Source organism: Marinococcus sp. LNHM5E3-2.1 (assembly GCF_056034365.1).
In genome coordinates this window covers 283149-513834 of sequence record NZ_JBQLIB010000001.1, presented here as the reverse complement: position 1 = coordinate 513834, position 230686 = coordinate 283149, and the positions used below count along the sequence as shown (strand labels likewise).

The 230686-nt window shown below is 50.3% G+C and carries 229 protein-coding genes, 1 tRNA gene, 1 pseudogene and 2 other annotated features (2 of these 233 only partly in view); of the genes and pseudogenes, 32 read left to right on the top strand and 199 right to left on the bottom strand.

Features of this window, described 5'->3' with window-relative positions; all coding sequences use genetic code 11:
• From miaB to smc, 96 genes are all read right to left on the bottom strand, one after another.
• On the bottom strand, positions 1–1073 hold the 5' portion of the coding sequence (miaB, locus tag ACTRXH_RS02705) for a tRNA (N6-isopentenyl adenosine(37)-C2)-methylthiotransferase MiaB (RefSeq protein ID WP_474280454.1). 511 nt of this gene lie to the left of the window's left edge; only the first 1073 of its 1584 coding nucleotides appear in the window; its start codon is at positions 1071–1073; its stop codon lies beyond the left edge, outside the window.
• 96 nt (positions 1074–1169) lie between these two features.
• Positions 1170–2849, bottom strand: a complete 1680-nt coding sequence (locus ACTRXH_RS02700) for an ABC-ATPase domain-containing protein (RefSeq protein ID WP_474280452.1) — start codon at positions 2847–2849, stop codon at positions 1170–1172.
• A gap of 130 nt (positions 2850–2979) precedes the next feature.
• A complete protein-coding gene (locus ACTRXH_RS02695; RefSeq protein WP_022792833.1) occupies positions 2980–3240 on the bottom strand; it encodes a stage V sporulation protein S in 261 nt (86 codons plus the stop codon).
• A 100-nt stretch (positions 3241–3340) separates the two neighbouring features.
• On the bottom strand, positions 3341–4138 hold the full coding sequence (locus tag ACTRXH_RS02690) for a TIGR00282 family metallophosphoesterase (protein WP_474277430.1): 798 nt from the start codon (positions 4136–4138) through the stop codon (positions 3341–3343).
• Positions 4139–4201: 63 nt separating this feature from the next.
• Positions 4202–5764, bottom strand: coding sequence for a ribonuclease Y (gene rny, locus ACTRXH_RS02685; RefSeq protein ID WP_474280451.1), 1563 nt, complete (start codon positions 5762–5764; stop codon positions 4202–4204).
• Between the two features lie 345 nt (positions 5765–6109).
• A complete protein-coding gene (recA, locus tag ACTRXH_RS02680; RefSeq protein ID WP_298784446.1) occupies positions 6110–7195 on the bottom strand; it encodes a recombinase RecA in 1086 nt (361 codons plus the stop codon).
• A gap of 259 nt (positions 7196–7454) precedes the next feature.
• On the bottom strand, positions 7455–9062 hold the full coding sequence (locus ACTRXH_RS02675) for a DEAD/DEAH box helicase (RefSeq protein ID WP_474280449.1): 1608 nt from the start codon (positions 9060–9062) through the stop codon (positions 7455–7457).
• The gene (locus tag ACTRXH_RS02670; RefSeq protein WP_474280447.1) at positions 9046–10299 is read right to left on the bottom strand and encodes a competence/damage-inducible protein A; all 1254 of its coding nucleotides are present in this window, start codon (positions 10297–10299) and stop codon (positions 9046–9048) included. Before ACTRXH_RS02670 ends, ACTRXH_RS02675 begins: the two co-directional genes overlap by 17 nt.
• A gap of 21 nt (positions 10300–10320) precedes the next feature.
• Positions 10321–10899, bottom strand: a complete 579-nt coding sequence (gene pgsA, locus ACTRXH_RS02665) for a CDP-diacylglycerol--glycerol-3-phosphate 3-phosphatidyltransferase (protein ID WP_474260578.1) — start codon at positions 10897–10899, stop codon at positions 10321–10323.
• A 154-nt stretch (positions 10900–11053) separates the two neighbouring features.
• On the bottom strand, positions 11054–11962 hold the full coding sequence (locus ACTRXH_RS02660; RefSeq protein ID WP_474280445.1) for a RodZ domain-containing protein: 909 nt from the start codon (positions 11960–11962) through the stop codon (positions 11054–11056).
• A 24-nt stretch (positions 11963–11986) separates the two neighbouring features.
• Complete coding sequence (locus ACTRXH_RS02655; protein WP_322524716.1) at positions 11987–12760, bottom strand: DUF3388 domain-containing protein; 774 nt, start codon at positions 12758–12760, stop codon at positions 11987–11989.
• Positions 12761–12838: 78 nt separating this feature from the next.
• A complete protein-coding gene (gene ymfI, locus ACTRXH_RS02650; RefSeq protein WP_474280443.1) occupies positions 12839–13564 on the bottom strand; it encodes an elongation factor P 5-aminopentanone reductase in 726 nt (241 codons plus the stop codon).
• Complete coding sequence (gene yfmH, locus ACTRXH_RS02645; protein WP_474280441.1) at positions 13557–14852, bottom strand: EF-P 5-aminopentanol modification-associated protein YfmH; 1296 nt, start codon at positions 14850–14852, stop codon at positions 13557–13559. The genes ymfI and yfmH overlap by 8 nt, the downstream gene beginning before the upstream one ends.
• On the bottom strand, positions 14833–16107 hold the full coding sequence (yfmF, locus tag ACTRXH_RS02640) for an EF-P 5-aminopentanol modification-associated protein YfmF (protein WP_474277414.1): 1275 nt from the start codon (positions 16105–16107) through the stop codon (positions 14833–14835). The genes yfmH and yfmF overlap by 20 nt, the downstream gene beginning before the upstream one ends.
• Positions 16108–16118: 11 nt before the next feature.
• On the bottom strand, positions 16119–18500 hold the full coding sequence (locus ACTRXH_RS02635; RefSeq protein WP_474280439.1) for a DNA translocase FtsK: 2382 nt from the start codon (positions 18498–18500) through the stop codon (positions 16119–16121).
• Between the two features lie 104 nt (positions 18501–18604).
• On the bottom strand, positions 18605–20269 hold the full coding sequence (locus ACTRXH_RS02630) for a ribonuclease J (protein WP_474260567.1): 1665 nt from the start codon (positions 20267–20269) through the stop codon (positions 18605–18607).
• 263 nt (positions 20270–20532) lie between these two features.
• The gene (gene dapA, locus ACTRXH_RS02625) at positions 20533–21405 is read right to left on the bottom strand and encodes a 4-hydroxy-tetrahydrodipicolinate synthase (RefSeq protein ID WP_474260565.1); all 873 of its coding nucleotides are present in this window, start codon (positions 21403–21405) and stop codon (positions 20533–20535) included.
• A 64-nt stretch (positions 21406–21469) separates the two neighbouring features.
• A complete protein-coding gene (dapG, locus tag ACTRXH_RS02620) occupies positions 21470–22714 on the bottom strand; it encodes an aspartate kinase (protein WP_474260563.1) in 1245 nt (414 codons plus the stop codon).
• A 20-nt stretch (positions 22715–22734) separates the two neighbouring features.
• Positions 22735–23781, bottom strand: coding sequence for an aspartate-semialdehyde dehydrogenase (asd, locus tag ACTRXH_RS02615; RefSeq protein ID WP_474280437.1), 1047 nt, complete (start codon positions 23779–23781; stop codon positions 22735–22737).
• 98 nt (positions 23782–23879) lie between these two features.
• Positions 23880–25157, bottom strand: coding sequence for a M16 family metallopeptidase (locus tag ACTRXH_RS02610; protein WP_474280435.1), 1278 nt, complete (start codon positions 25155–25157; stop codon positions 23880–23882).
• Between the two features lie 85 nt (positions 25158–25242).
• Positions 25243–27345 carry a polyribonucleotide nucleotidyltransferase gene (locus ACTRXH_RS02605; protein WP_474260557.1) on the bottom strand — a complete coding sequence of 701 codons (2103 nt, stop codon included), beginning with the start codon at positions 27343–27345 and terminating at the stop codon, positions 25243–25245.
• Between the two features lie 259 nt (positions 27346–27604).
• Positions 27605–27874 (bottom strand): 30S ribosomal protein S15, encoded by a 270-nt coding sequence (gene rpsO / locus ACTRXH_RS02600; RefSeq protein ID WP_022792814.1) that lies wholly within the window; start codon positions 27872–27874, stop codon positions 27605–27607.
• Positions 27875–28010: 136 nt separating this feature from the next.
• A complete protein-coding gene (locus ACTRXH_RS02595; RefSeq protein ID WP_474277399.1) occupies positions 28011–28967 on the bottom strand; it encodes a bifunctional riboflavin kinase/FAD synthetase in 957 nt (318 codons plus the stop codon).
• A gap of 35 nt (positions 28968–29002) precedes the next feature.
• Entirely contained in the window at positions 29003–29905 is a 903-nt protein-coding gene (gene truB, locus ACTRXH_RS02590; protein WP_474277396.1) for a tRNA pseudouridine(55) synthase TruB, read from the bottom strand.
• Between the two features lie 100 nt (positions 29906–30005).
• Positions 30006–30356, bottom strand: coding sequence for a 30S ribosome-binding factor RbfA (rbfA, locus tag ACTRXH_RS02585; protein WP_079476203.1), 351 nt, complete (start codon positions 30354–30356; stop codon positions 30006–30008).
• An 11-nt stretch (positions 30357–30367) separates the two neighbouring features.
• Positions 30368–30643, bottom strand: coding sequence for a DUF503 domain-containing protein (locus ACTRXH_RS02580; protein ID WP_022792810.1), 276 nt, complete (start codon positions 30641–30643; stop codon positions 30368–30370).
• The gene (gene infB, locus ACTRXH_RS02575) at positions 30640–32508 is read right to left on the bottom strand and encodes a translation initiation factor IF-2 (RefSeq protein WP_474260554.1); all 1869 of its coding nucleotides are present in this window, start codon (positions 32506–32508) and stop codon (positions 30640–30642) included. Before infB ends, ACTRXH_RS02580 begins: the two co-directional genes overlap by 4 nt.
• Positions 32509–32580: 72 nt before the next feature.
• Positions 32581–32892 (bottom strand): L7Ae/L30e/S12e/Gadd45 family ribosomal protein, encoded by a 312-nt coding sequence (locus tag ACTRXH_RS02570; RefSeq protein ID WP_322524702.1) that lies wholly within the window; start codon positions 32890–32892, stop codon positions 32581–32583.
• Complete coding sequence (gene rnpM / locus ACTRXH_RS02565) at positions 32882–33157, bottom strand: RNase P modulator RnpM (protein WP_474277393.1); 276 nt, start codon at positions 33155–33157, stop codon at positions 32882–32884. Before rnpM ends, ACTRXH_RS02570 begins: the two co-directional genes overlap by 11 nt.
• An 18-nt stretch (positions 33158–33175) precedes the next feature.
• Positions 33176–34291 carry a transcription termination factor NusA gene (gene nusA / locus ACTRXH_RS02560; protein ID WP_474260552.1) on the bottom strand — a complete coding sequence of 372 codons (1116 nt, stop codon included), beginning with the start codon at positions 34289–34291 and terminating at the stop codon, positions 33176–33178.
• A gap of 40 nt (positions 34292–34331) precedes the next feature.
• Positions 34332–34802 carry a ribosome maturation factor RimP gene (rimP, locus tag ACTRXH_RS02555; protein WP_474260550.1) on the bottom strand — a complete coding sequence of 157 codons (471 nt, stop codon included), beginning with the start codon at positions 34800–34802 and terminating at the stop codon, positions 34332–34334.
• A gap of 189 nt (positions 34803–34991) precedes the next feature.
• Positions 34992–39287 carry a PolC-type DNA polymerase III gene (locus tag ACTRXH_RS02550; RefSeq protein ID WP_474280433.1) on the bottom strand — a complete coding sequence of 1432 codons (4296 nt, stop codon included), beginning with the start codon at positions 39285–39287 and terminating at the stop codon, positions 34992–34994.
• Positions 39288–39394: 107 nt separating this feature from the next.
• Positions 39395–41107 (bottom strand): proline--tRNA ligase, encoded by a 1713-nt coding sequence (locus tag ACTRXH_RS02545; protein ID WP_474280430.1) that lies wholly within the window; start codon positions 41105–41107, stop codon positions 39395–39397.
• A 102-nt stretch (positions 41108–41209) separates the two neighbouring features.
• On the bottom strand, positions 41210–42475 hold the full coding sequence (gene rseP / locus ACTRXH_RS02540) for an RIP metalloprotease RseP (RefSeq protein WP_474260544.1): 1266 nt from the start codon (positions 42473–42475) through the stop codon (positions 41210–41212).
• A gap of 60 nt (positions 42476–42535) precedes the next feature.
• Positions 42536–43681 carry a 1-deoxy-D-xylulose-5-phosphate reductoisomerase gene (locus ACTRXH_RS02535; RefSeq protein WP_474280428.1) on the bottom strand — a complete coding sequence of 382 codons (1146 nt, stop codon included), beginning with the start codon at positions 43679–43681 and terminating at the stop codon, positions 42536–42538.
• A gap of 40 nt (positions 43682–43721) precedes the next feature.
• Complete coding sequence (locus ACTRXH_RS02530) at positions 43722–44522, bottom strand: phosphatidate cytidylyltransferase (RefSeq protein WP_474260540.1); 801 nt, start codon at positions 44520–44522, stop codon at positions 43722–43724.
• Between the two features lie 21 nt (positions 44523–44543).
• Positions 44544–45362 (bottom strand): isoprenyl transferase, encoded by an 819-nt coding sequence (locus tag ACTRXH_RS02525; protein ID WP_474280745.1) that lies wholly within the window; start codon positions 45360–45362, stop codon positions 44544–44546.
• Positions 45363–45532: 170 nt separating this feature from the next.
• On the bottom strand, positions 45533–46090 hold the full coding sequence (gene frr, locus ACTRXH_RS02520; RefSeq protein ID WP_322524692.1) for a ribosome recycling factor: 558 nt from the start codon (positions 46088–46090) through the stop codon (positions 45533–45535).
• Positions 46077–46811: a UMP kinase gene (pyrH, locus tag ACTRXH_RS02515; protein ID WP_091610312.1), complete on the bottom strand. Its 735-nt coding sequence runs from the start codon at positions 46809–46811 to the stop codon at positions 46077–46079. The genes frr and pyrH overlap by 14 nt, the downstream gene beginning before the upstream one ends.
• 123 nt (positions 46812–46934) lie before the next feature.
• Complete coding sequence (gene tsf / locus ACTRXH_RS02510; RefSeq protein WP_462865356.1) at positions 46935–47816, bottom strand: translation elongation factor Ts; 882 nt, start codon at positions 47814–47816, stop codon at positions 46935–46937.
• A gap of 132 nt (positions 47817–47948) precedes the next feature.
• The gene (gene rpsB / locus ACTRXH_RS02505; RefSeq protein WP_091610308.1) at positions 47949–48737 is read right to left on the bottom strand and encodes a 30S ribosomal protein S2; all 789 of its coding nucleotides are present in this window, start codon (positions 48735–48737) and stop codon (positions 47949–47951) included.
• Positions 48738–48892: 155 nt separating this feature from the next.
• A complete protein-coding gene (locus tag ACTRXH_RS02500; RefSeq protein WP_474260535.1) occupies positions 48893–49267 on the bottom strand; it encodes a DUF6115 domain-containing protein in 375 nt (124 codons plus the stop codon).
• 15 nt (positions 49268–49282) lie between these two features.
• Positions 49283–50056 (bottom strand): FliA/WhiG family RNA polymerase sigma factor, encoded by a 774-nt coding sequence (locus tag ACTRXH_RS02495; RefSeq protein ID WP_474280426.1) that lies wholly within the window; start codon positions 50054–50056, stop codon positions 49283–49285.
• Between the two features lie 15 nt (positions 50057–50071).
• Complete coding sequence (locus ACTRXH_RS02490) at positions 50072–50575, bottom strand: chemotaxis protein CheD (RefSeq protein ID WP_474280424.1); 504 nt, start codon at positions 50573–50575, stop codon at positions 50072–50074.
• A complete protein-coding gene (locus ACTRXH_RS02485; protein ID WP_474280422.1) occupies positions 50572–51201 on the bottom strand; it encodes a chemotaxis protein CheC in 630 nt (209 codons plus the stop codon). Before ACTRXH_RS02485 ends, ACTRXH_RS02490 begins: the two co-directional genes overlap by 4 nt.
• A complete protein-coding gene (locus ACTRXH_RS02480; protein WP_474280420.1) occupies positions 51198–51827 on the bottom strand; it encodes a CheB methylesterase domain-containing protein in 630 nt (209 codons plus the stop codon). The genes ACTRXH_RS02485 and ACTRXH_RS02480 overlap by 4 nt, the downstream gene beginning before the upstream one ends.
• 16 nt (positions 51828–51843) lie before the next feature.
• Positions 51844–52722, bottom strand: a complete 879-nt coding sequence (locus ACTRXH_RS02475) for a MinD/ParA family protein (RefSeq protein ID WP_474280418.1) — start codon at positions 52720–52722, stop codon at positions 51844–51846.
• Positions 52712–53788, bottom strand: coding sequence for a flagellar biosynthesis protein FlhF (locus ACTRXH_RS02470; protein ID WP_474280416.1), 1077 nt, complete (start codon positions 53786–53788; stop codon positions 52712–52714). Before ACTRXH_RS02470 ends, ACTRXH_RS02475 begins: the two co-directional genes overlap by 11 nt.
• On the bottom strand, positions 53785–55818 hold the full coding sequence (gene flhA, locus ACTRXH_RS02465) for a flagellar biosynthesis protein FlhA (protein WP_322524682.1): 2034 nt from the start codon (positions 55816–55818) through the stop codon (positions 53785–53787). The genes ACTRXH_RS02470 and flhA overlap by 4 nt, the downstream gene beginning before the upstream one ends.
• A 15-nt stretch (positions 55819–55833) precedes the next feature.
• Positions 55834–56916 (bottom strand): flagellar biosynthesis protein FlhB, encoded by a 1083-nt coding sequence (flhB, locus tag ACTRXH_RS02460; protein WP_474280414.1) that lies wholly within the window; start codon positions 56914–56916, stop codon positions 55834–55836.
• Complete coding sequence (fliR, locus tag ACTRXH_RS02455) at positions 56913–57695, bottom strand: flagellar biosynthetic protein FliR (RefSeq protein ID WP_474260517.1); 783 nt, start codon at positions 57693–57695, stop codon at positions 56913–56915. The genes flhB and fliR overlap by 4 nt, the downstream gene beginning before the upstream one ends.
• A gap of 7 nt (positions 57696–57702) precedes the next feature.
• Positions 57703–57972 (bottom strand): flagellar biosynthesis protein FliQ, encoded by a 270-nt coding sequence (fliQ, locus tag ACTRXH_RS02450; protein WP_022792784.1) that lies wholly within the window; start codon positions 57970–57972, stop codon positions 57703–57705.
• Between the two features lie 25 nt (positions 57973–57997).
• A complete protein-coding gene (fliP, locus tag ACTRXH_RS02445; RefSeq protein WP_022792783.1) occupies positions 57998–58684 on the bottom strand; it encodes a flagellar type III secretion system pore protein FliP in 687 nt (228 codons plus the stop codon).
• Positions 58681–59325, bottom strand: coding sequence for a flagellar biosynthetic protein FliO (locus ACTRXH_RS02440; protein WP_474280412.1), 645 nt, complete (start codon positions 59323–59325; stop codon positions 58681–58683). Before ACTRXH_RS02440 ends, fliP begins: the two co-directional genes overlap by 4 nt.
• A gap of 22 nt (positions 59326–59347) precedes the next feature.
• The gene (locus tag ACTRXH_RS02435) at positions 59348–59710 is read right to left on the bottom strand and encodes a response regulator (protein ID WP_322524678.1); all 363 of its coding nucleotides are present in this window, start codon (positions 59708–59710) and stop codon (positions 59348–59350) included.
• 23 nt (positions 59711–59733) lie between these two features.
• Positions 59734–60897: a flagellar motor switch phosphatase FliY gene (gene fliY, locus ACTRXH_RS02430; RefSeq protein WP_474280410.1), complete on the bottom strand. Its 1164-nt coding sequence runs from the start codon at positions 60895–60897 to the stop codon at positions 59734–59736.
• Positions 60890–61885 carry a flagellar motor switch protein FliM gene (gene fliM, locus ACTRXH_RS02425; RefSeq protein WP_474260511.1) on the bottom strand — a complete coding sequence of 332 codons (996 nt, stop codon included), beginning with the start codon at positions 61883–61885 and terminating at the stop codon, positions 60890–60892. The genes fliY and fliM overlap by 8 nt, the downstream gene beginning before the upstream one ends.
• A 43-nt stretch (positions 61886–61928) precedes the next feature.
• A complete protein-coding gene (locus ACTRXH_RS02420) occupies positions 61929–62357 on the bottom strand; it encodes a flagellar basal body-associated FliL family protein (protein ID WP_474260509.1) in 429 nt (142 codons plus the stop codon).
• Between the two features lie 30 nt (positions 62358–62387).
• Positions 62388–62597, bottom strand: a complete 210-nt coding sequence (locus tag ACTRXH_RS02415; RefSeq protein WP_474260507.1) for a flagellar FlbD family protein — start codon at positions 62595–62597, stop codon at positions 62388–62390.
• A 53-nt stretch (positions 62598–62650) separates the two neighbouring features.
• Positions 62651–63448, bottom strand: coding sequence for a flagellar basal body rod protein FlgG (gene flgG, locus ACTRXH_RS02410; protein ID WP_474277357.1), 798 nt, complete (start codon positions 63446–63448; stop codon positions 62651–62653).
• Between the two features lie 72 nt (positions 63449–63520).
• The gene (locus tag ACTRXH_RS02405; protein ID WP_474277354.1) at positions 63521–63901 is read right to left on the bottom strand and encodes a TIGR02530 family flagellar biosynthesis protein; all 381 of its coding nucleotides are present in this window, start codon (positions 63899–63901) and stop codon (positions 63521–63523) included.
• 18 nt (positions 63902–63919) lie between these two features.
• Entirely contained in the window at positions 63920–64402 is a 483-nt protein-coding gene (locus tag ACTRXH_RS02400; RefSeq protein WP_474277350.1) for a flagellar hook capping FlgD N-terminal domain-containing protein, read from the bottom strand.
• Positions 64403–64418: 16 nt separating this feature from the next.
• Positions 64419–66191, bottom strand: coding sequence for a flagellar hook-length control protein FliK (locus ACTRXH_RS02395; RefSeq protein ID WP_474280408.1), 1773 nt, complete (start codon positions 66189–66191; stop codon positions 64419–64421).
• 16 nt (positions 66192–66207) lie between these two features.
• The gene (locus tag ACTRXH_RS02390) at positions 66208–66762 is read right to left on the bottom strand and encodes a MotE family protein (protein WP_474260499.1); all 555 of its coding nucleotides are present in this window, start codon (positions 66760–66762) and stop codon (positions 66208–66210) included.
• Complete coding sequence (gene fliJ / locus ACTRXH_RS02385; RefSeq protein ID WP_474260497.1) at positions 66755–67213, bottom strand: flagellar export protein FliJ; 459 nt, start codon at positions 67211–67213, stop codon at positions 66755–66757. The genes ACTRXH_RS02390 and fliJ overlap by 8 nt, the downstream gene beginning before the upstream one ends.
• A complete protein-coding gene (fliI, locus tag ACTRXH_RS02380; protein WP_474280406.1) occupies positions 67213–68529 on the bottom strand; it encodes a flagellar protein export ATPase FliI in 1317 nt (438 codons plus the stop codon). The genes fliJ and fliI overlap by 1 nt, the downstream gene beginning before the upstream one ends.
• On the bottom strand, positions 68526–69269 hold the full coding sequence (gene fliH / locus ACTRXH_RS02375; protein WP_474280404.1) for a flagellar assembly protein FliH: 744 nt from the start codon (positions 69267–69269) through the stop codon (positions 68526–68528). The genes fliI and fliH overlap by 4 nt, the downstream gene beginning before the upstream one ends.
• Positions 69262–70275: a flagellar motor switch protein FliG gene (fliG, locus tag ACTRXH_RS02370; protein ID WP_474260491.1), complete on the bottom strand. Its 1014-nt coding sequence runs from the start codon at positions 70273–70275 to the stop codon at positions 69262–69264. Before fliG ends, fliH begins: the two co-directional genes overlap by 8 nt.
• Before the next feature lie 15 nt (positions 70276–70290).
• Positions 70291–71883, bottom strand: a complete 1593-nt coding sequence (fliF, locus tag ACTRXH_RS02365; protein ID WP_474277338.1) for a flagellar basal-body MS-ring/collar protein FliF — start codon at positions 71881–71883, stop codon at positions 70291–70293.
• 29 nt (positions 71884–71912) lie between these two features.
• Complete coding sequence (gene fliE / locus ACTRXH_RS02360) at positions 71913–72209, bottom strand: flagellar hook-basal body complex protein FliE (RefSeq protein ID WP_474260487.1); 297 nt, start codon at positions 72207–72209, stop codon at positions 71913–71915.
• A gap of 20 nt (positions 72210–72229) precedes the next feature.
• Positions 72230–72676 (bottom strand): flagellar basal body rod protein FlgC, encoded by a 447-nt coding sequence (gene flgC, locus ACTRXH_RS02355; protein WP_298784326.1) that lies wholly within the window; start codon positions 72674–72676, stop codon positions 72230–72232.
• A 2-nt stretch (positions 72677–72678) separates the two neighbouring features.
• Positions 72679–73074 (bottom strand): flagellar basal body rod protein FlgB, encoded by a 396-nt coding sequence (flgB, locus tag ACTRXH_RS02350; RefSeq protein WP_474260485.1) that lies wholly within the window; start codon positions 73072–73074, stop codon positions 72679–72681.
• A 299-nt stretch (positions 73075–73373) separates the two neighbouring features.
• Positions 73374–74156: a GTP-sensing pleiotropic transcriptional regulator CodY gene (gene codY, locus ACTRXH_RS02345; RefSeq protein WP_091610307.1), complete on the bottom strand. Its 783-nt coding sequence runs from the start codon at positions 74154–74156 to the stop codon at positions 73374–73376.
• Positions 74157–74179: 23 nt separating this feature from the next.
• Positions 74180–75592, bottom strand: a complete 1413-nt coding sequence (gene hslU / locus ACTRXH_RS02340; RefSeq protein ID WP_474260483.1) for an ATP-dependent protease ATPase subunit HslU — start codon at positions 75590–75592, stop codon at positions 74180–74182.
• A 27-nt stretch (positions 75593–75619) separates the two neighbouring features.
• Complete coding sequence (hslV, locus tag ACTRXH_RS02335) at positions 75620–76168, bottom strand: ATP-dependent protease subunit HslV (RefSeq protein WP_474260481.1); 549 nt, start codon at positions 76166–76168, stop codon at positions 75620–75622.
• A gap of 2 nt (positions 76169–76170) precedes the next feature.
• Positions 76171–77088: a tyrosine recombinase XerC gene (xerC, locus tag ACTRXH_RS02330; protein ID WP_474277328.1), complete on the bottom strand. Its 918-nt coding sequence runs from the start codon at positions 77086–77088 to the stop codon at positions 76171–76173.
• A gap of 104 nt (positions 77089–77192) precedes the next feature.
• Positions 77193–78506 (bottom strand): FADH(2)-oxidizing methylenetetrahydrofolate--tRNA-(uracil(54)-C(5))-methyltransferase TrmFO, encoded by a 1314-nt coding sequence (gene trmFO / locus ACTRXH_RS02325; protein WP_474260477.1) that lies wholly within the window; start codon positions 78504–78506, stop codon positions 77193–77195.
• A gap of 82 nt (positions 78507–78588) precedes the next feature.
• On the bottom strand, positions 78589–80664 hold the full coding sequence (gene topA, locus ACTRXH_RS02320) for a type I DNA topoisomerase (RefSeq protein ID WP_474280402.1): 2076 nt from the start codon (positions 80662–80664) through the stop codon (positions 78589–78591).
• Between the two features lie 193 nt (positions 80665–80857).
• A complete protein-coding gene (gene dprA, locus ACTRXH_RS02315; RefSeq protein WP_474280400.1) occupies positions 80858–81733 on the bottom strand; it encodes a DNA-processing protein DprA in 876 nt (291 codons plus the stop codon).
• A 102-nt stretch (positions 81734–81835) separates the two neighbouring features.
• Entirely contained in the window at positions 81836–82750 is a 915-nt protein-coding gene (gene sucD, locus ACTRXH_RS02310; protein WP_322524654.1) for a succinate--CoA ligase subunit alpha, read from the bottom strand.
• Positions 82751–82771: 21 nt separating this feature from the next.
• A complete protein-coding gene (gene sucC, locus ACTRXH_RS02305; protein ID WP_022792755.1) occupies positions 82772–83932 on the bottom strand; it encodes an ADP-forming succinate--CoA ligase subunit beta in 1161 nt (386 codons plus the stop codon).
• 178 nt (positions 83933–84110) lie between these two features.
• Positions 84111–84404, bottom strand: coding sequence for an EscU/YscU/HrcU family type III secretion system export apparatus switch protein (locus ACTRXH_RS02300; protein WP_322524653.1), 294 nt, complete (start codon positions 84402–84404; stop codon positions 84111–84113).
• On the bottom strand, positions 84401–85951 hold the full coding sequence (locus ACTRXH_RS02295) for a hypothetical protein (protein ID WP_474280398.1): 1551 nt from the start codon (positions 85949–85951) through the stop codon (positions 84401–84403). Before ACTRXH_RS02295 ends, ACTRXH_RS02300 begins: the two co-directional genes overlap by 4 nt.
• Positions 85952–85966: 15 nt before the next feature.
• Positions 85967–86749: a ribonuclease HII gene (locus ACTRXH_RS02290; RefSeq protein WP_474280396.1), complete on the bottom strand. Its 783-nt coding sequence runs from the start codon at positions 86747–86749 to the stop codon at positions 85967–85969.
• 13 nt (positions 86750–86762) lie between these two features.
• Positions 86763–87626: a ribosome biogenesis GTPase YlqF gene (ylqF, locus tag ACTRXH_RS02285; RefSeq protein ID WP_474260466.1), complete on the bottom strand. Its 864-nt coding sequence runs from the start codon at positions 87624–87626 to the stop codon at positions 86763–86765.
• 19 nt (positions 87627–87645) lie between these two features.
• The gene (gene lepB / locus ACTRXH_RS02280; RefSeq protein ID WP_474260464.1) at positions 87646–88206 is read right to left on the bottom strand and encodes a signal peptidase I; all 561 of its coding nucleotides are present in this window, start codon (positions 88204–88206) and stop codon (positions 87646–87648) included.
• Between the two features lie 85 nt (positions 88207–88291).
• A complete protein-coding gene (rplS, locus tag ACTRXH_RS02275; RefSeq protein WP_022792749.1) occupies positions 88292–88636 on the bottom strand; it encodes a 50S ribosomal protein L19 in 345 nt (114 codons plus the stop codon).
• Between the two features lie 125 nt (positions 88637–88761).
• Complete coding sequence (gene trmD / locus ACTRXH_RS02270) at positions 88762–89460, bottom strand: tRNA (guanosine(37)-N1)-methyltransferase TrmD (protein ID WP_474280394.1); 699 nt, start codon at positions 89458–89460, stop codon at positions 88762–88764.
• Positions 89457–89981 (bottom strand): ribosome maturation factor RimM, encoded by a 525-nt coding sequence (gene rimM, locus ACTRXH_RS02265; protein WP_474260459.1) that lies wholly within the window; start codon positions 89979–89981, stop codon positions 89457–89459. The genes trmD and rimM overlap by 4 nt, the downstream gene beginning before the upstream one ends.
• A complete protein-coding gene (locus ACTRXH_RS02260; protein WP_322525241.1) occupies positions 89968–90387 on the bottom strand; it encodes a YlqD family protein in 420 nt (139 codons plus the stop codon). Before ACTRXH_RS02260 ends, rimM begins: the two co-directional genes overlap by 14 nt.
• A 54-nt stretch (positions 90388–90441) precedes the next feature.
• Positions 90442–90681, bottom strand: coding sequence for a KH domain-containing protein (locus tag ACTRXH_RS02255; RefSeq protein ID WP_474280392.1), 240 nt, complete (start codon positions 90679–90681; stop codon positions 90442–90444).
• 164 nt (positions 90682–90845) lie between these two features.
• Positions 90846–91118, bottom strand: a complete 273-nt coding sequence (gene rpsP, locus ACTRXH_RS02250) for a 30S ribosomal protein S16 (RefSeq protein WP_079476141.1) — start codon at positions 91116–91118, stop codon at positions 90846–90848.
• Positions 91119–91208: 90 nt separating this feature from the next.
• Positions 91209–92552 carry a signal recognition particle protein gene (gene ffh / locus ACTRXH_RS02245; RefSeq protein ID WP_474260455.1) on the bottom strand — a complete coding sequence of 448 codons (1344 nt, stop codon included), beginning with the start codon at positions 92550–92552 and terminating at the stop codon, positions 91209–91211.
• Positions 92552–92899: a putative DNA-binding protein gene (locus tag ACTRXH_RS02240; protein ID WP_474260453.1), complete on the bottom strand. Its 348-nt coding sequence runs from the start codon at positions 92897–92899 to the stop codon at positions 92552–92554. Before ACTRXH_RS02240 ends, ffh begins: the two co-directional genes overlap by 1 nt.
• Before the next feature lie 89 nt (positions 92900–92988).
• Positions 92989–94068 carry a signal recognition particle-docking protein FtsY gene (ftsY, locus tag ACTRXH_RS02235; RefSeq protein ID WP_474260451.1) on the bottom strand — a complete coding sequence of 360 codons (1080 nt, stop codon included), beginning with the start codon at positions 94066–94068 and terminating at the stop codon, positions 92989–92991.
• 12 nt (positions 94069–94080) lie between these two features.
• Positions 94081–97644, bottom strand: a complete 3564-nt coding sequence (gene smc / locus ACTRXH_RS02230) for a chromosome segregation protein SMC (protein WP_474280390.1) — start codon at positions 97642–97644, stop codon at positions 94081–94083.
• 235 nt (positions 97645–97879) lie between these two features.
• Between smc and ACTRXH_RS02225 the strand changes: the two genes are divergently transcribed.
• Entirely contained in the window at positions 97880–98104 is a 225-nt protein-coding gene (locus ACTRXH_RS02225; protein WP_298784279.1) for a DUF1128 domain-containing protein, read from the top strand.
• A 52-nt stretch (positions 98105–98156) separates the two neighbouring features.
• Here ACTRXH_RS02225 and rnc read toward each other — a convergent pair whose 3' ends face one another.
• The 9 genes from rnc to ACTRXH_RS02180 all read right to left on the bottom strand — a co-directional run bounded on the left by rnc (position 98157) and on the right by ACTRXH_RS02180 (position 106876).
• A complete protein-coding gene (rnc, locus tag ACTRXH_RS02220) occupies positions 98157–98840 on the bottom strand; it encodes a ribonuclease III (RefSeq protein ID WP_474277703.1) in 684 nt (227 codons plus the stop codon).
• Positions 98841–98993: 153 nt separating this feature from the next.
• Positions 98994–99224 carry an acyl carrier protein gene (gene acpP, locus ACTRXH_RS02215; RefSeq protein ID WP_462865279.1) on the bottom strand — a complete coding sequence of 77 codons (231 nt, stop codon included), beginning with the start codon at positions 99222–99224 and terminating at the stop codon, positions 98994–98996.
• 88 nt (positions 99225–99312) lie between these two features.
• A complete protein-coding gene (gene fabG / locus ACTRXH_RS02210) occupies positions 99313–100059 on the bottom strand; it encodes a 3-oxoacyl-[acyl-carrier-protein] reductase (protein WP_474260446.1) in 747 nt (248 codons plus the stop codon).
• Positions 100056–101003, bottom strand: a complete 948-nt coding sequence (gene fabD, locus ACTRXH_RS02205) for an ACP S-malonyltransferase (protein WP_474280388.1) — start codon at positions 101001–101003, stop codon at positions 100056–100058. Before fabD ends, fabG begins: the two co-directional genes overlap by 4 nt.
• An 11-nt stretch (positions 101004–101014) precedes the next feature.
• Positions 101015–101995 (bottom strand): phosphate acyltransferase PlsX, encoded by a 981-nt coding sequence (gene plsX, locus ACTRXH_RS02200; protein ID WP_474260442.1) that lies wholly within the window; start codon positions 101993–101995, stop codon positions 101015–101017.
• A 13-nt stretch (positions 101996–102008) separates the two neighbouring features.
• Positions 102009–102581, bottom strand: a complete 573-nt coding sequence (fapR, locus tag ACTRXH_RS02195) for a transcription factor FapR (RefSeq protein ID WP_474260440.1) — start codon at positions 102579–102581, stop codon at positions 102009–102011.
• A 68-nt stretch (positions 102582–102649) separates the two neighbouring features.
• Positions 102650–104695: an ATP-dependent DNA helicase RecG gene (gene recG / locus ACTRXH_RS02190; RefSeq protein WP_474280386.1), complete on the bottom strand. Its 2046-nt coding sequence runs from the start codon at positions 104693–104695 to the stop codon at positions 102650–102652.
• Between the two features lie 132 nt (positions 104696–104827).
• Entirely contained in the window at positions 104828–106480 is a 1653-nt protein-coding gene (locus ACTRXH_RS02185; RefSeq protein ID WP_474280384.1) for a DAK2 domain-containing protein, read from the bottom strand.
• Between the two features lie 27 nt (positions 106481–106507).
• Positions 106508–106876: an Asp23/Gls24 family envelope stress response protein gene (locus tag ACTRXH_RS02180; RefSeq protein WP_322524635.1), complete on the bottom strand. Its 369-nt coding sequence runs from the start codon at positions 106874–106876 to the stop codon at positions 106508–106510.
• A 211-nt stretch (positions 106877–107087) separates the two neighbouring features.
• Between ACTRXH_RS02180 and rpmB the strand changes: the two genes are divergently transcribed.
• A complete protein-coding gene (gene rpmB / locus ACTRXH_RS02175) occupies positions 107088–107276 on the top strand; it encodes a 50S ribosomal protein L28 (RefSeq protein ID WP_022792731.1) in 189 nt (62 codons plus the stop codon).
• 63 nt (positions 107277–107339) lie between these two features.
• Here the strand turns inward: rpmB and rpe are convergent, their stop codons facing one another.
• The 12 genes from rpe to remA all read right to left on the bottom strand — a co-directional run bounded on the left by rpe (position 107340) and on the right by remA (position 119151).
• Entirely contained in the window at positions 107340–107984 is a 645-nt protein-coding gene (rpe, locus tag ACTRXH_RS02170; protein ID WP_474277288.1) for a ribulose-phosphate 3-epimerase, read from the bottom strand.
• A gap of 2 nt (positions 107985–107986) precedes the next feature.
• On the bottom strand, positions 107987–108868 hold the full coding sequence (gene rsgA / locus ACTRXH_RS02165) for a ribosome small subunit-dependent GTPase A (RefSeq protein WP_474260432.1): 882 nt from the start codon (positions 108866–108868) through the stop codon (positions 107987–107989).
• Positions 108847–110067, bottom strand: coding sequence for a Stk1 family PASTA domain-containing Ser/Thr kinase (pknB, locus tag ACTRXH_RS02160; protein WP_474280382.1), 1221 nt, complete (start codon positions 110065–110067; stop codon positions 108847–108849). Before pknB ends, rsgA begins: the two co-directional genes overlap by 22 nt.
• The gene (locus ACTRXH_RS02155; RefSeq protein WP_474280743.1) at positions 110055–110795 is read right to left on the bottom strand and encodes a Stp1/IreP family PP2C-type Ser/Thr phosphatase; all 741 of its coding nucleotides are present in this window, start codon (positions 110793–110795) and stop codon (positions 110055–110057) included. Before ACTRXH_RS02155 ends, pknB begins: the two co-directional genes overlap by 13 nt.
• Before the next feature lie 5 nt (positions 110796–110800).
• Complete coding sequence (gene rlmN, locus ACTRXH_RS02150) at positions 110801–111898, bottom strand: dual-specificity RNA methyltransferase RlmN (RefSeq protein ID WP_474260428.1); 1098 nt, start codon at positions 111896–111898, stop codon at positions 110801–110803.
• Between the two features lie 2 nt (positions 111899–111900).
• Entirely contained in the window at positions 111901–113283 is a 1383-nt protein-coding gene (rsmB, locus tag ACTRXH_RS02145) for a 16S rRNA (cytosine(967)-C(5))-methyltransferase RsmB (protein WP_474280380.1), read from the bottom strand.
• Complete coding sequence (fmt, locus tag ACTRXH_RS02140) at positions 113276–114214, bottom strand: methionyl-tRNA formyltransferase (protein ID WP_474280378.1); 939 nt, start codon at positions 114212–114214, stop codon at positions 113276–113278. Before fmt ends, rsmB begins: the two co-directional genes overlap by 8 nt.
• A 72-nt stretch (positions 114215–114286) precedes the next feature.
• A complete protein-coding gene (priA, locus tag ACTRXH_RS02135) occupies positions 114287–116695 on the bottom strand; it encodes a primosomal protein N' (protein WP_474280376.1) in 2409 nt (802 codons plus the stop codon).
• Between the two features lie 2 nt (positions 116696–116697).
• Positions 116698–117954 carry a bifunctional phosphopantothenoylcysteine decarboxylase/phosphopantothenate--cysteine ligase CoaBC gene (coaBC, locus tag ACTRXH_RS02130; protein ID WP_474280374.1) on the bottom strand — a complete coding sequence of 419 codons (1257 nt, stop codon included), beginning with the start codon at positions 117952–117954 and terminating at the stop codon, positions 116698–116700.
• Positions 117955–117992: 38 nt separating this feature from the next.
• The gene (gene rpoZ, locus ACTRXH_RS02125; protein ID WP_474260418.1) at positions 117993–118247 is read right to left on the bottom strand and encodes a DNA-directed RNA polymerase subunit omega; all 255 of its coding nucleotides are present in this window, start codon (positions 118245–118247) and stop codon (positions 117993–117995) included.
• Complete coding sequence (gene gmk / locus ACTRXH_RS02120; RefSeq protein ID WP_474260416.1) at positions 118247–118861, bottom strand: guanylate kinase; 615 nt, start codon at positions 118859–118861, stop codon at positions 118247–118249. Before gmk ends, rpoZ begins: the two co-directional genes overlap by 1 nt.
• A gap of 26 nt (positions 118862–118887) precedes the next feature.
• Positions 118888–119151 carry an extracellular matrix/biofilm regulator RemA gene (gene remA / locus ACTRXH_RS02115; protein WP_022792719.1) on the bottom strand — a complete coding sequence of 88 codons (264 nt, stop codon included), beginning with the start codon at positions 119149–119151 and terminating at the stop codon, positions 118888–118890.
• Between the two features lie 315 nt (positions 119152–119466).
• Here remA and ACTRXH_RS02110 point away from each other — a divergent pair, with 315 nt between their 5' ends.
• A complete protein-coding gene (locus ACTRXH_RS02110; protein WP_474280372.1) occupies positions 119467–121203 on the top strand; it encodes an Rqc2 family fibronectin-binding protein in 1737 nt (578 codons plus the stop codon).
• A 54-nt stretch (positions 121204–121257) separates the two neighbouring features.
• Here ACTRXH_RS02110 and pyrE read toward each other — a convergent pair whose 3' ends face one another.
• From pyrE to ACTRXH_RS01950, 32 genes and pseudogenes are all read right to left on the bottom strand, one after another.
• Entirely contained in the window at positions 121258–121884 is a 627-nt protein-coding gene (pyrE, locus tag ACTRXH_RS02105) for an orotate phosphoribosyltransferase (RefSeq protein ID WP_474280370.1), read from the bottom strand.
• Positions 121874–122596 (bottom strand): orotidine-5'-phosphate decarboxylase, encoded by a 723-nt coding sequence (gene pyrF / locus ACTRXH_RS02100; protein ID WP_474280368.1) that lies wholly within the window; start codon positions 122594–122596, stop codon positions 121874–121876. The genes pyrE and pyrF overlap by 11 nt, the downstream gene beginning before the upstream one ends.
• Before the next feature lie 56 nt (positions 122597–122652).
• A pseudogene (locus ACTRXH_RS02095) lies at positions 122653–123504 on the bottom strand (dihydroorotate dehydrogenase); the annotation flags it as partial.
• Entirely contained in the window at positions 123501–124283 is a 783-nt protein-coding gene (locus tag ACTRXH_RS02090) for a dihydroorotate dehydrogenase electron transfer subunit (RefSeq protein WP_474277262.1), read from the bottom strand. The gene ACTRXH_RS02090 and the pseudogene ACTRXH_RS02095, both read right to left, overlap by 4 nt.
• Positions 124280–127495, bottom strand: a complete 3216-nt coding sequence (gene carB, locus ACTRXH_RS02085; protein ID WP_474280366.1) for a carbamoyl-phosphate synthase large subunit — start codon at positions 127493–127495, stop codon at positions 124280–124282. Before carB ends, ACTRXH_RS02090 begins: the two co-directional genes overlap by 4 nt.
• Before the next feature lie 13 nt (positions 127496–127508).
• Positions 127509–128597, bottom strand: coding sequence for a carbamoyl phosphate synthase small subunit (locus ACTRXH_RS02080; protein WP_474280364.1), 1089 nt, complete (start codon positions 128595–128597; stop codon positions 127509–127511).
• The gene (locus ACTRXH_RS02075; protein WP_474280362.1) at positions 128594–129877 is read right to left on the bottom strand and encodes a dihydroorotase; all 1284 of its coding nucleotides are present in this window, start codon (positions 129875–129877) and stop codon (positions 128594–128596) included. The genes ACTRXH_RS02080 and ACTRXH_RS02075 overlap by 4 nt, the downstream gene beginning before the upstream one ends.
• Positions 129874–130797, bottom strand: a complete 924-nt coding sequence (locus ACTRXH_RS02070; protein ID WP_474260826.1) for an aspartate carbamoyltransferase catalytic subunit — start codon at positions 130795–130797, stop codon at positions 129874–129876. The genes ACTRXH_RS02075 and ACTRXH_RS02070 overlap by 4 nt, the downstream gene beginning before the upstream one ends.
• Before the next feature lie 176 nt (positions 130798–130973).
• Positions 130974–132305 (bottom strand): solute carrier family 23 protein, encoded by a 1332-nt coding sequence (locus ACTRXH_RS02065; protein ID WP_474280360.1) that lies wholly within the window; start codon positions 132303–132305, stop codon positions 130974–130976.
• Between the two features lie 92 nt (positions 132306–132397).
• Entirely contained in the window at positions 132398–132934 is a 537-nt protein-coding gene (pyrR, locus tag ACTRXH_RS02060; protein WP_022792708.1) for a bifunctional pyr operon transcriptional regulator/uracil phosphoribosyltransferase PyrR, read from the bottom strand.
• Positions 132935–133152: 218 nt separating this feature from the next.
• Positions 133153–134055, bottom strand: a complete 903-nt coding sequence (locus ACTRXH_RS02055) for an RluA family pseudouridine synthase (protein WP_474280358.1) — start codon at positions 134053–134055, stop codon at positions 133153–133155.
• On the bottom strand, positions 134036–134533 hold the full coding sequence (gene lspA / locus ACTRXH_RS02050; protein ID WP_474280356.1) for a signal peptidase II: 498 nt from the start codon (positions 134531–134533) through the stop codon (positions 134036–134038). The genes ACTRXH_RS02055 and lspA overlap by 20 nt, the downstream gene beginning before the upstream one ends.
• 148 nt (positions 134534–134681) lie before the next feature.
• Positions 134682–137456 (bottom strand): isoleucine--tRNA ligase, encoded by a 2775-nt coding sequence (ileS, locus tag ACTRXH_RS02045; protein WP_474280354.1) that lies wholly within the window; start codon positions 137454–137456, stop codon positions 134682–134684.
• A gap of 54 nt (positions 137457–137510) precedes the next feature.
• Positions 137511–137742, bottom strand: a binding site (T-box leader).
• Between the two features lie 37 nt (positions 137743–137779).
• Positions 137780–138292, bottom strand: coding sequence for a DivIVA domain-containing protein (locus tag ACTRXH_RS02040; RefSeq protein WP_474260392.1), 513 nt, complete (start codon positions 138290–138292; stop codon positions 137780–137782).
• Positions 138293–138400: 108 nt separating this feature from the next.
• Complete coding sequence (locus tag ACTRXH_RS02035; RefSeq protein ID WP_322524610.1) at positions 138401–139189, bottom strand: YlmH family RNA-binding protein; 789 nt, start codon at positions 139187–139189, stop codon at positions 138401–138403.
• A gap of 16 nt (positions 139190–139205) precedes the next feature.
• Positions 139206–139478: a YggT family protein gene (locus ACTRXH_RS02030; RefSeq protein ID WP_022792702.1), complete on the bottom strand. Its 273-nt coding sequence runs from the start codon at positions 139476–139478 to the stop codon at positions 139206–139208.
• An 18-nt stretch (positions 139479–139496) separates the two neighbouring features.
• Positions 139497–139925, bottom strand: coding sequence for a cell division protein SepF (locus ACTRXH_RS02025; RefSeq protein ID WP_474260390.1), 429 nt, complete (start codon positions 139923–139925; stop codon positions 139497–139499).
• A 60-nt stretch (positions 139926–139985) separates the two neighbouring features.
• Complete coding sequence (locus tag ACTRXH_RS02020) at positions 139986–140663, bottom strand: YggS family pyridoxal phosphate-dependent enzyme (protein WP_474260388.1); 678 nt, start codon at positions 140661–140663, stop codon at positions 139986–139988.
• 19 nt (positions 140664–140682) lie between these two features.
• Positions 140683–141522: a peptidoglycan editing factor PgeF gene (pgeF, locus tag ACTRXH_RS02015; protein WP_474280352.1), complete on the bottom strand. Its 840-nt coding sequence runs from the start codon at positions 141520–141522 to the stop codon at positions 140683–140685.
• An 89-nt stretch (positions 141523–141611) separates the two neighbouring features.
• A complete protein-coding gene (gene ftsZ / locus ACTRXH_RS02010) occupies positions 141612–142787 on the bottom strand; it encodes a cell division protein FtsZ (protein WP_091610216.1) in 1176 nt (391 codons plus the stop codon).
• A 38-nt stretch (positions 142788–142825) separates the two neighbouring features.
• A complete protein-coding gene (ftsA, locus tag ACTRXH_RS02005) occupies positions 142826–144154 on the bottom strand; it encodes a cell division protein FtsA (protein ID WP_322524604.1) in 1329 nt (442 codons plus the stop codon).
• Between the two features lie 211 nt (positions 144155–144365).
• Positions 144366–145265 (bottom strand): cell division protein FtsQ/DivIB, encoded by a 900-nt coding sequence (locus ACTRXH_RS02000; RefSeq protein ID WP_474260384.1) that lies wholly within the window; start codon positions 145263–145265, stop codon positions 144366–144368.
• A 29-nt stretch (positions 145266–145294) separates the two neighbouring features.
• On the bottom strand, positions 145295–146215 hold the full coding sequence (gene murB, locus ACTRXH_RS01995; protein ID WP_474277248.1) for a UDP-N-acetylmuramate dehydrogenase: 921 nt from the start codon (positions 146213–146215) through the stop codon (positions 145295–145297).
• Between the two features lie 164 nt (positions 146216–146379).
• Complete coding sequence (gene murD / locus ACTRXH_RS01990; RefSeq protein ID WP_474280350.1) at positions 146380–147735, bottom strand: UDP-N-acetylmuramoyl-L-alanine--D-glutamate ligase; 1356 nt, start codon at positions 147733–147735, stop codon at positions 146380–146382.
• Complete coding sequence (mraY, locus tag ACTRXH_RS01985) at positions 147735–148706, bottom strand: phospho-N-acetylmuramoyl-pentapeptide-transferase (RefSeq protein ID WP_474260378.1); 972 nt, start codon at positions 148704–148706, stop codon at positions 147735–147737. Before mraY ends, murD begins: the two co-directional genes overlap by 1 nt.
• A gap of 27 nt (positions 148707–148733) precedes the next feature.
• Positions 148734–150203, bottom strand: coding sequence for a UDP-N-acetylmuramoyl-L-alanyl-D-glutamate--2,6-diaminopimelate ligase (locus ACTRXH_RS01980; protein WP_474260376.1), 1470 nt, complete (start codon positions 150201–150203; stop codon positions 148734–148736).
• Positions 150204–150378: 175 nt separating this feature from the next.
• Entirely contained in the window at positions 150379–152667 is a 2289-nt protein-coding gene (locus tag ACTRXH_RS01975) for a penicillin-binding protein (RefSeq protein ID WP_474280348.1), read from the bottom strand.
• 106 nt (positions 152668–152773) lie between these two features.
• Positions 152774–153142: a cell division protein FtsL gene (gene ftsL, locus ACTRXH_RS01970; RefSeq protein ID WP_022792690.1), complete on the bottom strand. Its 369-nt coding sequence runs from the start codon at positions 153140–153142 to the stop codon at positions 152774–152776.
• Entirely contained in the window at positions 153142–154101 is a 960-nt protein-coding gene (gene rsmH / locus ACTRXH_RS01965) for a 16S rRNA (cytosine(1402)-N(4))-methyltransferase RsmH (protein WP_474280346.1), read from the bottom strand. The genes ftsL and rsmH overlap by 1 nt, the downstream gene beginning before the upstream one ends.
• Positions 154102–154137: 36 nt before the next feature.
• Positions 154138–154569 (bottom strand): division/cell wall cluster transcriptional repressor MraZ, encoded by a 432-nt coding sequence (mraZ, locus tag ACTRXH_RS01960; protein WP_022792688.1) that lies wholly within the window; start codon positions 154567–154569, stop codon positions 154138–154140.
• Positions 154570–154719: 150 nt separating this feature from the next.
• Positions 154720–156342, bottom strand: a complete 1623-nt coding sequence (bshC, locus tag ACTRXH_RS01955; protein WP_474280344.1) for a bacillithiol biosynthesis cysteine-adding enzyme BshC — start codon at positions 156340–156342, stop codon at positions 154720–154722.
• Positions 156343–156375: 33 nt separating this feature from the next.
• On the bottom strand, positions 156376–156759 hold the full coding sequence (locus ACTRXH_RS01950; RefSeq protein ID WP_474260825.1) for a DUF3397 domain-containing protein: 384 nt from the start codon (positions 156757–156759) through the stop codon (positions 156376–156378).
• A gap of 222 nt (positions 156760–156981) precedes the next feature.
• On the opposite strand from ACTRXH_RS01950, the gene ACTRXH_RS01945 reads away from it, so the two are divergent.
• Positions 156982–157500 (top strand): N-acetyltransferase, encoded by a 519-nt coding sequence (locus tag ACTRXH_RS01945; RefSeq protein WP_022792685.1) that lies wholly within the window; start codon positions 156982–156984, stop codon positions 157498–157500.
• A gap of 65 nt (positions 157501–157565) precedes the next feature.
• On the opposite strand, the gene rpmF is transcribed toward ACTRXH_RS01945, so the two are convergent.
• Both rpmF and ACTRXH_RS01935 read right to left on the bottom strand, forming a co-directional pair.
• The gene (gene rpmF / locus ACTRXH_RS01940) at positions 157566–157739 is read right to left on the bottom strand and encodes a 50S ribosomal protein L32 (protein WP_322524592.1); all 174 of its coding nucleotides are present in this window, start codon (positions 157737–157739) and stop codon (positions 157566–157568) included.
• 54 nt (positions 157740–157793) lie between these two features.
• Positions 157794–158336: a YceD family protein gene (locus ACTRXH_RS01935; RefSeq protein ID WP_474260368.1), complete on the bottom strand. Its 543-nt coding sequence runs from the start codon at positions 158334–158336 to the stop codon at positions 157794–157796.
• Positions 158337–158505: 169 nt separating this feature from the next.
• Here ACTRXH_RS01935 and ACTRXH_RS01930 point away from each other — a divergent pair, with 169 nt between their 5' ends.
• Positions 158506–159702 carry a nucleotidyltransferase gene (locus tag ACTRXH_RS01930; RefSeq protein ID WP_474280342.1) on the top strand — a complete coding sequence of 399 codons (1197 nt, stop codon included), beginning with the start codon at positions 158506–158508 and terminating at the stop codon, positions 159700–159702.
• Here ACTRXH_RS01930 and ACTRXH_RS01925 read toward each other — a convergent pair.
• From ACTRXH_RS01925 to ACTRXH_RS01905, 5 genes are all read right to left on the bottom strand, one after another.
• Positions 159699–160760: a SepM family pheromone-processing serine protease gene (locus ACTRXH_RS01925; RefSeq protein ID WP_474280340.1), complete on the bottom strand. Its 1062-nt coding sequence runs from the start codon at positions 160758–160760 to the stop codon at positions 159699–159701. The genes ACTRXH_RS01930 and ACTRXH_RS01925 overlap by 4 nt on opposite strands.
• Before the next feature lie 73 nt (positions 160761–160833).
• Entirely contained in the window at positions 160834–161328 is a 495-nt protein-coding gene (gene coaD, locus ACTRXH_RS01920; protein WP_474260363.1) for a pantetheine-phosphate adenylyltransferase, read from the bottom strand.
• Positions 161318–161890 carry a 16S rRNA (guanine(966)-N(2))-methyltransferase RsmD gene (gene rsmD / locus ACTRXH_RS01915; protein WP_474280338.1) on the bottom strand — a complete coding sequence of 191 codons (573 nt, stop codon included), beginning with the start codon at positions 161888–161890 and terminating at the stop codon, positions 161318–161320. The genes coaD and rsmD overlap by 11 nt, the downstream gene beginning before the upstream one ends.
• 15 nt (positions 161891–161905) lie before the next feature.
• Positions 161906–163105: an MFS transporter gene (locus ACTRXH_RS01910; protein WP_474277233.1), complete on the bottom strand. Its 1200-nt coding sequence runs from the start codon at positions 163103–163105 to the stop codon at positions 161906–161908.
• Positions 163106–163178: 73 nt separating this feature from the next.
• Positions 163179–163451, bottom strand: a complete 273-nt coding sequence (locus tag ACTRXH_RS01905) for a YlbG family protein (RefSeq protein WP_474260356.1) — start codon at positions 163449–163451, stop codon at positions 163179–163181.
• 81 nt (positions 163452–163532) lie between these two features.
• On the opposite strand from ACTRXH_RS01905, the gene ACTRXH_RS01900 reads away from it, so the two are divergent.
• A complete protein-coding gene (locus ACTRXH_RS01900) occupies positions 163533–165029 on the top strand; it encodes a phytoene desaturase family protein (RefSeq protein ID WP_474280336.1) in 1497 nt (498 codons plus the stop codon).
• On the opposite strand, the gene ACTRXH_RS01895 is transcribed toward ACTRXH_RS01900, so the two are convergent.
• Positions 165030–165800 carry an SDR family NAD(P)-dependent oxidoreductase gene (locus ACTRXH_RS01895; protein ID WP_474260352.1) on the bottom strand — a complete coding sequence of 257 codons (771 nt, stop codon included), beginning with the start codon at positions 165798–165800 and terminating at the stop codon, positions 165030–165032.
• Between the two features lie 82 nt (positions 165801–165882).
• Positions 165883–166085: a binding site (T-box leader), on the top strand.
• A 20-nt stretch (positions 166086–166105) separates the two neighbouring features.
• Here ACTRXH_RS01895 and proB point away from each other — a divergent pair.
• The 3 genes from proB to proC are packed head-to-tail and all read left to right on the top strand — an operon-like array spanning position 166106 to position 169346.
• Entirely contained in the window at positions 166106–167254 is a 1149-nt protein-coding gene (proB, locus tag ACTRXH_RS01890; protein WP_474280334.1) for a glutamate 5-kinase, read from the top strand.
• Positions 167255–167256: 2 nt separating this feature from the next.
• A complete protein-coding gene (locus tag ACTRXH_RS01885; protein WP_474280332.1) occupies positions 167257–168519 on the top strand; it encodes a glutamate-5-semialdehyde dehydrogenase in 1263 nt (420 codons plus the stop codon).
• Positions 168516–169346: a pyrroline-5-carboxylate reductase gene (gene proC, locus ACTRXH_RS01880; RefSeq protein ID WP_474260349.1), complete on the top strand. Its 831-nt coding sequence runs from the start codon at positions 168516–168518 to the stop codon at positions 169344–169346. Before ACTRXH_RS01885 ends, proC begins: the two co-directional genes overlap by 4 nt.
• Before the next feature lie 39 nt (positions 169347–169385).
• On the opposite strand, the gene ACTRXH_RS01875 is transcribed toward proC, so the two are convergent.
• Entirely contained in the window at positions 169386–170375 is a 990-nt protein-coding gene (locus ACTRXH_RS01875) for an NAD(P)/FAD-dependent oxidoreductase (protein WP_474280330.1), read from the bottom strand.
• Positions 170376–170465: 90 nt separating this feature from the next.
• On the opposite strand from ACTRXH_RS01875, the gene ACTRXH_RS01870 reads away from it, so the two are divergent.
• Complete coding sequence (locus tag ACTRXH_RS01870; RefSeq protein WP_474277221.1) at positions 170466–171275, top strand: ion transporter; 810 nt, start codon at positions 170466–170468, stop codon at positions 171273–171275.
• A gap of 47 nt (positions 171276–171322) precedes the next feature.
• On the opposite strand, the gene ACTRXH_RS01865 is transcribed toward ACTRXH_RS01870, so the two are convergent.
• Complete coding sequence (locus tag ACTRXH_RS01865; RefSeq protein ID WP_474280328.1) at positions 171323–172690, bottom strand: aspartate kinase; 1368 nt, start codon at positions 172688–172690, stop codon at positions 171323–171325.
• A gap of 401 nt (positions 172691–173091) precedes the next feature.
• Here ACTRXH_RS01865 and ACTRXH_RS01860 point away from each other — a divergent pair, with 401 nt between their 5' ends.
• Positions 173092–173400 carry a MerR family transcriptional regulator gene (locus ACTRXH_RS01860; protein ID WP_022792668.1) on the top strand — a complete coding sequence of 103 codons (309 nt, stop codon included), beginning with the start codon at positions 173092–173094 and terminating at the stop codon, positions 173398–173400.
• 205 nt (positions 173401–173605) lie between these two features.
• Positions 173606–174052 (top strand): cyclic-di-AMP-binding protein CbpB, encoded by a 447-nt coding sequence (cbpB, locus tag ACTRXH_RS01855; RefSeq protein ID WP_474260341.1) that lies wholly within the window; start codon positions 173606–173608, stop codon positions 174050–174052.
• A 19-nt stretch (positions 174053–174071) separates the two neighbouring features.
• Here cbpB and ACTRXH_RS01850 read toward each other — a convergent pair whose 3' ends face one another.
• Both ACTRXH_RS01850 and ACTRXH_RS01845 read right to left on the bottom strand, forming a co-directional pair.
• Positions 174072–174527 carry an SRPBCC family protein gene (locus ACTRXH_RS01850; RefSeq protein ID WP_474280326.1) on the bottom strand — a complete coding sequence of 152 codons (456 nt, stop codon included), beginning with the start codon at positions 174525–174527 and terminating at the stop codon, positions 174072–174074.
• 56 nt (positions 174528–174583) lie between these two features.
• Positions 174584–175024 (bottom strand): YlbF/YmcA family competence regulator, encoded by a 441-nt coding sequence (locus tag ACTRXH_RS01845; protein ID WP_474277215.1) that lies wholly within the window; start codon positions 175022–175024, stop codon positions 174584–174586.
• 128 nt (positions 175025–175152) lie between these two features.
• Between ACTRXH_RS01845 and ACTRXH_RS01840 the strand changes: the two genes are divergently transcribed.
• On the top strand, positions 175153–175665 hold the full coding sequence (locus ACTRXH_RS01840; RefSeq protein WP_462865177.1) for a PaaI family thioesterase: 513 nt from the start codon (positions 175153–175155) through the stop codon (positions 175663–175665).
• Positions 175666–175762: 97 nt separating this feature from the next.
• On the top strand, positions 175763–176827 hold the full coding sequence (gene ytvI / locus ACTRXH_RS01835; protein ID WP_474280324.1) for a sporulation integral membrane protein YtvI: 1065 nt from the start codon (positions 175763–175765) through the stop codon (positions 176825–176827).
• Positions 176828–176857: 30 nt separating this feature from the next.
• On the opposite strand, the gene ACTRXH_RS01830 is transcribed toward ytvI, so the two are convergent.
• Positions 176858–177412 carry a DUF420 domain-containing protein gene (locus tag ACTRXH_RS01830; RefSeq protein WP_474280322.1) on the bottom strand — a complete coding sequence of 185 codons (555 nt, stop codon included), beginning with the start codon at positions 177410–177412 and terminating at the stop codon, positions 176858–176860.
• A gap of 253 nt (positions 177413–177665) precedes the next feature.
• On the opposite strand from ACTRXH_RS01830, the gene ACTRXH_RS01825 reads away from it, so the two are divergent.
• A complete protein-coding gene (locus tag ACTRXH_RS01825; protein WP_474280320.1) occupies positions 177666–178565 on the top strand; it encodes a COX15/CtaA family protein in 900 nt (299 codons plus the stop codon).
• 18 nt (positions 178566–178583) lie between these two features.
• Here ACTRXH_RS01825 and ACTRXH_RS01820 read toward each other — a convergent pair whose 3' ends face one another.
• The 4 genes from ACTRXH_RS01820 to ACTRXH_RS01805 all read right to left on the bottom strand — a co-directional run bounded on the left by ACTRXH_RS01820 (position 178584) and on the right by ACTRXH_RS01805 (position 185404).
• Positions 178584–179753, bottom strand: a complete 1170-nt coding sequence (locus ACTRXH_RS01820) for a GNAT family N-acetyltransferase (protein ID WP_474263825.1) — start codon at positions 179751–179753, stop codon at positions 178584–178586.
• Between the two features lie 3 nt (positions 179754–179756).
• Positions 179757–181184, bottom strand: a complete 1428-nt coding sequence (locus ACTRXH_RS01815) for a cryptochrome/photolyase family protein (protein ID WP_474280317.1) — start codon at positions 181182–181184, stop codon at positions 179757–179759.
• 205 nt (positions 181185–181389) lie between these two features.
• A complete protein-coding gene (gene pyc / locus ACTRXH_RS01810) occupies positions 181390–184836 on the bottom strand; it encodes a pyruvate carboxylase (protein ID WP_474263829.1) in 3447 nt (1148 codons plus the stop codon).
• Positions 184837–185128: 292 nt separating this feature from the next.
• A complete protein-coding gene (locus ACTRXH_RS01805; protein WP_094907905.1) occupies positions 185129–185404 on the bottom strand; it encodes an Fpa/YlaN family protein in 276 nt (91 codons plus the stop codon).
• 216 nt (positions 185405–185620) lie between these two features.
• Here ACTRXH_RS01805 and ACTRXH_RS01800 point away from each other — a divergent pair, with 216 nt between their 5' ends.
• Positions 185621–186133 carry a peptidyl-prolyl cis-trans isomerase gene (locus ACTRXH_RS01800; protein WP_474280315.1) on the top strand — a complete coding sequence of 171 codons (513 nt, stop codon included), beginning with the start codon at positions 185621–185623 and terminating at the stop codon, positions 186131–186133.
• A gap of 39 nt (positions 186134–186172) precedes the next feature.
• Here ACTRXH_RS01800 and ACTRXH_RS01795 read toward each other — a convergent pair whose 3' ends face one another.
• Complete coding sequence (locus ACTRXH_RS01795; RefSeq protein ID WP_022792655.1) at positions 186173–187495, bottom strand: PhoH family protein; 1323 nt, start codon at positions 187493–187495, stop codon at positions 186173–186175.
• Positions 187496–187532: 37 nt separating this feature from the next.
• A complete protein-coding gene (locus ACTRXH_RS01790) occupies positions 187533–187997 on the bottom strand; it encodes a pyridoxamine 5'-phosphate oxidase family protein (protein WP_462865164.1) in 465 nt (154 codons plus the stop codon).
• A 185-nt stretch (positions 187998–188182) separates the two neighbouring features.
• Here ACTRXH_RS01790 and ACTRXH_RS01785 point away from each other — a divergent pair, with 185 nt between their 5' ends.
• Entirely contained in the window at positions 188183–188383 is a 201-nt protein-coding gene (locus tag ACTRXH_RS01785; RefSeq protein ID WP_462865405.1) for a YlaI family protein, read from the top strand.
• A gap of 91 nt (positions 188384–188474) precedes the next feature.
• Here ACTRXH_RS01785 and typA read toward each other — a convergent pair whose 3' ends face one another.
• Complete coding sequence (gene typA, locus ACTRXH_RS01780; RefSeq protein WP_474277199.1) at positions 188475–190310, bottom strand: translational GTPase TypA; 1836 nt, start codon at positions 190308–190310, stop codon at positions 188475–188477.
• A 309-nt stretch (positions 190311–190619) separates the two neighbouring features.
• Between typA and ACTRXH_RS01775 the strand changes: the two genes are divergently transcribed.
• Complete coding sequence (locus ACTRXH_RS01775; RefSeq protein WP_474263837.1) at positions 190620–190793, top strand: DUF5325 family protein; 174 nt, start codon at positions 190620–190622, stop codon at positions 190791–190793.
• Positions 190794–190813: 20 nt separating this feature from the next.
• On the opposite strand, the gene ACTRXH_RS01770 is transcribed toward ACTRXH_RS01775, so the two are convergent.
• Both ACTRXH_RS01770 and ACTRXH_RS01765 read right to left on the bottom strand, forming a co-directional pair.
• Positions 190814–191605: an inositol monophosphatase family protein gene (locus ACTRXH_RS01770; protein WP_474280313.1), complete on the bottom strand. Its 792-nt coding sequence runs from the start codon at positions 191603–191605 to the stop codon at positions 190814–190816.
• A gap of 128 nt (positions 191606–191733) precedes the next feature.
• Positions 191734–191922 (bottom strand): hypothetical protein, encoded by a 189-nt coding sequence (locus ACTRXH_RS01765; RefSeq protein WP_022792649.1) that lies wholly within the window; start codon positions 191920–191922, stop codon positions 191734–191736.
• A 371-nt stretch (positions 191923–192293) separates the two neighbouring features.
• Between ACTRXH_RS01765 and ACTRXH_RS01760 the strand changes: the two genes are divergently transcribed.
• The gene (locus ACTRXH_RS01760; RefSeq protein WP_474280311.1) at positions 192294–192920 is read left to right on the top strand and encodes a YktB family protein; all 627 of its coding nucleotides are present in this window, start codon (positions 192294–192296) and stop codon (positions 192918–192920) included.
• Between the two features lie 14 nt (positions 192921–192934).
• Here ACTRXH_RS01760 and ACTRXH_RS01755 read toward each other — a convergent pair whose 3' ends face one another.
• Positions 192935–193225, bottom strand: coding sequence for a UPF0223 family protein (locus ACTRXH_RS01755; RefSeq protein WP_474277193.1), 291 nt, complete (start codon positions 193223–193225; stop codon positions 192935–192937).
• A 122-nt stretch (positions 193226–193347) separates the two neighbouring features.
• Between ACTRXH_RS01755 and ACTRXH_RS01750 the strand changes: the two genes are divergently transcribed.
• Positions 193348–194823, top strand: coding sequence for an aminotransferase class I/II-fold pyridoxal phosphate-dependent enzyme (locus ACTRXH_RS01750; protein ID WP_474280309.1), 1476 nt, complete (start codon positions 193348–193350; stop codon positions 194821–194823).
• A gap of 30 nt (positions 194824–194853) precedes the next feature.
• Here ACTRXH_RS01750 and ACTRXH_RS01745 read toward each other — a convergent pair whose 3' ends face one another.
• Both ACTRXH_RS01745 and ACTRXH_RS01740 read right to left on the bottom strand, forming a co-directional pair.
• Positions 194854–195291 (bottom strand): hypothetical protein, encoded by a 438-nt coding sequence (locus ACTRXH_RS01745; protein WP_474263847.1) that lies wholly within the window; start codon positions 195289–195291, stop codon positions 194854–194856.
• A 117-nt stretch (positions 195292–195408) separates the two neighbouring features.
• Complete coding sequence (locus ACTRXH_RS01740) at positions 195409–196218, bottom strand: polysaccharide deacetylase family protein (protein WP_474277699.1); 810 nt, start codon at positions 196216–196218, stop codon at positions 195409–195411.
• Positions 196219–196604: 386 nt separating this feature from the next.
• On the opposite strand from ACTRXH_RS01740, the gene ACTRXH_RS01735 reads away from it, so the two are divergent.
• A complete protein-coding gene (locus ACTRXH_RS01735; protein ID WP_474277189.1) occupies positions 196605–198206 on the top strand; it encodes a glycine betaine uptake BCCT transporter in 1602 nt (533 codons plus the stop codon).
• A gap of 150 nt (positions 198207–198356) precedes the next feature.
• On the opposite strand, the gene lpdA is transcribed toward ACTRXH_RS01735, so the two are convergent.
• From lpdA to ACTRXH_RS01710, 5 genes are all read right to left on the bottom strand, one after another.
• Positions 198357–199772, bottom strand: coding sequence for a dihydrolipoyl dehydrogenase (gene lpdA, locus ACTRXH_RS01730; protein ID WP_474277187.1), 1416 nt, complete (start codon positions 199770–199772; stop codon positions 198357–198359).
• 3 nt (positions 199773–199775) lie between these two features.
• The gene (locus ACTRXH_RS01725; protein WP_474263853.1) at positions 199776–201134 is read right to left on the bottom strand and encodes a dihydrolipoamide acetyltransferase family protein; all 1359 of its coding nucleotides are present in this window, start codon (positions 201132–201134) and stop codon (positions 199776–199778) included.
• A gap of 88 nt (positions 201135–201222) precedes the next feature.
• A complete protein-coding gene (locus tag ACTRXH_RS01720) occupies positions 201223–202200 on the bottom strand; it encodes an alpha-ketoacid dehydrogenase subunit beta (RefSeq protein WP_474263855.1) in 978 nt (325 codons plus the stop codon).
• 3 nt (positions 202201–202203) lie between these two features.
• Positions 202204–203244 carry a pyruvate dehydrogenase (acetyl-transferring) E1 component subunit alpha gene (gene pdhA, locus ACTRXH_RS01715; protein WP_474263879.1) on the bottom strand — a complete coding sequence of 347 codons (1041 nt, stop codon included), beginning with the start codon at positions 203242–203244 and terminating at the stop codon, positions 202204–202206.
• Positions 203245–203724: 480 nt separating this feature from the next.
• Complete coding sequence (locus ACTRXH_RS01710; protein ID WP_474280307.1) at positions 203725–204375, bottom strand: YkyA family protein; 651 nt, start codon at positions 204373–204375, stop codon at positions 203725–203727.
• A gap of 136 nt (positions 204376–204511) precedes the next feature.
• On the opposite strand from ACTRXH_RS01710, the gene def reads away from it, so the two are divergent.
• From def to ACTRXH_RS01690, 4 genes are all read left to right on the top strand, one after another.
• Positions 204512–205057 carry a peptide deformylase gene (gene def, locus ACTRXH_RS01705; protein ID WP_474277183.1) on the top strand — a complete coding sequence of 182 codons (546 nt, stop codon included), beginning with the start codon at positions 204512–204514 and terminating at the stop codon, positions 205055–205057.
• 526 nt (positions 205058–205583) lie between these two features.
• Positions 205584–205793 (top strand): DNA-dependent RNA polymerase subunit epsilon, encoded by a 210-nt coding sequence (locus ACTRXH_RS01700; RefSeq protein WP_474263861.1) that lies wholly within the window; start codon positions 205584–205586, stop codon positions 205791–205793.
• 3 nt (positions 205794–205796) lie between these two features.
• Positions 205797–207464 (top strand): ribonuclease J1, encoded by a 1668-nt coding sequence (rnjA, locus tag ACTRXH_RS01695; protein WP_474263863.1) that lies wholly within the window; start codon positions 205797–205799, stop codon positions 207462–207464.
• A gap of 118 nt (positions 207465–207582) precedes the next feature.
• Positions 207583–208530, top strand: a complete 948-nt coding sequence (locus tag ACTRXH_RS01690; protein WP_474280305.1) for an ABC transporter substrate-binding protein — start codon at positions 207583–207585, stop codon at positions 208528–208530.
• Between the two features lie 58 nt (positions 208531–208588).
• Here ACTRXH_RS01690 and ACTRXH_RS01685 read toward each other — a convergent pair whose 3' ends face one another.
• Both ACTRXH_RS01685 and ACTRXH_RS01680 read right to left on the bottom strand, forming a co-directional pair.
• Positions 208589–209653, bottom strand: coding sequence for an undecaprenyldiphospho-muramoylpentapeptide beta-N-acetylglucosaminyltransferase (locus tag ACTRXH_RS01685; RefSeq protein WP_474280303.1), 1065 nt, complete (start codon positions 209651–209653; stop codon positions 208589–208591).
• Positions 209654–209724: 71 nt separating this feature from the next.
• On the bottom strand, positions 209725–210210 hold the full coding sequence (locus tag ACTRXH_RS01680; protein ID WP_474263869.1) for an SRPBCC family protein: 486 nt from the start codon (positions 210208–210210) through the stop codon (positions 209725–209727).
• 148 nt (positions 210211–210358) lie between these two features.
• On the opposite strand from ACTRXH_RS01680, the gene ACTRXH_RS01675 reads away from it, so the two are divergent.
• Entirely contained in the window at positions 210359–210796 is a 438-nt protein-coding gene (locus ACTRXH_RS01675; protein WP_474263871.1) for an OsmC family protein, read from the top strand.
• Between the two features lie 93 nt (positions 210797–210889).
• Here the strand turns inward: ACTRXH_RS01675 and ACTRXH_RS01670 are convergent, their stop codons facing one another.
• The 3 genes from ACTRXH_RS01670 to ACTRXH_RS01660 all read right to left on the bottom strand — a co-directional run bounded on the left by ACTRXH_RS01670 (position 210890) and on the right by ACTRXH_RS01660 (position 213487).
• Positions 210890–212083, bottom strand: coding sequence for a cation:proton antiporter (locus ACTRXH_RS01670; protein WP_474280301.1), 1194 nt, complete (start codon positions 212081–212083; stop codon positions 210890–210892).
• A gap of 115 nt (positions 212084–212198) precedes the next feature.
• On the bottom strand, positions 212199–212864 hold the full coding sequence (locus ACTRXH_RS01665; RefSeq protein WP_474264272.1) for a potassium channel family protein: 666 nt from the start codon (positions 212862–212864) through the stop codon (positions 212199–212201).
• A 71-nt stretch (positions 212865–212935) separates the two neighbouring features.
• Positions 212936–213487, bottom strand: coding sequence for a peroxiredoxin (locus tag ACTRXH_RS01660; protein ID WP_474280299.1), 552 nt, complete (start codon positions 213485–213487; stop codon positions 212936–212938).
• Positions 213488–213690: 203 nt separating this feature from the next.
• Here ACTRXH_RS01660 and ACTRXH_RS01655 point away from each other — a divergent pair, with 203 nt between their 5' ends.
• A complete protein-coding gene (locus ACTRXH_RS01655; protein WP_474280741.1) occupies positions 213691–214515 on the top strand; it encodes a mechanosensitive ion channel family protein in 825 nt (274 codons plus the stop codon).
• A gap of 56 nt (positions 214516–214571) precedes the next feature.
• Here ACTRXH_RS01655 and ACTRXH_RS01650 read toward each other — a convergent pair whose 3' ends face one another.
• The 3 genes from ACTRXH_RS01650 to dapD form a co-directional block, all read right to left on the bottom strand.
• Entirely contained in the window at positions 214572–215690 is a 1119-nt protein-coding gene (locus ACTRXH_RS01650) for an N-acetyldiaminopimelate deacetylase (RefSeq protein WP_474280297.1), read from the bottom strand.
• Positions 215690–216901, bottom strand: a complete 1212-nt coding sequence (locus ACTRXH_RS01645) for an aspartate aminotransferase family protein (RefSeq protein WP_474280295.1) — start codon at positions 216899–216901, stop codon at positions 215690–215692. The genes ACTRXH_RS01650 and ACTRXH_RS01645 overlap by 1 nt, the downstream gene beginning before the upstream one ends.
• A gap of 91 nt (positions 216902–216992) precedes the next feature.
• Entirely contained in the window at positions 216993–217706 is a 714-nt protein-coding gene (gene dapD / locus ACTRXH_RS01640) for a 2,3,4,5-tetrahydropyridine-2,6-dicarboxylate N-acetyltransferase (protein ID WP_298784071.1), read from the bottom strand.
• A gap of 149 nt (positions 217707–217855) precedes the next feature.
• On the opposite strand from dapD, the gene rraA reads away from it, so the two are divergent.
• Entirely contained in the window at positions 217856–218329 is a 474-nt protein-coding gene (gene rraA, locus ACTRXH_RS01635; RefSeq protein ID WP_474280292.1) for a ribonuclease E activity regulator RraA, read from the top strand.
• Here rraA and ACTRXH_RS01630 read toward each other — a convergent pair.
• The 3 genes from ACTRXH_RS01630 to ACTRXH_RS01620 all read right to left on the bottom strand — a co-directional run bounded on the left by ACTRXH_RS01630 (position 218326) and on the right by ACTRXH_RS01620 (position 221291).
• The gene (locus ACTRXH_RS01630; protein ID WP_474280290.1) at positions 218326–219504 is read right to left on the bottom strand and encodes an MFS transporter; all 1179 of its coding nucleotides are present in this window, start codon (positions 219502–219504) and stop codon (positions 218326–218328) included. The genes rraA and ACTRXH_RS01630 overlap by 4 nt on opposite strands.
• 185 nt (positions 219505–219689) lie before the next feature.
• A complete protein-coding gene (locus tag ACTRXH_RS01625; RefSeq protein ID WP_474262600.1) occupies positions 219690–220115 on the bottom strand; it encodes an HPr family phosphocarrier protein in 426 nt (141 codons plus the stop codon).
• Positions 220116–220178: 63 nt separating this feature from the next.
• Positions 220179–221291 carry a mechanosensitive ion channel family protein gene (locus ACTRXH_RS01620; RefSeq protein WP_474277163.1) on the bottom strand — a complete coding sequence of 371 codons (1113 nt, stop codon included), beginning with the start codon at positions 221289–221291 and terminating at the stop codon, positions 220179–220181.
• Between the two features lie 168 nt (positions 221292–221459).
• Here ACTRXH_RS01620 and ACTRXH_RS01615 point away from each other — a divergent pair, with 168 nt between their 5' ends.
• The 3 genes from ACTRXH_RS01615 to ACTRXH_RS01605 all read left to right on the top strand — a co-directional run bounded on the left by ACTRXH_RS01615 (position 221460) and on the right by ACTRXH_RS01605 (position 222589).
• Positions 221460–221723, top strand: a complete 264-nt coding sequence (locus ACTRXH_RS01615; RefSeq protein WP_474262604.1) for a hypothetical protein — start codon at positions 221460–221462, stop codon at positions 221721–221723.
• A gap of 243 nt (positions 221724–221966) precedes the next feature.
• A tRNA-Val gene (locus ACTRXH_RS01610) sits at positions 221967–222042 on the top strand.
• Between the two features lie 235 nt (positions 222043–222277).
• Positions 222278–222589: a hypothetical protein gene (locus ACTRXH_RS01605; protein ID WP_474277113.1), complete on the top strand. Its 312-nt coding sequence runs from the start codon at positions 222278–222280 to the stop codon at positions 222587–222589.
• A gap of 37 nt (positions 222590–222626) precedes the next feature.
• Here the strand turns inward: ACTRXH_RS01605 and ACTRXH_RS01600 are convergent, their stop codons facing one another.
• The 4 genes from ACTRXH_RS01600 to ACTRXH_RS01585 all read right to left on the bottom strand — a co-directional run bounded on the left by ACTRXH_RS01600 (position 222627) and on the right by ACTRXH_RS01585 (position 224044).
• Positions 222627–222848, bottom strand: a complete 222-nt coding sequence (locus ACTRXH_RS01600; RefSeq protein ID WP_322524533.1) for a hypothetical protein — start codon at positions 222846–222848, stop codon at positions 222627–222629.
• A gap of 120 nt (positions 222849–222968) precedes the next feature.
• On the bottom strand, positions 222969–223367 hold the full coding sequence (locus tag ACTRXH_RS01595; protein ID WP_474262608.1) for a DUF3942 family protein: 399 nt from the start codon (positions 223365–223367) through the stop codon (positions 222969–222971).
• Between the two features lie 139 nt (positions 223368–223506).
• On the bottom strand, positions 223507–223743 hold the full coding sequence (locus ACTRXH_RS01590) for a hypothetical protein (protein WP_474280288.1): 237 nt from the start codon (positions 223741–223743) through the stop codon (positions 223507–223509).
• Between the two features lie 73 nt (positions 223744–223816).
• On the bottom strand, positions 223817–224044 hold the full coding sequence (locus ACTRXH_RS01585; RefSeq protein WP_474262610.1) for a hypothetical protein: 228 nt from the start codon (positions 224042–224044) through the stop codon (positions 223817–223819).
• 141 nt (positions 224045–224185) lie between these two features.
• On the opposite strand from ACTRXH_RS01585, the gene ACTRXH_RS01580 reads away from it, so the two are divergent.
• Positions 224186–225103, top strand: a complete 918-nt coding sequence (locus ACTRXH_RS01580) for an aldo/keto reductase (RefSeq protein ID WP_474280286.1) — start codon at positions 224186–224188, stop codon at positions 225101–225103.
• A gap of 45 nt (positions 225104–225148) precedes the next feature.
• On the opposite strand, the gene ACTRXH_RS01575 is transcribed toward ACTRXH_RS01580, so the two are convergent.
• The 5 genes from ACTRXH_RS01575 to xylA all read right to left on the bottom strand — a co-directional run.
• Positions 225149–226414, bottom strand: a complete 1266-nt coding sequence (locus ACTRXH_RS01575; RefSeq protein ID WP_474280284.1) for an L-lactate MFS transporter — start codon at positions 226412–226414, stop codon at positions 225149–225151.
• Between the two features lie 143 nt (positions 226415–226557).
• A complete protein-coding gene (locus ACTRXH_RS01570) occupies positions 226558–227613 on the bottom strand; it encodes a Gfo/Idh/MocA family protein (protein WP_474280282.1) in 1056 nt (351 codons plus the stop codon).
• Complete coding sequence (locus tag ACTRXH_RS01565) at positions 227613–228350, bottom strand: ThuA domain-containing protein (protein ID WP_474262618.1); 738 nt, start codon at positions 228348–228350, stop codon at positions 227613–227615. The genes ACTRXH_RS01570 and ACTRXH_RS01565 overlap by 1 nt, the downstream gene beginning before the upstream one ends.
• 186 nt (positions 228351–228536) lie before the next feature.
• Positions 228537–230015 carry a xylulokinase gene (xylB, locus tag ACTRXH_RS01560; RefSeq protein ID WP_474280280.1) on the bottom strand — a complete coding sequence of 493 codons (1479 nt, stop codon included), beginning with the start codon at positions 230013–230015 and terminating at the stop codon, positions 228537–228539.
• 16 nt (positions 230016–230031) lie between these two features.
• Positions 230032–230686 carry the 3' portion of a xylose isomerase gene (gene xylA, locus ACTRXH_RS01555; RefSeq protein ID WP_474280278.1) on the bottom strand. The gene runs 680 nt beyond the window's last position, so only the last 655 of its 1335 coding nucleotides appear in the window; its start codon lies beyond the right edge, outside the window; the stop codon is at positions 230032–230034.

The following is a 230686-nucleotide window of genomic DNA, read 5'->3' as shown; positions in this document are numbered from 1 at the left end:
AGCTTGAGCATGTCGCTGTTGCCGGACTGCACCGGCAGGTGGATATGCTCGACGAGGTTGCCGCCCTGCGCAAGCACCTCGATCAGGTAGTCGTCAAAGTCACGCGGGTGGCTCGTCGTAAACCGGATGCGCGGAATGTCGATTTTATGCAGCTCGTTCATGAGCTCGCCGAGCCCGTAGTCGAGCCCGAGGTCCTTGCCGTAGGCGTTCACGTTCTGCCCGAGCAGCGTAATTTCCTTGTAGCCCTGGCGCGCGATGTCGCGCACCTCGGCGATAATATCCTCCGGCAGGCGGCTCCGCTCCTTGCCGCGCGTATACGGCACGATGCAGTACGTGCAGAATTTGTCGCAGCCGTACATGATGTTGACCCATGCCTGCGTGCCGCCGGCGCGTTTTTTCGGCATGTTTTCAATGACATCGCCTTCCTTGGACCAGACCTCGATCACCATCTCCTTGCCCTGGATGGCGTCGCGGAGAAGCTCCGGCAGGCGGTGAATGTTGTGCGTGCCGAAAATCATGTCGATGTGCTGGTGCTTCTGCATGATGCGGTTCACGACGTTTTCCTCCTGCGACATACAGCCGCACACGCCGAGCATGAGCTCCGGCTTCTCGCGCTTGAGCGCCTTTAAGTGGCCGATTTCGCCGAACACTTTGTTTTCCGCGTTTTCGCGGATCGCGCACGTATTCAGAAAGATGAGGTCCGCCTCCTCGGTGTCCTTCGTTTCGGCAAAGCCCATCTCCTCGAGAATGCCAGCCATGTTTTCGGTATCATGGTAATTCATCTGGCAGCCGTACGTGCGGATCAGGTACTTTTTGCCGTAGCCGATGCCCCGCATATCCTCGGGTATGTCAAAATCATAGTGCACCGACGCGTCCTGCTTCGTCCGCTTGCGTCCTGCTTTATGGTCGGGCTGGTCGTTGATCACGATCGACCGGCCGCCAATTTTCATGTATTGTTTGCCGTCCTCGTTGCTTTCCACTTCGGCTTTGGAAAAATCAAAGTATTTTTCGTATGCCGGATCGACCGCCGGAGTCGTTTGTTCAGACGTATCCGTTTGCTTTTTATCAGTCACGGTGGTCTCTCCCTTCTCTATAGGTACGGGCGGACGCGCCGCCCGTGATTTTTGTCGTCGCTTCATATTATAAGCCGAAAACCATTAAAACTCAAATCACCGTTCAACGCGGAGCGGACGATAGCGGTTAATGGCCGACGCGATTTCAAACCGCCGCGGACGCGCCATGTCCCCGGGATGCTGGTTTTTAAACGGCGAGAGCGCGTCGAGTGACTGCCTGTCGATCGTCTGCTCGATGTAGTCGAGCACCTCCGGAAGCGGCGCCGGCTGTTCGAACTGCCGGCTCGCGTGGCGGATGGCTTCGGCAATCGCATTTGTCTGGCTGCCGGTAATCAGCTGCTCGACCGCGCTCAGGTCGATCGTTTCCGCTCCGTACATGACCGTATCGCGGCCCTTGCCGCTCACCTTTTCCTTTTTGCCCTTACGCGCGTCAAAGCGGTTCACCGCAATACGGCGTCCGGTCAGGGCCCCGAATGCCTCACCGGCTTCCTTCGCCCGGTTGGTCGGGTGCTCGCCGGCAATCCGGCGCGCTTCTTCAGTCACATCATACGGCACGTACTCCTCAAGCATGATAACATAATCCGCCACGTCAAAATAATCTCCCGCTCCACCGACGACGAGAATCGTGGAAATGCCTTCATCGTCATAAAGCGCGCGCACTTTATCAATAAACGGCGTGATCGGCTCCTTGCGTTTGGCAACAAGCGCCTGCATGCGGGCATCACGGATCATAAAGTTGGTCGCACTCGTATCTTCATCGATTAGAAGCGTTCCGGCTCCTGCCTCGAGGCCCTCCATAATATTCGCCGCCTGCGACGTGCTGCCGCTCGCATTTTCGGTCGTGAAAAACGAGGTGTCCTTGTCGGCCGGCAGGTTTGCGATAAACGGGCTGATGTTCACCCCGGTCACCGAGCGGCCGTCCTCGGCACGCACCTTCACGGCGCTCGGATCGGCGATCACAAACTCGCGGCCGTCGCCGGCGCGGTGGTTGTACACCCCGCGCTCAATCGATTCAAGCAGCGTGCTTTTGCCGTGGTAGCCGCCGCCGACAATGATCGTCACACCCTTTGGCACCGCCATGCCGGTAATCGGCCCGCCGTGCGGCAGCTCAATCGTCACTTCGCGCTCCTTCGGCGACTGAAACGAGATTACCTCCTTGCCGCTCATCGGGCGGTTGCTGACGCCGCTTGCGCGTGGGAGCACCGAGCCGTTGGCCACAAACGCGATGCAGTCGTTGTCCTCCAGATATCGGCGCACTGCCTGCTGCTGGTCGGCGAGCTCAAGCTGGGCGGTCAGCTTCTGCCTGGAGTACTGCTGCACGGCGCGTTGGACCGCCTCCGGCAGCTGTTTTGTGAGCCGCTCAATCGCTTCCTGCCCCTGGATCGTACGGCCTCTCGCCGGCAGGTGGATCGACAGCCGGATTTCGAGGTGTTCCTTCGACAGCTTCACGGCTGTGCGGTCGATCATTTCCTGGCCGGGACCATCGATAATAATGCCCGGCTTGCCCTTCTGCTTGCTCAGCTCCTGCTGCATGGCAAGGGCGAAAAAGTCGACGGCCGCCACCCGGCGCGCGTCGCTTTCCTCGACCTCCGGGCCGAGCTCGAGCGCTTTTCGTGAAAGCGTCACCCGGGCACGGGAGGGACTGGCGAATGGGTCGGCCTGCACGTGGTCCATATGCAGCCTGAAATCCGAAAACTCGTGGGTCCCTTTAATATCGTTATAGGCTTTGTAGCCCTTGCGGTCGATGCGTTTTAGCGTCTGAATCAGTTGTTTCATTGGTATTCTCCTCTCATGGTCTGCCGGCATACAAAAAGACGCCGCAGGGACGTCTCCAAGTACCACCGGCCGGTGATATGTATAGAATTGCCGGCAGCGCCTGGGCGCCGCCGGATGCGTCGAAAAACGTCTATCTGGGCTCAATAATTAATTTTATCGCCGTTCGTTCTTCGCCGTCAATTTCAATATCGGTAAAGGCGGGAATGCAGACCAGATCGATGCCGCTCGGCGCCACAAACCCCCTGGCAATGGCTATCGCCTTGATGGACTGGTTGATCGCGCCGGCCCCGATCGCCTGGATTTCTGCGGCTCCTTTTTCACGAATAACTCCGGCTAAGGCACCTGCGACAGAATTTGGAGTGGATTTAGCGGATACTTTTAATACTTCCATTTCTAGTACCTCCCTGCGTAGGATCAATGGTAACGCCATTGTATTAGGCATAATTCATGAAAGAAGGGCCAGATTCCTGCTTTTTTCTAAATATTCTTTTTTATTCGAAAAATGGGTGGGATTCGTCAATGCGGATGCGTTCAATCGTCGTCGCTTTTCCGGTTTTCGGATCCGCTTTCACAGCGACTCCATTTAACTGTTCCCGCCCTTCGGCCACTTCAAACTTGGTAGGCAGATTCGTCTGAAACTTTCGTATGATCGCTTCGCGCTCCATGCCGAGAATGCCGTCGCTCGGCCCGGTCATGCCGGCGTCGCATAAAAAGGCGGTCCCGCCGTCGAGAATCCGGTCGTCGGCTGTCTGCACATGGGTATGGGTGCCGACAACAGCGCTCACCCGGCCGCTTAAAAACCAGCCCATCGCCTGCTTCTCGCTCGTCGTTTCCGCGTGAAAGTCTACGAAAATAAAGTTGGTGCGCGCGGACGCCTCCGTTACAAGCTCGTCGGCCTTCCGAAACGGGTCGTCGTTCGGATTGCCCATAAACGTCCGCCCAATCAGGTTAATGACTGCCACCTCCTGGTCGTTGATACGCAGGTATTTAATGCCTTCGCCAGGCACTCCCGCCGGGTAGTTGGCCGGACGGATCATCATTTTGGCATCGTCAATGAACTCGAAAATATCCCGGTTGTCCCACGTATGATTGCCCATCGTGATAACCTGTGCGCCTGCTTCGAGCAGCTGCTTGTAAATTTTTTCGGTAATGCCTTTGCCGTGCGCCGCGTTTTCGCCGTTCATGATTGTAACGGTCGGCTGGTACCTGCGCTTTAAGCGCGGCAGGTACTCCTCCACCATTTTCCGTCCCGGAGCGCCGACGATGTCGCCGATAAATAAAAATTTCATATAAATGTCTTCCTTTCTTCGTGCATCTAAGCATAAAAAAATAAAGCGGTGAGTGCCACCGCTTTATTTTGCATAATCTACTGCCCGGGTTTCCCGTATCACCGTTACGCGGATATGTCCCGGATAATCCAATTCACTCTCAATCCGTTTCGTGATGTCGCGTGCCAGCTGCGGTGCCAGCTGGTCGTCCACCACGTCCGGCTTCACCATGATCCGCACCTCGCGTCCGGCCTGGATGGCGAAGGTTTTCTCGACTCCTTTAAAGGATTCCGAAATCTCTTCGAGCCGTTCCAGACGGCGGATGTACGTTTCAAGCGTCTCCCTGCGTGCTCCCGGCCGGGCCGCGGACAGCGCGTCTGCAGCCGCGACGAGGGAAGCAATCACGGAGGTCGCTTCGGTATCCCCGTGGTGGGAAGCGATACTGTTGACGACGACCTCGTGCTCTTTGTATTTCTTAGCGAGCTCGACGCCGATTTCCACGTGGCTTCCTTCGACTTCATGGTCGATGGCCTTCCCGAGGTCGTGAAGCAGTCCGGCGCGGCGGGCCAGCTGTTCGTCTTCCCCGAGTTCGGCAGCCATCAGCGCGGTCAAATGCGCCACTTCCATCGAGTGCTTCAGCACATTCTGGCCGTAGCTTGTCCGGAAGTGAAGGCGTCCGAGAATCTTCATAAGATCCGGATGCAGCCCGTGGATGCCCATTTCAAACGTTGCTTCTTCGCCGTATTCGCGGATGAACTCATCCACTTCCCGGCGTGCTTTTTCGACCATCTCTTCGATACGTGCCGGATGAATGCGGCCGTCCTGCACGAGGCGTTCAAGCGCAATGCGCGCCACCTCGCGGCGGATCGGATCAAAGCCGGAGAGAATGACAGCTTCCGGGGTATCATCGATAATAAGATCAATACCGGTTAACGTTTCAAGCGCCCGGATGTTGCGTCCTTCGCGGCCGATGATCCGCCCTTTCATTTCATCGTTTGGCAGGTTCACCACAGACACCGTCGTTTCGGCGACATGGTCGGCAGCGCAGCGCTGCAGGGCGAGGGATAAAATATTCTTCGCTTTTTTGTTGGCTTCTTGTTTGGCCTCTTCTGTCCGTTCTTTGATCAGAAGCGCCGTTTCGTGTTCCATCTCCTGTTCGGTCTCGCGGCGGATCAGCTCTCTGGCATCCTCCCGCGACATTCCGGAAACACGTTCAAGTTCCTGCTGTTGTTTGGCGAGAATCTCCTCCACTTTGCTGTTATTTTCCTCAACCTGTTGTTGTTTTTCATAGAGAGATTCCTCTCTACGCTCCAAGGATTCTTCCTTTTTGTCCAACGTCTCACTTTTTCGGTCAAGGGTCTCTTCTTTCTGCATCAAGCGGTTTTCTTGTTTTTGAACTTCATTTCTTCGTTCATTCAGAGTGCTCTCTGCTTCTGCCCGAATTTGATGTGCTTCGTCTTTAGCTTCCAACCGCGATTCTTTTAAGATTGTCTCTGCCTGCCGCTCAGCTTCTTTCACAATCTGGCCGGCTTCGTGCTCGGCGCTTTTGAATTTCGCTTCGGCAATCGCTTTTCGGACAAAATATCCAATCAAACCAACTATCAATGCACCGATAACAAGCAAAATGGAGATGATTGCAGTGTTCATACATGTCACCTCCTCTTGCTATCTGATTGTTCACTTTCGGTTGTTGCGAAAGTTGCATTGATGATTCTTTTTCGTGTCCGCATTGTTCTGCTTGCGAATTAATACGCTCATCGAAGTGCGGAACAAAACAAACGTTCCACTTCTTTATTGTATCTTTACCGCATGGCGCTGTCAAGAAAGCTCACTGGCAGGAATCCCTGTTTTTATAGGGATTGACACCGTTTTCTCCCCGCCTGTACTCCTGCTTTCTCTGCCCGCCCGGCAGGAGTTCCGTGCGCTGCTGCTTCCCCCGGACCTTTTTCCGCACGAAAAAAGGCGCCGGAATTCCGGCGCCCTGGCGTTGATTTAACGGTTCGTATCTGCTGTTTCTTCCTCTTCAGCAAGCAGTCCGGATTCCGCCGGAGCTTCCGGTTCTTCTTCCGGCTCTTCCGGTTCGGACTGGATGTCGTCGAGCTTGTAATGGTCGCGGATTTTCCGTTCGATCGCCGCGGCCGTTGCTTCATTTTCCTTCAGGAACTGCTTCGAGTTTTCCCGTCCCTGTCCGAGACGTTCGCCTTCGTAGGAGTACCATGCGCCGCTTTTAAGCACGATGTCGAGCTCAGCACCGATATCGAGAATGGAACCTTCGCGCGAAATGCCTTCGCCGTACATAATATCCACTTCCGCCTGACGGAACGGCGGTGCTACTTTGTTTTTCACCACTTTGATTCTCGTTTTGTTACCGACCATTTCGTTGCCCTGCTTGAGCGTTTCTGCCCGGCGCACTTCAAGACGCACCGAGGAGTAGAATTTCAGCGCACGGCCGCCGGGAGTTGTTTCCGGGCTGCCAAACATGACGCCGACCTTCTCACGGATCTGGTTGATAAACATAGCAATCGAGTTCGATTTGCTGATCGCCCCGGACAGCTTCCGCAGCGCCTGGGACATCAGACGTGCCTGCAGGCCGACGTGGCTGTCGCCCATTTCGCCTTCAATCTCTGCTTTCGGCACGAGCGCAGCTACAGAATCAATGACGAGAATGTCGATTGCGCCGCTTCGTACAAGCGCTTCGGCAATTTCAAGTGCCTGTTCGCCCGTGTCCGGCTGGGAAAGAATCAGATCATCAATGTTAACGCCAAGAGCCCGTGCATAGCTTGGATCCAGCGCGTGCTCCGCGTCGATAAAGGCTGCTGTGCCCCCGTCGCGCTGGGCCGCAGCAATGGCGTGCAGAGCCACTGTCGTTTTACCGGAGGATTCCGGGCCGTAAATTTCCACGACACGTCCGCGCGGATAGCCGCCGACCCCGAGGGCAATATCTACGGCCAGGGCGCCGGTGGAAATGGTGGAAATGCGGCGGTCGGTCTGATCGCCGAGCTTCATGATCGACCCTTTGCCAAACTGTTTTTCGATGCGGCTCAGTGCTTGATCCAATGCGGCTTTTCTTTCGTTCATCTTATCTCTCCTTCAAGGATATATACTATTAAACAGATACTCTCTTCCCCACGAAGAACGTATCCATACATGCCTGCTGTTGTTCAGGAAGCGTTCCCGCTGTTTTCCTGCTTTCTACATTATATCTTTTTTTGTCCGGTTTGCCAACAGATATGCGAACATTTATTCGTGTTTTTTCTTTTGCCCGAAACGCCCTGCCGCTGCCAGGCTGACGGTAAAAAAACTCTTCAGCGGCGGCTGCCGCTGAAGAGCGAACGGATTACTGGGACTGGCGCTGCGTGTTCCGGTTCGGACGAGCCGGACGAGGCTTCGCCGGCTCGAGGTTCACGCGCGTGCCGTTAATGCGTGCGTGCCGGAGGGCTTCATATACAAACGGTGCGCTGTCCTGCGGTACTTCCACAAAGGTAAATTTATCAAAAATATCAATTTTGCCGATCGACTTGCCGGGAATACCGACCGCGTTCGAAATTTCTTCAATCAGTATTTTCGGCGTCATGTTCACATTGCGGCCGACATTGATAAAGAATCTTGTCATACCGCGGGCGCCGCCGGTTTCACCGAAGCCGCTGCCTTCGTCGGATTCACTCACCGTGGAGGCAAAGTTCAGCTTCATCAGCGAGCGGACGACGTCCTTCGGATCATATTCGTTTAGAAGCTCATCTGTAATCTCATTAAAGAGGCTTAGCTCCGACTCCTCCTCCATCTGGGAAGCAATCTGGCGCTTCCACGCTTCCTGCTGCTTTTCCACCACTTCTTCGATGGTCGGCACCCGGTGCGACGGAATGTACATTTTAATTTCCGATTCGATCGAACGCAGGTGCTTCATTTCGCGCGGCGTCACAAGCGTGAGTGCTTCGCCCTTGCGGCCGGCTCTGCCTGTACGGCCGATACGGTGAACGTAGCTTTCCGGATCCTGCGGAATGTCGTAGTTGATCACGTGCGTTACATTCTGAACGTCAATGCCGCGTGCGGCAACGTCTGTGGCGACGAGAAATTCGATCGCCCCATTGCGGAATTTGTTCATAACGGCGTCGCGGTGCTGCTGGGTCAGATCCCCGTGCAGCCCGTCTGCAAGGTAGCCTCTTGCCTGCAGAATTTCCGTCAGATCCGCCACACCTTTTTTCGTGCGGCAAAAAATAATGCCGAGGTCCGGGTCGCGCGCGTCAAGAATCCGGCAGAGCGAATCCTGCTTGTTGCGCTCGAGCACCTTAAAGTACGACTGCTCGATGTTTGGCGCCGTTACTTCACTTTTGTTGATGGATACCGTCACCGGGTCCACCATGTATTTTTTCGACAGCTTGCGGATCGCCGGCGGCATCGTCGCTGAGAACAGCAGCGTCTGCCGGTCGACGTTCACCTGTTTTAAAATCGCTTCAATGTCTTCCACAAAGCCCATGTCGAGCATTTCGTCCGCTTCGTCGAGCACGACAGTATTAACTTTGTCGAGCTGCAGCGTTTTGCGGCGAAGATGGTCCTGCACCCGGCCCGGCGTACCGATAACAATCTGCACGCCCTGCTTGAGCGCTTTAATCTGATGGCCGATCGACTGGCCGCCGTAAATTGGCAGCGAACGGATGTTTAAATGCTTGGAGAGCTTCTGGATTTCCGACGATACCTGAATGGCCAGCTCGCGGGTCGGAGTAATGATAATTGACTGCACGTGCGGCTCCTCGGTCACTTTATTTAAAATCGGAATGCCAAACGCTGCCGTTTTACCGGTACCGGTCTGCGCCTGTCCGATCAGATCCTTCTGCTCGAGGGCATCGGGAATCGCTTTTTCCTGCACCGGGGATGGCTCTTCAAAGCCCATCTCACGTACAGCCTGCTTAATTTCGTCCTTCATTTGAAAATCATTGAATGTTGTCATTTTCTACCACCTTTTCTTTCCATAACAATCGGCACCCTTCATATAAAGCCATAAAGCGGACACGATCCCTGGTGCCGGCGATGTGAATTTGTTTTGAGATCGTTCCCTGCGGTCCGGAAATTCCTATCCAGACGAGTCCGGGCTCCTTCCCTTCGTCACGGTCCGGCCCGGCGACACCGGTAAATGAAATACCGACGTCGGTGTTGAATTTTTCCTTCACTTTTTCAGCCATTGCTTCTGCGCAGGCTGCGCTCACGGCGCCCTCCTCGTCGAGCAGCGGCCGGTCAATGCCGAGAATGTGCTGCTTGGCCGCTTTGGAATACGTCGTGACCGAGCCCTGAAATACGCTCGAGGCGCCTGGGATATCCACGATGGATTTCGCAAACCAGCCGCCGGTCAGGCTTTCTGCCGAAGCGATCGTCTGGGAGCGCTCTTTCAGTACATCCACGGTATGGTTAAAGACCGAATCGTCATCATAGCCGTAAAAATGCTCCCCGACACGGCCAAGCACCTGCTTCTCCACGCCGTCAATCATCTGCACGGCTTCGCTTTCCGTCGCGGCAGCAGCCGTCAGCCGGAGCGTAACTTCGCCGTCGCCGGCCAGAGGGGCGATCGTCGGATTCGTCTGGGCTTCGATCAAATCCTGCAGCTCCTCCTCGAGCGAGGATTCCCCGATGCCGTAAAAACGGAGCACCCGGGACGAAACGAGCCTGCCGCTACCGGCAAGCGCCGCCACGTAAGGCTCAACGTCATACTTGTACATGGATTTCATTTCCCGGGGCGGCCCGGGGATTAAAACGTAATGCGTGCCGTTTTCTTCGACCGCCATCCCGCAGGCCATTCCGTTCTGGTTAAAAAACACTGTGCTGTTCTCCGCGTAGTGTGCCTGGCGCATATTGGACGCAGGCATCTCCCGGCCCGTACGGTCGTAATAGTCCCTGATCTTTTGCGCTGATGCTTCGTGCACGAGCAGCTTCCGGCCGGTAAAGCCGGCCACCACGTCTTTTGTAATGTCGTCCTGCGTCGGTCCGAGACCACCCGTCAGGATGACGATATCCGCCCGTTCGGAGGCTTCCCCGATGGCTTCATGCATCCGGGCTTCATTGTCCCCGACCACCGTATGGCGGAAAACATTCACCCCGAGGGAAGCTAATTCCTTCGATAAATACTGGCCGTTCGTGTTGGCAATCTGGCCCAACAGAAGCTCTGTTCCTACTGCAATAATTTCAGCGTTCATTACACGTTCCTCCGATACAGCTTACATCGTCTTCATAATCACGGCGCGGTTTTTCCAGAAATAATCAACGCCGGATATGATGGTTAAAATAACAGCAATCCACATGAGGACGTCACCCGCCGGGAAGCCGACATAGGAAAATGGAAAGTGATGAAGCAAGAGCACCACGATAGCAACCATTTGGAATGTGGTTTTCCATTTTCCGAGTCCGCTTGCTGCGATAACGTTTCCTTCCCCGGCAGCCACCAGCCGGACGCCGGTAACTGCAAATTCGCGGCTTAAAATAATAATGGCCATCCAGGACGCAAGCATGGAAATGTCAATCAACACAAGCAGTGCCGCCGTAACGAGCAGCTTGTCCGCGAGAGGGTCCAGAAATTTGCCAAACGAGGTCACCAGGCTGTACTTTCTTGCAATATAGCCGTCGAGCCAGTCGGAGCCAGCCGCGATCGCAAAGATGACCGCGCCGATGAAGTGATGCACCGGCAGATCGGCATTCCCTACCGGCCAGGTACCAAACGGAAAAGGCACCAGAACGGCGATCACAAATAACGGAATCATCAACACACGGGCAATTGTAATTTTATTAGGTAAGTTCATGGGCGTCCTCCTACTTGCAAATCGTGCTGTTCCGTCCACATTCCAGTCTTTCATATTGTATCACATATCTTTTTTTCTCATGGAACAAAACGCACAATTTGTTTATGGCAAAGCAAAGCCTTCGTTCTGAACATTTCAGAAGCGAAGGCCGGATTTATTCTTCTGGCACTGCCGTAAACGTAATAACCTGGTGGGTGCCATCTGAAGGATAGGAAAAGTCCCGGCCGTTGACAGTCAGCTCCATGTTGTTCGTGTTGCCGACATTGACGGTGATTTCTTCTGCCTCGTACGTTTCTTCAAGCTCATCTCCCTCGGCCTGCTCTGCAAACATATCGAGCATCTCGCCGTCTGCATCCGTTATATCCACATAGGAGTTGCCGCTGAAGCTCATTGTAAGCTCAAACGCTTCCGCCCCGATCACGTCATACGACGAATTGTCTCCGTCCGAGGAGGTCTCCTCCAGCTGCACATCGGTGTCCTGGCTTTCCTCTTCTTCAGCATTTTCGTCTTCTCCCCCGCCGGAGCCCCCGTTGTTTTCCGGAGTGCTTTCTGCACTCTCCTCTGCAGCTCCGCTGTCTTCTTCCGGAGACCCGGACTCAAACTGGACGCCGGTCCCTTCGCTGCTCTGCTGCTGGGTCTCTGTATCGCTGCTTACATTCTGGAATAGCACCCAGATCCCTGCCCCGATGATAAGAAGAAAAATAAGCGCAAAAATAGAGGGCAGGAAGGATGTTTTTTTCTGTTTCTGCTGCGGCCGCTTCTGCTGGCTTCTGCTTCGCGTCTGCTGTCTTGACGCCCGCGACGGCATCTCTGTCGGCTGCTGCTTTGGCGCCGGGAGTTCATGGCCATACTGCTGGAAAACCTCCTCGGCGTTCAGGCCGAGCGCTTCGGCGTAGCTGCGGATGAACGCCCGGGCATAAAAAGCCCCCGGCAGCGCCCCGTAATCACCGGTTTCAATCGCCTGCAAATACCTTCGCTGGATTTTCGTGCGCTGCTGCATCAGCTCGAGGCTTGCTCCCTGGCGCTCGCGTTCACCGCGAAGGTACGGTCCTAACTCTGCCATAACGGCTCACCTGCCTCTTTCACGTTAACTAATATCAAACGACGAAAAGCCGGAATCCACTGTATCGTACGAGATCACCTGGCTTTCATCATTTCTGAGCTCAATCATGCAGTCAAAATCATCCGCCGTATACGACGTTTCGCGGATGAATATATCCGGATGCTCCACGACTTTGACTGCGGGCAGCCGCATGATTTCCTCCACCAGGTCGCGATGTTTCCGTGCCGCACGCATCGTGGTGACAATCCCGTCGATAATAAACACATGGCTGTTTGTTCGTTCGTCGTCGCCGAGCTGGGTGCGCATCGTCTGGCGCAGAAGCGTCGACGACACAAACGTCCAGCGTTTATTGGCACATACGCTCGCAGCCACCAACGATTCGGTCTTTCCAACCCGTGGCATCCCCCGGATACCGACAAGATAATGACGATCCTTTTTGAACAGCTCGGCCATAAAATCGACGAGGAGCCCGAGATCCGGACGAACGAAACGGAACGTTTTCCGGTCATCGGCATCGCGCTCAATGTAGCGCCCGTGCCTGACAGCGAGCCGTTCGCGGAGCCCCGGCTGTTTGACCTTCCGCACGGAAATGATCTGAATCGTATCAAGGATGGCGCGAAGCCGCTGGATGCGGTCAAAGCTGTCGCAGCGCAGAAGCAGCCCCCGGCGGTTGCCCTCCACCCCGTTGATGGTCACGATATTGATTGCAAGCATACCGAGCAGCGAAGAAATATCCCCGAGCAGGCCGGGGCGGTTTTGATGAATTTCGTATTCCACGTACCATTCGTTGCCAGCCATCAGACGTCCCCCTTCTTTGTCTCTACTGCTTTTATTGTACGTCATTTTTTCCCATTTGAACAGCAGACGACGGGGGTTTCAGGACGGAAATAAACCGTCCACGCGGAGCACTTCCCCGTGCACATAAGCGGCATCCTTCGAGCATAAAAACGCGACCGCGCCGGCCACTTCATCCGGCGTACCGATCCGCCCAAGCGATACACGCCCGGCGACGTCCTGCTGTTCTTCCTCCGTTAAATGGCCGAGCATCGGAGAGGCGACCGCCCCCGGTGCCACGGCATTTACGCGCACCCCGGACGGGCCGGTTTCTTTGGCGAGCGACCGGGTGAAGGATTCAATCATGCCCTTCGCCGCTGCATAGGTGGATTCCATTGCTGCCCCTTCCCGGGCCCAGACGGAGCTTACGAAAACGATTGTCCCGCGCCTGGCGGTGAGCATTTCCGGAAGAAGAGCACGGCTGACAGCCATCGCGCTCATCGCATTTGTCTGAATAATGGCATTTCGGTGCGCGTAGGTGGTTTCCTGAAACAGTATGTATTCCTCCATGCCTGCAGCATGAATATAAGTATCAATATTTTTCGGCAGCCGGGCCATAAATGCCTCCTGGCCTGCCTCAGTGGCAAGATCCCCGTAGACTGCTTCTGCCTGCTGCCCGTTCTGGCGGCAGCGCTCCGCTGTCTGTTCTGCGCGTTCACTTCCCCTGCAATAATGAAGCAGAAGCGGGCGGCCGGAGGCAGCGAGCCGTTCGGCTGCTGCTCCTCCAATCGCTCCGCTTGCTCCGGTAACGAGCGTCCAGTCAGGCATCTGCTTCAGCCTTCTGGTCGATAATGGATGTCGTTCGGTTGTCGATGCGGAATTCGCTCTCCAGCAGGTTGGAAATATCCTCAAACGTCACCTGCTGCATGATCTCCACCGCGTCCATAACCGAAGCGCCGTGAAACGCGTAGCGTGTGCCTTCGGTGGCGAGAAACTCGGTGGAATTCAGCTGCTTGACGAGCTGGCCGAGCAGCTTTTTGCGCATCCGTTCAAAGCGGCGTTCGTCCATTCCGTCGGTCTGCGCGTGCTCGATAATGTCCAGAATCCGGGCTTCGGTTTCTTCCGGCTTCGGCGTGTTGCCGCCAAACGCCGCGAGTGAAAACGAACGCTCAATCATCGCCTCGCTTGAAAAGCTGTCATCGATCAGCCCTTCAGAGTACAGCGTTTCATACGCCTCTGAGCCTTCCCCGAACAGCGTTTCAAGCAGCAGCTCGAGCCGGGCTTCCTGATACAGCAGGTTGTCCGTTTCGCTGTGAAGCGACAGCTTGTAGCCGAGAAGCACCTTCGGCAGGCGGATGCTCATCTTTTCGACCGCCTTGGAATGAAGCGCCGTCGCCGGCTCATCCACTTCAATACGCTCCACGTGATCCATCGGTGTAAATTCCTTCTGCGCCTGGTTGCTTCGCACGAGTTCAAAAATCTCCTGCGGCTCCACCGCGCCGGCCACGTATAAAATCATGTTCGCCGGATGGTAAAACGTATGATAGCACGTATACAGGTCATCCTTTGTAATCCGGCTGATGGACTCGGCCGTGCCGGCAATATCAATCCGGGCCGGATGGCGGTGATACAGATTGCCGAGCAGCTGGAAAAACAGGCGCCAGTCGGCATCATCGTCATACATGCTGATTTCCTGGCCGATAATGCCCTTTTCTTTTTCCACGCTCTCCTCGGTGAAATACGGATGCTGCACAAAGTCGAGCAGCGTATGCAGATTCACCGCGGTATCATCGGTGCTTGAAAACAAATACGCCGTACGCGTGAAGGACGTGAACGCATTGGCCGAAGCGCCCTGTTTGCCGAACGTGTCGAATACGTCGCCTTTTTCGTCTTCAAACATTTTATGCTCCAGAAAATGAGCGATGCCGTCCGGCACCTGCACGCTCTGCTTCTGCCCGATCGGCACGAAGGCGTTGTCGATGGAGCCGTAGTCGGTCGTAAAGGTGGCAAACGTTTTACTGAATCCCTGCTTCGGAAGCACGTACACCCGGAGGCCGTTTGGCATGACCTCCGAGTAGACGGTTTCCTGCAGCTGATCATACTGTTGTTTCTGCATCTTCATCTTCCTTTCCGTGTAGGAAAAATACGGTATCAAGTACGATTGAATTCGCGCATGCAAGCACGTCCTCTGCGCTCACCTGCTCAATTTCTTCAATCCATGTTTCAATCGGACGGACGCGGCCCGCCATTTTACCCTGAAAATGAAGGGCAGCCAGCCCGCCCGGGGCGTCGGTGGTCTCGCGGATCTGGTTGATAAGCATACCCTTTGTCTGGGCCAGGAGTTCCTCAGAGACGGGCTCCTGCTGCAGCGCCTGCAGCTGTTCACCGATCACTTCTTTCACCTGCTCGTACTGCTCCTTTTCAATGCCGGTCATCACCATGACCAGTCCCTTCTGGCTTTCGTAGCGGGAAGCAGCGTAATAGGCGAGGCTCCGTTTTTCACGCACCTCCTGAAACAGCTTCGAGTGCGGAAAGCCGCCGAACAGGCCGTTCGTTACCTGCATCGCGGCAAACTGCGGATCGTCCTGGGTAATCGTCGTCCGGTAGCCGAGCTGCAGCTTGCCCTGGTGAATGTCATCCGACTCTTCCACGTAGCGCACACGCGGCGGACGTTCTGCGCCGTCTTCGACCGGCGGCAGGCTGCTTCGTTCCGGAAACGGGCCTGTGACTGCCTCAACGTCGTACGACTCCACGTCGCCGACCACGTAGACGTCAATCGCGTCTTCCGCGAGAAACTGCTCGTATACGTCGTAGAGCTTCTGTTCATCGAGTGCCTCCATCCGATGGGCATCGCCGAGCGGATGCACCGAATACGCTTCTGCGCTGCACATTTCCTGTACGAGACGCATGTTGGCGTAGCGGTCCTTTTCATCATAAATCGTATTGATTTTCTGCAGCAGCGTCCGTTTTTCCTCCTCGACAATTTTCGGGTTGAACGCGCGGTTCTCTGCGAGCGGTGCATGCACCATCTCCGCTAAAAATGCGGTCGCTTCGGCAAACAGGTCCTCCTGCGCCGGAAGATACTGTTCGTTGACAAATTCCATGCGAAAGCTCATCACATGGTAATTGCCGCGTTTGCCGACGTCCACGCTGAACGTGGCGCCGTACAGGTCATCGAGCTTTTCTTTTATATGGGACTGCGACGGGTAGCGCAGACTCCCTTTTTTCAGCACTCTGGACAGCAGCGCCCGGCCCGCTGCGGTATGTTCGGACAGCGGGGCGCGGCACTGCATAATGACAGCCGTTGTTTTAAACTGCTTCGTTTGAAATAAATGTACCGGAATATTCGTGTTCGTCGTCACTGGCTGCATCAAAATCCTCCTCAACTATGGTGCGTATCTTCCTTTTCTTCGGCAGGTTCGCCGCTTCCGCCGCGGGTATCGCCGAGCACTTCACGCGGCTTGCTGCCGCCGTACGGCCCGACAATGCCGCGGTCTTCCATTTCATCAATCAGGCGGGCTGCCCGCGTGTAGCCGATGCGGAACCGGCGCTGCAGCATCGATACCGATGCACTCTGCATCTGCAGAATCATATCCACCGCTTCGTCAAACAGCTCGTCGCTCGGCCGTTCGGCCTGCGCCGGCTGCTCGTCGGGAATCATTTCCTCCTGGTACTTAGCTTTCTGCTGGGCAACAACAGCCTCTACCACCTGTTCCACTTCATGGTCGGACACAAACGCCCCCTGCACCCGGGTCGATTTGTTGGAGCCGATCGGGGAAAACAGCATATCGCCTTTGCCGACCAGCTTTTCCGCTCCGCCGCTGTCAAGAATCGTCCGGGAGTCCGTCTGGCTCGATACCCCGAACGCAATCCGCGACGGAATGTTCGCTTTGATAACCCCGGTAATGACGTCCACGGACGGACGCTGGGTCGCGATAATCATATGAATGCCGGCAGCACGTGCCATCTGGGCGAGACGCGTAATCGCATCCTCCACCTCACTCGAGGCCACCATCATCAGGTCGGCAAGTTCGTCGACAATAACGACAATGTACGGAAGCTCGGGCTGCTTGGCCCCGCCTTTATCGTTCTGCTTCCGGATCCATTCGTTGTAGCCTTCAAGGTTTCTCGTACCGGTGTGCGAAAACAGATCGTAGCGGCGTTCCATTTCGGCCACTACTTTTTTCAGCGCCTGGGCTGCCTTCTTCGGTTCAGTAACGACCGGAGCCATCAGATGGGGGATACCATTATACACGTTCAGCTCCACCATTTTTGGGTCAATCATCAACAGCTTCACTTCATGCGGACGCGCGCGCATCAGGATACTCGTAATGATGCCGTTGATGCAGACACTTTTTCCGCTTCCCGTCGCCCCGGCGACAAGCAGGTGCGGCATTTTATGCAGGGAGGCAAGAATCGGTTCGCCGGAAATGTCCCGGCCGAGCGCGACATCAAGCACATGGTCGTCCTTTTTCTCAAGCGACTCGAGCACCTCCCGGAGCGTCACCATCGCCACCTCCTGGTTCGGTACTTCAATGCCGACGGCGGATTTGCCCGGAATCGGCGCTTCAATCCGGATGTCCCGTGCCGCGAGCGCGAGCGCGATATCATCGGAGAGGTTCACAATCTTGCTGACCTTCACCCCAACGGCCGGCTGGATTTCGTATTTGGTTACCGCAGGCCCTAAATGCACCTCCGAGACGTTCGCCTTCACTCCAAAGCTCTGCAGGGTTTCCTCGAGCTTTTTAGCGTTAGCTGAAATCTGCGAACGCTCCTGCTGCTGGTTCTGATTTTTCGGTGCTGAGAGCATCGTAAGAGCCGGCAGCTGATAATTTTTGTTCTCCGTTTCCCCCTCGGTGACGCTCAGCATATCCGAGCGGTCCACGTCGGGTCCGGCTTCGGCCGGAGCCTCGACTGCCTCCGGCGCCGGCGCTTCTTTTTTTCGCGCGGGCTCCTCGGGCTTCGGTGCCTCTTTGGCCGCCGGCGGCTCCTGGTACGCCTGTTCGGTAAACGAGAAGATTTTCGGCTTTTCTGCGCCTTCCTTCGGCTTTTCCACAGGTGCTTCAGGCGTCTCCTTCTGCTTCGGCGCAGCCTGGGCCGGTGTTTCTTTTTCCCGGGCTTCTTTTTGCTTTTTTCGTTCCGCCCGGCGCTGTTTTCCTTTTTCGACCGCCTGAGCCGCTCCCTGTCTGGAGGTACGGGCCACCCATGCCCCGCCTGTCTGCATTGTATGTTGGAAAGACCACTGCATAAGTAAAAAAAGTCCTGCGATCATGAGAAGCACGGACACAATATAAGCTCCGGCTGTCCCGATCAGAAAATGAACAGCATCGTAGATAAGAGCCCCGATCGTGCCGCCTCCGATAGAGGCTGCTCCGGAGCGGTCGAGCCAGCCGTCACGGCCGAACGTTTCCATAAAAACAGAAATCGCCGGCTCATTGAGACCCGAAGCCCAGCGAACCTCCGTAAAGAGAAGCACCCCAAGGAAAAGAAGGGCGCCGCCTGTCCACCGCACCGGAAATTGCTTCACGATGTTCCGGTTGATCATCCAGACCGTGGAAAAAGCTAGTATAAACAGGTTCAATATCCACCAGAGGTCTCCAGTGAGCCACTGGGAACCGGAGCGCAGCAGCTGGCCGGCCCACCCCCAGCCGCCGAGCGATATGAGGGCGAGCAGTGCTGCCGCAAGCGCCGGCCATGAAAACGCCGGCTGCCTGCTTCTGTTCGACGAGGTTCGTTTTTTCTTCCGCTTCGCCGTTTTTGCCATGGTTTGGCTCCTTTCTCCCCGAAAAAACTCTATTCAATAAAACACCCCCTGCCCGCCAAACTGGCTAATGCAGGGGTGTGTCATGGCAAGCTTTTCGCGTGCTTTTAAATTTCCATAATAATCGGCAGAATCATCGGGCGCCGTTTGGTTTTTTCAAACAGAAAACGGCTCATGGAATCCCGGATGCTGCTTTTGAGCGTCGACCATTCGCTTACATTTTCGCTGATCGATTTTTCCAGCGTTTCGGATACTTTTTTATGCGCTTTTTCCATCAGCTCTTCGGATTCGCGCACGTAAACGAAGCCGCGGGAAATAATATCAGGACCGCTTACGATGGTGCCGGATTTTTTGCTGAGTGTCACGACGACGACGAGAATGCCGTCTTCGGACAGCAGGCGGCGGTCGCGGAGGACAATGTTGCCCACATCGCCGATGCCGAGGCCGTCAATTAAGACGTTGCCGGCCGGTACTTTGCCGGTTTTTACGGCTTTGCCTTTGCTGAATTCCACGACCTCCCCTTTATCAAGCAGAAAGACGTTGTTTGGATCCATGCCAGTTTCTTCCGCAAGTTCCCCGTGCACAAACTGCATCCGGTACTCGCCGTGCACTGGAATAAAGTACTGCGGCTTCACCAGGTTCAGCATCATTTTGAGCTCTTCCTGACGGGCGTGGCCGGAGGAGTGCACGTTTTCGCCCATAACGACCTCTGCGCCGATCTGGTAAAGAAAATCGATCGTCTGCGACACCGTTTTTTCGTTCCCGGCTACCGGGTTGGCGGCGATAATAACCATGTCGCCTTCTTCAATGGTTAAATTATCATCCTCGCCCTTCGCCATATTCATCAGTGCAGAGACCGGTTCGCCCTGACTGCCCGTGCATAAAATAGCTACTTTTTTCGGGTCCATGTCCTCGACCTGGTCGGTCGTGATGAAAATGTCGTCTTCGGCATCGAGATAGCCGAGCCGGCGCGAAATTTCAATCGTTTTTTCCATTGCCTGGCCGTTAACGGCAATCCTGCGGCCGCTTTCCTCCGCTGCCTGGATCACCTGCTGAATGCGGTGGATGTTCGTCGCAAAGGTTGTAATGACGATACGTCCTTCGGTTTCTAAAAAGATATCCATGATCCCGTTTCCGGCAATCGCTTCAGACGGACTCACACCCGGCACTTCCGCGTTAATGCTGTCGGAAAGCAGACAGAGAACGCCCTTTTTGCCGATCTCGGTCAATTTATCAAGGCTCGTGTACTGCCCGTCCACCGGCGTCTGGTCAAATTTGAAATCACCGGTATGGACAATAACACCTTCCGGCGTCTGCACGACCATGCCGACCGAATCCGGGATGCTGTGGTTCGTCCGGAAAAAGCTTGTCTTCAGCTGTCCGGTCTGGATCACACTGTTGTCGTGCACCACACGGAAATCCGGTTTCTTCCGGAGACCTTTTTCTTTCACGTATGACTCCACGATGCCGAGCGTAAGCTTGGTGCCGTAGATTGGCACGTGCACCTGGCGGAGAATGTAGGTCAGAGCTCCGATATGGTCTTCGTGTCCGTGGGTTAAAAAGATGCCGCGGAGTTTTTCCTTGTTCTGTGTTAAGTATGAAATATCCGGAATGACGATATCAATTCCGAGCATGTCATCTTCTGGAAACATTAGTCCTGCGTCTATGACAATCATGTCCTGTTCTGATTCTATAACGTACATATTTTTTCCGATTTCCCCGATACCGCCAAGGGAAAAAACACGAACGTTACCATTCGCTTGTGTGGCCAAAGTATATTTCCTCCTAAATTAAAAATGAATTATTGCTGACGTCGATTTACGGCCCCAAAAAGAAACATTTTTCCCTTTGAGTGAATGGTTTCCGCACAAATCACTTATACTCAGTATAACCCAGGCGGTTTTTGAAATACAAGAGAAACTATTGCGCTCAGGCATTTTGAGCAGCCTGGCACCGGCGATTTCTCCAGCATTTTTTATGTATATAAAACAAGACACCGGCAGCGGGGCTGGCGGTGTCCTGATAGAAATAACCGTTAGGAAGCGGCAGTGAACCACTGTTCAAGCTGGCGGATTTCGGCATCCGTCAGCGGCACGAGCGGCAGACGGGTGTAGCGGCCGGTAATGCCCATCTGTTCAAGCATAGCCTTTACCGGAGACGGGTTCGGGGCCATAAAGCAGGCCCGCATCTTCGGAAGGAGCGTCCGGTGCGCTTCCGCTGCCCGCTGCACGTTCCCGGAAAAGAAATCCGTCATCATCTGCTGCAGATCCTCCCCGGCAATGTGCGCCGCTACAGATACCACGCCGTCGCCGCCAACCGAAAGCGTCGGGAGCGTCAGCGAATCATCGCCGCTGAACAGCTGGAACTCCTTCGGCGCGGAAGACAGAAAGTGCGAAATCTGATCAAGGTTCCCGCACGCCTCTTTCACTGACGTAATGTTGGAAATCTCCGCAAGCCGGAGCAGCGTTTCCGGCAGCAGATTAACGATGCAGCGCCCCGGAATATTATATATCATCAAGGGCAGCGTCGTAGCTGCGGCAATCCGCTGAAAGTGCTGATACATGCCTTCCTGGTTCGGTTTGTTGTAATACGGGGTCACTGCCATCAGGCCGTCAATGCCGATCTTGGTTGCCTCGTTCGCCAGGTCGGCGGAGTACGCCGTATTGTTCGTACCGACGCCGCCGATCACATCCATCCGGCTGCCGGCAATGTCTTTCACCCGTCGGAACAGCTGCAGCTTCTCTTCACTGCTGAGCGTCGGGGATTCTCCGGTGGTGCCGGCTACAACGACACCGTCGCTTTTTGTCGCAATCAAATGCTCCGTCAGCTGTTCGACTTGCTCCCAGTGAATGTCGCCATTTTCATGAAAAGGTGTAACCATTGCTGTAAGTAACTGTCCAAAAGCCATAGGTCGGCTCCTTTCTCTCATCTGCAGGGAATTGGTGCGGATCGTGATGAGCCTCTGCAGCTTACTAGGAAACAGATGGGGGACGTACACCGGCACGTCCAAGATCAAATACGCGGTGAAGGGCGGACACAGCTTTATCTGTATCCTGCTCCCGCACCAGCGCCCAGATGGTCGTATGCGAATCCGCCGACTGTAAAATCGGTACGCCGGCTTCTGACAGCGCGGTGACAATTTTGGAAGCAACACCCGGCACTCCAGTCATACCGGCTCCGACAACGCTGACTTTAGCGCAGTGAGGCACCGCTGAAATGCTCCAGCCGTCCTCTTCAAGAGCATCAACCGCTATTTTTGCATGCGGGTCGGGGACGGTGAACACGGCGCTTTCGAGCCCTATATTAATAAAATCCACGCTCAAACCGAGACTCTCCATCCGCTGAAACACGCGGGCATGCATATCTTCTGCCTGTGCCGGATCCGCCGCAACACTGATCTGGGTGAGCGACGGAATGTGGGCGATCCCGGTGATCAGGCGCTCAGCCACCTCCCGGCCCGGGGCGCTGCCGAGCATGGAGGTGATCAGCGTACCCGGCTCCTTGGTCGACGTCGACCGGATACGGATCGGGACTTTCCCCTGCATCGCAATCTCAACTGCACGTGGGTGAATAACCTTTGCACCCTGATACGCCATGTTGCAGATTTCCTGATAGGTGACGGTGGAAAGCAGCCTCGCGTCCTCCACGACCCGCGGGTCCGCCGTCATCATGCCTTCAACGTCGGTAAAAATGTCCACCCATTCGGCCTTTAAGGCTGTGCCGAGCGCAGTCGCTGACGTATCACTGCCGCCGCGTCCAAGCGTCGTAACCATCCCGTCCTCGCTGACACCCTGAAAGCCGGTAACAACAACAGCGTCGTGGGTGGCAAGCAGCTGCTCCACTTTTTCTGTGCGCATATCAATGATTTTGGCGTTGCCGTGATTGCTGTCGGTAATAAACCCGGCCTGCGCCCCGTTTAGTGCAGCGGCCTTCAGCTGCTTTGAGCGCAGAAGCTCCGTAAACACAACGGCGGATATGGTTTCACCGCACGATACCAGCAGGTCGCGTTCGGCTCCGCTTTCTCCCGGCGCGCTTTCATCAATCAGGCTGAGAAGGGTGTCGGTGGCGTAAGGATCCCCGCTCCGGCCCATGGCAGAAACGACCACCACCACCTTATAGCCTTCACGCACCGCGTCTTCGATATGGCCGGCGGCCTGCTCGCGCAGCTCCTTCGTTTTTACAGACGTACCGCCAAATTTTTGAACGATTATATTCATCGGTCCGGCTCCCTCACAGGTTATTTGATTAAATTAAGGCGAATCAGGCTTTCGGCAATCTGTACCGAGTTATAAGCGGCGCCTTTCAAGAGATTATCCGATACGACCCAGAAATGATACGCGTTTTCACGGTCAAGGTCACGCCGGATACGGCCGACAAATACATCCGGCAGGCCAACGCTGTTAACAGCCATTGGATACACCTGATTGGCCGGATCATCCTGAAGGGTAATGCCTTCGCCTTCGGACAGTGTCTGCTGCAGCTCTTTAACATCCGGGTTGCCGGTTTCTGTTTCAATATATACCGACTCTGAGTGGCCTGTAGCGACTGGAAGGCGTACACACGTTGCTGCTACCGGGAGATCGTCCATATGAAGGATCTTTTTCGTTTCATTGATCATTTTCATCTCTTCAAACGTATAGCCGTTTTCCTGGAATTTGTCGATCTGCGGGATCGCATTGAAAGCGATCTGGTAGTGCTTTTTGTCCCCGCTGACAGGCATAAGGTTTGCTTCTGCTTCTTCACCGTTCAGTACTGCTGTCGACTGGGTGTTCATTTCATCGACCGCGTCAAGCCCTGCACCGGATACAGCCTGATACGTGGAGACAATCACTTTTTTCAGTCCGTATTTCTGACGGATCGGCTCAAGCGCCACCGCCATCTGGATTGTCGAGCAGTTTGGATTGGCGATTATACCATTATGGCTGTGCAGGTCTTCTTCATTCACTTCCGGCACAACAAGCGGCGTATCCGGGTCCATCCGGTAGGCACTCGTGTTGTCGACGACAATCGCACCCCGTTTAACTGCTTCCGGAGCCAGCGCCTTGGATATGGATCCGCCGGCGGAAAACAGGGCTATCTGAACGCCTTCAAACGATTCCGGGGTTGCTTCCTCAATCGTATATTCCTTACCCTTGAACGTCATTTTTTTACCGGCGGAGCGACTCGAGGATAAAAGCTTCAGGTCTCCGACAGGGAAATTTTTATTTTCTAAAGTTTTCAGCATCTGCTGGCCAACGGCGCCGGTTGCGCCTACGACCGCTACAGTATATGTTTCGTTAGACATATTCATTCTCCCTTTCTGGTTCATCCATTTCACATTTATTAAAACAAACTTTGCTTTATTTTACCACACTTGTCAGCACTGAAAAGGGCAATTATGGCTTATTCTTCGATGCTCTCACTGAAATTGGAGCTGTTTTTCTTCAATAGCTCCGGCACATGGCCATTTGGCTGGATAAGCGAAGCGCTCGGCGGCGTCCGCATCATCGCAATCCCCTGCTTTTCAACGTGTTCGAGCTGTACACTGCTGAGCCTGTCCAGGGTCTCATCGATTCCGGGGTGCCGGCCAAACAGCATTTCGTTTCTTGCGTTCCGGGCCATGCGGGCCGCTGACGACTCCAGCCCCAGCACAAAAGCCGATTTCAGCTGCGACCGGTGGTTTTCAATTTCCGCTTCTTTAATATTTCCAGCGGATAAACGTTCAAACAGCCCATCAACTGTTTCGAGCAGCTCCTCCACCCGTTCCGGCGCTGCTGCACTGTAAATCGTATGAAAGCCAGTACGTTCAAAGGCTTCAAACGAAGAAAAGATGGAATATGCCAGACCCCGGTCCTCCCGGACTTCCTGGAACAGGCGGCTGCTCATTGAGCCACCGAGCAGGTTATTCCAGAGCACCTCTGCAAAATAATGCTCATGAAAGCGGGAAACGCCGGGAAAGCCCAGACACAGGTGGGCCTGTTCGGTCTCCCTGTTTCTCACTTCTCTTCCCGGAACAAACACGGCTGTTTCCTCCCGGTTTTCCGCCCGGCGGCCGTGTCCCCAGCCGTCAAATAAACGCTCAAGGCAGGCAAGGAGCTCCCCGCTCACATTACCGGCAGCCGAAATAACAAGGCGCTCCGGCGTATAATGGTCATGGAAAAAATCAAGCAGGCGCTCCCGGGTTATCTCACGGAGCACCGGCCGTGTGCCGAGGATCGGGCGGGCCAGCGGATGGCTGCCGTAGGAAGCCTGCCAGAGCATATCGTGAATAATATCATCCGGCGTGTCCTCCACCATGCTGATTTCCTCCAAAATCACATTACGTTCTTTTTCCACGTCCTCCGGATCAAAACGGGAATGAAAAAACATATCGGCAAACACTTCGGCCGTCTGTTCCGCGTGTTCATCGAGTACAGTGGCCTGCAGGCAGGTGGTGTCCTTTGCCGTAAAAGCTTCTATTTCCCCGCCGATGCGGTCAAAGTAGCCGGCAATGTCTGCTGCACTCCGTTCAGATGTCCCTTTAAACAGCATATGTTCAATAAAATGGGCCATCCCGTTTTCCTCCGCCCGTTCCTGCCTCGATCCTGCTTCTATCCACAGCCCGAGCGAGACCGAACGTACATGCGGAATGTGCTCTGAGACCAGCCGAACTCCGTTCGGAAGATATTTCGTTTCCACCATCTGCTTGGTCCTCCTTCTTTTATTCTATCGGTATTTATAAAAAAAAGGACCTGGAAATCCAAGTCCCTTCTGATCTATTAGCGGATTACTGAGAAGGTGTGTCGGAGCTTTCTTTTGCAAGCAACGCTTTTCTCGACAGGTTAATCCGTCCCTGATTGTCTATTTCTGTTACTTTGACCATGACTTCGTCCCCGATGGAAACGACGTCTTCCACTTTGTTTACGCGCTCGTGGTTCAGCTGGGAAATGTGCACAAGGCCTTCTTTTCCTTTAAACAGCTCCACGAAGGCGCCAAACTTCTCGACGCGTTTGACCTTTCCTAAATACGTCTCGCCGGGCTCTACTTCACGAATTAAATCTTCAATGACTTTTTTCGCTTCCTCGTTTTTATCCTGCTCGGTCGAGGAAATAAAGACCGTGCCGTCCTGCTCGATATCGATTTTCACGCCGGTATCTTCAATAATCTGATTGATCGTTTTCCCGCTCGGGCCGATCACGTCACGGATTTTATCCGGTTTGATGTGCATGGACATAATTTTTGGCGCATACGGGGAAAGCTCTCCGCGCGTTTCGCTGATCGTAGCAAGCATGTTTTCGAGCACTTTCATGCGTGCGATTTTTGCCCGTTTGAGAGCAAATTCAAGCACTTCGCGGTCAATGCCCGCGAGTTTAATATCCATTTGCAGCGCCGTTACACCGTCTGCCGTCCCTGCTACTTTAAAGTCCATGTCGCCGAGGGCGTCTTCCATGCCCTGGATGTCGGTTAACACGGCCAGGTCGTCGCCTTCTTTTACAAGACCCATCGCGATGCCGGCAACCGGCGATTTGATCGGCACACCGGCGTCCATCATAGCAAGCGTGCTTGCGCAGATGCTCGCCTGGGAGGTGGAGCCGTTGGATTCAAGCACTTCGGACACCAGGCGGATCGTGTACGGGAATTCCTCCTCGGAAGGCACAACCTTTTCGAGGGCGCGTTCGCCGAGAGCGCCGTGGCCGATTTCCCGCCGGCCCGGCCCGCGGATCGGACCGGTTTCCCCGACACTGAAGTTCGGGAAGTTATAGTGGTGCAAAAACCGCTTCGATGTTTCGGTGCCGAGGCCATCGATGATCTGCACCTCTCCGAGAGCGCCAAGCGTACAGATGCTGAGCGCCTGCGTCTGGCCGCGGGTGAACAGCCCGGAGCCGTGCGTTCGCGGCAGAATGTCCACCTCGGACGTGAGCTGGCGGATGTCATCCGGGCCGCGTCCGTCCGGACGGATATGCTCTTCGGTGATCAGACGGCGGAATTCCGCTTTAACGAGTTTTTCAAAGATATCTTTTACTTCGCTGTGCTGCTCCTCATCTTCATACGGCTCGGAGATCTGTGTTTTCAGCTCCTGGATGGCCACATCGCGTTCTTTTTTGTCGTTAATCATGACCGCTTCTTTCACGGAGTCCTGGAACTGGCTGCGGATCGTTTCTTCGAGATCTTTGTCCGTCTGTTTCAGCTGTACTTCCATTTTCTCCTGGCCGAGCTCGCTGATGATGCCTTCCTGGAACTCCACCAGGCGCTTGATTTCTTCGTGGCCGAACATAATGCCTTCAAGCATTGTTTCCTCCGGCACTTCGTCTGCTCCGGCTTCCACCATGTTGATGGCATCTTTCGTACCGGCAACCGTCAGTTCAATGTCGCTTCTCGCCGCTTCGGATTCCGAAGGATTGACGACAAATTCGCCGTCGACCCGTCCGATAACAGCACCTGAAACCGGGCCGTAAAACGGAATGTCCGACAGGGAGAGGGCAAGTGACGAACCGACCATAGCCGCAATCTCCGGGGAAGCGGACTGGTCCACGCTCATCACCATGTTGATGACCTGCACGTCGTTACGGAAGCCGTCCGGGAAAAGCGGGCGGATCGGCCGGTCAATCAGACGGCTCGTTAAAACCGCTGTTTCGCTTGGCCGTCCTTCGCGTTTAATAAAGCCGCCGGGAATTTTCCCTGCCGCGTACAGCCGCTCTTCGTAATTTACCGTCAGCGGGAAGAACGGAAGATCCTTCGGTTCCTTTGAAGCCGTAACGGTGGAAAGCACCACGGTGTCTCCGTAGCGGATCATGACCGCTCCGTTTGCCTGTTTCGCTATGTGCCCTGTTTCGACGGTCAGCGTCTGCCCCGCCCATTCAATCGAGTAGGTTTTCTTTTCTTGTTCCAAATTTCAGGACCTCCTATACGTTTTTTCACGTATACGTCTGACTGTCCGGGTATAAATGTTCCATCCCGCCGGTACTGCCTGCTGGGAGGAAGCCCTTTCGTGCGCACAAGCTTAGCGCGGAAGCCACGCCTGCTTACGCGCTAAGCTTGTGAGATGTGCGTAAGGGATCATTTTATACCGCACAGCCGCATACGTTATGCACATGGTTGTTTTTAGGTAAGAGAAAAAGCGGGAGATACCTCCCGCTTCCCAGTCATTCTTAACGGCGCAAGCCGAGTTTATTAATGATGTCGCGGTAGCGTGTAATGTCCTGGTTACGAACGTACGTTAACAGGTTACGGCGCTTACCAACCATTTTTAAAAGCCCGCGGCGGGAATGGTGGTCCTTTTTATGCTCACGCAGGTGTTCGTTCAACGAAACGATCTGCTCCGTCAAAATAGCGATCTGCACTTCCGGGGAACCGGTGTCGCCTTCATGTGTTTTGTACTCTTCGATCAACTCTGATTTACGCTCTGGTGTTAAAGCCATTCAGTCGACCTCCTTTTGTTATTTTGTTTCAACCATTTCCTCGCAAGCCGCAGGAGGCGCGTGCAAGCCAAGAAGTGGTTTCCATACATCAACCATCTTACCTTTTGAACAGTAAAAACGCAAGGGAAAACAGGTTTTAGTCCCTGATTTCCTGCTCGAGTACCTGCTCGGCGGACTGTTTGTCTTCATGAAGCTGGGACACAAGTGCATCGAGGGAAGGGAATTTCACTTCCCCGCGCAGCCGGTCCCGCCACTCGATGCGGACCGTTTTACCGTAAATGTCTCCGCTGAACTCAAACAGATGAACTTCAATTTCCGGGGGGCCGTCCCGTTCGTCGTGAAACGTAGGCTTATAGCCGATATTGCACATCCCCCGGTACCAGCGTCCATCAATAAGCGCACGCACGGCGTACACACCGTCGTTTGGAAGCAGGTACGGCTCTTCGGACTGGATGTTGGCCGTTGGAAAGCCAATCGTCCGTCCGCGTTTCTCTCCTTCGACGACAGTGCCTTCAAATGTATACCAGCGCCCGAGCAGGCGGGCAGCTTTGACCATTTCCCCCTCTTCCACCACCCGGCGGATCCAGGTGGAGCTCACCTTTTCTCCGTCTTCGGTATGCGGCGATACGGTGGAAAACGTAAAGGCGTCCCTTGAATGATACGGGAGCGTCTCCATCGTGCCGCGGCCAAATTTCCCGTATGAAAAATCAAACCCGGCTACCGCATGCTTTACGCCGAGATCAATGATGTAGGCATCGACGAAAGCCTGGGGATCGAGAGATGCAAAATCCTGGTCAAACCGCACGATGTACAGCTCTTCCACCCCCAGTGATTCGAGGACGCGCTGTTTTTCCTTAAGCGGGGTCAAATAGAACATATCTTCTTCCGTGTGCTTCGATAGTACCACCTTCGGATGCGGATGGAAGGTCATAACAGCAAGCGGCAGTTCCCTGTCCTCTGCTGTCTGCCGGGCCTTTTCAATCACTTCTGCGTGGCCGCGGTGCACCCCGTCGAAGTAGCCCAGCGCCATCACCTTCGGTTTTGAAAGCGACGGCGTTAACGTATGTGGATGTACAAGATGATGAACTTCCATTATTTTCACCTGCCGATATTCTTTCATTCACGCTATTAAAGAAGCATTGTTTTTGGTTTGAAAATGCCGGGCTTATCCGGGTGCGCCGTATATACAGCCAGCGGCTTTCCGCTCTCTGTCTTTACTGCCATCGTCTGCTCCTGAAACCATTCTGCCGGCAGAACGCGCCCGTGACTGATCTGCTCTGCCGTTTTTTCCGACACCGTAATGGCGGGAAGGTGGGCCACGGCCCAGTCCACCGGGTACACGGCGTCTGCGAGACGTTCTTCGGCAAGGAGGGATTCGAGCTCCTCCCACGTGGAGCTGTGCTCCGGACCAAACCCGCCGGACGCCGTCCGGACAAGCTGCTGCAGGTGCGCCGGATACCCGAGCTTCTCCCCGGCGTCGACGGCCAGGGTGCGTACGTAGGTTCCTTTGCTGCAGATCACTTGCACTTTAAAGGAAAACTTTCCGTCCTGCGGAGATTCGTCCATATCAAGCAGCCGGAAATCATAAATTTGGGCCTCCCGCACGGGGCGCTCGACCTCTATGCCTTCCCGGGCATACTCATACAGCTTGCGCCCCCGGACTTTGACGGCTGAATACATGGGCGGCACCTGAGTCACCGCACCGGTCAGCGCTTCAAGCGCTGCCTCGATGCTCTGCTTTGCCGGGGCTTTTTCCACTGGAAGAACCGCCACCGTTTCCCCATCGGCGTCTTCGGTCGTCGTCGTTTCCCCGAGAGTGATGATTCCTTCATACGCTTTTGAGGCTTCGTGCAGATAGTCCACCGCCTTGGTGGCCTTCCCGACACAAAGCGGGAGCACCCCGGTCACAGAGGGATCAAGCGTGCCGGAATGACCGACTTTTTTTGTTTTCAGCAGCCGGCGTGCACGCACGACACAGTCATGGGACGTAACCCCTGCTTCTTTCCACAAAGGAATGATTCCATCAATCATAGGGCTGTTTCGCTCACTTCCATTACAGAATTCATACACATAGGAAAAGCTGCTTCAAAGTCAGCAACAGCTTTTCCAACTTTAAAACAGCTTCTTTCTTCTACTTCTCCCGCTCATTTAAATCGCGCAGCAGCGATTCAATACGGTTGCCGTATTCAATCGATTCATCAAAGGAAAAGAAAATTTCCGGCGTTTTGCGAAGCTGGATTCGTTTTCCGATTTCACTGCGGATGAATCCCCGGGCTTTTTCGAGGCCCTGAAACGCTTCCTCTTTGTCTTTTTCTTCTCCGAGAACCGTTACAAAGATCGTTGCCTGCTGCAGGTCTCCGGTCACCTCTACGTCAGTCACCGTCACAAACTGCACCCGCGGATCCTTGATTCCACGCGCAAAAATATCCGATACTTCTTTTTTAATCTGCTCTCCTACACGTTGAGCACGTATATTAGCCATCACTGTTCCTCCTATAACCATTCATAGTGTACGGAGGTTATTTCCCATTCCGTATAACTTTCAATCATATGAATGGCACGCTGCAGCTCTTTTTCCGCACCGGCCTTTTCGTTATGCACGGTGACGATCGAAAGAGCTGCCCGCTGCCAAAGCTCCTGGTAATCCGTTTCCGCCACGGAGAGATTGCGCTGCTTCAGCTTTGTTTTTACGCTTTGAAGCACCGCCCGTTTCTGCTTTAAATGACTCGCTTCATAAAGCATGCACTCTACATGGACGACGCCGATCATGTGCGTTTAACTTCCTCCATGATATACGGCTCCATAATGTCGCCTTCTTTAAGGTCGTTAAAGTTTTCAAGGGTCACACCGCACTCATAGCCGGCTGCGACTTCCTTGGCGTCGTCTTTATAACGCTTCAGGTCCTTAATGCCGCCGTCGAAAATCACGACGCCGTCGCGCACAACACGCACTTTGGAGTCCCGGGTGATTTTGCCTTCGAGCACATAGCTTCCGGCAATTGTGCCAACGCGGGAGACTTTAAACAGCTGACGCACCTCAACCTGTCCGAGCACGCGCTCTTCATAGACTGGGTCGAGCATACCCTTCATGGCTGTTTCAATTTCTTCAATCGCATTGTAGATAACCTGGTGGAGACGAAGATCCACATTTTCTGCATCCGCCGTACGCTTGGCGTTTACGTCCGGACGGACGTTAAAGCCGATAATGATCGCGTTGGAGGCCGAGGCGAGGATGACGTCTGATTCTGCAATTGCGCCGGCACCGGCGTGTACGATATTGATCTTGCAGCCTTCCACTTCTATCTTTTCAAGGGAGCCGCGAAGCGCTTCAACCGAGCCCTGGACGTCCGCTTTTACAATCACGTTGATTTCTTTCATGTCGTTTTCCTGAATCTGGCTGAACAGATCGTCAAGGTTGATCTTCGAGGTTTGGGCACGCTCGGCGTCCTTCGCCCGGCTCTTACGAGCATCGGCAATCTGGCGGGCTTTTTTCTCTTCCTCAAAGACGACAAACGGGTCGCCTGCCTGCGGCACATCATTCAGGCCGATAATTTCCACCGGCTTGGATGGTCCCGCGCTTTTCACCTGACGGCCAAGATCATCCACCATTGCCCGGATCCGCCCAAAGGCGTTACCGACGACAATCGGCTCGCCGACATGCAGTGTGCCGTTTTGAACGAGCAGAGTGGCAACCGGGCCTCGCCCTTTGTCAAGCTCTGCTTCTACGACACTGCCGCGTGCCCGTTTGTCCGGGTTCGCTTTGAAGTCTTCCACTTCAGCGACGAGCAGAATCATTTCGAGCAGTTCATCAATGCCTTCCCCGTGAATCGCAGAAAGGTTTACAAAGATCGTTTCCCCGCCGTATGCTTCCGGCACTAACTGAAATTCCATCAGCTCCTGCATGACCCGGTCCGGGTTCGCGCCTTCCTTGTCCATTTTGTTTACCGCGACAATGATTGGCACATTTGCCGCCTTGGCGTGGTTGATGGCTTCTCTTGTCTGCGGCATGACACCGTCGTCAGCTGCGACAACCAGAACCGTAATATCGGTTACTTCAGCACCGCGCGCACGCATCGTCGTAAACGCTGCGTGTCCAGGCGTATCAAGGAAGGTAATCAGCTTGTTGTTTTCTTCCACCTGATAAGCGCCGATATGCTGGGTAATGCCGCCGGCTTCCCCTGAGGTCACCTTTGTATGGCGGATGGAGTCGAGAAGCGTCGTTTTCCCGTGGTCGACGTGTCCCATAATGGTTACTACCGGCGGGCGCTCCTGCAGCTTTGCAGGGTCGTCCTGCTCGACATAGTTATCGATATCGAGTTCATCCACCACTTCCTCCTGCTCTACCGCTACGCCGTAATCGGTGGCGATCAGTTCAATGGTTTCTGCCTCGAGCGTTTCGTTGATGGTCGCCATTACGCCGAGATTCATCAATTTTTTGATGATTTCAGAGCTTTCCTTATTCAGCTTTTCTGCCAGTTCCCCGACGGAAAGACTGCCGGCAAACGTAATTTTTTCCGGTGTGGCCTGCTGCTCTTTACGGCCGCCGCCCGGGCGTTTCTGGGTGTTCTTCTTCTTGTTTGGGCCTCTGTTCCCCTGCTGGGTGTTTCTTGTTTTATTGCTTCTCACTTTACTCATAGTGACATCACTTTCCTTCCAAAGATATCGTTCCTGAATATTGTTCGTTTTTCCTCCATCTACACGTCCTTCTTAATTTATTTCTTCATCTATTAATTTTATCAGCTTTTTGGCAAAGCCGCGTTCTGTGACGGATAAAATAGTTCTCGATTCTTTTCCGATCGCCGCGCCGAGATCCGCTTTCGTTCCGGCAACCCGAAAAGGGCATGAATAAAAGGCCGTTTTATCCGTGAACTTTTTAATCGTATTGGCAGAAGCGTCCGCAGCGACGATGACCAACTGTGCCTTTTTGGTCTGCACAGTTTTAAGAACGGTGTCATCGCCGCTTTTCAGTTCTCCCGCCCTCGCGGCAAGGCCAAGAAAGGACAATGCTTTATCGTTCATGACCCGCGCCTCTGCGCTCTTCGAGGAGACGGTCGTAGTCTTCGCTTGAGACTTTCACCTTCAGATGGCGGCTCAGCGAATCCTTTGCCTTCGCCTGTAAAAACACATCATCACTGTCTGTTAAATACGCGCCCCGGCCGTTCTTTTTACCGGAACGGTCAACAAAAACGGTGTTATCCGGGTCCCGAACGACTCGCACCAGCTCTTTTTTGGGCTTTTCTTCTCCAGTAATAATGCATTTTCTCATGGGAATTTTTTTAACCATAGCCGCTCACCCTCATTTTTACAAATCTTCTGTGTCTAAATCAATGCTTGTGCTTGTAACCGGGATTTCTTCCGCATCCTCCGGCGAGAAGATACCGAGATCTTCGGCTTCGGTTTCACTTTTAATGTCGATTTTCCAGCCAGTAAGCTTGGCGGCCAGACGGGCGTTCTGTCCGCGCTTGCCAATAGCCAGGGAAAGCTGGTAGTCCGGCACCACGACGAGCGTACTTTTTTCCTCTTCATTCACCTGAACATCAAGGGCTTTCGCCGGGCTCAACGAGTTGGCTACGTACTCCACCGGATTATCCGACCACTGCACGATATCGATTTTTTCGCCCTTCAGCTCTTTAACGATCGTCTGTACGCGCTGGCCGTTCGGCCCTACGCAGGAGCCGACCGGATCTACTTCCGGATCGTCCGCATACACCGAAATTTTTGAGCGGTCGCCCGCTTCCCGCGCCACTGAAATAATTTCCACCGTGCCGTCATAAATCTCCGGCACCTCCAGCTCAAACAGCCGCTTTAAAAGTCCCGGGTGCGTACGGGAAATAACGATTTGCGGCCCCTTGGTGGTTTTTTCCACTTTGGTGATGTATGCTTTCAGCCGGTCATTATGGTTGTACGTTTCATTCTGCATCTGTTCGCTCTGCGGCAGCAGCGCCTCTACCTTCCCGAGATCCACGTAGATAAAGCGGTGGTCCTGGCGCTGCACGATGCCGGTCATAATATCTTCTTCGCGGTCGATGAAATCGGAATAGATAATGCCGCGCTCGGCTTCGCGCACGCGCTGGGTCACGACCTGCTTCGCCGTCTGGGCAGCGATGCGCCCGAAGTTTTTCGGGGTGACTTCCATTTCCACTACATCGTCGAGCTCGTATGACGGGCTGATTTCCTGCGCTTCCTCCTGAGAGATTTCAAGCCGCGGGTCAAATACCTCTTCCACCACTTCTTTCCGGGCAAATACGTGAATCGATCCGGTGTCACGGTTGACGTCCACCCGGACGTTCTGCGCCTGGTTGAAATTTCGCTTATAGGCGGAAATCAATGCGGCCTCGATTGCTTCGAGCACTATTTCTTTATCGATTCCCTTGTCGTTTTCCAGTACGTCCAATGCTTCCATAAAGTCTGCATTCATGGAATTCAGATCCTCCTTTTTCTCGAGGCCCGCCGCACCGTTAAAAAATGATGGCGAGCCTTGCTTTAGCTACTTTACTGTACGGTATATGCACCGTGCGTTCCCTTTGTTTCTGTTTAGTGGAAATCAAAAGCTCTCCATCTTTGAAGTCACTCAGCTTTCCTTCGAACGCTTTTTCTCCTTCAACGGGTTCATACGTAGTCACGTATACGTTTTTCCCGACTGAACGGCGGATATCCGATTCGTTATTCAGCGGACGCTCCGCGCCCGGTGAAGACACCTCCAGATAATAAGCCTCCTGGACCGGATCCAGGGCGTCGAGCTGTTCACTCAGCCGTTCGCTTACCCGTCCGCAGTCTTCCAGATGTACACCGTCGGGGCTGTCCACAAATACCCGAAGGTACCAGTTTTTTCCTTCTTTTTTATACTCTGTATCCACGAGTTCCAGATCCAGTTCTTCAGCAATCGGCCGCGCCAGACGTGCTGCGATGTCTTTAATACTTTCTTTCATTACGTACCTCCCTGCTGCTTTGTCATCATCTTCATTTCTTCCAATGATAGTATATAGTTTATTTTATGCAGAAAGCTTCAACCATAAATGAAAGAGTGGGTATCCACCCACTCTTTCGCCGTCTCGATATACCTCTCACTGCCCATTATCATAGCACGATTTGTGCATTTTCGCAAGCCTCGCTGCCGTTTAGAACAGAGAAAGTTGGTTCGTATCCGGCAGCCCGTCAAGGCATCCGTGCAGGTCGAGGTGCTCGATCACTGTTTTGGTCGCCTTGCTGCGCTGCTGCAGGTCTTCCTTGGATAAAAACTCCCCGTCGGCGCGCGCTTTCACTACGTTGACCGCTGCATTCGTTCCTACGCCTTCAAGCGCATTGAACGGCGGTATCAGCTCGTCGCCGTCGACGACAAATTCGCTCGCCTCCGAGCGGTACAGGTCCACCTTCTGGAAACGGTAGCCGCGCTCGGTCATTTCAAGCGCAAGCTCAAGCACGGTCACAAGGCTTTTCTCCTTCGGAGAGGCGTCAAATCCCTTCGCCTGAATTTCCTCAAGCTTCGCCCGGATCGAGGTGCTGCCGTTGATCATGGTCGGCAGGTCAAAGTCGTCCGCGCGGACCGTAAAGTACGCTGCATAAAAAAGGATCGGATGATGCACTTTAAAGTAGGCAATCCGTACTGCCATCAGAACATAGGCGGTGGCGTGCGCTTTCGGGAACATGTATTTAATTTTCAGGCACGACTGGATGTACCATTCCGGTACGCCGTGGTTTTTCATTTCTTCAATCCATTCCGGATCGAGCCCGCGCCCCTTGCGGACAAATTCCATAATTTTAAAGGCGAGCGAGTGCTCGATGCCTTTATAGATCAAATACACCATGATATCGTCCCGGCAGCCGATAACGTCCTTCAGTTCACACGTACCGTTCTGGATCAGCTCCTGGGCATTTCCAACCCAGACGTCCGCGCCGTGGGAAAGCCCGGAAATCTGAACCAGCTCGGAAAACGTCGACGGCTTCGTATCTTCAAGCATCTGGCGCACAAACCGGGTACCGAACTCCGGAATGCCGTACGTTCCCGTTTTGCAGTTAATCTGCTCCGGCGTCACGCCGAGCACTTCGGGACCGCCGAAGATTTTCATGACTTCCTCGTCATCGGTCGGGATCGTCTGTGGATCAATGCCGCTTAAATCCTGGAGCATGCGTATAACCGTCGGATCATCGTGGCCGAGAATATCAAGCTTCAGCAGGTTGTCGTGAATAGAATGAAAGTCAAAGTGCGTCGTTTTCCATTCCGACGTTTTATCATCTGCCGGAAACTGGATCGGCGAGAAATCGTGAATGTCATATTCATCCGGGACGACAATAATGCCGCCAGGATGCTGGCCGGTCGTCCGCTTGACACCCGTGCATCCGCTCACCAGCCGGTCGATTTCCGCCCCGCGCAGGTGCAGCTCGTGGTCGCTCTGGTAGCCTTTCACAAATCCGTACGCCGTTTTGTCCGCCACGGTACCGATTGTTCCTGCCCGGTATACTTTTTCCTCACCGAACAGTTCCTTCGTGTAATTGTGGGCCCGCGGCTGGTAGTCGCCGGAGAAGTTCAGGTCAATATCGGGCACCTTGTCGCCTTTAAACCCGAGGAACGTTTCAAACGGAATATCGTGGCCGTCTTTAACCATATCCACGCCGCAGCTGTCACACAGCTTGTCCGGGAGGTCGAAGCCGGAGCCGACCGAACCGTCGTCAAAAAACGTCGACTGCTTGCATTCCGGGCAAACGTAATGCGGCGGCAGCGGATTCACTTCGGTAATTTCTGTCATAGTGGCAACAAACGACGAGCCGACCGAGCCCCGGGAGCCGACAAGGTAGCCGTCTTCGAGGGATTTTTTCACGAGCTTCTGCGAAATCAGATAGATAACGTCAAAGCCGTTTCCGATAATGCTGTCGAGCTCTTTATCGAGCCTGGTTTTCACGAGCTCCGGTATGGGCGAGCCGTAGATGCTCTCCGCCCGGCGGTAGCACATTTCCCTTATTTCTTTATCCGACCCTTCGATGTTTGGTGTATACAGGTCGCTTGGTACCGGATGAATCGTTTCCACCTGATCCGCGATCGCCCTGGTATTTTCCACCACAATCTTTTCTGCCGTGCGGTCATCCAGAAAATCGAAGCAGGAGAGCATTTCCCCAGTGGTGCGGAAATGCACCTGCGGAAGCGTCTGGTTGTTCAGCGGGTTCGCCCCGCCCTGAGACGCAATCAGAATCTGCCGGTAGCTGTAGTCGTGTTCATCCATATAGTGGGCGTTACCGGTGGCAACGACCGGAAGATTCAGCTCCTCCCCGGTGCGGGTGATTTTCTGAATCACATCCTTGACGTCGTCGTAGCTTTTCAGAAGCTCCTTTTCCACCAGGTGCGCATAGTTTTCCGGCGGCTGCACCTCGAGGTAGTCGTAAAATTCAGCAGCTTTTTTCGCTTCGTCCTCTGACTTCTGCATCATCGTTTCAAACACTTCGCCTTTGTCACACGCCGAGCCGACGAGTATGCCTTCGCGGTACTTCTGCAGCTTCGAACGCGGGATTCTCGGTGTCCGGAAAAAATACTCCAGATGCGAAAGTGTGACGAGATGGTACAGGTTTTTCAGCCCTTCCTGCGTCTGGGCGATCAAAGTACAGTGCGATGGGCGCAGGCGGTGAAAGCCGGACTGGCCCATGTTGTCATTCAGCTGTTTATGGTTCGTGATGCCCTGGGCAAGCGCATCCTTCATCATTTTCCACATCAGGTACCCGGTCGCTTCTGCGTCGTAAATCGCCCGGTGGTGGCTTACGAGTTCAATGTCAAACGTTTTACAGAGCGTATTCAGCCGGTGGTTTTTTAAATTCGGATACAAAAAGCGGCCGAATTCAAGTGTATCGATCACCGGCATGTCTGCCGTTTTACCGATTTTTTTGTATCCCTCCCGGAGAAAGCCCATGTCAAAGCTTGCGTTATGGGCAACCAGCACCGAGTCTTTGGAAAAGGCGTAGAAGTCTTCAAGCACCGGCTCAATTTCCGGCGCATCAACGAGCATGTCGTCCGTGATGCCGGTCAGGTTAATAATCGTGTCCGTCAGCTTTTCATGAGGGTTTGAAAAGCGTTCAAACCGGTCGATAATTTCGCCGTCTTTTACCTTCACTGCTGCGAGCTCAATAATGGAGTCGTACACGACCGACAGGCCGGTCGTTTCCACGTCAAAAACGACATAGGTTCCTGTTTCAAGATCCACGTCCGCCTCGTTATATGCGATCGGGACGCCGTCATCCACGAGGTTCGCCTCCATACCGTACAGTACTTTAATGTCGTGTTTTTTCCCTGCATTGTAGGCCTCCGGAAACGACTGCACGACGCCGTGATCCGTTATGGTAACTGCCGGATGGCCCCATTCGGCTGCCCGGGCTACGTATTCTCCGGCAGAAACAGTCGCATCCATCTGACTCATATTCGTGTGGGCATGCAACTCGACGCGCTTTTGTTCGGCGTCATCGGTTTTCGACGTTCCCTGCACCTGGATCACATCGTTTGCGATCATAACCAGGTCCCGGACGAACGTATCGTCCTGGACGCCGCCACGGGCCTTTACCCAGATGCCTTTCTGTACGGCTTCAAGCAGCGGCACCTGTTCTTTATCCTTGGAGAACATTTTGATCATAATCGAATCGGTGTAGTCGGTAATTTTAAACGTCAGCAGCGTCCGGCCGCTGCGGAGCTCCTTCGTTTCCGCTTCGAAAATGTAGCCCTCCACCGTGATGCGGCGCTCTTCTTCGCGGATCTCTTTCAGCGGCACGGCTTCGTCCTTGATCGGGTAGCCGATCTGAATTGACTGGGACGCACGCCTGGAATCGGCTTCGGATTCCTTTTTCTTGCGCTCCATCATCGCTTCAATTACTTTAGAGTGCTCTTCCTGCTTTTTCTTTTCTTCGAACTGTTCCTTTTCTTCATCGCTCGTTTTCGCTTCCATCGTAAACGTGGCAGCCGGCAGCCCGAACAACGGCAGAACGTCGTTCATCGCCTGCTGCAGCTTCGGTCCGAGCGAATTCATTTCAATATCGCTTTTACACGGGAAAATCAGCTCGCCTTCCCGCAGAAACGGCGCTCCTCCGTTCAGCCTCATGCGCAGATGGGGATCGTAATTTTCGAGCTTCTGCATAATCAGCGGCCAATAGTCCGGGATGGCGTCCGCCGGCACTGTGGTGCCTTCTTCGTAATGAAGCGTAAAGTCAATGTCAGCAATGCTTTCAAATGCAGCCTGCAGTTTTTCCTTCAGCAGCGCGTAAACCGTAAATGGCAGCGGAGCTGCCAGCGTCAGATGAAAATGCCACTGCTTCTGTTCTTTATGAATAACAAGCTTTTCGAGGCGGCCTTCTGTAAAATAACGGTTGGTTTCTTCTTCCGGCATGCCAATCTGCTCAAGTAGCAACTCAAAACGTTCCTGCTGAATGTGACGGTCGGTCTGCACGTTTCTCGCCTCACTTCTTCGTTCTTTTATAATTCATTTTATCAAAAAAATTCATTTCCGGCAGGTGCATGGAAGAGGGAAACCCCTCCTGGAGACACCAGAAAGGGTTAATGGATTTCAGACCACAGCTTCTCGAGATACTGCGGAAGCTCGCTTACAGCGACTTCCACGTTTTCATCGGCTGTACGGGATTTTACTTCCACAATCTGCTCCCCTGCTTTTTTTCCGCAGGCGATACGCACAGGAAGCCCGTAAAGGTCCGCATCCTTAAATTTCACTCCCGGCCGCTCCTTCCGGTCATCGAGCAGCACGGACCACCCGCTTTTCTGCAGGCTCTCGTACAGCTCGTCGCCAAGCTGCTGCTGCTCGTCCTGTTTTGGATTGAGCACCAGCAGATGCAGATCAAACGGGGCGGCTGCTTTCGGCCAGCAGATGCCGCTCTCGTCGTGGTTCTGCTCAATGACGGCCGCAACCGTCCGGCTCACGCCGACGCCGTAGCTCCCCATAATGATCGGGCGGGCTTTGCCGTTTTCATCCAAAAATGTGGCTCCGAGCGCTTCGCTGTACTTCGTGCCAAGCTTAAACACGTGCCCGACCTCAATGCCCTTGGCGAAGCGGACCGTGCCCTGTCCGTCCGGAGACGGTTCTCCTTCCTGGATGAAACGCAGGTCTGCGTACCGTCCCACCGGGAAGTCTCTTTCCGGCACCGCGTACTGGCAGTGTCTGCCGTTTTCGTTGGCACCGCACACGGCACCTGCCATGCCGCGGACCGCGTAATCGGCAAGCACCTCCACGTCTTCAGACAGGCCGGCAGGGCCGATAAAGCCGGGCTCTGCTCCGAATACCTCTTGAATTCTTTCGGCAGACGCCGGTTCAAGCACTTCAGCTCCCACGGCGTTTGCCACTTTTACTTCGTTGACGTCATGATCGCCGCGCATAAGCACGGCTATCAGCCGACCATCTGCGTCAAACGCGACCGTTTTCAGGCATTCTTCGTGCTTGATTCCGAGGTTTAAAGCCACTTCTTCAATGGTTCGCTCCTGCGGCGTCTCGACAATGATCATTTCCTCTGCTGCCGGCTCCGGCTTTGACACGTTGTCCGGAATGGCGGCTATTTCAATATTTGCCGCAAAGTCGCTTTCATCAGAATACACGATGGTATCCTCTCCAACATCGGAAAGCACAGTAAATTCATGGGTTTCGCCCTGACCGCCCATCGCTCCGGCATCGGCCTGCACCGCCCGGTAGTCCAGTCCCAATCGGGTAAAAATCCGCTCGTAGGCGCGGTACATTGCCCAGTAGCTTTCGTTCTGCGCTTCGTAGGACGTATCAAACGAATACGCATCCTTCATGATAAATTCGCGGGCGCGAAGCACCCCGAAACGCGGACGCGCTTCATCGCGGTACTTGGTCTGAATCTGGTACAAAATCGCAGGCATGCGCTTGTATGTATTCATTTCATCCTTTACAAGGGCGGCAATGTTTTCTTCATGCGTGGGACCGAGCACAAAATCACGCTGGTGGCGGTCTTTAAAGCGCATCAGTGCCGGTCCGTAATTGTCATAGCGGCCCGACGCCTGCCATACCTCTGCCGGCTGCATGGCGGGAAGCAGTACTTCCTGGCCGCTTGCAGCATCCATTTCCTCGCGGACGATGTTTTCGATTTTACGGAGCACCTTATGGCCGAGCGGAAGATAGGAATAGACTCCGGCTGCACTCTGGCGGATCAGACCGGCCCGGAGCATCAGCTGGTGGCTTGCAATGTCCGCTCCCTGCGGCACATCCCGGAGGGTGGGACTGAATAAAAATTGTTGTCGCATACTATATCAACCTCTTTCTCTTATACATCTGCGTCTGTAAGCTCTTTGGTTATTTTAACATAAGAACGGTGACGGGGCTTTGGCTCCGTCACCGTTTTTTTATTACGTGAATAAGCGGTTAATATCGTTCCACGTCACTGCAATCATTAACAGCAGCAGCAGCGCGAATCCAAGCAGGTGGATCATGCCTTCCTTCTGCGGTTCAATCGGCTTGCCGCGGACTGCTTCAGCAATGATAAACAGCAGCCGCCCTCCGTCAAGCGCCGGCAGTGGAAGAAGGTTGACGATCCCAAGGTTGACGCTGATCATGGCGGACCACGCAATAAGGGTAAGAAGCCCTGTCGCGATTACCTGATCCGTCGCATCATAGATACCTACCGGACCGGCCAGGTCATCCAAAGAAAATTCCCCTGTTACAATAGTGCCGAGTGTCTGGAAAATCAGCGTGGACACTTCATACAGCTGCGTGCCTCCGTACTCCACTGCTTCCGTGAAGGACCGTTCCGTTTCGGCATAGACGCCGATCTGGCCGACTTCCTCACTCGAGCCCTCCTGCACCGGAATGCCGTCAATGGTGACCGTGTCTTCAATTGTCTCCCCGCCGCGTTCAGCGGTGACCGTGACTTCCTCTCCTGGACGCTCCTGGACAACACCGGTCATTTCATTCCACGAATTCACGGACTCGCCGTCCACCGAGGTGATAACATCGCCTTCTTCAAACGCGGATTCGCTCAGCGGCGAACCGCCGGCAATGCCACCGATAGCCGGGGTGTCCTGCGGAAGCCCATTGGCGAGGGCATAAATCATAAAAAGCACGAAGGCGAGCACAAAGTTCATAAACGGGCCGGCAAAGATGGCCACTGCTTTTTTCCACGGGCGCTTGGAGCCGAACTGCCGATCCCACGGCGCAATCTGCTCCCGTTTCTCATCGACGATCAGATCGCACGTACGGTCGATCTCGTACCGCTTTAGTCCGGCTTCTTCATCCTCCACCGCTTCAATATAAAGCTCACGCTCCATATCAATCGATTCTACAGATACAACTTTTGCTTCCGGGTGCTTGGATTTATTGTTTACGATGATTTCTTTTACTTTTCCTGCATCGTTAAACGTCAGGCCGATTTCATAGCCTGGTTTAATATTGACCGGGTCCGGATCGTCCCCGGCCATGCGAACGTATCCGCCAAGCGGCAGGAGCCTGATCGTATAAACTGTTTCATTGCGCTTCGTGGAAAATATTTTCGGCCCGAAGCCAATCGCAAACTCCCGGCACAAAATGCCGACTTTTTTGGCAAAATATAAATGGCCCCACTCGTGTATGGCCACCAATAAGCCGAACATGACAATTACCGCTATCAGCGTATCCAAAGCTTATTCACCTTCTTCTTTTGCTCTTTCTTCCCATTATAGAGTGTTTGTGAAAGAACGTCACGTTAAAAGCGTCTGTACGTGTTCTCTTGTTTCCCGGTCCACACGTAAAATCGTGTCGAGGTCTGGATGTTCGATGCGCTCGTGGCGCAAAAGTGCCTCTTCCACAGCAGTTTCAATTTCAAGAAAAGCACACTGGCTGTTTAAAAACATCGCCACCGCCTGTTCATTGGCTGCGTTCAGCACCGTTCCCATGGAGCCTCCGGCTCTGCCGGCATCGTAGGCCAGCCGGAGGCTGCGGTAGCGTTCAAAATCAGGCGGCTGAAAATGCAGAGTGCCTATTTCCCACAGGTTCAGCGATTCCTTGGCCGGATAGTCAAGCCGCTCCGGGTAGGTCATGGCGTACTGAATCGGCACGCGCATGTCCGGCAGCCCGAGCTGGGCAATCACACTTGTATCCTGATACTCGACGAGCGAGTGAATAATGCTTTCTTTATGAAGCAGCACATCTATACGGTCGTAGGGAATACCGAACAGCCAGTGGGCTTCGATCACTTCAAAGCCTTTGTTCATCATCGTAGCCGAGTCGATCGTAATTTTGGCTCCCATGCTCCAGTTCGGGTGGTTTAAGGCATCCTCCACCGTAACTCCGTCAAGATCGCTGCGTGAATAGTCCCGGAAGCTGCCTCCTGAAGCAGTCAAAATCAGGCGGCTCACTTCCTTTAGCTCGTTTCCTTCCAGGCACTGGGCGATCGCCGAATGCTCGCTGTCAACCGGCAGCAGGCGTACGCCGTGCTCCTTTGCTTTTTCCATTACAAGATGGCCGGCGGTGACGAGCGTCTCTTTATTGGCAATACCGATATTCACCCGGTTTTCGATTGCCCGGAGCGTCGGCTCAAGTCCCATGCTGCCGCTGACCGCGTTCATCAGAAAGTCACAGGAGCTGCCCGCAATTTCCATGAGGCCGTCGTGACCCCAGACGATACGCATGCGCCCGCCGTATTCCGCCTGAAGCGTTTCGGCATCTTCCTTTGTGTGAACTGCCGCAATTTCAGGTGAAAATTCTTCAATCTGCTTTCGTACGAGATCCACGTTTCTGCCGGCAGCAATCGCCGTTATCCGGAACCGTTCCGGATGCAGACGGACAACGTCGAGCGTCTGTGTACCGATGGATCCGGTGGACCCAAGCAATGCTATTCGTTTCATGGTTTAAACTCCTTTAGGTTGGCAGCCTGCGTCTGAGGCATTAACCGAAAAAATAGAAAAAATGAAGCAGGGGCATAACAAAAATCAGGCTGTCGAAACGGTCCAAAATGCCGCCGTGACCGGGAAGAATATTTCCGGAATCCTTAACAGCATAGTGTCGTTTCAGTGCCGATTCCACCAGGTCCCCGAGCTGGCCGAAGATGGATGTCACTACGATAAAAGCGCTCATTATCAGGTAAGAGTCGAATACCGGGTATACTGCTTCAAAGATGAAGCCGACAATAAACGCCGCGACAAGCCCCCCGACAAATCCTTCGATCGTTTTTTTCGGACTGATCTCCGGCCAGGGCCGGTGGCGCCCGAAATTCTTTCCAATAAAATATGCCCCGGAATCGGTTGCCCAGATTAAAAATAAAATCAAAATGACAACGGCAAGGCCGATGTCCGGCAGCTGGCGGATCATAATTAAACTGTGAAACCCGTACCCTATGTACACAGAGGATAAAATGACGAAGCCTGCTTCATCAAAGGTGAAGGAGTTTTTAGTAACTACTGTTAATGCAAGCAGGCCCAGAATCATCGTTAAAAAAATCTCTGTTTTCGTTATATGCTGCAAAAACGGAAAGTCCAGCCATTCTGTGGGCACAAGCAGTATCCACATAAAGCCCATGCTGATTAAACCCCGGAAGGACAGCAGCGGGATCCGTTTCATGCGCATTATTTCAAACATGGCGACAGAAGCAAGCAAAGCAATCAAAAGAGTAAACCATTCGCGGCCCACAAATACAATCGCCAAGACGAGTACTGCTCCGATAAGACCGGTCATCGCCCGCAACCCCATACAAGACCTCCCCTTCAGTCGTTAAACGCCTCCGTACCTGCGTTTTCTCTGCTGATATTCTATGACAGCCTCTGCCAGGCCGTCTTCATTAAAATCCGGCCAGAGCGTTTCGGTAAACCAAAATTCCGCATAAGCTAACTGCCACAGCATAAAATTGCTCAGCCGGATTTCGCCGCTTGTGCGAATCAGCAGGTCAGGGTCCGGGATCTGGTTCGTGTACAGCCGGTTGGTGATTAATTCTTCATCGATGGCCTCAGCTTTCATCCGCCCCTCTTCCACGTCCCGGGCAAGCTCCTGCACGACATGGACAAGCTCGTGCCGCCCGCCGTAGTTAAGGGCAAAGTTTAAAACAATGCCGGTGTTTTCAGCTGTGGCATCCACGGCCTCCTGCACAGCCTGCAGCGTATGGTCCGGCAGCTTGTCCGCATCCCCCATCATCCGCACCTGGACATTGTTTTTCATCAGCTTGGGCAGTTCCTTAGCCAAAAACCGCTCCGGCAGCTGCATAAGAAAATTCACTTCTGATTTCGGCCGCTTCCAGTTTTCGGTGGAAAAAGCGTATAGCGTTAAATACTTTATCCCGAGCTCGTGCGCTTTTTCCACGACCTTCGTGATCGCCTTCATACCTTCGCGGTGGCCGGCTACACGGGGCAGGCCTCTTTTTTTTGCCCACCGGCCGTTACCATCCATAATAATAGCCACATGGTCAGGCGTATTCACTTTCACTGCCGTGGTGTTCGCCTCCGCCCATGGATTTATTTGATTAAATAGTCGATCGTTCATAACGAGGGCACCAGCCTTTTCCCCTTTGTCTATTTTATATGGCGCGTGTTCAATCAATTCCATATAAAAACCGTTCCTGCCTCAGCATTGTTGAAGAACGGAAAGCAGTATATCTGTTTATGTTTTCTCCCCGGCAGTGTATATGACTCCTGCCGGTTTTATTCTTACAAAAAAACCCTCTTGAGTGCAGAGGGTTCCAGTCTGTTCCTATTGTAACTCGATTCGCATCAAACTTCCATAACTTCTTTTTCTTTTTGTTCCGCTGCCTGATCCACCTGGCCGATGTATTTATCGGTTGCTTTTTGCACCTGCTCCTGCTCACGCTTCAAATCATCTTCGGTGATTTCATTATTTTTTTCATCTTTTTTCAGCGTATCGTTGGCATCGCGGCGAATGTTGCGGATAGCCACCCGTGCTTCTTCCGCGTACTTGTTAATCAGCTTCGTCATTTCCTTGCGGCGGTCTTCTGTCATCGCCGGAATTGGAATGCGGATTACTTCGCCGTCGTTACTCGGATTCAGGCCGAGCTCCGCCTTCTGGATCCCTTTTTCCACGTCCTTGATGGAGCTTTTGTCAAACGGCGTCACAACGAGCAGGCGCCCTTCCGGCACTGTAATCGTTGCAAGCTGCTGAAGCGGCACCTCGGCACCGTAGTAATCAACTACGACCCGGTCGAGCATGGAAGCGTTTGCCCTCCCTGTACGCAGTGTGGCAAGCTCGCGGCTTAAAGACTCCACTGATTTTTTCATTTTCTCTTCTGTTGCTTTTATATCATGAGCCATCATTGTTCCTCCTTATAATTGTTCCAATGTCTTCTCCCATTACTGCTTTCTTAATGTTTCCTTCTTCCATAATCGAAAATACGAGAAGCGGGATATTGTTGTCCATACAAAGCGTCGATGCCGTCGAATCCATCACTTTCAGGTCATGATTTAAAATGTCCAGATAAGTGAGCGACTGGTACTTTTTAGCGTCCGCATTTGCGGATGGGTCTGAGTCATATACCCCGTCAACTTTGTTTTTAGCCATCAAAATGATGTCAGCTTCGATCTCTGCAGCCCGAAGTGCCGCAGTCGTATCGGTTGAAAAGTACGGATTCCCGGTCCCAGCCGCAAAAATGACTACCCGTTTTTTCTCTAAATGGCGGATGGCTTTGCGGCGGATGTACGGCTCGGCCACCTGTCTCATTTCTATGGATGTCTGCACTCTTGTAGGAATTTCAATGTCTTCAAGGCTGTCCTGGAGCGCAAGCGAATTCATGACTGTGGCGAGCATGCCCATATAGTCAGCAGTAGCCCGGTCCATTCCTTTCGAGCTTCCGGCCATGCCTCTCCATATGTTCCCCCCGCCGACGACAATCACTACCTCTGTTCCCAATTCTACTATCTCACCAATTTGAGAAGCAATAGACTGAATGACTTCCGGATCAATACCGTAGCCCTGCTGGCCTGCTAATGCTTCTCCGCTCAACTTCAACACAACGCGATTGTATCTCTCCATCGTCATGAACCCCGCCTTTATATTATGTATCGCAGAAGCGCTGCGGCTTCTGCCCTGATTTTGCTTTCAGAAAAAAGGAGAGCCTACGGACCCTAGAGGATTCGATATGGACTCTCCCATACTGCCGATTTATTTCTTCACCTGGTTCATTACTTCGTCTGCAAAGTTTTCGTCGCGTTTTTCCATGCCTTCGCCTACTTCATAGCGGACAAATGTGCGAACGGAAGCGCCCTTGCTTTTCAGGTAGTCGCCTACTTTTTGGTCAGTATCCTTTACAAATTCCTGATCGAGCAGGCAGATTTGTTCAAAGTACTTGCCAATACGGCCTTCCACCATTTTTTCAACGATGTTTTCCGGCTTGCCTTCGTTCAGCGCCTGCTGCTTCAACAGTTCACGCTCACTGTCCGCTTCTTCCTTCGGAACATCTTCACGGGAAACGTATTTCGGGCTGATAGCCGCTACATGCATCGCAACGTCTTTGGCAAGATCGCTGTCTTCTGTGTTTTCAAGAACCGTCAGCACGCCGATACGTCCGCCCATGTGAAGATAAGCGCCGAATGCGTCACCGTCGTTTTTCTCTGCAAGCAGAAAACGGCGAAGGGAAATTTTCTCCCCGATACGTGCGATCTGGTCGTTAATATAACGCTCAAGCGTTACTCCGCTTTCGATTTCACCTGCGAGTGCCGCGTCAACGTCAGCCGGCTGTTCATTCAGAAGGTACGTGGAAACGTCCGCGACGAGCTGCTTAAACAATTCGTTTTTCGCAACGAAATCTGTTTCAGCGTTCACTTCCACAATCACTGCTTTGTTTCCTTCATACGTTGCGTACGTAAGGCCTTCTGCTGCTACACGGTCAGATTTTTTTGCTGCTTTGGAAATACCTTTTTCCCGCAGGTAGTTGACCGCTTCTTCCATGTTACCGTCTGTTTCGTTGAGTGCTTTTTTGCAGTCCATCATACCTGCACCTGTTTTTTCACGCAGTTCTTTTACCATGCTTGCTGTTACAGCCATTTAAATTCCTCCTTCGATTTTTCCATGCATAAACGCTTAAGCGCTATTTTTCAAGAAAAAGGGTGATAAAGGGTTTTTCCCTTTTACCACCCTTCGCGTCAGGCCTGGGCCCGTTATATTTATGCAGAGAGCTTACTGGTTTGAAACGCTCTCTTCTTCTGTGTTTCCTTCTTCTTCCGCTGCGGCTGCTTCCTGTTCTTTTTCCTGGGCAGCTGCCTGCTCACGGGCTTTTTCTTCTGCGCCCTGGGTTGCTTCGATAACAGCATCGGCCATTTTTCCTGTAAGGAGACGAACGGCACGGATAGCGTCGTCGTTACCCGGGATCAGCTTGTCGATCTCGTCCGGATCACAGTTAGTGTCCACGATCGAGATGATCGGAATGTTCAATTTGTGAGCTTCTGCCACCGCGATGCGCTCTTTGCGCGGATCGATAATAAACAGGGCATCCGGAAGCTTGTTCATATCTTTAATGCCGCCAAGTACTTTTTCGAGACGGTCTTTTTCTTTGTTTAACAGCATAACTTCTTTTTTCGGAAGAATGTCAAAGGTACCGTCTTCTTCCATTTTTTCAAGGTCTTTCAAGCGGGCAATCCGTTTACGGATCGTTGCGAAGTTCGTTAACGTACCGCCTAACCAACGCTGGTTAATGTAGTACATGTTCGAACGGATCGCTTCATCGCGAACAGAGTCCTGCGCCTGTTTTTTCGTTCCGACGAAAAGGATTTTGCCTCCGTCTTCTGCAATGCTGCGTACATATTTGTACGCTTCTTCCACTTTACGTACCGTTTTTTGAAGGTCAATGATATAAATACCATTACGCTCCGTGAAAATATAACGGCTCATTTTAGGGTTCCAGCGACGAGTCTGGTGACCGAAGTGCACCCCTGCTTCAAGCAACTGTTTCATAGAAATAACAGCCATAAAATAATTCCTCCTTAGGTTTTTTCCACCGCAAGCGTCATGTCTGTGCAAAACTTTCCATGCGGAAAGCACCTCTGCACAAATCAGCTGTTGCGTGTGTTTTTAACACCAACACGTAATATACCATACGTGTCTGCAGGACGCAATGTTAAAGCTTATTTTTCCTGCATCTGCAAAAACAGATGAACCTCCCGCTGGCCGATCGACAGCGTCTTTGCGATATCCTTTTCCTTCCATCCATCTTTGTATAACATTATAACACGGTTCATCATCGATTCCTTCGGCGCTGCTTCATCCATCTCCGGTACCGGCTCAGCTGTTTCCATTTCTTCCGCTGGAAGCTCCCCGCCCTCCCACTCGGCGCGGAGACGTTCATTGTCGCGTTTCATTTCGTCGGTGTAATAGATTAAAAGCTGCTCGATTTCCTTCTTATCATTTTTTACCGCCTGCAGCTCACGCACGATGAATTGGTGCTTTATCCATAAAGCGCCGGCGGCCATCAGGGCTAGCAGACTGAATATTAGAGACATGGGCCTTCTCCTTTCTTACGTACTTTCCTCCGTCTGTTTCAAATACTGGCGCAGCCGGAAGAGTGCTTTGGAATGGATTTGTGAAATTCTTGACGTGGACAGGGACAAAATATGACCGATTTCGGTTAACGTCATTTCCTCCAGGTAAAAAAGAGAAACGACCTTCTGCTCCTTCTCCGGCAGATTCGCTATTGCTTCGCCGAGCTCGTGCAGGGAGGCCTGATCCGTAAGCATTTCCTCCGGGGACGGGGCGTTGTGATCCACGATGGCCCCGCGGTACGTTTCATCACGCTCGCCGTCCGGCGTCGCCTCATCCATGGAAAGCATATGCACGAAATAGTTTTCGGCAATCACCTTCGATACTTCCGTAGACTTCATATCCAGCTCTTCGCCAATCTCCCGGTCCGAGACAAAGCGTCCCTTTTTCTGTTCGAGCCATTCAGCTGTTTCTTCAATTTTCTTCGTTTTTTCCCGTAGAGAACGCGGCATCCAGTCTTCCTGCCGGAGACCGTCAATAATCGCTCCACGGATCCGGAACGAGGCGTATGTATCAAATTTCAAATCCCTGGACAGGTCGAATTTTTTCATCGCATCATACAGGCCCATCAGCCCGTGACTTACAAGATCCTCCCGGTTCACATTTTTCGGAAGCGTCGCTGCGATGCGCTGAACGTGATAATGAACAAGGGGCATATAAATGTCGACTAGTTGGTCGGCCGCCGTGTCGTCATAATTATCCAGCCATTTCTCCCAAATCTCCTGATGAGCATGCGCTGTCGATCTACTCATGTAATTTCCCCCTGTTCATATTATTATTGGTTCTCCTCCGGTCGGCTTGATCCGGAGAACTCCTGTGGCCACGTCAAACTCTATCGTTCTGCCAACGTGACCGCCTGTTTCCTCTGCTTTAAGCGGCACAGACCGTCCGGCAAGCATTTCTTTTGCTGCTTCGACATTTCGTTTTCCAATATGCAGATGATCGGTCTGAAACTGAAACATTCTTGCTCCCCCGGCAAGCTTTGCTTCGAGCGAAGCAATTGGAATACGCCGTCCTTCAAAGCCGGCAAATGCTTTTTGTAAAGCCGCATCGGTGTACTTCGCTTCGTTAATATGCTGGCCTTCTCTTGCCATGGAGGATGACGGAAGCATCGCATGGATCAGGCAGGCATACTGGTGGCGGAGCGAATAAATGACTATACCTACACAGGAACCAAGTCCGCTCGTAGTGAGAGTATCGCCGCCCCCGCCCCACTGCATATCAGCCATTGCCACTTTTATCTTCGCTTGTTTAATTTCCGTGTTTTTCATTCCCCGCCCTCCTGTACTCCGAGAGAGGCAAAAATTTCCGGAAGCGAGTGGGCGTCCGGGATCATAAAAAACCGGCCGGCCATCTGCGAGTGATTCTCTCCTTTTGTCATGTTCGTATCGATCATGATCGCTTCGTCCCCTTCAAGGCCTGCTTCGATAAGACCCTCGCTCAAAAGCGCTCCAATCATATCCACCGCAGACGAAGGGACCGTCGGCATCATATAAAGGCCGGTGAAATCGGAGAGAGCCGATAAATAAGAGCCTGCCAGAATATTTGTTAATTCGCACACTGCCGACTCAAGCAGCTCCTGCTCATTTTCCGGCGTGTACGGCAGATTCCAGCTTTGCACAAGCGACCTTCCCACTGCCTGCATCTCCTCCGGCTCGAGCACAAAAAATATGCTCCCGCTGACGCGGCCCGCGATGCGGAGAAACGTAACCGCCGCTACTTTTTCTTCCCCGCCCGCTGCTTCAAGCAGCTCCGGAAACGGTACCATCTGCACCGAAGGCACGCTGATCTGGACCGGCGTTTTCAGGAGGGAGGACAGTGCCGTAGCAGCATTGCCGCCCCCTATGGTTCCGATTTCCTTTAATATATCGAGCTCTACGTCTCGTGCGCCCATCATTTCACCTCTCCTTCATATGCAGTAGTTTGTACCAGCCGCCCGATCCGCTCTCCAATCGCATAAAGCGGGAGGATTTCATCGATGACGCCAGCCTGCAGCGCTGCCCGGGGCATCCCGTAGACAACAGCTGTTTCTTCTGATTCGGCGACTGCATAAAGTTCCGTCGCCGCTTTTAGCTTTTTTAATCCGTATGTACCATCATTACCCATCCCGGTTAGAATAACAGCGAGTACACGCAGACCTCCTAATTCGGCAAGAGAAGCAAGCAGAATATCCACCGACGGATGATAACGGTCGCCCATTTTGCTTTCACTGACTGCTGTTACCAGCCGGCCTCCTTTTCGCCGGACTTCAAGCTGCCGGCCTCCAGGAGCAATATAAACGGTTCCTTTCTGCAGTGCTTCTCCCTCCCCGGCTTCTTTTACACTCCAGCTGTAGTCGCGGTTCAGCCTGTCGGCAAGCGACCTTGTGAATCCGGGCGGCATATGCTGCACAATCAGAATCGGAAGTTCGACCGTTTCGGGCATCGAACGGAAAAGCTCATGCAAAGCTGCGGGACCGCCTGTGGACGTTCCGATCACCAGCAGATCCCAGCGTCCCGGTTTCCCGGGGGATTGAATGTTCATATACTCAGACTCCGTTCTACGTGCGGGCAGAAGCGAACAACCGCTGCTTCATCCCTGTAATAAAATGCCGAAACGGCGCACCGTCCGTTTTTGCAGACTGTTCCTTCTTCCACAGCCCTGCTGCAATCTGCTTCATGCTCTGGGCCGCACGGCTGTCAGGATACGCTATGACAAGCGGTGTCTGCTCCATGACTGCCCTGCTTACTTTAGGATCATTTGGCACCATGGGCAGCATGACAAGCTGCATGCTGAGAAAACGTTCACTCACAGTTATTAATTTCTGTGCGGCTGCCCGGCCGTCTTTTTTCTGCTCCACCCGGTTAATAACAGCCGCAAATGGAAAATCGCTTTTGTGGGAGCGGATGTATTTCATCATGGCGTAACCATCCATGAGCGCCGTCGGCTCAGGGGTTGTTACAAGAATTCCGCGTTCGGTCGTCGTAATCAGGTGCATATGATTTTCGTTCAGCCCTGCCCCCATATCAAAAATAATAAAATCAAATTCGCCTTCAAGCAGCTGCAGCTGTTCGTAAAACCGCTGCTTATGCTCCTCCTCCATATGAAAGACACCGGAAAGGCCCGAACCTCCCGCAATCCATTGCACACCGGAAGGACCGGACTGAATCAATTCAAAAATACTTTTATTTTCCGTGAACATTTCCTGAAACGGCAGAAGGGGCGTATACCCGAGCAGAATATCAAGGTTGGCCATGCCGGTGTCCATATCAATCAACAGCACCTCTGCACCAGCTTCTGCCAGGGAAATGGCCACGTTCAGGGAAACATTAGATTTGCCGACGCCCCCTTTTCCGCTTACTACCGACAACACTCTCGTCTGCCTGCGGCCCCGTTTCTGCATCTGAGCGCGCAGGCTTTCAGCCTGATCATTTTTCACCGAGTGTCCCCCCTGCTATTTTTGCTGCGAGCCATTTGTTGTCCGCGGGCTCAATGTCCTCCGGCACTTCCTGGCCCGTAGTGACAAATGCCACCCGGAGCGAAAATTCATCAATAATATTCAGAAGCGCTCCAAAGGACGTGGTTTCATCTGTTTTCGTGATAATAACTTCGTTTGATATATAGGGAAGAAATTTTTCAGCGACTTCCTTCATGTCTTTATATTTAGCCGTCAGAGACAGCACGAGCACCGTTTTAATCGGCTCTCCCGCCGGCAGCAGCCGCTGCGCGTCTTCCACCGTCTGTTCATGCAGAAAATTTCTTCCTGCTGAATCAATGAGCACATAATCATGCTCTCCGGACTGGGCCACTGCCTCCCTGTAATCTGCCTGGTCGTAAATAACATGCACCGGCGCTTCCATGATGGAGGCGTACGTATTCAGCTGTTCGACTGCTCCCATGCGGAAGGTGTCTGTAGTAAAAAAGGCAATGGACTTTTTTCTGCGGAGCATTTCCCGGGCGCCGAGCTTGGCAAGCGTCGTCGTTTTTCCGACGCCGGTCTGGCCGACCAGCTGAATCATCCGGGACGGCTTTGCTTCAACGCGGGGATGCCGGTCCTCCAGCCACTCTTCTATGCAGGCTTCGAGTACGGCTGCTTTTGGCCGGCTGGCCTTTTCTGCGTACCATTTCTCCATAAACCGGTTCATCAACTCTTCTTCCACCCGTTCGTTTACCTCCTGTGCCTTTAAGGCAGCGGCTACGGACTGAAAAGGAGCCGGCGCTGAAGCAGGAAGCACTCCCGGCGTTTTTTCCGGCGCCTGCACAGCCTTAGCCTCTTTCGGCGCGACCGGCTTTACGGCTTCTGCCGGAGGCGTACGCTCTTTTTTGCGGGGCGGGGCGTCATCGATACCTGCGTAAACTTCGAGCTTGTTCACGGACTTAAGCCCAAACCATCTTCTGACTTTCACCGGTCTTGAATGCAGAATAACCGCTTCATCCCCAAAGTCCTTCCGTACTTTCGCTACCGCTTCCGGCATCGAATCCGCTGTAATTTTTTTCATTCTCATTCATTATTCACCACCCCGACGCTTTGGATTTCTATGGAAGGCTCCAGTTCGTTATAGGATAATACCGGCATCTGGGGAAAAAACCGCTCAATCAGCTGACGTACATGCATGCGCACAGCCGGAGAACAGAGAATAACCGGTGTTTTCCCGATATTCATCAGCTGCTCGGCCTCTGCACCGATACGCTGAACCACCCGCTGGGACTCGTTTGGATCCATCGCCAGATAATTACCGCTTTCGGTCTGCTGCAGGGCATCGGCAATTTTCTTTTCAATGCCGCCGCTGAGTGTAACGACCTGCAGCAGCTCTTCTCCGTCCGCATACTGCTTCGATATCTGTCTCGACAGTGCCTGCCGTACATACTCTGTCACAATCTCCATGTCCCTGGTCATCGTGCCGTATTCCGCCAGCGCTTCAAAAATAGTCGGCATATTCCGGATGGATACCCCTTCCCGGAGCAGCTTGGCCAGCACCTTCTGCACATCCCCAATCGTAAGCGTTGAAGGAGTTACTTCTTCGACCAGCGTCGGATACGTTTCCTTCAGATGATCGATCAGCTGCTTTGTCTCCTCGCGACCGAGCAGCTCATGGGCGTGCGTTTTAATGACTTCGGTTAGATGCGTGCTTACGACCGACGGCGGATCCACCACCGTGTAGCCAGCGTCTTCAGCAATATCGCGCTCTTCTTCCGGAATCCAGAGGGCAGGAAGCCCGAACGCCGGCTCTGTCGTTTCGATGCCGTCAATCGGCTCTTCAGCCCCGGTGCCCATCGCCATATAATGGTCCATGTACAGCTCGCCCCGGGCGATTTCGCTGCCCCGCATGCGCACGACGTACTCTCCCGGCTGCAGCTGGATGTTGTCACGAATCCGTATCACCGGCACGACCATCCCGAGCTCAAGCGCCAGCTGGCGCCGGATCATCACGACCCGGTCAAGCAGGTCGCCTCCCTGTTTCGCATCCGCAAGAGGAATGAGGTTATAGCCAAATTCAAACTCGATCGGATCCACATCCAGCAGCTGCATCACGCTGTCCTGTGAACGCAGATCCTCCTCCTGCGCTTCTTCGGTTTCATGCACCGCTGCCTGCTCCTCCTGAAGCACTGTCTGCCTGATGGTAAAGCCGATAGCAGCCATTGCACCGGCAATGCAGGTGGTCAAAAAGAAGTTGATTGGCGTGAACACACCAAGTAAAAAGATGGCGCCCGCTGCCACAAACAGCATTGGTGGAAAGGCAAACAGCTGCTTTGTAATATCGTGGCCGAGGTTACCTTCGGACGCCGCCCGTGTCACGACAATACCCGTTGCTGTGGAAATAAGCAGCGCAGGTATCTGACTGACCAGGCCGTCGCCGACGGTAAGAAGCGTAAAGGTATTCGCAGCGGTGCCGATATCCATGCCGTGCTCGGTCATGCCGATCACAAGACCAAAAATAACGTTAATAATGACAATGACAATCCCTGCGATGGCATCCCCTTTTACAAACTTGCTCGCCCCGTCCATCGAGCCGTAAAAGTCCGCTTCCTGTTCAATTTTCTCCCGGCGCGCTTTGGCCTGCTGTTCGGAAATAACTCCCGCATTCAGGTCGGCATCGATGCTCATCTGCTTTCCCGGCATCGCGTCGAGGGTAAAGCGGGCTCCAACCTCCGACACTCGTTCGGCCCCTTTAACGATAACGACAAATTGAATGACAACAAGAATCACGAAAACCACCAGGCCGACAAAGGCGCTCCCCTGCACTACAAAGCTTCCGAACGTTTCGATGACGTTGCCTGCTTCGGCATTGCTTAAAATGGAACGGGTTGTTGAAACGTTCAGCCCGAGCCGGAACAGCGTCACAAGCAGAAGCAGTGTAGGAAAGATGCTGAATTCGAGCGGCTCCTTCGTATTCATCGCCACGAGAATAACCAGAAGCGCCAGGGAAATATTGGCCATGATTAAGACGTCTAAAATAAATGTCGGCAGCGGGATGATCAGCATAATAACAATCAATATAACGCCGAGCAGCACTGATAGTTCTCTAAATCCCATAACGTTGCTCCTTTTCTAGCCGTTTTTCCTTTTGATGCGGTACACGTAGGCAAGCACCTCGGCCACGGCTTTGAATAAATCTTCAGGTATTTCATCATCAATTTCGGACTGGGCGTACAGCGCACGGGCGAGCGGCTTGTTTTCCACCATCGGGATCGAGTGCTCGCCTGCTTTTTCTTTGATTTTCCGGGCCAGGTGGTCAGCCCCTTTGGCAATCACCTTTGGCGCACCCATCGCGCCTTCTTCGTAGCGGAGCGCCACTGCAAAGTGCGTCGGGTTCGTAATAACAACGTCTGCTTTCGGCACTTCCTCCATCATCCGCCCCATCGCCATTTCCTGCTGCTTCTGCTTTCGTTTACCGCGGATGAGCGGATCGCCCTCCATGTTTTTCATTTCCTGCTTTACGTCATGCTTGGACATGCGGATCTGCTTTTCGTGGTCATGCTTTTGATAAATATAGTCCGGCAGTGAAAGCACTAGCAGCAGCAGGCTCCCAATCAGTCCCATGAGCCCGGTCAGACGGGCAATTTCCATAAAGCCGTCCCCAACGTCCTTTTGCGATAAAAACAATAGCCGGTCGAGCGCCAGCCAGAGAATCGCAAAAACGACACCGCCGACGAGCGTAATTTTCAAAAGTGCCTTGGCGAGCTCCACGAGCGCCCGGGCCGAAAAGATCCGCTTGATGCCGCTGAGCGGGTTAATCTTTTCCAGCTTCATTTTGATCGGCTCGCCTGTAAACAAAAATCCTACCTGCGTGAGCGATGCGGCAACACCCGCCACCATGGCGACGAGCATCACCGGCAGAATAATGATTACGGACTGGATCGTAATTTCCTGAAGCATTGCCGGCACACTGGCTTTTGTAATTTCCCACTGCATGTATTCTATGTATGTATGTGTCATTAACGCTTTTAAGTGATTGAAAATGGTGCCTCCGTACATGTAGAAGAGCGCAAATACTAAAAACAGGATGACCGCCGTATTCACATCATTGCTTTTCGGAACCTGGCCCTTCTGCCTCGTGTCCCTGCGCTTTTTAGGAGTGGCCTCCTCCGTTTTTTCCTGTGAAAAAAACTGCAGATCAAGTGTCCACTTCATTCCTGTCCCTCCCCTAAAAGCTCAAGCAGTCCGCGCGAGACGTGAAACATATCTTCATACAAGTACTGGATGGCCAGAAACATCCCAGGGATTGCCACCACAAGCAGCGGCAGCCCCGCCACAATTTTCAGCGGCAGCCCGACGACGAACACGTTCATCTGTGGAACCGCCCGCGCCATAATTCCTAAAGCAAGATCAACGAGAAAGAGCGAACCGACGATCGGAAATGCCAGCTGAAAAGCAAGAATAAACATCTGGTTAAACGCTTCTGCCACGTGCGTGACGACCGCTTCATCGCCGAACGCAAGTCCCGTCTGGTCGATGGGCACAAAGCTGTAGCTGTAGTAAATGCCGTCAAGCAGCAGATGATGTCCGTTCACCGCCAAAAGCATTAACAGCGCAAAAGCGTAAAAGTAACCGCCAAACAGTGGGCTCTGCGCGCCCGTCTGCGGATCCACCACATTCGCCATCAAAAAGCCGAGGGAAATATCGAGAAACATCCCGGCGGTCTGCACCGCGTACAGCATAATCGTTGCGATAAGCCCGATAGCAAGCCCGAGCATAACCTCCTTTAGCAGAAGAAGGATGTACTCGCCGTCCACCGTCATCAGCGGGGCATCCAGTGCCGGGAAAATAGCCAGGGCAAGAAAAAATGCCAAACCTACTTTAAATTGATTCGGAATAGTCCGATAAGAGAAAAGAGGCATCGTCGTAAAGAAAGCGAGCACTCGCACAAGCACCAGGGAAAAAGCCGGGAGCTGCTCTATTATTGCTTCCATCGTCTGTTCATCCGATGAACTGCTGCGCGTGATACCACAGGTTTCTCGTGTACTCCACCAGCTGTGTCAGCATCCACGGGCCGAGCACGAGCATGGCGGCCAAAACGCCAAGAATCTTTGGTATAAATGCGAGCGTCTGCTCCTGAATCTGGGTGGTCGCCTGAAATATGGCGACCCCAAAGCCGAGTACGAGCGCAATAACAAGCAGCGGCCCCGCGATTAAAAAAACCATCCATATTCCCTGTTGTGCGATCTGCATTACCTGTTCTGCTGACATACATTTCTTCCTTTCTTCATCCCGGCTAGGTGTAGCTGAGGAGCAGCGACTCTACAATCAGATACCAGCCGTCCACGAGCACAAACAGTAAAATTTTAAACGGCAGACTAATCATGACAGGCGGAAGCATCATCATCCCCATGCTCATGAGTACGCTTGCCACAATCATGTCAATAACAAGAAAAGGCACAAAAATGAGAAACCCCATCTGGAAAGCTGTTTTCAGCTCGCTGATGGCAAACGCCGGAACGAGCGATGTGAGCGGAATGTCTTCGACCGATTCCGGGCGCTCTTCGCCCGCATAATCCATAAACAGCGCCAGATCTTTTTCCCGTGTGTACCGGGACATAAATTCCTTCATCGGGCCGACCGCTTCGGTCAGCGCTTCATTTTGGTCGATTTCTCCTGCCATCAGAGGACTGAACGCCTGCTCGTTTACTTCCGAAAGCGTCGGCGCCATGATGAAGAAGGTTAAAAATAAGGCAAGGCCGATAAGCACCTGATTTGGCGGTGTCTGCTGCGTGGCAAGACCCATCCGCACAAAGCTCAGCACGACCACGATTCTGGTAAAGCAGGTCATCAGCACTAAAATACCGGGAGCAAGAGACAAAACAGTGAGCAGCAGCACAAGCTGTACCGATGTCGCCGCTCCTTCTCCGCCGCCCTCAAGCAGTCCGCTGAAATCAAGCGCAGGAAGAGCACTAATAATCATCGCCGTTCCTCCTTCACTTCCGTGCGGTTATCCGGCGCCTCCGGATGCTTCGCGTCACGTGCTGTTTTCAGCCGATCTTCGAGCACCGACTGAAAGGACTGGCTGCTTTTTTCCTCTGTTTTCCCGCGTGTTTTCCATTTATCCAGCAAGGACGGGACACCTGTATATGTATTCTGTTCCTGGGCGGTAATCCGCTCCTGTTCTTCTTTATCCTCAATTTCCTGAAGCAGCGAAATCGTATCCCCCACTCCGACCACAAGCATTTTATCCCCAATTTTAACTACCTGAATCGATTTATTCTGCCCAAGCCCAATACCGCCAATGCTTTGAAGTGAGCGGGTGGATTGGTATTTGCTTGTTTTTTTGTTGATAAATTTCAGCAGCCAGAACAGCAGTCCGAGAACAACCGCAAGCGCTCCAATCATCTTTACAAAGTTCAGCCACAGGTTGCCATTATCCATTACTGCCGGCGCCGTCTCATCGTCTGCCGGAGCTTCTTCACTTCCAGCTGCCGGGTCCTCCTGGTTTTCCTGCGGATTCAGGGACTCATTGACAGTAGTGCTGGCAAGCGCTGTATCAGCGCCCGCCAGAATAATTACTGTCATCATTACACCTATGATTACTGCGTATTTCCAGTTCATTTTCTTCCCCCGCGGCAGGCCATCAGCCTAACGTTTTATTAATTGCTTCAAGTACACGGTCTGCCTGAAACGGCTTTACGATGAAATCTTTAGCCCCCGCCTGAATCGCATCGATGACCATCGACTGCTGACCCATGGCTGAACACATGATCACCTTGGCGTTCGGATCCGCCGCCTTGATTTCCTTCAGTGCTTCAATCCCGTCTTTATCAGGCATCGTAATATCAAGCGTCACCAGGTCCGGCGACGTTTCCTGGAACTTTTCCACTGCTTCGTTTCCATCCTTTGCTTCTCCTACTACGTTAAACCCGTTCTTTTCCAGAATATCTTTGATCATCATCCGCATGAACGCGGCGTCGTCTACTACTAAAACTGAATATCCCATGTTTTCCACTCCCTGTTTTGTCGTTATTTTAATTGCGCAACCCGTTCTCTCGGACTGAGAATTTCCGTAATGCGTACGCCGAAATTTTCATCGATGACAACGACTTCCCCTTTAGCTACCGGCTTTTGGTTCACCAGTACATCGACAGGTTCGCCGGCAAGCTTATCAAGCTCGACCACTGAGCCCTGGGACAGTGACAAAATATCTTTGATCGGCTGCCGCGATCTGCCAAGCTCCACCGTTACATCAAGCGATATATCCATCAGCATATCGAGATTCCCGCCGCCGTCATTATATCTGTGCGCAGGCTCCTCAAGCTCGGAAAAGGCGGCTCCGCTTACTGTCGGAGCTGCTTTTGGCTCCTGTGCTCGGGCTCTCTGCGGCTCGGCTTCCTGCCGTCCGGAAGGCTCCGGGGCAGGCTGGTGCTTCGGTTCGGGCTGCGGAGCTCCGGTGCTTGCCCCGAGCAGCTCTTCCACCATTTTCTTCGCGAAGCCAAGCGGGATGAGCTGCATAATGTAGGAGTCCATCAGCTCCCCTATCTGGATACGGAAGGCGATCTGTACGACCGTATCCTCATCGGGAATGTAGCGGGCCGACTCTTCTTCTTCGAGGTTCATAATATTGACGCCCGGTGGAGAAATATCCACCCGTTTGTTAAAAATGGTGCTCATCGATGTGGATGCCGATCCCATCATTTGATTCATCGCTTCCTGGACCGCGCTTTGCTGCATTTCATCAATGCCAGCTGCCTCATCAACCTGCCCGTCGCCACCCATCATCAGGTTGGCGATAATGCTTGCGTCCGTCATGCTGATCACAAACAGATTCGTGCCTTCAAACCCTTCGGTGTATTCCACATTTACCGCTACGTGAGGACGTGGAAAGGACTTTTCCACCATTTCGGTCGACACCGCTTTTACGCCTGGTATAGTAATGCTCACTTTTTGATTCAGCAGGCTCGACAGGGCGGTGGCTGCGCTGCTGAAGCTGATATTGCCAATTTCGCCGAGCGTATCCTTTTCTTCGGTGGAAAGCAGATGATCGAGTTCCTCATCTTCCGTGGAAGAAGCAATTTCTTCAGCAGGCGTCTCCCCGGAGGAAGCGCCGCTGTCGTCATCATCGTCTGCTCCGACGTTTTTTAGCAGCTCGTTAATTTCGTCCTGCGAAAGCATATCGTCATTACTCATGCTGTTCTTCTCCCTCCTCTATCTTTTCTAGAATCTGTACAGCCATATGGCTGCGCTTTTTCCCCGGCTGAGCCGTAAATTTCTTTCTGCTGCCTACGTGCACCTCGAGCGGGTCATGGATGTGCTGTTTGAGCGTTAAAACGTCTCCACGCTCCATATGTAAAAGCTCTTCGATGGTGATAGAGGAAGTGCCAAGGATTGCCTGCAGGGAAACATTTCCCTGCAGCAGCCACTCGTTCAGATGCTCCACTTCCTGCTGGTCCCGCTCTTTTACTTTCGTCTGCATCCAGTAGTGGGTAGTAAGCTTGGGCAGTATCTCTTCAAGCACCATATGCGGAAGGCACAGATTAATCATTCCCGACGTTTCTCCAATCGTTGTGGTTAAAGAAATAACCACCACGGTTTCGTTTGGAGAGACCATCTGAAGAAACTGCGGATTCACTTCAATTTCGGATCCGATGGTTTCAATACTCAGCACTGATTCCCAGGCACTCTGGAAGGATTCGAGAATCATCTGCATAAAGGAGCTCAAAAGCTTTGTTTCAATTTCCGTCAGCTTTTCCACCTTGTTCATACTCTGGCCCTGACCGCCGAGCAGCCGGTCGAGCATGGCGTATCCGACGTGCGGGTTGACCTCCATGAGCATCCGTCCTTCAAGCGGCGGCGCTTCAAACACATTCAGCAGCGTCATTTTAGGAATTGAGCGGATGAATTCGTCGTAGGGCACCTGATCCACAGAGGCTACGCTGATATCCACAAAGGATCGCAGCTGTCCTGAAAGCGCCGTGGTAAGAATTCTGGCAAAATTTTCATGAATTCTTGACAGGCCCCGGATCTGTTCTTTGGAAAAGCGCAGGGCGCGTTTAAAATCGTAGGAACGGACCTTGCGTTCATTTTCTTCTTTTTTTAACTGCTCACCGTCCATTTCTCCGGTGGACAATCCGGACAAAAGGGCATCTATTTCATGCTGGGATAGTACATCTGACAAGAGGTTTTCACCTCCCTTTCTCTTCTCTCGGGCGGATGCTGGGTTACTGAATGACGCGTTCGGTCGTATAGACCCGCTGCACTTCCCCTTCAGTCATAACCTCATTCACTTTTTCCCTGATTCGTCCTTCCATTTCGGTGGTCCCTTCCGAGCCTTCGATGTCTCCGGGTTCGAGCTGGGCCAGTTCATGGATAATGATGTTGTTAATCTGATAGTCGCGCTGCTCCAGTTCTTCCCGGGCTTTTTCGTTATCGGCCTGCAGGCTGAACATCGTTTTAATATAGCGGTCGTTGCCTTTAAGGTTGGTGGTCATTTCGTCCATGTCCCAGGTGAGCTCCCTCAGCTCTTCAGCGCTTAATTCCTCTGCCTTTTCTTCTTCACTGCCCTCTGCCTGTTCAGAGGACCCCAGAAACTGATACACAGCAGCAGCCGCACCGGCAATAAGTACAAGGGTCAAAAGCATAATCATCATTATTTTTCCTGCTTTGCTTTTTAACATAGCTCAGACGTTCTCCCCTTTTCGGCCGGCCGGCATCCATGTCCGCCGGTAAAACCGTTCGGCAAGATCCATCACTTCACTGAGGCTTTCCCGAACAACAATTTTGTTGCCGTTCAACAGCGTAATCGTCGTGTCCGGCGCTGCTTCGACCTGCTCAATCAATGTAGTGTTCAGCACGAACGGGCGTCCGTTTAATTTTGTTAATTCCATCATAGTTAATTGAGGGGCAGTACTTTGCCCCTGTCTCCCCCGATTTCATTCATTAGTTACCGCTTGATGTTGAGCAGTTCCTGCAGCACTTCGTCTGCTGTCGTAATACCCCGCGTGTTCGCCTGGAACCCGCGCTGGGCAGTGATCATTTCCGTAAACTCCTCGGACAGGTCAACGTTGGACATTTCAAGCGCTCCGGCCACTACTTCGCCCGCTCCACCCTGGCCTGGCTCAAGGTTGTTGGGAGCTCCTGAGTTCAACGAAGCCCGGTAAACGTTGCCGCCTGATTTTTCAAGTCCACCCGGATTTGCAAATGTGGCTATCCCCAGCTGGGCAACCGTCTCAGTAGCTTCGTTCTGGTTGACAATATTAACATTACCAGCAGCATCGATACTGAAGCTCCGGGCTTCTTCGTCGATGTTAATAACATCTCCATCCGTGTCCAGTACATACAACCCTTCGGCGTTCACCATATCTCCGTTATCATCAAGATAGAAGTTACCGGCCCGTGTAAAGCTTTCTCCCTCTTCTGTCGGATTCTGCAGGCGGAAATAGCCGGAGCCGGAAATTGCGAGGTCCAGCTCGCGCCCGGTATTTTGCAGGCTGCCCTGCGTGTCCACCGTATCAATGCTTCCCATCTCACTTCCCAGACCGACCTGTTTTGCGTTCACACCGCCCCGGCCGCCCTCAGCTGCTGCGGCCGAGCCGGTCTGCTGGCTCATCATATCCTGAAATGTCGGGCGTCCTTTTTTGAATCCCTGGGTATTAACGTTTGCGATGTTGTTGCTGATAACGTCCAATTTCTGCTGAAAGTTCTTCATTCCTGCAATTCCTGAATACATAGAGCGTAGCATCGTATTCCTCCTTTGGTTTAAGCGGGCCCCGTCTGTCTGTCGGGAGCCCAGGCCTCCTTGCGGTCAAGCCTTTTACATGAATATAACGCCGTCAATATTTGTAAACGTGTGATTTGCCGCTTCCTGCTTTGACATTGCTGTAATAACGGTCCGGCTCTCCGCGTTCACGACCAGTGCCGCTTCCGGAAACACCACGACAGATTCCTTGACACCCTTTTCTGCCGCCTCATCTAGCTTCACCTGCATCTGCTCCCAGTCTGCGCTTTTGATATGGACATTTCTTTCTTCCATTCGTTTGGCAGCGTGCTTGCTGATTTTGACATCAGGAGCTGTAAGCTCGTTTTGCAGCAGCGAGGCAAATGAACCAGCCTGCTGTTTTTCCGGTCGTGGCGTGTTGGCTGTACTGGACGGAACCGGCATTCTGGCATAGTTGTGCACCTTTGAATAATCCATGCTGTTCCTTCCTTCGTATCAGCTTTCCTTTGCAGCCGTCTCATCCTCTCCGATGTTCACCACCTGCCTGCCATCAATCCAGCGGCCGGAGTCAAGCTCGACCATAATGTTTCCCTGCGTATCTTTTTTCACCGACATAATTTCGTTCCGGCCCGTCTGCACATCCTCATTAGGTGTATTGGCGTTTACGAGCGACTGCCAAGTTACGTCCTGACCGATCAGCCCGCTCAGCTGCATTAGGGCATCCTGCGCCATAAACTGCGTCGACTGCTCCATCGATTTATTCATGTTATTCATCTGCTCGAGCGTACTGAAGTTGGCAATCTGCGACACGTATTCAGTGTCGTTCATCGGCTCAAGCGGGTTCTGGTTTTGCAGCTGGGTGATGAGCAGTTTTAAAAAATCATCTTTATCCATGTTGCCGTTGCTGTTTTCAGCGGCAAAGGGCGATTTGCTGTTTGAAGCGTTGTTCAGCTGCATATTATCTGTAATCGTACTCACCGTTTATTCACCTCCTTTAAATTCGTTCGTTGACCGAAAGCTGCTGTAAAATATCTTCAAACGAGCGTTCTTCCTCTTCGGAAGACTCTTCCTCCATATTTACCGCTTCCCGCTGTTCCTCAGGTTCTTCTTTCTGCTCTTCTTCTTTATAGAAATCCGGGTGCTCTGCTACTTCGATGCGTTCAACCTGCAGATTCTGCTGCAGGAAGGAATGTCTCAGCTGATGCACGCTGCCTTCCACGAGCTCCTGCGCCCCTTTGGAGGTTGTAATCAGCTGGGCGGTCCATTGTCCTTCGATTTTCGTGAGCTTCACATCGAGCCGGCCCAGGTGCTCAGGGTGGAGACGAATCGTATAGGAAGCCCCGTTTTTCAGCTGGGCAGTGTTCATCGTCCCGAGCGTCTGCTGAAACTGCTTTAAAAATTCGGCCTGGCGCTGATTTCCTTCAGACGCCGGCGGGAGCTGAATCACGAGCGGCGTATTAGGCTGAAGCGCTCTCGGCTCTCCAGCGCCAGCTGTTGGTACTGGAGGGGCTGAAGCATTCCCTGCTTCACCGCGAATACTCTGCAGAATCTGCTCTAGCTGCTCAGTAAACGCTTCGTTCTTATCCGCCCCTGCTGTTGAAGACACCAGCGGCTGCTTTTTCACCAGGGCCGAAAGACTTTGGATAAACGCAGTCAGCTGCTTTTCCGGCGTTTCTCCAGCGGACGGTTGAAGGGCTTTCGGCACCCAGGTGCCTGGCTGCTCTCGTCCACTGAGGTATTTCTGCCACTGCTGAAGGTCTCGTTTTACCATCTGGGTGCCGGTATCTGCCGCCGCTTCCTTACCGGGGGCAGGGCTTGCCCATCCAGCTGGCACATGCGACAGTAACTGTGGCCGCAGCTCGGCGATGCTTTTGGCGTCTGCCTGCTGGTCCAGAAAGGAAATCAGCTGCCGGACCTCCGGTGTTTTTTCCGGAAACAGAATGTTGACCTTTTCGAGCGGAGACATTTCCTTCTCTGTCAGCTGACCATTCTCCTGGTTTGCCTTGAGACCGTCTTCCTGTACCGGCGCTCCGGCGGCTACTGCTGATGCTGCTAGAACGGCTTCCGGACGGACACTTTCTGTTTTATCTGATAAAACCTTTGAAAGAAGCGCAGCCAGTTCATTCAGCCTGCTCGTAAATACTTCTTCTGCCTGTTTTTTTTCCTCTCCCTCCAGGGCTTTGGAAAGCAGCGGTCCGGCAGCCTCCTCCAGCTTTTCTGCTGCCACCTGTACCGCCTGCTGATCGCGGGGAGCAAGGTCGTTAAACCGGGCTGCGAGCTGCTCAAGCACCGGCAATTCTGCTTTTCCAGCCATATCTTTAATGGCGCTGATTGGGGACTCCCGCCTTTTCTCCCCTGGAGCAGCATCTTTTCCTGCAACTGTTTCTGCGTCCGGAGAATGAAGAACAACGGCAAGCTTTGTGAAAATATTTTCCGCTCCTGCCGGCATTTCTTCCTTCGCTGGTCCTTCACCGCCCTGTTCGTTACGTACGAGCTCAGCGATATACATCACGGCATCCTCAAATTCGGGATGCTGTTGCATCAGCGCATTGATTGTTTCCGGCTCTGCTTCGATGGCTTCCATTATCTGCTCAGCAGAAGGCCCGGCATGTTCCGTCCCATTTTCCATAACCGGCTGTTTCCCCGTTATTGAGGTGGCACCGGCAAACAGAGCGGCAAATGCTGACTGACCACCTCCTGTCTGAGCGGATACGGACATAACGCCCTGGCCCGGTGACGCCGGCCGGCCGGTAATTGCTGTCTCCATAGCGGCCTCCTTTCTTTTACTGTTCCAGGTCGAGGCCTTCAATCCCCGAGACAACGGAAGCAGCAAGCTCTTCATCCATCTCTTCGAGTATGGCAGCCTGCTCCTCCGGCTGCAGCGTGTACAAATGCTGGACAATAACTTCTGTTTCCTGCTGCCCGAGCACTGCTGCCGCAGTTGCCGGCTTCATTTCCTCGTAAATTTTCTGGGCTGAACCGGTATTCCCGCCGTTTTCTTCCTCTTCATTATTCTCTTCTGTTTCTGATTCGAGCGTCAGTTCCTCAAGCTCTTCTTCCACGCTTTCAAGCTCCTGCTCCCGTTCATCCAGCCGCTGCTGCAGTTCGACGATTTCCTCTTCCTTGGCTTCGAGTTCTTCACCGGAAGCTCCGGCGTCATCGGCACTTTCTTCGCTGCCGGTGACCGACTTCATTACGTCCTGGCCGAGCTGAGTAACATTTATCCCCATAAAGGACATAACAGCTACCGACAGAACAATGGCGAAAACAAGCGGGATAAGAAACAGCATGAAAAACCATTGAAAGAAACTGCCTTTTTTCTTTTCTTTTTCAGCCATAATGCTGCACCGTCTGCTTCTGAAGATACATTTGTACTGCCGTGTCATCCATGGCCATACGCTCATGCCGCTTTAATTTTTCCATATGTTTTGCTTCTTCTTTTTCTTTTATCAGCTCAAGCTTCCGGTTTTCACGCCATGCTTCCTGCATCGCTTTTTCTTCACGCTGCATCATCCAGCGCGCCTTGCTTACCGCTTCTTCAAGAACGGCTGCTTCCCGTTCATACATATGCAGCATTTTTTCCTGCTGACGAAGCTCCCGCACTGTCACTCCACGGGTCATTTTCTCCCGGTTTATTTCTTCTGCGTGCTCCTTGGAACGGAGCATTTCATAGAGGGTCCCTGCTTTCTGCTCAAACTGGTCCACTGCCTCATTGTAGGATTTTACCTTCTGGTCTTTTTCGCGGTCTCTCAGCTGCAGCAGCTGTTCTAAAGAAAATTGGTAGGACATTAGGATGCTCCTTTCTCCATAACGTTTTGCAGCTTTTGCAGCGTCTGTTTCATGGTCGATGCTTCCATCGACCGCTGCTGGATAAGCGCTTCAACGGCAGGTAATTTTTCCAGTGCCTCGTCGGTTTCGGGGGAGCTGCCTTTGCGGTAGGCCCCAATTCGTATAAGGTCTTCTGCTTCCCGGTAAGCCGCAAGCCAGCTTTTCACTTTCGAGGCTGCCTCCTGATGAGCTTTATCCGTAACCTCTGACATCACCCGGCTGACGCTTTGAAGCACGTCGATGGCCGGAAAATGATTTTTATTCGCAAGCGACCGTTCGAGCACAAAGTGACCGTCAAGAATCCCGCGTACAGCGTCGGCAATCGGCTCATTCATATCGTCCCCGTCCACAAGCACCGTATAAAACGCAGTAATCGAGCCTTCGTTGCTTGTGCCGGTTCGCTCGAGCAGTCCCGGCAGGAGGGCGAATACTGACGGCGGGTATCCTTTTGTCGTAGGAGGCTCGCCAATCGCAAGGCCGATTTCTCTTCGTGCCATTGCAAATCGGGTGATGGAGTCCATCATGAAATTGACCTTTTTTCCTTTGGAACGAAAATATTCAGCAATAGCTGTGGCCGTGTAGGCTCCCTGGATTCGCATCGAAGCGGGCTGGTCGGAGGTCGCTACAATCAGCACTGATCTGGCCATCCCCTCTTCTCCGAGGTCGCGTTCGATAAAATCCCGGACCTCGCGTCCGCGCTCTCCGATAAGTGCGATTACGTTAATGTCGGCTTCCGTGTAACGCGTGATCATCGAAAGCAGGGTGCTTTTTCCGACACCGCTTCCGGCAAAGATGCCTATCCGCTGGCCTTCGCCCATCGTGAGCAGGCTGTCAATCACTCTCACGCCGGTCGGCATGATGTTTTTAATCCTCGGGCGGTCAAGCGGAGCAGGCGGTGCTGCCTCCGAAGAAACGCTGACCAGTCCTTCCGGAAGCTCCTGATGATCCATCGGCTCTCCCATGCCATTTAGTACGCGCCCGACCAGCCCTGCTCCTGCCTTGATTTTCAGTGGCTTGCCGGTGGCTTCGACCGTACAGCCCGGGCTGATATTTTTTAACGACTCCAGCGGCATCAGCAGCACGTATTCCTGCCGGAACCCAACTACTTCAGCGGCCGTGGAACTGTCGCTTCCGACACCATATATGTAGCAGATGTCACCGACGTTTGTTTTCGGCCCGCGCGACTCCACCATTAATCCAATCACCCGTTCCACACTTCCATAGGAACGGTACAGAGACATCTGTTTCACCTGTTTCGCTGCATGCTCTGCTCTCATACCGGCATGCCCTCTTTAACAACAGCCTGAAGCTGTTTTTTTAATTCCTGGAGCTGAGTGTCAAGGGAGACGTCGAGCTTTCCGAAGTCCGTTTCGAGCACGCACTGCCGCTCCTTCATCTGCGCGTCAGGATAAATGGTCACCTTCTGGTCGCTCCCCGCCGCGCTCTGCAGCTCCTCTTTATACATTCGTAAATCTTCATAATCTTCCGCGCTGACGAGCACGCGGATGTTTCCCTGCTCACGCAGAGACCCAATCGCAGTCGACAGCTGCATCCGCCAGTGTTCATCCGGAAGCCATTCCGGGCCGAGCATTTTTTCAAGCGCCTGCACTGCAATATCGATCACCGTCGGTTCGGCTTCATTCAGGCGTTCATGAAAAGCCTGTTCAGCAGATTCTATGATCCGTCCGGCGTGGCTGATCTGTTCCTGCCACGCTTCGAAGCCTTTCTCCTCCCCGCTCTTAAAACCTTCGGCATATCCTTGTTGCTTGGCCTCTTCGGCCCATACAGCAATACGATTCCCGGCGTCTTTTTCTTCCTGTCTGATTTTTTCCTGGGTTTCCTTCCAGGCCTGTTCGGCCCGCTCATGCAGACGCCCCGCCTCTTCTTTTAACTGTTCGGCCTGACGCTGCTGGAGAAAATGCTCGTCTGCCTGTGGAGACGCTTCTTCAAACACGATTTTTCTGGGCGCAATGGTTCGATGCTCTGCGCTGACGTGCGTGCGAAATACGTTAGACAATAACATCATCTCCTCCGCCGCGGGCAATGACGATTTCCCCCGTTTCTTCGAGTCTGCGTATAATACCGACAATTCTCGACTGTGCTTCTTCTACATCACGCAGCCGTACCGGCCCCATAAATTCCATTTCCTCCTGGAACGTTTCGGCCATCCGCTGGGACATGTTCTGGAAAACGACTTCTTTCACCTGCTCGCTTGCCACCTTAAGGGCAAGCTGCAAATCATCATTATTGACGTCGCGTACAACCCGCTGAATGGAGCGGTTATCAAGCGCCACCACGTCTTCAAACACAAACATCCGCTTTTTAATTTCTTCAGCCAGCTCCGGATCCTCCTGTTCCAGGGATTCAAGAATAATCTTTTCTGTGCTGCGGTCCACCCCGTTCAGCACCTCCACGACAGATTCAATGCCTCCTGCTTCGGTGAAATCCTGGGTGACGGATGTGGAAAGCTTTTGTTCAAGCACTGCTTCCACTTCGCTTACGATCTCCGGTGAAGTCCGGTCCATTTTCGCAATGCGCCGGGCTACATCAGTCTGCTGCGTTTCGGGCAGCTCCGACAAAATCTGTCCTGCCTGGCCCGGTTCCAGGTAGGAAAGCACAAGGGCGATGGTCTGCGGATGCTCATTTTGAATGAAGTTCAGCACCTGGGAGGGCTCAGCCTTGCGGGCAAAATCAAACGGCTTTACCTGCAGCGATGATGTGAGGCGGTTGATCATATGCATCGCTTCCTCTTCGCCAAGCGCTTTTTCAAGCACGCTTTTGGCGTAGCCGATGCCTCCCTGGGAAATGTAATCCTGGGCAATCGCTATCTGATGAAATTCATTCATCACTTCTTCTTTTTTTGAGCTTTCTACCTTTCGGACGTTCGCAATTTCAAGCGTCAGCTTTTCAATCTCTTCTTCCCGTAAATGCTTATATACTTCGGCTGAAACGTCCGGGCCCAGTGAAATGAGCAGCACAGCTGCCTTTTGTTTCCCGGTCAGCGTTTCTTTTCTTTTCTGCAATTGCTGCTCCCCCTTTTAATCATCGGACAGCCAGGAACGAAGCAGCTTTGAAAATTCCTCCGGCTTTTCCTTTGCTAACTTCTCGAGCTGGTTTCGTTTCTTTTCTTCCTCGGTCATTTCCCTGCTGCTCTCGAGATCAGGTACCTCGCGCTGTTCAAATTCCGCAGCCTGGAAGGTTTCTTCTTTGGCTTCGGCTGGTTTTTTCCGACGGACGAGCCATACCACTAAAAAGATGAGGCCCAAAGCGCCGACAGCCATTAATGCATATGCCCACCACGGCAGGCCGCCTGCTTCCTGATCGATTTCTTCTGCGCCGAGGAAGGTCTGGGAGGAGATAGAGACTTTTTCTTCTACATCCATCTCCTCGCCTTCCACTTCAAGGTATTCTTTATCGATGCTCGTACTGATAACTGTTTCAAGCATACCCTGCATGTTATCCATCGTCTCCGGCTCTAAAGAGTTCGGATCTTCCGGATCCGGCGGCTCCACCATCACCTGAATACCGAGGTCCCGGAGCTTGTACGGGCTTTCCTGAATTTCTTTATGAATACGGTTCACTTCATAATTAATCCGTTCTTCGGTCCGCTCTGAGTCGCCTGCTGCTTCTGTACCGGCCGGATAATTGGCTACGTCTTCCTCCCCTGCACCGACTTCTCCTTCTTCGAGCGGATCAACACCTTCATAGGCTTCAGCAATTTCTTCCGCGCTGACGGCGATGCCTTCCATTGTTTCTTCATCCACGGGCTCCACCAGGTCTTCCTCCCGGTTTTCCTTCGTAAAGTCGATGTCCGTCGTTACCGATACCATGACTTTATTCTGCCCCGCCACAGTGCCGAGCATCTGCTGGACTTCACGGCGGATGTCCTTTTCGATGTCCTGCTGCACCGCACGCTGGTCCTCGTATTGATCCATGGCAGAGCCGGACGCACCATTTTCTTCATATGTATAATAGTTCATGCTTGTATCACTGATATCGATGTTTTCCACCGGCAGATCAGGCACACTTTTGGACACCAGGTTGTACAGGGTTTTCACCTGCTCCTGATCGAGCTCTCCGGTACCGCCCAAATCAACGTTCACCGATGCTGTCGCTGCTTCAGCTTCTTCGGCCACCCACGTAGACTCCTCCGGCATATTGATCATTACATCGGCACTTGACACTGCATCCATATTGGAAATTAACGCTTCAAGTTCAGTCTGCAGCGCTGCCCGTTCCATGACGGAAAATTCGTTGTCTGTCATTCCGAAGCCGGTCTGATCCTCAATAAAACTGTAGTCAATCGCCCCGTCCTGTGGAAGCCCTTCGGCTGCCAGGTCAACCTTTAACGCATCCACCTGATCCTTCGGTACGCTGATGGTAGTTCCCTCATTCGATATTTCATATTTCACTCCGCGGGTATCCAGCGTTTCTTTGATGCTGCCTGCTGTTTCCGGTGCCAGATCGGTGTAAAGAGGCTCAAAGTTTGTGCGCGAAAACAGCAGTATGCTGATGAGGAGAAAAAGAAAGATCGCCGTCGTGCCAAAAATATATATTCTTTTTTGTTTTTTACTGCGGCTGCTCCAATACGTTTTCGCCTTTTGGCTGTACTCTTTCCATTTTTCTTTCATAATTCCGCTTCATACCTTCCTCTTTACGATTACACCTGCATCCGCATCATTTCTTTGTAGGCTTCCACCGCCTTGTTTCTCACCTCGGTGGCCGTCTGCATGTAGACACTTCCTTTTTCCGCGGCAATCATCACATCATGCAGGTTGTCCGCTTCTCCGGTCACAAGCTTTTCCGTCATCCGGTCCGATTCAAGTTGGGCTTCATTGACTTTACTCATCGCCTCACTCATCGCTTTTTGAAATGAATCGCCGGTTTCCTTTACTGTCGCCTGGCCTGCCTCATTTGCTGTTTTCATTACCGGAGCCTGGCTATTCGTAATTTCCATTTGTCATCCTCCTTCCGTTATTAGTTTTTACCGATTTCAAGTGCTTTCATCATCATATTTTTATTGGCATTGAGTGCCGTGACGTTTGCCTCATACGAGCGTGAGGCCGAGGTCAAATCCGTCATTTCTTTTAAAGGATCCACATTTGGCATCTGTACGTAGCCTTCTTCATTGGCATCGGGATGCTCAGGCTGGTAAACCTCATCAAAAGGGGCATCATCCACCCCGATTTCCGACACCCGCACGCCGCCCTGGTCATTTAATGCTTTCGTTAAATTCGACTGAAAGGAATTGTCCTGCTTCGGACTCATGGAAACGGTTTTGCGCTGGTACGGCTGCCATTCCCCGTCAACGAGCCGCCCTCTCGTGGAATCCGCATTCGCAAGGTTGGAGCTTACGACATCCATTCTTAGGCGCTGTGCCGTCAAGGCCGAGCCGGAGGCTTGAATTCCATTAAAAATAGACATGCTTATGACCCTCCCCGGATAGCTGATTTAATGCCGCCAAATTTTCCATTAATACGATCGATAATGGCGTTATAATGCAGCTGGTTTTCCGAAAGCTCGGTCATTTCTTTGTCAATGTCTACGTTGTTTCCATTATTGTTATATGTATTGCCCTTCTGCTCGTATACGCTCGGAGTATTTTGATTATTCTGAAAAGAAAAGTGTTTTGCGTCTGTCCGTACAGCTTCCATCTGACTGCTGCTTTCTTCTTTCAGCATGTCCTGAAAGGAAACTTCCTTCGCTTTGTAGTTCGGGGTGTCAATATTGGCAATATTATCCGTGATTGCCTTCTGTCTAAGCGATGCCCCTTCGACACCCGCCTGTAATTTCTGCCACGTCCCGGATTGGAACAGTTCCATTTTCTCACCTCTGGCTTTTTAATTGATACTAAAGGTTTAGTTATTTACTTTTGTATGAGCATTAATTCCTAAATTGTATAGAAAAAATGTACATTTGTCTAATCAATATCGCGGTTTTTGCATTTCAGTAACTTCCGTCTAAGGAGTCAAACTACTTTTTAATAGTTCTTTTATCCTTAATGTGCTTATTTATTGGATAGTATTCAATTTTCACCGGAATGCTGTCTTTCCTTCACGCCTCATGTTTTAGTTTAAGAGCAAAAAAAAGCGACCCCCGTGAAGGGATCGCCCGAAAGCCGTTAGTCATTATTTTTAATTTTCTCGAGTTCATACAGGAACTTGTTGTTTAATACTTTAATATAGGTTCCCTTCATGCCAAGGGATCTTGATTCGATCACGCCGGCGCTTTCAAGCTTACGCAGGGCGTTGACGATCACGGAGCGGGTGATACCGACACGGTCGGCAATTTTACTCGCTACAAGCAGCCCTTCCTTGCCGTCGAGCTCCTCGAAAATATGCTCTACCGCTTCGAGTTCGCTGTAGGAAAGGGAGCTGATAGCCATCTGAACAACGGCTTTACTTCTTGCTTCCTCTTCAATTTCCTGCGTTTTTTCATGGAGGATTTCCATGCCGACAACAGTCGCCCCGTACTCGGCGAGGATCAGATCATCATCATCAAACGTTTCGCTTAAACGGGCCAGAACGAGCGTGCCAAGACGCTGGCCGCCGCCGACAATCGGTACAATCGTTGTCAGGCCGGACGCAAATAATTCAGCGCTTTCCTGCGGAAATGCCGTGTATTCACTCTGCACATCCAGATTCGGGGAGGTTTCATTAATGCCGAACAGCCCGGAGGTATACTCCTGCGGGAACTGACGCTCCTCTAAAATCCGCTGCATTTTTTCGTGCTCGATTTCCTGCTCGATCGAGTAGCCGAGCAGCTTCCCGCGGCGGCTGACTACAAACACATTAGCCCCGATAATTTCCTGAAGGGTTTCGGCCATGTCTTTAAAATTGACGTGGTCCCCCTGTGTTTTCTGTAACATTTCATTAATTCTTCTGCTTCTTGTTAACAAATCCATGCTGATTCTCCTCCTGATTTATGCTACAAAATGTACCGGCTGACGTCCCGGTCCCTGGCGATCGTGGCCAGTTTATCATTGACGTACTCCGGCGTAATGGTAATAGCGTCCATAGTAATTTCCGGCGCCTCGAAGGACAGATCTTCGAGCAGTCTTTCAAGCAGCGTATGCAGCCGTCTCGCACCGATATTTTCTGTCTGCTGATTGACCGCTTCCGCTAATTCTGCAATAGTGTCGACCGCTTCATCTGTAAACGTTACTTCAATGCCTTCGGTACGGATGAGAGCCTGATACTGCTTCGTAAGAGCCTGGTCCGGCTCCCGCAGAATCCGGGCAAAATCTGCTGCCCCTAAGTTATCTAATTCGACACGCACCGGAAATCTTCCTTGCAGCTCAGGAATTAAATCGGAAGGCTTAGCCGTATGAAAAGCACCGGCGGCGATAAACAGCATGTGATCGGTACGCACCGGCCCGTACTTCGTATTAACCGTTGATCCTTCCACAATCGGCAGGATGTCCCGCTGTACGCCTTCACGTGAAACGTCCGCACTGCTGCTTTCCTTTTTACCGGTCACTTTATCAATTTCATCCAGGAACACAATTCCCAGCTGCTCCGCGCGATAAACAGCTTCTGTACTGACTTCGTCCATATCGATCATTTTCTGGGCTTCCTGCTCGGTCAGCACCTTGCGTGCTTCGCTCACAGGGAGGGTACGGCTGCTCGTTTTCTTTGGCATCATGTTCCCGAGCATCTCCTGCATGTTCATGCCCATCTGCTCCATGCCGCCGCCCTGAAACATGTCGCCCATGGAGCCGGACTGCTGTTCGACCTCTATGGTCACTTTGCGGTCTTCAAGCTCACCCATCTCCAGCTGCTTCTGCAGCTGACGGCGCTGCTCACGCAGATCACTGTTGTCCGAAGTGTCTGTCTCTTCCTCTTCATCATTGTCCTCATTCTGCTGAAAAAGCATCCCGAACGGATTGCCGGAGTTGTTGTCCGCCTGACGATTTTTGCGTTTTCTCGGAGCAAGCAGCCGGACAATTTTTTTATTCGCAGCTTTTTCTGCTTTTTCCTGTACGGAGGCTGTTTTTTCTTCCTTTACAATACGTACGGCGACCTCCACCAGATCCCGGATCATCGATTCCACGTCACGGCCGACATAGCCGACTTCCGTGAATTTCGTGGCTTCCACCTTCGAAAACGGGGCACCGACAAGCTTCGCAATCCGGCGGGCAATTTCTGTTTTACCTACGCCCGTCGGTCCGATCATCAAAATATTTTTCGGCGTTACTTCCTCCTGAAGCTGTTCGGGCAGTTTGCTTCTGCGGTACCGGTTGCGAAGAGCTACCGCAACAGACCGTTTCGCTTCATTCTGGCCGATAATATATTGATCGAGCCGTTCTACAATCTGTTTGGGTGTCATCGAAATTTCCATTAATAAGCCCCCTTAGCGGACTATGTTTTAAGATTCCAAATCTTCAATTATGATTTCATGGTTGGTGAAAACACATATATCTGCTGCTGTCTGCAGCGAAGCCTCGGCCATTTCCCGGGCGGTCAGGTGCGTGGCATGCTTTTTGAGTGCCCTTCCGGCGCTGAGCGCAAAATTGCCCCCGGAGCCGATCGCAAGCATATTATCATCAGGCTCGATTACCTCTCCTGTGCCCGCGACCAAAAGCATGGTGGATTTATCCATAACAATGAGCATCGCTTCCAGACGCCGCAGCGTTTTATCGCTGCGCCAGTCCTTGGCAAGCTCGACGGCAGCACGCTGCAGATTGCCGCTCCACTGCTCGAGTTTTTCTTCAAATAAGTCAAACAGTGTAAACGCGTCAGCTACCGATCCGGCAAAGCCGGCGAGAACTTTCCCGTTGTACAGCCGTCTCACCTTTCGTGCCGTATGCTTCATGACCACCTGCTGGCCGAGCGTCACCTGGCCGTCGCCGGCCATCGCTCCTTCACCGTCGTGATGGACAGCGTATATTGTTGTGGCGTGAAAGGATGGTTCCATAGTTATTCACGCTTCCTTTCTGCTCTTGGATGCGCATGTCGATACACATCCTGTAGCCGTTCTTTCGTGACATGGGTATAAATCTGGGTTGTTGATAAATTGGCATGGCCGAGAAGATCCTGCACGACCCGCAGGTCCGCCCCGTGATTGAGCAGATGTGTGGCAAACGTATGCCTCAGATCATGAGGAGAAATACGAAGCGTGCTTGAGACCTTTTTCACCCGTTCGTTGATGACATGGCGGAATCCACGGTCGGTCAGCGGCCCGCCCCGGGCGTTTAAAAACAGCTGGCCGGTCGGCACGCTGCTTTTGGCTGACAGCTCCGGCCGCACCTCCGTTTTGTACAGCTCCACGGCTTCCTGGGCAAAGCTTCCTACCGGCACGTACCTCTCCTTCCGGCCCTTTCCCTTCACCAGAATGGTGCCAAGGTAGTCATCGAGGTCATCGGCCTGCAGCTGCTGGCATTCGCTGATGCGCATGCCTGTCGCATAAAGCAGCTCCATAATGGCTTTATCCCTGATATCAAGCGGCTTGCTCATATCAAATGAAGCAAACAGCGATTCGATCTCTTCTTCATATAAAAAGTGGGGAAGCGGCCGCTCTTTTTTCGGATGGCTCGCTCCGATGAACGGATTCTGTTCAATATATTCTTCACGCTGCAGATAGCGGAAATACGCACGCAGCGCGGAGATTTTCCGCGCTACTGTCGCCCTTGCATACGAGCGGTCGTACATGCTGCTGTAGTAGAGGCGGACGAGCGTTGGATCAACATCCTCCACGTGCTTCCAGCCCTCCTGCTGCATAAACGCTTCAAATTCAATCAAGTCCTGTTCGTAAGCTGTTTTTGTATAGGAGGAAATGTTTTTTTCAAGCTCCAGATAGCGGAAAAATTCTTCCCTCCAGGTTAATAGCGGGTTCATCAGCTTTTTGCTCCTTTGCACTTTCGGCTTCCCTCTGCGGGTCTGCTGCCGCCTTATGAAGACAAAAGCTAGTAAATCGTATCATAAACCCTGCAGCCTAGCAATCATATTTGGACTTTTTTCTTAAAATTCTGAATGGCATCCAGAGCCCGTTCTGCGTAGTATTCATTGCGTTCCCGCTTGTTTTTGATTTTCTGCTCCGGGGCGGGCAGCAGGCCGAAGTTGGCGTTCATCGGCTGAAAGTTTTTGGCGCCGGCCGTCGTAATATAGTGACTCATGGCACCGATCACCGTTTCCTTCGGGAAGGTGTCCGTTTCTTCCTGCAAATATTGTTTTGCCGCATTCCATCCGGCGACCAGCCCGGAAGCAGCTGATTCCACGTAGCCTTCCACACCGGTAATCTGTCCGGCGAAGAACAAATCACTGCGGGCCTTCGTCTGATAGGTCGGATTCAGGAAGTTCGGGGAATTCAAAAATGTATTGCGGTGCATCACGCCGTAGCGGACAATGTCGGCATTTTCAAGCCCCGGGATTAAACGGATTACTTCCTTCTGAGGTCCCCATTTGAGATGCGTCTGGAAGCCGACAATGTTAAAGAGCGTGCCTTCCTGGTTGTCCTGGCGCAGCTGCACGACGGCGTGCGGGCGCTCCCCTGTTTCCGGGTGCTCCAGACCGACCGGCTTCATCGGGCCGAACAGCAGGGTCTTTTTGCCTCTGCGGGCAATTTCCTCGACCGGCATACAGCCTTCAAAAAAGATGTTTTTTTCAAATTCGCGCAGCGGAACAACTTCTGCTTCCACCAGTGCATCGTAGAAGCGGTCAAATTCCTCTTCTGTCATCGGACAGTTGATATACGCAGCTTCTCCTTTATCGTACCTGGATTTTACATACGCTTTGTCCATATCGATGCTGTCTGTTTCCACAATCGGCGCCGCTGCATCGTAAAAGTACAAATGCTCTTCGCCGGTCAGATTAAAAATATCTTCAGAGAGCGACTCAGTGGTCAGCGGACCCGTGGCAATAATTGCCGGTTCATCCGGTATATGGGTCACTTCCTCCGATACCACTTCCACGAGCGGATGATTTTTTACTTTTTCCGTGACCTTCGCAGCAAATTCATGCCGGTCTACGGCAAGGGCGCCGCCTGCCGGCACCGAAGCTGCGTCTGCTGCCTCGATAATCACGCTGTCGAGGTGCCTCATTTCTTCCTTTAATACGCCGACGGCATTTGTAAGGTTGTTGGCCCGAAGGGAATTACTGCAGACCAGCTCCGCAAATTTATCGGTGTGGTGGGCGGCCGTCTGTTTGTTTGGACGCATTTCGTGAAGCCTGACCGGCACGCCCTGTTTTGCAAGCTGCCATGCCGCTTCGCTTCCGGCTAGCCCTGCACCGACGATATGAACAGGTGTACTTTTCATGATAAAAACTCCTTTCCCTTTTGAAAGCGCAGGCAACTATTCCTTTCGGAAGCAGTCAGACCTGCGCTGTAACCAGTCATTTTTAATTTGGTTCTTCCTTATAATCACATTCAGAGCACTGGACGTGTACGCCTTTTTTCGTCTTTTTCTCCACAAGCATATTTTCACATTTCGGACACGGGCGGGCAATCGGTTTATCCCAGGAAACAAATTCGCAGTCCGGGTACCGGTCACAGCCGTAAAAGATCCGCTTTTTCTTACTTCGGCGTTCAACGACATTTCCCTCTTTACATTTCGGGCATTTCACGCCAATATCTTTGACAATCGCTTTCGTATTACGGCATTCCGGAAAATTGGAGCAGGCCATAAACTTTCCGTAACGGCCCATTTTATATACCATCGGATGGCCGCACTGCTCGCAGTCTTCGCCTGCCGGCTCATCTTTGATTTCGACTTCTTCCATTTCTTCCTCGGCTTTTTTCAGCCTTGGCTCAAATCCCTGGTAAAATTCATCGATAATCTCGATCCAATTTTGTTTTCCTTCTTCAATATAGTCAAGATCGTTCTCCATCTTTGCGGTAAATTCCACATCAAGAATTTCCGGGAAGAATTCCACGACCAGATCCATGACGATTTCACCGAGCTCCGTTGGCACGAAACGTTTTTCTTCAAGTGCTACGTAGTTCCGGCGCTGCACTGTATCGAGCGTCGGCGCATATGTGGATGGCCGGCCGATGCCCATTTCCTCCATCGTCCGAACGAGCCGGGCTTCTGTGTAACGCGGCGGCGGCTGGGTGAAATGCTGATTTTCTTCCATATCCGTCCGGGTGACCATCTGGCCCTCCTGAAGATCCGGAAGCATTTTATCCTCTTCTTTTTTCCCGTCATCCTGGCCTTCCACGTACACCTTCATAAAGCCGGGGAATTTCACTTTAGAGCCGGTCGCCCGGAACAGCACGCCTTCATTATCAAGGTCCACCGACATAGTGTCCATAACAGCCGGGGCCATTTCACTCGCCACCAGACGTTCCCAGATGAGCTTGTACAGCCGGTACTGGTCTCTTGAGAGCGAGCTTTTCACCTGTTTTGGTTCATACATGATCGATGTCGGCCGGATCGCCTCGTGGGCATCCTGGCTGTTGCTGCTTTTAGCATTCTTGCGCTCGCCATGGCGGATGTATTCTTCGCCGTACTTTTCCGTAATAAACGTCCGTGCTTCTTCCTTGGCGGTTTGGGAGACCCTGGTGGAGTCTGTCCGCATATAGGTGATTAAACCGACAGTGCCAGCCGGTTTACCCAGATCAATACCTTCATACAGCTGCTGGGCCACCATCATCGTCTTTTTCGCACGGAAATTCAGCTTTCGCGCTGCCTCCTGCTGCAGGGACGAGGTCGTGAACGGCTGTACCGGATTGCGTTTACGTTCTTTTCTCGTGACCTTTGTTACTTCAAACTGATCGCCTTTCATCTTTTGAAGCACGCCGTCAACGTCTTCCCGGGAGACAAGCGCCTGCTTTTCTTTCGCTGTGCCGTGAAATTTCGCTTCAAATTCCGCGTCCCCGTCCGAGAACGTTCCATTAATACTCCAGTATTCTTCCGGAATAAACGCCTTGATTTCTTTTTCCCGGTCAATAATCATCTTCACAGCAATCGACTGTACCCGTCCGGCACTCAATCCTTTTTTCACTTTCTTCCATAGTAATGGACTAATGTTGTAGCCGACGAGGCGGTCAAGTATCCGGCGGGCCTGCTGGGCGTCCACAAGATCCATATTGATGGATCGGGGATGCTTAAATGCATCCTTCACCGCCGTTTTTGTAATTTCGTTAAAAACAACCCGGCATTCCGAATCCTCATCAATGTTTAAGCTGTGCGCCAGATGCCAGGCAATAGCTTCACCCTCTCTGTCAGGGTCGGCTGCGAGATATACTTTTTTCGCTTTTTTTGCAGCCGTTTTTAATTCTTTTAAAACTGGACCTTTCCCGCGTATCGTTATATATTTCGGGTCATAATTGTTTTCAGTGTCGACTCCCATTTGGCTTTTCGGCAGATCTCTTACGTGCCCCATTGAAGCTTTCACCGCATATTTTTTCCCTAAATACTTTTCGATTGTTTTTGCTTTTGCGGGAGATTCCACGATGACTAAATAGTCGGCCATTCCTCTTCTCCCCTTTGTCTCAATGAAATATTACCATTATTAACTCGAATAAATTACTCTGTCAAATAGTGATGCTTTTATGATCTTACTCGTTTCAGTGCGTTTTGTGCTTGAAATCACAATTATTCTTTCACAGTTTACCGAACGTGTCTAGCATAACATACGGAAAATTTAAAATTCCGTTTCAATTCCGTCAGCTGTTATGAGACGCTGTCCACCTGCCGGATATGCTTAAATCCTCCGGCTGGAGAACCGGGAGAGCACCGTCATAAATCAGCTGATTTGTACCCGCACTCTGCCTGGAAAACACGGATCCCGGCAGTGCGCAGACCTCCCTGCCCTGTTCAAGCGCAAGCGATGCCGTAATGAGGGAACCGCTGTTTACATCCGCTTCCACCACAAATATTTTATCAGACAGACCGCTGATAATGCGGTTTCTGGCCGGGAAGTACCATTTTTTCGGTGATCTGTGCGGAGGATATTCGCTCAAAAGCAGCCCCGCGGCAGCAATATTTTTTGCCAGAGCGAGATGCTCCTTCGGATAAATACGCCCAAATCCGGAGCCTAGCACCGCAATAGCCGGCGCTCCCATTGTTAATGCCTGCCGGTGGGCGTGCCCGTCCACCCCTCTTGCCAGTCCGCTGACAATCTGCACCTGCCCAGGAGGAAGAAATGCTTCCACAGCTGCTTTGCCGTAGGAAGTCATGCTCCGGGAGCCGACTACCGCCAGCCGGGGGCTGTCTTGAAGCAGCTCTGTGTTCCCTTTCGTGTAAAGCACCCACGGCGCATCGTATATTGACTTTAAAGACGACGGATAGCGTTCGTCAAAATATGTAATCCACCCGATACTCTGCTCCCGGTACCAAGCGAGCCTCCGCTGCACGGCAAGCTGGGACATATATTCCCGCCAGGCAGTCAAATGGGCGCTGTTTACAGGCAGAAGATGAGGGTGCGTAAAAGGTAAAAGTAATTCACGGTCACGGCGCAGCAGCTCTGCTACGTGCTTCCATTGAAAATAGGGAAATTCGTGGACAGCCAGAAGCCGTTCATTAAAGGAGAGATTTTGCATGAGGAGTAGTCCTTTCATGGGGGAATAATGGTTTTAGGGGGAACACGGGGAAGAAAAAGAAAACCTCCGCCTGCCCGAAAGAGGCAGCGGAGGGCGGTTATTTTATACTTGCGGTTCGTGGGTGAGGCATTTTTCGTGCAGACCGCGTTCTTTCAGAACGTTGATCATCGTATCACCGATTTCTGCCGGTGTCGCTGCTACCTGCACGCCGCTTTCGTTTAACGTTTTAATTTTTTCCTCTGCGGTGCCTTTACCGCCGGAAATAATCGCGCCGGCGTGGCCCATCCGTTTTCCTGGAGGGGCTGTCGCACCGCCGATGAAGCCGACTACTGGCTTGGTCATATTCTGCTTGACCCATTCAGCTGCTTCTTCCTCAGCTGTGCCGCCGATTTCACCGATCATGATCACGGCTTCTGTATCCGGATCGTCATTAAAGGCCTGCAGCACGTCGGTAAAGCTTGTGCCGTTTACCGGGTCGCCGCCGATACCGACAGCTGTCGACTGGCCGATGCCTGCTTTGGTAAGCTGGTCTACGGCTTCATACGTCAGTGTACCCGAACGGGAAACAACACCTACGTGTCCTTTTTTATGAATGTAGCCCGGCATAATGCCGATTTTGCACTCGTCCGGTGTAATAACGCCCGGGCAGTTTGGACCGACAAGGCGGGTGCGCTTGCCTTCCATAAAACGCTTCACTTTAATCATATCAAGAACCGGGATGCCTTCAGTGATGCAGATGGCAAGATCAAGGTCTGCGTCCACTGCTTCAATGATCGCGTCCGCTGCGAAAGCAGGCGGAACGTAAATAACCGACACGGTAGCACCGGTTGCTTCCACTGCGTCATCAAGCGTGTTGAAAACCGGCACGCCTTCAACTTCCGTGCCGCCTTTACCCGGCGTCACGCCGCCGACGATTTTCGTACCGTACTCTAACGCCTGCTGAGTGTGAAAGAGGCCGGTAGATCCTGTAATTCCCTGAACAACTACTTTTGTATCCTGATTAATATAAATGCTCATAGGTCGATGGTCCCTGCCTTTCTATTGAACTAACGAAACAATTTTTTGCGCACCGTCTGCCATAGAGTCCGCTGCTGTAATATTCAATCCGGATTTTTCCAGAATTTCTTTGCCTTTTTCTACGTTCGTGCCTTCCAAACGTACAACAAGCGGAATCTCCAGTCCAGTCTGCTTCGTAGCTTCCACTACCCCGTCAGCGATGACGTCGCACTTCATGATTCCACCGAAGATGTTAACGTAAATGCCTTTAACAGCATCATCTTCAAGGATAATTTTAAATGCTTCCGTTACTTTTTCAGCCGTCGCACCGCCGCCAACATCCAGGAAGTTCGCCGGATCGCCGCTGTAGTGCTTAATGATATCCATTGTAGCCATCGCAAGACCGGCACCATTGACCATGCAGCCGATATTGCCGTCGAGGGCAATGTAGCTTAAGTCGTATTTGGAAGCTTCGATTTCCTTAGGATCCTCTTCATCGAGGTCACGGTAATCAAGTATTTCTTTTTGACGATAAAGGGCGTTTGAATCAAAATTGAATTTCGCATCAAGCGCCATTACTTTCCCGTCCCCGGTCGTTACGAGCGGGTTAATTTCTGCGATAGAGCAGTCGTTGTCGATAAATACTTTGGACAGGCCAAGCATGAACTTCACTGCTTCTTTCAGAAGGTCTGTCGGTATATTCATGTTAAATGCCATACGACGGGCCTGATAAGGCTGCATACCGATAGCTGGATCAATGTATTCGCGGAATATTTTTTCCGGATTTTCTTCAGCTACTTCTTCGATCTCTGTTCCGCCTTCTTCAGAGCCCATCATCACAATGCGGGACGATACACGGTCGAGCACAACACCTAAGTAGTATTCCTTCTTGATGTCGCTTCCCTCTTCGATGTAAAGACGTTTCACTTCTTTACCTTCCGGTCCGGTCTGATGGGTAACCAGTGTTTTGCCGAGGATTTCGTCAGCATATTTGCGGACGTCATCGAGGTTTTTAGCGAGCTTGACCCCGCCGGCTTTCCCTCTTCCACCTGCGTGGATCTGGGCTTTTACCACCGTTACGTCAGAACCCAGTTCTTTTGCGGCTGCTTCTGCTTCATCTACCGTAAATGCAACTTTTCCGTTAGGGACTGCCACTCCGTATTTACGAAGGAGCTCTTTTCCCTGGTACTCATGAATATTCATGCTTTTTCCCCCTCACCGTTACAATACGAATCCTTCTATCGACTGTGTAAGTGATTACAAAATCGAATCTGGGCAGAACGAAAGCCTCTAAATAGCCTCGCTCTCTCCCACACATCCTTTATCGTATAGAAATTTAGAAAAAAATTCAACATTTCCGTGAAAGTTTCTGCTGCGCGGTTTAGTTTTCATTTTTACCGGCTGTTTTTTTATCCATCCGGTAGATAAAGGCGAAGATTTCCGCCACCACTTCATACAGCTCTTCCGGAATTTCTTCATTCCATTCAAGCTCATGAAGCATATGTACAAGCCCGGCATCTTTATGCACCGGGACGTCCTGTTCAGCGGCCGCTTCGATAATTCGTTCCGCGGTCCATCCCCGCCCCTTCGCTTTGACTGCCGGCGCCTGTGAAGTGCCCTGCTTATAATTAAGTGCCACTGCTTTTTTCGTGGTCCAGTTCTGGTTGGAGGTCATATCCGAATATCAAATGCTCCTTTCCGTCCGGGCTCCCGGCCGTGCGGCCCGGCCGGAAGGGCTTCTTCTTCGTGCCACTGAAGCGACACCAGCTGGTAGTTCAGCGAAGCCATTGCCGTTTTCAGCATGGGCTGAAAAAGATGCAGCGGCTGTTCCGGGCGCGGGTTTTCACTGCTGATATTTACCGTCACGTTTCGTTTATAAATCTGCACATCAGCGATTAAAACGCCGAGCCGGTCCATCTCGAGCTGAAATAAAATATGGCACGTATCCGGATCGAGTTTTCCGTCTTCAGTACGTTTTCCCTCCCAGTGAACAACAGCATCCGAAAGCATCTCCCCCCATTTCGCCGGAAGATGGGAGAGCTGCTGCAGCCACGCCTCCTGATCGGTCTGCTGCATGAGCTGCTGCCCGGCCACATGGGCGACGGTCCGTTCATGCTGGGGTGAGAGTTCAGCTCTCGACATAATATGCACCTGAGCCTGCTCTAAATGCCTGTAAGACGTCTGCATCACTTCTTTGCTCCCGCTTTCCGCCCAGGAAGACCAGCTCGAGTTGCCGGTATAACTTTTCAGCCATTCCACCATCTGCGGCGTATTGGCAAGCACCGTCACTGCTTCCGGGACCAGCGCGTGCCAGGCTCTCATCAGAGCCTTTGCGCTCAGCTGCGGCGAACTGCCCGGCTGCTGGGTCGTCTGGTGCAGCTTTGCCGCGTCCTCCACCTGGGACTGAAGCCATTTCTCCACGGACCCGCTGCTTACGGCTCCCTGAGCGACATGCTCCAGAAAGGCTTCAGCGTTCAATGGAGGCTGAAGGCCCGCAAATAGCCGGTGGATCAGCTGGGCAGCCTGACCGTTTTTGTCAATGACAGCCGCCGCGGCTGCTGCGGCGAACAGCTGCATCGGCTTTGTCGGTGCTTCGATGTCTCCTTTAAAGCTTCCCGGGGTGAGCACGGCGCTGCTGATGGACTGATGAACAGCGTCAGACGTTTTGTGCTGCGCAAGCAGCACAGTTAAATCCTGTGCCGGCGAGGGACCGTGCAGCACCTGGTGGGCACTTTGAAAGATGGATGCTTTTAAAGGGGCACCTGCGCCGAGCATCCATTGAATCGTATGCATCCCCTGCTTATTTACGGCGCCTTCCCCTTTTAGCAGCTGCACGCTTTTCTGGAGCGTTTCCCTCGTTACAGGCAGCTGCATCTGTTCAAACATGCGGAATATGTACTGCTCCTGCTTTCCGGAAGGCAGGCCGAGCAGCTTCAGGAGCGCATGGCCCTTATCACCGGAAGAAGTGGCAGCCTCGTTTGCTGCCACCTGCCACACCTGCCGGCCGTGTTCATTTTTCACCTGAAAATAATATGACTTTCCGGCTTCAACCGGTGCCTCCAGGGAAGCGTGATACACCCTCCCGTGCACAGTAACTGCCGCCCGTTGGCCTGGATAAAGCTGTTTGACAGTACCTTTAATAATCTGCCCGGCTTTAATTTCTTCATTTCCGGCTTGTCCTGTACGGTTTCCGGCAAACGTGGACGGCAGCGACAGCTTCATCGATTTTCTCTCCTTTTACGAACGACGGTACCCGGATACCGGCTGAAACGAATACCGGTGGATGGCACACCCGCCGAGACGATTTAAGCCGTCCAGGTGATTCTGGGTACCGTAGCCCTTGTTGCTGGCAAAATCATAGTCCGGATAAAGCGTATGATAGTACTGCATATAACGGTCCCGTTCCACCTTCGCCAGAATAGAGGCAGCCGCAATCGACACGCTCCGGCTGTCCCCCTGCACGAGCGACTGCTGTTCAATATGTAATGGAAGGGTCATCGCATCTACCAGCAGGGCATCCGGAGCAGGTTTAAGATCCGCCACAGCCGTCCGCATAGCCTTTTTGGTTGCCTGGTAGATATTCAGACGATCGATTTCGTCCGCCTCGATATGAACAACGCTCCAGGCGACCGCCACCTCTTTAATTTTTGTTTCGAGCTCTTCACGTTTTTTGGCGGAGAGCATTTTGGAGTCATTTACTTCTATCAGGCTGACTTCCTTTGGCAGCACAACAGCAGCCGTAGTCACCGGCCCGGCCAGCGGCCCGCGCCCGACTTCATCCACTCCAGCCACCGCCTCGAAACCCCGGTCCCAATAATCCTGTTCAAACGAAAGCCGGCGGCGGAAGTCCTCGTACTTTTCCTGCTTCTGCTTCTGTCGCTTAGCATACCGCTGCAGCTCCTTCTGGACGCCGGCCCGGGAGTCCTCCTTCCAGGCCTCCAGAAGCTCTGCATCCGGCTCCTCATGTGTCTGCAAATATTCCTTTACAGCTGTTATCGTCCATTTCTCCAATATTTTCACCTCTGCTGCACAATTATTCGCTCACGTCATCGTCCGGGCGTTCGAGACTGATGCGGCCGAGCAGCCCGCCGCGGAACTCGCGTACGACCATTTCACCTGCTTTTTCGTAATCGATTTCCGCTCCTGCAAGCAGCGCTCCCCGCTTACGTCCAATGTCTTCAAACCACTCCAGCGACGTCTCCCTCGGCTTATCCTCAAGGCTAAAACGCTGAAGCAGCTTTTCGGGGTAATACTCCTGGCAGATCCCGATAATAAAATAAGCAATATCCTGCAGATCCAACAGCTCGTCTTTAATAGCACCTGTCGCTGCGAGACGTTCCCCGACGTAAGGGTCTTCGAACTTCGGCCAGAGAATGCCCGGGGTGTCGAGCAGATCCATTTCCTTGCCCATTTTCAGCCACTGCTGGTTTTTCGTAATTCCCGGACGGTCACCGATTTTAGCTGTTTTTTTTCCGATCCACTGATTGATGAGCGTCGATTTGCCGACGTTCGGGATGCCGATAATCATTGCCCGTATAGCCCTTGGCTTAATGCCTTTTCTTTTCCACCTGGCCTGGAGCCGTTCCGTCTGCTGAAGTGCCGCTTCTTTAATCACATGCAGGCCCTTCTTGTGCTTGGAATCCACGTCCACCGCCTCAATTCCCTGGTCGCGGTAATACTGCTTCCATTCCTCGGTTACTTTAGGATCAGCCAGATCGGCTTTGGTTAATACGATCACCGATGGCTTATCCTGAATAATCGTTTCAAGCAGCGGATTCCGTGAGGACCGGGGGATTCTTGCATCTGCGAGCTCGATAACCACATCCACCTGCTTTAATTTGCTCTGCACTTCCTTTTGCGCCTTGTCCATATGTCCGGGATACCATTGAATGTCCATATCTCTGCCTCCTTTCAAATTAAAATGGCGATGGCCACATATGAGTAAGCGGCCAGAATGTTATTACCGCTTCCCCGACAATCTCCTCTTCTTCTACAAGTCCGATAGCCCGGGAGTCATAGCTGTTCGGACGGTTGTCGCCCATCACAAACACCTGCCCTTCAGGAATACGGCTCCGGCCCGTTTTCTCCTTCAGGGTGAAATCGGTTGTCGCCGGGATAGGGCCTGCTGCCAGGGTCTTTTTATCAAGAAACGGCTCATCCACCTGCTCCCCATTAATAAAAAGCTTATCGTTCCTGTATTCGAGCGTATCGCCCGGCAGTCCGATGATCCTTTTAATGTAATCATCTTTATTATTGGCGTGGAAAACGACCACATCAAACCGGTCCCACTCGTGCAGCCATTTGCTTGATTTATTCAACAGCATCCGGTCTTCGTCATGAATGGTCGGCTCCATTGATTCGCCTTTCACAACGACTGGAGCTACAAACAGCCAGCGTGCTGCCAATGCAATAAGTAATGCAATCATAATCACTGTCAGAAGATGCAGCCAATTGATGGGAAAGCGGCGTTCATTCATGCGGTCGATTCCTTTCTTTATATAGTTTATCCGTATGAAAAAAGCTGCAGACGGAATACTCCGCTGCAGCTTTTTCTCCTGTGTCTTATCGAAGTTCTTTGATACGCGCAGCTTTTCCACGCAGGTTACGGAGATAGTACAATCTAGCTTGACGTACTTTACCGCGGCGTTTCACTTCAATCTTGTCGATTCTTGGGGAATGAAGCGGAAGAGTTCTCTCCACACCAATTCCGTAGGAAACCTTACGCACGGTGAAAGACTCGCTGATGCCTCCGCCGCGACGTTTAATAACGACGCCCTGAAACACCTGTACACGTTCACGGGAGCCCTCGACAACTTTCAAGTGCACTGCTACAGTGTCACCTGGGCGAAAGTCCGGGAGATCTGATTTTAACTGTTCCTTCGTTATGTCGCGAATAAGTTGTTGCATTTGTATTCGCCTCCTTCTCTCGCATGCTCTTGTCCACGATGAAAACAGCGGAGCACCGTAATTGATGACTATTCAGTCACAAAATGAATCATAGCACATTCCACGGGTGGAATCAACCGCCGGATTTACGTCTGATCGGTATATTTTTCCCAAAGATCCGGCCGGCGTTCTTTTGTTCTCTTTATTGCCTGGCTTTGCCGCCATTCAGCGATTTTTCCGTGGTCGCCGGACAGCAGAATGTCCGGCACCGCCATGCCGCGGAAGTCCGCCGGACGGGTATACTGCGGATACTCCAGCAGCCCATCCTCAAACGAGTCCGTGTGGGCGGACTGCTCATTTCCGAGTACTCCGGGCAAAAGGCGCGTAATGCTGTCTGCCATAACCATCGCGCCTAGTTCACCGCCGGTCAGCACAAAATCGCCGATCGAGTATTCATCCGTAATTAAATGCTCGCGGATCCGTTCGTCATAGCCTTCATAATGACCGCATATAAACATCAGCCGGTCTTCGCCGGCAAGCTCCCGGGCGTCCTCCTGCTTAAACGGCTTTCCCTGCGGACAGAGAAGAATAACCCGGTCCGGCGGAGCATCACCTGCGCTTTTGACCTGGGCAGCAGCGTCAAATACCGGCTGCGGCTTCAATACGAGACCGGCACCCCCGCCGTACGGGTAATCATCCACCTTGTTATGCTTGTCGTCTGTATAGTTCCTTATGTCATGGGTGTGAAAGGAGACGTGCCCTCTCTCAGCGGCACGGGCAAGAATGGAGTGGCCGAACACACTTTCAAACATACCCGGAAACAAGGTTAAAAAATCCATTCTCATTCCGGCAGCATTCCCTTCATTACCCTTACGGTAATACGTTTTTCGGCAACGTCCACATGCCGGACGACTTCTTCAATATAAGGAAGCAGAATGTCCTGCCGCCCTTCTGCCGGCTCCACCACCCACACGTCATTGGCTCCCGGGGTCAGGATTTCTTTCACATAACCGAGGCGGGTGCCTTCTTCCGTATAGACGTCTGCATCGATGATTTCATGAAAATAATATTCCGTTTCTTCAAGCGGGGCAAGCGCCGTTTCCGGTACAAAAAGCGCCGCATTTTTCATCCAGTCCACATCATCAATCGAATGAAATCCTTCGAATGTGAGCAGAATAAACTGCTTATGCGGACGGGAGCTTTTAATGACCAGCGGTTCATGGCCTGCTTCTGCCTCCGGCTTCTCCACGTATACCTCCTGCCCGGGCTGAAAACGCTCCTCCTCAAAGTCGCTGACGGATTTTACCCTGACTTCCCCACGTACGCCGTGCGTATTTACAATCGTGCCTATATTAAACCATTCCATCTTCGTCACTCGCTTTATGTTTTGATCTGATTTCTTTTACAATGCCCTCTTCCACTACAATGGTCCCCCAGTGCTCGCCTTCATGCCACGCGCTCCCCACCTCGATATCAAACATCACTTCCGTCGTGCCAAATGAAAGCTCCGAGCCGATCGGAAGATGCTCGAGCTGGTTCTGCAAAAAATAGAGCTGCTGCAGCTCTTCCTTTCGTTTTTCAATTTCCTTGTTGAATTTATCCATGGCCGACCAGCGGCCGTTCTCGGTCTCCCGTTCCTTGTTCTGCTTCTGCTTTTGAAAACGAAGCTGCTCCGTTTCCTCCAGCAGCCGGGATTTCTGCTGCTCGTATTTTTCCTGCAGCTCCTCTTTCAATGTTTCCGTCAGAATATGGTGAACGTTCATTTTTTTCATTACACGCACTTTATCACCTCTTCAAGGGCCCCGAAGCGGCAGCTAAACAGGGAGCTATTTTTGATCGTTCAACAGGGTAAGACGGACGTTTTTTCCTTCAGTCGAGGCTTTCGCCTGCAGGAGCGTTCTCACCGCCTGAATCGTTTTGCCCTGCCTGCCGATTACTTTTCCCGCGTCCTCCGGATGAACCCTCACTTCAATAAGCACCCGTCCGTTCTCTTCCGATTCCGTCATATTTATATCATCCGGATAATCCACGATCCGCTCCAATATTATGTAGGCAAAAGATTTCATCCACTCATCCTTTCCTGATATGTATTATTTTATCACAAACAAGCGGCCCCCGGGTCTTTCTCCGCAGACAGAGGGTATAAAGGCATGCTGCTGCATAAAAAAAGACCGCCTCGCCCTCTTCATTCCCTAAGGAAATGACGGGCACAGACGATCTTTTTAGCTTATTACTTTGCGTGCTTTTCGTTGTGCAGACGGGTCATAAGACCTTCCTGCGAAAACAGGTTACGAACAGTATCCGATGGTTTAGCACCGTCGAGCATCCACTTAAGAGCCTTCTCTTCGTTCACGTGGAACTCGGCAGGGTTAGTCAGCGGGTTGTACGTACCGATTTCTTCGATAAAACGTCCATCACGTGGTGCCCGGGAATCCGCTACTACCAAACGGTAGAAAGGACGCTTGTTCGAGCCCATGCGCTTTAATCTGATGCGCGTTGCCATATGCAAACACCTCCATTTTTTTCTCACATTTGCTTATTATAATAGCTTCTTTACGTGCTGTAAAGTGTTTTTCCTTGCCATATAAAAATTTTACATGAATGGCATCGAGAAATTGCCTTTTTTCTTGCCCTTTTGCTGCGAAGTCATCTGCTTCATCATTTTTTTCATGTCCTCAAACTGCTTGAGCAGACGGTTTACGTCCTGGATCGTCGTGCCGCTTCCTTTGGCAATCCGGCGCTTACGGCTTGCGTTCATCAAAGATGGATGCTGGCGTTCCTCTCTGGTCATGGAACGAACGATTGCCTCCACCCGTGTAATCTGATTGTCATCCATCTGGACATTTTTAAGGCCTTTCATTTTGCCGGCGCCAGGGATCATGCTCATAATATCTTCCATCGATCCCATGTTACGCACCTGGCCGAGCTGTTCGAGAAAGTCGTCGAACGTGAGATCCTGCGACCGCATTTTCTTTTCAAGCTCTTTGGCTTTGTCTTCATCCACATTGGTTTGTGCTTTTTCAATCAGGGAGAGCATATCGCCCATGCCGAGAATTCTTGAAGCCATCCGTTCCGGGTGAAACGGTTCAATGGCGTCAATTTTCTCTCCGGTACCGGCGAATTTGATCGGTTTATCCGTCACCGATTTAACCGACAGCGCTGCCCCGCCGCGGGTGTCCCCATCAAGCTTCGTCAGCGTCACGCCGGTAATGCCGAGCTGTTCATTAAAGCTTTCTGCCACGTTGACAGCGTCCTGCCCGGTCATCGAGTCCACCACGAGCATGATTTCATCCGGATTGACTGCTTCTTTCATACGCTGCAGCTCGTCCATCAAAGAATCATCCACGTGCAGACGGCCGGCTGTATCAATAAACAGATAATCGTAATGCTCTTCTTTAGCTTTTGCGAGCGACTGTTTGGCAATATCAACCGGGTCTGCTTCGGTTCCGAGAGAGAAGACGGGCATGTTCAGCTGCCGGCCCAGCGTCTCGAGCTGATCAATCGCTGCCGGACGGTAGACGTCCGCTGCCGCCATCAGAGGCTGGCGGTTTTTGTTTTTCCGCAAATAATTCGCAATTTTTGCGGATGTCGTCGTTTTCCCGGCGCCCTGCAGCCCGACCATCATTACTACCGTCGGCCCTTTAGCCGCTTTTGCAATTTCCGCCTGTTCGCCGCCCATCAGCTGGGTCAGCTCTTCGCTGACCACCTTGACCACCTGCTGGCCGGGCGTTAAGCTTTTCATCACTTCCTGGCCGGTCGCACGATCTTTTACGCTGTTGACGAACTGCTTTACGACTTTGTAGTTGACGTCTGCTTCAAGCAGCGCGAGCCGTACTTCGCGCATCATTGCTTTAACGTCTTCATCCGTAACTTTCCCACGGCTCTTCATATGGTCAAACGTGGACTGCAGACGTTCGCCTAATCCTTCAAATGCCATTACGAAACCCCTTCCTCTTCTAAATTTTCCAGCGTCTCTACCGCTTCAAGCAGCTGCGTTTTTTCCGGGAAATCGTCCGGAGCCAGCGCCTTTAACTGCTCGTACAGCGCCAGGCGCTTCTGGTATTTTTTATATAATCCAAGTTTTTCTTCATATTCCTCAAGCATCGTCTCGGTGCGCCGGATATTGTCGTACACCGCCTGACGGCTGACGTTAAATTCCTCCGAAATTTCACCCAGCGAAAAGTCGTCTAAATAATACCTTTCCAAATAGAGCCGCTGCTTGTTTGTCAGCAGCGGCTGGTAAAAATCAAACAGTGAATTCATCCGAACTGTTTTTTCGAGCATGCATACCACCTCTGGCGTTAAGTGCAATTACTTTACAGTTCATCTTACGAACCACAGCGGTTCTTGTCAAGAAATTGCATAACCGGATGCTACCGCTCCTCTGCATCGGCCGGCGTCTGTTCAATCATATCCTTAAACAGCCCGTAAACGAAATCCTCCGCTTCGAATGGCTGCAGATCATCCAGCTTTTCCCCGAGCCCGACCATTTTTACCGGAATGTTCAATTCGTTGCGGATCGCCATTACAATACCGCCCTTCGCGGTCCCGTCAAGCTTCGTTAAGATGATGCCGGAAACCTCCGTTGCCTCCCGGAAGGTTTTTGCCTGACTCATGGCATTCTGGCCGGTGGTAGCGTCCAGAACGAGAAGCACTTCGTGAGGTGCCTCGGGAATTTCCCGCGTAATGACACGCTTTACTTTCGCAAGCTCATTCATTAGATTGACCTTGTTTTGCAGACGGCCTGCTGTATCGCAGAGAAGCACATCTGCCTGTCTCGATTTGGCTGACTTGATCGCATCGTAAATGACCGCCGCCGGGTCACTTCCGGCCTGCTGCTTGATAACGTCCACTCCGGCACGCTCTCCCCAGCCCTCGAGCTGCTCAATTGCCCCGGCACGAAACGTGTCCCCGGCTGCGAGAACAACTTTTTTTCCTTCTGCTTTCATTTGATGGGCCATTTTCCCGATCGTTGTCGTTTTCCCGACGCCGTTCACGCCGACAAAAAGCATGACAGTCATTCCGTCCGGATTCATGTTCAGCTTGGAATCTTCTCCGGTGCGGTCCAGCTTTTCCGCCATTTTTTCCGTAATCAGCGGAGTGAGCTTTTCCGTCGTCCGGATATTTTTCAGGAGCGATTCGTTTCGCAGCTCGTCGATAATTTCCATCACAGTTTCCACACCGACATCTGAGCTGATCAAAATTTCTTCGAGTTCTTCAAAGAAATCTTCATTTACTTCGCGGTACTGGGCAAACAGTTCATTCATCGCTTCGGAAAAAGAAGATCTTGTTTTTGCCAGCCCTTCACGGAAACGGCTCGAAAGCGAAACACGCCGTTCTTCTTCGGGTTCTTCTTTACCTGATTCCTGTGCTTCCTGCTTCGCTTCTTCCCTGGCTTCTTCTTCCGCCGCTTCGCCGGCCATTCGTTTTTTTAATCGTTGAAAAAGACTCATGCTTTTCACTCCTTACACTTCCAGTAGTTCATCCGCTTCTTCCAGGCGGACAGATACCATTTTTGATACGCCTGATTCTTCCATTGTAATTCCATAAAGTACGTCGGCTTCCTCCATGGTAGCCTTGCGGTGGCTGATCACAATAAACTGAGTCGTTTCACTGAACGAGCGCAGGTATTTCGCAAAGCGTACGAGGTTCGCTTCATCAAGAGCGGCTTCCACTTCGTCCAGTACGCAGAACGGAGCCGGTTTTACTTTGATAATGGCAAACAGAAGCGCGATGGCTGTCAGCGCCTTCTCCCCACCGGATAGAAGAGACAGGTGCTGCCTTTTTTTACCGGGCGGCCGGGCGGAAATATCCACTCCCGTATGAAGCAGATTCTCCGGATCCGTAAGCACCAGATCCGCTTCCCCGCCGCCAAACAGCTTCGCAAAGACGTGCTGAAATTCTTCGCGGATCGCATGATACGTAGCGGCAAAACGCTCCGTCACTTCTGTGTCCATTTCATCGATCACATCCTGCAGCGACTGTCTTGCCTCCATCAGATCCTCCTGCTGGCTGCTTAAAAAGCGGTGACGCTCCGTGACCCGTTCGCATTCTTCAATCGCCCCGAGATTCACAGTTCCGAGCTCTTCGATGCCAAGCTGAAGCAGGTGCACTTCGTCTTTTGCCTGCTCCGGGCTTACGGACAGCGTATGCTTCTGTTTCGCCCGTTCAAACGATAATTCATATTCTGACTGCAGGTAGGTGATTTTATTTTCGAGCGTCACATCGAGACGGTTCATGCGCACCGTTGTTTCATGAAGACGGTCCCGGCTTTCCTGAAAGCGGTCATTCTGAACTGAGGCTGTTGCTTCGATTTGTTCTGCAGCACGGGCTGCACGATTCTTTTGTTCATTCAGCTGCTCCTGCAGCCGCTCAATCTTTTCCTTAGCAGCTTTCGCTTCTTCGACCAACTCATCCCAGTCCTGGCTGCTATGGTCGTTATTTAAATGCTCTTCCCAGGCAGCTGCCCGCTCTTTACGCGCGGAGACGACCTGTTCAAGTTCTTCTTTTTCCCTGTGCAGCCGTTCTTTTTCTTTATGCTGGGCAGAGACATTTTCCCGGAGAGCTGCCGTCTGCACTTTTCTTTCTGTCTCCTGCTCCCGGAGCAACGCTTCTTCCTCGTCCCGCCTGGAGTACTCCTGTTCGAGCGCGTCGATCGATGCTTTCAGCTCTGTAATGGCTTTTTCGACTCTTGTCCGGTTTTCTTCAAGCACCTGCAGACGCTCATCAAGACGTTCTTTCTCTTCCTCAAGCGAGGAATATTCCCGGTCAAACATGCCGAGACGGGAATCAAGGCGGTCGTGCTCCTGCTCGCTTTTACGGCGTGCTTCCTTTTTCTCCTCAAGCTGCCCGGTATACTCCCGGGCTCTCTGCTGCTTATCGCTCGCAGCCGCTTTCTGCTTTTTTACAGCCTGCTTCGTCTGATCAACTGTTTTCTCCCAGGCTGCAGTCTTTTCTTCTATTTCCGATAAATTATTTCTTAACTCGCGAAGCTCACGCTGTTTTTCGAGAAGCGTGCCCTTCTGGTTCTGCGTTTTTCCTCCGCTCATCGAGCCCCCGGGGTTTACGACATCTCCTTCAAGAGTGACGATGCGGATTTTATAGCTGCACGCTGCCGCCAGGCGGTTAGCCGTTTCCAGCTGGTCCACTACAAAAATATGGCCAAGCAGCTGGTCACGGACATGCTCATATCCCTGGCGGACATGCACAAGCTCTCCGGCCGTGCCGACAAAACCGGTAAACGTCTGTGCTTTTTCATAGCTGGACCGATCGGCCCGTCTCGGACGCACCGTTTCGGAGGGGAGCAGCGTCGCCCGCCCCTTCTGATGCTTTCGCAAATACGCAATTGCCTCGCGTGCGTCTTTTTCGGTCTGCGTCACAATATGCTGGAGGGAAGCGCCAAGCGCCGTTTCCATCGCCTCCACATATTCTCCCGGTACATCCATCAGCTCAGCCACCGAGCCGATAATGCCTGAAAGCTTTTGTTCCCGGGCCTTTAAAATTTCTTTGGCCCCCTGGTAATAGCCGGCATACTCCTCCTGCATTTCTTCAAGCATACGGATTTTTGATTTTTTTTCGTCAACGTACCGGTACGCTTTATACAGTTTGTCTTCCTGCTCTTTTAATTTTTCTTCCAGGCGCTCTTCTTCTCTGGTGGCTGCTTCAGCTTCCGAGCGCGCGTTTTCCGTTTGGCGGGAGAGCGCTTCCTCTTCTTTTTTCTGCTCCTTAACGAGCTGCGCGGAATTCCCGCGCTCTTCAAGAAACGATTGATTATCCTCTTTCAATGCTCTCATACGCCGCTCGAGAGAAGCTTTCTGGTCTGTCACGTATCGGGTTTCGTTTCCTACAGACGCCTGTTCATTGAGTTTTTCAATGTATTCGCTTTTTTCTTCTTCAAGGTCTTTTCCGTTCATTTCCTGGTAGGAGCGCAGCTGCTTTTGAACCGAACGCAGTTCATTCATCCCGCTCGTGAGAGCTTCATTTTCTTTTTCATACCGTTCTTTTTGCTCCCGGTAAGCGTTTGTTACGCTGCTCAGCTTTGCCTCGTCTTCCTCGAGTGCTTTTTTTTCTGCTTCTAGCTTTTCGGCTGCATGTTTTCCCTGTTCATTTGAAAGGTTACGGTCCCCTTCACGTTTTTCGAGATTTCTGGCCGCTTCCACATAGCCGTTCTGCACCTGCTGGTGGAACCGGGCAAGCAGCGCTTCGAAAGCCCGGGCTTTGCGGGCGGCCGCTTCCGTGTGTTCTTTTTTCTGCTTCCAGCGTCTGTTGTGCTGCTCTTCTTTTTTCTCCTGCTCCTGGGCTGCTTTCCAGTCGGTATGCAGTTCTTCAATTTCATGCACGAGCAGAGCGGATTCCAGCGCTTCAAGCTCTTCACGCTTGGCGAGGTAGTCCTTCGCTTCGGATGCCTGTATCTGCAGCGGCTCCATCTGCTCATTCAATTCATGCAGAATGTCTTTTACCCGGTGCAGGTTCGCCTCTGTTGATTCAAATTTTCTTTCAGCTTCCTGCTTGCGCTGCTTGTATTTCAATACCCCGGAAGCTTCTTCAAACATCGCCCGCCGCTCTTCCGGCCGGCTGTTTAACACCTCTTCGACCCGGCCCTGGCCAATAATCGAAAAAGATTCTTTTCCCATGCCGGAATCCATAAACAGATCAATAATATCTTTGCGGCGGCATTTTGTCCGGTTCAGCAGATACTCGCTTTCTCCGGAGCGGTACAAACGGCGTGTCACGCTTATTTCACTATATTCATATGGAAGGCTTCCGTCTTCATTATCAAGCACGAGCGTAACTTCCGCAATATTCAGCCCACGCCGGGTATCGCTTCCGGAAAATATCACGTCTTCCATGCGGGCGCCGCGCAGCGACCGGGCCGACTGTTCCCCGAGTACCCACCGGATGCTGTCGGAAATATTACTTTTGCCGCTGCCGTTCGGGCCGACGACGGTCGTAATGCCGGGGTTAAAATCAATATGTAAACGGTCGGCAAACGATTTAAACCCTTTAATTTCTATTCGTTTCAGGAACAAAGGTATGCCCCCTCTTATTTTATAGTATGTACTGATAGCGCCGGGCGCTGTCCTCTGCTGTTTATATTTTATCACAACACGCACGCCGGCAGAACTCGACCTAAATCCCCCTTTGTCAAACGCGGGAAAAACCACTACAATAATATTAACGTTGTCATTAAAACACCGTGGAAGCTTTTTAAAGAGATGAACCACGGGTTTTTAAACTGGACGGAGTGGAGGAGAAGAAATTCGCATGAGTTTAGAACAAGCAAGCCGTGATAACCTGGATTACATGATTACCGAACTGCAGAAAAAATTACAGATCGTCAATGTTTCTGTAATGCAGCCGGAGCATTATGACGTCGATCAATACCATGAGATTAAAGAAATCTACGACATGGTGGATTCCAAAAATAATATCAGCGTCAGCGAGATGCAGGCCATCGTTTCCGAGCTCGGCCATCTGCGCAAAGGCTGATCCGCACATTTAAACAACCGCCAGCGTTTGGCGGTTGTTTTTTTAATTTCGTTTATTCACGGCGCTGCAGCTGTTCAAGGGTAGCCTGGGCTGCCCGCTGCTCCGCTTCTTTTTTTGACCGTCCGCGGCCGGCACCGGCGCGCGCGTCGTTTAAGGAGACCGCCGAATGAAATTCCCTGTTATGGGCCGGCCCCTGCTCATCGGTGATTTCATAGGAAATCACGCCCAGGTTTTCCTTCTGGACGAATTCCTGCAGCTGGCTTTTGTAATCGGCTGTCACGGAAAACGCCCCTTCGTCGAGCTTCGGAAAGACGAAGCGCTCCAAAAACTGCTCGACGTTTGAAAGTCCCTGATCAAGATACATTGCTCCGACGAACGATTCGAATACGTCTGCGAGCAGCGCCGGCCGGGTCCGGCCGCCCGTCATTTCTTCGCCTTTCCCCATAAGGACCACATTTCCAAATTGCAATTCCTCGGCCAAGCTAGCTAGCGAAGCTTCACATACCATTGCGGCGCGGAGTTTTGTCATATCGCCTTCCGTCATGGAAGGAAATTCGCGGAACAAATGATTGGAAACCGCCAGCTCCAATACAGCATCGCCGAGAAATTCCAAACGTTCGTTATCCCTTACGTGCTTCATGCGATGTTCATTTACATAGGAAGAGTGCGTGAAAGCCTGGCGCAGCAGCTGCTCGTCTGCAAATGAAACCTGCAGCTCGCGGAGAATGGACTGCATAAGTTCATGCTGTCTGGCTGTAAATACTGCTTTCTCCCTGGACTGGCTTTTGGACGATGTAGGTTTTGGCAAAAATGAACCTCCCTTAAAATAATGTCGGGTATTACATAGAAAAGCCCAGCCCGCTTACACAGGACGTGGGCTTGCTTTCTACTACTGCTTCTCTATGTAATTGATTACATCACCGACTGTTTGAATTTTTTCTGCTTCTTCATCAGAAATTTCCAGATCAAATTCATCTTCCAGTTCCATGACTAATTCTACTACATCCAGAGAATCCGCGCCGAGATCTTCCTTAAAGGTCGCGTCTTTATTGACGTTCGCCTCATCCACCCCGAGGTGGTCTGCAACGATTTTTTTCACACGTTCGAGTGTTTCTGCCATTCCTTTCACCTCCTTTAAAGAATCGTTTCGGCTTCATTCCATTCTTTCCACTTCTGAGCGCGAATGAAACCGCTGTGTCACCGATATTTTATGGCATTACCATGCCGCCGTCAACATGCAGCGTCTGCCCGGTCATATATTTGGCGCTGTCTGAAGCGAGAAACAACACCGTATTGGCCACGTCTTCCGTCTCCCCGAGCTTTTGAAGCGGAATCTGCTGCATCATCTGCTCCTTCGTGTCTTCTTCGAGCTCGTCGGTCATTTCCGTGGAGATAAACCCTGGTGCGACAGCGTTCACCCGGATATTTCTCGAAGCAAGCTCACGGGCGAGCGTTTTCGTGAGCCCGACTACTCCTGCTTTTGATGCCGTATAGTTCGCCTGTCCGGGGTTGCCGGTCGTTCCTACGACAGAAGCCATATTGATGATCGTTCCGCCCCGTTTTTTCATCATCGGACGGGCCGCTGCCCGGGATGTTAAAAACACACTTTTTAAATTTGTATCAATGACGTCATCCCATTCGTCTTCTTTCATGCGCATTAACAGGTTATCCTTCGTGATACCGGCGTTATTTACAAGCACGTCAATACCGCCGAATTCCTCTGTCACCTGCTTGAGCATTTCTTTGACATCCGATTCATTCGATACATCCGCCTGGATCACAAGCGTCTTTACGCCGTGCTCTTTGCACTCCGAAGCGGTTTCCTCGGCTTTTTCCCTGCTGCCGGCGTAGTTGATCGCAACGTTCGCTCCCTGAGCGGCAAAGCCAAGGGCGATGGCTTTGCCGATACCTCTTGACGCCCCGGTTACAAGCACGCTTTGTCCTTCGAAATTCATGACGATGCACTCCTTTTTTCAAGCCATTTATCCAGCGATGCTTCGTCCTGTACTGCATGTACATCCAGGCCGCGGCGCTGAATCCTCCGGATCATTCCACTCAGGACGCTGCCAGGACCAATTTCTACAAGTTCCGTTACACCAAGGTCAATCAGGCGGCGCACCGAATCTTCCCAGTGAACCGGGGAGGTTACCTGCGCAATCAGCTGCTGACGGATGGCGGATGGGTCCGAGGTTTCCTTGGCATCCACATTCGCTATGAGCGGGCGGCGCGGCCCGCGGATCTCAACGTTTTGCAGAGCATCCGCCAGCTTTTCCTCCGCCGGCTTCATAAACGAGGAATGAAAAGGACCGCTCACCTGCAGCGGCACCACTTTCTTCGCCCCGCGGTCCGGAGCGTGCTCCTCCACATAGCGCACGCCTTCCCGGCTTCCGGAGATAACAATCTGTCCGGGGGCGTTCAGGTTGGCCAGCTGTACTTTATCAGCGGCTTCTGTCGCTTCATCCACAAGCTCCTGCAGATCTTCACGCTCCATGCCCATAACTGCGGCCATCGTTCCTTTACCCTCGGGGTCCGCTTCAGCCATCCATTTTCCCCGTTTGGCCACAACAGCAGCGGCGTCTGCGAATTTGAGCGCGCCATTTGCCACCAGCGCCGAATACTCTCCGAGGCTGTGGCCGGCGGTGTAATCGGCCTGCACGCCCTTTTCCTCCACAAGCGCATGAAGGGCGGAGCTCATCGTAAGCAGTGCCGGCTGCGTGTATTCTGTCTGGGTTAATGTTTCTTCCGGGCCGTTAAACATAATATCGGTCAGGCTGTATCCAAGCGCTTCATCTGCTTCCTGAAAGACGGTACGGGCCGTCGGAGCGTTGTCATATAATTCTTTTCCCATTCCAACAAACTGGGATCCCTGACCGGGAAAGATAAAAGCCGTTTTTCCCATTGTAATGCCTCCTACTCTTCTAAGTGCTTCTGCATAAGGTGTGTCACGTTTTCCTGGGCCATCTGCCGGGCCTGGCGGATCGAATGATAGACGGAAATATGGTCGGATGACCCGTGACATTTAATCAGCGGCGCCTGCAGGCCCACAAGCGTAGCGCCGCCGTGATTGGAGTAATTCATTTTCTCACGTAGATGCGTCAGGCCTGTTTTCATCATGGCAGCAGCCAGCTTTGTCCGCAGACTTGCCATAAATTCTTTTTTCAGAAGCGAAAACAGAGTGGATGCAGTGCCTTCGATGGATTTTAACACGAGGTTTCCGGAGAAGCCGTCGCAGACCGCTACGTCACAGACACCATCGAGCAGATCCCTTGATTCCACGTTTCCGACGAAATTCACGGGAGCATGCTCGAGCAATTCATACGTCTCTTTCATTAAATTATTGCCCTTGCCCTTTTCTGTGCCAATATTAACAAGTCCGACCCGAGGGTTTTCAATGCCCCGTACCAGCTGCATATATGTACTGCCTAAAATCGCATGCTGGTACAGGTGATTCGCTTTTGCATCCATATTCGCTCCGGCATCAAGCAGCAGAAAGCCTGTGCCGTCCACCGTCGGGAGTGTCGGAGCAAGTGCCGGCCGCTCCACGCCGTGTATTCTCCCAATATGCAGGAGCCCAGCCGTCATAAAAGCCCCGGTATTGCCGCAAGAAATACCTGCTGCTGCCCGGCCCTCTTTCACTTCCTGTACGGAAAGAACCATCGAGGACTGCTTTTTGCGACGGATGGCTTTGGTCGGGGACTCGTCCCCATCAATCACTTCATCGGTATGCAAAATATCAATACGTTCTGTTTTGGATAAATGTTTTTTTATTTGAGGCTCAGAACCCACCAGTGTAATCTCGATATCTTTAAAAGCTTGAACAGCAGCCATTGCTCCAGCCACCTGGGCTTTAGGAGAATGATCGCCGCCCATCGCATCGACTACAATTCTCATTTTTTTAGTCTCCTTATTCGCTCACCGAAGCAGCGTGGGAACGGTACATGACGAATTCGCCCTGAAACACTTCTTCCCCCTGCACGCGGCTTGTTACCGTAACATATGTTTTTCTTTCGGTCTTTTTTGTAACGACCGCTTTGGCAATAATTCGTTCTCCGAGAAGCACCTGCCGGTTAAATTCAAGTGAGGAGCGCATCGTAAGCGCCAGTTCATCGTTGATCACGGCTACAGCAAGGGAGTTCGCCTGCGCAAACAGATAATGTCCGCGCGCAATGCCGTTCCTTGAGAATACGTGATCCTCCGTAATTTCAAGCATGCTGATCGCCTCGTGGTCCAGATGGAGGTCAATAACCTCCCCGATCACTTCTTCGAGCGGCAGCGCCTTGACTTCGTCAAGCCTTTCTTTAGCAACGTGCTTGATTCTCTCCCGGTGCTCCGGGATCGAGAGCTCCAGGCGGTCCAGACGGACAGTCTGGACGCTCACCTGAAATGACCGGGCCAGTGCTTCGTCGGTAATAAAAGGATTAGAGGCAATAACAGTCTGAAGTTCTTCCTGCCTTGCCTTTTTATTTTTTCGGGCCATAATAATCATCCACTTCTATGAGTAGGTACTAATAGTAGTATATAGACCGATTTCTTTCATTTCAACCACTAATCCAGTTTATCTTTTTGAAAGGCCCCGGCTTCTTCAAGATATTCACGGAGGGGCCGGTATTTTTCATCCTTCCAGAACACCTCGCTTCGTATTAATTTCGCCGCATCGTCCCGGGCGGTCTCGAGCGCTTTAAAGTCATGGACCACGTCCGCAATTTTAAAATCAGGCAGTCCGCTCTGCTTTTTTCCAAAAAAATCTCCCGGCCCGCGCAGCTCCAGGTCTTTTTCCGAAAGGACAAACCCGTCCTCGGTTTCCTGCATGATATTCATCCGCTCCTGGCCGGTTTCGGATTTAGGGTCGGCCAAAAGCACACAATAGGACTGGTGCTCTCCGCGTCCAACACGGCCCCGCAGCTGATGCAGCTGGGAAAGGCCAAAGCGTTCTGCGTCATAAATCACCATCATCGTGGCGTTTGGCACGTTCACACCGACCTCTACGACCGTCGTCGAAACGAGAATATCAAGCTCATGGCTGGCAAACCGCTGCATGACGTCCTCCTTTTCTTCGGCCGGAAGACGTCCGTGCATCAGGCCGACCTGATATCCCGGGAAGAACTGCATCAGCTGGGCATGCACGTCAATCGCGTTTTGAACATCGAGCGCTTCTGACTCTTCAATGAGCGGACAGATGACATAGGCCTGCCGCCCCTGATCGATTTCTTTCTGCACAAAACGAAGCACCCGCTCAAGCATCTGCGGCTTCGCCCAGTAGGTTTCAATCGGTTTCCGGCCCGGCGGCATTTCGTCAATCACTGACACGTCCATATCCCCGTAGACGCTGATAGCAAGCGTACGGGGGATCGGGGTGGCAGTCATAAACAATACGTCCGGGTCCTCCCCTTTTTCTTTAAGAATCCGGCGCTGACCGACCCCAAACCGGTGCTGCTCATCAGTGATGACAAGCTTCAGGTTATTAAACTGCACCGGCTCCTGGATGAGGGCATGAGTGCCGATGATAATATCGATGGTGCCGTCGGTAATGCGTTCATAGACGTTCCGCTTTTCCTTCTGACGCATCGAACCGGTCAGCAGACCCACAGTCACCTCTGTTCCTGCAAACAGCTCCTGAAGAGACTCATAGTGCTGCTCGGCAAGAATTTCTGTCGGCACCATCAGAGCCGACTGGGCGTTTCCGGTAAATACGGCCTGCATGGCAATCGAGGCCACCACTGTTTTTCCGGAGCCCACATCCCCCTGCAAAAGCCGGTTCATCCGGATGGGAGCCTCAATATCCTCAAGGATTTCCCGCACTACTCTTTTCTGCGCATTCGTGAGCGGAAACGGCAGCTGCTTTTCAAAATCCGCCGTCGCCTCTGCATCATACACAAATGGCACCGCTGAGGCTGACTGGCGCTCCATTCGTTTAAACATCTGCATCTTCAACTGAAAAAACAGCAGTTCTTCATAGACGTAGCGCCTTCTTGCGTGCTTCAGCTGTTCCCGGCTCTCTGGCTGGTGAAGCGCCAGAAATGTTTCGGGTTTTCCCGGCAGGCGGTACCGTTCGCGGATTTCTTCCGGCAGGTTTTCAGGGACTACCTGCGAGACGTGTTTTACGGCTTCAGCCTGAATACGCTGCATCTGCTTGACCGTCAGACTCCCGGTCACGCTGTAGATTGGCTCAAGCTGCTTTGCCGGGTCGGGGGCGCCGGCCCGAAAATCCTGCACCGAGATGGTGAGTCGGTGCTTGTCCCACTTTCCGGTGATAGTCACCTGCCTGCCGACTTCTATCTGCTTTTTTAAAAACGCCCGGTTAAAAAACACCGCCGTTACCAGTAAATGATCAATTAATATCCGCACGGTCATCCGGGATTTTTTTTTGCCAAAAAAACGCACAGACGGCTCCGACTGCACTTCGCCGGTAATCGTTACTTTTTCCTGGTGCTTCAATTCTTCTATAGGAACCACTTCGTGGTTTTCATATCGATAAGGGAAATGATGAAGCAGGTCGTCAATCGTTGTAATACCAAGCTGCTCGAGCTCCCGCTGTTTTTCTTCTCCTACACCTTTTAAGTCAGAGACCGGTGATTGAAGCGTCGAATTCATAAACCGTCCCTTCCTTCCTGCTTTTGCTGTATTATACGAACGGTTGTTCACCTTTCATTATATACGTTTCCTTTTTCGCGCGAAAGAGTTACTCCTGCGCGTGAAACAAAAAAATAAGCCGCCCGGGGCAGCTTATTCCACAGAAACGATATATTGATACAGCGGCTGTCCGCCCGTGTGCATTTCTATTTCCACATCCGGGTATGCCTGCTCAAGCTCTGCGGCAAGTTCATCCGCCAGCTCTTCGCTCACATCCTCACCGCTGATCAGCGTAATAATTTCGCTCTCGCTGTCGACCATCCGTGCAAGCAGTTCCTGAAAAGCCTGTTTCATTTCCCCATGAACGGTAACAATATCTTTTTCCCAGATGCCCATAAAATCGCCTTCCTGAATCTTTTTTCCTTCGATGCTGGTTTCTCTTACGGCATGGGTGATCTGGCCGGATTTAACGTACCGGGTGGCTTCTTTCATTGCTTCTTCATTTGCCTCAGCCTCTTTTGTTTCGTCAAACGCAAGCATGCCGGCGAGACCCTGCGGCACCGTTTTCGTCGGAATAACCGTTACCTGCTTGTCACTGATGTCTGCTGCCTGCTCCGCAGCCATTACAATGTTGCCGTTATTTGGCAGTATAAACACATGCTCCGCCTGCACCCGGCTGATGGCCTCGAGAAGGTCCTCGGTGCTCGGATTCATTGACTGCCCGCCGTGGACAACCTCCTGAACTCCGAGGCTTTCAAAGAGCGAGGCTACTCCGTCACCAGTCGTCACGGTCACAAAGCCGTAGGGTACAAGAGACGCGGAAGTCTCAGGCCTTTCTGACAATCCTTCCTGCTGCAGGGCACGATTCTGCTCACGCATATTTTCAATTTTTATATGAATCAGCTCTCCGTACCGCTGGGATTTTTCCAGAATTTTCCCTGGTTCTTCGGCATGAATATGAACCTTCAGCAGTTCTTCATCACAGACCACCAAAAGAGAATCCCCGTGGGCCGACAGCTCTTCCCGGAATGCTTCTTCCTGAAAGGAAGGATCAATGTCTGCAAAGCGGACCATTACTTCGGTACAGTATCCGTACGTAATAGCTTCGGCTCCGCCCTGGGCGGCCGGATCCTTATGGTGCTCGAGCTTCACAAGCTGGTCAAGCGAAGGCACAGATTCTCCTTCTTCTTCCTCCTGCCCGGTTAGGGCGTGCAGCATCCCCTCATATATGTGCACAAGCCCCTGGCCGCCCGAGTCAACTACACCAACCTCCTTCAGGACTGGCAGCTGCTCGGGCGTATAAGCAAGCGCTTCTTTAGCCGCCTTCAAAAACCGCCGCATCCATTCCTCCAGCGCAAGCTCACTGGCGTTATGTTCATTTTTCATAGCAAGAGACGCTTCCCTGGCTACCGTGAGAATCGTTCCTTCCACCGGCTTCATCACTGCCCGGTAGGCAGCATCCACTCCCTGTTCAAAAGCTTCTGCTACGTCAGGAGTACGGAGCTCAGACTTTTTTTCCATAGATTTGGCAAAGCCGCGAAACAGCTGCGACAAAATAACGCCGGAGTTTCCACGCGCTCCCATTAACAATCCTTTGGAAAAGTGTTTGGCCGTCTCTCCGGCATGCTGGTTCTCCTTGAGCTGTTCGACGCCGGAACGGATCGTCAAACTCATATTGGTGCCTGTGTCCCCGTCCGGAACTGGAAACACATTCAATGCGTCTACCTCTTTGCTGTGTTTTTGCAGTGCGGAAGCTCCCTGCTTCAGCATCCTTCCCAGTTCAGGACCGCGTACTAATTGATCCATTTTTCTCTCTCCTTCATCCGTCTCTTCCTATGGTGAGGCCGATTCAATTTGAACGCCCTGAACATATACATTCACAGCGGACACATCCAGCCCAAGCATTTTCTGCAGCTGATACTTCACTTTTCGCTGCACATTGTGCGCCACTTCAGAAATTTTCGTACCATAGCTTACAATAATATACATATCAATATGGATAAGACCGTCCTCTTCCCGGACGACTACCCCACGGGAATAATTTTCTCTTCGCAGCAGTTCCGACAGGTTGTCCTTAAAATGTTTCCTCGACGCCATGCCTACGATTCCGTAGCAGTCCATGGCTGCCGCTCCCACGGCAGTGGCAAGCACTTCGAGTGTAATATCGACCGTGCCGTTTGACGAATATATTTCGAAACTCATGTCTCGATTCCTTCCTTTCCGGACGCCGGCTGTATCCGGACGCTCCAGCTTCTTTTCAAAGTAACTATGCCATTATCACTATAACCACGTTTTCCTTAAATGAAAAGCATAATTGTATTTTTGGCGAATCAACATTGCGTGTGTACAGGCTCTGTGCTAATATATTTGAGTATGGGTAATTTTGTTTGATATTAATAAGGAGGTGCCGCATATGTCCCGCAAGTGCTATGTAACTGGGAAAGGCCCTAAAGCCGGAAATAACCGTTCTCACGCCAACAATGCAACGAAACGCCGTTGGGGAGCTAACGTGCAAAAAGTCCGCATTCTTGTAAACGGTAAGCCAAAACGCGTATACGTTTCCGCTAGAGCATTAAAATCTGGTAAAGTCACACGCGTATAAAGCAAAAAGCGGCCATAGAGCCGCTTTTTTTATGAGTGTTTTTAGTTTACATAATAATATTATTCACTGCTTTAATTCTTCGATCGCCTTCGCTTTATCCTCCTGCTTGAACAGGGCAGAGCCCGACACAAGCACATTTGCCCCGGCTTCGAGACAGTCTTTGGCTGTTTCCCGGCTGACCCCGCCGTCCACTTCAATCTCGAGCTCCGGATTAACGACATCCGCCGCTTTTTTCACTGCTCTGATTTTGTCGAGGACGTTCGGAATAAACGCCTGGCCGCCAAAGCCCGGGTTTACAGTCATTAAAAGCACAAGGTCAACATCCGGCAGAATATGAGTGATCATTTCCACCGGGGTCGCCGGATTTAACACTACGCCCGCCCGGCAGCCGGCTTCTTTAATCTGCTGGATCGTACGGTGCACATGAGGACATGCTTCTACATGCACCGAAATAATGTCGGCACCCGCCCGGGCAAAATCTTCAATGTAGCGTTCCGGCTTTTCAATCATCAAGTGCACGTCAAACGGTTTATCGCTGTACGGACGAATGGACTCGATGACCGGAAGCCCGAACGTGATATTCGGAACGAAGTGGCCGTCCATGACATCGATATGTATATAATCCGCCCCGGCTTCGTCAATTTCCTTCACCGCCCGGCCCAATTCCGCAAAATCAGCTGACAGGATGGAAGGTGCTATTTTTATCATCGTTAATACCTCCTCGGAGTGGATGCAATTTCTTCGTGGAACTGCTTGTAATGCTCGTAGCGGTGGGACGGGATCCGTCCTTCCTCCACGTCGAGCCTTATGGCACAGCCCGGCTCCTGCCGGTGGGAGCATCCGCGGAATTTGCAGTCAGGCATTCTTGCCCGCATTTCCGGAAAACAGATATCAAGATCTTCAGCTGTAATCGAACCAAAATCAAGCGAGCTGAACCCGGGCGTGTCTGCCACCCATCCGCCGTTAACCCGCAGGAACTCTACGTGCCTTGTCGTATGCTTCCCCCGCCCGAGAGCCCCGGAAATGTTCGCTGTCTCGAGATCAAGATCAGGAGCCACCGCATTCAGGAGCGAGGATTTCCCCACTCCCGACTGTCCTGATAAAAGAGAATACTTCTCCGGAAAATAAGCAGCGGCCTCTTCGATGCCTTCGCCTGTTTTCGTCGAGTAAAAGTGGAACGGATAGCCGATATCCTCATAGTCCTTCTGAATGACGCGCAGCATCTCTCTTTTTTCCTCGTCTGCCTTGTCCCATTTACTTACTAAAATCACCGGCTTGATTTCCTCGTTTTCCACATGCACAAGAAAACGGTCGAGCAGCCAGGTGGAAAAATCAGGCTCGACAGCGGAAAATATGAGCAGCGCCTGGTCAATATTTGCGACCGGCGGGCGCACCAGTTCATTGCTTCGTTCTTTAATTTCTAGTACGTATCCGTCTGTATGATTTTCTGCTTCAAACCGTACAAAGTCACCTACAAGCGGTTTGATTTTCTGTTTGCGGAACAGTCCCCGGCCCCGGCACTGAAAATATCCTTCTTCACTGTCCACATAGTAGAACCCGCTGACTGCTTTTACAATTCGACCTGTTGCCATACCTTCGCCCCTTCTTGTAATATTGGGCTCTCTCCTGCCCAGTCCGCATCCCACACAGCTGTCTGCGCTGCGGGAAAGACGTGCGGAATTAATTCCGTTGAGCCACTCACAACAAACATTTCTGGAAGCAGCCAGTAAAAAAATGCCGCTCCTGAAAATACGAGTATACAGGCCACAACGTACGGCCATTTTTTAGTTTTTTCCGGCTGCCGGTCGGCCTTTGTTTCCAGGGCGGAATCCTGCTGCTCATCTTCCTGAACAGCCGGCGCTGCTACCATCGTGTCTTCTTTGGCCACCTGGGGGTCCGACCATTCCCGCTCCCGGGCATTGGTGTGGCCCTCCTGGATGAAATAAGGGCGTTCGTTTCTTCTCTCGTCCGAGAGCGCCGAACGGATGTCCTCATACATTTCTTCGGCGCTCGCGTAACGGTCATCCGGGCTTTTAGCCGCAGCTTTTAGGATAACGTTCGACAGGCTCTGCGGGAGGCCCTGCCGCAGCTGCATCGGGTCCGGAAGCGGCTCCTGAATATGCTTTAAAGCAATACTTACAGCGGATTCTGCATCGTAGGGAATCACCCCGGTCACCATTTCAAACAAAACGATACCGGCAGCATAAATATCTGAGCGTGCACTTACCACTCCGCCTCTCGCCTGCTCCGGCGAAATATAATGGACGGAGCCCATCATCGTATTGGTCTGTGTGATCGTGGAAGCAGACGCAGCACGGGCAATGCCGAAATCAGCTACTTTTATTTCCCCGCGGTCGTTGGAAAGAAGATTGTGGGGCTTGATGTCCCGGTGGATGATGCCGTGACTGTGCGCCTGCATCAGCGCCTCAAGCAGCTGCCTGGTCATATGTACCGCCTGCTCAAGCGGCAAAGGTCCATGCAGGCGGATCATTTCCTTCACCGTCTGGCCCTCCACGTATTCCATAACGATATAATGCAGCTCCCGCTCTTCGCCAACGTCATAAATATTGACCGTGTTTCTATGGCCCAAAATGGTGGCTGCCCGGGACTCGCGGCGGAACCGCTGCAAAAATTCCTCATCGCCGTTAAACTGCGGCTGAAGAACTTTAATTGCCACCAGCCGTTCCAAAATCATATCCTCTCCGAGATACACGTACGCCATACCGCCGCTCCCAAGGAGGCGTTTAATATGATAACGGTCACTGATACGGCGTCCGATCAGTTGGTCCATACCTCTTCCTCCCGCATTACCACCGCAATTGTTATATTATCTTCGCCTCCGCGGTCGTTGGCTGCCTGCACCATCGCTTCCACACCTTCGCGAAGGTGCTTGTGAGAAGCAAGCATTCCGGCCATATCTTCAGCGTCAAGCTTATTCGTCAGCCCGTCGGTACAAAGAAGCACGCCGTCCCCTTCGCCCCATTCATACGTATAGATGTCAGGGGAAAGGCCGCGGTCCGTGCCGAGTGCTTTCGTTAATATATTTTTCTGCGGATGCGACTCCGCTTCGAGTGCTGAAATCTGCCCTTTATTATACAGCTCCTGCACGAGAGAGTGATCTTCACTCTGCTGCTGAACCGTACGGTCCGTCCAGATATAGCTGCGGCTGTCACCGATATTTCCGGTGACGGTAAACGACGGGTGGCAGATGGATGCGACAAGGGTCGTTCCCATTCCCGCATGCTCCGGATAATGATGGGCGTGGCGGATGATGGCTTCATTTGCTTTCATCATGTTGTCAGTCAGCCACTCCGACGCCTCTTCAATTGAATTGACAGACGGATTTTCCTCCCACGCGTCCTTTAACGTCTGATAAGCCATGGCGCTTGCCACGTCTCCGGCCGAATGTCCGCCCATTCCATCGGCAACGACGGCTAAAACAATGCCGGAAGCATGCGTGACGATGCCTCCGGTATCTTCATTATGAGGCCGGATTTTCCCCCGGTCTGTTAAAAACATATGGTTCACTGGGAATTAGCCTCCGTTTCTTCTTTCCGCTGGTTGGCACGCAGCTGTCCGCAGGCTGCATCGATATCGTGCCCCTGCTCACGCCGGATCGTTACGTTCACCCCGCGGTCTTTTAATGCTTTTTCAAACGCAAAAATGTCGTTTCTTGTGGTACGAACGTAGTTTCTTTCCGGCACATCGTTCACAGGAATCAGATTGACGTGGCATTTCAAATCACCGATCAGGTCGGCGAGCTCTTCCGCGTCCTCTTTCTGGTCATTTACCTGGCCGAACAGGCCGTATTCAAATGTGACTCTTCGGTTCGTTTTCTTCTGGTAGTAGCGGATGGAATCCATCAGCTCCGAAACATCCCAAGCGCGGTTAATCGGCATCAGCCGGCTGCGGGTCTCTGTGTTTGCTGCGTGGAGAGATACTGCGAAATTAATCTGCATGTTTTCATTGGCAAAGTCATAAATGCGCGGCACGACCCCGCTTGTAGAAACGGTAATATGGCGTGCACCGATGTTTAAGCCGTCATCGTGATTGACTACGCGCAGAAAATTCATCAGGCCGTCGTAGTTATCGAACGGCTCGCCGATGCCCATGACCACGATAGAGCTTACACGTTCGTCTCTTTCATCAAGCAGACGCTGGGATTCGAGCACCTGGGCGGTAATTTCGCCACCTTCAAGGTTTCTTTTCAGGCCGCCAAGTGTGGAAGCACAGAAGGTACAGCCGAGCCGGCATCCTACCTGGGTGGTTACACAAACACTGTAGCCGTAGTCATGCTTCATCAGTACGGTTTCGATCGTATAGCCGTCCTGCAGTTCAAACAAAATCTTAATGGTGCCGTCCTGGGACTGCTGATGGATGACCTCTTTTAACGTCGTCAGTGTAAACGTGCTTTCGAGCTTTTCGCGAAGCGTTTTCGGGATGTTGGTCATTTCCTCAAATGAGGTCACGCGCTTTTGATACATCCATTCAAACAGCTGCTTTGCACGGAATGCCGGTTCCCCGTTTTCTTTTAACCATTGTTGAAGTTCCTCGTATTCCAAGCTGTACATGGAGGGGCTGTCCGTTTGCGGGGCAGGCGCCTCCTTTTTTAAAATCTGCATGCTTATGCTCCTTCCGTTTCTTCCTGATTATTTTTTACTGCCGCGGCAATGAAAAATCCGTCTGTGCCGTATTCATGGGGAAGAATCGTGCACCATCCGTATTCGCTGGAAAAATGCTCTATTTCTGAAAGTTTTAGTTTGTCGGTCAGTTCATGGTCTGGTGATAGTTCTGGATGCCGGTGCAAAAATGCTTCCCACACCTGTTCGTTCTCCTCTGGACGAATTGTACATGTGCTGTACACAATCCTTCCATTAAATCGTAACATACTTACAGCTTCATTCAATATTTCGTGCTGTATCTCCGGCAGGCGTTCAAAATCCTCTGCTTTTTTGGCCCATTTCTGCTCGGGCTTTTTCCGGATAACGCCAAGTCCGCTGCACGGTGCATCGACGAGCACCCGGTCAAATGTACGCGCCGGAAAAGTAGTTGTCAATTGACGTGCATCCCCGGCGGCGGTTTCAATATTTTCAAGCCCAAGTCTTGCCGCCTGTTCTTCAATCTGGACAAGCTTTTTTGCACTCAGGTCATGGGCTGCCACGCTTCCGCCCGGGCCGGTCCGTTCGGCAGCGTCCGTTGATTTTCCGCCCGGGGCAGCGCAGGCGTCGAGAACGTCCATATTTGCTTCAACCATCAGTGCTTCACCGGCTTTCATGGAGCTTTCGTCCTGCACCGTTATATAGCCGTTCTGATACGTTTCGGTAACGAGAACATTGCCTTTTTCTACAATTAATGCTTTCTCTGCAATAACGCCCCGGATTGTCTGAATCCCTTCCTGTTCGAGCATTTCCTGCACATCTTCGACTTCAGCCCCAGAGGCGACCCGCACATTCGTTTTTGGCGTAACGTTATTTGCTTCGGCGATACGGAGCGCTGTTTCTTCCCCGTAGGCCGCCTGCCATTCCCGAAGCATCCATGCCGGATGGCTGTAGTCGACGGCCAGACGTTCCTCTGAGTTTTTGATAGCGGTTGTGTCGGGAAATCCTTTGCGCTGCAGGGAGCGGAGCACTCCGTTCACAAAACCGCTCACTCCTTTATTTCCCCGCTGCTTTGCGATTTTTACCGCCTCATCCACAACGGCGTGGTCCGGCACCCGGTCAAGGTAACGCATCTGATACACGCTCATGCGCAGCAGCACGCGTACCCAGGCGTCAAGCTTCGTTATCGGTTTGTTCACAAAAACCCCAAGCACGTAGTCGAGGGTGTTCTGGCGGCGGAGGGTGCCGTAAACAATTTCGGTCAGTAGGGCGGCATCCTCTCTCGACCATGCTTTTCCGGCGAGCTCGTGATGAAGCAGCAGGTGGCTGAAGGCCTTGCCGGTCTCCACCCGCTCGAGCAGGGAAGCAGCTGTATACCGGAGGGAATAGGAAGGCTCCGTTTTATTCATTAAAACTCTCTCCTTTGGACCAGCCGTGGCTTCCCCGCAAAAATTCGGCTGTATTCATTCTTTTTTTGCCAGCCGGCTGAATCTCCCACAGCCGGACCATCGTGCCGTCACCGGCTGCCACATCAATGTATTCATCTGTTATATCGGTAATAGTACCCGCTTCAGCACTGGTGGAAGCGTCCACCCATTCGGCCCGCCACAGCTTAATCGACTTTCCGTCTTTCTCTGCATAGGCCACCGGCCATGGATTCATCCCGCGGATCTGGTTATAAATCGAACGGCCGCTCTGCTTCCAGTCGACCTTTTCCTGACCGCGCTGGATGTTGGATGCAAATGTTACTTTCTCTTCATTTTGCGGAGTCCGTTCCGCCGTGCCGTCGATTACTGCTGGCAGCGTTTCGATCAAAAGATCTGCTCCGACGGCGCTCAGTTTGTCATGCACATCTCCGACCGTATCCTCCCACTCAATGGGTACTTCCTGCTGCCGGATGATGTCGCCGGCGTCCAGTTTTGCCACCATGTCCATGATCGTGACGCCTGTTTTTTCCCGGCCATCGATGACCGCCTGGTGAATCGGGGCGCCGCCGCGGTATTCAGGAAGCAGGGAAGCGTGCACATTCACCGCTGCAATGGAAGGGGCTTCGAGAAGCTTTTTCGGCAGAATCTGGCCGAACGCCGCTGTAATAATTAAATCCGGCTTCTCTGCCAGCACTTCGTTTAAGGAGGCTTCGTTTTTCAGCTTTTCCGGCTGCAGTACAGGAAGCTTCCACGCTTCGGCTTCAACTTTGACCGGCGGCGGGGTCAGCTCTTTTTTTCTTCCCTTCGGGCGGTCAGGCTGAGTGACCACCGCCGTTACCGGATAGCCCTCTTCAAGCAGACGACGCAGCACCGGGACCGAAAAGTCCGGCGTCCCCATAAATAAAATGTTCATATTTATCCCTCTTTTCACAATACACAGCCCCGTGCGTCGGTCACTATCGAGGCAGCGGGGCTGGTGTTTACCTTATAGAAACAACTGCGGGTACATATCAATCGTAATAAACAGCTTATCCTGAGCTGTCTCTTTTTGATAATGTACAGCAATATCATTCAGGATTTTCGTTAATTCAGGCTCATCCCTGTATTTTATCATGCATTGGTACCGATATCTATCCTTGATCCTTGCAATCGGAGAAACAGTTGGTCCGAGAATTTTCGCCTGCGGTGATAATTCCTCCCGTAGCCGGCTCGTCACTTTTTCAGCGGTTTTCAGCGCTACACCGATCTCTTCGTGAGAAACATTGACCATCGTTAAATAATAATACGGCGGATACCCGCCCCGCTTGCGCTGGCCCATTTCATGCCGGCTGAACGATGGATAGTCATGATTTTTAGCAAACTGGATGCTGTAATGATCTGGGCTGTAGGATTGAATCACTACTTCGCCCTGCAGCTTGTCCCGGCCGGCCCGCCCGCTCACCTGGGTAAGCAGCTGAAAGGTCCGCTCCGGCGCCCGAAAATCAGGCAGATGCAGCATCGTGTCCGCTGCCAGTACACCAACCAGCGTAATCATAGGGAAGTCCAGGCCTTTGGCAATCATCTGGGTGCCGAGCAGAATGTCCGCTTCTCCGTTTCCAAACCGGCGAAGCATCTGTTCGTGGGAGCCTTTTTTCGTCGTGGTGTCCATATCCATCCGGATAATCCTGGCCTCCGGCAGCACCTTCGTCAGCTCTTCTTCCACCTTCTGGGTGCCTGTGCCAAAGTAGCGGATTTGTTCGCTTTCGCAGGACGGGCACGTTGCAGGCATCGCTTCTTCATAGCCACAATAGTGGCACTTCAGCTGATGCTTTGTCTGGTGGTATGTGAGCGTGATTTCACAGTGCGGGCATTCAGCAGTATAGCCGCATGAACGGCACATGACAAACGAAGAGTAGCCTCGCCGGTTTAGAAACAAAATACTCTGCTCCCCTTTTTCCAGTCGGTCCTTCAGCTTTTCAAGCAGCGTTTCGGAAAATACGGAGCGGTTGCCTTTATGAAGCTCGTCCCTCATATCCACCACATCGATGGCGGGCAGCTGTTTCTGGTTGATTCTCTCCGGCATTTCAAGCAGCTGATAAACCTCCCGGCCAGCACGGGCATATGATTCCAGCGACGGCGTGGCGCTCCCTAATACGACCGGAGCCCCGTGATACCTGCCTCTCCAGATCGCTACCTCCCGGGCGTGATACCGGGGGTGGTCCTCCTGCTTGTAGCTGCCTTCGTGCTCTTCATCAATGATAATCAGGCCGACATTTTTGAAGGGGGCAAAAACCGCCGACCGTGCTCCGACCGCTACTTTTGCATCTCCGGCATGCACCCTGCGCCATTCGTCGTACCGCTCGCCTCTTGAGAGAGCGCTGTGCATTACCGCCACCTGGTCCCCGAACCGCCCTTTAAAGCGTTCCACCATTTGCGGGGTAAGTGAAATTTCCGGTACGAGCACAATCGCTTCCCGTCCCTGTTTCAGCACACGGTCAATGGCCTGCAGATACACTTCTGTCTTTCCGCTTCCGGTGACCCCGTGCAGCAAAAACGTATGATGCTCATGCCGCGACGTTTTTTCTGTAATCGGATCAAGTGCCCGCTGCTGGTCCGGGGTGAGCTCCTGCGGAGGAGTGGCTTCAAATGATCGGTCTTCAAATGGATCCCGGTACGACTCCTGGTCCCGCTCCATAAGAATGTTTTTCTCCACGAGGCCCTGAATAACCGCCCGGCTCGCCGTCTGCTCATGCAGCAGCTGGGCCGCAGGGACAGCCACTTCTTCGTCTCCGATCGAAAGAAACCAGTCGTACAGCTCCAGCTGTTTTTTCGCTTTCGCCGTAAGAGAAGCTGCATGCGTCCGGTGCTCCGGATGAAGCCGCAGCATCCGCTTCGTCTGTTTTTTCGTCTGGTCCTTCACCTGATAATCGATCCGGATCTGTTCACGACGGACAGCTTCCTGCACGTGCTGCATCACTGCTTTATCGTCCGGGAGGTCCTTCCAGTCGATCGTCGTCTGCTTCTGAAACACTGCCTGCAGTACCGGCGGCAGTGTCTCCGGGGGCACGAGCAGCTCAATCTTCTTTTTTGGTTTTGCCCGAATGGCTGCCGGAATCATCGACTGATAGGCCGTAATTAAAAAACAGACCGTTTCCACAGCCAAATACTCTCCGAGCTCAAGCAGCTCCTGCGTAAGCACCGGATGAGGATCGAGCACATCTGTAATCGGCTTAACCCGGGCAAGCTCTGTATTGTCTTCGATCCGCCAGATAAATCCCTGAATCTTCCGGGCACCGAACGGCACCGTCACTCTCGATCCGGGGTGGGCGAGCATTTCGAGTGAAGCCGGAATCTGATAATCAAAAGCCCGGTTCGTCTGGCCGGTCGCTATATCCACAATTACCTTGGCGTACATATTTACGCGTCTCCTATTCGTTTCTGCAGCCAGGACATAATTTCTGCCGCTGCCTCGTGCTTCGACTGGGTGGGAAAAGAAACAGCTCCGTTTTTATCCACGAAGGTAATAGTATTTTCATCGGCCCGAAAGCCCGAACCCGCTTTCCCGATTTCATTGGCTACAATTAAATCGGCATTTTTACGCTGCCGCTTGCTTTCTGCATATTCCTCGAGGCGTTCCGATTCTGCAGCGAAGCCGATCAAAAGCTGATGCTTCTTTTTCTCTCCGAGCTCCTGGAGAATATCCGGTGTTTTCACCATCGGCACTTCAAGACCATCGTCCTTTTTCTTCTGCTTTTTTTCATGCACGGTCTCCGGCCGGTAATCGGACACAGCAGCTGCTTTAATTACCACATCCGACGTATCGTAGTGGGTGAGCACGGCTTCGCGCATATCATCCACGCTTCCGACGTCGATTCTTGTCTGGACGCCGCCAGGCGTGGAGAGCGTCACCGGTCCTGCAACCAGCGTCACTTCTGCTCCCCGCCGGGCTGCTTCCTCAGCGATCGCAAACCCCATTTTTCCGCTGGACGGATTGGTAACGACCCGGAAGGGATCGATATGCTCATGCGTCGGACCAGCAGTCACAAGCACTCGTTTGCCGGCAAGCGGAGTTCCGACATCTTCGGCATCCTGGACAAACTGCATAATGTCCTCGGGCTCAGCCATCCGGCCTTTGCCAATCCAGCCGCAGGCAAGATAACCCTCTCCAGGTTCAATGAACCGGTAGCCGCCCTGCTTTAACGTTTCCTTATTGCGCTGAAAGCTCGGATGATTATACATGTTTACGTTCATCGCCGGTGCAACGTATACGTTGGCCAGTGTCGCCATCATTGTGGTGGTGAGCATATCATCTGCGAGTCCGTTCGCAAGCTTTCCGAGTGTGTTGGCCGACGCAGGCGCTACGATAAATACATCTGCCCAGTCCGCCACATCAATATGGGAAACGACTGAAGGGTCGGCTTCTGCAAAAGTGTCGTCGTACACTCTTGATCGTGTCAGTGCCTGAAATGTGAGCGGGGTAATAAACTCTTTGGCTTCCGGCGTCATAATAATGCGCAGCTCTGCCCCTGCCTGGTACAGCTTACTTGCAAGCGCCGCGGCTTTAAAGGCAGCTATTCCTCCTGTGACACCGAGTACAATTTTTTTGCCTTTCACAGCTTTGTCCTCCTTTAACAGGCGCTTCCAGGCTAAAAAAAGCAACCTACGTAATCCCATAGGTTGCTTCTTCTTATCTGGTGCCCGTTCCTTTTCGGTTATTCTTCGTAGTCGTGTTCTTCGTAGTCACCCTGGCGGTAGCCGAGCACGCCTGCCTGGATTTCTTCGAGAGCGATGCCTACTGCCTTCACAGATTTTGCATTATCGATCATTGGGAGCGCCCCGTCGATTTCTTCGAGGTCTCTCGCGCGCCGTGCTGAGACGGATACTAGCGTATATTTGGAATTGATATGACCGAGCAGCTGGTCAATGGACGGATACAGCATTCCTTCGTCGTTTCTGTTTGAAGCCATTATTCCACCTCCGCTAATTCTTTATATTTTTCAATCAGGCGTTCCTGCTTGCAGTGTTCTGCAGTGACAATAGAGCGGATGCGGGAGACCGCTTTTTCAATTTCATCGTTTTCCACTACATAGTCATACATCTGCATCATGTCAATTTCATTTTTGGCCACAGTCATCCGTTTGTCAATCAACTCGGATGTTTCCGTCCCACGCCCGACGATCCTGCTGCGGAGCTCGGCAAGACTTGGAGGCATTAAGAAAATAAACGTGCCTTCCGGGTAACGCTCCTTCACCTTTTCTGCGCCCTGCACTTCAATCTCGAGAATAATGTCTTTGCCGCGTTCAATGGTTTCCTGAACGTAATCAAGCGGGGTCCCGTAGTAGTTGTCTACATACTGCGCCCACTCCAGCAGCCGGCCTTCCTCGATCATTTTTTCAAACTCTTCCTTCGAATGAAAGAAATAATTTACTCCGTGCTCCTCCCCGGGACGCGGGGCCCGGGTAGTGGCGGATACGGAATACTCAATATTCGTATCCTCTTCGCGCAGCGCTCCGCATACCGTACCTTTTCCTACACCGGCCGGGCCGGAAAGAACAATCAATAATCCTTTATCATCTTTCATAGGTTGACACGCCTCATTTCACAATCTTATTCGTCCGATGAATCATCATCTTTTGTATGCAGCCGCTGGGCGACTGTCTCCGGCTGAACCGCAGAAAGCACAACATGGTCGCTGTCTGCAATAATAACCGCTCTCGTCCTTCGGCCATAGGTGGCATCAATCAGCATGTTACGGTCCCTGGCTTCCTGAATAATCCGTTTGATTGGTGCTGATTCCGGGCTGACGATAGAAATAATCCGATTTGCCGACACAATATTTCCAAATCCGATGTTGATTAGCTTAATGCTCAAAACTACCCCTCCTGGTCGGACCATCCCTCTAGCTGCTGCCTGAAAAAATGGTTCATATATGTTTTCTTCTGCGGTTCCTGACGAGTTGTTCTCCTGCTTCAGTATAGCACGATTATTTCAAGCGTCACAAACGATGCTTCGCGGCGAGGCCCGAACATTATGTACTTCTATATTGTAAACAATATCTCTTCAGCCCACAACCAATGTTTATTCAGCAGACAAGACGGCGCGCTTTTCATTATGCTATAATCCACCGTACAGAACGCAAGCAGCAGAAGAATTTCTCCTGCTTGTACGAGTAAAGGATGATCGAACGTGAGCTTTGACGGAATCATGACCCAGGCCGTTGTCCAGGAGGTCCAGCAGACACTCCAAAACGGCCGGATCACAAAAATACACCAGCCCTACAAAACCGACCTGGTCATTTCAGTGCGGGCGAACCGCAAAAACCACCAGCTGCTGCTGTCGGTGAACCCTTCCCTGTCAAGAATGCATCTGACAGACGAAAAGTACCAGAATCCCAAGGAGCCTTCCATGTTCTGCATGCTGCTGCGCAAGCACCTTGAAGGCGGTTTCGTGCGGGAAGTGTCACAGCAGGGACTTGAGCGGATCGTTTCGCTGCGCATTGAAAACAAAGATGAAATCGGTGATCTTACGGAACGGACCCTGGTTATGGAAATTATGGGGAAGCACAGTAATGTCGTGCTTCTTAATGAGGACCGTACGCATATTCTGGACAGCATGAAGCATATTTCCCCGGCCCAAAACACCGTACGCACGATTCTTCCCGGTCAGGAATATGTTGGACCACCGTCCCAGCATAAGGCGAACCCCCTCGAAGCTGAAGCCGGTGACGTGCTGAGAGCACTCGACGCCAACCAGGGCAAGCTCGACCGCCAGCTGATGCAGGCGTTTGAAGGAATTTCTCCCCAGAGCGCCAAAGAAGCTGCGCATCGTGCTGGTCTCGGTTCGCTCCAGAAGCTGGCCGATACGTTTACTTCGCTCATGAACGACGTTAATAACGGGAATTTTCAGCCGCAGATTGTGACCACCGAAGCCAATAAAGAATATTACAGCGCCATTGACCTTACTCATGTGAATGGTTCGAAGGAAAGTTTTGACTCGGTGAGCGCCATGCTCGACCGCTACCATAACGGCAAAGCCGAACGTGACCGGGTGCATCAGCAGGCCCATGATCTCGAACGTTTTCTGCAGAACGAGCGCGAAAAAAACGAGCGCAAGCTGAAAAAACTGCGCCAGACGATTACGCAGGCCGAAAACCGGCTCGTCTATCAAAAATACGGGGAGCTGTTAACCGCCCATATGCACCAGCTCCGCGGCGGTGAAAACGAAATCGAAGTAACGGATTACTACGATCCGGAAGGCGGCACGCTTACCATTGAGCTTGAGCCTGAACTCTCACCGTCAGATAATGCCCAGCGGTATTTTAAACGTTACAACAAAGCTAAAACCTCACTATCCGAGGCGAAAAAACAGATTAAGCTGACCCGTCGCGAGATTGATTACCTCGACCGGCTGATTCAGCAGGTCGAAACGGCTGCCCCATCCGACATTGACGACATACGTGAAGAATTGTCGGACGGCGGCTATCTGAAAAAGCGTGTTCAAAAGAAAAAGCAGAAAAAAAGCACGAAACCGCAGGTTGAGCAGTACGTTTCCTCGGCCGGCACACTTCTGCTTGTCGGAAAAAACAACCGCCAGAACGAATACGTCACTAACCGGGTGGCAAACGCCGGAGACACCTGGCTGCACACGAAAGATATCCCCGGATCCCATGTGGTGATCCGCTCCACAGACGTAGACGAGGAAACGTTAAAGGAAGCGGCTGTCCTTGCCGCCTATTTCTCCAAAGCGCGCTCTTCGTCCTCGGTGCCGGTCGACCATACCCTGATCCGCCACGTACGAAAACCAAACGGCGCCAAGCCCGGGTTTGTGACCTACGATCAGCAGTCCACCCTGTTTGTCACTCCGGAGGAAAGCCTTGTCCTTGAAATGAAAAACCGGGCCAAAGCCCAGACCGCTGCAAAATAAAAAAGCTCCCTCCGACACAGCCCAGCTGTCCGGAGGGAGCTTTTTAATTCGTATTTACGCCCAGGAAGCCGGGGCCTGTTTCCATTCCTGCAGACGTTCGATATCGTTTTCCTGCACGTAGCCTTTCTCAGCAGCAATCTGAATCAGGGCGGAGTAATTAGTTAGTGTTTTCACCGGCAGCCGCGCTTCTTTAAGCTGCCTTCCGGCTTCCTCCAGCTCATACGTGAAAATCGCAGCCGCTCCGAGTACGTCGGCTCCTGCGTCCAGAAGAGCCTGCTGGACCGTGATCATGCTTTGACCTGTGGAGATTAAATCCTCAACAATTACGACTTTATCCTCCGGAGTGACCCGGCCTTCAATCTGATTGCCTTTACCATGGGATTTGGAGGAACCGCGCACGTAGCACATCGGCAGGCCGAGCCTGTCTGCTGCAAGCGCCGCATGAGCTATCCCGGCCGTGGCGGTGCCGGCAACGATCGTAGCATCCGGGTAATTGCTCCGGATAAGCTCCGCCAATCCTTCTGCCACCCGGGTCCGTACGTCCGGATAAGAAAGCGTCAGCCGGTTGTCGCAGTAAATCGGGGAGCGTATACCGGAAGACCAGGTAAACGGTTCATCCGGGCGTAGTGTCACTGCTTCAATGGTCAGCAGATCCCTGCTGAGAAGTTCTTCATTCTGCATTGGGCATTCTCCATTCCTGTTCCATTTGTTCGTAAGCCGAAGCCGGATCAGCAGCTTTTGTAATGCTGCGTCCGACGACGATCGCGTCACTGCCAAAATCTGCGGCGGCCTGCGGTGTCACTACCCGGGCCTGGTCCCCCGCCTCCTCACCTGCCCCGCGAATTCCCGGGGTCACGGTAATAAAAGAGCGGCTGCGGGTGCTTTTAATGAGCGGCACCTCCCCGGCAGCGCAGACAACGCCGTCCTGCCCCGACCGTTCGGCAAGATCCGCGTAAGCCGCCACTGCTTGATTCATCGAAAGTGGTATGCCAAGCTCCTCCTTCAGCATCGTTTCAGAGGTGCTCGTCAGCTGAGTGACCGCTATGCAGGCAGGTCTCTTCTGCCCGGACCGGGTGCCCTGCTCCAGGCCTTCTACAGCACCCCCCATCATCCGGCTTCCGCCAGCAGCATGAACCGTGACAAGATCCACCTGCAGCCGGGCAAGCTGAGCGGCTGCCCGCTGGACCGTATTGGGTATATCATGCAGCTTCAAGTCAAGAAATACCCGGTGTCCTTTTGCTTTCCATTCCTCCACAAGCGCTGGGCCTTCTTTATAAAATAATTCCATGCCGACTTTTAAAAACAGTGATTTCTGTCCGAATGAAGCGAGCAGAGCATCCGCCTCCGGTTTATCCGGCACGTCCATGGCAATGATCAGGGGACGGTCCTTCATGCTTTCACCCCGCCCCGCTTCCAGCCGGCCCAGTCCGCAGCCGTCTCAGAGCCGGCCCAGTCTGTCAGCTCCTGAATGATTTCCGGGCAGGCAAACGGGTTGCTGATGTTTGCTGTTCCGACAGCGACCGCATCAGCTCCAGCCATCATAAACTCCAGCACGTCCTCCATGCCCATAATGCCTCCCATGCCGATAATAGGCAGTTCTGTTACCTGCCGCACCTGATATACCATCCGGATGGCTACCGGCTTAATGGCCGGACCCGAAAGGCCCCCGATTTCATTAGCGAGCAGCGGCTTGCGCGTCACCGGATCAATTTTCATCCCCGATAATGTGTTAATCAGCGACAAACCGTCCGCGCCGGCATGTTCCACCGCTTTGGCAATTTCGGTAATATCCGTCACGTTGGGCGACAGCTTGACATAAACCGGCACATCAGACACGTGCTTCACCCTTTTCGTCAGCTCTGCCGCAAGCTTCGGGTCGGTGCCAAACGTAATGCCGCCTTCTTTCACATTCGGACAGGAAATATTGAGCTCCAGCGCTGCCACCAAACCGGATTCCGACAGTCCGGCCGCCACCGCTTCGTAGTCCTCCATTTTTGTTCCCGCAACATTTGCAAGCACCGGTGTATCCAACTGCTGGAGCCACGGCAGCTCGTGTTCCGTTACTCCTTTAAGCCCCGGGTTCTGCAGACCGATAGCGTTCAGCATGCCTGCTTCTGTTTCTGCCACCCGCGGTGTTTCATTACCGAACCGCGCTTCTTCGGTGGTCGCTTTAATCGCAATGGCTCCGAGGTCATTGAGATCATACAGCTGGGAAAATTCTTTTCCAAAGCCAAAGCATCCGCTTGCCGGCATAACCGGGTTTTTCATTTCAAGCCCGGGCAGGCTTACATGCAGTTTCATGACAGCACCACCTCTCCCCACGGGAAGACCGGGCCGTCGCTGCAAACCTTCCGGTAGCTTGTTCCGTCAGGGTCGTCTGTAGTGTGACACACACAGGCAAAACAGGCGCCGATGCCGCAGCCCATACGTTCCTCAAGGGAAAGCTTCCCTTTTGCGGCCGCATAGGAGCTGTCGAGCGCACGAAGCATTGGCAGCGGTCCACAGGCGTAAATAGCATCGTAGGAAAGCCCCTGGCGGTCAATCACATCTGTGACAAAGCCGGCCTCCCCTATACTTCCGTCAATGGTACTCACAAAGCAGTCCCCGAGCGCGCCGAACCTATCCCGGAAAAACGCACTGGATTCATCGGCAAAGCCGAGCACGGTCTGCACCCGGACGCCCTGACCAGTCAGCTGTTTAGCTAGACCGAGCAGCGGCGGAACGCCGACGCCGCCCCCGACAATCAGCGCCTTTTCTCCTTCGCCCACGTCACTCGTATCAAACCCGTTGCCGAGCGGCCCGAGCACATCCACTTCGTCGCCTTCACGCCAGGCCGCCATCCGGCTTGTACCTTCCCCTTCGGCCCGGAAAACAAGCGCCATCCGCCGCTGGTCAGGCCAGTATTCACTAATACTGACCGGACGGCGCAGAAGCGGAGCGACATGCGGGGACGTTTTCACATGCACAAATTGTCCCGGTGCCTGGATACGCCCTGGCATATCACCTTCGAGCACAACTTCAAAAATCGACGCTGCGATTTCGTCGATGGAAACGACGCTCATCCATTCTTTTTGAATCACGCCATCACCTCGTTTGTACGATCTTCTTTCATCGCAGGCATGGCTTCTGTGGAAAAGGTAATCATCTCAAGCACCTTCAACAAGGCTCCGGCCGTGTCGAGGGATGTGAGACATACTACTTCATTTTCCACGGCTTCCCGACGGATCCGGAAGCCGTCCGCCGCCGCTTTTTTCTGTTTTTCCATCGTGTTAATGACAAACTGGGCTTTGCCTTCCCGGATAAAGTCCAGAATGTTTGGCGATTCTTCTTCCACCTTTGCGACCGAGGAAGCCGGAATGCCTTCCTTGTTCAGCCACGCCGCGGTTCCTTGGGTCGCTGTGATCGTATAGCCGATCGCATGAAACCTCCTGGCGAGCGCAAGCGCCTCCTTTTTCCATTCATCGGCAATAGTAAACAGCACGGTGCCGTGATTTGGAATTTTCATCCCGGAAGCGATCAGACCTTTATACAATGCTTTCTCGAGCGTCTGATCCCGGCCCATCACTTCACCGGTCGATTTCATTTCCGGGCCGAGAGATATTTCCACCTGGCGGAGCTTAGCGAAGGAAAAGACCGGCACCTTGACCGAAACGCCTTCCGCTTCCGGAAGCAGACCGCTTTCGTACCCAAGGGCAGCAAGACTTTCACCGACCATGACCCGGGTGGCAAGCTTTGCAATCGGACATCCGGTAATTTTACTTAAAAACGGCAGGGTGCGGCTTGCCCGCGGATTCACTTCAAGCACATACACTTCATCTTCGTGTATAACGAACTGAATGTTCAGCAGTCCTTTGATGTTCAGCCCTTTTCCGATAGCGATCGTCCGCTCGGCAAGTGTTTGCTTCGTCTGCTCTGAGAGCGTCTGCGATGGATAGACTGCAATCGAATCGCCCGAATGCACCCCGGCGCGTTCAATGTGCTCCATGATCCCCGGAATAAGCACCGTCTCTCCGTCTGAAATCGCGTCGACCTCCACTTCTTTTCCGACCATATAACGATCGATCAGCACCGGGTGCTTGCGGTTGACGCGTACGGCCCGCTCCATGTAATTAAGCAGTTCTTTTTCACTGCCGACGATCTCCATCGCCCGTCCGCCAAGGACATACGACGGGCGGACCAGAACCGGATAGCCGATATCAGCAGCCACCACCCTTGCCTCTTCGGTGCTGACCGCTGTACGGCCGAGCGGCTGAGGAATTTTCAACGACTGCAGCGCCGCTTCAAATTTATCCCGGTCCTCTGCCCGGTCCATGTCCTCAAGTGTAGTGCCAAGAATCTTCACGCCGTGCTCAGCGAGACCATCCGCCAGGTTAATGGCGGTCTGACCGCCGAATTGAACGATGACGCCCTCCGGCTGTTCTACATCGACTACGTGCATTACATCTTCCACTGTAAGCGGCTCAAAGTACAGCTTGTCTGACACGCTGAAGTCTGTCGACACCGTTTCCGGATTGTTGTTGATAATAATCGCCTCGTATCCCGCTTCCTGCAGCGCCCAGACGGTATGCACCGTCGCGTAGTCAAATTCAACTCCCTGCCCGATCCGTATCGGGCCGGAACCGAGGACGACGACAGACGGACGCCCGGTTTTGCTGCTTTCGTTTTCTTCTTCATAGGAGGAATAGTAATACGGCGTTTCGGACTCAAATTCCGCCGCACACGTGTCGACCATTTTATACACCGGCGTAATACCCAGCTCGAGGCGCTGGCTGCGCACCTGTTTCTCTGTCGTATTCCAGTAGGCCGCAAGTGTTTCGTCAGCCATGCCGGTTGTCTTTGCCATCCGCAGTATTTCTTCATCATTTGGGTAGGAGCGTGCCATTTCCGCAACCTTGACAATACCCGCGAATTTTTCAAGGAAAAACAAATCAATTTTTGTCCATGTGTGCAGCTGTTCGAGCGAGTACCCGCGCTTCAGCGCTTCCCCGATGTAAAACAGCCGCTCATCGTCCGCGCGAATAAGTTTATCTATCAGTTTTTCCTCGGATGCCTCTGCGTAATCCGGATGCGTCAGAAAAGCACGTCCGAGTTCCAGCGACCGGATACCTTTCAAAATGGACTCCTCAAATGAGCGTCCGATGGCCATCACTTCTCCGGTCGCTTTCATCTGCGTACCGAGCCGGCGGTTCGCTGCTTCAAATTTGTCAAACGGCCAGCGCGGAATTTTTGTTACCACATAGTCAAGGGCTGGCTCAAAGCTCGCATACGTCGTACCGGTGATCGGGTTCTTCAATTCATCGAGCTTATATCCCGAGGCAATCTTGGCTGCAAGCTTGGCAATCGGGTAGCCGGTGGCTTTGGACGCAAGTGCCGACGAACGGCTCACCCTCGGGTTAACCTCGATGATATAGTATTCAAAGCTGTCCGGAGACAGCGCAAACTGCACGTTGCAGCCGCCTTCAATTTCAAGCGCCCGGATGATTTTCAAAGACGAGTCGCGGAGCATATGGTACTCCCGGTCGGCAAGTGTCTGACTCGGGGCGGTTACGATCGAATCCCCGGTATGAACACCGACTGCGTCAATATTTTCCATGTTACAGACAACAATTGCCTGCCCGGAGCTGTCGCGCATTACTTCGTATTCAAGCTCTTTAAATCCGGCAATGCTTTTTTCAAGCAGGCACTGGGTTACCGGGCTGTATTTGAGCCCGGAGCCGACGATTTCCACCAGCTCATCATGATTGTCCACCAGGCCGCCGCCGGTACCGCCGAGCGTATAGGCCGGCCGGACGATGACCGGATAGCCGATTTCCTCCACAAAGACTTCTGCCTCCTGCAGGTTGTGCACGATGGTGCTTTCCGGCACCGGCTCGTTCAGCTCATACATCAGGTTCCGGAAGGACTCCCGGTCCTCTGCCTGCTCAATGGCAGACAGTTCGGTGCCAAGAAGGGAAATATCATACCGCTCGAGCAGCCCGTGGCGGTGCAGCTCCATCGCCATATTCAGGCCGGTCTGACCACCAAGGGTCGGCAGAATGGCGTCGGGCCGTTCTTTACGGATTACCCGGTCGACAAACTCGAGGGTGAGCGGCTCCATGTACACCTGATCGGCAATGTTGGTATCCGTCATGATGGTTGCCGGGTTGGAATTAATTAGAATGACCTCGTATCCTTCTTCCTTTAACGCCTGGCACGCCTGGGTGCCGGCATAGTCAAACTCCGCCGCCTGGCCGATTACTATAGGGCCGGAGCCAATCACTAATATTTTTTGAATATCTGTACGTTTTGGCATGGTGACTCCCCTTTTACATTCGAGTAGGTACTTTTTCGTAACGGTTCATTAGACGGACAAACTGGTCGAACAGGTCGTTGGCATCGCTCGGTCCCGGGCATGCTTCCGGATGGTACTGAACGCTGAATGCCGGATATTCCCGGTGTTCGACGCCTTCAACTGTGCCATCGTTGACGTTGACATGCGTCAGGATCAGGTCCGTTCCCATCAGCGAATCCCGGTCCACCGTATAGCCATGGTTCTGGGAAGTTATATCCACCCGCCCGGTTTTTACCTGCTTGACCGGATGGTTGCCTCCGCGGTGGCCGAATTTAAGCTTGGACGAGGTGGCCCCGCAGGCGAGACTCAGCAGCTGATGTCCGAGACATATCCCAAACACCGGTACTTCCCCGATCAGGTTACGGAGCGTCTCCACGGCCTCCGGCACGTCTTCAGGATCTCCGGGGCCGTTACTGAGCATTACTCCGTCCGGGTTCAGGGCAAGCACTTCTTTCGCCGTGGCGTTGTATGGGAGCACAAACACATCGCAGCCGCGGCTGAGCAGATTCCGGGTGATGCCGTGTTTAGCCCCGTAATCCATCAGAACCACCCGTTTGCCGTTGCCGGGTGCATGATAGGCATTTTTCGTACTGACCCGGGACACCTGATCCCGGGGATCAATCCACTGCTGCAGCTCCCGGACGATTTCCTCTTCTTCCGCTTCTTCTGCGCACAGTCTGCCGCGCAGTGTACCGACGGTCCGGATCATTTTCGTCAGGCGGCGTGTATCAATGCCGCACAGGCCGGGAATATCCTTTTCGTAAAGCCATTCGCTGAGCGTGCCGATGCTTCGGAAATTACTCGGGTGCGAAGCTGCTTCCTTGACGATCAGTCCGCCGGCAGAGGGATGCATCGTTTCGAAGTCATCCCGGTTAATACCGTAGTTGCCGATCAGCGGGTACGTCAGTGTCACCAGCTGATCGCAGTAGGACGGGTCGGATAAAATTTCCTGATAACCGGTCATTCCAGTGTTAAATACGACTTCCCCTACAGTTTCCCGTTCGCTTCCAATGCCTTCTCCGTGAAAAACTGCTCCATTTTCCAGTATTAATTTCCGCTTCATTGCTGCACCTCTTCCTTTTCATACACTGTCTTCCCGTCTACGATCGTGAGAACTGGCCAGCCCTTCAGCTTCCAGCCGGTAAATGGCGTGTTTTTTCCTTTTGACACAAATTGAGCAGGATCGACCGTTTCCTCGTGCTCCAGGTCTATGAGCGTCAGGTTTGCAGCAGCACCTGCGGCAAGCGTGCCGGCAGCGAGTCCGAACACTCTGGCCGGACGCCCTGTCATTGATGCGAGCAGATATTCCAGAGTACATACTTCGTTTAATACCAGTTCGTTATATAAAAGCGGAAAGGCCGTTTCAAACCCTGTAATGCCAAACGGAGCTTCGCTTATCGGCCGTGCCTTTTCTTCTGCAGCGTGAGGGGCGTGGTCGGTCGCTATAAAATCAATGGTCCCGTCGAGCCAGGCTTCAAGCAGCGCCTGCCGGTCGCCGCGGGAGCGAAGAGGCGGGTTCATTTTATAGTTCGTATCCACCTCCGGAATGTCGTCTTCACTTAGCAGCAGATGATGTGGTGTGACTTCGGCTGTTACATGGATGCCGGCACGTTTTGCATCGCGGATCAGCCGCACAGATTCCTTCGTGCTCACGTGACATACGTGATAGTGGCAGCCGGCCGCTTCAGCAAGCAAAATGTCACGGGCGATATGAACAGATTCAGCTACCGCCGGTATGCCCTTGAGTCCGTTTTTTTCCGCAAACCTCCCGGCGTGCACGCTGCCGCCGTACACGAGTGTATTTTCTTCACAGTGCGCCACCACCGGCATATCGAGCGCTGCGGCGTCCTGCATGGCTTCGTACATGACAGAGGCATCCTGCACACCCACTCCGTCATCTGTAAAAGCAAAGGCCCCATGCTCTTTCAGAGCTTTCATGTTCGTACGTTCGGCCCCCTGCTGTTTTTCTGTGATGGAGGCGTAGGGAAGGACACGTACCACAGCCGTGGCTTCGATACGCTCATACAGCAGATCAAGCTTTCCTGCGGAGTCTGGCACCGGGTACGTGTTCGGCATTGGGCAAACGGTAGTGAATCCGCCTTTCGCTGCCGCCTTTGTACCTGAATAAATCGTTTCTTTGTGCTCGCCTCCCGGCTCACGAAGATGCACATGCACGTCAACCAGGCCCGGACTTAGCAGCCTTCCTTTCGCATCGAGTACTACTTCAGCCTCCTCCGGCGCCCTGCCGATTTCCTGGATACGCCCATTTTCAATCAGTACATCCTGTGGTTCGATGGTTTCCCCGGAGATGAACACCTGCGCATTGATAATCCATCCGTTCATTTCCAATCTCCTCCTTTAGCCTGTCTTAATACATGGTCAAGCACAGCCATCCGGATAAAAACACCGTTTGTCATCTGCTTGAATATTCTTGAGCGGCCGCCCTCCACGAGCTCGTCCGCGATCTCCACTCCCCGGTTGATCGGGGCCGGGTGCATAATAATGCTTTTATTGTTCATGCGCTGCGCACGCTCTATGGTGAGCCCGTATGCTTCATGATAATCGTTCGGTCCGGCTATCAGCTGGACCGTATGCCGTTCATGCTGAATGCGGAGCATCATCATAACGTCCGCCACCTCCACCGCTTCATCCATTGGTATAAAGCGGCTGCTCATGGCTTCATCCATCCATTCTTTTGGTCCCGATACATATACCTTCGCTCCAAGACGCTCCAATACCTCCACGTTTGAACGGGCAACCCGGCTGTGCCGGATATCGCCGGCAATGACAACCTTCACGCCGGCAAACCGTCCAAATTCCTGCTGAATCGTCATTAAATCCAGAAACGACTGGGTCGGGTGGTGCCCACAGCCGTCCCCTCCATTAATAATGGGGATGCTGATAGAGTCCCGCAGTTCATCAAAGTACCGTTCCTGCTCGTGACGGATAACGACCACGTCAGCCCCAATGCTTTCGATTGTGCGCACCGTATCGTACAGACTCTCTCCCTTTTTTACGCTTGAGGTGGCAGCATCGAAGTGAAGAATTCCGAGACCGAGGTTCTGTTCGGCCGCTTCAAAGCTTAGCTTGGTCCGGGTGCTGGGCTCAAAAAATAAGTTCGCTGCGTACAACGGAAGGCTTTTCCGTTCCCTCTCCGTGTCTGCAAATGCATTCGCCCTCGCCAGCAGCTCATGGATCTGCCGCACATCCCATTCCTCCATCGTCAGCACGTGCTGGACTGCTGCTGTTTTTGAAGATTTCATATTCATCATCGTTTCCGCTCCTTTTTAAGCGCCTCGATCCTATATAAAAAACCCGGAGTCGGAAAGACTCCAGGTGTACGGGTATGAAGAAACGCCCCGCGCAGGATAGTCTGCTGACGGAAGTGTTTTCATGCCGTTCAACCTTGGATGTCTCTCTGTACTTCCTTAAAGGATGATCAAGCTGCCTTATTTTTTGAGGTAGATGTACTTACGGATTCAAACATCGACCGGTTGCCGTAGGAATCTTCCTTTCCCGGCAGCACTGCGTGCAGCACCATCCCGATCACGGTAGCAAGCGCCATGCTTGATATTTCAAAGTATTCCCCGATTTCGATGAACGCTCCTCCGATCCCGGTCACCAGAATGACGGAGCTGATAATCAGATTCCGCTTAATGCCGAGATCAATGTTGTTATCAATCAGCATTCGCAGGCCGTTCGAGGCGATGATACCAAACAGCAGGATCGAAACGCCTCCCATTACGGCTCCGGGGATGCTTGCGATAAAGGCTTCCACCTTTCCGATAAATCCAAAGCTGATGGCAAGCACGGCGGCCCCGCCGATCACGTACACACTGAATACGCGGGTGATGGCAAGCACTCCGATATTTTCCCCGTAGGTCGTGTTCGGCGGTCCCCCAAGCACGGCGGCAAACATGGTTGCCACCCCGTCGCCCATGATGGAACGATGAAGCCCCGGGGACTTGAGGAAGTTTTTTTCCGCTACTTTGCTTAATACGAGCTGGTCGCCGATATGTTCAGCAATGGTCACCAGCGCAATCGGTGCCATGATCGCGATAACGCTCCAGCTCCAATCCGGGCTGTACGTAGCAAACGGCACGGAGAAATCCGGCACCTGAATCCAGGCAGCCTCTCCGATGGCGCCTGTATTTACCATTCCGGCAGCAAGCGCCGTCAAGTAGCCGCCTATAATGCCAAACAGCACGGGAATGATGCGGAAAAATCCCCGGAAGAATACTGAAGCGACAATGACAATTGCAAGTGTTACGGCGGCTACGCTCATATGGCGCATCGGTTCATTGTAGTTTCCGGTGTCTGCGTTGTAGTTCATCGACATTTCGATTGCTGTCGTCGCAAGGCCGAGGCCGATGACCATAATGACCGGGCCGACTACTACCGGCGGCAGAATGTTCATCAGCCAGCCTACACCGGCTTTTCGGATAACCAGCGCTGTAATGCCGTAAACAAGCCCTGCAGCTAGCGAGCCGAGCATAACGCCGCCCGGGCCGCCAATGGATAAAGCGGCAATGATTGGGAAAATAAATGCGAATGACGAGCCGAGATAAGCCGGTATCTGTCCTTTGGTGATTGCCAGATAGGCAAGTGTTCCAAGACCGCTGGATACAAGAGCTACGGCTGGGCTGAGTCCTGTAAGCGCCGGCACGAGTATTGTTGACCCGAACATGGCGAACAGGTGCTGCAGGCTCAGAATCAGCCACGTAGCCGGGGCCGGGCGGGTCTGGATATGGATATCTTCGTTATTTTTCATGATAAACCTCCATTAATATTGGCATGGAGGGAAGAAACGCTTTCGTCTCGTCCCTTTTTGAACTCACTGGTTCAAATTAAAGAGAAATCTTTTTACGCAGAATGGATACTCACCTGGTCTTCGCCGTCTTCTTCTGCCATGTTGACAGCGATAATTTCTTCCCGGGAGGTCGGTACGTTTTTGCCGATGTAGTCCGGTCGAACGGGAAGCTCCCGGTGCCCACGGTCCACGAGCACTGCCAGCTGAATTTGTGCCGGACGGCCGCTGTCCATCATGGCGTCCATGGCTGCACGCACGGTCCGGCCGGTATATAACACATCGTCCACCAGAATCACTGTCTTTCCGGTAATCTCTCCGGGAAGCACAGCCCCGTGCAGCTCCGGCTCCTGGCTGTTATTGTTGTGGGATAAATCATCGCGGTACATCGTAATGTCCACTTCGCCAATAGGAATCGCGTTTCCTTCAATCCGTTCGATACTTTCCGCTAGCCTGTTGGCAATGTAAATGCCCCGCGTTTTGATTCCAACCAGGATACAGTCTTCCACGCCTTTGTTTCGTTCAATAATTTCGTGCGATACCCTCGTCAGAGCTCTCCGGATTGCCTGTTCATCCAAAAGCACCCGTTCCATCTGCACCATCCTCCTTTACTTCATAAAAAAAGCCCCCATCCCGTAAGGATGAGAGCTTGCGGATCCGGGCACATTCCTCCGCAGGCCGGGTATTACACATACGCCGCCCTGGGTACTTCTGCGCTCAGTCACCACCTCTTCTCAGCCTCACGGGACTGTGTTAAAAAGGCATTCGTTTTTTTCGTTATTACGTAGTATGACAGTCTTTTATTGTGCGGTCAACTAGTTTTGTTAAGTTCATCAATAGCAGCCTGCATCTCCTCCGGCAGCTCCGCCTCCAATTCAATCCACTTTCCGCTTACAGGATGCTCAAAGCGGAGCCGGTACGCATGCAACGCCTGCCCCGGAAGAGAAAGAGTCTTTCGGCGTCCGTACTTCGGATCAGCGGCCACCGGATGGCCGATCTCGGCAAAATGCACACGGATCTGGTGCATCCGTCCGGTTTCAAGCTCACACTCCACAAATGTGTATTTGTGCCACCATTGGAGCACCTGAAAGTGAGTCACTGCCGGCTTCGAGTTTTCGCGCACCGCCGCCATTTTCTGACGGTCATGGGGATCACGGCCGATCGGCATATCAATTTTCCCTGTTTCGTGCGGCACCTCTCCGTGCACAATTGCTTTATATTTCCGCTCTATTTTCCGCTCCTTCATCTGAGCGGATAACTGCTCGTAAGCCTCAGGATGCTTGGCTGCTATAAGGAGGCCGGACGTATCCTTATCCAGGCGGTGAATCAGCCCTGCCCGGGCTTCGGGGTGGTCCTGCCATGCCGGATAACGGTGCAGCAGCCCGTTCATCAATGTTCCGCGGGTGTGCCCCGGTGCCGGATGCACAACCATCCCCCTCGGTTTGTAAATCACCACCACATCGTCATCCTCATAGCGTATGTCAAGATCGATCTCTTCCGGCGTCATTTCTTCATGATTTTCTTCAGGTACAGTGACGTCGATCCGGTCGCCGGCCTGCAGCTTGTAATTATTTTTCACACGGCCGCCGTTGACTGTGACCCATCCCTCTTTCACCCATTGCTGAATGACTGAACGCGACTCTTCCAATTCGTCTGTCATCAAACGGTCGATTCTTGTTCCCTGTTCTTCTTCGTCAATAATTCGTGGATTCATATGCTTCTTCCTTCTTTCGTGATCTTTCATCTAAAAACATACCGATAATCAACCAGATTACACCTACTGTCAGGGCAGCATCTGCAACGTTGAAAATAGGGTAATTATAAGCGAACAGGTAGACATCAACAAAATCTACAACTTCACCAAAAAGCATACGGTCAATGAAATTTCCAACAGCTCCTCCAAGAACGAGGGCCAGCGGGATGCCAAAAGTAAATGAGAGCGTACCATACTGCTGCATGTAATACACCACTACTGCTATCACGACGATCGTAATAATTAAGAAAAACCAGCGCTGCCCCTGCAGTATACCAAAGGCCGCTCCTGCGTTCCGGTGAGAGGTCAGATATAAAAAAGACGGGATCACTTCAATGCTTTCTCCAATGCGCATGGAGGCAGCTACTATGTATTTGGTTACCTGATCGAAAATAATAATCAGCGCAGCCAGCAGGTAATGCCACTTAATGATTTTCATACGGACTCTTTCATCCTCTCTTGCGGTATGCGTTCCATCCTTAGCATTTTAGCATATATTCGCCGGTGCGAACAGCGCCCGGGTCGATCCTTCCGGGCTTTACGTTCCATAAAAAAAGAGCCCCTGCTAAAAAGGGGCTCCTCACATGCTATGACTGACTGACGTTCTCTTTTTGATGCATGACCGAGGCACAGCGGCTGCAGAGATCCGGATATGCCGGGTCTTCTCCCACCGTTTCGGTCACTTCCCAGCAGCGTTCGCAGCGTTCACCTTCCGCTGCTCCTACAACAACGCTTACTTCGTCGAGCTTCGCTGCTTCCGCCGGGGCCTCTGACGCTGAACCGGCAATTTCTGCCTTCGAAACAATAAATAGCGTTTTTAAACGGGTTACGCTCTGCAGCATATCCTTTACTTCCCCGTCTGCGTAGATATCTACCGAGGCTTCAAGCGACTTGCCAATCACTTTTTCTCCTCTCGCTGTCTCAAGGGCCTTTAATACATCGTCCCGGACATCCATGAGACGATCCCACTTCCTGCGGAGCTCTTCATCCTCTGTCGAACGGTCCGCCTGCGGCATATCCGTCAGCTGTACGCTGTCAGCTTCTGCTTGAGGGATGAATTCCCATACCTCTTCGGCCGTATGCGGAATGATCGGTGCGATCATCTGTACAAGAGCTATTAACGTGTCATACAGCACCGTCTGCACAGCCCGGCGGCGGACATCGTCTTCATGCTCGACGTAGAGCGTGTCCTTGGCGATATCAAGATAAAATGAGCTCAGATCCACGGTGCAGAAGTTGTGGAACGTTTGATAAACGTTCACAAACTGGTATTCTTCATAGCCGGCACGGATTTTTGCAACCAAATCCTGCAGGCGCAGATGCATATACTGATCAAGCTCGCTCCAGTCCGACGGCTCAACCCGGTGCTTATCCGGATCAAAATCGCTCAGGTTTCCGAGCATGAACCGGAACGTGTTACGGATCTTGCGGTACGCTTCAGCAATCTGCTTTAAAATGTTGTCCGACAGCCGGTGGTCCGCCTGATAATCGACGCTCGACACCCAGAGCCTTAGAATATCTGCGCCGAGCTGCTTTGTGATGTCGTTTGGCGAAATCGTATTACCAAGCGATTTGCTCATTTTTTTGCCTTCTCCGTCCATCGTAAAGCCGTGGCTCAGTACGGAACGGTACGGCGCTTTTCCGGTAACCGCAACACTTGTTGTAAGAGAAGAGTTAAACCAGCCGCGGTACTGATCGGAGCCTTCAAGATACATATCAGCCGGACGCTGCAGAAGCGGAGATGCCTCAAGCACTGACTGATGGGACGAGCCGCTGTCGAACCAAACGTCCATAATATCCATTTCTCTTGTAAAAATGCCGTTTGGACTGTGTTCCGACGTAAAGCCTTCCGGCAGCAGATCGGCTGTCTCCCACTCAAACCATACGTTGGAGCCATGGCTGCGGAACAGCTCGGCTACGTGCTGGATGGTCTCATCGTTAATAAGCGCTTCGCCGTCCTCAGCATAAAAGACCGGAATTGGCACGCCCCAGGCACGCTGTCTTGAAATACACCAGTCGCCCCGGTCACGCACCATGTTGTACAGTCGCGTTTCTCCCCATGCCGGAGTCCATGTCACCTGGCTGATTTCGTCTAAAAGCTCGCCCCGGATGTTTTCGATCGATGCAAACCACTGGTCAGTCGCCCGGTAAATCACCGGCTTTTTCGTTCTCCAGTCATGCGGATAAGAGTGGCTGAAGAAGTTCAGCTGCAAAAGCGCCCCGAGCTGATCGAGGTTATCCGTAATCGCTTTATTCGCCTTATCGTAAAACAGTCCTTCAAAGCCCGGGGCTTCGTCGGTAAATACTCCTTTATCGTCGACGGGACAAAGTGTTTCCAGACCGTACTGCTGTCCTACCACAAAGTCTTCCTCCCCGTGGCCCGGAGCTGTGTGCACGCAGCCGGTACCTGCATCGAGCGTTACGTGATCGCCGAGAATGACGAGGGAATCCCGGCCGTAAATAGGGTGCTCGGCCATGACGTATTCCAGATCGCTGCCCTTCATGCGCTTTGTAATCTCATAGCCGTCCCACTCAAGCTTTTGTTCAAGCTCCTCGAGCAGTCCTTCGGCTACGACATACTTTTCTCCATTCGCCTTCACGACGACGTAGTCAAGCTCTGGATGAACAGTGATCGCCAGGTTTGCCGGGATCGTCCACGGAGTCGTCGTCCAGATGATAAATTTTTCATCGCCCTCGAGAACGTCCTTGCCGTCTTTAACCGCAAACGACACGTAAATCGACGGAGAGCGCATATCGTGGTATTCGATCTCTGCTTCTGCCAGGGCCGATTCCGAGGATGGCGACCAGTAGACCGGTTTTTTGCCTTTATAAATATGGCCGCGCTTGGCCATTTCGCCGAATACTTGGATCTGCTGAGCTTCGTATTCATGATGCATCGTCACATATGGGTTCTCCCAATCGCCTCTTACTCCGAGACGTTTAAACTGCTCCCGCTGCCGGTCAATTTGTTTTTCCGCATATTCTTCACACGCGGCACGGAACTCAGCTGTCGTCATTTTTTTCCGGTCGACTTTTTTGTTTTTCGAAAGCGCCGTTTCTATCGGAAGCCCGTGAACATCCCAGCCCGGCACGTACGGCGCATGGTAGCCTGTCATTGATTTATAGCGGACGATAAAGTCCTTGAGTACTTTATTCAGAGCGTGCCCCATATGGATGTCACCGTTGGCATAGGGAGGTCCATCGTGCAGCACAAACAGCGGGCGGCCCTCCGTACGGGCCTGCACCTGCTCATAGATGTCCTGCTCGTTCCACATTTTCTGGCGTTCCGGTTCTTTATTTGGCAGATTGCCGCGCATTGGAAATTTGGTTTTTGGCATTAACAGCGATTCTTTGTAACTCATTTCCGCATCCTCCTTTTTTTCTTACAACAAAAAGAGCCATTCGGAGCCCCTGTGCATAGGGGCGAGAATGACTCGCGGTACCACCCTGATGAGCGCAGGAGGCTATACGGCTCCCTGCTTGTCTCTTCATTGGCAATAACGGCTTTTTCAAAGCCGCCTTAACTTACTGCTTTGTTCAGTTAAGGAACTCCGGGGTGATAACAAAAATGCCCTGGTTCTGCGCTTACACCAACCGCAGATCGCTGAGACCGGTACATTACTGCCTGCTCCCCTTCAACGTTTATCGAATATGATAATGCAAAAGTATAATCTAGTTGCTGGTGTTAGTCAAGACGTTCGCCGTCGCCTGCATAAACGTCCGCCTCAGCCGGTTCTTCCTCGGAAAGATTCAGCCATTCATCCGAATGAAGCATTTCCATCTGGGCTTCGAGCAGCATTTTAAATTTGGTCTGGTAAACAGAAGCCTGCTTTTTCAATTCTTCAATTTCAAGCTCGATCCGGCGGGATTTGTTCAGGGCATCGTTGATAATCCGGTCCGCATTTTTCTCTGCTTCCTTCACCGTCAGCTGCCCTTCCTTCTCGGCATTTTTCCGCACTTCTTCTGCCGATTCCTGGGCTACATAAATCGACTTGTTCAGCGTTTCTTCAATGCTTGAGAAATGATTAATCCGGTCTTCGAGCTCTTTTGTACGGTCATACAGCTCGTCACGTTCACGAATCACATCTTCAAAATCCTTAATGAGCTGCTTTAAAAAATCATTTACTTCATCTTCGTCGTATCCCCGGAAACCTCTTGTGAATTCCTTATTATGAATATCCAGTGGTGTTAAAGGCAAAGTCTTTCACCCTTTCTACAATTCAAGTATGTATACCGGCCCGAAAGCCTGCTGCCTTTTACTGCATTCGCGGCGAAAAAGGCAGTTCCTTCCTTCAAAAGAAAAAAGTTATTTCTTTCTTTTCTGCTCTTTAATTCCGTACACAATCCGCTGCTTATCTTTTTTCGTGCGTCCGAGCACCTCCATCAATTTGGAGCGGCCAAGCCCGCGTACCGAAACATAATCCCCGGGGCGCAGCATATAGGAGGACTGGTCGACCTTTTTCCAGTTCACGCGCACCTTCGCTTTTTCTATGAATGGGAGCGTTTTGCTTCTTGAAAGCCGGTATGCTTCTGCCATAAATGTATCAAGCCGAAGCGAAGAAACCGTCGTTTCGCGTTCCACCCACTGCTCTTCTATCGGCAGCATAGCGGAAAACGGTTTTTCCACCGGCGTTACGGAAACGTTGGCGATTTTGGGAAGGTTCAGCTCAATATAGCTGCGGACTTCGGCAGCTGCTACGAATTGAAAGCATCCTTCCCCTTCTAGAATATCACCGAACTTCTCCCGTTTTAACCCGATGCCCATCAGGGCCCCGAGAACATCCTTGTGTTCAAGAGAAGCGAATTTCTGCGGATAGGATATTTCAAACAATATCAGCTGAAAATCCTCCTGCTCCGGCTGTTCGTAAAACGGATAAATCAGCGCCCGCTTTCGCTCAGCATCATCGTTTCCCCCGGCAAAAGCATAATGGACAGTTTCATCTTTTCCGATGACTGACGCTAAAATATCCCGCTCCCGCGGATCAAGAAAATCGGTCAGCCGTCTTTCGAAGTTTGTTTCCACTGCTTCTTTCCAGTCTGATGCCTGTTCCACCCAGGCTCTTTCTTCCGGCCGGAAGTGTTCGAGCATATTCATGTTGTATTCACCTCAATTAGAACAACGCCCCGGCATTGAAAAACAGCGCCCGGATGCCGGATTCTGCAAAAAAGAGTACGATGATTGCCACAATCGGCGAAATATCAAGCGGGCCGAGCGGCGGAATAAATCGGCGGAACGGCTCCAAATACGGTTCACAAATCGAACCGATAAACTGGCCGATCGTAGATTCTCTCGCGTTCGGGAACCAGGACATGAAAATATATACAATTAACACAATCCGGTAAATACTGATTAAACTAATCAGCAAAGAACCTATAAGCTGCATAATCTCTCTCCTTTCTGTCTAATAATGTTCATCCCGTTCGGACATAATATCTGTAATAGCTCCAGAAATATCCACATTGTCAGGTGCGCAGAAAAAGATGTGGCTGCCAACCTTCTGAATGTCCCCGCCGATGGCATAGACAGTACCGCTTAAAAAATCAACGATACGCCGCCCCTGCTCCTTTGGCACCCGCTGCAGATTAATGATCACTGCTTTCCGGCTGCACAGGTGATCGGCGATATCCTGCACTTCTTCGTAGCTGCGCGGCTCTAAAAGCATCACCTTCGAGGACTTCTGTACACTCTGCAGGCTCACCACGTTGCTCGGCGCTGCCCCCTGCCTGTTTTCATACTGGGCATATTGTTCTTCTTCAGAAAGAGGAACCTCCTGTTCGACCACATCGTCGTCCATTTCAAAAAAACGCCGGAACTTCGAACGCAAACTCATCTTCTCCTCTCCTTTTTACACAGAGATACCAGCTGTTTTGTTACTTAACGCCGGATTCTTTTATTCACCTACAAGCGAAGTACCGAGACGAATATGAGTAGCGCCTTCCTCAACAGCTACCATATAATCGTTGGACATTCCCATGGACAAATAACCGCAGGGAGCATGCGCCCAGTTTTTTTCCTGGATACGCCTGCGCATCTCATTCATCTGCCGAAAAACCGGGCGGGTTTTTTCAGCGTCCTCTTCAAATGGAGCGAGTGTCATTAATCCTACGATCCGAAGGCCGGGAAGTTTCACCAGTGATTCGATAAACGGCTCCACTTCCTGAAGCCCAAGCCCTGCTTTGCTCTCTTCCCCGGAGACATTCACCTGCACAAAGCATTCGGTGACTGTTTCCCCAGAGCGTTTATTGATTTCCTCTGCCAGGCTCCAGCGGTCCAGCGAATGAATGTATGCACACTTGCCGATAATCTTTTTCGCTTTTTTTGACTGCAGGGTGCCGATAAAATGAATATCCGCCCGTCCGGAAACAGCTTCGTATTTTTCAAGAGCTCCTTCCACACGGTTTTCCCCCAAATTGGTTATTCCAGCTTCTACTGCCTCTACCGCCCGCTCCGGAGACACGTACTTTGTAACAGCAATGCATGTCACATCCTCCGGGTCCCGGCCGGATGTTTCGCAGGCGAGGCTGATGTTACGCTTTATCACTTTCCAGTTGGATTCCACCGTGTTCAAAGTGCAGCATCCTCCCTGTCTATATAATATAGATATAACTCATCATTCGTCCAGTTTTCCCGTTCTCACGACGGTGGGAGAAAAACAGTTTTTCTTCAGAATAAGTACAGTAACCGCTGACAGCAATACGTTCAGGCGGCAGGCCTGCCTGTTCAAGCAGGAGTTTGTTGGCTGTTTTTAAATCAAGCGCGTACCGCCCGTTTGCCTTTTGGACCCACGGCTTTCCGCTGGAAAAATCCTGTTGATTCTTAAGCGCTGAGAGAACTGTTTCATCCACTTCATAATTAGCTCCGGATATAGCCGGTCCAATAGCCGCATATATTTGTTCAGGCGGGATGCCTTTATCTGCAAAAGCCCGGATCATTCCAGCTCCGATGCCAGCTGCAGTGCCTTTCCATCCTGCGTGGGCTAGCCCTGCAACCCCGGAGTTTTCTGCATAAAAGAACAGAGGAACGCAGTCAGCATAAAAACTGACAAGCGTTACTTCCTTTGATTGGGTAATCATGCCGTCAGCTTCTGCCACAGAGGTTTCCCTCTGCTCACTTCCTTTGCCGGCGTCATTGCGGCCGACTTCTACGATACGGCTGCCGTGCACCTGTTCTTCAGCAGTCCAGGTAGAAAGGGGCCGCCCGATATGTTCGGCAGTGATCATACGGTTGTTTATCGTTATATTCCTGTCTTCCCCTACATGAAAAGCTGTGTTACGACTCTCGTAGGGAGGCTTTCCCGAACCGTTTACTCTTGTGGTAAAGCCGGCGGCCACTGCTTTGCTGTTCATTTCCAGCTCGAGAATGCCGTTTGTTAAAAGGTGAAACGGCTCAGGCTGCATGCCATCACGACCCTTCTGCTTATTGATCAATTATACGGCTTCATATAGATTACCTCAGCCTTAGCGAAGAAAAGCGGGCCGTATCCGGCCCGCTTTTTTCTTCTATCGCCTGCCCGCGCTTAACGACGGCGCCGGTTGCGCAGGAACGTTGGAATATCGAGTCCTTCATCTTCTTCCTGTCCATCTCTGGACGGTTCGTTTTCAGATACAGGCTCTTCCTTCCAATCCTGCTGAGGCGCAGGCTGCTGTGGCTGCTGCGGCGCCTGCTGTCTTGTCGGCTGCTGACGGGAAACAGTCTGGCGGCCTCCGCCGCGCGTCCCCTGCGCACTCCGCTGATCCTCACTATCCTGAAACCCTGTAGCAATTACTGTAACTACGATTTCGTCTTTCAGGTTCTCGTTAATAACCGAGCCAAAGATCATATTAACATCCGTGTCCGACGCTTCAGATACGATCTCAGCTGCTTCGTGCACTTCAAACAGGCTCAGGTTGGATCCGCCGGTAATGTTCATCAGCACGCCCTGAGCGCCCTCCACGGACGTTTCAAGAAGCGGACTTGATATGGCTTTTTTCGCCGCTTCCACAGCACGGTTTTCTCCGGTGGATATACCAATACCCATCAACGCAGATCCTTTTTCGCTCATGATCGTTTTTACGTCGGCAAAGTCAAGGTTAATAAGCCCTGGTACCGCGATCAGGTCACTAATGCCCTGGACGCCCTGGCGAAGAACATTATCCGCTTCACGGAACGCTTCAAGCATCGGTGTGCTTTTATCCACAATTTCAAGCAGACGGTCGTTTGGAATAACAATCAGCGTATCCACTTTTTCCTTTAAAGAAGAAATTCCGTTGGAGGACTGCACCGCACGCTTTTTACCTTCAAATGTAAACGGGCGTGTAACGACGCCTACGGTAAGTGCCCCAATTTCTTTGGCTACTTCAGCAATAACGGGAGCAGCACCTGTGCCTGTGCCGCCGCCCATACCGGCTGTAATAAATACCATATCAGCACCGGTCAGCGCTTCTTCGAGCTGCTCTTTGCTTTCTTCTGCAGCTTTTTTACCAATTTCGGGGTTCGCTCCAGCCCCCAGGCCTCTTGTCAGCTTTCCGCCTAATTGAAGCTTTGTTTCTGCTTCTGATAATTTCAGCGCCTGGGCGTCTGTGTTTACCGCAATAAATTCTACTCCCTGTAAACCGTTCTCAATCATACGGTTCACAGCGTTCGAACCGCCACCGCCGACACCGATGACTTTAATCTGGGCTAGCTGGTCCATATCCATTTCAAATTCCAACATATGTGGTCCTCCTATATAGTCGTTTTATCCTTCGTTACTTATTCAAAGAAAGATTTAAATACGCTTCGCATACGCTCTTTAAATCCAGGCTCCTCCGGATCTTTTTCTTTCGTCCGGTTTTGCTGGCGCGTGTTTGAACCATTACGGTAATTAGCTTCTCCTGCTGAAGCCGGGCGGTCTGATTCTGCATACTTCTCAGAGCGGCCCGCTGCTACAACGGACTCCTCTCCACTATGAACCTTCATGCTTTTATATGCAAATTCAATCAAGCCGATACTGGCTGTATACGTAGGTTCACGTACGCCGATGTAGTCCGGCATTGCAAGACGGACGTGCTGCTTCCAAATGTCCTGGGCAAGCTCGAGCGTCCCCGGCATCATGACCGCACCTCCGGTTAATACATACCCGCCCGGAAGATCATGATAACCCATGCGGTTGATTTCCTGCTGCACTAATGTAAGAATCTCTTCCATTCTCGGTTCAATAATTTCTGCCAGTTCGAGCTGCGTGAATTTTTTCTGATCATTATTTCCAAGCGTCTGAATGGAAAATGACAAATCATCAGAAGCATCATCAATAAAGGCATGACCATGCTCAAGCTTCAGGCGCTCGGCCTCTTCAGCGGTCGTTCTGATACCGACAGAAATATCATTTGATATATGGCTGCCGCCAATCGGAAGAAAGGACATTGTCTGCAGCTGGCCTTCCTGGAATACAGAGACCGTCGTCGAGCCGCCGCCAATATCAATTAAGGCTACTCCAAGAGAACGCTCGTCCTTTGAAACAGCTACACTCCCTGAAGCCAACGGCTGAAGAACAATGTCTGCAATTTCCAGTCCTGCTCGCTCCACACAGCGTAGTAGGTTATGTAAAGCGGTTTTAGCTCCTGTAATAATAGTGCCTTCCATCTCCAGACGGGTACCGAGCATGCCGCGCGGATCTTTAATTCCATCCATTCCGTCTACAATAAACTGGGCTGGAATAATATCAATAATTTCTCTGTCGGGAGGAATACTCATCACATGTGCCGCATCGATTACTCTTTCTACATCCTCATCCTGAATTTCACGATCGGTGCTTGATACGGCCACTATTCCATTACACGCCCGCATTTCCACCTGATTACCATTAATTCCTACAATGACCTGCTTTACTTCTAAATCAACCATTCGTTCCGCCTGGTCCACGGCCTCTTTAATCGCTTTAACCGTTTCATCGATATCGACGATCGCACCTTTTCTCATGCCGATAGACGGCGCCCGGCCGACTCCGATAATTTTCAAGGCACCACCGCTCATATCTCCGATAATCGCTCGGACAGACGATGTGCCGACATCAAGACTGACATACAAATTTTCACTGTTCAAGGTTGGGCACCCCCTTATAGATCTATTTTCGTTTCGGTTTTACAGTTGTTTTGCGCTTTATATTTCCATACGCACCAGAATTTTTCCGGTTGCGCTTCCATTAATAATATGCGGCAGTATTTTTGTTTAGGTTAAGAAAAATACGCCTTCTTTTCAGTCTACAACAACTATCTTCAATGGAAAAGGCAATTTTCAAACAATATTCATTCTTTTATTGGTCAGTTCCATTGGCGCTATCGTTTTCTTCTGTATCAGAAGTTCCGTTTTCTGCCCCTTCAGGAGTATCATTTCCTTCAATGAAGCTTTCCTCAGGCATTTCCTGCGTGCCTTCCATTTCTTCCCCAGAGCCTTCCTCCGGCTCTGCTGCTTCAAAATAAGGCGCCCTCATCATATAAAGCACCCCGTTTTGGCTGGGATCAATATTTCTTGCAATGGATGGATACGAGCCCATATACTCCGAGAATCCAGATACAGAACTGCGGACCTCAAGACCGTCGTTCATATAAAGAGTGATATTATCCTCCTCATTTTCAGAAGGATCGAAATATACTTCTGAAATCCGGTTGGTCACCCCTTCACCTAAATTACCAAGTTCCTCTGCGAACGCTTCAAGTCTTTCTTCTTTCTCAAAATTCTGCAGAAGCGGCGCATCTGCCGGAAGTTCGCTGCTTACGTTATCTGTAAGCTCGTAGCCGTTCTCAAGCACCGGGGCATAAGCGCCTTCAACCTGCGTATAAGCAACTTTTTCATACTCAGTAACCTCAATGTTTACCGTCGCCGGCCACGACCTCGTCACCTCTGCTTCTTGAATTTCCGGCAGCTTCTCTACATTATTTTTAATCACGCTTCTGTCCATTTCCCAGATATTTGTTCCGATCTGGGCCCCGCTTTCTTCTTTAATAACCTGTTTTTCTGTGAATTGGGCTCCGCTCGCTTCAATACTGCGGATATGACTTAACGGAGATTGAAAATAGATAACCAGTCCGATCAATACAAAAAATACAGCCAGATAGATAAACAGCCGGCGCCGCGATTTTTGCCGGCGCTGCTCCTTTAAACTGGGGTGATGCTCTTCGAGCGAGACCAGTTTGCCATCATTCGGCTTTCTCACACCGCAGTCCTCCTCTGTTTCCCCGCTTATCAGCTGTCGGCTGATCTTTTGTTTACAATTTCCACTTCGGTTTCAAGCTCAATGCCGTAAGCTTCTTTCACGGAGGAACGGGCTTTTTCAATTAATGCCAGCACATCAGATGCTTTGGCTTCCCCTGTGTTAACAATAAAGTTTGCATGAAGCTCTGATATCTGCGCCCCGCCGATCACGTGACCTTTTAACCCGAGGTTTTCTATAAGCTCACCGGCATGGTCAGGCAGAGGATTCCGGAACACGCTGCCGGCACAGGGGTGCGCCCAGGGCTGCGTCTCTCTTCTGTACTGTTTGTATTCCTGCATTTCTTTAAAAATGACGTCTTTTTCCCCCTGCTCAAGCTTGAGCCTGGCAGCAACACATATCCCTTTATCCGACTGGAGCCTGGAGGTGCGGTAGGCAAATCCCATTTCTTCATTAGGAATCCATTCCATTGTTCCATCCGGAAATAAAATTAACGCTTCTATCAACACCTTTGACATGTCAGAGCCGTGGGCACCTGCATTCATAAATACTGCTCCACCGACACTCCCCGGAATGCCCCCGGCAAACTCCATGCCTCCGTATCCGTCCCGGCTTAAAATCGTAGCGAGCCGGACTAATGGATAGCCCGCTTCCACCGTGACTATACCGTTATCGTTTTCCATATTGGCAAGCTTCGTGCCAAATTTTATTACTACGCCTTCAATCCCCTCATCATCCACCAGCAGATTTGATCCACGGCCGATGGCACGCCATGGAAGGTTTTCCTCCTGAATCCATTTCATGGCGTTTTCCAGTTCTTCCACACTTGTCGGCTCCACCAGCCAGTCCGCCGGCCCACCGATTTTCCAAGTCGTATGCTTCGCCAGTGGTTCATCTTTCAGTACTTTGCCAAAGTCTTCGAAGTTCCATGCTGATTCCGCCTCTTGTCCCATACGATCCCCTCCTGTTTATTCAATTGTTTATTTCAGGCTCCCTGGATTCCATTACATTTTTTGTTTGTTTTTGTATACTTCTTTTTAAAGAATGCATCATTCGATCCATTCCTGAAACCACCTTTTAAAGGTAGCTTCAGGAGTGGAGCAAAGCTGCCCCCGTATCATTTATACTTTTCTACATATTCCATAAACTTCCGGCCCCGTTCTTCAAACGTCCGGAACTGATCCCAGCTTGCACAGGCAGGAGAGAGCAGCAGCACATCCCCGCTTTCAGAAAGCTGAAAGCTTGTATCTACAGCATCTTCCAAAAATTCTGTGCGGTGGATTTCATTTACCCCTGCTTCCTGAGCAGATGCCGCCAGTTTGTCCCGCGTCTCGCCGTAAGCAACGATGGCTTTGATTTTCCGAAAAGACTCAATCAAATCATCGAAGGTGTTTCCACGGTCAAGTCCTCCGGCCAAAAGCACCACCGGCTCTTCAAAAGCTTCGATCGCCTTTTGGGTGGAGAGCATGTTTGTCGCTTTTGAATCGTTGTAAATTTTGCGCCCGTTCACAATTCCGCTGAATTGAAGCCGGTGCTCGATGCCGTGGAAGTCGGATAATGCCAAATCGATGGCTTTGTTGGATGCGCCAAGTACTTTAGCTGCAGCAATCGCTGCCAGCATATTTTCCTTGTTATGCGCTCCGGGAAGAGAAGCACGCTCCACAGCCATCACCGGCTCTGTTTTATAATAAAACATGCCTTCCTTAATATAGGCGCCGTCTTCGCAGACAGACTCTGTGGAAAATGGCACAAGTGCGGCGTCTGAGCTTTCAGCAATTCGTTTTACCTCTTTTTGATCATAATTGTAGACGGCAGTATCTTCTGCGGTCATGTTTTGAAAAAGCTTTGCTTTTGAGTGCTCGTAGTCGTTCCGCGAGCCATGGTAATCCAGATGGGCATCGAAGAGGTTTAACAGCACCCCAACCTTCGGGCGGAACTGGCGTGTCCCTTTCAACTGAAAGCTCGAAACCTCTGTAACCATGATCTGGTCTTTTTTAATCTGAGGAGCTACTTCACATGCCACATTTCCAATATTACCAGCTACAGCGGCTTCTCTGTGGTCATTTTTGAAAATAGACTGTATCAATGAGGTAGTGGTGGTCTTACCGTTCGAGCCGGTGATAGCCATCATCGTCCCTTCACACAGTTCTGCGGCAAGCTCAATTTCCGTAATAATATTAAATTGTTTTTCCAGGGCTTTTTTGATAAAAGGATGGTGGTAGGGAATACCCGGATTTTTAACAATGACCGAAAACGATTCTTCGAGCAGGGAGACCGGATGGCTTCCTGTAATCAGCCGAATGCCGAGATTCTCAAGCTCCTGAATCTTTTCGTCTCCTTCTTCCGCTTCCGTTCCGTCATTCACGGTCACCTCCGCTCCAGAACGGTGCATCAGCTTCGCTGCCGCTAATCCACTTTTAGCCAAACCTACGATAAGTACTTTTTTTCCTTTATATTCTTCTAAGCGATCCATTATAAAAACACCTCTAATGCGACCCCGGACAGTCCGGCGGCGGCTCCTACCACCCAAAAAGCAGCAACGACCTGCCACTCCGACCAGCCTGACAGTTCAAAATGGTGATGAACCGGGCTCATTTTAAATACTTTTTTCCCTCTTAATTTGTAAGAAATCACCTGAATAATGACGCTCAGCGTCTCCAAAACAAATACGAGGCCAATCACAATCAACGTCAGTTCGGTTTTCGTTAAAATAGCTACAGCAGCAATTGCGCCCCCGAGCGCCAGGGAGCCCGTATCTCCCATGAAAATCTTGGCCGGGTATTTATTGAAGATTAAAAAGCCGAGCAGGCTGCCCACCACCGCAAAAGCAAACAGCCCGATGTCCATATACCCGAGCGAAAAAGCGACCAGGGCATAAGCGGCAAACGCCATTGTTCCCGTACCGGCCAGCAGTCCATCCAGGCCGTCCGTCAAATTCACCGCATTGGAAGCGCCGACGAGCATAACAATGATAAGAAAGAAATACGCCCATCCGAATTCGAGTGACCATTCCGTTCCCGGCACAGCTACACTCGTGTCAAATGTGCCATTATACAAAACAATAAAAAAGATAAATGCAATAACAATCTGACCAATCAGCTTCTGGATACTCGTAAGACCGAGATTTCGTTTCATGGCAATTTTAATGAAATCGTCCAAAAACCCAAGTATTCCGAAGCCTACTGTTACAAGCAGGAGCAGCCATATTTCCGTTGTGTAGCCGACAAAAAGCGGCAGTACGATGAGAGCAGTAATCAAAAGGCCGGCAATAATCATTACGCCCCCCATTGTTGGCGTACCGCCTTTTTTCTGATGCGATTCCGGCCCCGTTTCCCGGATACTCTGGCCAAATTTCAGCCGTTTCAAGGCTGGAATAAGAACCGGTGCTGAAATCGCACATAGAATAAATGAAACTATCGTTACTATTAAAGCTGCAAAACCCATCAAGGGAGCTCCTTTCAGTATGAAACACTAAGCCTGTTTATTATTTTTTTTCCTGACCGCCTCTTTTGCCACTTCGCGGTCATCGAATTCCAACGTTTGATCCCCTATTATCTGGTACGTCTCGTGGCCTTTGCCTGCAACAAGTACTGTGTCCCCGGCATCTGCAAGAAATACGGCACGCTCAATCGCCGTCCGGCGGTCCTCAATAATTTCGTATTTTGTCCCAGTAAAACCTGCTTCCATCTGCTCCAATATTTTGACCGGGTCTTCCGAGCGCGGGTTGTCGGAGGTGAGAATCACCAGATCACTGAACTTTTCTGCTGCAGCTGCCATTTTCGGCCTTTTTTCTTTGTCTCTGTCTCCGCCGCATCCTACCACGGTGTAGAGACGTCCTTCGGTCATATCAAAGGCTGTTTGAGCTACATTTTCCAGCCCGCCTGGAGTATGGGCGTAATCAACGACAATGGTGCTTTTCTGCCCTGCTTCTACAGCTTCAAATCTCCCGCTTACGACCGGAGCATTTTTTAGACCGTCAACGATGCTTGTGACAGAAACGTTTTCTGCAATGCAGGCCGTAATCGCTGCGAGCGCATTGTATACATTGAACCTTCCAAGCAGCGGATACTCCACCTCCGTGCTTCCCCACGGAGTATTCAGCGTAAACGATGTTTTGCCGCCGGTGGTTTTTATGTTTTCAGCATAGATGTCGTTATGGTCACTGATCCCATAAGTAAGTACCGGGGCTGTCGTTACAGCCTGAAAGTAATCGGAGGCTTCGTCGTCTCCATTTAAAACCGCAGTGCCCAGCTCTCCTGCAAAGCTGTTGCCCAGCTGGGAAAACAGGAGGCTTTTAGCGTTCCTGTAGCTTTCCATCGATCCATGATAGTCCAGATGATCCTGTGAAAGGTTCGTAAAGACTGCTGTACGGAACTGGACGCCCCGTACGCGCCCCATCTGCAGTGCGTGAGACGAAACCTCCATCACACAGCTTTTCACTTCTTTATCCCGCATATCCGCAAACAGCTGCTGCAGCTCCAGGGATTCAGGCGTTGTGTTATTAGTCTTTACGGATTCATTTCCGATTTTTGCATACATAGTGCCGATTAAGCCTGTCTTTGCCTGCTCTTCGTGCAGGATAGATTCAACTAAATGGCTGGTGGTGGTTTTACCATTTGTACCGGTAATACCGATTATGCGAACATCCTTTGTGGGATGTTCGTAGAAATGATCCGCTGCGTAGGCCATTACCTTCTGCGTATCCTTCACGATCCACACAGGAGCTTCAACGTCCACGTGCCGTTCGGCTATCACAGCCGCCGCTCCGTTGCTTACTGCGTCGGCGGCAAAATCATGGCCGTCTACCTGGGTTCCTTCAATACAAAAAAACAGACCATTTGGGGTCACTCCCCTGGAATCCATATGTAAGCTTTCTATTTCTTTGTCTTCGCGCTCAAGCCGCACCATTATACTTGGAATGATGTCTGTTATATATTTCATTTCCGTGCCTCTTTTCTATCCGGAGCAAGTGTTTACCACTAATTATAGAAAAAATATGCTTCGTCCTTCCCGGCTGTCTTTTAATGAACATGCACGCAGAGAACTATATTCACTCTCTGCGTACACCTCACTCATTCTAATGTGAACGATAAAACATGTCATGGGACAATCGTCATTAATTTTCTACCGGCGCTTCACTTTCTTCTGGCTGCTCTTCGCCAGAGCTTTCCTGGGTATCATTTTCCTGGTGTTCAGATTCCTCTGTTTCGGCCTCTTCCGGACGCTCTTCCCCATTTTCATTTTCCGCGCTATTTTCTTCCGGTTCCTCCTGGTCTGCCTGAGTTTCCTGCAATTCGTCCGGTGCCACCAGCTCGACTTCCATATTGCCGGCAGCACTGACGGCTGTGCCGGGATCTACCGACTGGGAGCTGACATAGCCGGAGCCACTGGTGTCTATATCGATTTCAAGCAGCGCCTCGAGCCGCTGGATTTCCCGCAGGGACCATCCACTGACGTCAGGAATACTTTTTTGTCCGTTCGTGAGGAAAATTACTTTTTCACCTACGATCAGCCGTTCCGTATTTGTAGGAATCTGACTTTCCACCTGATTGCCGCTGCCAATTCTCACTGGCTCCAGCCCCGCATTCTTAGCGGCATTTTCAGCTTTATTCACTGATTTTCCGGTATAGTCTTCAAACTTAATACCCGACTCTTCATAGGCTTCTGTATCCTCAACATCTGAAGGCGTAAGATTCATGTATGAAAGGCTCTGCTGCATCACCGGATTAAAAATAGCACTCACGGCATCGGAGCCTGTTTCTGTCGGCTCAAGCTCCGGCCGGTCCACGACAACGTAGACAATAATTTCCGGGTCATCCACCGGCGCCATGCCGATGAAAGAAAAGATATTCTGGTTTTCTCCGCTCAGATAGCCTCCCCCCTCCGGGTCAGAGATCTGAGCCGTTCCTGTTTTCCCTGCAACTTCCACACCGTCAATCTGATAAGGAGCACCTGTGCCGTTTTCTCCTTCAATAACGGTTTGAAGCTTTTTTCTTGTCTGGCGGGCGGCTTTCTTACTAATCGGCGTACCGGCCGACTTCGGCTCGGATTGGTACGTCGTTTCATTGTTATTCGGATTTTCAATACGGTCGATGATGTAAGGCTGCATCATTTCTCCGTCATTGGCAATCGCCGTAGCGCCCTGAATCATTTGAATAGGGGTGACCGTGGAAGCCTGGCCAAACGCGGTTATACCTACGTTTAACGGCGTTTCTTCTGCTAACGCCCCGTCCGCTTCATTCGGGAGATCAATACCGGTTTCCTGTCCGAACCCGAATTTCTCCAGGTAATCAAATAAAGCTCCTTCCGGCAGGATTTCCAGAGCTATTCTCATAAATGCTACGTTTGAGGAACGACGGAGGCCTTCATTGTACGTGATTTCTCCCCAGCCTTCTCCGTTGTTGTGGTCCCGGATCGTTTCCCCGGAGACCTCATAGGTGCCGGACTCATAAGTATCTTTGCCTTCATATACTCCTTCGTCGATCGCAGCAGCCAGAGTAAACATTTTAATCGTCGACCCGGGTTCAAACTGGTCGGAAACCGCATAGTTGGTATAGTTTTCAATTTCTTCATATTCATTCGGATTGAAGCTCGGCCGGTTGCTCATCCCGAGAATTTCCCCGCTGTCTGCGTCAGCCACAATACCCGTCATTTTGTTCGGGCTGTAGCTTTCTTCCACCTCAGACATCGACTGCTCAAGCACGCTCTGAATATTACCGTCCAGGGTCAGATAAACGTCTTCACCGTCTTTGGCTGTGTTCGTTGTTGTTTCTTCTTCATCAAGAAGAGCGTTTTCTTCAGATTCTGTTTTTGTCCCGTCTTCGCCAGTTAATTCTTCATTCAAACCGGCTTCGAGTCCCATCTGTGCTTCTGACATGTCCCGGTTCGTGTAGCCAAGCACATGGCTTGCAAACGTCTGGTTCGGGTAATAGCGGCTCGGCTCTTCTCGAAAATGGATGCCTGCCAGATCAAGCTGTTCGATTTCTTCTCTTTCAGACAGCGTTAAGTATTTGCTGCCGGAACCGAGTTCCACCTGGTACTGGTCACGTTCGAGCATGTCCTCGAGGTCTGCCGCTTCCATTCCGATCAGCGGTCCAAGCTCTCTTGCTACCCTGCCCGGGTTTTTCACATGGTCATCGTAGGATTCATCAAGTACTGCATACACAGAATAGGAAGGCACCTGTTCTGCCAGCGGCTCTCCCTGCTTATCGTAAATAGTGCCCCGTTTTGCCTCAACGGTTTCAGTCGACGTATACCTTGAGTCTGCCATACTTGCAAGGTCATTGCCCTCTACTGATTTCCCTACCTGGATATACACCATGCGGCCGGTGAATACGAGAAAAAAAACAGCTACAGCAATAACCAATAAAAGCGCCCGTACTTTCGTACTTTTCAATTTCTTCATGCTGAGAACGTTCACCACCTGGATTTTTACATGTAACGGGGCGTAGGTTAACTTGCAAGAAGGGAGCAGTACTACCGCGTTTCCACGGATTCCCCTCCCTTCTGCATCAGTTCTGTTCTGTTCCGTTTACGACTTGAATATTTTCATCCTTCATTTCCATACCCAGTTCATTTTTCGCGTAGTCCATGATACGCTCCGGTGAACTAAGTTCAGCCACCTGCAGCTCAAGGTTTTGATTCACCTGCTGCTGCTCCTGAATCTGTGTGGCAGTCTGGTCTATTTGCTGGTCCTGGGCGTGTATCGTAGCAAAGTTCGAAACGATGAAAAAGGATGCGATTAAAATCCCTATTATGACGGCAGTCATAATCAGTTTTTCACCCTTAGTAATACCACCACGAACATGGTACTGGACTTTTTTATGTACTATTTGCTTGTCTTCCTGCTGGCGTTTAATCTGCTGTGCCAAATTCTCCATTATTGTTTCCCCTCCTCGCGTTTTTCGATGATTCGAAGCTTCGCGGAAGCCGCCCTTGGATTTTGCGTCAGTTCATCTTCTGATGGCAGGATCGGTTTCTTTGTCACCAGGTTAAAATCTGGTTCTGCTTCATCGGGCACGACCGGGAGTCCCTTCGGAAGCGGAGGTGGAGAACTTTTCTGTTTAAACAACTTTTTACAAATTCTGTCTTCTAACGAATGAAATGTTATTACGCACAATCTTCCGCCCGGCGCTAACATTGTCAGCGCATCGTCGAGCGCTTCTTTGAACACATCAAGTTCATTATTTACAGCAATTCGCAAAGCCTGAAAAGTCCGCTTCGCCGGATGCCCGCCTTTTCTCCTGGCCGGTGCAGGTATTGCACTTTTGATGATTTCCACTAGTTCTTCCGTCGTTTCAATACGGTGGTCTTCACGCGCTTTTTCGATTTTTCTGGCAATCTGCTTTGAAAAACGTTCTTCCCCGTATTCCGAAAGAATCTGCCAGATTTCCTGAAAAGGTGCTTCATTGACGATGTGTGCTGCTGTACGATCCTGCCGGTGCCTGTCCATCCTCATATCAAGAGGAGCATTGTAGCGGTAGCTGAATCCTCTTTCCGGACGATCAAACTGCGGCGATGAAACTCCAAGATCGAATAATATCCCGTTTATCTGCCCGGCTTGAAGCTCAAGCAGTTCTTCCTTTAAAAACTGGAAATTGCTATGTACGATCCTGAAATTTTCTCCATGAGCGCGAAGCCGCTGCTGGGCATGCTCAATCGCTTCCTCATCCTGGTCAAAGGCAATTAAAAAACCTTCAGCAGACAGCTGTTTCATAATTTCTTCACTGTGTCCGCCGCCGCCGAGGGTACAATCAACATACACACCGTGCGGCTGAATGTTTAGTCCCTGGACTGCTGCTTCCTTCAATACGGTTTCATGCTCAAATTGTGGCGGCACTTCTATTCCTCCGGCAAAAATGTGTTTGATGCTGCTTTAAAAATCCAAATCGGCCATGTTCTCTGCAATATCCGGAAATACTTCTTCTGATTCTGCGTAATATTCGTCCCATTTGTGTTTATCCCATATTTCTACTCGGCTGCTTACCCCGATGATCATACATTCTTTTTTTAATTCTGCATATTGGCGGAGGGTGGTAGGAATCATCGAACGTCCCTGCTTATCAAGTTCACATTCAGATGCTCCTGAAAAGAAAAAACGGGTGAATGCCCTTGCGTCTTTTTTTGTGAAAGGCAAAGCTTTTAATTTGGTTTCAATTCGTTCCCATTCGTCATACGGATAAACAAACAAGCATCCATCCAGACCACGGGTAACGACGAAAGAATCTCCCAACTTCTCCCGAAAACGGGATGGTATAATAATTCTTCCTTTGTCGTCCATATTATGTTGATATTCTCCCATAAACATATGGACCCAACCTTTCACCACTCCATACATTTAAGTTACCACATTCCCCCACTTTGTACCACTTTTTCCGGAAAATTTTTTTGACAAAAAAAACTTCCCGCTATTTCGGGAAGCTTTCAGCCGGATATCGTATAAATCAGCACGAAGATGCTACAGTAATATAATGTTCTGCCGGCCGCTTTTCCACTCTGTTCCAGCTAAAACCTGTGATGGAAGACAGCCGCCGAATTCATTCAGCATAAACAAAATGTTCACCTGCCGTTCCGCCGGCTCCCGGCGCGGGTAGAGCTGACCGATAATCAATTCGAGCCGCCGTACTTGAACCTGAACGGTACGCTCCTGTTCCGCATCCAGCCGGTCGCCTAGATAACGGACTTCTTTTTCAATCCTCCGCCAGTTCTCTTCTGCAAAACTTTCCTGTGAAGGAAACTGCCGAATCCATGCGTCAGCAAGAGCGGCATGCGCTTCTTTCATTTCTTCCATTACCTGTTCCGCTTTGGCTTTGCCATCCACTTCAAGGGCAGCATGTTTCACCTTCTGAAGCCTTTGTTCGAGTGCCGGCAAATTCAGCAGCTCCCTGAAGGGAATATGTTCTTTTTCAGCTGCCTGCTGTACCTGCCGGGTGGCATAATGTATTTCCATGCGCTTTTGTACAATCGGCACCCGCAAACCCAATGCTTCAAACAATGGCTTTAAAAGAGACCAGTACTGTATTTCCCCCGGGCCTGCCACGAAATGAAGAATCGGAAGCATCTGCTCCTGCATCAGCGGCCGGGTCACTACATCAGTACTGAAACGAAAGGGGGCGTGTACTGCTTCTTCCAGTAATTCCCCCGTTTCGATTGTTTCTCCTGATCTCCGGCTCCGCCAGGCCCCGTCTTTATATTCAAGCAGGTGCCGCACATGATTTATATGAAAAAACAGGTGGCCGCTGTCAAAATTAATGCCTTCGACAGCTCCGTATCCCGCTGCCGCCCTTTCAGCTGAGCCCTGGTAAACAGCTTCATTTATTTTTTCCGGTACAGAGAGCAGGCTTTGAAACAATGGCGCTCCCAGTTCTCTCCATTCCGGCTGCTGCGGGTCCATCATGATGAGATCCGTATCTTTAAACAGCCAGCGCATCATTTCTGCGAAAAACTGGGACCAGGATGCTGAACCACGCACCAGTTCATTCACTTCGTTTCTTAATTCATTTGTAAGCGAAGTCTCCCGGAGCTTTGAAAAGGCCTCTTCCACAAATGCTTGCGCTTCCTCTGGATCAAACGGCTGTTCCGAGACAGGTACATTCGGCAGAAAATTACCCTCAAATCTTGTTTTGCCGAGATGTCCTTCGACCGGAAAATTGACATGGTTTACTTCCTCCCAGTCATGATCCTCGCCCGCGATCCAAAACAAAGGAAGCACTGGACGCTCCAGCCTCTCTTGCTCTTGCTCTGCCAGCTTAATTACCGATACAGCCTTGGATATAACCATAGACGGACCGGTAAGCATCCCGGCCTGCTGGCCGCCGGCTACTATGACGGTTTCTTCGTTTTCAAGTTTTTCGAGGGCTGTAACCGCCCTTCCCCCGTAGTGCAGGCTGTCATTATACTTCTGCAGAAGCTTCTTTAAACGCTGGCGTTCAAAAGACCGGCCGTCTAAATAACGAAGCCGGTCCTGCACCCCCTGTGTATTTCCAGTGTAATGAAAGAGCTGCCTGGCACTGGGTTGTCCTTTTTGATAGTCATGCAAAAAATGATTGTTATCTATTGGTTGATCGTACAGCACTTTCATATCAAACTACCATCCTTTATGCCTTGCTCCGTTCTATGCCGTGAACTGCAGATACACCCAGTATCCAGCTAACAGGACATACCCTGCCGTAAATATAAAAAAGCTGCATCTCCATATGCCCTTCAGCACCCGAAAAAATTCCAGCTCCTCCCGGGAATGATAATGAATGATGGATATCACTACGGCACTGGCCAGAATCACTAAATAAATAACCCACAGGTAGGATTCGTTCCACAGATCACTTGACCATCTGTGCACCGAAGCGATGAACAACAATGTAGTGGAATCACAGGCAGCCCGGAAGGCGTATGTTTTTCTTTTCGTTAATTTTGCCGTGACCAGATAGGCTATGTACCAAAAAGCCGGCGGAAAGGCCAGAGCTGCTTCCATTAACCATCCATATATCTGCTGTAGCATATTTGTCACTTTCCCTCATCCAGTTTGCTCGCATTTTCTTAACTCTATCACATTAAACATCAATATTATTGATGAATTTTAGATGTCTCAAGCATTTTAGCATATCTCTACTCTCCGGACTAGTAGCATTGGACGATCAGGGACACCGACTTTTCACTTTTCGATTTAAAACGTTTTCGTGTATAATGAAGTTGGAAGTTATTAGTGAAGGAGGCCAATCGCATGAGCGGAATAGAAGTTGTACCATTACTCATAAACTACAAGACATTAGAAGAATTTCAAAACTTTAAAGAAGTTGGCGCTCAGGAGCTTTCCATGCAGGAAGAGCTCGAAGAAAACATTATGGAAAACGACAGCCGTTCTCCATTTTACGGCATTTATTTTGGAGACCGGCTGGTTGCACGTATGTGTTTATATACAATTACCGGCAAATACGACCGCTTCTTTGACCCTCCCCAGGACTATCTTGAGCTTTGGAAACTCGAAGTACTCGAGCCTTACCGGGGACGCGGTTTCGGAGAGGAGCTTGTCAACTATGCAAAAAGCTTTGAACTGCCGGTGAAAACAAACGCACGTCAGCGTTCGGATGATTTCTGGCTGAAAATGGGCTTTGAACCCGCAGAATACAACCCGGTCAGAGATCGTGGTGAAAATCCATACGTATGGTATCCAAAAGGGGTACAGCCGCAAAAAGCAGAAGAATTAACTGCCGAACCACCTCTTTCCGATACTGAGTCGTAATATCCGATTCCTCAGTGCTTATATAAAAAAAGCAGGACGCCGTCTCCGGCTCCCTGCTTTTTTTATTACTTTTCTACAACTGTTTCGCCTTTGTAAGAACCGCAATTTCTGCACACGCGGTGAGATAGTTTCTGCTCTCCACATTGTTCACATTCTACCATACCTGGTACTGCTACTTTATGATGAGCTCTGCGCATACGTTTACGGGTCTTAGAAGTACGTCTAAAAGGTACTGCCATGATTCCCACCTCCTTATAAGATAAAGATTATTTCAACCAGTGAATGATTTTGGATCAGCTGGAGCCTTTATCGAAATACTTCGATAAATCAGCCATTCTCGGATCAACTTTAGGAGCTTCCTGCTCCCGTTCCTTTATTAATTCATCCTCCGAGATTACCCGCCAGTTATCTCCGCTCTGAGGAGCAAGCGGCTCACCGTCCCCCTCTTTCGCGAAGACTCTGAACGGCATTTCAAGGAAAATGTTTTCTTTAATATATGGGAGAAGATCGACAAAACCATCTTCTGGCTCGTGTTCATTAATGTTTTCTTCGTCCGCCGGCATTCCATCCAGCCGAAATGCTTCAAACATTTCAACATCAAACGGATGATGGACGTCCGCGAGCGTGCGCGCACATGGAAGTATCATCGTTCCTGTTAACCGCAGGTGTACTTGAAAGGTTTCTTCAACGATTGTCCCTTCGCCCTGCACATGCACAGCACTGATATCCCTTAACTCTTTATCGCGTTCAATCATCTCTGAAACATCTGCTTCATCTTCAATGTTAAACGCCTGTTCGTGCTTCTTTGAAAGTAACTGCTGGATACCCCATTTCATCGGATCCACCTCCAGACAACAAGAGTAATTATATCCATCGTAACGTTCTTTGTCAACATTTTTTCTTTACAGTAAACCCTTTTGAACTCTCGAAAAACATCGTATCATGAATAAAGAAACGTGAAAAGCGATATCTCCCGAAATACCCTACGTGAAAGGCGGACTTATAATGAATGTTCTAGGAGTGGTTGTCGAATACAATCCTTTTCATAACGGTCACCTGTATCATCTCAAACAGGCTGCGGTCCAGAGTAAGGCCGATGTGATCGTATGTATTATGAGCGGCCCTTTTCTTCAAAGGGGCGAACCTGCTCTCGTCCCTAAAAGAGAACGGGCTGAAATGGCGATCTCGAGCGGGGCTGATCTTGTTATCGAGCTTCCTTATATGTTTGCCTGCCAGCATGCTGACATATTTGCTGCCGGGGCTGTTTCCATCTGCAGAGAGCTCGGTGTTACCGATTTAAACTTCGGCAGCGAGCACGGAGAATCCGCTCCATTTATAAAGCTTGTCGATTTTCTTTACGCGCACCGGGACCGTTTTGATGAACGCGTCCGCTTTCATATTCAGGGAGGATGCAGCTATGCTAAAGCTAACGAACTCGCCTACAGAGACTTGGAGGCTCCGGGCTCCCTGCCGGACTTAAGCCAGCCAAACAATATTCTCGGCTTCCATTATACAAAAGCTGCAGCACAGGCTTACCCGGAGCTCCGGATCGACACCGTCAAACGAAAAGGCGCTTCCTATCACGACGTTTCTCCACAGGACTCGTCTATCGCAAGCGCCACCAGCCTCCGGCAGATGCTTCAGCGCGGGGAAGAGATCAGTTCATTTATCCCCGAAGCCTCCAGGCGCATTCTTACCCGACTCCCACACCTGCGGTTTTGGGAGGATTATTTTGCTGTTCTGCAGGCCAAGGTGGTAGCTGCCTCCGATACAGAGCTCGCTTCCCACTATGATATGTCAGAGGGTCTTCATAACCGCATGAAAAGGCTGATGAAAGAAGCAGCCGCTTTCGACCAGTGGCTGCACCTCGTAAAAACAAAGCGTTATACTTTGACCCGCCTTCAGCGTACCGCTGTGCATATATTAACCGGCCTGACAAAAGATGAAGCCTCTGCCGCCTCTGATGGCCGAAATGTTGATCACATCCGGGTTCTGGGCATGAATGAGCAGGGAAGATTCTATTTAAACCAGGCAAAAAAACATATATCCGTTCCTCTTTATACGAAAATGAGCAGTAAAAAAACGCCGCAGCTGGCAATCGGCGAACGGGCTGATAATGCTTATGCGCTTTTACTTCCGCCTGCTGAAAGACAGAAAGAATGGCGGAAGGATTACGACCTCCCGCCCCTGCTGCTTTTTTAAGGTTTGCTTTCAGCTACTTTCAAATCGTTTTTCAGGTAGTTTAAAGCTTCGTCGAGCGTCTCCACTGGTACGATTTCCATATCTGATCCAATATTCTCCGCCGTCTGTCTGGCAATTTCATAATTGGACGGCGAGGCCATGTCTGATGCGGGCGCAAAAAAGACATCTATATCTTCTTTATCCGCCGCAACAATTTTTTTATCTATTCCGCCAATCGGGCCGACACCACCCTGTTCATCAATAGTGCCGGTACCGGCAATTTTCTCGCCGCCTGTAAGATCTTCTTCTGTGAGCTGATTGTATACTTCAAGTGCAAACATCAGACCCGCGGAAGGCCCTCCGATAGAACCTGCGTCGATCGTAACCCCGGGATCAAGCGAAACGGTTCTTTCCGTATAGGGGTACAGTATTCCAAGACCGGAGTTTTCCTCCTCCCCGGTTGAAGCCGGAAACAATTCCACTGCAACCTCCGCCTCCATCTGCTTATTATTACGCTGGAAAGTGATGGTTGCTTTTTCTCCTGTTTCCACATTTGCAATCTCACTGTTTAATTCCTCAAGCGTCTGGATATCTGTGCCATTGACCGCCTGGATCAGGTCGCCCTCCTCCAGCTTTTCTGCCGCGTCCATTCCGTCGATAAAGTCCGAAGCCCTTACTCCCTGGTACTCTACCCTGACAGTCTTCCCGGCCGCTTCATACGCTGCTATTTCTGCAGATTCCTGGGAGCTTTCCATTACCTGACGCTGGCGTTCAAAAAATTCCTCCTCACTTTCATCTTCAAATTGGTAGGAGGTTTTTGGAGAAAGCTCTCGGTAAGGAGAAAATACTGACCATAAAGCAAGTGCAGGTGTAGCACCCTGTTGAAAAACAGTCGTTAAATACATTTCTCCGGATTCCTCCGCCCCCTGCTCCACTTCGACCACCGGGGACAAACTGGCTGCCGAGCCTGGCTGTATATAATAGTACGGGAGAGGCACCTGGGTTAATATAAGCACCACAGCTGCTATGACAGCTGCAGTAATAATCCGCCGCATTTTCCTGTTTCCGGTGCGATACATGTTCTTCATCCTTTATAAACAATTATTATTCATCATACGAAGGATGGAAGGGGAATTGCAATGAATCGCACTTCTACCCCCGGTTTTTCTTCTCAAACTGTTTTCTGAGCGCATCTTCCACGTGCGCAGGCACAAGCCCGGATACATCCGCTCCGTATTCCGCTACTTCTTTTACAATACTCGAGCTCAGATAAGAGTACTGGTGATTTGTCATCATAAAAAATGTCTCCACGCCGGGCTCGAGTTTTCTGTTTATTGACGCCGCCTGCATTTCATATTCAAAATCAGACACCGCCCGGAGGCCTCTTACGATCGTATCAGCTTTTATTTCTTTCACATAATCCACTAAAAGTCCGTGAAAAGCGTCTACTTCCACCCCTGGCATATGCTTGACTGATTCTTCTATCAGCTTCACCCGCTGGTCAATGGAAAAGAACGGTTCTTTTTTCCGGTTATGCAGTACTGCCACTACCACATGGTCAAATACATTGTACGCCCGTTCGATAATATCCAGATGGCCGTTGGTGACCGGGTCAAAGCTTCCTGGATAAATTGCTTTATTCGCCATTCTTAGCGCCTCCTGTCAGCTGCAATATTGTAAGCGTGGTATCACCATAATTTTTTTCTGCAAATACAGACAGACGTCCGTCAAACGCTGCCGATTTCGCTGTAGCATGCTCCCATATAAGCATGCCGTCTTCTTTTAGCATAGAGCAGTCCAGTACTTTTTTCACCAGCTGCTCTGCTTTTTCTTCTGCGTAAGGAGGATCAAAAAAAATCAAATCGAACTGCCGCCCCCGGGCCTCAAGACGATCCAGGGCTTTAGAAGCTTCTGAACGGTAAACCTCTGTCCGGGCACCAAGCGCAAAAGCGTCAATATTGGCCCGGATGGTCCTGACCGCGCTCTGGGCTTTGTCGACAAAAACAGCTGAACTGCAGCCTCTGCTGAGCGCCTCAATTCCGAGGTTCCCGGTTCCGGCGAACAAATCAAGGACCGTTTCCTCCTCAGAGAAAAAAGGGCCCAGCTTATGAAACAATGCCTCTTTTACTTTATCTGACGTCGGCCTTGTGCCGGTTCCCGGCACAGCCTTCAGCCTCCGTCCTTTAAGTTCCCCTGCTATCACTCTCATACGTTTCGCCTCACTCTATAATTCTGTGCGCTGCGCCAGCTTTGGAATCACTTTTGTATACATGACAAAGACAGCAGCCCCCAGTATAGCAGCGCTGATTAAAAACAAACCGCGCATACCAAGAGCGGCGCTGATCAGCCCTCCTGCGGCTGGTCCAAGCATGTTTCCAAGAAACAAAAAGCTGTTGGAAAAGCCGTACGCCCTGCTTTCCATTCCCTTCGGGGACAGCTGGCGTATTAACGTGTTAGCCGCCGGCAGAAGACCGCCGAGACACAAACCAACAAAAAAACGCGCAGCAATCAGCTGCCAAAGGTTTGTTACGAAGGCCTGCGGTATAGAAAGGAGCACTGCACCTATTAACGAACCGAACAGCACATATTGCGCCCCCTTCGTATCGCTGAGTTTACCAAGCTTTGGCGAAGCAAGCATGTTCGCCACCCCCAGGGAGGCCACAGCCAGACCAGCGTAAAAAGCATTTTCCTCTCTGCCGCTCAGCTCGCCAACAAACACGGAAATGAGCGGATTCACTCCGATCAGCGCGAACTGCACAAGAAAAATAACGGTATACAGAGGGATCATAGGCTGTACGCCTGCAATCCTTTTGAAATCATCACTCGTTTTCGTTTTCTCCGCCTGCTCCGGCTTCTCGAAATCTTCCTTCACTAAAAACAAAACGGCAACCGCGGCCACGGCGATGCCTAGTCCGGTAATGTTAAATATAGCCCGGAAGCCAAACGCGTCTGCAAGCAGGCCGCCGATCAGCGGACCGCAGATCGTTCCTGCCACCGTGCCCGACTGCAGCATACCGAGCGCACGCCCCACATATTCCTTCGGTGTGTTCGTGGACACGAGCGCGATCGAAGCCGGAATAAAACCGCTGATGGTCCCGTTCAGCATTCTCAGAAAAAACAAACTCCACGGACCGGTGGCAAATCCCATCAGTACCATTACGATTGCCATACCGAAGCCGGAACGAAGCACCATCAGCTTACGGCCCTGTCTGTCTGCAATTTTACCCCAGAGCGGGGCAAATAAAAAAGCCGTTAAAAAATTGACGCCAAAAATAACACCTGACCAGATACTTATCTGCCCAGGGTCTGTCACTCCAAGTTCCTGCAGATACAGCGGCAGGAATGGAACGATCATCGTCATGGCTGCCATTACGAAAAATTGGGCAGCCATTAATATATATAAATTTTTTCTCCATCTTACCATGAGAGAGGTCCCTTCTTTCTGCCTCCCTTATTATAAAACAGCGTTTCCCTTCGAACAATAAAAGGTGGCTTATTTATATTCCTATGCTGTCATCCTGCGGTTGGCTTTCTTTTTCGACCTTGTGGTATTCTAGCGGAATAAATGGTTTTTCCGAACGCTCCACCCTTTCCACAAAACCGAGATTTCCAATTTGGCTTATAGCCGTATCCACATTTTCCTGATCCACATATATTACCGCGTATTTCATTTGTTTGGAAACGTAGTGCACTAATCCGTACTTTCTCAGCTGTCTCGCCTGTTTGACAGATTTAATCCAAACGGCTATGCCAATTCTCGGCTGATGCATGAAAGCACATCCTTTCGCGTGATTTTCGTTAAGTCTAGCATGTCAGGAGAAAAAAGGGCAATGCTGTCTAGGAGGAGTAACATGAACCGACCATCTGTAATTGTTATCGGAGGAGGCTTCGGCGGGCTTACAACAGCCGCCCTGCTCGCCCGCCACCACTGTGACGTCACTTTGTTTGAAGCTTCCAATGAATGGGGCGGCTGCGCCGGCAAGTTCACACACAAGCCGCACCTTTTTCCTGTCGGTGCCACTCTCGGCCTCGGTCTGCAGCAGCCGGACGGGCTTCATCACCGGGTTTTCAGCCACCTCGGAGAGCCAATTCCAAAACATGAGAGCCTAGAGACCATTATGCAGGTTCACGCTCCTTCTTTTACTCTGCCTCTTTACTCTTCCCGGGAAAAGCATATCGATACTCTCTGCAGGTTGTTCCCATCCTCGGCAGCCAGTATTCGCTCGTTATACCGCTATATTTTCCGGGTTGGGGAGGAGCTCCGGAAGCTGATCCACCATCTTCCGGTTCTTCCAATGCAAAAGCCCGCTGATTTCATTCGTTCTGTGCGGGCACTGCGGCCCGGAATCCTCGGTGCTGTCCGCTGGCTCGCTGCCTCCACCGAGGATGTGCTGCGGCACTACCGTCTGCACGACACCGAAGTGCATCGGTATATCGACGGGCAGCTCCTGGACAGCCTGCAGACAAGCAGCCGCCACGCCCCTGCCCTGCTTGGACTGTACGCCCTCGATTTATACCATCAGGGCGCTTCCTATGTATACGGCGGATTGTACCGTATGGCCGAACAGTTAAAAGAAGCCGGCGAACGTCACGGGGCTTCTATGCAAAAACGCCGCCGCATTCAGGCTGTAGAAAGGAATGACGACGGCACATGGACGGTTATTGACCACCGGGAGCGAAAGACACGAGCCGATCATCTGGTGCTGAACATCCCTGTTCAGGCCGCTCTCCCGCTGTTTCAGCCCGAAGAGCGAAAACAGTTCACCAGGCGCTGGCAGACCAAATCCGAAACGCCGATCTGGAGTACTTTTTCCATGTACGGTGTCTGTAAGCCGTCAGAGCCCCCCGCAGCACTGTTTCACCAGCTGCTCTGGGATCAGAAGCTTCCCGGCATTTCAAGCCATTTATTTTATTCATTATCATCGCCGGATGATCGTCTCCGGGCCCCCGAAGGTGAGCGTACGTTTACCGTCTCTACTCACACACCGCCCGAATACTGGGAGGATTTGTCCTTGTATGACGAAAAAAAGTCAGCAGCTGCCCTGGCGCTAGTGGAAAAAATTCAGGAAGCAGGCCTGCCTGTCGAGCCGGAGCGGGTCCTGCCCGGAGCTCCGCACGCCTGGGAACGCTATATTAAACGGCCCCGCGGCATGGTTGGCGGCTTCCCGCAGACGAGGAAAAACACGTTTTTTCAGCCGTTGTCCCACCGGAGCCCGCTTGAAAACGTATGGTTCTGCGGAGATTCCGTGTTCCCGGGGGCCAGTACGATGGCCGTTACAATGAGTGGCATTCATGTATTTGAATCGATCAGCGGCCTATCCTTTGCCGCTCTGGAACGACAGCAGTAATCATTTGCGGTGAAACTGCCTGCGTCCAATTTTTTCTACTGCTGACGGCCATAGCTGGTACAGTGTACTGAGGACTTTCATCCACCGGGGCATAAACACCGTGCGCTTCGGCTTCTCCAGCAGCTTCACCAGCTGCCCGGCTACTTTTTCGGAGGATAGGGCTATCTGTTCAACCGAACGCTTATACTTCCCGCTCGGATCTGCGCGGTCATGAAAATCAGTTCTCACCGGTCCGGTATTTAATACCGAAACCCGCACCCCCGTTCCGGCCGTCTCCAGGCGCAGCGCTTCGGCGAATCCAAGCACAGCACGTTTGCTTGCGGCGTAAACGGTCGCTTTGGGTGTGCCTATAATCCCTGCGGTTGAGCCTGTGAAAACGATATGTCCGCCCGTCTGTTTTAATTCAGGAAGCAGCGCCTGAGTAATGGCGATGTTTCCTTTTACATTTGTATCTATCATCTGCTCCCAGTCCTTTATGCTCAGCTGCTCCAGTTCCCCAAACTTCCCTGTACCGGCGTTATTAATGAGGACGTCCGGGCTTCCATATATACCAGTGATTTTTTTCATTTCTTTTGCCGCGTTTTCTGTTACCCCAACATCCATCGTCCAGGCTGCAAACTTCCCGGGATACCCCTTCCACTCTTCTTCTGCTGCCTGCAGCTGCTCCGTGTTCCTTCCGATACCTATTACCGTCTCTCCGTTTTGCACGAGCTTTTCTGCCGTTTTTCTGCCAATACCGCTGCTTGCTCCTGTTAATATAATTGTTTTCAACTAATCTTCCTCCTAGACGTATTAAAACTTGACAAACTACCTGGCACTTTACATAATAGTAATCACAAATAAGCTGAATAGTACAAAAGCTGTGAAACGGAAATAGTAGGACAAAGCACCGACAGAGAGCATAGCCACGAGCTGAAAGCTATGCCGGAATTTGTTTTGCCTGAACCTGTCCGTGAGCTTCCTTTAGGACGCGGTCCTGCGTTAATGGACATGAGCGGAAAAGACGCAGTCTTTTCAACTAAAGGTGGTACCGCGGATAACTCTTTCGTCCTTTTACAGGCGAAGGGGTTTTTTATATGCAATCAGAACGAATAAGACAGGTGGTTCCAATGAAAAAAGAACGGGTCGTAGTTAAAATCGGGAGCAGCTCTTTAACGAATCAGCAGGGAAGCTTAAGCAGGGAAAAGCTGAAGCAGTATGCAGATGAAATCATCCGGCTGCGGCAGGCAGGAAACGAAGTTATTTTGATCAGCTCCGGGGCCGTAGCTGCCGGCTTTTACGACCTTGGCTATCCGTCCCGTCCGGTTACGACTGCCGGTAAACAGGCGGCCGCTGCTGTCGGGCAGAGCCAGCTGATGCAGGCATATAACGAAGAATTCAGCAGAGTAAATATCGCTTGCGGCCAGCTGCTTTTGACCCGTGAAAATTTTGCCAATCACAGCCAGTACCAGAATGCTCACTCTACTATTACCGAGCTCCTTCACCGCCAGGTGCTTCCCATTATTAACGAAAATGACTCTATCGCTGTCGATGAACTTACGTTTGGGGATAATGACATGCTGTCAGCACTTGTAGCTGGACTTGTGCATGCAGATACACTGCTGATATTAACAGATATCAACGGCATTTACGATAAGAACCCAAACGAAGATCTAGAAGCCAAAAAATATCATTTCATCCCGTCCATCACGAGCGACCTAATGGATCAGGCCGGTGAATCCAGCTCCTCTGTCGGCACCGGTGGTATGAGGTCCAAGCTAAAAGCAGCCGGCACAGCCATCCGCCTCGGCACCCGGGTATTTGTCGGCAGACTCGGCAGCGGCCACCGACTCGAAGACGTCCTCAGCGGCAAAGGGGACGGCACCTATATAGGGGTGCCCGGCGGCGATGTAATAAACAATAAAAAACAGTGGATCGGCCTCCACTCTGTTACTGCTGGCGCCTTAACAGTTGACGATGGAGCGGCAAAAGCGCTGCTTCGCTCGGGAAAAAGCCTGCTCCCTGCCGGCATCGTCGATGTCCAGGGCCACTTTTCCCCCGGGAATGTTGTCGATGTGTATGACCAGAAGGACCAGCTGCTCGGACGGGGACAGGTGAACATGAGTGCCAAGGAGCTGCAGGCTGTTAAAGGAAAATCCTCGGCCGAAGCAGCCTCGTTTACATTAACGTCAAAATCAGAAGTCATCCACCGGGATAACTGGATTACTACTGTAAGGGAGAGATAAACATGGAACAAACACAAATCAGCAACCAGATGCGGATGCAGGGAGAAGCAGCAAAAAAAGCAGCGAAACGTGTGGCTGTCGCTTCTACCGAAGAAAAAAACAAGGCACTTGCACTTATCGCCGACGAACTTGAAACGAGAGAACCTTTTATTCTTGAAGCGAACGCCCAGGACCTTGAAGCAGGCAGAAAGAATGGGTTATCCCCCGCCCTCCTTGACCGTCTAACGCTTGATTCGGGACGCATCGCAGGTATGGCTGATGGCTGCCGGCAGATCGCCTCTCTTGAAGATCCTATCGGTGAAACCATTGAATCCTGGACCCGGCCGAACGGCCTGAAAATGGAAAGCCTCCGGGTGCCGCTCGGCGTGATCGGCATGATTTACGAAGCCCGTCCAAATGTGACGGCTGACGCAGCCGCTCTTGCTTTAAAAACCGGCAACGGCGTTCTTTTACGCGGAAGCTCTTCCGCTTTTCAGTCAAACCAGGCGGTCATGGACGCTATATGGGAGGCTCTGGCAAAAACCTCCCTTCCGAAGGAAGCGGTGCAGCTTGCCTCCGACACGTCAAGAGAAGCTGCCACGACAATGTTTCAGATGAATGATTATCTGGATGTGCTGATTCCGCGCGGAGGTGCTAATTTAATAAAAACTGTAGTGAATCAGTCCACCGTGCCAGTGCTTGAAACCGGCGTCGGCAACTGTCACATTTTTATTGATGAAACCGCCGAAGCCGACAAAGCGGTGCAGATTGCCGTTAACGCCAAAACGCAGCGCCCTTCTGTCTGCAATGCAGCTGAAACCATTCTTGTTCACCAGTCCTGGCTTAACGCCCACGGTGAATCACTGGTGCATGCACTGCTTGCACATGGAGTGACTATCCGCGGGGACGACGGCGTGCAAAAGCTGCACGGCGATGTGGAGCCCGCCACTGATGAGGATTGGAATACCGAATACCTGGATATGATCGTTTCGGTGAAAACCGTACAGAATACGGAAGAAGCCATCGAGCATATCAATACGTTCACGACGTATCACTCTGAGGCAATTGTTACAGAATCCGCGGAAAATAAACGGAAGTTTTTCCAGCAGATTGATGCGGCTGCTCTTTATCATAACGCGTCCACCCGCTTCACCGACGGATTTGAATTCGGGTTCGGGGCAGAGATTGGAGTAAGCACCCAGAAGCTGCATGCCCGCGGCCCAATGGGACTGAAGGCAATCACCTCCTACAAATATTTAATTCACGGAGATGGGCAGATCAAATGATGACAAAAACAAACCTACAGCAGAAAACTATTGCATTTATCGGCTCCGGCTCGATGGCAGAAGCTATATTTTCAGGTCTTCTGCGCCATGAGCTGGTCAAACCGGCGAACGTGCTTGGAACGGTGAAATCGTCTGTGGATAAGCAGAAGCGATTGCAGGAGCAGTACGGCATCCAGGTCAAAACTGATAATAAAGAAGCTGTGAAAGCGGCGGACATCGTTGTTCTTGCCGTCAAACCAAAAGACGCCGAAGCGGTCGTTCAGTCATTTGCCGGCGAACTGACAAAGGATAAGCTCCTGATCAGCGTCCTGGCCGGTATTTCTTTAAGTGATCTTGAATCCTTCGTCGAACAGGAGGTACCGGTAGTCCGTTCGATGCCAAACACCTCCGCTCACGTCGGCGCGTCAACAACGGCTATATGTGCAGGCACCTATGCCACTGACGAGGACCTTGATCTTGCAGAATCGCTGTTCCAGGTAGTCGGGAGCGTGCACACGATTTCCGAGCAGGACATCGACGGTTTCACCGCGATTGCCGGAAGCGGTCCTGCCTATTTTTATTATTTTTTGGAAGCGATGGAGGCAATGGCGGCCGAATCCGGCTTTGAGCCTGAGGAAGCAAAAAATATTATCGCTCACACAATGGAAGGGGCGGCTTTTCGCTACCTCGATGCTGACAAAAAACCGCATGAACTGTATCAGGAAGTACTAAGTCCAAATGGAGTGACGGAAGCGGCTTTCACCCATCTTGAAAAGCACAGAGTCCAGAAGCATTTTTTAGAAGCCATGAAAGAGGCTTCGAAGCGATCCGGCTCTATTGGAGATTAATGAAAGAAAAGCAGGAACCGGGACCCGGCTCCTGCTTTTTTATTGCAGCAGTGAAATAATTTTCCCTGCTGCATCCTTTCCGCTTAAAACAGCTCCTTCCACTTTCCCTTCTCCAAACGCGTCTCCTGCAAATGCAAGTGGATACGGCGAATCATAGCTCCTTGAACGGTCCGGATACATATGTACCGGCTTCGCGTAACGCCATCGCTTCGGATGGACCTTCATTATTTTTTTGCGGTCCAAAAGCGGCCCGGCAATACGGGTCAGTTCTTCGGCGAAAACTTCATCGGTGTCGTCCCAGTGCTCCCTTGACCATTCACCTTCAGCGTGCACAGTTAGAACGCAGGAATCAGAAATGCCTTTCTGAAGATTACAGCCGACAAACTGAATTCTCCGGTCCCTGGCCTGGATGCCTCCCGGCGCCATAAGAGGACTCTCCCCGTCATATTCGATCATTACAGATAAACAAGGATCATAGCGGACAGAAGAAAGATCCTCTTCCCACCTGCGCTCTCCGGGAACGTTTTGCAGCATATCCAGGGACTGCGGCACCGGGGAAGTTAAAAGTACCGCCCGCGCTTCCATTTGATTAGTATCTGCACGAAGTACCCAGCCTTCTTCCCCGGGCACGATTGTCGTAATTTTTGTTTCCTTTTCTATCATTTTTCCCTTCCATAAATTTTTCATCAGCGGTGCCATCCCGGCCCGCCCAACATATCTCGGGTGACCGTCTCCCTGAAAATGCTGCTCCTGCTCAAGGTTTTCGAGCTGAATAAACCCGTTGCTCCAATTACGTATGTACCCCGCCGCTTCCCATTCTTTTACTATCTCTTTCATCGACTGACTTCTAGCAGTGAAAAACTGAGCCCCGTGGTCCGCACGGCTGTTGTTCAATCTTCGTGTCGCCATTCTCCCGCCAAGCCCTCTGCTTTTTTCTGCAACCACAGTGCGCAGGCCGTGCTTTTCAAGCTCGCGGTTCGCGCTCCATCCGGCGAGGCCGGCACCAATAATAATGACATCCGGTTTCATATAATTCCTCCTCACACAGCTATTTCTTTTCTTTGTCTATTTTTTTCTGTACAATCAAAACGGTTCACATCTTTTTAAAGGAGTCCACCTATGAGCGAGATATCTACCTTTACCCGTTTTCGGCAGCGTTTAGCTGTCATTTTGGATCAGCCGTTTTTCACTGCTGTTGTAACGACACTTATTTTATTTAATGCACTCCTCGTAGGGCTTGAAACCTCTGAAACCTTATACAGGCGTTACGAAAATACGTTTTCTGTGTTAAATTACATACTTCTCTGGCTTTTTACCATCGAGGTTATCATCCGGTTTTTAGGTGTTTTCCCCTCCTACCGTTTTTTCCGCTCTCCCTGGAACTGGTTTGATTTCTTCATTGTAGCAGCTGGTCACATTTTCGCTGGTTCAGCTTTTATTACCGTCCTACGGGTGCTCCGGGTCCTACGGGTGCTCCGGGCCATCACAGTTGTTCCTTCCCTGCGGCGGCTTGTGGACGCTCTGCTCCGCACCATCCCTTCGTTAGGGAATATTATGATTCTGATGAGCATCATTTTTTACGTCTATGCCGTAATTGGCACAATGCTTTATCGTGACACGGCCCCTGAGTATTTCGGGGACATTTTCCAGTCCTTACTGACACTCTTTCAGGTCGTAACCCTCGAGTCGTGGGCAAGTGCAGTCATGCGCCCAATCGCTGAAACGAATCCATTAAGCTGGATTTATTTTGTCTCCTTTGTGCTCGTCGGAACGTTTGTTGTGTTTAACCTGTTTGTCGGCGTCATTGTAAGCAACGTTGAAAAAGCGGAAGCCGAAGAAAGCGAAGACAAGCTGCAGAAGCAGCTTGATCACATGGAGAGCGAGCTGAGCGATATTAAACAGCTTCTAAAAGAAAAACAAAAGGATTAGCTTTTTATGTACAAAAGAGGGCAGCCCCGTGGCCGCCCTCTTTATTTTTACTGCAGTATTTCTTTCGTGCTGAAAAATTCTTCATATAAACCGCGGATGGCTTCATCAACATGCCCTTCAGCAATCCCGAAACTGAGTGACACTTCAGATGAGCCCTGGTTGATCATTTCAATGTTAATGCCTTTTTCGGAGAATGCTCGGGTCGCGCGGGCAGCTACGCCCACCGTCTCATGCATGCCTTCGCCTACGAGCATAATCATCGCGTATCCTTTTTCAATGTAAGCATCGTCTGCATCGAGTTCATTCATGATCCGCTCAATGATACGCTCTTCTTTTTCTTTGGACATCTGGCCTTCTTCGATAATGATGGACGTGTCATCGATCCCTGACGGCATGTGCTCATACGAAACGCCTTCGTCTTCAATAATCGCAAGCAGCCGGCGGCCAAAACCTACTTCTCTGTTCATTAAGTATTTGCGTACGTAGATAGTTTCAAATCCTTTATCTGCCGCAATGCCGATAATTGGATTCAATGAATATTCCCGTTCCGAAATGATCATCGTCCCGCTTCCATGCGGGTTATTTGTGTTTTTCACGCAGACCGGAATCTTTTTGCGAAAAGCCGGAATGAGTGCCTCATCATGAAAAACAGCGAATCCTGCATAGGAAAGCTCCCGCATTTCACGGTAGGTCATCCGTTTAATCGCGCAAGGACTGTCCACCACTGTGGGATTGGCCGCAAATACCGAGTCCACATCTGTGAAATTTTCGTAAAGATCAGCCTGTACTCCCGCAGCTAGAATGGAGCCGGTAATATCCGACCCTCCACGGGAAAAGGTGACGAGATCCCCTTCTTTCGAATAGCCGAAGAATCCTGGAAATACTACTACTCCTTCGCGCTCGCGCAGCTTATAAATGTGGTCGTAGGACTCGTTCAGCACCTGGGCATTTCCGGGGGTGTCGCTTACAAACAGGCCGGCATCGTTTGGGTTAACATACTCGGCCACAGTGCCGATGCTTTGAAGATACCTTGCCACTACCTTAGCGTTATTATCTTCGCCGCCGGCTTTCATCTGGTCAACGAAACGTCCTTCATTACTTTTGCTGAACTGAATACGGGCCTCAATATCACTTTCAATAGTTGCGATAATGTCGTCTGATAGGTTCAATTCGGCTGTAATACTACGGAAGCGTTCCAGTACTCTGTTTTTGGCCTCTTCCACCCCGGAATTCTCCAGGCAGGCTTCGGCGAGGGCGATTAATAAATCTGTTACTTTCGTATCTTCACCGCTTCTTTTGCCGGGCGCAGATACTACTACCACCCTGCGGTCTTCATCCGTCGCTACAATATCCGCCACCTTTTTTATCTGTTCTGCACTTGCCAGAGAACTTCCGCCAAATTTAGCTACTTTCATTTTCCTGTCACTCCTGTCATTATTTCCAGTCTTTGTATAAATATCATTCGTGTATATTTCCTGCTTTGTTATTATGATGTGAATTGTTCAAAAATTTCACAATTAATAGATTATCACATGTTTTATCCGTCAACAATCAGTAATATACATGGTTAAAGCCCGTTTGACCCGATTCTTATGTGAAAGAACCCGTGGTCCGTTGCATACGCGTAATCCATAGCAATTACTTTCAATTGGTAGCCTATAGTCATTTATCTATTAATTCCCCCCTTTTCGCAGGTTTAAGCATTGATTTCACATTTTCATTTCTCTGTTATGTGAGGTAATCTAACAAACAACCATACATAAAAAAGTTATTGTGGTATATTAGCTTACAAAAGAGATGAAAAGGGGAGCAAACTATGTCGTCATATAAAGACAAAAAAGTAATTACGATTGGAGTTATGAGCGAATTAACCGGACTTTCCGAAAGAAAAATTCGCTACTATGAAGAACGTAAATTGATTTACCCTGACCGCACTTCCGGCGGGACCAGGAAATATTCTTTTTTGGATGTAGAACGGCTCCTCGATATTGCAGAAAAAATGGAAGACGGTATGCAGACATTTGAAATCCGCCGCATGGAACAAAAGAAAATGAAAAACAAAGAATTGCGGGAAAGAATGCTGCGCGGCCAGCTGAACGCAGCCTTCAATATGCGAAAAGGCTGATTCCATTTCATTCCAAAAGACAGCTGTTGAGTCGATTTGAACCAACAGCTGTCTTTGGTCTGCCTAAAAGCGCCTAGATTACCATTAATTGCGTTTTTTGGAACTTGACGAAACCTTGAAATCCTTTTATTATTCAACATGTCTTTATATCTCTGTGTTGTAGTTATCGTTCTTTTGCTTTATGAGAAATCAATGAAAGTATGTGATGACAGTGCTTCATGAGTTAAAAAACACAAATATTATGGATCAGGAAATAGCTGAGCTGATCATCGGCCACGAAAAAGTAGCCCATGTACAGGCAGTCAATCCCCTCGACCATGCGCTTTTGATACTAATTAAATCCGGTTACACTGCGGTCCCGGTGTTAGATACACATTACCGTGTACAGGGCCAGATCAGCAAGGCCCAGGTACTTGATACGATCCTCGGCACAGAACGCATCGAAATGGATAAGCTCCATGAGCATACTGTGGAAACGGTCATGTCGGAAAAAGTTCCGAAAATGAACGTAGATGATAACTTTGGGAAGGCATTGACGCTTTCTATCAATCATCCATTTGTATGTATTGAAGATGATGAAGGTGCCTTTGTTGGTCTCATTACACGGCGGGCTATTCTCGTTATGGTCCACCGCGAATTTCAGTCTGATTAAAGAAAGCTCCGCTTTTTGATTAAAAAGCGGAGCTTTCTTTATTTTGCGTACTAAACTGTTTTACTACAAAGGCTTTGCGGCTTTTAAACATTCCTCCTAAAAAGCACTTCACCATCCATGCCGGTACTACTGACTCAAATTCGATGTAATCATGAACTCCCGTAAGCGGCCCAAGCTCCTGAAAAGTATGAGTATGCTTCCATGCCGTAAACGGAAAAGGCAGCTTTTTCCCTTCATCCTGAAACGAGCTCGGCTCATCCACGTAAGTAATAACCGAATCCCATACCGTTTTCCATAGACCAAAATAAAGGTACAGCCGGATCTCCGCGCCTGCTTCAGCTTTCCCGGAGGCTTCCACCTCAACTTCAGGAAACTGCGTCATCTCTTCAAGCTGCACCGGGTCCTGAAAGTAATTCCAGACTTCTTCTCTGGAAGCAGGCACTACGGTCTGGGCTTCAAACACACCTTTAAACATAGTAAAAACCTCCTCTTTAAAGGAGTTATACCCTAAAAGAGGAGGTTTTATGTTTATCAGGAGCAGCCGCAGCTTCCGCCGGTCGAACAGCCGCACGACTGGTTATCATAAAACGGATTGCCTGTCGGCACTTTGATGGAAGATGATACGGATTCCGCCACCAGAGTGGATATTTCTGTCAGTAAATTGTCAAGCGCTTTTTCTGCCTGACGGTACCGGATGACTGTTTCATGCATATCCATTTCCCGCTTTACGACTCTCACCTGCTTGGCGGTTGTCTTATAGTCCGGGTGGTACGCCCCAAAGCGCTGTACTTCCTCGTACTGATCCTTCCAGCTTAAAAAATTATTAATTTTTTCCTGGGCCTCCGGATCTTCCTTCATCGCTTTTTTGGCTTCCTTATATTCGATATATATATCAGACTCTACAACCATGTATCCTAACTGTTCCGATTGCTCGAGTATATCTACAGACGTCGATGCTTCTATTACAGACATACATTCACCTCCGCTTTTATTTTATCACGGATCCCCTCATTCTATGAAGAACGAATCATCATATTTGTTCGCTTTTTATCTTATTGCTACAATATAAAAAGAAGTGCACTACGGAGAGGATGACAAACATGACGGAAAAACATTCACCCCAGCTGACAGAACAGGAAATGCTTGAAAGCATTCTGGCAGATGGCTCCCCGGAAGCGAAAGAGCTGACCAGGCATTATCTTAAACTGCTGCACGACTGGGATACTTCAGACGCCAGAAGCGGCGTAGAACACTTAATGCATACGTCCACCTACTGGGAGGATGAAGAAACGCTCTGCGCCCAGGTTCCCGTTCATTCCGGCCTGCACAATACTCACGGTATCGTTCACGGCGGCGTACTGACGACAATCATGGATAATTCCATGGGGGTGCTTCTTTCAGAGCTCTCTCCTGTTCCAGGCGATATTTTAACGATCGATATTCACGTACAATTTATTTCAGCCGGTACCGGCAGACAGCTCACCTGTAAAGCGTCTCCAGTCACCGTCGGCCGCCGGATCTCCTATGCCGAAGCCGCAGTTTATGATGAAGAAAACCGCCTTATTGCAAAAGCAGATGGAACCTTTTATCTAAAACAGGCTGCCCGCTCCTGACCCAGTGTCCATTAATTTAGTACTACTATCCGTTTAAATACATTATAATGAATAAAGCACGTACATACTGCTTCATTTTGACGAAAGGAGTTTCCCTGTGACCGCCCTGCTGACAAAAAAAAATATTTTCCGGTTTATCGGCATCGTTCTTACCCTTGTCGCTCTTTACTTTATTCTGCCAGTCTCAGGTCCTATTATTCTTGCGTGGCTGACAGCCCTGGCCCTCTCTCCAGCTGTGCGACTCGCTATGCGTTCTCTTAAGATTAAGCGGCCGTTTTCAGTTATGATCGTTTTCTCGGCTTTTCTTTTACTGTTGATTCTACTCGGCTATTTGTTGATTACGCAGGTGATTACCCAGCTGGTGGCTTTCTCCAAAAATCTCCCTACATATATCAGCAACCTTGTGGACACCGTGGAAAATATTCAAACCGGCCTGAATAACCGCTATGAGCAGTGGAATCTGCCGCAGGACACCATCGACCAGATCAACAGCCGGATTGCCGAAATGCTTACCGGGCTTCAGGAAAATATCGCAAGCGACGATCTGCTGAACCAGGCGACGGCGGTTATCGCTTCTATTCCCGGCTATTTAATTATGTTTTTAGTTTATTTGATTGCCCTGTATTTATTTATGATCGATCTCCCAAGACTGAAGGATAAATTCTATTCCTTTTTAAAGCCCGAAACTGGTGAAAAATTTCAATTCATGACCAGCCGGCTTGCTGAAGTGATTCTCGGCTTCTTCAAAGCCCAATTTTTGGTCAGCTTAATTATACTGGCCGTTACGTTTATCGGATTGATGATTTTTACCCCGGAAGTGGCGATTGTGATGAGTCTGATTATTTGGGCCGTTGACTTCATTCCAATTATCGGCTCGATCGCCATTCTCGCCCCGTGGTCTATCTATATGTATATCAGCGGCGACCTTGTCCTTGGAACACAGCTGCTGGCGCTTGGTATTGTTCTGCTCATCATCCGCCGTACTGTCGAACCAAAAGTAATGGGGCACCATATTGGACTCTCCCCGCTTGCCACGTTAATCAGCCTGTATCTCGGGCTTACTCTTCTTGGCGTCGTAGGCTTTATCGTTGGTCCGCTTACGGTTATTGCTTTTACTTCTGCACGGGAAGCAGGACTCATTAAATTAAATTTCAGAGTATAAAAAAGGAAAGCCGCCGGGGCTTTCCTTTTCTTAATAGTACGGAGCGATCATGAAATAAACCACTACACCGGTAATGCTCACATACAGCCAAAGCGGCATCGTCCACCGGGCAATCTTACGGTGCTTCTGCACCTGATACGTAAAGCCTTTTAAAAATGTATAGATTGAAAGCGGCACGATCAATGCTGCCAAAATAATGTGAGAGATCAAAATAAAGTAATACACATATTGAATGATTCCTTCCCCGCCGTAGGACGTGCTCGATGCAAGGCTGTGGTACGCCAGATACGTGACGAGAAAAAGAGCGGTGGTCGAGAATGCCCCGTATATAAACCGGCGGTGCATTTTAATATTTTTTCTTAAAATAAAGTATAAAGCCCCGAGTAAAAATACAGTCGTAAAGCTGTTAAATATTGCATTCATCATCGGCAGAATGGTCAAATCGAAGCCGTTAAATGTCTGCCCGCCGCCTTCTACAAAAATCAAAAACGTGACGAGCCCGTTGATAATTACGCTGAGCAGTATCACGATCCACGTGTGCGTACGATTAGTTCGCTTCTGTTCTTCGGCTTTTAAATGCGACACGTATATTCCTCCTCTTCTCTGGTAGCGGTTATATTATACTAAATCACAGGGCTTTTTGCAGAGCCCTGAATTAACAATCCAGTGAACGTTTTTTCTTTGCCATTGCTGCTTTCACATATTTTTCACATTTCATTATTTGTTCACGGGCGGACCAGTATTAAAAATTGACTTTTTCAGGCTGGAAATCTACGATTAATTATGTAAGAAAAACGTGGAATTTTTAATTGCATTTATATTGAAGGAGTGACTTATTTTGCACTGGGGACTACGCATATTTGGCGTCATTACTTCCATCGGCATGCTTATTGTACTGCTGCAGGGAGCTCTGGTGACTAACACAGGGTCCGGGGAAGGCTGCGGTGCCACCTGGCCGCTTTGCTTTGGGGAAGTAGTACCTTCCAACCCTGCCGTCGCCACTATCATTGAATACAGCCACCGGCTCTGGTCAGGACTGATGGGACTTTTTGTTATTATTCTGGCTATCTGGTCGTCTGTGAAGCTTTCCCACTTACGGGAGACAAAATTTATGGCGCTGATGGCTGTATTGTTTATTATCTTTCAGGGATTAATGGGAGCCGGCGCTGTCATCTGGGGCAACTCGAGTCTCGTGCTCGCGCTTCATTTCGGCATCAGTGCCATTTCGCTTGCCACAGTTATCATGCTCACAATACTGGCATTTGAGAATAACGAGAAGCCATCGCTGCAGCCTAAAGTAACAAAAGGCTACCGCAGTTATCTGATCGCTACTATCGTCTATTCCTACGCCGTCATCTATACCGGCGCCTATGTGAAGCACTCCGGCGGATCAGAGATGGCCGGCTGGATCCATCGCGGCGCTGCTGTCGCTCTCATGATTGTCATCGCAGTTCTGATGATTTGGACGCTGAAACGATTCAGGGCCTACACTTCCCTTGCCGCTATGAGTGTGATGACCTTCGTTTTAATACTCGTTCAGGCAGGCGCAGGTATCGCTCTCCTTTTCGGAGCGCCTCATTTAACATCAGTGCTTATTCACGCGCTGACAATCAGCATTATTTTCACTATTATGACCTATATGCTCGTGATTATTACGAGGCGTCCCGCCCTTTCATCATCAGAGCTTACCAGCACCTCCAATAACATCAAGCAGAAAGAAGCAGGCCTTCATCATTAAAGGACCTGCTTTTTTGCATTAGAAAAAGTCATACATAAATGGAGTGAATCCCGGGAGAACACGGTCAAGCAGCTCCAGCTGCTGTTTATTTCCTTTCACCAGCGACGTGCGCTCAGCTTCACGTACAGTGATATATCCCATAGCAATGGCGGTTAAGGTATTAATGGAAAGTTCGATGCCGGTGCGGTTTGAGAGCACTTCTTTAATTTCTGTCCGGCCCTCTTTCGATTTATACAGCTGCCAGCTCGTATTGTTCCAATCACAGAAGTCATCCTCCACATGCAGCACCAGAGACTCCTCGACCGGCAGATTCAGCGGATACTGATGCAAAAATGGATATACATCGACAATCCTGGCCATAAAGTAGCTTTTTCTCGTTTCTTCAATTTTCGGCTCCGGCAGCAGATAACGGCTGGGATCATCAATAACTGGAGAAATTTTAGCAGTTTCAATCATGGAATCATGATTCGCTAAAAAACGCCACAATTCTCTGCGGGCATCTTCATGCCAGGCCACAAATTCATGCACGGTCAGCTGCTGCTCTTTTACCTCATACAGCACGTACCCGCTGTCAAAACCATTCGCATCAGTGTAAACAGCGGCATTGCCTTTTTTCCGCTGAAGCGTCCGGTTTTTCCACCACTGCTCAGACCGCGCAATCATGCCGGCATATTGTTTCGCCCACTTCTGATAGATATAGTCGAGAATCTGCCAGTCCTGCTGGTAGATTCGGCGAATGCTGCCTTTTTCAGGCTCCCCAGTATCCGGAAGCTCGTTTTTCGTCACTGTCCAGTGCTTGGTGTCACAGAACACCTCCCAGCCGAATTTCCGGTAAAAGGAAGTCGAAAACGGATAAAGCATCGAGATCGGAACCCCCCGGTCCCTCAAATCCACCAGTGCTTCCTTCAGCAATGAACGCACCAGGCTGCCCCGGCGCTTTTCCGGCCATGTTGCCACACCGGAAATTCCTCCCATCGGCATTTTTACATCCCCAAGGTAAACTACCGTGGGAAAAATAGCTACTTTAGAGAGGACCTTGCCCCGTTCGACCGCGACCCAGTTATCCTGGGGAACGATAGTCCGCCGCCTCTCCCGGCGCTGTTCTTCTGTTAAATGAATTTGAAAAGCATATTGGGCAAGATCCAGACTCTGATCAATTTCTGATTTTTTCATACGGCGAATGTCCATGGCTTACTCTCCTTTAAACATTTCAATTGCTTTCTTTCGCTGTACCGAGTGGTCCACCTCAGGCTCCGGGTAGTCCTCTCCAAGGATGCAGCCGTACTCCCGCTGCTGCTTTTCACTCATTTTCCATGGAGTATGAATATATTTTTTTGGAACTGACTGCAGCTCCGGCACATATTCACGAATATAATCGCCCTGCGGGTCAAAACGTTCACTCTGCCTCACTGGAGAAAAGACGCGGAAGTACGGTACCGCATCTGTACCAGTAGACGCAGCCCACTGCCATCCCCCGGCATTGGAAGAAGGATCATAATCAATCAGCCTTTCAGCAAAATACCTTTCCCCTTCTCTCCAGTCGATCAAATAATCCTTAGTTAAAAAGGAAGCAGCAATCATTCTTCCGCGGTTATGCATCCAGCCTATTTCATTTAACTGCCGCATACAGGCGTCTACAATCGGATAGCCGGTACGGCCTTCCTTCCACGTCTGCAGTCTTTTTTTATCATACTCCCACGGCAGATCCCGGTACGCCTCTTTCAGCTCCTTGTTTTTCAGCTCAGGACGCGTGGCGTGAATCATATTGTAATAATCTCTCCAGGCTAGTTCACTGACAAAAGCTTCAGCCCCGGGGTTCCCCTCTTCAAGCTGCTCTGAAAGGGCCTGATAAATCGTCCGAACTGACAGCCGGCCGGTTTTTAAGTAGGCAGAAAGCCGGCTCGTTCCGTCACTCGAAAGGGCATTGTTCGTTTCATGATACTCCGGGGCAATTTCCTCTACAAACGTTTCCAGCCGTTCCCGCCCGTCTTTCTCCGCAGTGCGCTCCCACGTCTTTTTGTTATTGTTCAAATAAGAAGACAGCTTATTATAAGCAGCCTTTTGCGGCAGTTCCAGACGCGCCTGCTTGCTGATAATACGATCGAGTCTGCATTCATACGGCTGTTCTTTTTCAAGCTGGCGCCAGGCACGATAATAAGGAGTATAGACGGAATAGAATCCTCCGTCTTTTTTCTGCACTTCATCGGAGCGATGAAAATGAGCATCTTTATAGACATGTGCTTCTACGTTTTTCTGCTCCATTTCTTTTAATACCTGCTCGTCCCGCCGGGCCGCTTGCGGTGCTTCATCTTCATTAAAAAATAAATGCGCAAGCGCCGGAACTTTTTCTTTTAAGTACGTGAAAGCTTCATTCGCTGGACCGTGCAGAAAATATAATTGTATATGTTGATCATCGCATTCTTTACGAAATTTTTCTAGATTTTGAAAAAAATAATCATGATGAGGGCACGAATATTCATAAAAGTCTGGATCAAGATGAAAAACTAAAAACCACTGCCTGCCTCCTTCGGCTTCCACCCACCGCTGCATTTCATACATTGCCCGGTTATCTGTTAACCTTAAATCCCTTCGCATCCATAAAGCACTTACTTCAGTCATACACTCCGCTCCTTTTACACCCTAATGCTTCCTCTTCAATTCTATACCTTTTTTCCGTTTATTTTACGCTTTTTCCTGAAGAAAACATCCTTTTCGACAGATTTTTCCTTTCAGAAATATCCTCTCAGCGCTGAGAAGAAATCACTTTCGCTTTTTGTATTCATCATAAAAAAAGACCGGCCCGCCGGCCGATCTTTTTTAACTGTTATTCAAATTCGATAAGAAGATCTCCCGATTCAATCGGTTCATTATTTCCTACATACACGCCTTTAATTTTTCCATCAAATGGCGCCTGCACGGTTGTTTCCATCTTCATTGCTTCCGTAATCATGAGCTGGTCGCCTTTAGTCACTTCATCTCCCTCTTTTACAGAGGTTTTCAGCACAGTTCCAGGCATCGTCGCTCCGATTTGGTTAGGATTTGATTTGTCTACTTTCGGACGCACGCTGGCATCCACTTTAGCGTTTTTATCCTTCACAACTACTTCACGGGATTGTCCGTTCAATTCAAAATACACGTTTCTATGACCCGTTTCATCCGGCTCTGATACAGAGATGAGCTTCACGATCAGCGTCTTTCCTTTTTCAATTTCCACTTCCACTGTCTCTCCGAGCTCCAGCCCGTAGAAAAATGTCGGTGTATCCAGCACAGACACATCACTGAAGCTTTGACGGAACTGTTCAAACTCCATGTATACTTTTGGATACATCGCATAGGAAATCATATCATGGCTCGTCACTGGCCGGTCGAGTGTATTAAAGAGCTCTTCTTCAATAGCTTTAAAGTCGACCGGTTCGAGGTTTTCACCCGGACGGTTCGTAATAGGAGTACGGTCCTTCAAAATAATTTTTTGAAGTTTTTCCGGGAAGCCCTGGTGCGGCTGCCCTAAATACCCCTGGAAGAATTCCACTACGGAGTCCGGGAAATCGAGGTTCTGGCCGTTATCGTACACGTCTTCTTCTGTCAGATCGTTTTGAACCATATACAGTGCCATATCCCCGACAATTTTCGACGACGGTGTTACTTTTACAACATCTCCAAACATGTCATTCACACGGCGGTACATTTTTTTCACTTCACGCCAGCGGTCGCCAAGGCCTACCGCTTTAGCCTGCTGCTGCAGATTGCTGTACTGACCGCCTGGCATTTCGTGTTCATATACCTCAGGTGCAGGCGAACGCATACCGCTTTCAAATCCCTGGTAGTATTCACGGGTCGTATCCCAGAAGTCACTGAGCTCCTGCAGGGCGCCAACATCAATCTTCGGCTGGCGCTTATTTCCGGATAGGGCATAGTACAGACCGTCTGCGCTTGGCTGGGAAGTAAGACCTGCCATGGAGCTTTCAGCCACATCCACAATATCCACTCCTGCTTCAACGGCGCGGGCATATGTGAAAATACCATTGCCGCTCGTGTCATGCGTATGCAGGTGAACTGGGATGGAAATCGAATCTTTAAGTTCAGAGACAAGCTGGTACGCGGCTTCCGGCTTTAACAGGCCTGCCATATCCTTGATGCCCAGAATGTGGGCGCCCGCGTTTTCAAGCTCTTTTGCAAGATTCTTATAGTATTTCAGGTCATATTTTTCCCGTTTCGGATCGAGAATATCCCCTGTATAACACATAGCTGCCTCAGCAATTTTGTTTGTCTGGCGCACTTCATCAATCGTAAGCGTCATACCTTTCAGCCAGTTAAGAGAATCAAAGATACGGAATACATCGATACCGGCATGTGCTGATTTATGAACAAATTCTTTAATCAGGTTATCCGGATAGTTTTTGTATCCGACAGCGTTTGACGAACGGAAAAGCATCTGCAGAAGCGTGTTCGGCATACGCTCACGAAGTTCAATCAGCCGGGTCCACGGATCTTCATGCAGAAAACGCATGGCCACATCAAAGGTGGCTCCGCCCCACATCTCCGAGGAGAATAAGTTAGGGAGCATCCGGGAGGTCGGCTCTGCGATACGCTTCAAATCGTCGCTTCGGACCCTGGTAGCAAGCAGCGACTGGTGGGCGTCGCGGAACGTGGTATCGGTCAAAAGCACTTCGTTCTGCTCCTTCACCCAGTTCGCAAGCCCCTCCGGTCCCTGTTCATCGAGAATCTGCTTCGTTCCTCTCGGTATCGGTTTTTTCTTATCGATCTTTGGCACTACCGGCTTGTTGAGCGTTGGCTTTGGTGTATTTTCAAGCCCTGGGTACCCGTTTACAATTGTCTCACCGATAAATGTGAGCATTTTCGTACCCCGGTCCTGACGCACCGGGAATACAAACAGCTCTGGACTCGAATCAATAAAGGAGGTGTCATAGGTCCCGTTAATGAACTTATCGTGCTGGACGACATTTTCCAGAAACGGAATGTTTGTACGAATACCCCGGATCCGGAATTCCCGCAGGTTCCGGAGCATTTTTTCAGAAGCTCCTTCAAACGTACGTGCCCATGTGGATACCTTCACGAGCAGCGAATCGTAATACGGGGAAATGATCGCGCCCTGGAAACCGTTACCAGCGTCCAGTCTCACCCCAAAGCCGCCGCTTGAACGGTAAGCCATGATGCGTCCGGTATCCGGCATGAAATCATTCGCAGGATCCTCCGTGGTCACCCGGGACTGAATAGCATACCCGAACGTTTTAATATCCTTTTGCTCCGGAATATCTATGGAGTCGTCGTGCAGCGTGCCCCCATCAGCAATTTTCAGCTGGGACTGAACGATGTCCACGCCGGTAATCATTTCTGTGATTGTGTGCTCCACCTGAACACGCGGGTTCACTTCAATGAAGAAGAACTCACCCTTATCGTTTACGAGAAACTCTACCGTACCCGCGTTCACATATTCAATATTTTTAGCGAGCTGAACAGCTGCATCGCAAATACGTTCCCGCAGCGACTCATCGAGCGCAATACTCGGTGCTACCTCCACTACCTTCTGGTGACGGCGCTGAATGGAGCAGTCCCGCTCGTATAAATGTATAACGTTTCCTGCTTTATCACCGAGCACCTGTACTTCGATGTGCTTTGGATTTTCCACGAATTTTTCAACGTAAACAATGTCGTTGCCAAAAGCAGATTTTGCTTCGGATTTCGCACGGTCGTAAGCATCCTCCAGGGATTCCGCGTCTCGGACGATACGCATGCCGCGCCCGCCGCCGCCAAGGGAAGCTTTAATCATGATCGGGAAGCCGTGCTTGTCAGTAAAATCTTTTACTTCCTCTACACTGTCTACCGGCCCGTCACTTCCCGGAATAACAGGTAGATCGGCAGCGATAGCTGTTTCTCTTGCTTTAACTTTATCACCGAACATTTCCAGGTGACGGGTCTCAGGCCCAATAAAGGTGATGCCCTCTTCGTCACACCTTCTGGCAAAATCAATATTTTCAGAAAGAAAACCGTAGCCTGGATGTATAGCATCGACACCATTCTCTTTTGCCGTACGGATAATATCTTCAATATCCAGGTATGCATCGATCGGCTTCTGCCCTTCGCCAACTAAGTATGCTTCATCTGCTTTATAACGGTGAAAGGCGCCTACATCTTCATTGGAATAAATAGCCACGGTGCGTATATGTAATTCGGTGCACGCCCGAAATATGCGTATAGCAATTTCACCGCGGTTTGCTACTAATACCTTTTTAATATTCTCTAGACCGTTCATCCTTCTCCTCCTCTTATCTAATGCATCTCCTGCAGGATGTATCTATCTTATCCCGATAGGTTCAATCAGAATTATCTTCAATAACTGATAATTCTAAATATAAATTATCATACGCAAGAACCAGGCCATCTGTCAAAGTAATATTCTCATTTTTTAAAAATTTATGCCTATTTTGATTACGGGAGGCTCCTGCGTAACGTTTCTTTACCCTGTTTTTCATCCGAATAAAACTTTTAATTAAAAATATAGCTGTTTGTAAAAAAACCAAGCTATTCAATTAGAATAGCTTGGCTCATCCACCGACTGTTGCTTCATGAAAAGCAGCAAGTTTCCGTTCGAGTTCAGAAAGAATTTGTTTACCGGTATGTTCGTCGATGAGATTCAAACGAATGGCAAAATCAATTTCTCTTGAAAGGCCAAACATTTGTGTATCAAGCACCTCTTCGTAAAGCGGGCATTGAGGCATTGTCAGGTTGTCCATCTGTACTTCAATAAGTTTTCTAATTTTCTCAGCATCTGCTTTTAATAAAGCATACGCTTTCTCACTATGTTCTGTTGCTGCCCTCATGCTCAAGGCAATCCCTCCTACAAGCTGACTCCTTCTATTCATCTTATCTGTTCATTAAAAAAAAAGCAAGATGGTTTGCGTATAAAATCTTGATTCTTCAGACTATATGCCATAACCTCCGGGGGCAGCAATAGCTTCTGCTTTTTCTCTATTACCCGGTTGTGGTAGCATAAAAACCAGTTCCTATCAGCAGTTATTAAATTGGAGGAGTTCCTCATGAATTTCATTGTAATGATTCAGGGAAATGTTCATTTCCCAATCACTCTCGATCCTACTACCTGGATCTTTGACGACCGTAAAATTGATCTCGATACGTATTTTGATACCGATCCCTCCGCTGACGAACAGCCTTCCACAGAAGCTGATCATACAGCCAGAAGATTTGTCAGAGACCGCGAGGAAGGATCAAACGCTCCCGATCCGGATCCTGGCCGGGGACGCACCAATAAGGTACGCAATAAAAAAGAAGCTATCATTAATGGCTCATTTGGCATCAGGTTTGAGCCGTTTTTGGAGAACGCCGAACCGAAAGAAGATGCCAGCCACGTCGTTGTGGAAACTGAAGCACAAACTCATCTCGTGTCTCTCGAGGAAGCGAAAAATTTTATCGTAGCCTTTTCCCATAAAGGAAGCCCGTTGAAAGAAGACGGACCGGTCCATATTTATTACGGCGACGGATCTAATAAAGCCGATCCTATTCGGCACGTGACAGGATTCCGGGTAAAATAATCAGAAACGACAGCTGGAGCAGCCCCAGCTGTCGTTTCTTTATAATATATCTGCTGCAAGCTGGGCAAGGCCGGAGCGTTCCCCTTTTTCCAGTTTTACATGCCCGCTGATTCCCTGGTTTTTAAACATTTCAACCACATAAGCGAGTCCATTGTTCAGTTCATCAAGATACGGATGGTCGATCTGGGCCGGGTCGCCGAGAAAAACAATTTTACTGCCTTCCCCTACCCTTGTCAGTATCGTTTTCACTTCATGCTTTGTCAGGTTTTGGGCTTCATCAATAATAATATACTGATCCGGAATGCTCCGCCCGCGGATATAAGTTAAAGCTTCCACTTGGATTGACCCCATTCCGGCGAGAATGGAATCGAGCTCTCCGGGCTTCTTGGCATTAAATAAATACTCCAGGTTATCGTAGATAGGCTGCATCCAGGGACGCAGCTTTTCATCCTTTTCTCCCGGTAGATACCCTATATCCTTCCCAAGCGGCACAACAGGCCTTGCCACCAAAAGCTTATGGTAACGCTCCATATCTTCAATCTGCAGCAAACCGGCCGCTAGAGTTAACAGGGTCTTTCCAGTTCCTGCCCGTCCGGTTAACGTCACAAGCGGGATGTCTTCTCTGAGCAGCAGCTCAAGCGCCATCTTCTGTTCGACATTTTTCGGGCGGATGCCCCATACATGGTCGATATCGGAAGTAAATTTGCGAATTCTTTTTCCGGATTCATCAACTTTTGCAAGAGCCGAAGAGCTGCTCAGGGCGTCTCTTAAAATGAGAAATTCATGAGGGCAGAAGCCTTCTTCCGAAACTTCTTCAGAGGCCAGTGAGCCTTCCTCGAAAAAAGCGTCAAGCAGCGGCCTGTCCACCGTCAGCGTCTGATGCCCTTTGTAAATATTGTCATATTGAGTGACACGGTCATTCAGAAAGTCTTCGGCCGTTATGCCGAGTGCATCTGCTTTCACACGCACAAGAGCATCTTTGCTGATAATGACAACATGGTAATCTCCCATCAGCTCGTATTCGTCCTTTAAATTTTGAGCCACTGCCAAAATTCGGTTGTCATTGGTTACCTCGATAAAGGTATCTTTCATGCTTTCATACGAACGGTGATTCAATTCCACACGCAGTGTGCCTCCTGAACCAAGAGGAACTCCTTCATGCAGTCTGCCCTTTCCACGGAAGCGGTCCAAAATTCTTGCTGTTTCTCTCGCATTCCTTCCAAGTTCATCCATTAATCGCTTTTTGGAATCAATTTCTTCTAATACTACAGCTGGAATTACGACATGATGTTCATCAAACTGATAAATTGCCTGGGGATCCTGGAGCAGTACGTTCGTATCTAAAACGTAAATTTTTTTCATATAAGGTGCTTCCCCCTATCTTATCTCTATCGGGATATTATATTCCGTTTATGTTCCTCATAGCTTCAAGTACTTTATTGTCTAATTCTTCCGCCGCTTCCGGGTCATATGTCTTTTCAAACACCGGTCCGCGGAGCATTTTTGATCCATAGAACATTACGTCCTTCACTTCCACAACATCCACTTCTATAAGCGCAAGCGGAAAAGAAATTCCACTTACTTCGGTTGTTAAAATTTTTCCTTTACCTGCAATGGAATACGTAGTGCCTCCGCCGATGACAGTCATTGCCATGCCAGGTGTCTCCCGCAGATTTTTCACAGCAGACGCCCGGGCATCAACAGCAAACCGGAGAATCCTCGGAGAAGCTGCATAAACCCATGAAACAGCGTGAACATCCGGGGTGGAACTTTTTGGTTCGATAGTAGAAACCGTCACATATTGTTCCTGCTTTAATAAATGGACGATCTCTTCGGGTAGTTCGTCAAATACTCGACTAGCCATATGTATCCCCCCTTATATGTATAATAGTACCATTTTGATCAGAAAATTTGTCCATTCTTTTTCGGATTTCTCCGTTTATTTTTTTCTGTTTCATTCATCTAAGGCTCGTTCTGTTCTCAAAGCAGCGCCCGTGTTATACTTGATGCATATCTTTTGGCTGAGCAAAGCAGAGGTGAAACGAAATGATGCGCGTAAAGTGCGTAATCTGCGATGAAATTCATAAATTGGACGATGAAAATCCGGAAGCAAAAAAAATTCGGAACCGGCCGATTCACACGTATATGTGCCCCGAATGCCATGAACGCATTACTAACCGGACGAATGAGCGAAAGGCTACCGGCCATTTCCATCTGTACCGGGATCCGGTGAAAAATAACAACTGGTAATAGCGGCATCATACAGCTCCACCGCTTTTCAATTAAATGTTTTCTAAAATAAAAATTCCGGCTGCAGTAAAAACTGCAGCCGGAATTTTTATTATTTGGAAACGCTCTGGCGTTTTTCTTCGCGCTCGCGCTCGCCTTTTTGGAGAATTTTCTTTCTGAGGCGGATAGAATCCGGAGTAACTTCGCAGTACTCATCTGCGTTTAAATACTCAAGAGCTTCTTCAAGTGTTAGAATCCGTGGTCGTTTCATCGTTACGGTCTGATCTTTGTTAGCTGAACGCACGTTTGTCTGCTGCTTCGCTTTTGTAACGTTTACAGCCAAATCATTTTCCCGGCTGTGCTCGCCGACAATCATGCCTTCGTAAATTTCAGTACCCGGTTCAACAAACATTGTACCGCGGTCTTCAAGCTGCATCATACTGTAAGGAGTCGCTTTTCCATTTTCCATGGAAACGAGCACTCCCTGACGGCGGCCGCCAATCTGTTCTTTAATATACGGACGATATTCTTCAAACGTATGGTTCAGGATGCCGTAACCTTTAGTCTGGGATAGGAATTCGTTCGTATATCCAACCAGACCACGGGATGGAATCATGAAATCGATCCGGACCTGGCCATCGCCTTTATTGACCATGTTTTCCATTTCGCCTTTACGCTCACCGAGAGACTCCATAACCGCTCCGGTATAGTCTTCCGGCACATCAACCTGAAGACGCTCATACGGTTCACAGAGTACACCGTCCACTTCTTTAACGATTACCTGCGGCTTGGATACCTGGAGCTCAAAATCCTCGCGGCGCAGGTTTTCAATTAAGATGGATAAGTGAAGCTCACCGCGTCCGGAAATCAACCATGCGTCCGGGCTGTCCGTCTGCTCGACCCTTAGACTTACGTCGGTTTCGAGCTGCGTAAGCAGCCGCTCTTCAATTTTACGGCTCGTAATTTTAGAGCCTTCGCGTCCGGCAAACGGACTGTTGTTCACAAGAATGGTCATTTGAAGTGTCGGTTCGTCAATACGTAGTACCGGCAGTGCTTCCTGATGATCGACCGGGCATATTGTTTCTCCGACCATGATATCTTCCACTCCGGAAATAGCTACGAGATCTCCTGCCTTGGCTTCGCTGATTTCTTCTTTTTTCAGACCGAAGAAACCAAACATTTTGGAAATCCGGAACTTTTTCACCGTACCGTCAAGCTTGACCAGCGCGGCATGATCACCTGTCCGGAGTGTCCCGCGGAACACTCTTCCTACGCCGATTCTTCCAAGGTAGTCATTATAATCAAGCATCGCTATCTGGAACTGGAACGGCTCATCGCTGTTATCAAAAGGAACCGGCACGTTGTCTGAAATCATGCGGAAAATAACATCCATGTCCTCGTCCTGTTGTTCAGGATCTTCGCTGGCTGTTCCGTTAATAGCAGAAGCATAAACAACTGGAAAATCGATTTGGTCTTCGTTAGCTCCAAGCTCGATAAACAGGTCCAGTACTTCATCCACAACTTCTGACGGACGGGCCATATCGCGGTCGATTTTATTTACTACTACCACCGGGGTTAAGTTCTGCTCCAGTGCTTTTTTCAAAACAAAACGCGTCTGCGGCATGCAGCCCTCGTAGGCGTCTACAACAAGCAGTACTCCGTCCACCATTTTCATGATGCGTTCTACTTCCCCGCCAAAATCCGCGTGGCCGGGAGTATCAAGAATATTGATACGCGTATCATGGTATTTCACCGCTGTGTTTTTGGCCAGAATTGTAATGCCGCGTTCTTTTTCAATATCGTTTGTGTCCATTGCCCGCTCGTCTACCTGTTCATTTTCCCGAAATGTTCCTGATTGACGAAGAAGCTGGTCGACGAGGGTTGTTTTCCCGTGGTCAACGTGGGCAATAATCGCGATATTGCGAATATCTTTGCGTAAAACTGTCACTATAAATCTCTCCTATTCTCTTGCTGCAATCATAACAAACCCTGGCGCTCGACGAGATCGTCTTCCATAAAGCCAGGGTTCTCATTGCCATTTTTATCTGAGTTCCTACCATTTACATTTTACATTGTCAGTATAACATATGACGGGTTTCATTGAAGAAACGCCGACTGGCAAGTTACCATCACAGACACTACTTTCTTCAATATAACATAAACCATTCCTGAATCAAAGCCGGCTGTACTTATTTGAGTTTTCTTTCCAAAGCCGATAAAATAATAACAGTATTATTTTAAAGGAAGAAGGGACTCTATGACAAAACTACAGTGGTTATACCTGCTGCTTGCAGCGTTAGCTATTTTTGGCATCGCCTCTATTGGGATTGCTATAGCCGAAGCTTCCATTATTATTGCTGTTATATCCATCGCTGTAACGTGCTCAGCGTTTTATTTTGCCAGAAAGCTGAAAGCAAATTCTGCATCGTAGCCAAAAATCAGTACGGGGGATCAGCTGTTCAGCATCCCCCGTATTTTTTCCTGCAGACCCGGACGGCCCGCCAGGTACGGGCCTTTTTCAAGCATTGACGGCCGCTGGTTATCGATCGTCGAAATATCCGCCCCGACTTCCCTTAACAACACTTCTGCCCCGGCAAAATCCCACGGTGCAAGCCACAGGTTCACATAGGAATCAAGACGCCCGCATGCTACATAGCAAAGTTCAATTGCAGCAGAGCCATAGGCCCTGGTACTTCTTGATTCATCCACAATATTACGCATCTGTCTGGCATAAGGAATTTTTTCGTTTTTAATCCATCTGGCGTTAATACCTACAATTGATTCATTTAATTCTGCCGGCTTCAGCTTTGGCAGCTTGACATCGTTGCGGTATGCACCTCTTCCTTCCAGTGCGGTAAACCATTCGTCTGCCATGACATCATAGACAATGCCCACTTTGCCGATGCCATTCTCAAAAACAGCCAGGGATACAGCAAAATTAAACTGCTGATGCACAAAATTCGTCGTTCCATCGATTGGATCTATAATCCAGATAATATCATCGGTATCCATAATATCCGCTCCGGCCTCTTCTTCTCCTAAAATACGATGACCAGGGTATTCCTCCATGATCTTTTTTGTTAACAGCCGCTCAATTTTGAAATCCATTTCTGTGACTAAATCATTTGGATTCGATTTTGTTTCTATAATTAAGCTTTCCTCCAGGGAAGCGCGTAGCAGTTCCCCGGCTTCCTGTATCCATTGTACAGCCTTCTGCTGCATTGCTGACCAATTATCTTCCATTATAATCCTCTCCGCTTCTTCCTTATGTATATGAGTTTATGTTCCCTCAATACAGCAAATTTATGCACCAATTTCTTCATAAAAAAGCCCGGACTGCTGTAATGCAGCCCGGACCTTCTTACTTTATATTATACTTCCAGCCGAATCCACTCCTGGCGTAATTGCTCTAAGCGGTATTTGCTGGCATGAATGGATGTTAAATCTTCTTCTGCCATGGCGTCATGAAGGGTTACCAGTTCATAATCAATTTCTAAGCGCAGTACCGGGATTCGTTCTTCTGCATCTCTACGTTTAAACGCCTGAATTACTTGTTCCAAGTTTCCCACACCCCTTAATGGAATAATAATGTTTCGAGCTGAAAGTTAACGACGCTGGCAATTCTTCTCAGAATGTTCAGAAAATATAAGATACAGAACTATCTCTATTGTTCAGAAATTATATTCTGTAACAGTCTCTCCTTACTGTGTTTCCTGTGTATCTAACGATATACTGGCAACGCTTGAGTAATCGTTATTCTTTAAGGATTATTGGAATTATAAAACCTTTTTACCGGAAACGCAAGAAAAACACACAAAAATTTTCAGTATTTTTAAATAATTGCGTTTTCTCCATGATTCAATTGGTTGCCGGAGGCCCGGATTTTCAGTATGCTTGATGACAGACCAATTGAAAAAGGAGCAGTCATTACATGAGCAGACAGCATTTCACCAAAAATGATTTTACTATTATGCAGGCAGAAGGTCTTGAAAACCGCATGACTCAAATTCGGAACGACATTCAACCAGTTTTTTCCCGCCTGGCAGAACCGCTGGCTGAAGATCTTTCCGCAGATACGGGCGAAGAATTGTTTACTCATATTGCAAAACATGCCAGACGTTCTGTTCATCCTCCGGAAAGCACCTGGTTCGGTATTGCCCCGGATAAAAGAGGCTACAAAAAGCATCCTCATTTCCAGGTCGGACTTTTTGATGACCATTTATTCGCCTGGCTGACTCACATGTACGAAGTACCGGAAAAAGCGGATATCGGGGAAAAGTATCTCGACCGCCTCTCTCAGCTTACTTCCCTTCCGGACGACTATAAAATTTCTCCGGACCATACGAAACCAGACGCATTTTTTATTCATGAAAATAAGGATAAGGTCATTCACACCCTTGAGCGTGTAAGGGATGTAAAAAAAGCAGAACTTCTGATTGGCCGTCAGTTTGATGCAGAAAAGGCTGCTTTCTGGAACGAAGATGAAACGTACGATTATATTTATAGTACATTCAGGGAACTCCTTCCTTTATATCAGCTGTCATTGCAGACAGTATAAAAATGCCGGACGCTCTATTCTGAGCGCCCGGTCATATTAATTTTTTCTCCTGCTTCTGCTTTTTTTGCCGCCTGCACCGTTTTCCAGCAATTCACTTCAGCATCCTCATCAAACTGTCGGAACATCTGCTTTTCCTCGCTTTTACTCGGCACGATTTCTTTAAATTTCCCATACAGTCCTAAAATATCCTCCCGGGGCACAGCTTTACCGTGTGCTGTTTCAATCACTTGAAAAAACGTGGTCACATCGATAATTTCCTGTGTAGTCCACTCCATGGAGATGGGTATATTAACATTTTCTTTCATCGCTGCTTCCCCCTTCGGTAATATTCTAGCAAATCCCGGCCGGAACGTCTCACAAAGTTATTTATTGACGACAGGAAATCTGCTATAATTTGAATGTTTTTGAACGCATTGGAGGGACACATATGAACAGACAGCAGCTTACTCCGATATTCACTAAATTAAAAGAGCATATCCAGGCGCAGCCCGTGCCTTTCCACATCCCCGGGCACAAAAACGGCACTGGAATGGATGAAGAGTTTCGTGAATTTATCGGCAGTAATATATTAAATATGGACTTAATTAATATCGAACCGCTTGATGATCTGCATCACCCTTCCGGCGTTATTGATGAAGCACAGAAGCTTGCCGCAGAAGCCTTCGGTGCCGACTATACCTTTTTTTCTGTTCAGGGAACAAGCGGTGCCATTATGACGATGATCTTATCTGTTTGTGCTCCGGGAGACAAAATTCTCGTTCCGAGAAATGTGCACAAATCGATTATGAATGCGATCATTTTTTCAGGAGCCGTCCCGGTATTTATGTATCCGGCGCTCGATGAAGAGTTCGGTATTTCGCACGGTATTACACCTTTAACAGCACAGCATGCTCTCGACAGGCATCCTGATGCGAAAGCCCTGCTTGTAATTAACCCGACATATTTCGGTTTTTCCTCCGACCTGGGTGCCATTGCAGAAACCGCTCACCAGTACGATGTACCAGTCCTGGTCGATGAAGCTCACGGAGTGCACATTCATTTCCACGAAAGCCTTCCTCCTTCAGCCATGGAGGCGGGTGCTGACATGGCTGCTACAAGCGTGCATAAGCTCGGGGGATCAATGACCCAGAGCTCTGTATTAAATGTCCAGGGCCCCCGGGTTTCCATTGCTCACGTTCAGGCGGTCTTCAGCATGCTGACTACAACATCTACGTCGTATCCACTTCTGGCCTCGCTCGACACTGCACGCAGACAGCTTGCATTAAAGGGACACAGGCTGATAGAAAATACGCTTGAACTCGCTGAAGAAGCCAGAGCCTCTATTAATTCCATTAACGGCCTCTACTGTGCGGGCGCTGAAATGCTTGAACAGAACACTGTCACCGCCCTGGATCCGACAAAGCTGTTAATTTCTGTTCAACAGCTTGGCATCAATGGCTATGAAGCTGAAAAATGGCTGCGAAAGCATTATCGTATTGAAGTAGAGCTCTCTGATTTGTATAACATTCTATGCATTATCAGCTTTGGCGATACAAAAAAAGAAGCATCGCTTCTTGTACAGGCAATGAAGGATCTCGCCCGGGAGTATTATGCTCCTGAGTCCTACACGGCTCCGGCAGTATTAAAGCTTCCGTCTATCCCGACACTATCCATTGCTCCCCGTGATGCATTCTACGCCGAAAAAGAGACAATTGCACTTTCAGAAAGCGCCGGCCGGATTATCGCAGAATTTATTATGATCTACCCGCCGGGCATCCCGGTCCTTCTTCCAGGCGAAATTATTACCCAGGAAAATTTAACGTACATTCAGGCTAACGCAGCAGCAGGCCTCCCAGTCCAGGGTCCCGAAGACCCTTCTCTTCAAACTGTACGTGTCATCCAGGAGCAAAAGCCGATTCAATAAAAAAAGCAGCCGCGGCTGCTTTTTTTGCTTTTACATATAATGGGGCAGCTTGGCATTAATGAAAGACATAATTTCTTCGAGAAGCCATACTTCTTCTTTTTCCAGCTCTTTCATCTCTGCCTCTCTTGAAACAATAATTCCCCCGGCAAATACTTCATTATCATAAAACGGAAGCATCCAGTGATACATTCCTTCTTCCCTGCAGCAAAACACTGTTCTTTCTATATCTGCCAGAAGCAAAAGACCGTTTTGAATATCCATTTCTTTCGTAAATACCGGATGCACGTCTCCGTCCTGCCATTCAAAATGCGTCCATTTATTAACGTACAGCGAAATCAGGTCTTTATGCGGCCAGTATTTTTGAAATGCATTCATAACATCATGCAGGAAGCCTTCAGGCGTTATGGAATAATCATGGGCAAGACCTACGTGCAGCCTTATTTCATCATATAGTGCAGAATGGTCCATAGATGTTCCCCCTTCGTGTGAATCCTATTCATTTTTAATCAATATAGCATTAATATGGTGCCCATTAAAAATTTTCAACAAAATTCGACATAAAAAGCTTTAATATCAAGCATTTTTCTACTCTTTTTCTATATATTGGGGGTCAATAAAGGAATAGCCTTTTTCATTAAATCCTTCAATAATTGGACCGATCGCTTCTTTCGTCCATTCCCTGTCATGCATAAGAATATTTGCACCATCCGTTAATAGTTCCGTATTCAGCGTAATATCCGTGAGCGCTTCTGCTTCCTGGTATTCTGCTTCAAAATCGTACCCATACGTCCAATTCATTTTTATCATGCCATGTTCTTTGGCATATTCATCACTAAATGAAGTGTTCTGTCCAAACGGGGCACGGAAAAATGCCGGTGTTTCCCCGGTTATTTCTCTTACAAGTTGATCGGTTTCTTTTAATTCTTCAAGCTGCTCCTTTTCTGATAAATCCGGAAGTGAAGCATGGGTAGTCGTGTGATTACCTATCGAAAACCCCATGTCGTGTATTTTTTTCAGGGCATTTCTGCCTTCTTCATCTTTCAGAAACATACCATTTACAAAAAAGATGGCAGGCACCTCATTTTCCGCTAAAATATCCGCGATTTTTACAGCATTTCCATCCGGAGCATCATCAAATGTGAGAAGAACTTCATTGCCTTCGCTTTCTTCTGCCTGGATTGTCCAATTTGCTTCATTAACTTTATAGATCAGTTCTTCCTCCTTTGAGACTGAGTCTTCTTGCTGCTCCTTCTCCCCTTTTTTTTCCTTATTCTGATCCCCTGTTTCCTCATGAGCAGCAGTATTTGCTTTTTCCTTTTTTTCTGCATCTGCATTGTCTTCTCCTGCATTCGAACAGCCTGCAAGAAGTACGGCCAGCGATGATAATATCAGCATTTTTTTCAACCCCGAGTCCCCCTGTTTAATTATTCCCTTTTATATTTTAGCAAAGTTTCTGCAAAGTCAGGGCTAAAAGTCTAAAAAATTTCTATAAAATGTTAATAATAACGTTTGTATAGAAATATTAACGCTGCTTATTACCCGTAGGTATTTTTTAACAATTATATATGAAGCCTTCTGGGTTTGGGGGCCTAGGTTTAGGGTATAGATTATTCATGCGTCCTGGTTGCGTATGAAGTTATGAGTGTTATAATAATCATCGTTGTCATTTATTAAATAGGTATGTACCTGCTTACTGGAATTGCAACTATCCCCTCTTTTGCTGAGTACCGCTGCCTAAAAATCGAATACCCCGCTAAAAGAAAGGTGGAATGTAAAAAGTCATGAGAAAATTAACAAGCGTCTTTTTTGTGACCCTGATAGCGGCGCTTGCGGTAATCATCTGGGGTGTTGTCACGCCAGGAAATTTAAATACAGTGACCGGTGAGATCCAGGGATGGATTGTTACTAATCTCGGATGGTTTTATCTAATTTCCGCAACGTTTTTCGTTATCTTTTGTATTTACTTAGTGTTTAGTCCATACGGGAAAATTCGTTTGGGAAAACCAGACGAACGACCGGAGTACAGTTACTTAACATGGTTTGCGTTTCTATTTACAGCCGGTATGGGGATCGGCCTGGTATACTGGGGCGTTGCTGAGCCGCTTTATCACTATTACGGAGGACCTGAAGCAGAACCTCAATCTTCCGCTGCAGCTGCAGACTCTATCCGTCTTTCGTTTTTCCATTGGGGGCTTCACCCGTGGGCTATTTATTCAGTTGTAGCACTCGCACTTGCCTATTTCCAGTTCCGGCATAACGCCCCGGGCATTATCAGCTCGGCTTTCCGCCCGCTCCTCGGCGATCGTGTGGACGGATCGATGGGTACTTTAATTAACTTTATTGCTGTGTTCGCTACCATTTTTGGCGTCGCCCAGTCTCTTGGCTTTGGCGCCACCCAGGTAAACGGAGGGCTCAGCTATATTTTCGCATCCATTAATAATGACCTGCCGACACAGCTGATTATTATTCTTATCTTTACCATTCTCTACCTTGCCTCGGCTACTACCGGCTTAAACAAAGGTATCCGCTATTTAAGCTGGGCAAACATTGCGCTGGCTGCAGTACTTATGCTGTTTGTCCTTTTCGCCGGACCGACGACAAGCATTTTAAACTCTTTCACAAACGGTATTGGAGCCTATATGGAGAACCTGCCGGCTCAGAGCTTTACCACGTATGAATATACTGGAGACCGGGCTTGGCTTGACGCCTGGACAGTATTCTACTGGGCCTGGTGGATTGCATGGGCGCCGTTTGTCGGCACCTTTATTGCCCGCGTATCCCGCGGAAGGACAATCCGTGAATTTATCACTGGTGTTCTGCTCGTGCCATCGATCTTTTCGTTTGTATGGTTCGCCGTTTTTGCGACAACTGGTATTGCTGAAGACAATGCCCAAAACGGCGGCCTGTACGAGTTAATGACGAGCCAGAGTGATGAGATTGCTCTGTTCGGCCTGCTTGACACCCTTCCTTTCGGAGCGATCACAGGTGTTATAGCATTACTTTTGATCATGAGCTTTTTCATTACTTCCGCAGACTCGGCAACATTTGTTCTTGGGATGCAAACGACAAACGGAAGCCTGAACCCGCCGGTTTCCATTAAATTCATCTGGGGACTTGTTATTTCTGGTTCTGCAGCGATGCTGCTCGCATCCGGAGGTATTGAGGGCATACAGATTGTTATGACTATTGCGGCCCTGCCATTTACTATTATCATGATCTTAATGTGTGTATCCTTGTTAAAAGCTCTCCAAACCGACCGCACTATTCTTAATAAAGAACGCAAGCTGCGCCAGGATGATGAAACAGGACTTTCCCGTCGCGAACGCGAACAGCTTCGCAAAGAACAGGAAGAGCTTCAAAAAGACCTGACTGGCAAAGAGTAGCTTGTAAACGAAATAAGAAAACCCCGGCCAGAGCGCCGGGGTTTTTATTATACTAAGAAGGCATGAAATATTCTGCTTCCGCGAGCAGCTGCTCTTCTACTATACACAAGAAGGCCACGGCTGTGATAAGCCGCGGCCTTCTTAATTTTATTACGTAATGTGAATTGGCATGCCAAGTGCTGCTTCTGCCGTTTCCATCGTAATCTCACCTAACGTTGGGTGAGCATGAACGGTCATCGCCACATCTTCTGCCGTCATACCTGCTTCAATTGCCAGGCCTGCTTCTGCAATCATGTCAGAAGCGTTAGGACCAACGATTTGTGCCCCGATGACTAATCCATCATCCTTGCGCGTAATGAGCTTCATGAAGCCTTCAGAGACGTCCAGAGACAATGCCCGTCCGTTTGCCTGGAACGGAAACTTCGCGGATTTTACGTCAAAGCCTGCTTCCTTCGCGTCTTCTTCAGTGTATCCAACGCTTGCAAGCTCCGGATCCGAGAAGACAACCATCGGCATACCGAGATAATCGACTGCTGCTGCTTCTCCGGCAATAGCTTCTGCAGCTACTTTCGCTTCGTAGGAAGCTTTATGAGCAAGCGGCAGGCCAGGTACGATGTCACCAATTGCGTAGATGTTATCTACACTGGTACGGGACTGCTCGTCCACCTGGATAAGACCACGTTCGCCGATTTCCACGCCGATTTGCTCAAGTCCCAGTTCTTCTGTATTTGGACGGCGTCCTACAGCAACCAATACATATTCTGCTTCAAACGTTTTTTCTTCGCCTTTTACTTCAGCTGTAAGAGTTACGCTGTCCTCTGATTCCTCAACGCCCTGGGCAAATGCTTCTGTTTGAATATCAACGCCCTGTGCTTTTAATTTCTTCTGCACCGGCTGAGTCATCTGCTTTTCAAAGCCCTGGGAAAGAATACGATTCTCGCCTTCAAGCACCGTCACCTCTGTACCAAGGTTTGCATACGCTCCAGCCATCTCGATACCGATATAGCCGCCGCCGACCACAATCATGCTTTTCGGAATTTCTTCAAGATTTAAGCCGCCAGTAGAATCAAGTACACGTTTTCCGAACGGAAGCGGCTTGAGTTCCACCGGACGGGACCCCGTAGCAATGATGCAGTTATTAAATTTATACGTTTGGGAACTGTATTCATCCGTGGAAACTTTTACCTGATCCTTGTCGGAGAAGTAAGCTTCCCCTTTTACGATATTTACCTTGTTTGCTTTTAGAAGGGATTCAACGCCGCCAGTAAGCTTTTCAACGACGCTGCCTTTCCACTCCTGTACCTTTGTGAAATCCACATCGGCACCTTTAGAGGTAATACCCATGTTTTCCGCGCCTTCATTGGCTTCGTGAAAACGGTGGCCCGCCTGGATTAATGCTTTGGACGGTACGCAGCCTACGTTCAAGCAGACTCCGCCCAGATTTCCTTTTTCTACGATAGTTACCTTTTGTCCAAGCTGGGCCGCACGGATGGCCGCGACATAGCCACCCGGACCGGCACCTACAACTAGCGTGTCAATTTCTTCTGCAAAATCTCCTACTACCATGAATTATCCCTCCATTGAGATTAGTTCTGGTTCATTTAACAAGCGTTTGATGTGATTCAATGCGTGCTGTGCTGTCATGCCATCGATTAGGCGGTGGTCATAGCTTAATGAAAGAGCAAGCATTGGCGCAGCAACAATTTCACCGTCGCGCACTACCGCTTTTTCTTCAATACGGCCAATACCAAGAATCGCTACTTCCGGATGATTAATAACCGGAGTAAAGAAAGCACCTTTTGCAGATCCAAGGTTCGAAATCGTAGCAGAGCCTCCGCTCATTTCAGCCGAGGAAAGCTTTCCGTCTCTTGCTTTTGTAGCAAGTTCGTTGATTTCGTCAGCCAGTGTAAAGATTGGCTTGCGATCTGTGTCCTTCACAACCGGTACGACAAGTCCCTGCTCTGTATCAGCTGCAATACCGATATTGAAGTAATGCTTATACACGATTTCAGAAGCTTCATCATCGATAGAAGCGTTCAATACAGGGAACTTACGGATTGCGGAAGTCAGAGCTTTTACTACGTACGGCAGGTACGTAAGCTTGATATCCTGCTCTGCTGCCATCGGCTTGAATTTTTTACGGTGGTCAACCAGCGCACTGACGTCCACTTCGTCCATATGAGTAACGTGTGGAGCCGTCTGTTTTGATTGTACCATTTTTTGAGCGATAGCTTTACGGATACCTTTAAGCGGCACGCGTTCTTCCATAGCGCCCTGATCCTGGGAAGGTGCTGCTGCGCTCGCTGCTGTTTTGCTTTCTTCAGCGCCGGAAGCAGCTTCTGTTGTTTCTTCTTCAGCTGACTGATCGCCGCTCAGGAATGCATCGATATCTTCACGGAGAATACGGCCGTTTTTGCCTGTTCCTTTGACTTTTTGAATCGTTACGTCATTTTCACGCGCATATTTGCGCACAGACGGCATGGCGATAACGCGTGCGTTTTCATCTACATCTGCTTCTCCTGACGTACTGGCACTCTCGCCGCCTGCTGGTGTCGGACTTTCTTTTTCTGCTTCTGTGGAAGCCGGCTGAGCATCATTCTGCTCCTGCTCGTCTCTTTCTGATTTACCTTCGGAACTTTCATCGCCGGAAGCATCTTCCGCGGAATCATCTGAAGAGGACTCCTCTCCGCTGCCATCATCGATAGTGAGAATCACTTCACCGACGGTGGTTGTTGTTCCTTCATCCACTTTAAGCTCTAAAACTTTTCCGTCTACAGGGGAAGGAATTTCCACAACTGCTTTATCGTTTTGTACTTCGCAGAGTACGTCGTCTTCTTTGATTTCATCGCCGGGCTTAACCTGCCATGAAACGATCTCGCCTTCGTGAATTCCCTCACCAATATCGGGAAGTTTAAATTCATAAGCCAAAACAAATGCCTCCTTTAGTTTACATTCGATATTACGCGTAGCAAACAGGTTGATTTCAGCCATCAACCTGTTGCAGTCATTTACAAATTTAGAAGTTGAGTACTGCTTTCGCCTTTTCGATCACGTCATTTTCATTTGGCAGCCATACGTCTTCAGCCGCTGCAAATGGGAAAACAGTGTCAGGAGCTGCTACACGAAGTACCGGTGCCTCAAGGTGCAGAATTGCGCGCTCATTAAGGTCAGCCATAACGTTGGAGCCGACACCTGCCTGTCTTTGTGCTTCCTGCACCATAACAGCACGATTAGTCTTTTTCACGGATTCAACAATGGTGTCCATGTCAATCGGGCTTACAGTACGCAGGTCGATTACTTCTGCTTCGTATCCTTCCTCTGCAAGCTGATCAGCTGCTTTCAGGCATGTGTGCACCATAGCGCCGTAAGCAATCAGAGTAACGTCTTTTCCTTCACGCTTCACATCCGCTTTGCCGATTTCCACTGTGTATTCCTCTTCCGGCACTTCTTCCCGGAAAGAACGGTACAGCTTCATGTGCTCGAGATAAAAGACCGGGTCATTGCTGCGGATAGCAGAAATCAGCAGGCCTTTTGCATCGTAAGGAGTCGATGGAATAACAACTGAGATACCCGGGGATTGTGCAATCAGGCCTTCCAGGCTGTCAGCGTGCAGCTCCGGAGTCTTCACTCCGCCGCCGTAAGGTGTACGGATAGTTACCGGCGCACCGTATTTACCGCCTGTGCGGTAGCGCAGACGTGCGATCTGGCCGACAACTTCGTCCATTGTTTCAAATACAAAGCCGAAAAACTGGATTTCCATTACCGGACGGAAGCCAGTAACAGCCAAACCGAGCGTTAAGCCCCCGATACCAGATTCTGCGAGCGGAGTATCAAATACACGCTCTTCACCAAACTCATCCTGCAGGCCTTCCGTAGCACGGAATACACCGCCGTTCTGGCCTACGTCTTCCCCATAGACGAGGACGTTCTCGTCATTTTTCAGTTCCGTACGCATTGCATCTGTAATTGCTTGAATCATCGTCATTTGCGCCATGGCTTACTTCGACTCCTTCTCTCTGTATTCTTCGAGCTGTTCCTGCAGGTTTTGCGGAAGCTTTTCATACATAATTTCGATTAAATCGGAGGCTTTTTGTTTCGGTGTATCGTCCGCCTGTTTAATCGCTTCTTTAATATCGGCTTTCGCCTGATCTACCACTTCGTTTTCTTTATCTTCATTCCAAAGGTCTTTATCCTCAAGAAACTTCCGGAAACGAATAAGCGGGTCTTTCTTTTCCCATTCGTTATCGAGTTCTTCTGTGCGGTAACGGGTCGGATCGTCACCAGCCATTGTATGCGGGCCGTAACGGTAACACACGGACTCAATCAGGGTAGGTTCTCCGTTTAAGGCATTCTTACGGGCTGTTTCCGTGACAGAGTACATGGCAAGGATGTCCATGCCGTCAACCTGCACGCCGTGAATCCCAGCAGCTACCGCTTTTTGAGCAATCGTTTTAGCTGCGGACTGTTCTTCTACCGGCACGCTGATGGCAAACTGGTTGTTCTGCACAACAAAGATAGCCGGAGCTTCATAGGCACCTGCGAAGTTCATACCTTCGTAGAAGTCGCCCTGGGAAGCGCCGCCGTCCCCAGTATAAGTAATAGCAACATTATCCTGATGACGGCGCTTTAAACCAAGCGCGACGCCTGCTGCCTGTACAATCTGAGCCCCGATAATAATTTGAGGGGGGAGAATGTTTACGCCTTCCGGAATCTGACCGCCATGGAAATGGCCGCGGGAATAAAGGAACGCCTGATATAATGGAAGGCCGTGCCATACTACCTGTGGTACATCCCGGTAGCCCGGAAGAATCCAGTCTTCTTTTTCCAGTGCATAGTGGGAGCCGATCATGGAAGCTTCCTGTCCTGCTACTGGCGCGTAGAAGCCGAGCCGTCCCTGACGGTTCAGGGAAATGGCGCGCTGGTCCCAGATGCGCGTATAGACCATGCGGTGCATGATTTCCTGAAGCTGCTCATCGGAAAGGTCAGGCATTGCGTCCTTGTTAACTACCTCTCCGTTTTCATTTAAAATTTGAAACATTTCAAAGTGACTTTCGACTTGTTCAATCGTTTTTGTCGCCACAAATGTTCACCTCTTCCTCTCTTCTTAAAATACACCGGCTGTATCCAGTAGTTGTGTTTTATCTGTTCTTCAATTATCGCCCGAATTTCACAATCTGCTGCTAGAGTATTTTCCGCGTGCGGATTTAAGACCACATCATCTTTTAATACCCTTCACAAGCTTAATGTAATCAAGGATAATTTTAACAAAGAACAAATAAGTAACTGTTTCAGTTTATTATATCATTTCAATGAAACAATACTTTTCAATAGTTAGAATATACCAAACGAAAAAGATACGTCAATCCTTTTTGTTCAAAGGATTATCCTGCCATTTGACTCCTTCTATTATTTGTAAATAAGCAAATCTGTTATATATCATCGGCCTACGCTTATATAAACAGTTCAGCCCTTTTTCTCCATTCAACGCCTGGCCCCGCCGCCTTGTTATAAAACTGAATTAACTCTCTTCCTCCGTCATATCCCCGAATGCATTTTTAGCTTCATTGAATGCTTTTGTTTCTGTATTAAATGTTTCCCTGTGGTTCTCCACTTCTTTATATGAACTGTTAATAGTATCAAGCTGCTCCTCGAGCGCTTCAAGCTCTAGATTTTTATCATTAAACGATTCATACATATCAATTTCTTTATCCGCTGCTTCCATATAAGCATCGTGTACTTCGTTAAATGCTTCGTTTCTCTTTTCCATCGCCTTCTGGGCCTGATTAGCTTTTTCAGTCATTTGTTCATTTTCCAGATTTTCAATCGGTTCGTCTGCGTTCATTGCTTCCTCATACGCCTGATTAATTTCTTCCTGTTCTTCTTCCATTAATTCTTTACGTTCATTCACTGATCCTACAGCTTCTTCTACAGATGATTCAATTTTTTTCTTTTCATCATTTTCATAGGAAGTTAAATTTTCGAATACATTTTGTTCTTCCTGGGCCAGTTCGGTCAATTCTTCATCTTTACTGGAAAAATCCTCTTCAGCTCCAGCTGCTTCACTCCAGTGATTCTGGATGCTTCCCTCTGGAGACCCGCATGCCGATAATACTAAAGCCGATAATGTAACGACTGCTGCTCCTGTCAATTTTTTGTTCATTTTGTACATATGTATTCCTCCTGTATATTTATATTTTTACGGCTATTTCACACTTTAGAGCTGTTTTAGCTGAAATTTTTTTGCTATACTAATACACTGTTATTAACGACTATCATATGTAAGCTTGATTGGAGGCAGTTGATTCATGTTAACAATGAAAGATATTAAGCGTGAGGGAAGCCCTGCGCTCCGCAAAGTATCTGAAGAAGTCCCGGTTCCTCCTTCTCCTGAAGATCTGAATACCCTGCAGGAAATGCTGGATTTCTTAAAAAACAGCCAAGACGAGGAAACCGCTGAAAAATATGAGCTCCGTTCCGGCGTCGGTGTAGCAGCACCCCAGCTTGGCATTAATAAAAGAATGTTTGCCATGCATGTGACCGACGACAAAGATGAGCTGTACAGCTACGGCTTCATCAACCCAAAAATTCTGAGCCATTCTGTAGAAACCACTCATTTAGAGGGCGGAGAAGGATGCCTTTCAGTAGACCGGGAAGTGCCTGGAAACGTTCCAAGATATTCGCGTATCACATTAAAGGCCCAGACTCTTGAAAACGAAGAAGTGAAGCTGCGTCTCCGGGGACTGCCGGCTATTGTTGCCCAGCACGAGATTGATCACCTGAACGGGGTTATGTTTTACGACCGGATTGAAGATTACGAGGACGAGTACAAACGGGAACTGCCAAAGCTATAGCCTGCTAAAGAAGCGTTTTCCTTCGGGAGAATGCTTTTTTCATCTCATCAGTTTTTTCCTGTAAAGTTTTCTCTCTCCGTTTTTATTTGGTAATAATTTCTATAAAAGAAACTTTATGCATTTATAGATAATTTATTCCCTTTCTATACTATCATGGTTCTTTAGTACCCGTATAGTTACTTTATTTTGTCTTTTTCTTACTCTGCACCCGGATGATTTTTGGACAGAAGTGATTAAAAGGATGAAAAAAACAGTTTCATGCTTTATAATATGAATTATTAATGGTTGGTACGTACACTGTGGTGCTGTTCAGCTTGAGTTCTTTGGCCGGAAGCTGAGTAGAACCGCTCTGGATATGAAGTCATTTTTGATTAAACAGCCAGGCTGTTGCAACGATTACTTCCTGTCCTTCCTGCATTATTTTGCTTTTTTTCTATTTACAGTACTAGTTTATGCCAAAAAACCATTTTTTTCTAAAGCAGCTATAAACGCCGCATTTACATTTCAAGAAGGAGAGATATTTACGATGATTTACAAAGTTTTTTACCAGAATAATTTCACAGAAGCCCCTGTACGGGAAAACACTCATTCACTATATGTAGAAGCAGAATCTGAGCGGGAAGTCCGCCGCAAACTCGCCGACAAACAATTTAACATTGAATTCGTTCAGGGGCTTACTGATAAGCAACTTGAGTTCGAACAAAGATCTGAAGACTTTCAAGTGGAGAATTTATAACGTATGAAACAAATAAACCAAAACCAAGTTGCTGTTTTTGCCCTGGGCGGGTTAGGCGAAATCGGCAAAAACACGTACGTGGTTCAATACCAGGATGAAATTATCGTGATCGATGCCGGTATCATGTTCCCAGAAGATGACCTGCTTGGAATCGACTACGTCATTCCCGATTACACATACCTGGTGCGGAACAAAGAAAAAATTAAAGGCGTCTTTATCACCCACGGGCACGAAGACCATATCGGCGGCGTCCCATTTCTGCTGAAAGAATTAAATGTCCCTATTTACGGCGGCCCATTGGCCATTGGTCTGTTAAAAGGAAAGCTCGAAGAACGCGGGCTTTTACGCAAAGCAAAATTAAATACTGTTCAGGAAGACCAGCCTGTTGCTTTTAATCATTTAAAAGTGGATTTTTTCCGGACCACCCATAGTATTCCTGATTCTCTCGGTATCAATGTCCACACTCCTGAAGGGAATGTTGTCCATACCGGAGATTTCAAATTTGACTTCACCCCTGTAGGAGAGCCGGCCAATTTAGCCAAAATGGCTGACATCGGCGAAAAAGGCGTGCTGTGCCTGCTCTCGGACAGCACGAATGCGGAGGTTCCAGGGTTCACTGTATCCGAGCGAAAAGTCGGGGACAACATCCGTTCCATCTTCCGCCAGGCCAAAGGAAGAATCATTTTTGCAACATTTGCTTCTAATATATACCGTCTTCAAAAGGCCGTGGATGCAGCTGTAAAGGACGGACGCAAAATCGCTGTATTCGGCCGCAGTATGGAATCATCCATCACGATTGGCCAGGAGCTCGGATATATTAATGCACCAAAAGGAACGTTCGTGGAGCCTTCCCAGCTAAATAAACTGCCGGACGATCAGGCAGCCATTTTATGTACCGGGAGCCAGGGCGAACCAATGGCAGCTCTTTCCCGTGTAGCCCACGGAACCCACCGTCAGATTCAGATTATTCCCGGAGACACTGTCGTATTCTCAAGTTCTCCTATTCCAGGAAATACGACATCCGTGCATAAAATTATTAACCAGCTCTACCGTGCAGGAGCGCGTGTCATCCACGGCTCACTGAACAACATTCATACTTCCGGTCACGGAAGCCAGCAGGAACAAATGCTTATGCTGCGCTTAATGCGCCCGAAATATTTCATGCCGATTCACGGCGAATACCGGATGCTGAAAATGCATTCGAGACTTGCCAGGGACTGCGGCGTACCTCTCGAAAATTCCTTCATTATGGAAAACGGTGAAGTGCTCGCCCTGACCCGGGACAGTGCTTCTGTCGTAGGCAAGGTGCCTTCCGGTGCTGTTTATGTCGACGGTCACGGTATCGGTGACATTGGCAACATTGTGCTCCGGGACCGCCGCATTTTATCCGAAGAAGGACTCGTCGTAGTGGTCGTAAGTATCGATATGAAAAACTTTAAGGTTTCAGCAGGTCCAGACTTAATTTCACGCGGCTTCGTTTATATGCGTGAATCCGGGGATTTGATTAACGATGCCCAGAAAACATTAAGCAGGCATCTTGATGAAGTGATGAAACGTAAAACCAGTCAGTGGTCTGAGATTAAATCAGAGATTATAGACAGTCTGGCACCTTATCTATACGAGCGTACGAAGCGGCGCCCAATGATTCTCCCTATTATTATGGAAGTGTAAACCACTTCGCTTCTGCCTCCGCATATATTGCGGGGGCTTTTTTATGTAGATTTTTCTTTTTCTTTTCGTTACAATAGTGATATTGAAAATCATTATCATTTAAACAGGGAGGATTTTGATGCGCTTACATACGATTCCTGGACGATTTGCTGTTGTTACAGCTGGCACGGTGCTGCTCGCTTCCTGCAGCAGCGGGGAAGGAACCAGTTCTTTTACAGATAATGCAGACAGCAGTGAGCAAACCAGAGCTTATGAAACAGAAAAAGGCGACTTCTCCATCCCCACCGACCCAGAAACGATTGTGACAGATTACTATGCCGGCGAGCTGCTTGCGGTTGATGCAGACGTATCCGGTTCCGGACCGGATGCATTTTCCAATCCTTTTCTTGAAGAACACTTGAGCGAAGCAAAAAATGTTGGGAATCCAATTGATCCTGAAGAAGTACTCGAGCTCGATCCTGATTTAATTGTTGTGATGTATGATGACAATTACGAACAACTGTCGCAGATTGCGCCTACGGTTCATATTCCATACAACCCGGATACAAATGTTCAGGAAACGCTTGATACATTCGGGGGACTAACCAATAATCAGGCAGAAGCTGAAGATTTTAAAGACACCATTGAGGAAACCGCAGTGGAGGCCAAAAAACGTCTAGAGGGTACAATAGAAGAGGATGATACTTTCGGGTTATATGAACTGGCCAATAATAACGACCTTTATGTTTTTGGGGCGAATGGCGGCCGGGGCGGCCAGGCTATCTATAATGCTCTTGATTTGAACGCTCCCGAGAAAATTCAGGAGGAGGTTATGGGCGAAAATGCGCAGGAGATTTCAATGGAGGTGCTTGAGGAGTACTCGGCCGATCATATGTTTATGACTACCTACGACCCTGAGGAGACTGGTGAAAGCAAGGAAAAAATCCAGAATTCCGATGTCTGGGCAAACCTCGATGCTGTACAGAACGACCTGTTTTATTTTCTTGATTACGACACGTATTATCCGTATGACCCTATTTCCATTAACGAGCAGATTGATTTAATTGCCGGCCTACTTGCTGAGTAATGCAACTTCCTTTTAAAATTCAAAGCCTCCCCGGCCACAAGTGCCGGGAAGGCTTTGATTAGTGATAGGCATACAGCTCTTTAATAATGAGATCCAATGGGTTTTCAGCCATATATGTTTTCATCTGGGCGATCGTATCGTCCCGGCTGTCTTCAATATTCTGCAGAGCTTCGCGCAGCGTTTCTTCATTCAGCTGTTCTTCTTCCAGGACAGCTGCATATCCTTTTTCCTTAAATGACTCAGCATTCAGGATCTGGTCACCCCTGCTTTGAGCACGTGTTAACGGCACAATCAGCATTGGCAGATGCAGCGTCAGAAATTCAAAAATAGAATTGGAACCGCCCCGGGTAATGATTGTGTTTGTGGCAGCCAGCACATCCGGCAGTTCTTCATTAACGTATTCGAACTGACGGTAGTTGGGCTGACCTTCCAGACTATCGTCTGTATGGCCTTTACCACAAAGGTGGACTACCTGATATTTATCCGTGAGCCACGGAAGCGCCGCACGCACCGTTTCATTAATTTTTTTTGCGCCGAGGCTCCCCCCCATAACGGTAAGTACCGGCTGGGCTTCTTCGAATTGAAGGAACTCGAGCCCTTTTCTTTTGTCTCCACGTGTGATTTCTTTTCGCACCGGTGAACCGAGAGCTTTTGCTTTTCCGGAAGGAAAATGAGCTGTCGCTTCATCGAACGATGTGAATATTTTTGTCGCAAACCGCTGGGCGATTCTATTGGCAAGTCCCGGCGTAATGTCACTTTCATGAATAATAACGGGAATATTCAATGTTTTGGCTGCGATAATTACCGGCACAGTGACAAAGCCGCCCTTGGAGAATACCACATTCGGTTTAACTTTTTTTAAATACTTACGGGCTTCAAGGCAGCCTTTTACCACACGAAAAATATCAGTAATATTCTGCCAGTCTATGTAACGGCGCAGTTTCCCCGAACTGATAGAGTGGTACCGTATGCCTTTACGCTCAATCAGCTCTTTTTCAATACCTTCTTTTGAGCCGACATAATAAATGTCCCAATCGCTTTGATCGAGCTCATTAATCACAGCAATATTCGGCGTAACGTGACCGGCGGAGCCACCGCCGGTAAATACGATCTTTTTCTGCATTTTCCTCATCATCCTATACGTCGTTAAGTCTGTAGGGGAAATATTGTCCCGTCTTTTATAATATCATATGCTTACGAAGGTGTAAGTTGTTTCGATAGTAAGGAAAACATTTCATGCCAATATTTTTCCGTTCGGAGCCTTTGTTCTCTTAAATGCTCTTCGACTACTTTTCCCTCCAGCTGTTCATGGTGAAGAAAAACTACGTCCTGGGTTACAATCAGCTGGCTTCCGTTTAAAATTGAGTTAATTTCCACTGTGATTTTTTCGTCCTGCCCGCCTGTCTCTTTACGGACGAGCGTTTTTTTGATTCGTTCCGGCGGATCTATTTCCAGATACTTTCCGTAGGCCCGGTACGCTTCCTCCTGGCCTTCGTTCACGACGCTCCATGCTCCCCCTTCTGTTACATCAGCCTCCGCTTCTGCTTCTTTTTCTCCACCTGAAGGAAACATCCACATTTTCATCAGCTCAGGATTGGTCCAGGCTTCATATACCTGTGCAGGCTCTGCGTGATGAATGTGGCACCCTGCCTGGGCGATAATTCTACTGTACTTTGCCATAATTGATTTCTCCTTTACAGTTTGCTTTTTATCCCATTCCCTAAAGGATAGCTGAAAAAACGCAACTTGAGGATTGGCTGCCATTCTTGTTTATCTTAATAGGGGCATGGGTATAGTACGGTAGTTCTACCCAAAGGAGTGAATAACTATGGCTAATATGGAATTTAACGTAGAAGGAGATGCCAAAAACTTTCAGACTGACCTCTCTGCAGGCAATCATGAAATTACGATCGATGAGCCGGAAAATCTTGGCGGAAGCAATCAGGGCATGGACCCTTTATCTGCTCTTCTCTCCTCCCTGGCAGGCTGCGAAAACGCAGTAGCCAACTTCGTGGCCAGAGAAATGGATTTTGATCTGCAGGGTATTTCGTTTCAGGTACATGGCAACATTGATTCAGAAGGCATGATGGGCAATCCTGATGTACGCCCGTATTTTCAGACTGTTTCGGTAAAAGCGAAGGTCCGGACATCTGAAAGCGATGAACGTGTTCAGGAGCTTCAGGAGAAGGTTGATGCCCGCTGTCCGGTGTTTACTACTCTGCACGCAGCCGGAGTGGAAATGAATGCTGACTGGAGTAAAGCTTAACCGAAAACCAAAAAACACGCCCGGTGTATTCATCGGGACGTGTTTTTTCTTATACATATTAGTTTTCATATCACCTGGCATAGCCGGACACTCTCAGGAAGAAAATTTCTGTGCCAGTGGATAGATCCCAAGACTTTGAATCACAAGCGACAGCAGAATAGCTGCAAACGTCAGAGAAATGACGAGGTCCGCACTGCTGCCCGACTGCGTTTCAATGCTCAGCAGCAGGGCCACAGAAACGGTTCCCTTCAGCCCCGACCAGGTCATCATAAATACGGAGGACCACTGAAACCGCTCTTTGATATGGGGGGATAATTTCAGAAAACCTCCCAATACAATGAAACGGACGATTAACGATATAATAAATACTCCAATCGCAAGCAGCCAGTGCCCGAACGCAAGATAGTCCGCTGACTGGATGCCAATCAATAAAAAGAGCAGGGACAATATGGCCGGCTCCACCACTTTCCAAAAGCCGTCCAAATAGGAGTGAAGCTCCTCCTCCTTTTCTGATCTCTGGAAGGCCCGGGAAAGCATGATACCTGCGGACACTGTTGCTAAAACACCGGAAGCTCCAAGGCCTTCAGCAATATAAAACCCTCCGTAGGCAAGAATTATACTGAGCATCACCTGGTACACGTGATTATGTATAACGTGTACGGCTTTTGTAACAAGCCATCCTCCCGCCGCCCCGACGGCTACACCGCCAAGCGAAACGAGCAGAAATTCACCTAGAAACGAAAGAATAGAAAAGGATTCATTATACAAAAACATGGATGAAGCAATCCCGAACAATACGACGCTTGTGCCGTCATTGATCATCGATTCCCCTTCCACTACTTTCGGAATATCCGAATCACCGAACACATTTTCAAGGATGGCCGTCACGGATACCGGATCGGTCGGTGTCAGTATAGAAGCAATTAAAAATGCCGCTACGAACGATAGACCGACAGCAGGAGCACCTGCAAGATATATAAGCACTGCCATTAAAAAAACGGTAGCCATTAGCCCAAGTGTCCCGAGCGTCGCAATCGGCCAGATGTTTTTCTTTAATGAACGTATCGGAAAACTGTAGGCAGATACAAATAATATTGCCGGAAGCAGCAGATCAAAAATAATATCATGATTCAAACCAAGCCTGTTGAAAACGGGAATGAAGGAGAGGCCGAGGCCAATAATCAAAAGCACCATCGGCACTGGGAAATAATTGCTTTTAACATCAAATATATAAACAATCAGTCCGATGGCTAACAGTGTTACGAGTAATGACGCATACAGCAGCAACTAATTCACCTCCTGTAATAATATATGCAGCCAACATCCTTATTTACCCTTTTTGCAATCTGAAAAACTAAAAAACCCTTCCGCATGAATCATACGGAAGAGCTTTCACCATTTTTCAGTTATCATCTATCCACCGGGATTCGAGTCTCGCAATGTCTCCATCCGCACCTACAATAATCAAAATATCTCCCTCGCTGATATCCACCTCCGGGCGCGGAGAGACGTGGACGTCCTCCCCGCGTTTAATAGCAAGGACATTACATCCATACGTCTCACGTATATCTAAGTCGAGAAGAGATTTCCCGTCAAGCAGCTGGCCGGCTTCCAGTTCTACGATACTGTAATCCTCGGAAAGCTCCAGGTAGTCGAGCACGCTTTTAGATACGATGCTGTGCGCCACTCTTACTCCAATATCTCGTTCCGGGTGGATAACCTCATGGGCACCGATGCGCCGCAGTACTTTTTCATGATAGTCATTTTGTGCTTTTACCGTAATATGCTTGACGCCAATTTCATCCAGCACAATAGTCGTCATAATGCTTGCCTGAATATTGTCACCGATCGCTACAATGACATTATCAAAGTTACGGATCCCAAGGCCGCGCAGCGCCTTTTCATCCATGCCGTCCGCAATGACAGCTTGGGCGACGACCTGGGCAAATTCATTGACCCGGTGTTCATTGGAATCAATAGCAAGCACGTCCATTCCTTCGTCGGCTAAAGCGTTGCATATGCTTCCACCGAACCGCCCGAGTCCAATGACTGCAAACTGTTTCTTCATTCCGTTCTCCCCTATTCTTCTCAAGTCCTTCAGCTTTTCTGGCGGACCCCTTCAGTCCTGGCCCTGGAAGCTCAGGTATTCATCGTATCCTGTCCCGGCTTCCAGTTTGCTGGACACATTCCGCCCATCTGCAAAGCCTGGAGTACTCGAAGCACCTCATCTACATCGCGCCCGACGTCGTTGTGATGTATCATCGAATACTGCAGTTCCCCGTCCGGATTAATAATATACAAACCGCGCAGCGCCACTCCCTCTTCTTCAATTAACACGCCGTACTCCCGGCTCACCCGGTGGTTTGTATCAGCTGCAAGCGGAAACTTCAGCTGCTTGAGCCCGTTCTCTTCCCGCGTCATATTGATCCATGCTTTATGCGAGTGGATGGTATCCGTCGAGACGCCGATAATTTCTGTATCAAGTTCTTCGAACTCTTCATAATGGTCGCTCATTGTTGTAATTTCTGTCGGACAGATGTGGGTGAAATCCATCGGATAGAAAAAGAGCACCGTCCATTTATCTTCCTTCATTATTTGTTCAAGGCTGATCGTGCCAAACGAGGTGTCCGGCATGACGGCATTCATCTCGAAGCGCGGAGCCTGCTTTGCTACCATACGCTTTTCACTCATGCATTCCACTCCTTTAATAATTACGATCCTGCATTCTATCCTTCATTATATGGACCGCCAATTTCAAAGTCAACGAAACGCTCCGCTCCTGTTTTTATGGCAGTTTGATTCATTACTATTGCATATTTTTTGGCACAACCGGTTATGTTATACTAGTCAGGTTAAAATGGAAACTACAGGCTGGGGAGTGGTATAAGTTGAATATGGAATCGTTTAATGAAGGAGTTTTCTGGACAGCTGCCATTATTTTAATGGTGCAGCTAATTGGTGTGCTCATCGGCTATATTATAGTACGGGCCATCGGAAGCAAAATCATCCATCGCGCCTTTAACCGCATGGAAAAGCAGCGGAATATGCACCCGGGCAGGGTTAAAACCCTTTCGAAGCTTGCTATAAGCATCTTTACTTACATTTTATTATTTATCGTAATTACTATTACTTTAGGTTTGTTTGAGCTTGATATCGCTCCTCTGATCGCCAGCGCCGGGATCGTCGGGCTTGCGATTGGTTTCGGGGCCCAGGGCCTTGTCAGCGACGTCGTTACCGGCTTTTTTATTCTGCTTGAAAAGCAGATTGACGTCGAAGACTACATTGCGATCGCCGGAATAGACGGAATCGTCGAGGAGGTTGGCCTGCGCACGACTCAGGTGCGTAGCTTTGACGGTACGCTGCACTTCGTACCAAACCGGGAAATCAGCGTTGTCAGCAATTATTCTCGCGGGAACATGCAGGCCATTGTCGATATCGGCATCGCTTATGAAGAGAATGTGGATAAAGCGATTGCTGTCATTCAGGGAGCCTGCAACCGCGTAGCTGAGGAACAGGGCATTTTTAAGGAAGGCCCTGACGTTGTAGGAGTAAACGCCCTTGGCGCTTCGGAGGTTACGATCCGTATTATTGCCAAAACAGAGAACATGATGCAATGGGCCATGCAGCGGGAGCTGCTGAAGGCCTGCAAAGAAGATCTTGATGCCCATAATATCGAAATTCCTTACCCGCACCAGGTGAACGTCAGCAAAGAAGCATAAAGCACAAAAAGAGACGGCAGGGGCTTTGAAAGCCCCTGCCGTCTTTTATCGTTTTCTTACCGACTCTGCAGAAAATCAGTGAAAAATTCCACCGCTGTGTCTATCGCTTTTTCGGATGGGCTGATCCGGTTATCGTGCAGCCCATACGGCGTGTCCACTCCGAGCCAGACCATCGTCCCTGGAATGTCTCGTAGAAAATAGCCAAAGTCTTCTCCCGTCATTGCTTCCCGGCTATCCACATAGTTGACCCGGCCGTGACTCTCGGCAAACGAAGCCAGATCCGCTGTTTTTGTTTCATCGTTATACACCTGGCAGTAGTTCGCTCCCCAGTCCACCTCTGTTTCACAATGAAAGGAAGCTTCAATTCCTTTTAGCATTCCGATTATTCTTTCTTTAATCAGCTTCATGTTGTCCATCGAAAAGGTGCGGATCGTCCCTTCCACCCGGGCGGAGTCTGCAATAATATTCTGCTTGGTTCCTGCCTCAATCGTACCGATGGTTACAACGGCCGAATCGAGTGGATCAATGTTTCTTGCCACAATTGACTGAAGCTGAGTCACAAAGTGGCTCGCTGCCACTACCATGTCTTCTGTCTGGTGGGGACGTGCCGCGTGTCCGCCTTTACCGTGAAGATTGATAAACAATTCGGAGGTGTTGGCAAACAGCACCCCCGGCTTTGTCGCAATCGTGCCAACCGGGTGTTCTGGAGCTATATGCAGGGCATAGATTTCATCCGGCTTCCAGGCCTTGAATTCGCCGGAGCGGAGCATCGGCTCTGCTCCCCCCGGTCCTTCTTCTGCCGGCTGAAAAAGCATCACCACGTTTTGAACCGGGCGTTGCTCCGCAAGGTTCTGCAGTATGCCAAGCGCAATTGCCATGTGCATGTCGTGTCCACAGGCGTGCATCATCCCTTCGTGCTCGGATGGAAACTCCAGACCTGACTGCTCCTGAACTGGCAGGCCGTCCATATCCGTCCGGTAGCCAACTGTTTTTTCCGGGTCAGAGCCTTCAATGCGAACAAGAATACCTGTTTCCCATGTTTTATATGACAGGTGTTCCTGCGGCAGAGCTCGAATCACATCAAGCAGATACTGCTGCGTTTTAACTTCTTGAAACCCCGGCTCCGGAATGCGGTGCAGATCGCGGCGAAATTTCGTTAAGTCAGTAGAAGTCATTACTGCACGCTCCTTTCTTTCAGGGCGTTCATTTCTTCTGCAAGGGTTTCAATAAAGGTATCCACTTCAGCTCGCTCAAGGGTCAGCGGCGGCAGAAGGCGGATAATACGCTGCTGTGTAATATTAAACATAAACCCTTTCGCAAGCAGCCTCTCCTGCAGTGTTTTGACGAATGAAGCATCGGCATCCAGCACTACACCAATCATCATGCCGAGCCCCCGGATTTCCTGCACAAATCCTTCGCTTTCTTTTTTCCAGTCTTCGAGACGGGACCACAGGTATTCAGCCCGTTCACGCCCCTTCTCCAATTCCTTTTGATCATACAGGACGTCGAGCACCGCATTTCCCATCGCGGCGCTGAGCGGTGAAGGTCCGAAGGTCGTGCCATGATCGCCCGGGTGAAATACTTCCTGCACATGCTCTCCTGCAATCATTCCTCCAAGCGGCAGACCGCCGCCGATGCCTTTGGCAAATAAAATAACGTCCGGCTTGATATTTGCCCGTTCGTAGGCGAAAAACGTGCCTGTGCGTCCAATTCCGGTCTGAATTTCATCTACGATAAACAGCACGTTGTATTTTTCGCAGAGGGCTTTCGCTTCTTCCATAAAAGAAGGGGAAACCGGCTGAATACCGCCTGATCCTAATATCGGCTCGAATAAAAATGCGGCCGGCTGCTTCGTCTTAAGCACTTCTTCAAGTGCCTCCAGGTTTTCTGCTTCCACTTCATATACAGGGTAGTCTGCTGCAGGAAAATCCTGATAAATTCCGGGCTGGCGCGTCAGCTGAATAACACCCAGCGTCCGTCCGTGGAAGCTTTTTTCGAGCACAGCGATTCCTTTTTTCGGCGTTTCCTGGCTGCTGCCCCATTTATGCACAAGCTTGACTGCTGCTTCAGTGGCTTCCGCTCCGGAATTTGCAAAGAATACCTTCCCCGGGATACTGAGCTCAATCAGCCGTTCCGCCAGGCGGACCGCCGGTTTGTTAATAAACATGTTGGAAATATGCAGAAACTGGTCTGCCTGTTCCTTCAGCTTATCGAGCAAATAGGGGTGCGAATGACCGACAATATTAACGGCCAGGCCGGTAAATAAATCGAGATATTTGTTTTGTTCGTTGTCGTATAAGTAATTGCCTTCCCCTTTTTCCACTACAATCGGAAGACGCTGGTACGTAGACATTATATAGTGCTGGTCTTTTTCAAGCCAGTTCATGCTGTTTGCCCCTTTCGCGTAAATGAAAAAGAAAGGCCCCTTTTGGAACCCGTCCCAAAAGGCAGCCTTTCACCGTTACGTTGTTGCGTTGTTATTTTAAGCGGCGCAGTTCCTGTTTAATTTCTGTTTTTCCTTTTGTCTGCTCATCAATTTCTTTGATGACGCGTGCAGGAGTACCGGCAACGACCGTATTTGGCGGCACGTCTTCTGTTACTACGGCGCCCGCAGCTACGACTGCCCCTTCACCGACAGTGACCCCTTCAAGGATCACGCAATTGGCGCCAACCACAACGCCGTCTTCGACAACGACCGGCTGTGCGGATGGCGGCTCAATGACGCCGGCAAGGACTGATCCTGCACCGATGTGGCAGTTGTTGCCCACGGTGGCACGTCCACCCATTACAACGTTCATATCAATCATCGTGCCTTCTCCAACAACGGAGCCGATGTTAATGCTTGCACCCATCATGATGACGGCACCTTTACCAATTTCCACCTGGTCGCGGATGATCGCACCCGGCTCAATTCGTGCTTCGATGTCTTTCAGGTCAAGCATCGGGATCGCACTGTTTCTACGATCATTTTCTACGACAAAATCTTCAATTTTGTCCGCATTCGCTTCGATTCCCTCTTTAATATCTTCCCATTCACCGAACAATACGCCGGTGTTTCCTGTAATAAACCGCTTCGTTTCATTTCCAAATCCGATAGCGTCCAATTCGCCGGTAATATGTACTTTAACCGGAGTGGATTTTTTACTATCTGAAATGAACTGGATAATTTCGTTTGCGTCCATTTGATTCATGTTTTACATCCTCCTTCAAATTTCTCTTTCCTAGATTATCATATCGCCCTTTGAAAGCAAAATGATAGTGGCATCTTTTTTCTGTTCTTCTGCTATTTTCTTTCTTCTGGGAAAGCCTTACAATGAAAATAATAAAAGGAGGCATACATATGGGTAGAACAGCTGACATTTGTGACGAATACGGAAACGAGGTTTTTGTCGCCAATGAACCGTTTTTATCGCACGGGCCGGTACTTTCCTTCGAAGGTCCGGTGGAAACAGTACGGGTATTTGAGGATAACGTTCTTGTCGAGCAGGCGCTTGGTGACATCCCCGCTGGCAGCGTCCTTGTAGTTGACGGAGGCGGTTCATCCCGGCGCGCTCTCCTCGGGGACAACCTGGCAGAAATTGCTGTTAAACGCGGACTCGCAGGTATTATCGTAAACGGCGCAATCCGCGACAGTGATGAACTGCGCGAAATGAATGTCCGGGTGTTTTCCCGTTTCACCAACCCACGGAAGTCCGTCAAGGAAGGACGCGGTGAACGCTCCGTCCTAGTCGATTTTGCCGACGTCACCTGGACACCCGGGGATTACGTTTATGCGGACAGCGACGGCATTGTGCTTCTCCCTGCCAAAACCTAGCCCGCCTCCACCGGCATTAGACGGCGCACGCTTGTAAGTGTAACTATTAACAGAAGCAGACCGCCGGCAATGACGCCGATCCAGCCAGCTATGGGCCAAAGAAGTCCAAAATATATACTGCTGAGACTTCCGCCCAGATAATAAGAGGTCAAATAAAGTCCCGAGGCGCTCGCCCGGGCTTTTTTTGCGTTTTTTGTCACCCATGAGCTTGAGGTGGAATGCGCAAAGAAAAAGCCAAAACTCAGTACTGCAAGCGATGCAATAACCACCCACAGCTGAGGTACAAGCGACAGCATCAGACCGCCGGCCATAATGAGGATGCCGGTCTGCATACAGTCTGTCTGTTTAAAGCGCTGCGTCAATTCCCCGGCAAGGCTCGAGCTGAATGTGCCCGCCCCGTATGTTAAAAAGAGCAGACCCAGAACCGCCGTGCTGACGAAAAAAGGGTCCCCGTCCAGGCGGTAGGTAATAAAGTTAAACGTGCCGATAAACACGAAGAAATTCAATCCGCCGATGATATAAGCGAGCCGCTGGACTGGATCTTTAAGGTGAAACAGCGCATTTTTCCACGTATCGCTCCACTCCAGAGGCTTTGGCTTGAAGTTTTTCGAAGCCGGAAGCAGAAAAATTACCAGCAAGGCAAGCAATACGCTTACTCCGGCCATGAAAAAATATGCCGTCCGCCAGTCAAACCAATCAGCAAGCACGCCGCTCATTACTCTTCCACCCATCCCCCCAAGACTGTTCGCGCTTACGTAAAACCCCATTGCTACTGTCATCGCCCTCGGCGTGAATTCTTCCCCGATATAGGACATAGCCGCAATGGGAATACCGGCAAGCCCCACTGCCTGTACCATTCGCAGCAGCAAAAGCAGCCAGAAGGAGCCGGCAAACGGAATGAGGAGCGTAGCTATCGTTCCCCAGATCATCGCATACACGATGATTTTCCTCCTCCCTTTCGCATCGGATATCGCGCTGATAAAAAAGAAGCTTACTCCAAGCATCAGCAGCGACAATGAAATGACAAAGCTCGCTGTCGCTTCGCTTACATTGAATTCTCCTGTAAACAATGGAAGCAGTGGCTGGGGGTAATACATATTTGCAAAAATGAGCAGGGAGGCAAGCCCAAGGGCAATGGAGGCCCGCCAAAACGTTCCAGTATGCCGGTCGATCATAAAGCATTCGTCCTTCCTTCTCATTCGTCGTTGCTGCTTGTATTATACAACCAGTATGTACGATTCGTTCCTTTTTATTTTACCCGTTTTAGCACGTTATATGCTTAGCATTACCCGGGTCTTAGAAAAATGGCTCTTAATACAGCTGAAGACCCGGACGCCTTTTCTGGCGCCGGGTCTTCCTATTAGCTGCGTGTCGTTTTCAAATACGAGCGTGCAATATTTCGTACATTGGGATTCCAGTGGGCCATGCATCCGGCCATTGCCCGTTCCACATGCTCCGCTGCTTCGTCTTCCCAGTAGCCATTGCTGTTCTGATGCTCTGCTGCTGCTCCAAGATATTCAGCTGCCACCCTGGCAACTGCTTCTTTTTCTTCTCCATGTACCTTGAGTTCCACCTTGTCCCCAAGTCTGATGCTTGTAAACAAAGACATCATGCCGAGTACGCTTTTACCATTTGCGGAAGTTCTCCGCTTTTCAAAAAACACATCTGCTTTAAATGTTTCCAGTTCATGCACAAATGACAATACTTGACTGGCATTCAGTCCACGGGTTAACACGAATGTTTCCACTCGTTCCATCGAATGCATCGGCTCCTTTTTTTCGTACATATTCCTTCTGACAAACATTCTTATTATAACATGTACGTTTCATTTGCCAACCGTGAAGCCCGCTTAATTATTGTCGGAGATGTGATAATTTTCTTCAGGCGCTTTTTCAATATAAATAGACTGTGTTGGATAGGCAAACTGAACGCCTTCCTCCTGAAGGATACGAATGATTTCAAGATTCAGTTCTTCTTTTATTTCCGCCCATTCCAAAAATGCGGTCGTTTTGGTAAAGCAGTAAACCCACAGGTCGAGCGAGGAGCTGTTAAATTCTTTAAACTGCACAAGAATTAGTTCTTTATCAATGTCATCACGGTTATTCAGCATCTCTTCAAGACGCTCCCGCAGCTGCAGCACCTGCTCCCTCGGTGTCTGGTATTCAATGCCAAGCGTCATATCTATTTCCCGCTTACGCATTTCACTCCAGTTCGTAATCGCTTCGTGGGCAAGTGTATTGTTTGGAACGATGACAATCGAGTCAGCGAAGGTACGCACCTTCGTGCTCCGAAATGAAATATCTTCCACGATTCCTTCCACCGTCGGCGTATAAATCCAGTCGCCCCGCTTAAACGGGCGCTCCACTACAATAATTATGCCGCCGATAAAGTTAGCCACCATGTCCTGGGCGGCGAGAGCAAAAGCCAGACCGCCAAGGCCGAGACCTGCCACAAAGCCGTTAATGTTAAAGCCCCAGGATGAAAGAATAATGGTGAATGCAAGCGCCACGATAATAATCCGCAGCACCCGGGAAAGAAAAGGCACCAGCATATTATCTTCCTTGCCCTCGAGCCGTTTAATCATCGGGTTAAAGAGCATCGAAGACGTGTTCAGAAGCTTATATGTGCCCCATGCTACGAGCACGATTAAAATCGAACCGTACAGGCGGTTGATAATAGTCATGGAATCCCACGGTATAGGCAGATACAGCAGCGCTAAGTATATGCCGAACACGGCAAAAAACATCCGGATCGGCCGTTCAAATGATACTAAAACATTCGTGAACAGCTGTGATCTCGATTGGTGAGTCATCTTTAAAATGAACCTGAAAATGTATTTAGTAAAAAGCTTCCGAAAAGCAAACACGAGAAGTGCAATCAAAACGGCTACGCCTATATCAATCCAGGGCAGCTCCACAATACGTGTCTGCCATTCCATCCAAAAGTCTGCATATGCCTGCATGAACATCCCTCCACCTTTGTCCCGTTCTCTCTATATTTTAATGCTGCCACCAGGCAGTTTACTGCAGGGTTCCTTCTTTTCGCATTTGTGGATATCTTTCAAACCTAAGGTATGGTAGCATGTAAGTCGGAAAAAGACATCATCACAAAGGAAGGTTTAGATAGTCGCATGGATTTACTTATTTTACTGCTAATTGGTTTTGCTGTAAATACGCTCATATACCAGCTTGCCCGTTTGATGCAAAAAGTCTCCGGGCGAAGTCTTCCGCTTCTGGGTATCACTTACATTGCTTTTTTCGGAGCGCTGTCGCTCGGCATTTTTAATCAAGGACCGCTTGGGTTCATTCTTTCCAACCTCAGTCTGGGCATGCTTGCTTTCTGCTTATTTCTATTCCTTCAGCAGCGGAAAGAAAAACAGCAAAAGGAAAAGTAATTCATTTTTTTATGGGTATGTATCGCGATCGATAAAGATTTCTGTTTCTGCTGCAGGTGCTTATACGACTTCAGTATCTCCGGCAGAAACCGGACTTCAGCAAGGCCTTTAAGCTTCACTGGCCAGAGGAAATGGAATGGCAAGCATAAATCCCTGCTTTACCTGCTGAAATTGGCCACAGAAGGATTGACACCGTTCTTTTCCTATTGTATATTATTTCTGTCGCTTCATTCCATATCATTTGTTCCGTTAGCTCAGTAGGGAGAGCGCCACCTTGACAGGGTGGAGGTCACTGGTTCGAGCCCAGTACGGGACACCATAAATAATAAACTACAGCAGGAGCCTTTGGCTTCTGTTTTTTAATTTGCATAGCCTGGGCTGTTTATAGTCGCCACTTTCTTTGATACATCTATTACCTTACCCATTATTTTACAATAATTAGTGCACCTCATAAAATTTATGTATATTCTCGTGCCATCCTTTTGTATCCTCTGCTTTTATTAAACTGTTTCAGGGTATATCATGATAAACAAATACTGAAAGGAGGAATACGGATGAGTTCATCATCAATAGATAGTTCGAATTTCGTCGAGGTGTATTTTGACCCTTCCGCCATCCCGCTTTTTGAATTGAATGGCTTCCAGAGCGAAGGCACCTTCGAAGAGCATTCCAGCTACGTTAAAGCAGTAGTGTCTTCGGAGAACTGCGGTATTGAAGAAGCGGGGATCTACTTCTATCAGGAAAAAGCCAGGAACACTTCCGGAGGCAGCAAGACCATCTTTGTTCCTATGCGTTTTATTCTTACTGTAGTGGAGCATTCCGAATCAAGGGGGCCTATCGGCTATACGGATCCAAATACTCTTTAGCACAGTCAAAGGCAGAAAGCTGCGAGCTTCTGCCTTTTTACCGCAGAACGTATATATGCCGCCCAAGCTGGATAATTTCTTCATTCTCAGGAAAATAAACCCGCTCAAACGTCGGATGAAAACCGCTGTCCTGCATGGAATGTATATCGGCGACCCATCCCCCTTCCCCCGGCCAAACAAGGCAATGCAGCATGTGCCCTTCACTACAAATGATTACCTGCACCTGGCGAATATGCCGGTCAATATAAACAACCCCCATGGCGTATACCCCCCCTTAATGACAATATACCCATTCGAGTCGAATCAAGACTTATTTCCCTATTAATTATTTAATATTTTTTCGAGTCAAAAAAAGCGCCGCAGCGGGCGCTTCTTCGTTCTATAATCCCAGGATATCGCCGAATGTATTTTGAAGATGGTTCCGGACGATATCCATATCGAATTCTTTTTCTTCTTCCCGGCTGTACATTCTGCCATTCTGGACGTATATGACATCGAGCTCTTTCGTCGTATCATCTGTACTCTGCGTTACTTCAATGTGACAATTGTCGTCGTCTGTCCGGGTTTCAAAAAGCAATTCACGGTTATCGATAGTCATATAGCTGCGGTGCTTCGAACCATAGCTGCTGAACGAATCATTTTTCACTTCGCCAATCTCTTTGTTCAAATTATTAAAGTACTTGGCAATTTCCCAGTTTACTTCGTTCATAATGTTTGCGTCTTCATTTACTTCCAGGTATTCAACTGCTTTAGCTACGAACTCATCTTCGAAACTCATTGCCATCACCCTCTTCTTTAAAGTAATTCCCCATTCTACAGGTTATACGGCTTCTCCACTACTGCAGCGGAAAAATTATGTAAAAAACATTTATTAAAAAAGAGTTATGTTAACTGCTCATAAAAACAGTTAACATAATTTATTTCACTTCTACTACATACACACCAGCATCAACATATCGGATCAGCATCAACTGTCCATTGCCCACCATCGAATCAATAGTTTTTAACGCAAAAGAACTGTCAATGCTGTTTCTATCTTTTAATATAGCGGCGACATCTTTATTAGTCAGTGGCTTATCATTGTCCTGAATAATATTTTTTATTGTTTTTGCCCCTCTGGTTTGTAATATAATGTTCACCCCTTTGTTTATCACTAATATTCTATTTCCGAAAAGTCTGCAGGGTAATCCTCAAATTACAACTATTTTTGAATCCACGGGTGCAAAATTACTGGTCGCTCTCATGCAAATGATTTTCTTTTTTCTGTTTGACCTGTAATTTCCCTCTTCGTATTGCTTCCGTTATAACTAAACAGAGCGCTCCGGCCAAGACATGAATGAGTGCCCATACATAGCTTTGCAGTACGAGGCCGACAATTATACCTAGACCGATATTCCATATCCCGATAATGAGCCAGAATAGAATAAAATAACTGTTTATTGTTCTTCGTTTCATGTCTGACATCCTTTAATGTTTTTCTACAAATTACCATATTTATGTGTAAAAGTCATTTTTCATGTTTTTGACAGCGTTATCATCCCTATTGCACATCCGTCATGTTACACTATTCTTATCCTGAAAAAAAGAGGTGCTCAGATGAAACAAATGCAGTTAGGCAGCAGTTCTCTTCACGTATCCAATATAGCACTCGGGTGTATGCGCATGAATGAGCTTTCTATCGATGATGCTGAAAAAGTTTTCCGCACTGCTCTTGAGGCAGGGGTGAACTTTTTTGATCATGCCGACATTTACGGCGGCGGCGATTCTGAAGACATTTTTGCCAGAGCGGCCGGCATGAACGATGACCTCCGTGAAAAAGTGATTCTTCAGTCCAAAGCCGGCATCCGTGGGAATTCTTTCGATTTTTCCAAGTCCCATATCTTAAAAACCGTCGATGAAAGCCTGAAGCGCCTTCAGACAGATTATCTGGATGTACTGCTTCTTCACCGTCCCGATGCGCTTATGGAGCCCGAAGAAGTCGCGGAAGCGTTCGACAATCTCCAGGCCTCCGGTAAAGTCCGGCATTTTGGTGTCAGCAACCAGCATCCAATGCAGGTTGAGCTTTTAAAGCAGCACGTTAAGCAGGACCTGATTGCCAACCAGCTGCAGTTCGGTTTGATGCACTCCCTCATGATAGACCAGGGATTGAATGTAAATATGAAAAACGATGCCGCAGTGATGCGTGAAGGCGGGCTGCTTGAGTACAGTCAGTTGAACAGTATGACTGTTCAGGCCTGGTCTCCTTTTCAGTACGGCATGATGGAAGGCGTTTTTGTCGGCAATGACAAATTTCCGGAAGTAAACAAAAAACTCAGCGAATTGGCCAAGCGCTACGACATTACTGAATCTGCGGTAGCGGCTGCCTGGATTCTGCGTCATCCGGCCCGCATCCAAACCATTGTCGGAACGATGAATCCAGAACGACTGGCAGGTATCGCCAAAGCTTCTGAGATCACTCTGACACGTGAAGAATGGTATGATCTCTATCAGACAGCCGGCAATGAACTCCCCTAACAATAAAGACCCCTTTTCCTTTATTCAGGGAAAAGGGGTCTTTCTTTATGCTTTCGCTGCTTCTGTGCTTTCTTTTTCTTTGTTCTTTCTGATCTTTTTAATATTAAATCGCATTACGATCATAGCCGCCAGGGCGACTACCAGAAGAATATTAAACAGGTAGAACGATAAGACGTAGCTTCCTGTTGCCGAAACGATGCTCGAAACAGCTGTCGGCCCGGCCACACCGGCAAGAGCCCAGGCAGTTAAAAGGAATCCGTGAATGGCTCCAAGCTGTCTCGTCCCAAACAGGTCACCGATATACGCCGGTAGACAGGCGAAGCCGCCACCGTAACACGTAATAATAATGAATAAGAGAATTGCGAGCAGCACAACGTTAGTCGTTAACGGCAGTAGGAAAAAGGCAACAATCTGAATGAGAAAGAACAGCGTAAACGTGTTCGTTCTTCCAAGATAGTCCGAGAGTGACGCCCAGACAATCCTTCCACCTCCGTTGAAAAAGCCCATTACGCCGACGATGGTAGCTGCTACAGCTGCGCTTGTTCCAGTGATGGACTGAGTCATGTTTGATGCGACTGCAAGCAGCATGATGCCCGAAGAAATGTTAATAAACATCACGAGCCACAGCAGGTAAAAACGCATTGTCCGGAGTGCTTCTTTGGCTGAAAGCTGTGCCAGGTCTCCGCCTTTTTGGTTTGTTTTAAGGTCTTCCTTCTTGTAGCCTTTAGGCATCCAGTCCTTTGGCGGCTTCTTCATATAGCTTGCCCCGGCAAGCATAAGAATGAAGTATGAAGCGCCCAGAATATAAAATGCTCCCGGTATTGACACTGCGTTCATGAGCCATTCAGCTACGGGACTTGTAATCAGCGCCCCGGCGCCAAATCCCATAACTGCCATGCCAGTAGCCATCCCTCTGCGGTCCGGAAACCACATAACTAGCGTAGAAACCGGGGATATGTACCCGATACCAAGACCAATGCCGCCGAGAACACCATAAGAACCAATAAATAATGGCAGACTTTCAAGCTGGACCGCAAGTCCGGCCCCCATTGTCCCGGCACCAAACAGCACGGCTGCAATGGCAGCTGAGATTCTCGGCCCGTATTTTTCCACAAAAAAACCTAGTGAAGCGGCCGACATCCCCAAGAAGAAAATTGCAATGGTGAATGCGAGTGTTACGTCGGAAATGTTCCAGCCAAGTGAATCATTCAGCGGGTTCTGGTACACACTGTACGCATATACTGAACCAATCGATAAATGAATCGCTACAGCTGATAAAGCCATCAACCAACGATTTCGATCTGCTTCCATAATTAGTAAGTCCCCCTTCTGTAATAATACAATCCTCTCATTCCCTCTGAGTGTGCATTCAAACGGTCATCCCCAAAAAAATTGTAAAAATTATTTATTAAGAATTGCTTTAAAATAACGAAAAAAAGCACCCGGATGGATGCTTATACTTCGTCGGCATACACATTATCCAAACGGACGCTTTTTCCAGTTCTGCTGCTTTCATAAACAGCTTCAATAATCCGGGTGACCCGCAAAGCCTGCTCGGGCTCAACAACGACCTCAGCCTGCCCCAGACATGCCTCTATGAAATTCTTTGCTTGCAGCACGTCTTCACGCTCAGAGTTTGTTAAGTGCGGCTCCGTACTCATCATCGAACCGAATTTTGACTGGTAAAGCTCGAGCGGAAAGACCTGGAGTCCTCCATCCACCCCGGAAATGCTTAATTCTTCTTTATCTTCTTTTATATTCGCTGCCCAGGATGACTCCAGGAGCAGCGTCATACCATTTTCAAACGTAATATAGCCAGTCACATGGTCCTCCACGGAAAAGCTTTCAGCATCGATCGCTCCCCATTCATTAATCTGGCCAGGAGTTTTACTCAGACGGTCGTATGTTCTTCCGTTCACTTCTACCGGCTGTGGGTCATCCAGAAGCCAGAGAGCCAAATCCAGCAGATGACAGCCGTAATCAATCAGACTGCCTCCGCCCTGAAGTTCTTTATTCGTAAACACGCCCCACCCGGGCACCTTCCGTCTTCGCATCGCCTGAAGGCGTACAACCAGCGGGTCACCAATTTCGCCCTCCTGCACCATCTGTCTGGCCGTACGGGACTCCTGCATGTAACGGTAATGATAACCAATCGTTAACACAGCCCCTGAACGCCTGGATGCGTCAATCATGTCCCTGCATTCAGCGGTGGTCATCGCCATCGGTTTTTCACAAAGCACGTGCACTCCTGCTTCCAGGGCCTGCACGGCAAGTTCTGCATGAAATTTGTTTGGTGTACAAATGATGACTGCTTCAACGTGGGCGAGCAACTCTTCTACAGTGCCGTATACAGCCGGAATATCAAATTCTTCCGCAGCCGTTCCTGCTTTACTGAGATCTGTATCAAAAACAGCGGCTACGTGAGCATCTTCAATTTGCTGAAAAGCGGGAAGGTGCCTCCCGCGGGCAATGCCGCCTGCACCAATAATGCCTATCTGAAGCTTTCCCATTAGTCCTTTCCCTCCGTATCTTTACCCGAGATGGCTTCCAGAGGTCTGGCATTACCATAAACAGGTACTGGTGTATTTTTCGGGGCCGACCACCGGACAGCATTTTTAATCACCGTTTGAATGTCTTTGTTGTAGTAGGTTGGATACGTTTCATGTCCTGGACGGAAATAAAATATCTTTCCCCGTCCCCGGGTGAACGTTGCGCCGCTGCGAAATACTTCTCCGCCCTCAAACCAGCTGATAAACACGAGTTCATCCGGTGCGGGAATATCAAAGTGTTCGCCGTACATTTCCTCTTTCGGCATTTCAATATACTCTCCGATCCCTTCAGTAATCGGATGGCCAGGCTCTACGACCCAGAGACGTTCACGCTCGTCTGCTTCCCGCCACTTCAGGTCACAGCCTGTTCCCATTAACATTCGGAATATTTTTGACAGATGGCCCGAGTGAAGCACAATCAGCCCCATCCCGTCCAGTACGCGAGCCTGAATGCGTCTGACAATGACATCCTCTACTTCGTCATGGGCAATATGGCCCCACCATAAAAGCACATCGGTGTCGTTTAACACTTCCTCTGTCAGTCCATGCTCCGGTTCATCGAGTGTTGCTGTGCGTACAACGTCTGCCTCTTCCCCCAGAAAGTCAGCCAATGCACCGTGAATCCCCTTCGGGTACACCTCTTTAACGTCCGGATTCTTGTTTTCGTGCCTGTTTTCGTTCCATACGGTAATGTTCATGCCGTACCTCCTTTAGTCGTTAAACGCTTACTGAATGCGTTACCAAAACCATTTAAATATTTTTAATTCGATTCGGAATCATTAAACCGCTTCCATTTCATAGTAATCCAAAACGTTTCGGATCGCAATCTTCAATTACTTTTTTATTAAAACAGGCAAAAGCCTTTTCGGGCTTTTGCCTGTAAGTCAGGACATTTTTAACGGCGATGTATGGGCATAAATTTTCTTATATGCCTGAAATGATTGTTCATATATCAGTGACTGATCAGGATTCGGATAAAACGTTTCGCTTTCTTTGACAAACGTTTTTTTGCACTCCTCAAGCGTAGCAAACCATTCTGTACCGTAGGCTGCAAGCATTGCGGCCCCGAGTCCCGGCCCCTGTTCGTGAGCGAGCTTGCGAACAGGACATCCGAAAGCATCTGCCTGCATCTGAAGCCAGAAGGAGCTTTTCGCTCCCCCTCCAATGGATACAAGGGAATCTATCTGAAAGCCCTGCTGAAGGATCATTTCGTGAGACTCCTTTAGAGAATAAGTGATCCCTTCCATCACAGCCCGGACAATATGGCCTCTCGTATGACGGATATCGAGGCCAATAAAGCTGCCCCTGATCCCTGCGTCCATATACGGCGTTCTTTCACCGGTCAAAAACGGGGTGAACAACAATTGATCTGCCCCTGCAGGCACCTGTGATGCCCGTTCAACGAGCTGTTCAATCGTTTCGTCAAAAAACAGGTTGTCCTTTACCCACTGCAGGCTGTTCCCGGCGGACAGAGTGACTCCCATATAATAATACTGGTCCTTTGACGCGTGATTAAAATAATGCAGACGTCCATCCGGAACCGCTTCGCCGTGATCCGGCACCAGAAGCACTCCGGAAGTCCCTATGCTTAAAAGGCCTTCCCCCGGTTCTGTTATTCCGCTTCCTAAGGCACCGCAGGCGTTATCAGCCCCGCCAGCTATAACGTTCACTCCTTCATGCAGTCCCGTCTGTGCTTCCGCCTCCTTCGTCAGGCTTCCCGCGCTTTCATGGGACTCAATCAACGGAGGGCAGAACGAGGCGGAGAGATTAAAGCCTTCCCGCATCGTACGACTCCAAGTTTTGCTTTTCACATCCAATAGAAGCGTCCCGGCAGCATCGGAGAGTTCCATCTGCATACTGCCTGTCAGCTGGTACCGCACGTAGTCTTTTGGCAGTAGAAAAGATGCTGCTCTGCTCCAGACATCCGGCTCATTTTCCTGCACCCAGAGCATTTTCGGAAGAGTAAAGCCCTCGAGAACTGTATTCTGTGTTGCCTCAATCAGCTCGTTCTCCCCGATCGTGCGGCGAATCGTTTCGCACTGCTCCGACGTTCTTGTGTCATTCCAGAGTATAGCCGGGCGCAGCGGGTGGCCCCTGTCGTCCAAGAGCACCAGGCCGTGCATCTGCCCGGAGAAGCTGAGGCTTTCCACTTCCTCTGCCTTTATTCCTGTCTCCTCGAGCAGTGCCTGAATCGATGCTTTCGTCTGCTCCACCCATTCATCTGGGTTCTGCTCAGAATGCCCTGCTGCCGGCTGCTGGACAGACAGTGATTTTGATACAGAGGCTGTCACATCCCCATTCCGGTTCACAAGCAGGGATTTCACTGCACTCGTTCCTAAATCGACCCCTATTACGTATGTCATGCCAGCACCTCTTTGCTTAAACTTTTACTTTATTGTTAACGTTTAAAATATACTGATTCAGTTTTGCCTTAATAAGCTCCTGTTTACCCGACTGATGTTCGATCGGCTCCTGGAGTTCAAGTGCATAGGCTTCGAGTTCTTTAAAGTTTGTTTTCCCGGCAAGAATATCGCTTCCCACGCCTTTGTCAAAGCTGCTGTAGCGTTCATCCACGATGTTTTCAAATACACGGTCTTCGATTAGCTGGGAGGCTGCCTTCAACCCATACGCAAAGGTGTCCATTCCCGCAATGTGCGCATGAAACAGGTCTTCCGGTTTATGGGATGGACGCCGTACCTTGGCATCAAAGTTTAAGCCGCCTGTACCAAGGCCGTCATTTTTCAGAATTTCGTACATCGCGAGGGTCGCATCGTAAATATCAGTTGGGAACTCGTCGGTGTCCCAGCCGAGCAGCAGGTCGCCCTGGTTTGCGTCCACCGAGCCGAGAATGCCCATTTCTCTCGCATAGCGGAGCTCATGTTCAAACGTATGGCCGGCGAGCGTGGCGTGGTTGGATTCGATGTTCATTTTAAAATGGCTGTCGAGATCATACTTTTGCAGGAACGCATAGGCGGTAGCTACATCAAAGTCGTACTGGTGCTTCATTGGCTCACGTGGCTTAGGCTCGATCAGC

Coding starts and splice junctions, on each gene's coding strand:
- ACTRXH_RS02690 (WP_474277430.1), bottom strand. CDS start 4,138: ATGAAATTTTTATTTATCGGCGACATCGTCGGCGCTCCGGGACGGAAA.
- fmt (WP_474280378.1), bottom strand. CDS start 114,214: ATGAACATTTTATTTATGGGGACGCCGGACTTTTCGGTCCCGGTGCTG.
- ACTRXH_RS02700 (WP_474280452.1), bottom strand. CDS start 2,849: ATGAAACAACTGATTCAGACGCTAAAACGCATCGACCGCAAGGGCTAC.
- ACTRXH_RS02695 (WP_022792833.1), bottom strand. CDS start 3,240: ATGGAAGTATTAAAAGTATCCGCTAAATCCACTCCAAATTCTGTCGCA.
- ACTRXH_RS01975 (WP_474280348.1), bottom strand. CDS start 152,667: ATGAAGAAATTGAAAAGTACGAAAGTACGGGCGCTTTTATTGGTTATT.
- ACTRXH_RS02675 (WP_474280449.1), bottom strand. CDS start 9,062: ATGACAACATTCAATGATTTTCAAATGAAGGACGAAATTAAGCAGGCT.
- pgsA (WP_474260578.1), bottom strand. CDS start 10,899: ATGAACTTACCTAATAAAATTACAATTGCCCGTGTGTTGATGATTCCG.
- pyrE (WP_474280370.1), bottom strand. CDS start 121,884: ATGCAGAATGAAGAACTTCTCAGCAGGGATCTGCTGACCATTGAAGCA.
- ACTRXH_RS02435 (WP_322524678.1), bottom strand. CDS start 59,710: ATGGGATATTCAGTTTTAGTAGTAGACGACGCCGCGTTCATGCGGATG.
- ACTRXH_RS01800 (WP_474280315.1), top strand. CDS start 185,621: ATGAATTTCATTGTAATGATTCAGGGAAATGTTCATTTCCCAATCACT.
- topA (WP_474280402.1), bottom strand. CDS start 80,664: ATGGCCGACTATTTAGTCATCGTGGAATCTCCCGCAAAAGCAAAAACA.
- trmFO (WP_474260477.1), bottom strand. CDS start 78,506: ATGAAAAGTACACCTGTTCATATCGTCGGTGCAGGGCTAGCCGGAAGC.
- dapA (WP_474260565.1), bottom strand. CDS start 21,405: ATGGCTTTTGGACAGTTACTTACAGCAATGGTTACACCTTTTCATGAA.
- ACTRXH_RS01760 (WP_474280311.1), top strand. CDS start 192,294: ATGAGCAGACAGCATTTCACCAAAAATGATTTTACTATTATGCAGGCA.
- ACTRXH_RS02030 (WP_022792702.1), bottom strand. CDS start 139,478: ATGCAGCTTATAGGTTCTTTGCTGATTAGTTTAATCAGTATTTACCGG.
- ACTRXH_RS01930 (WP_474280342.1), top strand. CDS start 158,506: ATGAATGTTCTAGGAGTGGTTGTCGAATACAATCCTTTTCATAACGGT.
- ACTRXH_RS01620 (WP_474277163.1), bottom strand. CDS start 221,291: ATGCAGGCATATGCAGACTTTTGGATGGAATGGCAGACACGTATTGTG.
- murD (WP_474280350.1), bottom strand. CDS start 147,735: ATGGATCGCTTAGAAGAATATAAAGGAAAAAAAGTACTTATCGTAGGT.
- truB (WP_474277396.1), bottom strand. CDS start 29,905: ATGATTGATGGAATCATTCCTTTGTGGAAAGAAGCAGGGGTTACGTCC.
- ACTRXH_RS01570 (WP_474280282.1), bottom strand. CDS start 227,613: ATGGGAAAGCTTCAGATAGGCATTATTGGTGCAGGCGGCATTGCCCGC.
- ACTRXH_RS01605 (WP_474277113.1), top strand. CDS start 222,278: ATGAGTTCATCATCAATAGATAGTTCGAATTTCGTCGAGGTGTATTTT.
- ACTRXH_RS01935 (WP_474260368.1), bottom strand. CDS start 158,336: ATGAAATGGGGTATCCAGCAGTTACTTTCAAAGAAGCACGAACAGGCG.
- codY (WP_091610307.1), bottom strand. CDS start 74,156: ATGGATTTGTTAACAAGAAGCAGAAGAATTAATGAAATGTTACAGAAA.
- gmk (WP_474260416.1), bottom strand. CDS start 118,861: ATGAAAGATGATAAAGGATTATTGATTGTTCTTTCCGGCCCGGCCGGT.
- proB (WP_474280334.1), top strand. CDS start 166,106: ATGCAATCAGAACGAATAAGACAGGTGGTTCCAATGAAAAAAGAACGG.
- pknB (WP_474280382.1), bottom strand. CDS start 110,067: ATGGACCAACTGATCGGACGCCGTATCAGTGACCGTTATCATATTAAA.
- ACTRXH_RS02255 (WP_474280392.1), bottom strand. CDS start 90,681: ATGAAATCTTTTGCCTACATAATATTGGAGCGGATCGTGGATTATCCG.
- ACTRXH_RS01600 (WP_322524533.1), bottom strand. CDS start 222,848: ATGGGGGTTGTTTATATTGACCGGCATATTCGCCAGGTGCAGGTAATC.
- fliQ (WP_022792784.1), bottom strand. CDS start 57,972: ATGTCAGCAGAACAGGTAATGCAGATCGCACAACAGGGAATATGGATG.
- flgC (WP_298784326.1), bottom strand. CDS start 72,676: ATGTCTATTTTTAATGGAATTCAAGCCTCCGGCTCGGCCTTGACGGCA.
- ACTRXH_RS01690 (WP_474280305.1), top strand. CDS start 207,583: ATGCGCTTACATACGATTCCTGGACGATTTGCTGTTGTTACAGCTGGC.
- ACTRXH_RS01575 (WP_474280284.1), bottom strand. CDS start 226,414: ATGGAAGCAGATCGAAATCGTTGGTTGATGGCTTTATCAGCTGTAGCG.
- ACTRXH_RS02065 (WP_474280360.1), bottom strand. CDS start 132,305: ATGAAAAATAACGAAGATATCCATATCCAGACCCGCCCGGCCCCGGCT.
- ACTRXH_RS01660 (WP_474280299.1), bottom strand. CDS start 213,487: ATGAGTGAAAAGCGTATGGTAGCAAAGCAGGCTCCGCGCTTCGAGATG.
- mraZ (WP_022792688.1), bottom strand. CDS start 154,569: ATGTTTATGGGAGAATATCAACATAATATGGACGACAAAGGAAGAATT.
- ACTRXH_RS01775 (WP_474263837.1), top strand. CDS start 190,620: ATGACAAAACTACAGTGGTTATACCTGCTGCTTGCAGCGTTAGCTATT.
- ACTRXH_RS01905 (WP_474260356.1), bottom strand. CDS start 163,451: ATGCATCAGCCGAGAATTGGCATAGCCGTTTGGATTAAATCTGTCAAA.
- ACTRXH_RS02530 (WP_474260540.1), bottom strand. CDS start 44,522: ATGGGGTTGCGGGCGATGACCGGTCTTATCGGAGCAGTACTCGTCTTG.
- ACTRXH_RS01805 (WP_094907905.1), bottom strand. CDS start 185,404: ATGAGGGCAGCAACAGAACATAGTGAGAAAGCGTATGCTTTATTAAAA.
- ACTRXH_RS01625 (WP_474262600.1), bottom strand. CDS start 220,115: ATGTACGAAAAAAAGGAGCCGATGCATTCGATGGAACGAGTGGAAACA.
- ACTRXH_RS02480 (WP_474280420.1), bottom strand. CDS start 51,827: ATGAACATTCAATCCCCCGGGAAACCGGGACGCTGGGATCTGCTGGTG.
- ACTRXH_RS02595 (WP_474277399.1), bottom strand. CDS start 28,967: ATGGAAGTTCATCATCTTGTACATCCACATACGTTAACGCCGTCGCTT.
- carB (WP_474280366.1), bottom strand. CDS start 127,495: ATGCCAAAACGTACAGATATTCAAAAAATATTAGTGATTGGCTCCGGC.
- ACTRXH_RS02025 (WP_474260390.1), bottom strand. CDS start 139,925: ATGAGTTTGCGTTCGAAGTTCCGGCGTTTTTTTGAAATGGACGACGAT.
- sucD (WP_322524654.1), bottom strand. CDS start 82,750: ATGAGCATTTATATTAATCAGGATACAAAAGTAGTTGTTCAGGGAATT.
- ACTRXH_RS02155 (WP_474280743.1), bottom strand. CDS start 110,795: ATGTTTTTAACAGACCGGGGGAAAATCCGGCCTCATAATGAAGATACC.
- ymfI (WP_474280443.1), bottom strand. CDS start 13,564: ATGCCTGACTGGACGCTCGTTACCGGAGCAAGCGGAGCGATTGGAGGA.
- ACTRXH_RS01910 (WP_474277233.1), bottom strand. CDS start 163,105: ATGGTAAGATGGAGAAAAAATTTATATATATTAATGGCTGCCCAATTT.
- ACTRXH_RS01740 (WP_474277699.1), bottom strand. CDS start 196,218: ATGCTGATATTATCATCGCTGGCCGTACTTCTTGCAGGCTGTTCGAAT.
- pyrR (WP_022792708.1), bottom strand. CDS start 132,934: ATGGAACGGGTGCTTTTGGATGAACAGGCAATCCGGAGAGCTCTGACG.
- rnjA (WP_474263863.1), top strand. CDS start 205,797: ATGAAACAAATAAACCAAAACCAAGTTGCTGTTTTTGCCCTGGGCGGG.
- ACTRXH_RS01750 (WP_474280309.1), top strand. CDS start 193,348: ATGAACAGACAGCAGCTTACTCCGATATTCACTAAATTAAAAGAGCAT.
- proC (WP_474260349.1), top strand. CDS start 168,516: ATGATGACAAAAACAAACCTACAGCAGAAAACTATTGCATTTATCGGC.
- cbpB (WP_474260341.1), top strand. CDS start 173,606: ATGACAGTGCTTCATGAGTTAAAAAACACAAATATTATGGATCAGGAA.
- flhB (WP_474280414.1), bottom strand. CDS start 56,916: ATGAAGTGGACACTTGATCTGCAGTTTTTTTCACAGGAAAAAACGGAG.
- rpsO (WP_022792814.1), bottom strand. CDS start 27,874: ATGGCTTTAACACCAGAGCGTAAATCAGAGTTGATCGAAGAGTACAAA.
- priA (WP_474280376.1), bottom strand. CDS start 116,695: ATGTACGCCAAGGTAATTGTGGATATAGCGACCGGCCAGACGAACCGG.
- rpmB (WP_022792731.1), top strand. CDS start 107,088: ATGTCCCGCAAGTGCTATGTAACTGGGAAAGGCCCTAAAGCCGGAAAT.
- yfmF (WP_474277414.1), bottom strand. CDS start 16,107: ATGCAGCCAGTGACGACGAACACGAATATTCCGGTACATTTATTTCAA.
- ACTRXH_RS02300 (WP_322524653.1), bottom strand. CDS start 84,404: ATGACCTCCAACCAGAACTGGACCACGAAAAAAGCAGTGGCACTTAAT.
- ffh (WP_474260455.1), bottom strand. CDS start 92,552: ATGGCATTTGAAGGATTAGGCGAACGTCTGCAGTCCACGTTTGACCAT.
- nusA (WP_474260552.1), bottom strand. CDS start 34,291: ATGAATGCAGACTTTATGGAAGCATTGGACGTACTGGAAAACGACAAG.
- dapG (WP_474260563.1), bottom strand. CDS start 22,714: ATGAATATAATCGTTCAAAAATTTGGCGGTACGTCTGTAAAAACGAAG.
- ACTRXH_RS01900 (WP_474280336.1), top strand. CDS start 163,533: ATGAACCGACCATCTGTAATTGTTATCGGAGGAGGCTTCGGCGGGCTT.
- ACTRXH_RS02075 (WP_474280362.1), bottom strand. CDS start 129,877: ATGAACGGATGGATTATCAATGCGCAGGTGTTCATCTCCGGGGAAACC.
- fliJ (WP_474260497.1), bottom strand. CDS start 67,213: ATGTCCTACCAATTTTCTTTAGAACAGCTGCTGCAGCTGAGAGACCGC.
- rimP (WP_474260550.1), bottom strand. CDS start 34,802: ATGAAAGAAAGTATTAAAGACATCGCAGCACGTCTGGCGCGGCCGATT.
- flgG (WP_474277357.1), bottom strand. CDS start 63,448: ATGCTACGCTCTATGTATTCAGGAATTGCAGGAATGAAGAACTTTCAG.
- ACTRXH_RS01710 (WP_474280307.1), bottom strand. CDS start 204,375: ATGTACAAAATGAACAAAAAATTGACAGGAGCAGCAGTCGTTACATTA.
- recA (WP_298784446.1), bottom strand. CDS start 7,195: ATGAACGAAAGAAAAGCCGCATTGGATCAAGCACTGAGCCGCATCGAA.
- dapD (WP_298784071.1), bottom strand. CDS start 217,706: ATGAATCAAATGGACGCAAACGAAATTATCCAGTTCATTTCAGATAGT.
- ACTRXH_RS01840 (WP_462865177.1), top strand. CDS start 175,153: ATGACGGAAAAACATTCACCCCAGCTGACAGAACAGGAAATGCTTGAA.
- trmD (WP_474280394.1), bottom strand. CDS start 89,460: ATGAGAATGGATTTTTTAACCTTGTTTCCGGGTATGTTTGAAAGTGTG.
- fliR (WP_474260517.1), bottom strand. CDS start 57,695: ATGGAAGCAATAATAGAGCAGCTCCCGGCTTTTTCCCTGGTGCTTGTG.
- rpmF (WP_322524592.1), bottom strand. CDS start 157,739: ATGGCAGTACCTTTTAGACGTACTTCTAAGACCCGTAAACGTATGCGC.
- ACTRXH_RS01860 (WP_022792668.1), top strand. CDS start 173,092: ATGTCGTCATATAAAGACAAAAAAGTAATTACGATTGGAGTTATGAGC.
- ACTRXH_RS01820 (WP_474263825.1), bottom strand. CDS start 179,753: ATGGACATTCGCCGTATGAAAAAATCAGAAATTGATCAGAGTCTGGAT.
- tsf (WP_462865356.1), bottom strand. CDS start 47,816: ATGGCTGTAACAGCAAGCATGGTAAAAGAACTGCGTGAAAAAACAGGT.
- ftsL (WP_022792690.1), bottom strand. CDS start 153,142: ATGGAGAATTTGGCACAGCAGATTAAACGCCAGCAGGAAGACAAGCAA.
- ACTRXH_RS02185 (WP_474280384.1), bottom strand. CDS start 106,480: ATGGATCAATTAGTACGCGGTCCTGAACTGGGAAGGATGCTGAAGCAG.
- rsmD (WP_474280338.1), bottom strand. CDS start 161,890: ATGAGAGTGATAGCAGGGGAACTTAAAGGACGGAGGCTGAAGGCTGTG.
- ACTRXH_RS02055 (WP_474280358.1), bottom strand. CDS start 134,055: ATGAATCCACGAATTATTGACGAAGAAGAACAGGGAACAAGAATCGAC.
- ACTRXH_RS01685 (WP_474280303.1), bottom strand. CDS start 209,653: ATGCAGAAAAAGATCGTATTTACCGGCGGTGGCTCCGCCGGTCACGTT.
- rlmN (WP_474260428.1), bottom strand. CDS start 111,898: ATGCAGATTTTAAAAAAGGAGGCGCCTGCCCCGCAAACGGACAGCCCC.
- ACTRXH_RS01645 (WP_474280295.1), bottom strand. CDS start 216,901: ATGAACTGGCTTGAAAAAGACCAGCACTATATAATGTCTACGTACCAG.
- ACTRXH_RS01615 (WP_474262604.1), top strand. CDS start 221,460: ATGGATTTACTTATTTTACTGCTAATTGGTTTTGCTGTAAATACGCTC.
- ACTRXH_RS01735 (WP_474277189.1), top strand. CDS start 196,605: ATGAGAAAATTAACAAGCGTCTTTTTTGTGACCCTGATAGCGGCGCTT.
- ACTRXH_RS01870 (WP_474277221.1), top strand. CDS start 170,466: ATGAGCGAGATATCTACCTTTACCCGTTTTCGGCAGCGTTTAGCTGTC.
- ACTRXH_RS02260 (WP_322525241.1), bottom strand. CDS start 90,387: ATGAAAAAAATGAACGTTCACCATATTCTGACGGAAACATTGAAAGAG.
- ftsZ (WP_091610216.1), bottom strand. CDS start 142,787: ATGTTGGAATTTGAAATGGATATGGACCAGCTAGCCCAGATTAAAGTC.
- ACTRXH_RS02660 (WP_474280445.1), bottom strand. CDS start 11,962: ATGGCAGAGTTAGGACCGTACCTTCGCGGTGAACGCGAGCGCCAGGGA.
- rraA (WP_474280292.1), top strand. CDS start 217,856: ATGGGTAGAACAGCTGACATTTGTGACGAATACGGAAACGAGGTTTTT.
- coaBC (WP_474280374.1), bottom strand. CDS start 117,954: ATGGGATTACGTAGGTTGCTTTTTTTAGCCTGGAAGCGCCTGTTAAAG.
- ACTRXH_RS01945 (WP_022792685.1), top strand. CDS start 156,982: ATGAGCGGAATAGAAGTTGTACCATTACTCATAAACTACAAGACATTA.
- murB (WP_474277248.1), bottom strand. CDS start 146,215: ATGGGACAAGAGGCGGAATCAGCATGGAACTTCGAAGACTTTGGCAAA.
- ACTRXH_RS01885 (WP_474280332.1), top strand. CDS start 167,257: ATGGAACAAACACAAATCAGCAACCAGATGCGGATGCAGGGAGAAGCA.
- lpdA (WP_474277187.1), bottom strand. CDS start 199,772: ATGGTAGTAGGAGATTTTGCAGAAGAAATTGACACGCTAGTTGTAGGT.
- recG (WP_474280386.1), bottom strand. CDS start 104,695: ATGAATTCGACGCTTCAATCACCGGTCTCTGACTTAAAAGGTGTAGGA.
- ACTRXH_RS02495 (WP_474280426.1), bottom strand. CDS start 50,056: ATGAGTAGATCGACAGCGCATGCTCATCAGGAGATTTGGGAGAAATGG.
- acpP (WP_462865279.1), bottom strand. CDS start 99,224: ATGGCAGAAACACTCGAACGTGTGAAAAAAATCGTTGCAGACCACCTC.
- ACTRXH_RS01875 (WP_474280330.1), bottom strand. CDS start 170,375: ATGAAACCGGATGTCATTATTATTGGTGCCGGCCTCGCCGGATGGAGC.
- flgB (WP_474260485.1), bottom strand. CDS start 73,074: ATGGAACTGTTCCAATCCGGGACGTGGCAGAAATTACAGGCGGGTGTC.
- ACTRXH_RS01565 (WP_474262618.1), bottom strand. CDS start 228,350: ATGAACATTACCGTATGGAACGAAAACAGGCACGAAAACAAGAATCCG.
- rimM (WP_474260459.1), bottom strand. CDS start 89,981: ATGGAATGGTTTAATATAGGCACGATTGTAAATACGCACGGCGTACGT.
- ACTRXH_RS01980 (WP_474260376.1), bottom strand. CDS start 150,203: ATGAAATATATAACAGACATCATTCCAAGTATAATGGTGCGGCTTGAG.
- rny (WP_474280451.1), bottom strand. CDS start 5,764: ATGAACACTGCAATCATCTCCATTTTGCTTGTTATCGGTGCATTGATA.
- ACTRXH_RS02405 (WP_474277354.1), bottom strand. CDS start 63,901: ATGGATTATTCAAAGGTGCACAACTATGCCAGAATGCCGGTTCCGTCC.
- ACTRXH_RS01850 (WP_474280326.1), bottom strand. CDS start 174,527: ATGTTTAAAGGTGTGTTTGAAGCCCAGACCGTAGTGCCTGCTTCCAGA.
- lepB (WP_474260464.1), bottom strand. CDS start 88,206: ATGAATGAACGCCGCTTTCCCATCAATTGGCTGCATCTTCTGACAGTG.
- ACTRXH_RS02420 (WP_474260509.1), bottom strand. CDS start 62,357: ATGATGATTATGCTTTTGACCCTTGTACTTATTGCCGGTGCGGCTGCT.
- ACTRXH_RS01650 (WP_474280297.1), bottom strand. CDS start 215,690: ATGACTTCTACTGACTTAACGAAATTTCGCCGCGATCTGCACCGCATT.
- ACTRXH_RS01585 (WP_474262610.1), bottom strand. CDS start 224,044: ATGAAACGAAGAACAATAAACAGTTATTTTATTCTATTCTGGCTCATT.
- ACTRXH_RS02635 (WP_474280439.1), bottom strand. CDS start 18,500: ATGGCAAAAACGGCGAAGCGGAAGAAAAAACGAACCTCGTCGAACAGA.
- ACTRXH_RS01950 (WP_474260825.1), bottom strand. CDS start 156,759: ATGCTACAGCAGATATATGGATGGTTAATGGAAGCAGCTCTGGCCTTT.
- ACTRXH_RS02485 (WP_474280422.1), bottom strand. CDS start 51,201: ATGATGGGCGCACGAGACGTAGAGCTCGATATATTAAAGGAAATCGGA.
- fliP (WP_022792783.1), bottom strand. CDS start 58,684: ATGATTATTAGTGCTCTTCCTGCGCTTGATTTCAGCGGACTGCTTGAG.
- rpoZ (WP_474260418.1), bottom strand. CDS start 118,247: ATGGCTTCAAACAGAAACGACGAAGGAATGCTGTATCCGTCCATTGAC.
- ACTRXH_RS02295 (WP_474280398.1), bottom strand. CDS start 85,951: ATGAAGCTGTCGCTGCCGTCCACGTTTGCCGGAAACCGTACAGGACAA.
- ACTRXH_RS02035 (WP_322524610.1), bottom strand. CDS start 139,189: ATGAATATGCTCGAACACTTCCGGCCGGAAGAAAGAGCCTGGGTGGAA.
- ACTRXH_RS01770 (WP_474280313.1), bottom strand. CDS start 191,605: ATGGAAGATAATTGGTCAGCAATGCAGCAGAAGGCTGTACAATGGATA.
- ACTRXH_RS02570 (WP_322524702.1), bottom strand. CDS start 32,892: ATGAACGATAAAGCATTGTCCTTTCTTGGCCTTGCCGCGAGGGCGGGA.
- yfmH (WP_474280441.1), bottom strand. CDS start 14,852: ATGCAGAAACAACAGTATGATCAGCTGCAGGAAACCGTCTACTCGGAG.
- ACTRXH_RS01720 (WP_474263855.1), bottom strand. CDS start 202,200: ATGGCGCAAATGACGATGATTCAAGCAATTACAGATGCAATGCGTACG.
- ftsY (WP_474260451.1), bottom strand. CDS start 94,068: ATGAGTCTTTTTCAACGATTAAAAAAACGAATGGCCGGCGAAGCGGCG.
- ACTRXH_RS02580 (WP_022792810.1), bottom strand. CDS start 30,643: ATGATCGGCGTCGTCCATGTAGAGTGCATGCTTTATGAAGCGAGTCAT.
- rpe (WP_474277288.1), bottom strand. CDS start 107,984: ATGATAAAAATAGCACCTTCCATCCTGTCAGCTGATTTTGCGGAATTG.
- lspA (WP_474280356.1), bottom strand. CDS start 134,533: ATGAAAATCATTAAGTGGCATTACCTGCTGGCTGCGCTGATTATTATT.
- ACTRXH_RS02655 (WP_322524716.1), bottom strand. CDS start 12,760: ATGGCTGGCAACGAATGGTACGTGGAATACGAAATTCATCAAAACCGC.
- ACTRXH_RS01580 (WP_474280286.1), top strand. CDS start 224,186: ATGAAACAAATGCAGTTAGGCAGCAGTTCTCTTCACGTATCCAATATA.
- dprA (WP_474280400.1), bottom strand. CDS start 81,733: ATGCAAAATCTCTCCTTTAATGAACGGCTTCTGGCTGTCCACGAATTT.
- rplS (WP_022792749.1), bottom strand. CDS start 88,636: ATGCAACAACTTATTCGCGACATAACGAAGGAACAGTTAAAATCAGAT.
- ACTRXH_RS02670 (WP_474280447.1), bottom strand. CDS start 10,299: ATGAACGCTGAAATTATTGCAGTAGGAACAGAGCTTCTGTTGGGCCAG.
- ACTRXH_RS02180 (WP_322524635.1), bottom strand. CDS start 106,876: ATGAGTTTCGAAATATATTCGTCAAACGGCACGGTCGATATTACACTC.
- hslV (WP_474260481.1), bottom strand. CDS start 76,168: ATGGAACCATCCTTTCACGCCACAACAATATACGCTGTCCATCACGAC.
- ACTRXH_RS02545 (WP_474280430.1), bottom strand. CDS start 41,107: ATGCGACAACAATTTTTATTCAGTCCCACCCTCCGGGATGTGCCGCAG.
- ylqF (WP_474260466.1), bottom strand. CDS start 87,626: ATGGACATTCAATGGTATCCCGGACATATGGACAAGGCGCAAAAGGAA.
- ACTRXH_RS02240 (WP_474260453.1), bottom strand. CDS start 92,899: ATGCTCGAAAAAACAGTTCGGATGAATTCACTGTTTGATTTTTACCAG.
- ACTRXH_RS01655 (WP_474280741.1), top strand. CDS start 213,691: ATGGAATCGTTTAATGAAGGAGTTTTCTGGACAGCTGCCATTATTTTA.
- pyrH (WP_091610312.1), bottom strand. CDS start 46,811: ATGACGATGGAGAGATACAATCGCGTTGTGTTGAAGTTGAGCGGAGAA.
- bshC (WP_474280344.1), bottom strand. CDS start 156,342: ATGAAAGTGCTGTACGATCAACCAATAGATAACAATCATTTTTTGCAT.
- coaD (WP_474260363.1), bottom strand. CDS start 161,328: ATGGCGAATAAAGCAATTTATCCAGGAAGCTTTGACCCGGTCACCAAC.
- xylB (WP_474280280.1), bottom strand. CDS start 230,015: ATGACATACGTAATAGGGGTCGATTTAGGAACGAGTGCAGTGAAATCC.
- ACTRXH_RS01845 (WP_474277215.1), bottom strand. CDS start 175,024: ATGTCTGTAATAGAAGCATCGACGTCTGTAGATATACTCGAGCAATCG.
- ACTRXH_RS02490 (WP_474280424.1), bottom strand. CDS start 50,575: ATGAAAAACACGGAAATTAAACAAGCGAAGATAAAAGTGGCAATGGCT.
- fliF (WP_474277338.1), bottom strand. CDS start 71,883: ATGAAAGAAAAATGGAAAGAGTACAGCCAAAAGGCGAAAACGTATTGG.
- pyc (WP_474263829.1), bottom strand. CDS start 184,836: ATGAACGGTCTAGAGAATATTAAAAAGGTATTAGTAGCAAACCGCGGT.
- rpsB (WP_091610308.1), bottom strand. CDS start 48,737: ATGGCTGTTATTTCTATGAAACAGTTGCTTGAAGCAGGGGTGCACTTC.
- asd (WP_474280437.1), bottom strand. CDS start 23,781: ATGTCTAACGAAACATATACTGTAGCGGTCGTAGGCGCAACCGGCGCC.
- ACTRXH_RS02080 (WP_474280364.1), bottom strand. CDS start 128,597: ATGAAGCGGAAATTAATACTGGAAAATGGAGCAGTTTTTCACGGAGAA.
- ACTRXH_RS02610 (WP_474280435.1), bottom strand. CDS start 25,157: ATGGTGGAAACGAAATATCTTCCGAACGGAGTTCGGCTGGTCTCAGAG.
- def (WP_474277183.1), top strand. CDS start 204,512: ATGTTAACAATGAAAGATATTAAGCGTGAGGGAAGCCCTGCGCTCCGC.
- ACTRXH_RS02395 (WP_474280408.1), bottom strand. CDS start 66,191: ATGGAGACAGCAATTACCGGCCGGCCGGCGTCACCGGGCCAGGGCGTT.
- ACTRXH_RS01665 (WP_474264272.1), bottom strand. CDS start 212,864: ATGAAGAAACAGTTTGCAGTCATTGGACTCGGGCGGTTCGGTGGAAGC.
- ACTRXH_RS02535 (WP_474280428.1), bottom strand. CDS start 43,681: ATGAAACGAATAGCATTGCTTGGGTCCACCGGATCCATCGGTACACAG.
- ACTRXH_RS01700 (WP_474263861.1), top strand. CDS start 205,584: ATGATTTACAAAGTTTTTTACCAGAATAATTTCACAGAAGCCCCTGTA.
- ACTRXH_RS01925 (WP_474280340.1), bottom strand. CDS start 160,760: ATGTATCGCACCGGAAACAGGAAAATGCGGCGGATTATTACTGCAGCT.
- ACTRXH_RS01755 (WP_474277193.1), bottom strand. CDS start 193,225: ATGAAAGAAAATGTTAATATACCCATCTCCATGGAGTGGACTACACAG.
- fabG (WP_474260446.1), bottom strand. CDS start 100,059: ATGAATTTCGAAGGACAAAGCGTGCTTGTAACCGGGGCGTCAAGAGGT.
- ACTRXH_RS01795 (WP_022792655.1), bottom strand. CDS start 187,495: ATGAAAAAAATTTACGTTTTAGATACGAACGTACTGCTCCAGGATCCC.
- rbfA (WP_079476203.1), bottom strand. CDS start 30,356: ATGGCTAATATACGTGCTCAACGTGTAGGAGAGCAGATTAAAAAAGAA.
- ACTRXH_RS02390 (WP_474260499.1), bottom strand. CDS start 66,762: ATGGCTGAAAAAGAAAAGAAAAAAGGCAGTTTCTTTCAATGGTTTTTC.
- ACTRXH_RS01865 (WP_474280328.1), bottom strand. CDS start 172,690: ATGAAAGTAGCTAAATTTGGCGGAAGTTCTCTGGCAAGTGCAGAACAG.
- fliY (WP_474280410.1), bottom strand. CDS start 60,897: ATGAGTAATGACGATATGCTTTCGCAGGACGAAATTAACGAGCTGCTA.
- rsgA (WP_474260432.1), bottom strand. CDS start 108,868: ATGGCAACAGGTCGAATTGTAAAAGCAGTCAGCGGGTTCTACTATGTG.
- ACTRXH_RS02470 (WP_474280416.1), bottom strand. CDS start 53,788: ATGAGAATGAAAAAAATTACAGCGGATTCGATGCCGGAAGCGGTAGCG.
- rnc (WP_474277703.1), bottom strand. CDS start 98,840: ATGCAGTCCATTCTCCGCGAGCTGCAGGTTTCATTTGCAGACGAGCAG.
- flhA (WP_322524682.1), bottom strand. CDS start 55,818: ATGGGATTTAGAGAACTATCAGTGCTGCTCGGCGTTATATTGATTGTT.
- ACTRXH_RS01680 (WP_474263869.1), bottom strand. CDS start 210,210: ATGGCAAAGTACAGTAGAATTATCGCCCAGGCAGGGTGCCACATTCAT.
- pdhA (WP_474263879.1), bottom strand. CDS start 203,244: ATGTTTCAAATTTTAAATGAAAACGGAGAGGTAGTTAACAAGGACGCA.
- fliI (WP_474280406.1), bottom strand. CDS start 68,529: ATGAGAGCAGAGCATGCAGCGAAACAGGTGAAACAGATGTCTCTGTAC.
- ACTRXH_RS01630 (WP_474280290.1), bottom strand. CDS start 219,504: ATGATCGACCGGCATACTGGAACGTTTTGGCGGGCCTCCATTGCCCTT.
- ACTRXH_RS02415 (WP_474260507.1), bottom strand. CDS start 62,597: ATGATGGAATTAACAAAATTAAACGGACGCCCGTTCGTGCTGAACACT.
- ACTRXH_RS02500 (WP_474260535.1), bottom strand. CDS start 49,267: ATGTCTCTAATATTCAGTCTGCTAGCCCTGATGGCCGCCGGCGCTTTA.
- ACTRXH_RS02225 (WP_298784279.1), top strand. CDS start 97,880: ATGAGTTTAGAACAAGCAAGCCGTGATAACCTGGATTACATGATTACC.
- ileS (WP_474280354.1), bottom strand. CDS start 137,456: ATGAGTTACAAAGAATCGCTGTTAATGCCAAAAACCAAATTTCCAATG.
- hslU (WP_474260483.1), bottom strand. CDS start 75,592: ATGGAAATTTCGATGACACCCAAACAGATTGTAGAACGGCTCGATCAA.
- fapR (WP_474260440.1), bottom strand. CDS start 102,581: ATGGCCCGAAAAAATAAAAAGGCAAGGCAGGAAGAACTTCAGACTGTT.
- ACTRXH_RS01745 (WP_474263847.1), bottom strand. CDS start 195,291: ATGGACCATTCTGCACTATATGATGAAATAAGGCTGCACGTAGGTCTT.
- ACTRXH_RS01790 (WP_462865164.1), bottom strand. CDS start 187,997: ATGGCTAGTCGAGTATTTGACGAACTACCCGAAGAGATCGTCCATTTA.
- sucC (WP_022792755.1), bottom strand. CDS start 83,932: ATGAATATTCATGAGTACCAGGGAAAAGAGCTCCTTCGTAAATACGGA.
- plsX (WP_474260442.1), bottom strand. CDS start 101,995: ATGAGAATTGTAGTCGATGCGATGGGCGGCGATCATTCTCCTAAAGCC.
- rsmB (WP_474280380.1), bottom strand. CDS start 113,283: ATGAATAAAACGGAGCCTTCCTATTCCCTCCGGTATACAGCTGCTTCC.
- rpsP (WP_079476141.1), bottom strand. CDS start 91,118: ATGGCAACGCGCATCAGATTAAAGCGCATGGGCTCGAACAAGCGTCCT.
- ACTRXH_RS02070 (WP_474260826.1), bottom strand. CDS start 130,797: ATGAAATCTTCAAAAACAGCAGCAGTCCAGCACGTGCTGACGATGGAG.
- pyrF (WP_474280368.1), bottom strand. CDS start 122,596: ATGAAGGACCGTCCCCTGATCATTGCCATGGACGTGCCGGATAAACCG.
- mraY (WP_474260378.1), bottom strand. CDS start 148,706: ATGGGTTTTGCAGCTTTAATAGTAACGATAGTTTCATTTATTCTATGT.
- ACTRXH_RS01785 (WP_462865405.1), top strand. CDS start 188,183: ATGCGCGTAAAGTGCGTAATCTGCGATGAAATTCATAAATTGGACGAT.
- frr (WP_322524692.1), bottom strand. CDS start 46,090: ATGATGGCTCATGATATAAAAGCAACAGAAGAGAAAATGAAAAAATCA.
- ACTRXH_RS01595 (WP_474262608.1), bottom strand. CDS start 223,367: ATGAGTTTCGAAGATGAGTTCGTAGCTAAAGCAGTTGAATACCTGGAA.
- infB (WP_474260554.1), bottom strand. CDS start 32,508: ATGAGTAAAGTGAGAAGCAATAAAACAAGAAACACCCAGCAGGGGAAC.
- rnpM (WP_474277393.1), bottom strand. CDS start 33,157: ATGGTTAAAAAAATTCCCATGAGAAAATGCATTATTACTGGAGAAGAA.
- fabD (WP_474280388.1), bottom strand. CDS start 101,003: ATGGGAAAAACGGCTTTTATCTTTCCCGGTCAGGGATCCCAGTTTGTT.
- ACTRXH_RS02440 (WP_474280412.1), bottom strand. CDS start 59,325: ATGAACTGGAAATACGCAGTAATCATAGGTGTAATGATGACAGTAATT.
- ACTRXH_RS01815 (WP_474280317.1), bottom strand. CDS start 181,184: ATGACTGAAGTAAGTGCTTTATGGATGCGAAGGGATTTAAGGTTAACA.
- xerC (WP_474277328.1), bottom strand. CDS start 77,088: ATGAACCCGCTATTAACCTGGAGGGAAGAATTTTTCCGCTATCTGGAG.
- ACTRXH_RS01675 (WP_474263871.1), top strand. CDS start 210,359: ATGGCTAATATGGAATTTAACGTAGAAGGAGATGCCAAAAACTTTCAG.
- fliE (WP_474260487.1), bottom strand. CDS start 72,209: ATGGAAATTACGAATAGCCAGGCTCCGGTAATGAAAACAGCAAATGAG.